This is a genomic window from Enterococcus sp. AZ080, assembly GCF_051714945.1.
In the GTDB taxonomy this organism is placed as follows: Bacteria; Bacillota; Bacilli; order Lactobacillales; family Enterococcaceae; genus Enterococcus_B; species Enterococcus_B pernyi.
Genome location: NZ_JBIOSV010000001.1, coordinates 800,172 through 1,030,857 on the forward strand (window position 1 = coordinate 800,172; position 230,686 = coordinate 1,030,857).

General features: G+C 38.2%; 211 protein-coding genes, 17 tRNA genes, 3 rRNA genes, 3 pseudogenes, 1 riboswitch and 1 other annotated feature (1 of these 236 running past the window's edge). Of the genes and pseudogenes, 202 read left to right on the forward strand and 32 right to left on the reverse strand.

Annotated elements, in window-relative coordinates; translation table 11 throughout:
- Positions 1 to 324 precede the first annotated feature (324 nt).
- Positions 325 to 2,514 carry an anaerobic ribonucleoside-triphosphate reductase gene (gene nrdD, locus IGK01_RS03720; RefSeq protein ID WP_019723769.1) on the reverse strand — a complete coding sequence of 730 codons (2,190 nt, stop codon included), beginning with the start codon at positions 2,512 to 2,514 and terminating at the stop codon, positions 325 to 327.
- A gap of 323 nt (positions 2,515 to 2,837) precedes the next feature.
- Between nrdD and IGK01_RS03725 the strand changes: the two genes are divergently transcribed.
- The 11 genes from IGK01_RS03725 (at position 2,838) to IGK01_RS03775 (ending at position 14,177) form a co-directional block, all read left to right on the forward strand.
- The gene (locus IGK01_RS03725) at positions 2,838 to 3,605 is read left to right on the forward strand and encodes an ABC transporter ATP-binding protein (RefSeq protein ID WP_019723768.1); all 768 of its coding nucleotides are present in this window, start codon (positions 2,838 to 2,840) and stop codon (positions 3,603 to 3,605) included.
- On the forward strand, positions 3,595 to 5,655 hold the full coding sequence (locus IGK01_RS03730; RefSeq protein ID WP_224434584.1) for an ABC transporter permease: 2,061 nt from the start codon (positions 3,595 to 3,597) through the stop codon (positions 5,653 to 5,655). The genes IGK01_RS03725 and IGK01_RS03730 overlap by 11 nt, the downstream gene beginning before the upstream one ends.
- Before the next feature lie 210 nt (positions 5,656 to 5,865).
- Positions 5,866 to 6,015: a teichoic acid D-Ala incorporation-associated protein DltX gene (locus IGK01_RS03735; RefSeq protein ID WP_010736035.1), complete on the forward strand. Its 150-nt coding sequence runs from the start codon at positions 5,866 to 5,868 to the stop codon at positions 6,013 to 6,015.
- A gap of 10 nt (positions 6,016 to 6,025) precedes the next feature.
- Positions 6,026 to 7,525 (forward strand): D-alanine--poly(phosphoribitol) ligase subunit DltA, encoded by a 1,500-nt coding sequence (gene dltA, locus IGK01_RS03740; RefSeq protein WP_194179771.1) that lies wholly within the window; start codon positions 6,026 to 6,028, stop codon positions 7,523 to 7,525.
- Complete coding sequence (gene dltB, locus IGK01_RS03745; protein WP_010736033.1) at positions 7,525 to 8,730, forward strand: D-alanyl-lipoteichoic acid biosynthesis protein DltB; 1,206 nt, start codon at positions 7,525 to 7,527, stop codon at positions 8,728 to 8,730. Before dltA ends, dltB begins: the two co-directional genes overlap by 1 nt.
- 27 nt (positions 8,731 to 8,757) lie before the next feature.
- Complete coding sequence (gene dltC / locus IGK01_RS03750; RefSeq protein ID WP_010736032.1) at positions 8,758 to 8,991, forward strand: D-alanine--poly(phosphoribitol) ligase subunit DltC; 234 nt, start codon at positions 8,758 to 8,760, stop codon at positions 8,989 to 8,991.
- Positions 8,992 to 8,993: 2 nt separating this feature from the next.
- The gene (gene dltD, locus IGK01_RS03755; RefSeq protein WP_023519278.1) at positions 8,994 to 10,259 is read left to right on the forward strand and encodes a D-alanyl-lipoteichoic acid biosynthesis protein DltD; all 1,266 of its coding nucleotides are present in this window, start codon (positions 8,994 to 8,996) and stop codon (positions 10,257 to 10,259) included.
- A gap of 221 nt (positions 10,260 to 10,480) precedes the next feature.
- Positions 10,481 to 11,563: a M42 family metallopeptidase gene (locus IGK01_RS03760; protein WP_010736030.1), complete on the forward strand. Its 1,083-nt coding sequence runs from the start codon at positions 10,481 to 10,483 to the stop codon at positions 11,561 to 11,563.
- Positions 11,563 to 12,357 carry a DUF975 family protein gene (locus tag IGK01_RS03765; protein WP_010736029.1) on the forward strand — a complete coding sequence of 265 codons (795 nt, stop codon included), beginning with the start codon at positions 11,563 to 11,565 and terminating at the stop codon, positions 12,355 to 12,357. Before IGK01_RS03760 ends, IGK01_RS03765 begins: the two co-directional genes overlap by 1 nt.
- 61 nt (positions 12,358 to 12,418) lie before the next feature.
- On the forward strand, positions 12,419 to 13,159 hold the full coding sequence (locus IGK01_RS03770) for an MBL fold metallo-hydrolase (RefSeq protein ID WP_224434585.1): 741 nt from the start codon (positions 12,419 to 12,421) through the stop codon (positions 13,157 to 13,159).
- Positions 13,160 to 13,172: 13 nt separating this feature from the next.
- Positions 13,173 to 14,177, forward strand: a complete 1,005-nt coding sequence (locus IGK01_RS03775; protein WP_224434586.1) for a lipoate--protein ligase — start codon at positions 13,173 to 13,175, stop codon at positions 14,175 to 14,177.
- 230 nt (positions 14,178 to 14,407) lie between these two features.
- Here IGK01_RS03775 and IGK01_RS03780 read toward each other — a convergent pair.
- Positions 14,408 to 16,247 (reverse strand): annotated as a pseudogene (locus IGK01_RS03780) (hypothetical protein).
- A gap of 200 nt (positions 16,248 to 16,447) precedes the next feature.
- Here IGK01_RS03780 and IGK01_RS03785 point away from each other — a divergent pair.
- The 3 genes from IGK01_RS03785 to IGK01_RS03795 all read left to right on the forward strand — a co-directional run bounded on the left by IGK01_RS03785 (position 16,448) and on the right by IGK01_RS03795 (position 18,148).
- Entirely contained in the window at positions 16,448 to 16,975 is a 528-nt protein-coding gene (locus IGK01_RS03785) for a signal peptidase I (RefSeq protein WP_023519280.1), read from the forward strand.
- 82 nt (positions 16,976 to 17,057) lie between these two features.
- A complete protein-coding gene (locus tag IGK01_RS03790; protein WP_010736023.1) occupies positions 17,058 to 17,741 on the forward strand; it encodes an O-methyltransferase in 684 nt (227 codons plus the stop codon).
- Positions 17,742 to 18,074: 333 nt separating this feature from the next.
- Positions 18,075 to 18,148 (forward strand) — tRNA-Arg (locus IGK01_RS03795).
- A 116-nt stretch (positions 18,149 to 18,264) separates the two neighbouring features.
- On the opposite strand, the gene IGK01_RS03800 is transcribed toward IGK01_RS03795, so the two are convergent.
- Positions 18,265 to 18,597, reverse strand: coding sequence for a CPBP family glutamic-type intramembrane protease (locus IGK01_RS03800; protein WP_080637939.1), 333 nt, complete (start codon positions 18,595 to 18,597; stop codon positions 18,265 to 18,267).
- Positions 18,598 to 18,621: 24 nt separating this feature from the next.
- Entirely contained in the window at positions 18,622 to 18,954 is a 333-nt protein-coding gene (locus IGK01_RS03805; protein ID WP_224434588.1) for a hypothetical protein, read from the reverse strand.
- Between the two features lie 374 nt (positions 18,955 to 19,328).
- Here IGK01_RS03805 and IGK01_RS03810 point away from each other — a divergent pair, with 374 nt between their 5' ends.
- Positions 19,329 to 19,679 carry a hypothetical protein gene (locus IGK01_RS03810; RefSeq protein WP_010736020.1) on the forward strand — a complete coding sequence of 117 codons (351 nt, stop codon included), beginning with the start codon at positions 19,329 to 19,331 and terminating at the stop codon, positions 19,677 to 19,679.
- Between the two features lie 84 nt (positions 19,680 to 19,763).
- Here IGK01_RS03810 and IGK01_RS03815 read toward each other — a convergent pair whose 3' ends face one another.
- Positions 19,764 to 20,300 (reverse strand): TetR/AcrR family transcriptional regulator, encoded by a 537-nt coding sequence (locus IGK01_RS03815; protein ID WP_010736019.1) that lies wholly within the window; start codon positions 20,298 to 20,300, stop codon positions 19,764 to 19,766.
- Positions 20,301 to 20,446: 146 nt separating this feature from the next.
- Here IGK01_RS03815 and IGK01_RS03820 point away from each other — a divergent pair, with 146 nt between their 5' ends.
- The 4 genes from IGK01_RS03820 to IGK01_RS03835 all read left to right on the forward strand — a co-directional run bounded on the left by IGK01_RS03820 (position 20,447) and on the right by IGK01_RS03835 (position 23,911).
- Positions 20,447 to 21,052, forward strand: coding sequence for a GNAT family N-acetyltransferase (locus tag IGK01_RS03820; RefSeq protein WP_438840504.1), 606 nt, complete (start codon positions 20,447 to 20,449; stop codon positions 21,050 to 21,052).
- Positions 21,053 to 21,335: 283 nt separating this feature from the next.
- The gene (locus tag IGK01_RS03825) at positions 21,336 to 21,695 is read left to right on the forward strand and encodes a DUF1304 domain-containing protein (protein WP_010736017.1); all 360 of its coding nucleotides are present in this window, start codon (positions 21,336 to 21,338) and stop codon (positions 21,693 to 21,695) included.
- Between the two features lie 124 nt (positions 21,696 to 21,819).
- Positions 21,820 to 23,454, forward strand: coding sequence for a SulP family inorganic anion transporter (locus IGK01_RS03830; RefSeq protein ID WP_224434590.1), 1,635 nt, complete (start codon positions 21,820 to 21,822; stop codon positions 23,452 to 23,454).
- Between the two features lie 82 nt (positions 23,455 to 23,536).
- Complete coding sequence (locus IGK01_RS03835) at positions 23,537 to 23,911, forward strand: MerR family transcriptional regulator (protein WP_010736015.1); 375 nt, start codon at positions 23,537 to 23,539, stop codon at positions 23,909 to 23,911.
- 70 nt (positions 23,912 to 23,981) lie between these two features.
- Here IGK01_RS03835 and IGK01_RS03840 read toward each other — a convergent pair whose 3' ends face one another.
- On the reverse strand, positions 23,982 to 24,626 hold the full coding sequence (locus IGK01_RS03840; RefSeq protein WP_010736014.1) for a uracil-DNA glycosylase: 645 nt from the start codon (positions 24,624 to 24,626) through the stop codon (positions 23,982 to 23,984).
- 127 nt (positions 24,627 to 24,753) lie between these two features.
- Positions 24,754 to 24,833, forward strand: a sequence feature (ribosomal protein L21 leader region).
- Between the two features lie 20 nt (positions 24,834 to 24,853).
- On the opposite strand from IGK01_RS03840, the gene rplU reads away from it, so the two are divergent.
- From rplU to IGK01_RS03965, 25 genes are all read left to right on the forward strand, one after another.
- Positions 24,854 to 25,162, forward strand: a complete 309-nt coding sequence (rplU, locus tag IGK01_RS03845; protein ID WP_019723824.1) for a 50S ribosomal protein L21 — start codon at positions 24,854 to 24,856, stop codon at positions 25,160 to 25,162.
- 28 nt (positions 25,163 to 25,190) lie between these two features.
- Complete coding sequence (locus IGK01_RS03850; RefSeq protein WP_010736012.1) at positions 25,191 to 25,535, forward strand: ribosomal-processing cysteine protease Prp; 345 nt, start codon at positions 25,191 to 25,193, stop codon at positions 25,533 to 25,535.
- A 12-nt stretch (positions 25,536 to 25,547) separates the two neighbouring features.
- A complete protein-coding gene (rpmA, locus tag IGK01_RS03855) occupies positions 25,548 to 25,841 on the forward strand; it encodes a 50S ribosomal protein L27 (RefSeq protein WP_010736011.1) in 294 nt (97 codons plus the stop codon).
- A 380-nt stretch (positions 25,842 to 26,221) separates the two neighbouring features.
- Positions 26,222 to 29,077, forward strand: coding sequence for a sigma-54-dependent transcriptional regulator (locus IGK01_RS03860; protein ID WP_010736010.1), 2,856 nt, complete (start codon positions 26,222 to 26,224; stop codon positions 29,075 to 29,077).
- A 163-nt stretch (positions 29,078 to 29,240) separates the two neighbouring features.
- A complete protein-coding gene (locus IGK01_RS03865) occupies positions 29,241 to 29,732 on the forward strand; it encodes a mannose/fructose/sorbose PTS transporter subunit IIB (protein WP_010736009.1) in 492 nt (163 codons plus the stop codon).
- A 100-nt stretch (positions 29,733 to 29,832) separates the two neighbouring features.
- Positions 29,833 to 30,804, forward strand: coding sequence for a mannose/fructose/sorbose PTS transporter subunit IIA (locus IGK01_RS03870; RefSeq protein WP_010736008.1), 972 nt, complete (start codon positions 29,833 to 29,835; stop codon positions 30,802 to 30,804).
- Between the two features lie 32 nt (positions 30,805 to 30,836).
- Positions 30,837 to 31,643 (forward strand): PTS mannose/fructose/sorbose transporter subunit IIC, encoded by an 807-nt coding sequence (locus IGK01_RS03875; protein ID WP_010736007.1) that lies wholly within the window; start codon positions 30,837 to 30,839, stop codon positions 31,641 to 31,643.
- Between the two features lie 16 nt (positions 31,644 to 31,659).
- Positions 31,660 to 32,574, forward strand: a complete 915-nt coding sequence (locus tag IGK01_RS03880; RefSeq protein WP_019724014.1) for a PTS system mannose/fructose/sorbose family transporter subunit IID — start codon at positions 31,660 to 31,662, stop codon at positions 32,572 to 32,574.
- 315 nt (positions 32,575 to 32,889) lie between these two features.
- Complete coding sequence (locus IGK01_RS03885) at positions 32,890 to 33,264, forward strand: DUF956 family protein (RefSeq protein ID WP_010736005.1); 375 nt, start codon at positions 32,890 to 32,892, stop codon at positions 33,262 to 33,264.
- 77 nt (positions 33,265 to 33,341) lie between these two features.
- Entirely contained in the window at positions 33,342 to 33,587 is a 246-nt protein-coding gene (locus tag IGK01_RS03890; RefSeq protein ID WP_010736004.1) for a GlsB/YeaQ/YmgE family stress response membrane protein, read from the forward strand.
- 152 nt (positions 33,588 to 33,739) lie between these two features.
- Positions 33,740 to 34,804 (forward strand): M24 family metallopeptidase, encoded by a 1,065-nt coding sequence (locus tag IGK01_RS03895; RefSeq protein ID WP_010736003.1) that lies wholly within the window; start codon positions 33,740 to 33,742, stop codon positions 34,802 to 34,804.
- Between the two features lie 213 nt (positions 34,805 to 35,017).
- The gene (locus IGK01_RS03900; RefSeq protein ID WP_010736002.1) at positions 35,018 to 35,443 is read left to right on the forward strand and encodes an Asp23/Gls24 family envelope stress response protein; all 426 of its coding nucleotides are present in this window, start codon (positions 35,018 to 35,020) and stop codon (positions 35,441 to 35,443) included.
- On the forward strand, positions 35,436 to 35,885 hold the full coding sequence (gene nusB, locus IGK01_RS03905) for a transcription antitermination factor NusB (RefSeq protein WP_010736001.1): 450 nt from the start codon (positions 35,436 to 35,438) through the stop codon (positions 35,883 to 35,885). Before IGK01_RS03900 ends, nusB begins: the two co-directional genes overlap by 8 nt.
- Before the next feature lie 94 nt (positions 35,886 to 35,979).
- Complete coding sequence (locus IGK01_RS03910) at positions 35,980 to 36,834, forward strand: bifunctional methylenetetrahydrofolate dehydrogenase/methenyltetrahydrofolate cyclohydrolase (protein WP_010736000.1); 855 nt, start codon at positions 35,980 to 35,982, stop codon at positions 36,832 to 36,834.
- Entirely contained in the window at positions 36,831 to 38,171 is a 1,341-nt protein-coding gene (gene xseA / locus IGK01_RS03915; protein ID WP_010735999.1) for an exodeoxyribonuclease VII large subunit, read from the forward strand. The genes IGK01_RS03910 and xseA overlap by 4 nt, the downstream gene beginning before the upstream one ends.
- 1 nt (position 38,172) lies before the next feature.
- Positions 38,173 to 38,400 carry an exodeoxyribonuclease VII small subunit gene (locus IGK01_RS03920; RefSeq protein ID WP_194179766.1) on the forward strand — a complete coding sequence of 76 codons (228 nt, stop codon included), beginning with the start codon at positions 38,173 to 38,175 and terminating at the stop codon, positions 38,398 to 38,400.
- A complete protein-coding gene (locus tag IGK01_RS03925) occupies positions 38,397 to 39,284 on the forward strand; it encodes a polyprenyl synthetase family protein (RefSeq protein WP_062805515.1) in 888 nt (295 codons plus the stop codon). Before IGK01_RS03920 ends, IGK01_RS03925 begins: the two co-directional genes overlap by 4 nt.
- A gap of 8 nt (positions 39,285 to 39,292) precedes the next feature.
- Positions 39,293 to 40,114, forward strand: coding sequence for a TlyA family RNA methyltransferase (locus IGK01_RS03930; RefSeq protein WP_010735996.1), 822 nt, complete (start codon positions 39,293 to 39,295; stop codon positions 40,112 to 40,114).
- A gap of 99 nt (positions 40,115 to 40,213) precedes the next feature.
- Positions 40,214 to 40,663, forward strand: a complete 450-nt coding sequence (locus IGK01_RS03935) for an arginine repressor (protein WP_010735995.1) — start codon at positions 40,214 to 40,216, stop codon at positions 40,661 to 40,663.
- Positions 40,664 to 40,680: 17 nt separating this feature from the next.
- Entirely contained in the window at positions 40,681 to 42,360 is a 1,680-nt protein-coding gene (recN, locus tag IGK01_RS03940) for a DNA repair protein RecN (RefSeq protein ID WP_224434594.1), read from the forward strand.
- A gap of 854 nt (positions 42,361 to 43,214) precedes the next feature.
- Positions 43,215 to 44,750: a hypothetical protein gene (locus IGK01_RS03945; RefSeq protein ID WP_224434595.1), complete on the forward strand. Its 1,536-nt coding sequence runs from the start codon at positions 43,215 to 43,217 to the stop codon at positions 44,748 to 44,750.
- Positions 44,751 to 44,804: 54 nt separating this feature from the next.
- Complete coding sequence (locus IGK01_RS03950; protein ID WP_010735992.1) at positions 44,805 to 45,419, forward strand: hypothetical protein; 615 nt, start codon at positions 44,805 to 44,807, stop codon at positions 45,417 to 45,419.
- 366 nt (positions 45,420 to 45,785) lie between these two features.
- Positions 45,786 to 46,313, forward strand: a complete 528-nt coding sequence (locus IGK01_RS03955; protein ID WP_224434596.1) for a hypothetical protein — start codon at positions 45,786 to 45,788, stop codon at positions 46,311 to 46,313.
- The gene (locus IGK01_RS03960) at positions 46,270 to 46,809 is read left to right on the forward strand and encodes a hypothetical protein (protein ID WP_438722477.1); all 540 of its coding nucleotides are present in this window, start codon (positions 46,270 to 46,272) and stop codon (positions 46,807 to 46,809) included. Before IGK01_RS03955 ends, IGK01_RS03960 begins: the two co-directional genes overlap by 44 nt.
- A 93-nt stretch (positions 46,810 to 46,902) precedes the next feature.
- A complete protein-coding gene (locus tag IGK01_RS03965) occupies positions 46,903 to 47,394 on the forward strand; it encodes a hypothetical protein (RefSeq protein ID WP_010735990.1) in 492 nt (163 codons plus the stop codon).
- 131 nt (positions 47,395 to 47,525) lie between these two features.
- On the opposite strand, the gene IGK01_RS03970 is transcribed toward IGK01_RS03965, so the two are convergent.
- Both IGK01_RS03970 and IGK01_RS03975 read right to left on the reverse strand, forming a co-directional pair.
- The gene (locus tag IGK01_RS03970; RefSeq protein WP_010735989.1) at positions 47,526 to 47,642 is read right to left on the reverse strand and encodes a DUF4044 domain-containing protein; all 117 of its coding nucleotides are present in this window, start codon (positions 47,640 to 47,642) and stop codon (positions 47,526 to 47,528) included.
- Between the two features lie 71 nt (positions 47,643 to 47,713).
- Positions 47,714 to 48,670, reverse strand: coding sequence for a magnesium transporter CorA family protein (locus IGK01_RS03975; protein ID WP_010735988.1), 957 nt, complete (start codon positions 48,668 to 48,670; stop codon positions 47,714 to 47,716).
- A gap of 209 nt (positions 48,671 to 48,879) precedes the next feature.
- Between IGK01_RS03975 and IGK01_RS03980 the strand changes: the two genes are divergently transcribed.
- The 17 genes from IGK01_RS03980 to ileS all read left to right on the forward strand — a co-directional run bounded on the left by IGK01_RS03980 (position 48,880) and on the right by ileS (position 67,020).
- Positions 48,880 to 49,248 (forward strand): DUF3397 domain-containing protein, encoded by a 369-nt coding sequence (locus tag IGK01_RS03980; protein WP_010735987.1) that lies wholly within the window; start codon positions 48,880 to 48,882, stop codon positions 49,246 to 49,248.
- 170 nt (positions 49,249 to 49,418) lie between these two features.
- Positions 49,419 to 49,850, forward strand: a complete 432-nt coding sequence (mraZ, locus tag IGK01_RS03985; protein ID WP_034691698.1) for a division/cell wall cluster transcriptional repressor MraZ — start codon at positions 49,419 to 49,421, stop codon at positions 49,848 to 49,850.
- Between the two features lie 21 nt (positions 49,851 to 49,871).
- On the forward strand, positions 49,872 to 50,831 hold the full coding sequence (rsmH, locus tag IGK01_RS03990; RefSeq protein WP_010735985.1) for a 16S rRNA (cytosine(1402)-N(4))-methyltransferase RsmH: 960 nt from the start codon (positions 49,872 to 49,874) through the stop codon (positions 50,829 to 50,831).
- Positions 50,832 to 50,835: 4 nt separating this feature from the next.
- On the forward strand, positions 50,836 to 51,234 hold the full coding sequence (ftsL, locus tag IGK01_RS03995; RefSeq protein ID WP_010735984.1) for a cell division protein FtsL: 399 nt from the start codon (positions 50,836 to 50,838) through the stop codon (positions 51,232 to 51,234).
- A complete protein-coding gene (locus IGK01_RS04000) occupies positions 51,235 to 53,427 on the forward strand; it encodes a penicillin-binding transpeptidase domain-containing protein (RefSeq protein ID WP_062805506.1) in 2,193 nt (730 codons plus the stop codon). It abuts the gene before it with no gap.
- A gap of 16 nt (positions 53,428 to 53,443) precedes the next feature.
- Positions 53,444 to 54,406, forward strand: coding sequence for a phospho-N-acetylmuramoyl-pentapeptide-transferase (gene mraY / locus IGK01_RS04005; protein ID WP_010735982.1), 963 nt, complete (start codon positions 53,444 to 53,446; stop codon positions 54,404 to 54,406).
- A gap of 12 nt (positions 54,407 to 54,418) precedes the next feature.
- Positions 54,419 to 55,789 (forward strand): UDP-N-acetylmuramoyl-L-alanine--D-glutamate ligase, encoded by a 1,371-nt coding sequence (gene murD, locus IGK01_RS04010; protein ID WP_023519352.1) that lies wholly within the window; start codon positions 54,419 to 54,421, stop codon positions 55,787 to 55,789.
- A gap of 18 nt (positions 55,790 to 55,807) precedes the next feature.
- Positions 55,808 to 56,896: an undecaprenyldiphospho-muramoylpentapeptide beta-N-acetylglucosaminyltransferase gene (gene murG, locus IGK01_RS04015; protein ID WP_062805503.1), complete on the forward strand. Its 1,089-nt coding sequence runs from the start codon at positions 55,808 to 55,810 to the stop codon at positions 56,894 to 56,896.
- Positions 56,897 to 56,910: 14 nt separating this feature from the next.
- Positions 56,911 to 58,086 carry a cell division protein FtsQ/DivIB gene (locus IGK01_RS04020; RefSeq protein ID WP_438840505.1) on the forward strand — a complete coding sequence of 392 codons (1,176 nt, stop codon included), beginning with the start codon at positions 56,911 to 56,913 and terminating at the stop codon, positions 58,084 to 58,086.
- Positions 58,087 to 58,240: 154 nt separating this feature from the next.
- Positions 58,241 to 59,569 carry a cell division protein FtsA gene (ftsA, locus tag IGK01_RS04025; protein WP_019723318.1) on the forward strand — a complete coding sequence of 443 codons (1,329 nt, stop codon included), beginning with the start codon at positions 58,241 to 58,243 and terminating at the stop codon, positions 59,567 to 59,569.
- A 21-nt stretch (positions 59,570 to 59,590) separates the two neighbouring features.
- Positions 59,591 to 60,838: a cell division protein FtsZ gene (gene ftsZ, locus IGK01_RS04030; protein WP_010735977.1), complete on the forward strand. Its 1,248-nt coding sequence runs from the start codon at positions 59,591 to 59,593 to the stop codon at positions 60,836 to 60,838.
- A gap of 15 nt (positions 60,839 to 60,853) precedes the next feature.
- The gene (locus IGK01_RS04035; RefSeq protein WP_010735976.1) at positions 60,854 to 61,540 is read left to right on the forward strand and encodes a YggS family pyridoxal phosphate-dependent enzyme; all 687 of its coding nucleotides are present in this window, start codon (positions 60,854 to 60,856) and stop codon (positions 61,538 to 61,540) included.
- Positions 61,540 to 62,139, forward strand: a complete 600-nt coding sequence (locus tag IGK01_RS04040) for a cell division protein SepF (protein WP_023519355.1) — start codon at positions 61,540 to 61,542, stop codon at positions 62,137 to 62,139. Before IGK01_RS04035 ends, IGK01_RS04040 begins: the two co-directional genes overlap by 1 nt.
- Before the next feature lie 30 nt (positions 62,140 to 62,169).
- Positions 62,170 to 62,439 carry a YggT family protein gene (locus tag IGK01_RS04045; protein ID WP_010735974.1) on the forward strand — a complete coding sequence of 90 codons (270 nt, stop codon included), beginning with the start codon at positions 62,170 to 62,172 and terminating at the stop codon, positions 62,437 to 62,439.
- A 33-nt stretch (positions 62,440 to 62,472) separates the two neighbouring features.
- Positions 62,473 to 63,255: an RNA-binding protein gene (locus IGK01_RS04050; RefSeq protein WP_034689841.1), complete on the forward strand. Its 783-nt coding sequence runs from the start codon at positions 62,473 to 62,475 to the stop codon at positions 63,253 to 63,255.
- Positions 63,256 to 63,275: 20 nt separating this feature from the next.
- Positions 63,276 to 63,983 (forward strand): DivIVA domain-containing protein, encoded by a 708-nt coding sequence (locus IGK01_RS04055; RefSeq protein WP_010735972.1) that lies wholly within the window; start codon positions 63,276 to 63,278, stop codon positions 63,981 to 63,983.
- Positions 63,984 to 64,227: 244 nt separating this feature from the next.
- Positions 64,228 to 67,020 (forward strand): isoleucine--tRNA ligase, encoded by a 2,793-nt coding sequence (gene ileS / locus IGK01_RS04060; RefSeq protein WP_096081432.1) that lies wholly within the window; start codon positions 64,228 to 64,230, stop codon positions 67,018 to 67,020.
- 91 nt (positions 67,021 to 67,111) lie between these two features.
- Here the strand turns inward: ileS and zwf are convergent, their stop codons facing one another.
- From zwf to IGK01_RS04075, 3 genes are all read right to left on the reverse strand, one after another.
- Positions 67,112 to 68,635, reverse strand: a complete 1,524-nt coding sequence (zwf, locus tag IGK01_RS04065; RefSeq protein WP_194179777.1) for a glucose-6-phosphate dehydrogenase — start codon at positions 68,633 to 68,635, stop codon at positions 67,112 to 67,114.
- 14 nt (positions 68,636 to 68,649) lie between these two features.
- Positions 68,650 to 69,297: a metal-dependent transcriptional regulator gene (locus tag IGK01_RS04070; protein WP_010735969.1), complete on the reverse strand. Its 648-nt coding sequence runs from the start codon at positions 69,295 to 69,297 to the stop codon at positions 68,650 to 68,652.
- Between the two features lie 379 nt (positions 69,298 to 69,676).
- Positions 69,677 to 70,021: a DUF4828 domain-containing protein gene (locus tag IGK01_RS04075; protein WP_010735968.1), complete on the reverse strand. Its 345-nt coding sequence runs from the start codon at positions 70,019 to 70,021 to the stop codon at positions 69,677 to 69,679.
- Between the two features lie 173 nt (positions 70,022 to 70,194).
- Between IGK01_RS04075 and sfsA the strand changes: the two genes are divergently transcribed.
- The 12 genes from sfsA to IGK01_RS04135 all read left to right on the forward strand — a co-directional run bounded on the left by sfsA (position 70,195) and on the right by IGK01_RS04135 (position 81,081).
- Positions 70,195 to 70,923 carry a DNA/RNA nuclease SfsA gene (sfsA, locus tag IGK01_RS04080; protein WP_224434603.1) on the forward strand — a complete coding sequence of 243 codons (729 nt, stop codon included), beginning with the start codon at positions 70,195 to 70,197 and terminating at the stop codon, positions 70,921 to 70,923.
- A gap of 15 nt (positions 70,924 to 70,938) precedes the next feature.
- Positions 70,939 to 71,952 (forward strand): Gfo/Idh/MocA family protein, encoded by a 1,014-nt coding sequence (locus tag IGK01_RS04085; protein WP_010735966.1) that lies wholly within the window; start codon positions 70,939 to 70,941, stop codon positions 71,950 to 71,952.
- Positions 71,952 to 73,229, forward strand: a complete 1,278-nt coding sequence (locus tag IGK01_RS04090; RefSeq protein WP_010735965.1) for a DEAD/DEAH box helicase — start codon at positions 71,952 to 71,954, stop codon at positions 73,227 to 73,229. The genes IGK01_RS04085 and IGK01_RS04090 overlap by 1 nt, the downstream gene beginning before the upstream one ends.
- 62 nt (positions 73,230 to 73,291) lie before the next feature.
- Entirely contained in the window at positions 73,292 to 75,994 is a 2,703-nt protein-coding gene (locus IGK01_RS04095) for a sigma 54-interacting transcriptional regulator (RefSeq protein WP_371740637.1), read from the forward strand.
- Between the two features lie 151 nt (positions 75,995 to 76,145).
- On the forward strand, positions 76,146 to 76,463 hold the full coding sequence (locus tag IGK01_RS04100) for a PTS sugar transporter subunit IIB (RefSeq protein WP_438840506.1): 318 nt from the start codon (positions 76,146 to 76,148) through the stop codon (positions 76,461 to 76,463).
- A 26-nt stretch (positions 76,464 to 76,489) separates the two neighbouring features.
- Positions 76,490 to 76,810: a PTS lactose/cellobiose transporter subunit IIA gene (locus IGK01_RS04105; RefSeq protein WP_010735962.1), complete on the forward strand. Its 321-nt coding sequence runs from the start codon at positions 76,490 to 76,492 to the stop codon at positions 76,808 to 76,810.
- Between the two features lie 109 nt (positions 76,811 to 76,919).
- On the forward strand, positions 76,920 to 78,380 hold the full coding sequence (locus tag IGK01_RS04110; protein WP_010735961.1) for a PTS sugar transporter subunit IIC: 1,461 nt from the start codon (positions 76,920 to 76,922) through the stop codon (positions 78,378 to 78,380).
- A gap of 108 nt (positions 78,381 to 78,488) precedes the next feature.
- Positions 78,489 to 78,710 (forward strand): hypothetical protein, encoded by a 222-nt coding sequence (locus IGK01_RS04115; protein WP_010735960.1) that lies wholly within the window; start codon positions 78,489 to 78,491, stop codon positions 78,708 to 78,710.
- 23 nt (positions 78,711 to 78,733) lie between these two features.
- On the forward strand, positions 78,734 to 78,916 hold the full coding sequence (locus IGK01_RS04120) for a DUF3188 domain-containing protein (RefSeq protein WP_010735959.1): 183 nt from the start codon (positions 78,734 to 78,736) through the stop codon (positions 78,914 to 78,916).
- Positions 78,916 to 79,329 carry a DUF3284 domain-containing protein gene (locus IGK01_RS04125; protein ID WP_010735958.1) on the forward strand — a complete coding sequence of 138 codons (414 nt, stop codon included), beginning with the start codon at positions 78,916 to 78,918 and terminating at the stop codon, positions 79,327 to 79,329. Before IGK01_RS04120 ends, IGK01_RS04125 begins: the two co-directional genes overlap by 1 nt.
- Positions 79,330 to 79,589: 260 nt before the next feature.
- A complete protein-coding gene (locus tag IGK01_RS04130; protein WP_023519360.1) occupies positions 79,590 to 80,768 on the forward strand; it encodes a GNAT family N-acetyltransferase in 1,179 nt (392 codons plus the stop codon).
- A 34-nt stretch (positions 80,769 to 80,802) separates the two neighbouring features.
- Entirely contained in the window at positions 80,803 to 81,081 is a 279-nt protein-coding gene (locus IGK01_RS04135; RefSeq protein ID WP_096081434.1) for a zinc ribbon domain-containing protein, read from the forward strand.
- 291 nt (positions 81,082 to 81,372) lie between these two features.
- Here IGK01_RS04135 and IGK01_RS04140 read toward each other — a convergent pair.
- Positions 81,373 to 81,446, reverse strand: a tRNA-Arg gene (locus IGK01_RS04140).
- A gap of 122 nt (positions 81,447 to 81,568) precedes the next feature.
- Here IGK01_RS04140 and IGK01_RS04145 point away from each other — a divergent pair.
- Entirely contained in the window at positions 81,569 to 81,733 is a 165-nt protein-coding gene (locus IGK01_RS04145) for a hypothetical protein (RefSeq protein ID WP_010735955.1), read from the forward strand.
- Between the two features lie 60 nt (positions 81,734 to 81,793).
- On the opposite strand, the gene IGK01_RS04150 is transcribed toward IGK01_RS04145, so the two are convergent.
- On the reverse strand, positions 81,794 to 83,026 hold the full coding sequence (locus tag IGK01_RS04150; protein ID WP_224434605.1) for an aminopeptidase: 1,233 nt from the start codon (positions 83,024 to 83,026) through the stop codon (positions 81,794 to 81,796).
- Positions 83,027 to 83,286: 260 nt separating this feature from the next.
- Between IGK01_RS04150 and IGK01_RS04155 the strand changes: the two genes are divergently transcribed.
- Positions 83,287 to 83,856 carry a TetR/AcrR family transcriptional regulator gene (locus tag IGK01_RS04155; RefSeq protein WP_438840507.1) on the forward strand — a complete coding sequence of 190 codons (570 nt, stop codon included), beginning with the start codon at positions 83,287 to 83,289 and terminating at the stop codon, positions 83,854 to 83,856.
- A 113-nt stretch (positions 83,857 to 83,969) separates the two neighbouring features.
- Here IGK01_RS04155 and IGK01_RS04160 read toward each other — a convergent pair whose 3' ends face one another.
- Positions 83,970 to 84,413 (reverse strand): flavodoxin, encoded by a 444-nt coding sequence (locus tag IGK01_RS04160; RefSeq protein ID WP_010735952.1) that lies wholly within the window; start codon positions 84,411 to 84,413, stop codon positions 83,970 to 83,972.
- Between the two features lie 162 nt (positions 84,414 to 84,575).
- On the opposite strand from IGK01_RS04160, the gene map reads away from it, so the two are divergent.
- The 27 genes from map to IGK01_RS04295 all read left to right on the forward strand — a co-directional run bounded on the left by map (position 84,576) and on the right by IGK01_RS04295 (position 115,750).
- Positions 84,576 to 85,340 carry a type I methionyl aminopeptidase gene (map, locus tag IGK01_RS04165; RefSeq protein ID WP_019722607.1) on the forward strand — a complete coding sequence of 255 codons (765 nt, stop codon included), beginning with the start codon at positions 84,576 to 84,578 and terminating at the stop codon, positions 85,338 to 85,340.
- 332 nt (positions 85,341 to 85,672) lie between these two features.
- The gene (locus IGK01_RS04170; protein WP_438840508.1) at positions 85,673 to 86,596 is read left to right on the forward strand and encodes a YihY/virulence factor BrkB family protein; all 924 of its coding nucleotides are present in this window, start codon (positions 85,673 to 85,675) and stop codon (positions 86,594 to 86,596) included.
- Positions 86,597 to 86,673: 77 nt separating this feature from the next.
- Positions 86,674 to 87,804 (forward strand): MraY family glycosyltransferase, encoded by a 1,131-nt coding sequence (locus IGK01_RS04175; protein WP_010735949.1) that lies wholly within the window; start codon positions 86,674 to 86,676, stop codon positions 87,802 to 87,804.
- Complete coding sequence (locus IGK01_RS04180; protein WP_438840509.1) at positions 87,804 to 88,604, forward strand: glycosyltransferase; 801 nt, start codon at positions 87,804 to 87,806, stop codon at positions 88,602 to 88,604. Before IGK01_RS04175 ends, IGK01_RS04180 begins: the two co-directional genes overlap by 1 nt.
- Positions 88,604 to 89,431: a glycosyltransferase gene (locus IGK01_RS04185; RefSeq protein WP_438840510.1), complete on the forward strand. Its 828-nt coding sequence runs from the start codon at positions 88,604 to 88,606 to the stop codon at positions 89,429 to 89,431. Before IGK01_RS04180 ends, IGK01_RS04185 begins: the two co-directional genes overlap by 1 nt.
- Positions 89,432 to 89,435: 4 nt before the next feature.
- Positions 89,436 to 90,146 carry a glycosyltransferase family 2 protein gene (locus tag IGK01_RS04190; protein ID WP_023519364.1) on the forward strand — a complete coding sequence of 237 codons (711 nt, stop codon included), beginning with the start codon at positions 89,436 to 89,438 and terminating at the stop codon, positions 90,144 to 90,146.
- 98 nt (positions 90,147 to 90,244) lie between these two features.
- A complete protein-coding gene (gene rfbA / locus IGK01_RS04195) occupies positions 90,245 to 91,111 on the forward strand; it encodes a glucose-1-phosphate thymidylyltransferase RfbA (RefSeq protein ID WP_010735945.1) in 867 nt (288 codons plus the stop codon).
- Positions 91,112 to 91,124: 13 nt separating this feature from the next.
- Complete coding sequence (gene rfbC, locus IGK01_RS04200; RefSeq protein WP_010735944.1) at positions 91,125 to 91,697, forward strand: dTDP-4-dehydrorhamnose 3,5-epimerase; 573 nt, start codon at positions 91,125 to 91,127, stop codon at positions 91,695 to 91,697.
- Positions 91,698 to 91,720: 23 nt separating this feature from the next.
- A complete protein-coding gene (rfbB, locus tag IGK01_RS04205; protein WP_010735943.1) occupies positions 91,721 to 92,749 on the forward strand; it encodes a dTDP-glucose 4,6-dehydratase in 1,029 nt (342 codons plus the stop codon).
- Positions 92,750 to 93,200: 451 nt separating this feature from the next.
- On the forward strand, positions 93,201 to 94,052 hold the full coding sequence (gene rfbD, locus IGK01_RS04210) for a dTDP-4-dehydrorhamnose reductase (protein WP_438840511.1): 852 nt from the start codon (positions 93,201 to 93,203) through the stop codon (positions 94,050 to 94,052).
- Between the two features lie 46 nt (positions 94,053 to 94,098).
- A complete protein-coding gene (locus IGK01_RS04215; RefSeq protein ID WP_023519367.1) occupies positions 94,099 to 96,114 on the forward strand; it encodes a DUF7657 domain-containing protein in 2,016 nt (671 codons plus the stop codon).
- 118 nt (positions 96,115 to 96,232) lie between these two features.
- Positions 96,233 to 97,462, forward strand: coding sequence for an EpaQ family protein (locus IGK01_RS04220; protein WP_438840512.1), 1,230 nt, complete (start codon positions 96,233 to 96,235; stop codon positions 97,460 to 97,462).
- A 338-nt stretch (positions 97,463 to 97,800) separates the two neighbouring features.
- Positions 97,801 to 98,607: an ABC transporter permease gene (locus IGK01_RS04225; protein WP_019722596.1), complete on the forward strand. Its 807-nt coding sequence runs from the start codon at positions 97,801 to 97,803 to the stop codon at positions 98,605 to 98,607.
- Positions 98,608 to 98,618: 11 nt separating this feature from the next.
- Entirely contained in the window at positions 98,619 to 99,839 is a 1,221-nt protein-coding gene (locus IGK01_RS04230) for an ABC transporter ATP-binding protein (RefSeq protein ID WP_010735938.1), read from the forward strand.
- Positions 99,829 to 101,415: a class I SAM-dependent methyltransferase gene (locus IGK01_RS04235; protein WP_438840513.1), complete on the forward strand. Its 1,587-nt coding sequence runs from the start codon at positions 99,829 to 99,831 to the stop codon at positions 101,413 to 101,415. The genes IGK01_RS04230 and IGK01_RS04235 overlap by 11 nt, the downstream gene beginning before the upstream one ends.
- A gap of 31 nt (positions 101,416 to 101,446) precedes the next feature.
- Positions 101,447 to 103,585: a glycosyltransferase family 2 protein gene (locus tag IGK01_RS04240; RefSeq protein WP_438840514.1), complete on the forward strand. Its 2,139-nt coding sequence runs from the start codon at positions 101,447 to 101,449 to the stop codon at positions 103,583 to 103,585.
- A gap of 214 nt (positions 103,586 to 103,799) precedes the next feature.
- On the forward strand, positions 103,800 to 105,191 hold the full coding sequence (locus IGK01_RS04245) for a sugar transferase (RefSeq protein WP_010735935.1): 1,392 nt from the start codon (positions 103,800 to 103,802) through the stop codon (positions 105,189 to 105,191).
- A 17-nt stretch (positions 105,192 to 105,208) separates the two neighbouring features.
- A complete protein-coding gene (locus IGK01_RS04250) occupies positions 105,209 to 106,249 on the forward strand; it encodes a glycosyltransferase family 2 protein (RefSeq protein WP_104775517.1) in 1,041 nt (346 codons plus the stop codon).
- Between the two features lie 44 nt (positions 106,250 to 106,293).
- The gene (locus IGK01_RS04255) at positions 106,294 to 107,010 is read left to right on the forward strand and encodes an IspD/TarI family cytidylyltransferase (RefSeq protein WP_010735933.1); all 717 of its coding nucleotides are present in this window, start codon (positions 106,294 to 106,296) and stop codon (positions 107,008 to 107,010) included.
- Between the two features lie 13 nt (positions 107,011 to 107,023).
- The gene (locus IGK01_RS04260; protein WP_010735932.1) at positions 107,024 to 108,085 is read left to right on the forward strand and encodes an NAD-dependent epimerase/dehydratase family protein; all 1,062 of its coding nucleotides are present in this window, start codon (positions 107,024 to 107,026) and stop codon (positions 108,083 to 108,085) included.
- A 62-nt stretch (positions 108,086 to 108,147) separates the two neighbouring features.
- Positions 108,148 to 109,230: a glycosyltransferase family 1 protein gene (locus tag IGK01_RS04265; RefSeq protein ID WP_034691703.1), complete on the forward strand. Its 1,083-nt coding sequence runs from the start codon at positions 108,148 to 108,150 to the stop codon at positions 109,228 to 109,230.
- Positions 109,231 to 109,242: 12 nt separating this feature from the next.
- Positions 109,243 to 110,058 carry a LicD family protein gene (locus IGK01_RS04270; protein ID WP_010735930.1) on the forward strand — a complete coding sequence of 272 codons (816 nt, stop codon included), beginning with the start codon at positions 109,243 to 109,245 and terminating at the stop codon, positions 110,056 to 110,058.
- Positions 110,059 to 110,069: 11 nt separating this feature from the next.
- Positions 110,070 to 111,053 carry a glycosyltransferase gene (locus tag IGK01_RS04275; RefSeq protein WP_010735929.1) on the forward strand — a complete coding sequence of 328 codons (984 nt, stop codon included), beginning with the start codon at positions 110,070 to 110,072 and terminating at the stop codon, positions 111,051 to 111,053.
- A gap of 17 nt (positions 111,054 to 111,070) precedes the next feature.
- Complete coding sequence (locus IGK01_RS04280) at positions 111,071 to 112,021, forward strand: hypothetical protein (RefSeq protein ID WP_010735928.1); 951 nt, start codon at positions 111,071 to 111,073, stop codon at positions 112,019 to 112,021.
- 11 nt (positions 112,022 to 112,032) lie between these two features.
- Positions 112,033 to 113,094: an EpsG family protein gene (locus IGK01_RS04285; RefSeq protein WP_010735927.1), complete on the forward strand. Its 1,062-nt coding sequence runs from the start codon at positions 112,033 to 112,035 to the stop codon at positions 113,092 to 113,094.
- A gap of 120 nt (positions 113,095 to 113,214) precedes the next feature.
- Positions 113,215 to 114,639: a lipopolysaccharide biosynthesis protein gene (locus IGK01_RS04290; protein WP_010735926.1), complete on the forward strand. Its 1,425-nt coding sequence runs from the start codon at positions 113,215 to 113,217 to the stop codon at positions 114,637 to 114,639.
- Positions 114,640 to 114,790: 151 nt separating this feature from the next.
- The gene (locus IGK01_RS04295) at positions 114,791 to 115,750 is read left to right on the forward strand and encodes an NAD-dependent epimerase/dehydratase family protein (RefSeq protein ID WP_010735925.1); all 960 of its coding nucleotides are present in this window, start codon (positions 114,791 to 114,793) and stop codon (positions 115,748 to 115,750) included.
- Positions 115,751 to 115,861: 111 nt separating this feature from the next.
- Here the strand turns inward: IGK01_RS04295 and IGK01_RS04300 are convergent, their stop codons facing one another.
- Entirely contained in the window at positions 115,862 to 117,016 is a 1,155-nt protein-coding gene (locus IGK01_RS04300; RefSeq protein WP_023519383.1) for a serine hydrolase domain-containing protein, read from the reverse strand.
- A gap of 216 nt (positions 117,017 to 117,232) precedes the next feature.
- Here IGK01_RS04300 and mltG point away from each other — a divergent pair, with 216 nt between their 5' ends.
- The 10 genes from mltG (at position 117,233) to IGK01_RS04350 (ending at position 129,130) form a co-directional block, all read left to right on the forward strand.
- Positions 117,233 to 118,408, forward strand: coding sequence for an endolytic transglycosylase MltG (gene mltG / locus IGK01_RS04305; protein ID WP_010735923.1), 1,176 nt, complete (start codon positions 117,233 to 117,235; stop codon positions 118,406 to 118,408).
- Positions 118,409 to 118,547: 139 nt separating this feature from the next.
- On the forward strand, positions 118,548 to 119,027 hold the full coding sequence (greA, locus tag IGK01_RS04310; protein WP_010735922.1) for a transcription elongation factor GreA: 480 nt from the start codon (positions 118,548 to 118,550) through the stop codon (positions 119,025 to 119,027).
- 180 nt (positions 119,028 to 119,207) lie between these two features.
- On the forward strand, positions 119,208 to 119,939 hold the full coding sequence (gene liaF / locus IGK01_RS04315; RefSeq protein WP_169058656.1) for a cell wall-active antibiotics response protein LiaF: 732 nt from the start codon (positions 119,208 to 119,210) through the stop codon (positions 119,937 to 119,939).
- A complete protein-coding gene (gene liaS, locus IGK01_RS04320; RefSeq protein WP_019723158.1) occupies positions 119,936 to 121,009 on the forward strand; it encodes a two-component system sensor histidine kinase LiaS in 1,074 nt (357 codons plus the stop codon). The genes liaF and liaS overlap by 4 nt, the downstream gene beginning before the upstream one ends.
- Positions 121,006 to 121,638 carry a response regulator transcription factor gene (locus tag IGK01_RS04325; protein WP_010735919.1) on the forward strand — a complete coding sequence of 211 codons (633 nt, stop codon included), beginning with the start codon at positions 121,006 to 121,008 and terminating at the stop codon, positions 121,636 to 121,638. Before liaS ends, IGK01_RS04325 begins: the two co-directional genes overlap by 4 nt.
- 289 nt (positions 121,639 to 121,927) lie before the next feature.
- A complete protein-coding gene (locus tag IGK01_RS04330) occupies positions 121,928 to 124,999 on the forward strand; it encodes an N-acetylmuramoyl-L-alanine amidase (protein WP_438840515.1) in 3,072 nt (1,023 codons plus the stop codon).
- Positions 125,000 to 125,083: 84 nt separating this feature from the next.
- Positions 125,084 to 125,259: riboswitch (M-box (ykoK) riboswitch) on the forward strand.
- A 145-nt stretch (positions 125,260 to 125,404) separates the two neighbouring features.
- A complete protein-coding gene (gene mgtE / locus IGK01_RS04335; RefSeq protein ID WP_153830341.1) occupies positions 125,405 to 126,796 on the forward strand; it encodes a magnesium transporter in 1,392 nt (463 codons plus the stop codon).
- 186 nt (positions 126,797 to 126,982) lie between these two features.
- Positions 126,983 to 127,648, forward strand: a complete 666-nt coding sequence (locus tag IGK01_RS04340; protein WP_010735916.1) for a potassium channel family protein — start codon at positions 126,983 to 126,985, stop codon at positions 127,646 to 127,648.
- Between the two features lie 15 nt (positions 127,649 to 127,663).
- A complete protein-coding gene (locus IGK01_RS04345; protein WP_010735915.1) occupies positions 127,664 to 127,966 on the forward strand; it encodes a HesB/YadR/YfhF family protein in 303 nt (100 codons plus the stop codon).
- A 216-nt stretch (positions 127,967 to 128,182) separates the two neighbouring features.
- Positions 128,183 to 129,130: a phosphoglycerate dehydrogenase gene (locus IGK01_RS04350; protein WP_224434609.1), complete on the forward strand. Its 948-nt coding sequence runs from the start codon at positions 128,183 to 128,185 to the stop codon at positions 129,128 to 129,130.
- Positions 129,131 to 129,185: 55 nt separating this feature from the next.
- Here the strand turns inward: IGK01_RS04350 and IGK01_RS04355 are convergent, their stop codons facing one another.
- Entirely contained in the window at positions 129,186 to 129,992 is an 807-nt protein-coding gene (locus IGK01_RS04355; RefSeq protein ID WP_010735913.1) for a DUF1189 domain-containing protein, read from the reverse strand.
- 188 nt (positions 129,993 to 130,180) lie between these two features.
- Here IGK01_RS04355 and IGK01_RS04360 point away from each other — a divergent pair, with 188 nt between their 5' ends.
- The 5 genes from IGK01_RS04360 (at position 130,181) to IGK01_RS04380 (ending at position 135,880) form a co-directional block, all read left to right on the forward strand.
- Entirely contained in the window at positions 130,181 to 130,654 is a 474-nt protein-coding gene (locus IGK01_RS04360) for a GtrA family protein (protein WP_010735912.1), read from the forward strand.
- Between the two features lie 81 nt (positions 130,655 to 130,735).
- Positions 130,736 to 131,338 carry a superoxide dismutase gene (locus tag IGK01_RS04365; protein WP_010735911.1) on the forward strand — a complete coding sequence of 201 codons (603 nt, stop codon included), beginning with the start codon at positions 130,736 to 130,738 and terminating at the stop codon, positions 131,336 to 131,338.
- Positions 131,339 to 131,466: 128 nt separating this feature from the next.
- On the forward strand, positions 131,467 to 131,667 hold the full coding sequence (locus IGK01_RS04370) for a cold-shock protein (protein WP_010735910.1): 201 nt from the start codon (positions 131,467 to 131,469) through the stop codon (positions 131,665 to 131,667).
- An 836-nt stretch (positions 131,668 to 132,503) separates the two neighbouring features.
- The gene (locus IGK01_RS04375) at positions 132,504 to 133,718 is read left to right on the forward strand and encodes an LCP family glycopolymer transferase (RefSeq protein ID WP_438840516.1); all 1,215 of its coding nucleotides are present in this window, start codon (positions 132,504 to 132,506) and stop codon (positions 133,716 to 133,718) included.
- A 398-nt stretch (positions 133,719 to 134,116) separates the two neighbouring features.
- Entirely contained in the window at positions 134,117 to 135,880 is a 1,764-nt protein-coding gene (locus tag IGK01_RS04380; RefSeq protein WP_438840517.1) for a carbohydrate-binding protein, read from the forward strand.
- A gap of 113 nt (positions 135,881 to 135,993) precedes the next feature.
- Here IGK01_RS04380 and IGK01_RS04385 read toward each other — a convergent pair whose 3' ends face one another.
- The gene (locus IGK01_RS04385) at positions 135,994 to 136,476 is read right to left on the reverse strand and encodes a TspO/MBR family protein (protein WP_010735901.1); all 483 of its coding nucleotides are present in this window, start codon (positions 136,474 to 136,476) and stop codon (positions 135,994 to 135,996) included.
- A 365-nt stretch (positions 136,477 to 136,841) separates the two neighbouring features.
- Here IGK01_RS04385 and IGK01_RS04390 point away from each other — a divergent pair, with 365 nt between their 5' ends.
- The 3 genes from IGK01_RS04390 (at position 136,842) to IGK01_RS04400 (ending at position 140,266) form a co-directional block, all read left to right on the forward strand.
- Complete coding sequence (locus IGK01_RS04390; RefSeq protein WP_438840518.1) at positions 136,842 to 138,392, forward strand: fibronectin type III domain-containing protein; 1,551 nt, start codon at positions 136,842 to 136,844, stop codon at positions 138,390 to 138,392.
- 364 nt (positions 138,393 to 138,756) lie between these two features.
- Positions 138,757 to 139,335 (forward strand): lytic polysaccharide monooxygenase, encoded by a 579-nt coding sequence (locus tag IGK01_RS04395; RefSeq protein WP_010735899.1) that lies wholly within the window; start codon positions 138,757 to 138,759, stop codon positions 139,333 to 139,335.
- 214 nt (positions 139,336 to 139,549) lie between these two features.
- Positions 139,550 to 140,266, forward strand: a complete 717-nt coding sequence (locus IGK01_RS04400) for a YcjF family protein (protein ID WP_010735897.1) — start codon at positions 139,550 to 139,552, stop codon at positions 140,264 to 140,266.
- A 115-nt stretch (positions 140,267 to 140,381) separates the two neighbouring features.
- Here the strand turns inward: IGK01_RS04400 and rlmD are convergent, their stop codons facing one another.
- On the reverse strand, positions 140,382 to 141,758 hold the full coding sequence (rlmD, locus tag IGK01_RS04405; protein WP_224434613.1) for a 23S rRNA (uracil(1939)-C(5))-methyltransferase RlmD: 1,377 nt from the start codon (positions 141,756 to 141,758) through the stop codon (positions 140,382 to 140,384).
- Positions 141,759 to 141,863: 105 nt separating this feature from the next.
- On the opposite strand from rlmD, the gene recX reads away from it, so the two are divergent.
- From recX to ntdP, 3 genes are all read left to right on the forward strand, one after another.
- Positions 141,864 to 142,664, forward strand: a complete 801-nt coding sequence (gene recX / locus IGK01_RS04410) for a recombination regulator RecX (RefSeq protein ID WP_349520054.1) — start codon at positions 141,864 to 141,866, stop codon at positions 142,662 to 142,664.
- Positions 142,657 to 143,841, forward strand: a complete 1,185-nt coding sequence (mutY, locus tag IGK01_RS04415) for an A/G-specific adenine glycosylase (RefSeq protein WP_010735894.1) — start codon at positions 142,657 to 142,659, stop codon at positions 143,839 to 143,841. The genes recX and mutY overlap by 8 nt, the downstream gene beginning before the upstream one ends.
- 92 nt (positions 143,842 to 143,933) lie before the next feature.
- Positions 143,934 to 144,467 carry a nucleoside tri-diphosphate phosphatase gene (gene ntdP / locus IGK01_RS04420; protein WP_010735893.1) on the forward strand — a complete coding sequence of 178 codons (534 nt, stop codon included), beginning with the start codon at positions 143,934 to 143,936 and terminating at the stop codon, positions 144,465 to 144,467.
- A gap of 60 nt (positions 144,468 to 144,527) precedes the next feature.
- On the opposite strand, the gene IGK01_RS04425 is transcribed toward ntdP, so the two are convergent.
- A complete protein-coding gene (locus tag IGK01_RS04425) occupies positions 144,528 to 144,962 on the reverse strand; it encodes a GNAT family N-acetyltransferase (protein ID WP_023519399.1) in 435 nt (144 codons plus the stop codon).
- 135 nt (positions 144,963 to 145,097) lie between these two features.
- Here IGK01_RS04425 and IGK01_RS04430 point away from each other — a divergent pair, with 135 nt between their 5' ends.
- The 4 genes from IGK01_RS04430 to IGK01_RS04445 all read left to right on the forward strand — a co-directional run bounded on the left by IGK01_RS04430 (position 145,098) and on the right by IGK01_RS04445 (position 150,003).
- Complete coding sequence (locus IGK01_RS04430) at positions 145,098 to 146,222, forward strand: AI-2E family transporter (RefSeq protein ID WP_023519400.1); 1,125 nt, start codon at positions 145,098 to 145,100, stop codon at positions 146,220 to 146,222.
- 126 nt (positions 146,223 to 146,348) lie between these two features.
- On the forward strand, positions 146,349 to 147,725 hold the full coding sequence (locus IGK01_RS04435) for a hemolysin family protein (protein ID WP_010735890.1): 1,377 nt from the start codon (positions 146,349 to 146,351) through the stop codon (positions 147,723 to 147,725).
- Positions 147,726 to 147,970: 245 nt separating this feature from the next.
- Positions 147,971 to 149,551: a peptide chain release factor 3 gene (locus IGK01_RS04440; protein WP_010735889.1), complete on the forward strand. Its 1,581-nt coding sequence runs from the start codon at positions 147,971 to 147,973 to the stop codon at positions 149,549 to 149,551.
- A gap of 230 nt (positions 149,552 to 149,781) precedes the next feature.
- Positions 149,782 to 150,003 carry a hypothetical protein gene (locus IGK01_RS04445; RefSeq protein WP_010735888.1) on the forward strand — a complete coding sequence of 74 codons (222 nt, stop codon included), beginning with the start codon at positions 149,782 to 149,784 and terminating at the stop codon, positions 150,001 to 150,003.
- Positions 150,004 to 150,021: 18 nt separating this feature from the next.
- Here the strand turns inward: IGK01_RS04445 and IGK01_RS04450 are convergent, their stop codons facing one another.
- Together IGK01_RS04450 and IGK01_RS04455 are read right to left on the reverse strand one after the other, a co-directional pair.
- Positions 150,022 to 150,342 (reverse strand): DUF1827 family protein, encoded by a 321-nt coding sequence (locus IGK01_RS04450; RefSeq protein ID WP_010735887.1) that lies wholly within the window; start codon positions 150,340 to 150,342, stop codon positions 150,022 to 150,024.
- 193 nt (positions 150,343 to 150,535) lie between these two features.
- Positions 150,536 to 152,773, reverse strand: a complete 2,238-nt coding sequence (locus IGK01_RS04455; protein WP_409173781.1) for an ATP-dependent Clp protease ATP-binding subunit — start codon at positions 152,771 to 152,773, stop codon at positions 150,536 to 150,538.
- Between the two features lie 541 nt (positions 152,774 to 153,314).
- Here IGK01_RS04455 and IGK01_RS04460 point away from each other — a divergent pair.
- The 6 genes from IGK01_RS04460 (at position 153,315) to IGK01_RS04485 (ending at position 159,051) form a co-directional block, all read left to right on the forward strand.
- The gene (locus IGK01_RS04460; protein WP_002287602.1) at positions 153,315 to 153,581 is read left to right on the forward strand and encodes a phosphocarrier protein HPr; all 267 of its coding nucleotides are present in this window, start codon (positions 153,315 to 153,317) and stop codon (positions 153,579 to 153,581) included.
- A complete protein-coding gene (ptsP, locus tag IGK01_RS04465) occupies positions 153,581 to 155,308 on the forward strand; it encodes a phosphoenolpyruvate--protein phosphotransferase (protein ID WP_010735885.1) in 1,728 nt (575 codons plus the stop codon). Before IGK01_RS04460 ends, ptsP begins: the two co-directional genes overlap by 1 nt.
- A 164-nt stretch (positions 155,309 to 155,472) precedes the next feature.
- Positions 155,473 to 156,513 (forward strand): glycosyltransferase family 4 protein, encoded by a 1,041-nt coding sequence (locus tag IGK01_RS04470; RefSeq protein ID WP_010735884.1) that lies wholly within the window; start codon positions 155,473 to 155,475, stop codon positions 156,511 to 156,513.
- Between the two features lie 23 nt (positions 156,514 to 156,536).
- Positions 156,537 to 157,760, forward strand: coding sequence for a glycosyltransferase family 4 protein (locus IGK01_RS04475; RefSeq protein WP_010735883.1), 1,224 nt, complete (start codon positions 156,537 to 156,539; stop codon positions 157,758 to 157,760).
- Positions 157,761 to 157,847: 87 nt separating this feature from the next.
- Complete coding sequence (locus IGK01_RS04480) at positions 157,848 to 158,735, forward strand: NAD(P)-dependent oxidoreductase (RefSeq protein WP_194179750.1); 888 nt, start codon at positions 157,848 to 157,850, stop codon at positions 158,733 to 158,735.
- Positions 158,736 to 158,820: 85 nt separating this feature from the next.
- Positions 158,821 to 159,051: a YkuJ family protein gene (locus IGK01_RS04485; RefSeq protein WP_010735881.1), complete on the forward strand. Its 231-nt coding sequence runs from the start codon at positions 158,821 to 158,823 to the stop codon at positions 159,049 to 159,051.
- Between the two features lie 30 nt (positions 159,052 to 159,081).
- Here the strand turns inward: IGK01_RS04485 and IGK01_RS04490 are convergent, their stop codons facing one another.
- A complete protein-coding gene (locus IGK01_RS04490; protein WP_010735880.1) occupies positions 159,082 to 160,038 on the reverse strand; it encodes a GIY-YIG nuclease family protein in 957 nt (318 codons plus the stop codon).
- A gap of 309 nt (positions 160,039 to 160,347) precedes the next feature.
- Here IGK01_RS04490 and fabT point away from each other — a divergent pair, with 309 nt between their 5' ends.
- From fabT to IGK01_RS04545, 11 genes are all read left to right on the forward strand, one after another.
- The gene (gene fabT, locus IGK01_RS04495) at positions 160,348 to 160,788 is read left to right on the forward strand and encodes a fatty acid biosynthesis transcriptional regulator FabT (RefSeq protein WP_010735879.1); all 441 of its coding nucleotides are present in this window, start codon (positions 160,348 to 160,350) and stop codon (positions 160,786 to 160,788) included.
- Positions 160,789 to 160,797: 9 nt separating this feature from the next.
- A complete protein-coding gene (locus IGK01_RS04500; RefSeq protein ID WP_010735878.1) occupies positions 160,798 to 161,760 on the forward strand; it encodes a beta-ketoacyl-ACP synthase III in 963 nt (320 codons plus the stop codon).
- A 54-nt stretch (positions 161,761 to 161,814) separates the two neighbouring features.
- Entirely contained in the window at positions 161,815 to 162,039 is a 225-nt protein-coding gene (locus IGK01_RS04505) for an acyl carrier protein (RefSeq protein ID WP_010735877.1), read from the forward strand.
- Positions 162,040 to 162,148: 109 nt separating this feature from the next.
- Positions 162,149 to 163,069 (forward strand): ACP S-malonyltransferase, encoded by a 921-nt coding sequence (gene fabD, locus IGK01_RS04510; RefSeq protein ID WP_062806246.1) that lies wholly within the window; start codon positions 162,149 to 162,151, stop codon positions 163,067 to 163,069.
- A 10-nt stretch (positions 163,070 to 163,079) separates the two neighbouring features.
- The gene (fabG, locus tag IGK01_RS04515) at positions 163,080 to 163,817 is read left to right on the forward strand and encodes a 3-oxoacyl-[acyl-carrier-protein] reductase (RefSeq protein ID WP_010735875.1); all 738 of its coding nucleotides are present in this window, start codon (positions 163,080 to 163,082) and stop codon (positions 163,815 to 163,817) included.
- 12 nt (positions 163,818 to 163,829) lie between these two features.
- On the forward strand, positions 163,830 to 165,065 hold the full coding sequence (gene fabF / locus IGK01_RS04520) for a beta-ketoacyl-ACP synthase II (RefSeq protein WP_010735874.1): 1,236 nt from the start codon (positions 163,830 to 163,832) through the stop codon (positions 165,063 to 165,065).
- Positions 165,066 to 165,067: 2 nt separating this feature from the next.
- The gene (gene accB, locus IGK01_RS04525; RefSeq protein ID WP_306795953.1) at positions 165,068 to 165,547 is read left to right on the forward strand and encodes an acetyl-CoA carboxylase biotin carboxyl carrier protein; all 480 of its coding nucleotides are present in this window, start codon (positions 165,068 to 165,070) and stop codon (positions 165,545 to 165,547) included.
- 19 nt (positions 165,548 to 165,566) lie between these two features.
- The gene (gene fabZ / locus IGK01_RS04530) at positions 165,567 to 165,986 is read left to right on the forward strand and encodes a 3-hydroxyacyl-ACP dehydratase FabZ (protein WP_010735872.1); all 420 of its coding nucleotides are present in this window, start codon (positions 165,567 to 165,569) and stop codon (positions 165,984 to 165,986) included.
- Between the two features lie 7 nt (positions 165,987 to 165,993).
- Entirely contained in the window at positions 165,994 to 167,373 is a 1,380-nt protein-coding gene (locus tag IGK01_RS04535) for an acetyl-CoA carboxylase biotin carboxylase subunit (RefSeq protein ID WP_023519411.1), read from the forward strand.
- A gap of 1 nt (position 167,374) precedes the next feature.
- Positions 167,375 to 168,244: an acetyl-CoA carboxylase, carboxyltransferase subunit beta gene (gene accD / locus IGK01_RS04540; RefSeq protein ID WP_023519412.1), complete on the forward strand. Its 870-nt coding sequence runs from the start codon at positions 167,375 to 167,377 to the stop codon at positions 168,242 to 168,244.
- Positions 168,237 to 169,022 (forward strand): acetyl-CoA carboxylase carboxyl transferase subunit alpha, encoded by a 786-nt coding sequence (locus IGK01_RS04545; RefSeq protein ID WP_438840519.1) that lies wholly within the window; start codon positions 168,237 to 168,239, stop codon positions 169,020 to 169,022. Before accD ends, IGK01_RS04545 begins: the two co-directional genes overlap by 8 nt.
- Before the next feature lie 773 nt (positions 169,023 to 169,795).
- On the opposite strand, the gene IGK01_RS04550 is transcribed toward IGK01_RS04545, so the two are convergent.
- The 3 genes and pseudogenes from IGK01_RS04550 to IGK01_RS04560 all read right to left on the reverse strand — a co-directional run bounded on the left by IGK01_RS04550 (position 169,796) and on the right by IGK01_RS04560 (position 170,536).
- Positions 169,796 to 170,128: a hypothetical protein gene (locus IGK01_RS04550; protein WP_409173782.1), complete on the reverse strand. Its 333-nt coding sequence runs from the start codon at positions 170,126 to 170,128 to the stop codon at positions 169,796 to 169,798.
- Positions 170,125 to 170,379: pseudogene (locus tag IGK01_RS04555) on the reverse strand (hypothetical protein); the annotation flags it as partial. The gene IGK01_RS04550 and the pseudogene IGK01_RS04555, both read right to left, overlap by 4 nt.
- Complete coding sequence (locus tag IGK01_RS04560) at positions 170,363 to 170,536, reverse strand: hypothetical protein (protein ID WP_438722562.1); 174 nt, start codon at positions 170,534 to 170,536, stop codon at positions 170,363 to 170,365. The pseudogene IGK01_RS04555 and the gene IGK01_RS04560, both read right to left, overlap by 17 nt.
- Before the next feature lie 129 nt (positions 170,537 to 170,665).
- Between IGK01_RS04560 and IGK01_RS04565 the strand changes: the two genes are divergently transcribed.
- The 16 genes and pseudogenes from IGK01_RS04565 (at position 170,666) to IGK01_RS04640 (ending at position 183,539) form a co-directional block, all read left to right on the forward strand.
- Positions 170,666 to 171,181: a hypothetical protein gene (locus IGK01_RS04565; RefSeq protein ID WP_041684180.1), complete on the forward strand. Its 516-nt coding sequence runs from the start codon at positions 170,666 to 170,668 to the stop codon at positions 171,179 to 171,181.
- Between the two features lie 465 nt (positions 171,182 to 171,646).
- A complete protein-coding gene (locus IGK01_RS04570) occupies positions 171,647 to 172,240 on the forward strand; it encodes a type IV toxin-antitoxin system AbiEi family antitoxin domain-containing protein (RefSeq protein WP_137072119.1) in 594 nt (197 codons plus the stop codon).
- A 12-nt stretch (positions 172,241 to 172,252) separates the two neighbouring features.
- Complete coding sequence (locus IGK01_RS04575) at positions 172,253 to 173,110, forward strand: nucleotidyl transferase AbiEii/AbiGii toxin family protein (RefSeq protein WP_153830347.1); 858 nt, start codon at positions 172,253 to 172,255, stop codon at positions 173,108 to 173,110.
- A 327-nt stretch (positions 173,111 to 173,437) separates the two neighbouring features.
- Positions 173,438 to 174,242, forward strand: a pseudogene (locus tag IGK01_RS04580) (transporter substrate-binding domain-containing protein).
- Between the two features lie 11 nt (positions 174,243 to 174,253).
- On the forward strand, positions 174,254 to 174,943 hold the full coding sequence (locus IGK01_RS04585; protein WP_438840520.1) for an amino acid ABC transporter permease: 690 nt from the start codon (positions 174,254 to 174,256) through the stop codon (positions 174,941 to 174,943).
- A 13-nt stretch (positions 174,944 to 174,956) separates the two neighbouring features.
- Positions 174,957 to 175,691 (forward strand): amino acid ABC transporter ATP-binding protein, encoded by a 735-nt coding sequence (locus IGK01_RS04590; protein ID WP_375152169.1) that lies wholly within the window; start codon positions 174,957 to 174,959, stop codon positions 175,689 to 175,691.
- 316 nt (positions 175,692 to 176,007) lie between these two features.
- Positions 176,008 to 176,535: a YqeG family HAD IIIA-type phosphatase gene (locus IGK01_RS04595; RefSeq protein WP_010735865.1), complete on the forward strand. Its 528-nt coding sequence runs from the start codon at positions 176,008 to 176,010 to the stop codon at positions 176,533 to 176,535.
- Complete coding sequence (yqeH, locus tag IGK01_RS04600; RefSeq protein WP_010735864.1) at positions 176,532 to 177,641, forward strand: ribosome biogenesis GTPase YqeH; 1,110 nt, start codon at positions 176,532 to 176,534, stop codon at positions 177,639 to 177,641. The genes IGK01_RS04595 and yqeH overlap by 4 nt, the downstream gene beginning before the upstream one ends.
- A gap of 15 nt (positions 177,642 to 177,656) precedes the next feature.
- Positions 177,657 to 177,968, forward strand: coding sequence for a ribosome assembly RNA-binding protein YhbY (gene yhbY / locus IGK01_RS04605; protein ID WP_019724120.1), 312 nt, complete (start codon positions 177,657 to 177,659; stop codon positions 177,966 to 177,968).
- Positions 177,969 to 177,980: 12 nt separating this feature from the next.
- Positions 177,981 to 178,628 carry a nicotinate-nucleotide adenylyltransferase gene (locus IGK01_RS04610; RefSeq protein ID WP_153830349.1) on the forward strand — a complete coding sequence of 216 codons (648 nt, stop codon included), beginning with the start codon at positions 177,981 to 177,983 and terminating at the stop codon, positions 178,626 to 178,628.
- Positions 178,618 to 179,202, forward strand: a complete 585-nt coding sequence (gene yqeK / locus IGK01_RS04615; protein ID WP_023519420.1) for a bis(5'-nucleosyl)-tetraphosphatase (symmetrical) YqeK — start codon at positions 178,618 to 178,620, stop codon at positions 179,200 to 179,202. The genes IGK01_RS04610 and yqeK overlap by 11 nt, the downstream gene beginning before the upstream one ends.
- 24 nt (positions 179,203 to 179,226) lie before the next feature.
- On the forward strand, positions 179,227 to 179,580 hold the full coding sequence (rsfS, locus tag IGK01_RS04620; protein ID WP_034688417.1) for a ribosome silencing factor: 354 nt from the start codon (positions 179,227 to 179,229) through the stop codon (positions 179,578 to 179,580).
- A 1-nt stretch (position 179,581) separates the two neighbouring features.
- Entirely contained in the window at positions 179,582 to 180,343 is a 762-nt protein-coding gene (locus tag IGK01_RS04625) for a class I SAM-dependent DNA methyltransferase (protein WP_010735859.1), read from the forward strand.
- Positions 180,344 to 180,420: 77 nt separating this feature from the next.
- Positions 180,421 to 181,602: a nucleotidyltransferase gene (locus IGK01_RS04630; protein WP_137072130.1), complete on the forward strand. Its 1,182-nt coding sequence runs from the start codon at positions 180,421 to 180,423 to the stop codon at positions 181,600 to 181,602.
- Positions 181,603 to 181,700: 98 nt separating this feature from the next.
- Positions 181,701 to 182,420: a YebC/PmpR family DNA-binding transcriptional regulator gene (locus tag IGK01_RS04635; RefSeq protein ID WP_029594248.1), complete on the forward strand. Its 720-nt coding sequence runs from the start codon at positions 181,701 to 181,703 to the stop codon at positions 182,418 to 182,420.
- 480 nt (positions 182,421 to 182,900) lie between these two features.
- A complete protein-coding gene (locus IGK01_RS04640) occupies positions 182,901 to 183,539 on the forward strand; it encodes a hypothetical protein (RefSeq protein WP_438840521.1) in 639 nt (212 codons plus the stop codon).
- 199 nt (positions 183,540 to 183,738) lie between these two features.
- Here IGK01_RS04640 and helD read toward each other — a convergent pair whose 3' ends face one another.
- Positions 183,739 to 186,021, reverse strand: coding sequence for an RNA polymerase recycling motor HelD (gene helD / locus IGK01_RS04645; RefSeq protein WP_438840522.1), 2,283 nt, complete (start codon positions 186,019 to 186,021; stop codon positions 183,739 to 183,741).
- Between the two features lie 196 nt (positions 186,022 to 186,217).
- Here helD and IGK01_RS04650 point away from each other — a divergent pair, with 196 nt between their 5' ends.
- The 7 genes from IGK01_RS04650 to IGK01_RS04680 all read left to right on the forward strand — a co-directional run bounded on the left by IGK01_RS04650 (position 186,218) and on the right by IGK01_RS04680 (position 195,524).
- On the forward strand, positions 186,218 to 188,029 hold the full coding sequence (locus tag IGK01_RS04650; RefSeq protein ID WP_077151433.1) for a heavy metal translocating P-type ATPase: 1,812 nt from the start codon (positions 186,218 to 186,220) through the stop codon (positions 188,027 to 188,029).
- 110 nt (positions 188,030 to 188,139) lie between these two features.
- Positions 188,140 to 188,319: a 2-hydroxymuconate tautomerase gene (locus IGK01_RS04655; protein WP_002287649.1), complete on the forward strand. Its 180-nt coding sequence runs from the start codon at positions 188,140 to 188,142 to the stop codon at positions 188,317 to 188,319.
- A gap of 324 nt (positions 188,320 to 188,643) precedes the next feature.
- Positions 188,644 to 190,578: a threonine--tRNA ligase gene (gene thrS / locus IGK01_RS04660; protein ID WP_019723795.1), complete on the forward strand. Its 1,935-nt coding sequence runs from the start codon at positions 188,644 to 188,646 to the stop codon at positions 190,576 to 190,578.
- A gap of 159 nt (positions 190,579 to 190,737) precedes the next feature.
- Complete coding sequence (locus tag IGK01_RS04665; RefSeq protein ID WP_010735851.1) at positions 190,738 to 191,541, forward strand: AraC family transcriptional regulator; 804 nt, start codon at positions 190,738 to 190,740, stop codon at positions 191,539 to 191,541.
- Positions 191,542 to 191,583: 42 nt separating this feature from the next.
- Positions 191,584 to 191,988, forward strand: coding sequence for a VOC family protein (locus IGK01_RS04670; RefSeq protein WP_010735850.1), 405 nt, complete (start codon positions 191,584 to 191,586; stop codon positions 191,986 to 191,988).
- Positions 191,989 to 192,267: 279 nt separating this feature from the next.
- Positions 192,268 to 193,113 carry a MurR/RpiR family transcriptional regulator gene (locus IGK01_RS04675; RefSeq protein ID WP_010735849.1) on the forward strand — a complete coding sequence of 282 codons (846 nt, stop codon included), beginning with the start codon at positions 192,268 to 192,270 and terminating at the stop codon, positions 193,111 to 193,113.
- Positions 193,114 to 193,367: 254 nt separating this feature from the next.
- On the forward strand, positions 193,368 to 195,524 hold the full coding sequence (locus IGK01_RS04680) for a peptidoglycan D,D-transpeptidase FtsI family protein (RefSeq protein WP_041684181.1): 2,157 nt from the start codon (positions 193,368 to 193,370) through the stop codon (positions 195,522 to 195,524).
- Between the two features lie 154 nt (positions 195,525 to 195,678).
- Here the strand turns inward: IGK01_RS04680 and IGK01_RS04685 are convergent, their stop codons facing one another.
- A complete protein-coding gene (locus tag IGK01_RS04685; protein ID WP_438840523.1) occupies positions 195,679 to 196,488 on the reverse strand; it encodes a Cof-type HAD-IIB family hydrolase in 810 nt (269 codons plus the stop codon).
- A gap of 292 nt (positions 196,489 to 196,780) precedes the next feature.
- Here IGK01_RS04685 and IGK01_RS04690 point away from each other — a divergent pair, with 292 nt between their 5' ends.
- Together IGK01_RS04690 and IGK01_RS04695 are read left to right on the forward strand one after the other, a co-directional pair.
- Positions 196,781 to 198,217, forward strand: a complete 1,437-nt coding sequence (locus tag IGK01_RS04690; RefSeq protein WP_010735845.1) for an NCS2 family permease — start codon at positions 196,781 to 196,783, stop codon at positions 198,215 to 198,217.
- Positions 198,218 to 198,371: 154 nt separating this feature from the next.
- Positions 198,372 to 199,568, forward strand: coding sequence for a multidrug efflux MFS transporter (locus IGK01_RS04695; protein WP_010735844.1), 1,197 nt, complete (start codon positions 198,372 to 198,374; stop codon positions 199,566 to 199,568).
- A 45-nt stretch (positions 199,569 to 199,613) separates the two neighbouring features.
- On the opposite strand, the gene IGK01_RS04700 is transcribed toward IGK01_RS04695, so the two are convergent.
- Entirely contained in the window at positions 199,614 to 199,808 is a 195-nt protein-coding gene (locus IGK01_RS04700; protein ID WP_010735843.1) for a YjzD family protein, read from the reverse strand.
- Positions 199,809 to 200,031: 223 nt separating this feature from the next.
- Between IGK01_RS04700 and dnaE the strand changes: the two genes are divergently transcribed.
- From dnaE to pyk, 3 genes are all read left to right on the forward strand, one after another.
- Positions 200,032 to 203,346, forward strand: a complete 3,315-nt coding sequence (dnaE, locus tag IGK01_RS04705) for a DNA polymerase III subunit alpha (protein ID WP_409173788.1) — start codon at positions 200,032 to 200,034, stop codon at positions 203,344 to 203,346.
- Between the two features lie 166 nt (positions 203,347 to 203,512).
- Positions 203,513 to 204,475 carry a 6-phosphofructokinase gene (pfkA, locus tag IGK01_RS04710; protein WP_034691339.1) on the forward strand — a complete coding sequence of 321 codons (963 nt, stop codon included), beginning with the start codon at positions 203,513 to 203,515 and terminating at the stop codon, positions 204,473 to 204,475.
- 128 nt (positions 204,476 to 204,603) lie between these two features.
- Entirely contained in the window at positions 204,604 to 206,388 is a 1,785-nt protein-coding gene (gene pyk / locus IGK01_RS04715) for a pyruvate kinase (RefSeq protein ID WP_010735840.1), read from the forward strand.
- Between the two features lie 80 nt (positions 206,389 to 206,468).
- Here the strand turns inward: pyk and IGK01_RS04720 are convergent, their stop codons facing one another.
- Entirely contained in the window at positions 206,469 to 207,359 is an 891-nt protein-coding gene (locus IGK01_RS04720; protein WP_019723060.1) for a LysR substrate-binding domain-containing protein, read from the reverse strand.
- A gap of 234 nt (positions 207,360 to 207,593) precedes the next feature.
- Between IGK01_RS04720 and IGK01_RS04725 the strand changes: the two genes are divergently transcribed.
- From IGK01_RS04725 to IGK01_RS04840, 24 genes are all read left to right on the forward strand, one after another.
- Positions 207,594 to 208,559 (forward strand): AEC family transporter, encoded by a 966-nt coding sequence (locus IGK01_RS04725; protein WP_019723059.1) that lies wholly within the window; start codon positions 207,594 to 207,596, stop codon positions 208,557 to 208,559.
- A 175-nt stretch (positions 208,560 to 208,734) separates the two neighbouring features.
- Positions 208,735 to 209,304 (forward strand): YceD family protein, encoded by a 570-nt coding sequence (locus IGK01_RS04730; protein ID WP_010735837.1) that lies wholly within the window; start codon positions 208,735 to 208,737, stop codon positions 209,302 to 209,304.
- A gap of 57 nt (positions 209,305 to 209,361) precedes the next feature.
- A complete protein-coding gene (rpmF, locus tag IGK01_RS04735) occupies positions 209,362 to 209,541 on the forward strand; it encodes a 50S ribosomal protein L32 (RefSeq protein ID WP_010735836.1) in 180 nt (59 codons plus the stop codon).
- Positions 209,542 to 209,746: 205 nt separating this feature from the next.
- A complete protein-coding gene (gene gndA / locus IGK01_RS04740; RefSeq protein WP_438840524.1) occupies positions 209,747 to 211,168 on the forward strand; it encodes an NADP-dependent phosphogluconate dehydrogenase in 1,422 nt (473 codons plus the stop codon).
- Between the two features lie 187 nt (positions 211,169 to 211,355).
- The gene (locus IGK01_RS04745) at positions 211,356 to 212,042 is read left to right on the forward strand and encodes a response regulator transcription factor (protein ID WP_010735834.1); all 687 of its coding nucleotides are present in this window, start codon (positions 211,356 to 211,358) and stop codon (positions 212,040 to 212,042) included.
- Entirely contained in the window at positions 212,039 to 213,541 is a 1,503-nt protein-coding gene (locus tag IGK01_RS04750) for a HAMP domain-containing sensor histidine kinase (protein ID WP_065096743.1), read from the forward strand. Before IGK01_RS04745 ends, IGK01_RS04750 begins: the two co-directional genes overlap by 4 nt.
- Positions 213,542 to 214,271: 730 nt before the next feature.
- A 16S ribosomal RNA gene (locus IGK01_RS04755) occupies positions 214,272 to 215,832 on the forward strand.
- Positions 215,833 to 216,062: 230 nt separating this feature from the next.
- Positions 216,063 to 218,977 (forward strand): 23S ribosomal RNA (locus IGK01_RS04760).
- Positions 218,978 to 219,067: 90 nt separating this feature from the next.
- A 5S ribosomal RNA gene (gene rrf, locus IGK01_RS04765) occupies positions 219,068 to 219,183 on the forward strand.
- Together the 16S, 23S and 5S rRNA genes with 15 tRNA genes alongside form the textbook arrangement of a ribosomal RNA operon.
- Positions 219,184 to 219,195: 12 nt before the next feature.
- Positions 219,196 to 219,269: transfer RNA gene (locus tag IGK01_RS04770), tRNA-Asn, on the forward strand.
- Positions 219,270 to 219,308: 39 nt separating this feature from the next.
- Positions 219,309 to 219,397 (forward strand) — tRNA-Ser (locus IGK01_RS04775).
- 16 nt (positions 219,398 to 219,413) lie between these two features.
- A tRNA-Glu gene (locus tag IGK01_RS04780) sits at positions 219,414 to 219,485 on the forward strand.
- Positions 219,486 to 219,501: 16 nt separating this feature from the next.
- Positions 219,502 to 219,574, forward strand: a tRNA-Val gene (locus IGK01_RS04785).
- 9 nt (positions 219,575 to 219,583) lie between these two features.
- Positions 219,584 to 219,656 (forward strand) — tRNA-Asp (locus IGK01_RS04790).
- Positions 219,657 to 219,698: 42 nt separating this feature from the next.
- A tRNA-Phe gene (locus IGK01_RS04795) sits at positions 219,699 to 219,774 on the forward strand.
- A 1-nt stretch (position 219,775) separates the two neighbouring features.
- Positions 219,776 to 219,856 (forward strand) — tRNA-Tyr (locus IGK01_RS04800).
- A 6-nt stretch (positions 219,857 to 219,862) separates the two neighbouring features.
- Positions 219,863 to 219,936 (forward strand) — tRNA-Trp (locus IGK01_RS04805).
- A gap of 2 nt (positions 219,937 to 219,938) precedes the next feature.
- Positions 219,939 to 220,011 (forward strand) — tRNA-His (locus IGK01_RS04810).
- Between the two features lie 10 nt (positions 220,012 to 220,021).
- Positions 220,022 to 220,093, forward strand: a tRNA-Gln gene (locus IGK01_RS04815).
- A 38-nt stretch (positions 220,094 to 220,131) separates the two neighbouring features.
- Positions 220,132 to 220,202 (forward strand) — tRNA-Cys (locus IGK01_RS04820).
- Positions 220,203 to 220,218: 16 nt separating this feature from the next.
- Positions 220,219 to 220,303: transfer RNA gene (locus IGK01_RS04825), tRNA-Leu, on the forward strand.
- A 64-nt stretch (positions 220,304 to 220,367) separates the two neighbouring features.
- Positions 220,368 to 220,440: transfer RNA gene (locus tag IGK01_RS04830), tRNA-His, on the forward strand.
- Positions 220,441 to 220,449: 9 nt separating this feature from the next.
- A tRNA-Gln gene (locus IGK01_RS04835) sits at positions 220,450 to 220,521 on the forward strand.
- Positions 220,522 to 220,538: 17 nt separating this feature from the next.
- Positions 220,539 to 220,622 (forward strand) — tRNA-Leu (locus IGK01_RS04840).
- A gap of 111 nt (positions 220,623 to 220,733) precedes the next feature.
- Here IGK01_RS04840 and IGK01_RS04845 read toward each other — a convergent pair.
- Both IGK01_RS04845 and IGK01_RS04850 read right to left on the reverse strand, forming a co-directional pair.
- Positions 220,734 to 221,360, reverse strand: coding sequence for a hypothetical protein (locus tag IGK01_RS04845; protein ID WP_438840525.1), 627 nt, complete (start codon positions 221,358 to 221,360; stop codon positions 220,734 to 220,736).
- 167 nt (positions 221,361 to 221,527) lie between these two features.
- Positions 221,528 to 222,244, reverse strand: a complete 717-nt coding sequence (locus IGK01_RS04850) for a helix-turn-helix domain-containing protein (RefSeq protein ID WP_224434627.1) — start codon at positions 222,242 to 222,244, stop codon at positions 221,528 to 221,530.
- A 596-nt stretch (positions 222,245 to 222,840) separates the two neighbouring features.
- Here IGK01_RS04850 and IGK01_RS04855 point away from each other — a divergent pair.
- Together IGK01_RS04855 and IGK01_RS04860 are read left to right on the forward strand one after the other, a co-directional pair.
- On the forward strand, positions 222,841 to 223,689 hold the full coding sequence (locus IGK01_RS04855; RefSeq protein WP_137072144.1) for a hypothetical protein: 849 nt from the start codon (positions 222,841 to 222,843) through the stop codon (positions 223,687 to 223,689).
- A 3-nt stretch (positions 223,690 to 223,692) separates the two neighbouring features.
- Entirely contained in the window at positions 223,693 to 225,366 is a 1,674-nt protein-coding gene (locus IGK01_RS04860) for a hypothetical protein (RefSeq protein WP_438840526.1), read from the forward strand.
- Positions 225,367 to 225,547: 181 nt separating this feature from the next.
- On the opposite strand, the gene IGK01_RS04865 is transcribed toward IGK01_RS04860, so the two are convergent.
- Positions 225,548 to 226,603, reverse strand: coding sequence for a LacI family DNA-binding transcriptional regulator (locus IGK01_RS04865; RefSeq protein ID WP_023519434.1), 1,056 nt, complete (start codon positions 226,601 to 226,603; stop codon positions 225,548 to 225,550).
- A gap of 331 nt (positions 226,604 to 226,934) precedes the next feature.
- On the opposite strand from IGK01_RS04865, the gene IGK01_RS04870 reads away from it, so the two are divergent.
- The 4 genes in view from IGK01_RS04870 to IGK01_RS04885 are tightly spaced (at most 35 nt apart) and all read left to right on the forward strand, a layout consistent with a single transcriptional unit that may run on beyond the window.
- Positions 226,935 to 227,240: a hypothetical protein gene (locus tag IGK01_RS04870; RefSeq protein ID WP_023519435.1), complete on the forward strand. Its 306-nt coding sequence runs from the start codon at positions 226,935 to 226,937 to the stop codon at positions 227,238 to 227,240.
- Positions 227,149 to 228,936, forward strand: coding sequence for a DUF2264 domain-containing protein (locus IGK01_RS04875; protein ID WP_224434629.1), 1,788 nt, complete (start codon positions 227,149 to 227,151; stop codon positions 228,934 to 228,936). The genes IGK01_RS04870 and IGK01_RS04875 overlap by 92 nt, the downstream gene beginning before the upstream one ends.
- Before the next feature lie 11 nt (positions 228,937 to 228,947).
- On the forward strand, positions 228,948 to 230,081 hold the full coding sequence (locus IGK01_RS04880) for a glycoside hydrolase family 88 protein (RefSeq protein WP_438840527.1): 1,134 nt from the start codon (positions 228,948 to 228,950) through the stop codon (positions 230,079 to 230,081).
- Between the two features lie 35 nt (positions 230,082 to 230,116).
- Positions 230,117 to 230,686, forward strand: partial view of an ABC transporter substrate-binding protein gene (locus IGK01_RS04885; RefSeq protein WP_010735826.1) — the beginning only. Its footprint extends 696 nt past the window's final position; the window shows 570 of its 1,266 coding nt (coding positions 1-570); it begins with the start codon at positions 230,117 to 230,119; its stop codon lies off the right edge, out of view.

Consider the following 230,686-nt stretch of genomic DNA (forward strand, 5'->3'; position numbering starts at 1 on the left):
CTTGACGGTCGTAGGAGACATAAGAAAATAGCCAGAGGAAGGGATGCTATCTCTCGTATGACTTGGAGTTGAACGACTTTCTCACAATCTCATTTACGGTGTTCGAAAAGCTGACCTTCAACACTAAGCTGAAAAATCAAAAAATATGAGAAGCTATTTTCTGATTTCCCATCTTACTGCTCAGGTCAGGACGCTTTTCTCACAACCTCATTTACGGTGTTCAAGAAGCAACACTTCGGTAATAAGTCAAAAAAATCTAAAATGAAAGAACCATTTTTGATTTTTCTGTCTTATTACTCAGTGCTAAACGCTTCTTTCACAACCTTACTTCATATGTTTCACGCGTGATGAGATTTCTTTGTGTCTGCCGTGGACCATTGGGCGGGCTTGTGGGTTTCCTAGATAGCCGCATGTTCGTTTGACTACGTCACATGATTTTGGATCGTGATTGCCGCATTCTGGGCATTCAAAGCCACGTTCAGTTGGTTGGAAATCTCCTTCAAAACCACATTGGTAGCAATGATCGATCGGTGTATTGGTTCCTAAATAGCCTACTTTGTCATAGGCAAAGTCCCAAACAGCTTCTAATGCTTTAGGGTTTTGTTGCAACACTGGGTATTCACAGTAATGGATAAAGCCACCAGAACAGTATTTTGGATAGTCTTTTTCAAATTCAAGCTTTTCAAATGGCGTTGGATTTTTACGCACATCATAGTGGAAACTGTTAGTGTAATATTCCTTATCTGTGATATTTTCAACGATACCGAATTTCTCTGTATCTAAACGGCAAAAACGATCCGTCAAGCTTTCACTTGGTGTGGAATATACGCTGAAGTGATAGCCATATTCATTTCCCCAAGCGTCTGCATTGGCTTTTAGTTTTTTCACGATATCTAGAGTGAAGTCTTTGGCTTCAGCATTATTTTCCCATTCACCGCCAAAGAAAGAAGCAGCGACTTCATAAAGTCCGATGTAGCCTAATGAAACAGTTGCTCGACGATTTTTAAATAATTCATCTACGGCATCTGTACGAGATAGTCGTTTACCGAATGCACCATACATGTAAAGGATCGGTGCATTTGCTGGAATCGCTTCTTTACAACGTTCGACACGATAAACTAAGGCATCTTTCATGATCGACAAGCGATCTGAAAGTAATTGCCAGAATTTTTCTTGGTCACCGTCTGCTTCTAAGGCGATCCGCGGCAAGTTCAACGTAACCACACCTAGATTCATTCTTCCGACATTCACTTCTTCACCGTTCTCGTCTTTCCAACCTTGTAAGAAGGAGCGACAGCCCATTGGTACTTTGAAGCTTCCTGTCAATTCAACGATCTTGTCATAATTTAGAATATCTGGGTACATTCTTTTTGTGGCACATTCTAAGGCTAATTGTTTGATGTCATAGTTTGGATCAGTTGGTTTAAGATTGATTCCGTCTTTTAGTGTAAATATCAATTTTGGGAAGATCGCTGTCCGTTTCTCACTGCCTAATCCATTGATTCGGATTTGTAAAATCGCTTTTTGGATTTCTCGTTCAAACCAATTTTTACCTAGACCGAAGCCGAGTGAAGTAAAAGGCGTTTGTCCGTTGGAAGTGAAAAGTGTATTGATCTCATATTCCAAACTTTGCATGGCATCAAAAATATCTTTTTTGGTTTTTGCTTTTGCATAGGCTTCTTGCCGTTCGGGTGTGTCGATCCATTCTTTGGCATCAATTAAATGTTTTTTGTAATTTAATTGTGCAAAAGGAGCAAGCAATTCATCTGTGCGATCGGCAGAACATCCGCCATATTGGCTAGATGCAACATTGGCAATGATCTGTGAAATCTGTGCCGTTGCTGTTTGGATCGATTTTGGTGATTCGACTTCTGCATTTCCAATTTTAAACCCGTTGTTCAACATACCTTTGAAGTCGATCAAACAGCAATTTGTCATTGGTGTATACGGATGGTAATCGAGATCATGATAATGGATATCGCCTTTTTGATGGGCGTTGGCAATATGCGGTGGAAGTAATTTCAATCCGATCGATTTCCCAACGATGCCAGCAGTCAAGTCACGCTGCGTATTGAATACATTACTATCTTTGTTCGCATTTTCATTGACAACACTTTGGTCTTTATTGATCAGTTTCTCGATCGAAAAGTTGATGTCAGTTGCTTTACTACGAGCAAAATCACGTTTTGTTCGATAATGGATATATTCTTCTGCTAAGGCATATTCGTTTTTTTCTAACAAGATATGTTCAACGATGTTTTGGATCTCATAGATTTTTACGTTATTTGCGAAGCGATCTTTGATTTCTTTGATCACAAGTTCTGCGATTGATTGGATCTTTTCGTACGTAATAGGAGATAAGGAACCGTGAATTTTCTTTTCTGCTTTGATCAGTGCGGCATTTATTTTCTGTTCATCAAATGGTACCTCGCGTCCATCGCGTTTGATGACAGTCATTTTTTTGGTTTCAGGCTGTTTTTCTAGCACAGCCATTTCTTGATCTGTTCGTTTCATTTTCTTCAGCTCCTACAAAAAATAGTTCTTGTCTATCATAAAACAAATTGAAGAAAGGAGCAACTAATTATCTGCTACATATAGTGTTTTATCGCTGTATAATTGAATGAGTATACTATATATGGTGTATATTATCTTGTGAAAAAAAGTGAAAACGTGCAGTATCAGCTTTTGAAAAATACGAATTATTTTTTTTTGAATAAAAAAATTGAATAAAAAAATTTCCAGGATAATTTTCGTGAGTGATCAGGTGACAAAATCAAAAGGGAAAAAAAGGAAAGGATGTGCTACTATTCAATTAAGGATAAAGGTGGAGGACTAGCATGAGTAAAATAATCGAAGTAAAACATTTAAGTAAAAGTTATGGAAGTAGTAAATCACCGGTCAAAGTATTAGACAATGTTTCTTTTTCAGTTGAAGAAGGAGAGTTTATTGGGATCATGGGGCCGAGTGGAGCGGGAAAGACTACTCTGATGAATATCTTATCAACGATCAATCTACCGACGATGGGTAGTGTGATGATCCAAGGAAATGAAATCACAAAAATGAAAAAACATGAATTGAGTGATTTCAGACGAAAAAAAATTGGCTTTATCTTTCAAACGTTCAATCTTATTGATACATTGAATGGTAAAGATAATATTTTACTTCCTTTGGCTGTTGAAAATATGGCGAAAGATGAAATGGACCGAAGAGTTTTACATGTTGCCCAGCTTTTGGGGATCGAAGAATTACTAAAACGTTATCCTGATGAAATGTCAGTTGGACAAAGACAACGCATTGCGGCAGCTAGAGCTTTAGTAGTAGAACCAGAGGTGATTTTCGCAGACGAACCAACCGGATCATTGGATTCAAAATCAGCAACAGAATTGTTGAATTATTTAAAAACAGTGAACGAAGTTGAAAAATCAACGATCTTATTAGTGACACATGATCCTTATACAGCTAGTTATTGCAACCGTATTTTATTTATCAAAGATGGAGTGATTTTTTCAGAAGTGATCCGCCGTGGGACGAGAAAAGAATTCTTTGAAAAAGTCATCGATATGCAGGCGACGATTGGAGGAGGCGGTAAAATCAATGCTTTATAAATTAGCCGCAAAAAGTTTTTTAAAACAATCAAGGGGCTACCTTGTCTATTTCTTCAGTTTGACCTTATCGACGATGATCTATTACTCATTTAGCGCGATGACCTATGACCAATCACTGATTCGAAGGGCAAGTCAAGATGTTTCGATAGATAATATTTTAAAGCTTGGTAGTTGGATCATTACTGTTGTCTTACTCTTTTTCGTACTCAGTGCTAATCGCTTTTTTCTCAATCGGAGACAAAAAGAGATTGGGATCTATCAATTATTCGGAATCAGCAAATTCCAGATTTCATCAATCTATGTGTTGGAAACGATGACCATTGGTTTTTTTGCTTGTTTGTTAGGGATTTTATTGGGAAGTATTTTCTCAAAATTGTTTCAAATGATTTTAGTACGAATGATGAAGATGGACATTACTAGTCGTTTTTTTATTTCTATCCCGTCCATTTTTGAAACCGTTGTGGTATTTTTTGTTATTCTTTCGGCAGTTTCTCTTTATTCACTATGGAAGATTTGGAGTTATCCCATGAATCGTAGTTTTGGGGAAAGAGAACAAGTGGAAAGTTCAATGTTGCGTATTCGCACAAGGCATCGTTTATTGGGCGTGATCGGAGTATTGATGATTTCTAGCAGCTATTTCGCTGCATTGAACTTCAGAGAAACAATTAGCCAGCTATTTGAAAAAAAAGTCAATCTAGGATTGATGATTGCTTTTCCCTTTTCAATATTGTTTGTCTGCATATTAGGGACCTACCTGTTCTTTCGTTATTCTTTTCGATTACTGCTCCATTTGTTGAGTGAATCGAGATTTAAGTACCGGGGAACCAATTTTTTGTTGATTGGGAATACACAAATCCATCTGTTAAAAGGCTGGCGAATGAATTCGTTGATCACATTAGTTATTGGCCTATCTTTGGCAATGATCGGCGGAATGATTGGAATCTCGACGCTCATTGCTCATCGTGAGGAAATTGATGCGCCTGTTTCTTATCAATTAGATACTCAAACGGCAGATAAACTGCGACCGATCTTAACAGAAGAGAATCAGAAAATCAGCGACGAATTAGTCTTTCATTACAAAGTAGTAGGGAGCTATTATAACCTGAGTATCGGTTCGGTATCTGGTGGCAATGAAATCAAGCCAGTCAATTTGATTTCAGAAAAAGAATACCGCGCCTTTCGCAAAATCAAACCTAGTCTGCCAAACATCAAACTTACAGAGAAAGACCATGCAATTATGTTAGATTCAGTAGAAACGATGTTTCGTAATTTTTCCAGTTATGGGAAAAAGATCTATCTGCCGGATAAACAAGAACTTTTGATCCAACAGGTTCTTCCTGGATTTTTAGGAGATGAGGGCATGACCTATTATGGACCGACATTGGTCGTTGCTCAAGAAGTCTTTGACCGTGTCACTGGATTAGAATATCAGATCATCAATTGGAATGTGACTGGCGGTAATCAAGAAAAAATGACCGAACGATTAAATAAAGAAGTAGCTACTAATTGGACACACACGATTTATTATAGTTATGAGATTACTGACCAAGGAATAGTTGGGACGATCCATACAGATGCTTCTAAAGAAGAGGAAAACGAATATTCAGAAAATAAATTGACAGGACAAACATCACGTTTGAATTATAATGCGCGCTATCCTAGGTTGCGTGCCATCGACCGCCAAATTGGGATCAATATCTTTGTTGCCCTTTTTGTTGGAATGATCGTGATCATCGCAACCGGTAGTATCTTGATGGTGCGACAATTATCCGAAGCTGAAATTGAACGAACCAATTATCAATTGCTAACAAAATTAGGGATTGCTCAACGCAAAACAAATCGGATGATCTATAAACAAAATGCGTTGATGTTTTTTCCACCAATGATTTTGGGCATCACTCATGCAGTATTTGCCATCAATGTGTTTTCTCAATATGTAGAAGGGGCAGACTATTGGTTGGCATACTTTGTCTGTGGCTTATTGATCGTCATTTACCTACTCTTTTACTTTATGACTAGTCGTTTATATTGTCGGATCATTGAGGAATAAGAAAAATAGAGCAAAAAGGGGATCTTATTCTAGCTGAACGAAGGACAGAATCGAGTTGTACGAATTTATTTTCGTACGGCTCTTTTTTTGTTCTCTTTAGTTAGTGACAAAACTGTTAGCTGTAAAGCGCATTCTGTTAGTAAAACAAATGTTTTTTTGTGGATAGAATGAGTAGAATTTGACTAAGGATCTAAATAGGAGGAAAAAGAGATGAAACAATGGTGGCAGCAACCACAGGTTCGATATTGGCGAACTTTTATGCTTCGAACCCTTGTTTATTCGACGATACTATTATTACTCATTTATTTGTATCATTACAAAAATATTCAAGGTGGAACATTTATATATAACGAATTCTAGGAGGGAAACGATGAAGAAAAAAGGAATCGTGGCTGCGATCGATTTTTGGGGAATAGCAAACCCAGATAGAATCGCATATCAGACAGCAGAGGAGCAACACACATATCAAGAACTGAAGCACTCCTCAGATGCATTAGGCTATTACTTAGAGAAGCGTTTGACTACGAAGGGGCCAATCGTCGTGTTCGGCAATCTAGAGTTTGAGATGGTGGTATCATTCTTGGGCGCAGTGAAAGCAGGACATGCGTATCTACCGATTGATGCCCAAACACCGAAGGAGCGGATCGAAGCGATTTTACGTGTCGCACAACCTAGTATGATCATTAGTTTAAGTGACTGGGAGATTGGGACAGATATACCAATCATCCAAAAAGATTGTTTACGCTCGATCATCGCCTCGATAGTTGGTTATCCATTTGAGCATGTAGTGAAAGGTGATGAAAATTTTTATCTTATTTTTACTTCGGGCACCACAGGAGAACCCAAAGGCGTGCAAATCAGTCATGATAACTTGGTGAGCTTTGTCGATTGGGTCTTGCGCGACTTTCCAATCAAAGAGGGACAAGCTTTTTTAGCACAAGCACCTTTTTCTTTTGATTTATCTGTGTTTACTTTGTATCCAGCATTAGTTTCTGGTGGGATCATCAAGCCTTTATTCAAGGAAAACGTCCAAGATTTTCAAAAATTATTTGCTATTTTACCACAATTAAAACTGGACATCTGGGTATCGACTCCTTCGTTTGTCGATATTTGCTTGATGGACGCATCTTTTGACGAGGGGCATTTACCAGAGCTGGCTACGTTCATTTTCTGTGGCGAGGAATTGACGAAGAAAACGGCGCAAGCGTTACTCGAACGGTTTCCTTCAGCCAAAATTTTCAACACGTATGGGCCGACAGAAGCGACAGTAGCCATCTCTAGTATATTGATCACAAGAGAAGTATTAGCTACGTATGAACGATTACCAATTGGCTATGTCAAGTCCGATACGACCGTATCTATTTTGAAAAATGGCGCAAGTGATCGTGGCGAGATTTTGATTACTGGTCCTAGCGTGTCAAAAGGCTATTTGAACAATCCTGAAAAAACGAAGGAAGTGTTCTTTCAAGTAACTGGGCATCAAAACTATCGAACAGGAGATGCAGGATATTTAGCAGAGGACGGATTGCTTTTTATTGAGGGAAGAATCGATCAACAGGTGAAATTACATGGCTACCGCATTGAATTAGGTGATATTGAACATGCGTTGCTTAAAGATGAACGAATCAATCAAGCAATCGTTGTTCCCAAATATCAAGGGTCGAAAGTCCAACAATTAGTGGCGTTTGTTGTACTGAACCAAGCGATTCCGGATACTAATTATCAGTTGATACGTTCGATCAAACAAAGGTTGACCGATTTTCTAATGGACTATATGATCCCACAAAAAGTGGCGTTTATTGACCAATTGCCACAAACGAACAATGGGAAAATTGATCGAAAAGCATTGACAGCTGAGGTGAATAGGTGATGAGTCTCCCACATATGATTCCTTATGCGGAGCCGTATTATTTTCTATTACTGAGTTTTGCGTTAGCGCCAATCATTTTTTCTCTACTATTTTTCCAGAAACGTTTAGGAACTTATCAAGTTCTTGTAACTTTCTTTTTCTTGTTCATCAGCTTTGGAGGAACGTATTGGCAACAAGGACTTGCTTTGATTGGCTATGTGGTCTGGCAAAGTATACTTGTTTGGTGTTATTTCACTTATCGAAAAAAAAGAAATCAGAGTGTATGGTTTTATCTAGCGGTAGTTCTAGCAATTTTACCTTTAGCAATTACGAAAGTCACACCATTTCTAACATCTGGTAAGGGATCACTGCTTAGTTTTCTGGGTATTTCCTATTTAACATTCAAATCGGTACAAATGATCATGGAAATGAGAGACGGTATGATCAAAACCTATCATCCTTACCGTTATATTCAGTTCTTGTTGTTTTTTCCAACCATTTCTTCAGGACCAATCGATCGTTATCGAAGATTTGAAAAAGATCAGCTCCAACCACCAACAAAGGAACAATATCTGGAAATGTTGGAAAAAGGGGTCCATCATTTGTTTATGGGTTTTTTATACAAATTCATCATCGGTCATTATCTCGGACAGGTACTGTTACCCATCGTATCAAAAGGTGCCTTGGCTCATGGCGGAATCTCATGGTGGCTATTGGGTTACATGTATGTCTATAGTTTGTATCTCTTTTTCGATTTTGCTGGCTATAGTTTGTTTGCAGTTGGTACGAGTTATTTGATGGGCTATGATACCCCGATCAATTTCAACAAACCATTTTTAGCTTGGAACATCAAAGAGTTCTGGAATCGTTGGCATATGTCTTTGTCCTTCTGGTTCAGAGATTACGTGTATATGCGGTTGATGTTCTTCTTGATGAAGAAAAAATGGTTCAAGAGTAAGATCGTGACTTCAAATATCGGATACTTTGCATTGTTTCTATTGATGGGTGTCTGGCACGGTTTGACATGGTACTACATTTTGTATGGTATCTATCATGCAACGCTGATTTGTGTGACAGATTCATGGATTCGCTATAAGAAAAAACGGAAGAAAAAACTTCCTTCCAATCGCTTGACCCACGCATTTTCTGTTTTCATGACGTTTCAAGCAGTATGTGCTAGCTTATTGATTTTTTCAGGATTTTTAGATCAACTATTTTTTAAATAAATGACGAGTTTAAAGGAGAGAATAGATATGGAAGAACAAGTTTTAACGATTTTAGCAGAGATTACAGGTACAGATGAAGTGAAAGAAAATAAAGAAATCGATTTGTTTGGTGAAGGTTTATTGGATTCACTAGGATCTGTTCAATTATTAGTTGAGCTGGATGGACAGCTTGATGTACAAGTTCCTGTATCAGAATTTGATCGGGAAGAATGGGCAACACCAAACAAAATCATTGATCAAGTCAACGAATTGAAGGGATAATGATGAAGAAAAAGCTGTTTGCGATTTTTGGTCCAGTGATACTTGCGTTTATACTGATTGCGATTTTTTTCACTTCATCCTATCGCGTGAATGTAGCTGACCCAGAAATCATTCATAGAGCAGCCAGTTCGATGTCAGACAACGTCTTACGAGGGGATGTAATCAAAAATACAGCTTTTGCTGAAAAAAAGTATGTGCCTTTTCTTGGTTCGAGTGAATTGAGTAGGATCAGTCCCTTTCATCCTTCTGTTTTAGCCCAGAAATATCAACGGAGCTACGAACCATTTTTATTAGGTGCCCCTGGGACTCAATCGCTGAGCCAGTTCATGATGATGCGCTCAGCTAGTAAGGATCTCAGAAATAAAAAAGTAGTGGTCATCGTGTCTCCTCAGTGGTTCGTAAAAGACGGGGTGAAGGAAGACTATTTCAGTACCCACTATTCAGAGTTACAGACATTGGATTGGCTGTTTTCAATAAAAAAAGTGACTGCTTCAGATCGCTATTTCGCGCGACGTTTATTAAGTTTTTCAATCGTTTCGAAAGATGAAGACATCACGCGGATTTTAAGTACAGTACAAAAAGGAATCAAACCCAATGATAAAGAATTAGCAGGCTTGGAAGATAAATGGAACATCTTGAAGCGTGAGGATGAATTATTTAGTGGGATTGGTTTGACGGATAAACAAAAACAGATCGATCAAGCGACTAAACCATTACCGACTAGCTATGAAAAAGAACAACTAAATAAGCTCGCTACGCAGATTGGTGCTAGTAAAACTAAGAATAATCCTTTTGCTCTAAAAGATGATTTCTACAATACCCGAATCAAACACCATTTAGCTGAGTTGAAAGACTCACAGAAAGACTGGGATTATCGTTTTTCAAAGGAATATTCTGATTTTCAATTATTATTGCAGCAACTAGCAAATGAACATACTGAAGCATTATTCATTCTTCCGCCAGTGAATGAAAAGTGGAGTGATTATACCGGTTTGTCTCAAGAAATGTTGCAAGGATTTGCTAAAAAAATCAGGTATCAATTAAAGAAACAAGGATTTCAACACATCGCAGATTTAACCAAAATGGCTAATGTTCCCTACTTTATGGAAGATACGATCCATCTTGGGTGGCAAGGCTGGTTGACTGCAGATCAGTATATCCAACCTTTCCTAGAAGAGAAGCAACCGATGTCTCATTATCAAATGGATGATGCTTTCTATAGTAAGGATTGGCAATTACAAACCCCAGATACACTACCAGAAAAATAAACGATACATTGGAACCAAAATAAAAGACGAATGAAGAAATTCGAGGAATGACCTGTAACGTCCCAATAGAGGGGATGTTATGGGTTGTTTTTTAGATGTTAGCAGATTCAAAAGAAGACTGGTGTTATAATATGACTGCATAAATCAAACAAATATGCTGCCCAAAAATCAGTGAACAATGATATAATTCTACTATTAAGTATGGAAAAGAGGGAAAGCGTTTGAATAAAAATGAAGAACAATTATTGATTGATTTAACAACTGCGCGTGGCGTACCAGGAAATGAAGAAGAGGTACGAAAAGTCTATAAAAAATATGCAGAGCAGTTCACAGATGATATTTTTTACGATGGTCTAGGTAGTATCATCGCAAAACATGATTCTGGCAAGGGCCCTAAAGTATTTATCTCCGGACATATGGATGAAGTTGGTTTTATGGTTACAAAGATCACAGATAAAGGATTTATTGAATTTCAAACACTTGGTGGTTGGTGGGGCCAAGTCATGTTGGCACAACAAGTAGAAATCAAGACCCAAGAGGGAAAAATCATCCATGGCGTGATTGGTTCAAAACCACCACATGTCTTGACTGCTGAAGTTCGTAACAAACCTTATGATATCAAAGATATGTTTATTGACATCGGGGCGACAAGCAAAGAAGAAGCGACGGAATGGGGCATTCGTCCTGGTGATATGGTCACTCCTTATATTGAATATCGTCGAATGAATGATGGAAAATTCTTGTTAGCAAAAGCATGGGACAATCGTATTGGGACAGCTGTTTCTTTACGTGTACTTGAAAATCTAGCAAAAGAAGGACATCCGAATGTCTTATTTGCTGGAAGTGATGTACAAGAAGAAGTTGGTTTAAGAGGTGCGCGCACAAGTACTCATTTGGTCGACCCTGACATTGCGATTGCTTTAGATACAGGTACTGCTGGAGATACACCAGGGATGACACCGAAAGAGGCAGATTCAGTTTTAGGTAAAGGACCACAAATCTTGATTTTCGATGCTTCGATGATCCCACATAAAAAATTATTGAATTTTGTGATCCAAGTGGCAGAAGAAATGGCTATTCCATTCCAATATACTGTCATCACCGGTGGGGGAACAGATGCGGGCCAAATGCATGTGTCACGTAATGGTGTGCCATCTATTGCAATCACGGTACCCGTTCGTTATCTGCATTCACATACATCGATCATCCATGAAGAAGATTACTTCAATACAGTGAAGTTAGTTACTGAAGTAGTCAAACGTTTGGATAGTGAAAAAGTAGCAGAAATCAGGAGTTATGAGTAATGAAGAATGTTTCTGAATATCGAAAAAAAGCCCGAGCATCTTTAGAAGGACAGTGGGGGATCAATGCTTGGATCATTTTCCTTTCAGTCTTTATTGGGTTGATCATCCAGCAGCTTTTTGTAGGTATCTTCCCAACAGATAGCACACAGGCAAACATACTCAATTTTTTGCTCCAACACGTATTGATTTTTGCGTTTACTTATGGGGTCTATTATATCTCATTAGTTGTGGTCAGAGGTGGGCGAGCAAAATCCAATCTGTTATTTGCTGTTTTTCAAAAAGAATATTTTGTACCGATTCTGCTTATCAATCTTTTAAATACCGTATTTAATTGGTTAATCAACGGGATTATACTTTTGCCTAGTTTTTTGATTGGCGGATTCAATACGTATATCAATCTACTTTTTAATGGAAATGCATCACCGCAAGGGATGATAAATGATTTTACGATTGATCTGAGTTTTGCAGTCTTTACAACTTTACTATTCTTCGTGTCGCTATTTGTGATGACGATCGTTGCAGGATTATTCCAATTTGCTGCTTGGACAAAGTTTGACTATCCGAAACTGACAGTTATCCAAAGTTTGAAATATGCCTGGTTTTTATTGAAAGATCGTATTGGGACCTATCTTCTTCTACAACTTTCATTTATTGGTTGGTATATTCTCGGATTTATTGCGCTGTTCTTTGGTTTACTTTGGGTAATTGCTTATGTCAATGTGTCGATTGCACAATTTTACGAACAAGCTCGTATTGAAAAAGGCAGCCCAATGGAATACTTTCACTTCGAATAAGCAGTTTTTCTTATGAAAATAAGAAATTGTGGTAGCATAAGTTTTTGAGGGGGAATCAGTCATGAAATTAACCGTTTTAGGTTGCTTAGGTGCATATCCTTATAAAAAACAAGGAACGACGAGTTATCTGTTGCAAGCTGATCAATTTAATTTGTTGATTGATGCAGGGAGCGCAACGCTTGTGAAATTGGAAGACCATCTTGATCCGCTTGCTTTAGATGCTGTGATCATCAGCCATTATCATCATGACCATATCGCAGATCTAGGTGTTTTGCAATATGAATGGCAATTGCATCCAAACAGAGATCAGGAAAAGCTATTACCAATCTATGGACATACGAAAGATGCCAGTCATTTTGAACAATTGACGATGCCAGGAGTGTCCCAAGGAGTGTCATATGATCCAACCCAAGAACTTGAAGTCGGACCATTTTCGATCACGTTCTTGGAAACGATTCATCCAGTGGTTTGTTATGCCATGCGTATTGTCGAAAGAGCCACCGGAAAAGTACTTGTTTTTACAGGAGATTCTGGCTATTTAGAGAGTTTTATTCCCTTCGCTAAAGAGGCGGATCTCTTTTTGTCAGACACGTATCTTTTTGCAGGAAATGAGCGACACAAAGCGCATTTCACTTCAAAAGAATCCGGAGAGATCGCAAAAGCGGCAAAAGTCAAAAAACTGGTTTTGACACACTTGCCACAATTCGGTGACCTAACACAATTAGAGAATGAAGCAAAAGAAGCGGCTGGAGAAGAAATCGAAGTTGCTTTAGCTGAAGTCGATAAAGTGTTTGATATATAGGAGGACGAGCAGAATGATTTTTGTACCAAATGAAAACCATGATCCAAGAGTAAATTTAGCAATCGAGACCTTTTTACTGCAAGAGATGCCATTAGAAGAACCAATCTTGCTTTTTTACATCAATGAACCGTCAATCATTATTGGTCGAAATCAAAACACGATCGAAGAAATCAATCGTGAATATGTTGAAGAACATGGCATCCATGTGGTACGTCGTTTAAGCGGTGGTGGAGCAGTATATCATGATTTTGGTAACTTGAATTTCAGTTTCATCATGCCAGATGATGGGGATTCGTTCCGTGACTTTGCGAAGGTGACTAAACCAATCATCCAAGCGTTACACGAATTAGGTATTTCAGGTGCCGAATTAAAAGGACGTAATGACCTGGTAATCGATGGCTTGAAGTTTTCAGGGAATGCTATGTATGCTACAAATGGTCGAATGTTTGCACATGGAACGATCATGTTCGATTCAGACATTGATGAGGTAGTCAATGCGCTGAAAGTGAAAAAAGAAAAAATCGAATCCAAAGGAATCAAATCGATTCGTTCACGAGTTACAAATATCAAACCATTCTTACCTGAGGAAAAACAAGGGATGACAACCGAAGAATTTCGTGAAGACATTCTTTTGAAAATTTTCGGCGTATCTTCAGTAGAAGACGTAAAGACCTATGAATTGACAGAAAAAGATTGGGAAAAAATCAATCAAATTTCTGAGCAGTATTATCGAAATTGGGATTGGAATTATGGAAAATCACCAGATTTCAACTTTTCACGCCAAAAACGCTTTTCGATTGGGTCGATCGAGGTACATCTGAATGTCTCAGAAGGGATAATCGAGGATGTAAAAATCTTCGGCGATTTCTTTGGTCTAGGAGATATCAAAGATGTTGAACAAGTGTTGACAGGTATAAAGTATGACAAAGCTACTTTACAAGAAGCAGTGGAAACGATCGATATCAAGAAGTATTTTGGTGCAATCGAAGTACAAGATTTATTGGAGTTATTGTACTAAATAAGGTTGTGACAGAAGCGTCTTGACCTAGGAAGTAAGATAGAAAATTGAAAAATAGTTTTTCGTATTTTACAATTTTTTAGTTTAATGTTGAATGTCCGCTTCTGGAACATCATTTATTCGGTTGTAGGGTGATAAGCTGACGAATAGCCAATATCCCAGACCCGACAATCTGAAATAGATTATAAGACCTTCAAAAACAGCCTGTTGACTGCTTTTGAAGGTCTTTTTTAATTAGAGGGTATATTGATTTTTAGGCGATCGACCCACTTATCTTTTTCTTGGACCAAGGTGCTGCTGTATTTGTCGAGCGTGGTCTGAATCATCATCAAGTCATACTGTTCTTGTCGTATCAATTCTTCTGTCACATGTTTGGAAAAAATATTTTTCTCATAGTGTGTACTGTGCTCACAGTGGATCTGGATGTGAGAATTGATTTCTTGGATCGATAAATAGATTTCTCGATGCAAAGGATTTTCAATGGCTTGTGTTTCGCGAAACGAATGCTCTAAAATATGGATGAGTAATTGTGTGAAATCTTCATCATGGATCGGTAAAGAAGCTGGGATGTGGGTGTGAAAATCAACCTTGATATTCTTTTTAGCAGCGACTTCTTGATATCTAGCCAAAATCAAATTTGTTAGTTGGTGACCTGTCGGAAAAAGAGACAAATCCAATCGTCTTGTTTCGTCTACGATCCGTTTTAAGTAAGTTTTCACTTCGGCTTGTTCATTTGTATCAATCAATTGACTCAATTCTTCCATTTGTACAACAAAGTCATTTTTTGCTTGATCGATTTGTTGGATCTGTGCTTGGATTTTTGCATAATGTGTTTCGATCAGATCTGTTTTAGTTTGTAAGAAAAGACGTTCTTTATGGTAACTATCGATTTTCATGATATTCTCCATGATATTGTATCCGACAATAACAATCAGGAGAATCGCAAATAAGAGCGTGGACCAGTTGATGATCGAATGCCCAATCCCTAAGGCAGTTTGAATATAAAACATACAATGAAAGATAGCGATCAAAACGATCCAAGGACTACATACAGTGAAAAAACGATTTTGTTTATATGCTCACCGATACTTGCTATAGAAGTAACTAGAGTGCTTACAACACTAACAACACTAACAACACTAGCGAAGGGCATCAATTCAGGTAATTCAAAATCTGAAAATAATGCATAAAGCAAGATGTTGGCAAAAACAAATGTTTGGAAATAGCAGAAATAACCATACCATTTCTGATAGTTTGTCATTTTGGACTGATAGTAAAAAATAATCAGTATAGAAGTCAAGATTGCAAATAAGTGTGAAAAAATCGAATGTACGATTGGTTCAAAAAGAACACCACTCAAGATATCTTCCGAAATCGATTCAAATCCAAGCACGAAAGAAAATAGGCTCAAAATCAATAATGAACGATCTAATTTATTATGCCTGTAGAGAATATAGCTAGTCCAGATCAACAATCCGATGGCGATAACGAAAGCCAAGATCATCGCGATGACTTGTGGGATCGATTGTGAAAAAATGAAGCTGATCATTGGACTGGTGGTCCCCAAATAAACTTTGGGTGTTAGACCAGCATAATTTTGATAAGGCGAGGAAACAACGATTTTCAACGTCTTGCCTACATAGGGTTCTGGTAGATCGATGATCGATAAAGACAATCCAGGATTGTTTCGTGCGCTTTCTTTGGAGCGACTGTAGAGTAGCGCGTCATCTAATGAGACACTTAACCATTGATGATTGCCTTTGATCAAGAGATTGGCATCCGCCAATTCTTTATGTAGAGTAGTTTCCATTATAAATGGTTCATTCTTGTCGATGGACGGCATGTAGTCGATATGGTTACTGTCGAACTGAAAATAAGGATCGTGCTCGGAATAATAGACCCATGAATCATCAATCTGAGACATTTGTTTATTGTCGATTGGCGTGAAGAGGTAATGAAAAAATAAGCGATACTTATTATAAATAACGATGCAAATATAATAAGTACGCTCCATTTGATTTTCATAGAGAATGGTATAATTTTATTACGTCCGTTATTAAAAATAACCATAGACAAATCTCCTTTAATAAATTATCTAATTCCAGAGTAAACTTTTTTCATTTAACAGTCAATTTTTAGCTATTTTTATCGTTTTTTTTGTTTGCTTGTTTATTTTTTTATAGAGAATCTTCAAACTGAGTATTAATATTGTCAAAAAAATTTCGTTATTATATTATAGATTTAATAAAATTTTCTTAAGGAGGTTCAATGTGCCTATCTATAAAAAAATAACTTTTTTCAGTTCGATTTCGTTAGTGGTTCTTCTAGCGATCATTTTGTGTGTCGTGCTGCTCCCTCGAGTATTTGGGCTGACACCGCATATCATTGATGACCAAGCGATGGCATCGTCTTATGCAGAAGGAAGTCTGATCTATGTACAGAAAAGAAAGACAGATACGATTTTAGTTGGAGATGTGATCACCTACTATGAAAATTCAGGTAAACATATCGTGACAAGAAGGGTCGTTGCTATTGAAGATCAACACCAGTATTTTTATACGAAAGCTGATGGAAAAACGCAAATCGAAGTTGAAGCAGTACGAGATCGTAATATTATTGGCACGCCTATATTCAAGATCCCGTACATAGGGTTATTGTTCTCACGGCATGCGTTCAATTGGATGAAATGGGTATTCCTAGGAATCGCTGTGTGCTTGTCCTCCATTACAGCTTGGCATACCTACCTTGAACTGAAACAACGTCGAGAGAAAGAAACTGATTTTTTTTCTGACATGTAATAATCATATTTTTATTTACCAGCTTCTCCCTCTTGTCGAAAGATAGGTTTCTTCGTATAATGTTTGGAAGAGGAGGGGAAGTATGCGTAATGAAATGATGCATCGTCCCGTTGTAAAAGAAGAGTTATTGGATTTTATGCGGACAAAACAAAAACAGTTAACTGGAGAATTGGGGAAAGTTGAAGAGGAAGCACATGCGGCGGAAGTGCCGATCATTCCTCATGAGACGGTCGTCTTTTTGCAGTTTTTATTAGGACAGATCAAACCAAAAGAAGTACTTGAAATTGGAGCTGCGATTGGTTTTTCCTCTAGTCTGATGGCACAAGTCATTGGAAAAGAAGGTCATGTGACGACGATCGATCGCTTTGACGTGATGATCAGAAAAGCGAAAGCAACGTATGAGCGTTTAGAGATGACGGATCGAGTGACATTATTAGAAGGCCAAGCGGCTGATATTTTGCCAACATTGACAGGTCCGTATGACTTTATATTTATGGATAGTGCAAAATCAAAATATATCGAATTCTTGCCTGAATGCCTTCGTGTATTGAAAAAAGGCGGCGTCTTGATGGTTGATGATATTTTTCAAGGAGGGACGATTCTTCTGTCAGATGAAGAGATCCCAAGAGGAAAACGAGCGATCCATCGTAAATTGAATGAATTTCTACGCGTGGTTATGGAACATCCGGATTTGACCTCTACGTTGTTACCTTTGGGTGATGGTGTGATTTTGATCACGAAAGAGGCAGAAACAATCGACTTATAATTGCCAGATTTTTTAGTAAAGATTCAAAAGAATGCTAGCTAAGCTAAGCGAGTAGCTAAGTCAATTTCATTGATAGCAAGGCAGAAGTTGAAAGTAGGGAATCTATCCAATCAAGTTCTGCCTTACTATGTTGGACGAAACAGACTTTCATGTTCCATGATAAAATGACAAGTCGATCGTAGCAAAAAATTATAATATGAAAATCGTGGCTGTATTTTTACAGTAAAAACTGTAAGAAAAAAGTACGATAAAAATTTTTGTTTCATAAAATAACTATTTTGTATTGACATAAGCTTTCAATTTATCTATAATTATTTTTGTTCCGCTAAAGCTGTCATAGTAGCTCAGCTGGATAGAGCATCCGCCTTCTAAGCGGACGGTCGGGGGTTCGAATCCCTCCTGTGACGTAAAAAACCGTTAGAAACTTTTGTTTCTAGCGGTTTTTTTGTCTCTTGTGCTAAATAAGATTGATTCATCGCTGAACGTTGAAGGTGCTAGCTTGATCGGATAAAAAATCGATGGTTCAAATTCCAAAAAGTAAAATGATAAAAAGTAAAATCAAATCATATAAGATATGTGCAAGCATAGGGATCAATAAGTTTTGTGTTTTTAACCAGGCATAGAGAGAAGGGGCATGAGCCAAACCAATAACAAAAATACATTGATAGAGATTCCCATCGTATACGGCATAATGGCTGAGACCAAAAACCAATAGAGAAATCGTACTAGCGCCCCAAATAGAAAATTTAGTACGCATAAATGTAGAAAGTAAAAGAAAGATCAAAACAAAAATCGCAGCAATATAAAGTTCTTCTCCAATCAGGCTCACGCTAAGCTGTGATAAATATAGGATTATTTCACCAACGTTTAACCCTTCGTACTAATTATCTCCACCAGCATTTGCGGCCGTGGTTTGATTCAGCAGCTTTCCAGTCAAGATAAAAATATCTGAAAGTAGTGAACCAAGAATAAGGATAAAAGCAATCCAACGCCAATCTTTCTTATTGATTTTTTTGAATAAAGTGTTTGTGTTGTTCCAACCAATCAGTATGATTAAAGCAAGCGCTCCCCCTATAGGTAAAAAGGTCCAATCTAACCTACCTGAGAAGATCGGATAAGATGTCATCATTCCCCAATCAGCAAAAATTAAAATAATGAGTGCTAAGAGTGACCGCCACAGATTGAGTTTGACAGTTTTAAACATTGCGAACATTAAATAACTCCTCCTATAAATAAAATCAACAAAGGGCGATTGTAACATTGAGATGGAATATCGAGAAATAATTTGCTGTCATTTTTAGCGTTTGATTAGAGACATCAATAATTAGATAAAAATAGAATGAATACGAGTACTCAGTAAATTAGCCTTTTTTGACAATAGAATAATTTGCTTATCAAAAGGAAAAAAAGGATCTTTTTAATCATTACCTATTTTTTTGAAGTTTTTTCATTTGGATCAATATAGGGAAAGTAGATATCTATGATAAAATAAAGTAACAACATCAACTGGACGATTAATAAGGACCGATGTTCCTTAGATCGAAAATCGAATGGGTTTATTTCAAGAGAGGATAAAGGGAAGCGCTTATGTTAATCACCAAAAAATGGATGGATCGTTTAACAGGTCCGTATCGATCATCAGGAATGTTTCGCTGTTTAGCGGAATCTCAGAGTTTGGACAGTATCAGTAGTAAAGTGATTTTATTGATCGATGAGACCAAAGTGACGATTTTATTTTTGAATTTTTTTAAAACGAAGGTTATTGATCATCTCACGTATGAGCGAACAGTGATCGAAGAGGAACAAGTAGCATTAGGTGGCGGATTATCCGTGGTCTGGCGTTTTTCCGCTGGCAGAAAGCACTGGCGGTTTCGTATTATGAAAAAAATCATCCCTTTAGGTGATGAACAAAGAGAATTTTTGATGCAACTTGAGTAATGATATCACTTACGAAAAAAAGAAGAACAAAAAAGAAGAACACTAGCAACGATATTGTCGTTGCATAGTCGTTCTTCTTTTTTATTAAAACCGTGTGATGATGTCATCTAAAATAGCAATCAATTCTTCTTTCTCCACGTTTAGATTTCCATTGATCCACTCAGTCAGGACACTAGTAGTGCCGGAAATAGAAAAAAGAATCTCTACTTTATTTTTGACATCTTTCATATCTAATTGTTCTTCGTCCATGACTCTTTTTATCAGGATCTGTGTAAGTTGGACAGAGAGTTCATCATCCATGAAATCATTAAAGAAAAAGTGAAAAACAGCTTTGTTCTCATCTACATGATTGACTAAAGTATGGACGAATCGGCGAAAGTCATATTGCTCTTTGTTGGGGTAAGTTTGATCGAAGATATCTGTCAGTGTACAAATCGATTCTTCAATGATTTTTGAACGCAAATCATAGATATCCTCATAGTGAGTATAAAACGTCCCTCTCCCGATATCTGCTTGTTGTGAAAGCTCCGCAATCGTGATTTTATTGATGGGTTTTTCTTTCGTTAAATCTAAAAAGGCTTGTTTGATTGCGTGCTTCGTTCTTTTGCTTCGACGATCCATTTGTATCTCCTTTTTTAGACAGTATCTTTCTAAGTGTTCATTATTGGACAGATGTTGAATCATTGCCTATAGGAAGTCACTTTTTAAGTAATTATAATAAAGTTACGTAAAGAAAGAAAGTTTTGTTTCAAAAGGAGTAGATGGATATGGAAAAATTAACGATTCGTTCAATTGATAGAAAAGACTTAAACAAAGCAAGTGAATTTGCAGCACAAGGGATGAATTTTTCGAGCTATACAGAAAATCCTATTGCACTTTATCTCTATAGTCAGTATGCACTTACAGGCGCATTGATGAAATCAACCGTCACATTAGGTGCGTATCTAGACGGTCAATTTGTCGGCTTTCTTTTTGCTCGCTTCGATGGGGAAACAAAAGTGCCTGTTGGATGGGGGAAACGCTTGTTTGTCAACGTAGCAGAAAAATTGATGGGATTGACCGGATATCGAGAGGCGATAGGAACTTATGACCAAGCCAATCAAACAATGTATCATGAATTTGCATCCACTCATCCAGAAGGCGAAGTCACTTATTTTGCTGTTGATCCCACATTGAAGGGTAAGCGGATTGGTTCACGCTTGTTAGAAGAAATAGAGAGACGTTATAAAAATAAGCGAATATTTCTCTATACAGACTCTAATTGCAACTACCAATTTTACTTAAAAAAAGGATTTACCATTTTTGGCCGCCAACCAGTCGATCTAGGTGGAGGAGAATCAATAACCTGTTACTTATTAAGCACGATCTTATGACTAAATAAAGACTACTGCTAGAGGTCGGGACAGAAATGTTTAGCCTTATTTCCGAAGAGGTTACTTCTGTTCCCGCCGTTTATTCAGTTTTATAATATGCAAAAGGAGTAATGTCCCCGTCACTTGTTTGTATTGTTACACTCTTGATTTTTGAGAGTAAGTTGCAGAAAAAAAACAGCAGTTCCTTTATAATCAAGGAGAGATCGTTTTCGGTTGGTACTCATAGCAATGATCCAGCTAAAAAAAGACGGTCGATCGCCGATTTTAGAAAGGAAGAAAACAGATGACATTATTATCTCAAATTTTAGTTACACTTGTTGCCTTGGAATTTCTTTATATCATGTATATTGAAACTTTTGCGACGGAATCTGCAACAACTAGTCGAGTCTTCAACATGCCAAAGGAAGAATTAGGACGTCAGTCCGTACAGACTTTATTTAAGAATCAGGGGATCTATAATGGGTTACTTGGTGTGGCATTGGTGTACGGCGCTTATTTTTCAAATGCACCAAAAGAAATCACGGGGCTATTATTGATCTATATTTTGCTGGTGGCGGCTTATGGTAGCTTTACTAGTGATCGCTTGATCATCGTCAAACAAGGTGGGTTAGCAGCGATCGCACTCATTACGTTATTCTTTTAGGATATAAAAGAATAACTGCTGAAAAAAATTATGAAAGTTTGTGAAAAAACTTACTTTAATCAACAAAATATGCTATCCTGTAACGTGCATTTTATCAATTTTTTATGAAAATGGGGTAGTAGTGTTGTTAAAGAATTATATTGGTTTATTGAAAAAAGAATTTTCTGGTTATAATCTTTCAGTATTTCAAAAAGATTTATTGGCAGGTATTACAGTCGCGGCGGTTGCTTTGCCACTCGCTTTAGCTTTCGGTGTTTCAAGTGGAGCAGACGCAGCTGCTGGTCTGATCACTGCTGTAATTGCTGGTCTAGTCATTGGTGGTTTATCTGGTGGGTTCTATCAGATTTCTGGTCCTACTGGCGCGATGGCAGCAATCTTGATGTCGATTGCCGCAAAACAAGGAATGCAAGGCGTCTTACTGGCTACTTTTTTGGCTGGAGTTCTTTTACTCGCTGCGGGTGTCTTACGATTAGGAACGCTGACTTCATTTATCCCTGCACCTGTCATCACAGGGTTTACCTCTGGTATTGCAATCATTATTGCTTTAGGTCAGATCGATAATTTATTCGGTGTTCATTCAGAAGGGGCCAATGTGATGGAAAAATTGGCTAGTTATCAAAACTTAGGCTTTGAAATTTCCTTGCCAACGATTTTAATGGGAAGTTTGGTCATTATTGGGATGTTGGTCTATCCTAAAAAATGGGGGCAAAAGATCCCAAGCTCATTGTTGGCAATCATCCTCACAACTGCGTTGATGATGATCGTTGATTGGCCAATTGCGACCGTAGGGGAAATTCCCCAAACGTTGATCAGTAGTAACCGTTTGGTACTTGGTGATTTTAGTTTGTCAGCGATCCAAACAGTGATTGTACCAGCAATCAGCATTGCACTGTTAGGTATGATCGAAAGTTTGTTGTGTGGTGCTTCGGCAGGCCGAATGGCGAATCGTCAGTTAGATAGTAATCAGGAGTTGGTCGCACAAGGAATTGGTAATCTACTGTTACCATTTTTTGGTGGGATTCCAGCTACAGCAGCCATTGCTCGAACGAGTGTCGCAATTAAATCCGGTGCTCAAACAAGAGTAGCTGGAATGATCCATGCAATCGTATTGTTTCTATCCATGCTTATTTTTGCACCAATCATGTCGAACATTCCGATGCCAGCATTAGCAGGTGTATTGATCGTCACAGCTTGGCATATGAATGAATGGGAAACGATCACAGAACTATTCGCTAAAAGATACTGGTCAGCGCTTCTTCTATTTTTCTTGACGATGGGGTGTACAGTGATTTTTGATCTAAGTATTGCAATCGTTATAGGAATTATTAGTGGGTGTGTATTTTTTATTGTTAAGAGTGCAGCCATCACGATCTCAGTGGAGGAAATCGACTGGCAGCGAATGAGCTTACCGGAAACGAAAAAGTTGGATAATTGGGCAGTTGTTTATATCAGTGGTCCTTTATTCTTCATGTCCGCCGAACGATTGAAAGCGACGTTAACAGAATTAGCAGATAAAGAAGGAATCATTTTTTCAATGCGCGGGGTGCCAAGTATTGATTTGACGGCGCAAAGTTTATTTGAAGAATTTCAAGAAAAAGCTGCTATGAAAGAACAAACGATTATTTACACCTCGTTACAACCAGAAGTGGAAAAGCAATTGCAACATCTTTGGGAAAAACAAAAGACAGAACAACATCTTACGGTGGCTCATGCGCTGACCTCTTTACACAAACAATATATGTTAGACAGTGAAATATAGTCAGTGGATTCGCTAAAAAAATTGTGGCTGCCGCCTGTTCTAAGGTAAAATAAGTTTATAGACGTTCGGGAGGTAGGAATGGATGAATATCAAACAAGTGAGTGAAGAAAAAGGAATCTCTGCGGATACGTTACGCTACTATGAACGAATCGGTTTGATCCCACCGGTGAACCGAACAAACGGAGGTATCCGAGATTATACGGAAGAAGATTTACGTTGGGTCGATTTCACCTTATGTATGCGTAGTGCAGGTTTATCGATTGAATCTTTGACTGAATATATTCGTTTATATAGCGCGGGTGATGAAACAATTCTTGCTCGTAGGGATCTTCTTATGGAAGAAAGTGAACAATTGGCAAAAAAAATTGCAGAGATGCAAGCTTGTCAGGAACGTCTCCAAAAGAAAATCGCGCGTTATAACCAAGATTTGGTCAAAGGAGATCCAATCTTAGCTTGATTTAGTCGCTAAAACCAAGAACCAACCAATCGATCATGATTTGAGAGACTGGTTGGTTCTTTTGTAGCCTTTACTTTTTTTCAACAAGTATTTTTCCAAGTTCTTGCCAATCTTCTAAAATCGTTTCTGTCAGTGTTCGATTATAAAAAATGGCCGCCGGGTGGAAGAGGGGAAGAACACGATACTGTTTAGTGGAAAATTGATAAGCATCATGCTGTGGATTCAACTCTAAGACTGGTCCGGTATACAGTTTCCCATGATTTTTTGAAATCGTATAGCCGTTACCTAATAAACGTTGTAGCCCAATATTGCCTAGCGTGGCAATCAAAGAGGGCTGTATATGTTGCAGTTCGTAATCTAAGATTGGTGCATGAGCAAAAACTTCCGTTTTACTGGGCGTTCGATTCGGATAAACGATCTCTGATTTTTTTGTCCGTCCATTAATGCGTTGGACGATTCGATAAGGACGGCTTCTGACAGCGCTAGTAATATACACTTCATCTCGAGATAAACCGACTGATTTTAGTGCGTTCATCAACTCTTTGCCAGCTTGGCCGCTAAATGGAATGTGATTTTCAATTTCTGTTTTACCAGGGGCTTCGCCAACTAACATCAATTTGGGTCGGATAGGACCTTGCCCAGCGACAAATCCTTCCACACGGTGTCCTTGAATACGCCGAGTTGCTTCGTCAATCAAATGTTTTGGGTAATCCATAGTATCAACTCCTATTCTTGTCCATTATAGAAAGAAATCGTTCAATTGACGAATGATTGGCAAAATAAAAAAGTTGTTGACTATTATAGTAGGATTTGTTATTCTAGTAATGTTGTAATTGTGGTCTCCACAGCTACAACCGCACAGAATGAGTTTGATTAAGTACAGGACACCCTGTCACTCTGGATGGCGAGTCTAAGTATGAAAATAAGGAGGTGCTTTAAAGCATGTACGCAATTATTAAAACAGGTGGTAAACAAGTAAAAGTTGAAGTTGGACAAACAATCTACATCGAAAAACTTGACGTTGAAGCAGGCGAAAAGGTTGTATTTGACGAAGTTATTCTAGTAGGTGGCGAAACTACGAAAGTAGGCGCTCCAACCGTTTCTGGTGCAACAGTTGAAGGTACAGTTGAAAAACACGGCAAACAAAAGAAAGTCGTTACTTTCAAATACAAACCTAAAAAACACTCACACCGTAAACAAGGTCACCGTCAACCATACACAAAAGTGGTTATCGACGCGATCAACGCTTAATCTGCGTTTGAGAAAGAAGGCCTAAACAATGATCAAAGGGACTTTTAAACGAAATGACGCTGGTCAAATCGTTTCATTTACTTTGACTGGGCACGCTGATGCCGGTCCTTACGGAAGTGATATCGTTTGTGCAGGTGTTTCTGCTTTAGCGATCAGCACTGTCAATGGGATTTCATCATTAGCTGGTTTTGAACCGATTGTTGACATGAATGAAGAAGAAGGCGGCTATTTGTACGTCGAAGTAATTTCACGATTGACACAAGAGCAAAACAATATTGCGGAAATCTTATTGGAGAATCTCCTATTAGGTTTACAATCGATCGAAGCTGAAAACCCAGAATATATCCAAACAAAAACAATTAATGATAAATAGGAGGTGCAGACCATGTTGTTAACAATGAATCTACAATTATTCGCCCACAAAAAAGGTGGCGGTTCTACATCTAACGGCCGTGACTCAGAATCAAAACGTCTAGGTGCAAAACGTGCTGACGGACAAACAGTTACAGGTGGATCAATTCTTTACCGCCAACGCGGAACAAAAATTTATCCAGGTGTGAACGTAGGTATTGGTGGAGATGACACTTTATTTGCTAAAGTTGACGGTGTTGTTCGTTTTGAACGTAAAGGCCGCGACAAAAAACAAGTGTCTGTTTATCCAGTAGCTCAAGAAGCTTAATGAACAGTTGGCTCTATTCCTTGCCTAGCGAGGGATAGAGTTTTTTCATTTTTTCTGAATCAATAATGATTTCCGGCTCAAACAGAGTCAGGCTTTTTTTGCGTTAGGAGAATGATTGGCTGTAAAAATAGTTGGTTTACTATTTTCGCTAGTTCTAACTGGAAAAAGATATCGCGCAAAGTAAAAAAGAGATAATCGTTATCTGTTATCTGAAAAAATAGTACACGTTTAGACTTGTCTAAATTGCTTAATAAATAAACAACGAATGTTCTTTTTTATTTTAAGCGTGTCTTGTTTTCTTTTTTGATATAAATAGTTGACGAATAGTGATTAAATCAATAGTATTAGGTTTTAAGGACAAGAGAAGAGGGGCGAAAATATTGGCAAAACGAATTGACCGAATTTATACGTATGTCAAAGAAAAGACCGCTCATTTATCTATAGATGAAAACGATCAAGGTGTAACGACCCAAGAGATCGCGGAAGTTTTAGGTATTCAACGTACCAATAGTAGTAAAGATCTCAACAAATTAGTACGTGAAGGAAAACTAAAGAAAATGGATGGTCGTCCAGTTCGGTATGTCTATCAAGAAAGACCGACCATTGAGAAACCATTATCCAAATATGTACCTAGTTATAAAGAAGAATTGACTCACGTGAAAAAAACGAGTCTTCAAGTAGATACGAAAGATATTTTTGCCAAAATCATTGGCGCCAATGGTAGTATGAAAAATTCAGTGGAACAAGCAAAAGCTGCCATTTTGTATCCTCCCAGAGGGTTGAACTGTTTGATCACTGGTCCGACTGGTTCTGGAAAGACTTATTTTGCTCATGCGATGTTTCATTTTGCTAAAACCAACCATGTGGTGGAAGAAGACACAGAGTTGATCGTCTTTAACTGTGCGGACTATGCTAACAACCCTGAATTACTGATGAGTCATCTTTTCGGGTATGTCAAAGGTGCGTTTACAGGTGCGGAAGAAGAAAAAATGGGAATCATAGATCAAGCGGATGGCGGGATGCTTTTTTTGGATGAAATTCATCGACTCCCACCCGAAGGACAAGAAATGATTTTTTACTTTATGGACCATGGTACCTATAGTCGATTGGGCGAAACAACGAAATCTCATGAAGCGAATGTTCGAATCGTCGGTGCAACGACTGAAGATCCAGGTTCGGCATTACTTGAGACATTTGTACGCCGTATCCCGATCAATATCAAGTTGCCTGCTTTTGACCGACGTCCAGCGAATGAAAAAATCGATTTAGTCAAAATCATGATCGCTCACGAAGCGAATCGTACGCAAAGAAAAATTTCTTTAACAGAAGATGTTGTGAAAGCGCTAATAGGCAGTGTTACTTATGGAAACATTGGACAGTTGAAGTCGAATATCCAATTGGTATGTGCGCGAGGATTTCTAAACCACATGAACAAACCTGAAATATCGATCACGATCGATGATTTAACTGAAGGGATTCGAAGTGGTTTGATCCAACTAGCAAGTAATCGAAAAGAAATGGCAGAGTTATCCAAGATACTTGATCCTAAAATCACCGTTTTTCCAAACGATGATGTGATGCAGTTACAGGCAGACTCCTATGAGTTGCCTTATAATCTTTATGACATTATTGGTGATAAAGCTGCTTTGCTCAAGTCAGATGGCTTGGACCAAGAAGCAATCAATCACTTTATCTCAACAGATATCAATATCCATTTAAAGTCATTCTATAAAGATCACGGTTTTTCATTTAATGCAGATAATAAGTTGGCGGAATTTGTTGACCCTAAAATTATTGAAGTAACGAATCAGATTTATCTCATGGTGAAGCAATCTTTACCATATGAGTTTCAACAAAATTTTATTTATGCGATGAGTCTGCATATCAGCTCTTTTCTAAAACGAATCCATTTAGGAGAAGAGCGGCATACAAATGATAATATCCGAGAAATGGCCATTGATTTTCCTGAGGAATACGCACTGGCGAAAGAAGTACGGAAACATATCGAAATGTATTTCCAAGTGGAGATCCCAGAAAGTGAAGATTACTATTTGACTGTATTACTTGTTTCATTACGAGCTAATCAAGCAAGTGGTCGGATCGGGGTCGTTGTGGCTGCACATGGCAATAGTACCGCAAGCAGTATGGTGCAAGTGGTTCAACAGTTGCTAGATGCGGATAACGTCCGGGCAGTGGATATGCCACTAGACATGGACCCTAAAACTGCTTTAAGTCGGATTGAGCGTAGTGTGCAAGAAGTAGATGAGGGGAGTGGAACGATTCTTCTGGTGGACATGGGTTCGCTTGCGTCCTTCAATGCTCAGATACAGCAAGATACGGGTATCCCTGTCCGAACAGTCGATATGGTCACGACTTCTTTAGTTTTAGAAACAGTACGTAAAGTGTCGGTGCTGGGAACAGATCTTGACTTGCTTTATGAATCCTTGAAGAATTTCCGAGGGTATGCTGAAGTCTCAAGTGGAAATGTTGCAGAAGCGGACGACAAACAACGAAAGGCCGTAGTGGCGATCTGTGCCTCAGGAGAGGGAACAGCACAACGAATCAAATCATTGATCGAGCGTGCAGTCAGTAAAAGACAAGAAGCTCAATTGGAAGTAATTGCTTTGTCCATCGTTGATTTGAAAACTAAGCTACCAAAGATCCAAAAAAATTATCAAATCATTGCGACGACTGGGATTACGGACCCACATATCGATGCACCATTCATTCCTTTGGAAAGATTTATTGATCAAAACATTGAGGTGATTTTAGATCAATTACTGTTAGAGTCAGAGTTAGATGAAACCGAAGATGTTTTATTAAATGAAGAAACAGCCAAAAGTACATGTGTGTCATTTATCGCAGATAATTTTACATTTATCAATGGAGAAAAGTTAATCGATCCTCTCTGGAAATTTGCAGATGGGTTAATGGATTCAGCAAGCATTGATGTAAAAGAATACGGATTTATGATCAACCTTGTTCTACATGCGGCGGGAATGATTGAGCGTGTCATCTTAAATGAACCGCTCTCTTTAGAAAATCAAGATAATCGTTCGATTAAAAACGATCCGCTCTATGTTAAAATTGTTGAGCCACTAAATGATTTAGAAGAAAAGATCAAAGTGAAGTTTCCGTTAGAAGAAGTGTATTATCTATTGAAAATGATCACTAACCATTTGGAGAAAAAAGAATACACTAATGAAGATATACACAAAAACGATACACTAAAATAGTGTATCGTTTTTGTGTATTGTATAAGAAACCGTTAAATAAAGTAGTGTATCTTTAAAAAGTTGGCACGGTTCTTGCTTTTAATAAAGTGTGCTTAACGGAAATGCTTCCGACAGAAGTGGGAAGATGTTTTGAGTAGTGATTTAATAAAAAGGAGATTTACGAATGGATATTCGATTAGCACGTATAGATGATCGTTTGATCCATGGGCAAGTTGCAACTGTCTGGTCTAAATTGACTGGCGTTGAACGTATCATCGTCATAAGTGACGTAGTAGCGAAAGACAAGTTAAGAAAGTTTCTTTTAAAAGAAGCTGCTCCACCAGGGATCATGGCAAATGTCATCACTGTTGAAAAGATGATCCAGATCTTTGAGAGTGGACTCTTAGCGCGAACGAAAGTGATGCTTTTATTTACTAATCCTAAAGACGTTGAGAAAATTGTCCGAAGTGGTATCCGAATTGATTCTCTAAATATCGGGGGAATGAGTTTTTCTGAAGGGAAGACCATGATCACAAATTTTGTGTCCGTCGATCAACGAGATATCGAAGCCTTTCATTTTTTGGATGGTCAAGGTGTGGAGTTGGAGATTCGGAAGGTACCCGCTGATCGGAAAATCTTTTTAATGGAATTGCTGGCCAAAGCCAAGAAAGCATAAAATTGTTGTTGCGTAACGGTCAAATGTATCTGTTGTAAAAGGCAAGCACTTATTTTTATTTTTGATTTTGTTACAACAAAAAGAAGTAGGAGGTATAAATATGGTAGGGATTATCCTAGCAAGTCATGGGCAATTTGCTGAAGGAATCTTACAGTCGGGTTCAATGATCTTTGGCGAACAAGAAAATGTCAAAGCTGTTGTTTTACAACCGAGTGAAGGTCCAGATGACTTGAGAGCCAAATTAGAAGAAGCAGTCGCTTCCTTCGATAACCAAGACGAAGTCTTATTCTTAGTTGATTTATGGGGCGGAACACCGTTCAATCAATCAAACACATTATTTGAAGAACACAAAGATAAGTGGGCAATCGTAAGTGGTTTGAACTTGCCTATGCTGATCGAAGCATATGCTTCACGTTTTTCAATGGAATCAGCACATGAAATTGCTGCTCATATCATTGAAACAGCAAAAGAAGGCGTGAAAGTCAAACCGGAAGAATTAGAACCAGTAGTAGAAACGAAAGCTGCGGCACAAGAAGCTGCACCTTCAGGAACACCTGGTAAGTTCACTTATGTTTTAGCACGTATTGATTCACGTTTGTTGCATGGACAAGTAGCAACTGCTTGGACAAAAACAACAAATCCAACACGGATCATCGTTGTATCTGATGCTGTAGCAAAAGATGAGTTACGTAAAAAATTGATCCAACAAGCTGCACCTCCTGGTGTAAAAGCACACGTTGTACCAGTTGAACAAATGATCAAACTTGCAAAAGATGATCAACACTTTGGCGGACAACGCGCATTGCTATTGTTTGAAAATCCTCAAGATGTCGTGCGTGCAGTTGAAGGTGGCGTACCATTAGAAACAGTGAACGTCGGATCAATGGCACATTCTCCAGGTAAAGTACAACCGAACAAAGTACTTGCTTTCAGTCAAGACGATATTGATTCATTCAATAAATTGAAAGAATCTGGCGTGAAATTCGATGTACGTAAAGTACCGAATGACTCTAAAGGAAACATGGATGAAATTTTGAAAAAAGCGCAAGAAGAACTAAAAAATCGTGCTTAATTAATTATCAGAAAAAATGGAGGATTACTATCATGGATTTAAATATTATTCAAGTGATCTTAGTCATCATCGTTGCATTTTTAGCTGGTATGGAAGGAATTCTTGATGAATTTCAATTCCATCAACCAGTTGTTGCATGTACGTTGATCGGCTTAGTAACTGGAAATCTAGTTCCTTGTCTTATCTTAGGTGGTACATTACAAATGATCGCTTTAGGTTGGGCAAATATCGGTGCCGCTGTCGCTCCCGATGCTGCATTAGCATCTGTTGCATCTGCAATTATTTTAGTTTTAGGTGGTCAAGGTTCAGCCGGCGTTTCTTCAGCAATCGCGATTGCTGTGCCACTTGCTGTTGCTGGTTTATTATTAACAATCATTTGTCGTACGATTGCGACAGCGTTTGTTCATTTGATGGATGCTGCTGCAAAAGATGGTAACTTTAGAAAAGTTGAATTATGGCATATTGTTGCAATTTGTATGCAAGGTGTTCGTATTGCGATCCCTGCTGGTTTGATCTTAGCTATTGGTGAAGGTCCAGTAAGAAGCTTGCTTGAATCTATGCCTGTTTGGTTGACAGACGGTTTAGCTATCGGTGGTGGAATGGTCGTTGCCGTAGGTTACGCAATGGTTATCAACATGATGGCTACAAAAGAAGTATGGCCATTCTTTGCAATCGGTTTTGTATTGGCAACTGTATCAGAAATCACTCTTATCGGTCTAGGCGCAATCGGTGTTGCTTTAGCTCTTATTTACTTGGCACTTTCTAAACAAGGTGGTTCAGGTAACGGCGGAAGCTCAAACACTGGTGACCCACTAGGCGATATCATCGATAACTATTAAAGGAGGCGTTCACGAAATGGCAGAAGAAAGAATTCAATTATCTAAAAAAGATCGTATTTCTGTTTGGTTGCGTTCGACTTTCCTTCAAGGATCATGGAACTACGAACGTATGCAAAATGGTGGTTGGGCATTCTCAATGATCCCAGCGATCAAAAAATTATATAAAACAAAAGAAGACCGTGCGGCTGCGTTGACTCGTCATTTAGAGTTCTTCAACACTCACCCATATGTTGCTTCACCAATTCTAGGGGTGACTCTTGCACTGGAAGAAGAACGTGCAAATGGCGCACCTGTTGATGATGTTGCGATTCAAGGGGTTAAGGTTGGTATGATGGGACCTTTAGCTGGTATCGGTGATCCAGTCTTCTGGTTTACAGTAAGACCAATCCTTGGAGCTCTAGCTGCTTCTCTAGCGATGGCTGGAAATATCTTAGGCCCAATCATTTATTTCGTAGCTTGGAATATCATCCGTATGGCATTTATGTGGTATACACAAGAATTCGGCTATAAAGCGGGTTCTAAAATCACAGAAGATTTATCTGGTGGTTTGTTGCAAGACATCACTAAAGGTGCTTCGATCTTAGGTATGTTCATCTTAGGTTCATTAGTTAACCGTTGGGTATCAATCGGCTTTGCGCCAGTAGTATCAAGCGTTAAACTTGACGAAGGTGCTTACATTGATTGGAGTAGTTTACCTGCAGGTGCAGAAGGTATCAAGAGTGCGTTGGAACAACAAGCAGCTGGACTTTCTCTATCTGACTACAAAGTAACAACATTACAAGACAACTTAGACAGCTTGATCCCTGGATTAGCTGCGTTGTTACTAACATTGTTTTGTATGTGGTTATTGAAGAAAAAAGTTTCACCAATCGTTATCATTCTTGGATTATTCGTAGTGGGTATTGTTTTCCACTTGATCGGATTAATGTAATCTAAGGCAATAAAAGACTAAATAAGCTGTGACAGAAATCAATCATTGATTTTTGTTGCAGCTTTTTTCATAGAATGCGACGAGACTTTACTTCAGCTTTCTTCTGATCGAATGGTGGACGATTGTGGAGAACCGTTTATTGGAGACAGTATCTATGCTCGAAAAGGTATACTATTTATGATAAGATGTCTTTGATATAGAAGTAAAAAACGTGAAATTAAAAGGATGGCTAAGCTGAACGAATAGCCAAATCATTGAAACGGTGCGACTTCTAAGTACTGTAACTTTAGATTGATTAGAAATGGAGTGCTTGAAATGGTACAATCCCTGAATACAAAAGTTGACTTAACGATGAATGCGACATCTTATCTAGGTGTGGCAGAATATGGGAAGATCATGATTGGTGATAAAGGTTTTGAATTTTACAATGATCGTGATGCGCGGAAATTCGTCCAGATCCCATGGGAAGAGGTAGATGTCGTGATTGCCTCTGTGATGTTCAAAGGAAAATGGATTCCACGTTTTGCGATTCGCACAAAGAAAAACGGAACTTATTCATTTTCTGCAAAGCATCCCAAGGAAGTTTTGCGAGCAGTCCGTAAGTATGTTGATCCAAGTCACATGGTTCGCTCTTTAAGTTTGATCGACGTAGTCAAGCGAGGCATGATCGGTATTTTCAAGCGTAAATGATTTGTAGTTAGCCCTCATCGTTTGCCTGCTATTTATTTCTTATGATAAAATTAAAGAGTAAAGAGGGAGGTTATACGATGAGTTGGTTATGGACATTGATTGTTGGTGCAATCATTGGAGCGATTGCTGGAGCAATCACAAGTAAAGGAAATTCAATGGGATGCATCACAAATATTATTGCTGGTTTGATTGGTTCAACGATCGGTCAAGCGATTTTTGGCAACTGGGGACCAAGCGCTGCTGGTATGGCACTTATTCCATCTATTTTAGGGGCAGTGATCTTAGTTGCAGTTGTCTCATTTTTCTTTGGTAAAAGATCTTAGAAATGAAAGTCTAAAGCGTTTTGACTTGAGGGAAAAGCTCAAGCCAAAACGCTTTGTTCGTTTCTATTGAAGGAATTTATCTTTCCTATGCCTTTAAAAAAGAAAGTTTGCTATAATGATAAAAAGAGTGCAAAGAAAGAAGGAATTTACACATGATGTTACGAGTAGAAAAGTTACGCAAAAAAATGCGAGAAGCGAATCTAGATTCATTTTTAGTGACAAGTCCTTACAATCTCCGCTATTTGACTAATTTTACAGGAACGACTGGGTTAGCGGTCATCACATTAGAGAAAGCCTTCTTTATTACGGACTTCCGTTATACAGAACAAGCAGCTGCGCAAGCGCAAGGTTTTGAGATCATCAAAAATGTCGCGCCGATTTTTGAGGAAGTCGCTGATTTGACTCGAAAAGAAGGATTGAAGAATCTAGCATTTGAAGAACGTACAGTTTCATTTTTAGAGTATTCAGTATTGGAAGAATTACTGGATGCAGAGTTGATCCCAGTTTCTGACATGATCGAAGAATTACGGGAAGTAAAAGATGAAGATGAATTAGTGATCATTGAAAAAGCTTGTAGCATCGCTGATATGGCTTATGATCATATCCTTAAAATGATCCAACCAGGGATGACAGAGATCGAGGTCGCGAATCAATTAGATTTCTATATGCGTTCACTAGGTGCATCAGGTGTGTCTTTTGAAACCATCGTGGCAAGTGGTGTTCGTTCAGCAATGCCACACGGAGTGGCTAGCCAAAAGATCATTGAACAAGGTGATATGATCACGATCGATTTTGGTTGCTATTATGAAGGATACGTTTCTGACATGACACGTACGTTTGCAGTCGGCGATCCTGGAGAACAATTGAAAGAAATCTATCAAATCGTTTTAGATGCCCAATTGGCAGTTCTAGAAGCAGCGAAACCTGGAGTGACAGGTATCCAACTGGATGCAGTAGCAAGAGACTACATCAGCAAATACGGCTATGGAGAAGCATTTGGCCACTCCACTGGACATGGTATCGGCTTAGAGATCCATGAAGGTCCTAATGTATCTGCGCGAGCAGAGAAACCATTTGTTGTGGGCAATGTCATTACGGATGAACCAGGAATCTACTTACCAGGAATCGGTGGCGTCCGGATCGAAGATGACTTATTGATCACTGCTGAAGGAAACCGGGTATTGACTCACTCACCAAAAGAATTGATCATTTTGTGATAATCAGCGTTTTTCAATAAATGTAAATGTCAAAACTCAGACTTTGTTATAGAAAATGGGCTCATTTAATGATACACTATAAGAGAAATCAAGCGATTGTAAACGGCGCGTTTTTTCACGCATGACTGATTTACAGGCGACAGTTTTCCTAGGTACATGACTTCGCTTTTTGAAGTGAAAGATGTATGTAGGCAAAAGGAGGAATAAATAAAAATGGCAGACGAAAAAAACTTAGTCTTACATGCTAATCAAGATTTAGGAGAAATCGTGATTGCACCAGAAGTGATCGAAGTCATTATCGGTATTGCAGCTTCTAAAGTCGAAGGGGTCTACGGAATGCGTGGGACTTTTGCTAGCAATGTCACAGAATTGCTAGGTCGCGCAGCGCATGGTAAAGGTGTATATTTAGTCAATGACGAAGAAGGTTTGAAAGTTGACTTATATTGTTATTTAGAATATGGCGTATCAGTACCAAAAGTAGCGATGGAAATGCAGGATCGTGTTCACCAAGAAGTACTTTTCATGACCGACATTGCATTAGCTGAAGTCAATATCCATGTCGTAGCAGTTGTACCAGAAAAATTGGAACAACCAGCAATCGATGAACTTTTTGAGGACGAAGAGGAAGAAAATGAATAAAGAGTTATCAAGACACGAGATCCGCGAGATGGCATTACAGGCATTGTTCCCATTAGATTTTAACACTGATCTGACAAAAGAAGATGCAATTTTCAATGCGATCGAGTTGGACCATCAAGAGATGATCAATGAAGAGCAATCAGAATTTGTTCCAGTATATCTAGACACACTAGTTGGTGGCGTCTGTGCAAAAAAAGCATCGTTAGACACGATCATCGAAAAGCATTTAAAAAATAATTGGCGGATCAACCGCATTTCCAAAATGGATCTGATTATTTTAAGAATCGCGATTTTCGAAATGATGTACGTGGATGACGTGCCTGCAACTGTTGCATTGAATGAAGCAATCGAGTTAGCTAAAACATTCAGTGACGACCGTTCACGTAAGTTTGTAAATGGTATGTTATCGAATGTGTTAAAAGAATTAGAAGCTGGGGCGTAAGTCCTAGCTTTTTTCTATGATAGTTAGTAAATCTGGTTATGTTACAAGTGGTTTATATGGTAGAATGAAAGCAAAAATATCTGGGAGTGATCGTATGTCAGAATTGATGAATGGAAAAGAATTAGCAGAAAAAATGCAAGCAGAACTTGCGTTAAAAGTAAAAGAGCTTAACGAACGACAGATCAATCCCGGATTAGTTGTTTTATTAGTTGGAGAAAATCCAGCAAGTCAAGTCTATGTTCGTAACAAAGAACGAGTTGCGAATCAATTAGGTATTTATTCAAAAGTAGAGCGTTATAGTCAAAAAATCTCCGAAGATGAGCTTCTAAATGAAATTGAAAAATATAACAATGATCCACGCTTCCATGGGATCCTTGTGCAGTTGCCTTTACCAAAACATATTGATGAAGAGAAAGTGTTATTAGCAATCGATCCTAAAAAAGATGTTGATGGTTTCCATCCATTTAATCTAGGACGTCTATTTGCAGGGAATCCTGATAAGATTCCTTGTACGCCTTATGGGATCATGAAGATGTTTGAAGCATATGATATTGATTTGACTGGCAAGCGTGCAGTAGTGATCGGTCGCAGTAATATTGTCGGTAAACCCATGGCGCAACTTTTGTTGATGGCTGATGCGACAGTCACCATTGCTCATTCAAAAACGAAAGACCTTCCAGCGTTAACTCGTGAAGCAGATATACTCGTAGTAGCGATCGGGCGTGGCCATTTTGTAACAAAAGACTTCGTCAAACCAGGTGCGGTAGTTGTCGATGTGGGGATGAATCGGGATGAGGATGGAAAACTGATCGGTGATGTCAAATTCGATGAAGTCGCTCCTCTTGCAAGCTATATCACGCCTGTCCCTAAGGGAGTAGGTCCAATGACGATCACGATGTTGATGGCACAAACGGTCCAATCAGCTGAAGCAGAGCGAGGAGAGTTATGACGCAAGAATATTTAACAGTTACCACCTTAACCAAATATTTGAAACGAAAATTTGAAGCAGATCCATATCTGGAAAGAGTTTATCTAACTGGCGAAATCTCGAATTTCCGTATGCGAGCGAATGCGCATCAATATTTCAGTTTAAAAGATGATCATGCAAAAATCTCTGCGATCATGTTCAAAGGTGCTTTCCAAAAGTTACGTTTTCAACCAAAAGAGGGCATGAAAGTGTTGGTGATCGGTCGGATCTCCCTTTACGAGGCCAGCGGTTCTTATCAAATTTACGTGGAACATATGGAACCTGATGGCGTCGGTGCGTTATATCAAGAGCTAGAAGAACGAAAAGAGAAATTGATGAAAGAAGGTCTATTTGCTGGACCTAAAAAGGCATTGCCGAGATTTCCAAAACGCATCGCCGTTTTAACAAGTCCTAGTGGTGCGGTCATTCGTGATATTATCACGACGGTCAAACGCCGTTACCCAATCGCGCAACTTGTTTTGTTCCCAACTGTTGTGCAAGGAAACCAAGCAGCAGATGATGTCGTCCGCAATATCCAACGCGTTGAAGCGTTAGGAAATTTCGATACAATGATCATCGGACGTGGTGGTGGGTCGATCGAGGATCTTTGGCCTTTCAATGAAGAACGGGTGGCTCGTGCGATTTATCAAGCAAAAACACCGAGCATCTCTTCTGTCGGTCATGAGACAGATACGACGATTGCTGACTTAGTGGCTGATGTTCGAGCAGCGACACCGACGGCAGCAGCTGAGCTGGCTGTTCCAGTATTATCGGAAGAGTTGATGCGGATCAAGGAAAGACAAGCCCGCTTAGAGCAAGGGTTTTTACGCCAAATCCAACGAAAACAAGAGCGGTTTGCCCGCTCAAGACAATCCTATGTCTTTCGCCAACCTGAACGACTTTATGAGGGACAAACGATCAAGCTAGATCAATTGCGGCAACGCTTGTATCAAGCAACGCAACAAATTTACCATGCGAAAGAAAAACAAACTATGACCTTAAGTCATCAGTTGCAACAAGTTGCACCAATTTATCGAGTGAAATCAGCCAAGCAAGAAACAAGCTACTTAGAAAAACGACTAGAAGAAAAAATGTACCAATATATGCAACAACAGCAACAAAAGTTTCAACAGACGGTTCAATCACTTGATTTACTTAGTCCTTTAAAAATCATGGGTAGAGGGTATAGCTACACCACGTTGCATGATCAGGTGGCAAAAAGTGTCGATGAGATCCAAGTCGGTGATGAGTTAGTCATTCATTATGCAGATGGACAGGTCAAAGGCAAAGTGGAACAGATCAAAAAGGAGACAGAATAAGATGGCAAATCCAACATTTGAAGAATCATTGCAAGAATTAGAAAAAATCGTCATGCAATTAGAGCAAGGAGACGTTCCATTAGAATCAGCGTTAGATGCGTTCAAAAGAGGAATGGAATTAAGTAAGCAATGTCAAGATACTCTTTCTAAAGCAGAAGAAACCCTTACAAAAATTATGACTGAGACGAATGAAGAGATCACTTTTGACGAGAAAGAGGGGACACAATGAAACTAACCGATTTTTCTGCGACTCACCTTCCTTTGGTAGAAGAAGAAATGGTTTCTTTCATTACGGAATATACTTCGGATGTACGCTTGAAAGAAAGTATGATCTATTCGATCCATGCAGGAGGAAAAAGAATCCGCCCACTTGCTTTATTAGCAACCGTGGCTTCTTTTGATGCCAAGATCGATGCTTCAGCTTATCAAGTAGCAGCAGCATTAGAGATGATCCATACGTATTCATTGATCCATGATGATCTTCCAGCAATGGATAACGATGACTTGCGTCGAGGAAAACCAACCAACCATAAAGTCTATGGGGAGGCAATCGCAATTTTAGCAGGGGATGGATTATTGACGGGTGCCTTCCAGTTGATCAGCATGACCCACTTAGCGAACTCACCAAAATTGTTATTATTGCAACAATTGGCTGTTAGTGCTGGGACACAAGGCATGGTTGCAGGCCAAGCGGCAGATATCCAAGGGGAAACGAAAGATTTGGCGCTAGAAGAACTAGCATTGATCCATGAACGAAAGACTGGACGTTTGATACGTTATGCTTTGCTAGCAGGTGGGATTTTAGCAGAACAACCAGAAGAAGTTTTGGTACAATTACAACAAATTGCCGCTCATCTTGGGTTAGCTTTTCAGATCCGTGATGATTTATTGGATGTGACTAGTACGACAGAAGCATTAGGGAAAACAGCTGGCAAGGATGAACGAGCGGATAAAAATACGTATCCACGCTTATTAGGGATCGAGCAGACAAGAGCTGCGTTGCAACGAGAAATCCATTCCGCCAATAGGATCATTGCCGAGTTAGAACAAGAAGTTTGTTCATTTGATGGAGAGATTCTTCGTCAGTTGGTCAAACGATTTGATGAGAAGTGAGGAAGAGGATGGAAAAAGAACGAGTAGATGTATTAGCCGTCAAACAAGGGCTATTTGAAACAAGGGAACAAGCAAAACGTTCCGTGATGGCAGGGTTGATCTATAATGAAAAAAATGAACGTTTTGATAAACCAGGAGAAAAAATCCCCGTTAGTAGTGAATTAAAAGTCAAAGGGAAAAAATTGCCGTATGTTTCTCGTGGTGGGTTGAAACTAGAAAAAGCATTAAAACAATTTGATCTAACAGTCAAAGATAAAGTATTGCTTGATATTGGGGCATCCACGGGAGGGTTTACCGATGCTGCCTTACAAAATGGAGCAAAAATGAGCTATGCCTTAGATGTAGGCTACAATCAGTTAGCATGGAAAATCAGACAAGATCCAAAAGTGGTCGTGATGGAACGTGTTAACTTTCGTTATGCAAAACCTGAAGACTTTGATCAAGGTGTACCAGAAGTCGCTGTCATTGATGTATCATTCATCTCTTTGAAGCTGATGCTACCGCCATTACATGCAATTTTGAAGCCAGAGGGTGAAGTAATTGCATTGATCAAACCACAATTTGAAGCAGGTAGAGAAGCGGTCGGTAAAAATGGCATTGTTCGAGAAGCAACAACCCATCAACAAGTCATCGAACAAATTTTGACGTTTGCCACAGAGCAAGGGTTTGATGTATTAGATCTAAGTTACTCTCCTATTACAGGTGGAGAAGGAAATATTGAATTTTTAGCGCACTTAAAAAAAGTATCAGATAAAGGAACAATCTATGCGAACGTTGATCCAGCTCACATCGTTGAAATGGCTCATGAACAATTCACGCATAAGCGGTAGTCTGGGAATTGACAAAAAAGACTATGAGTTCTTCTTTATTAAGCGCTTAAAATAAGCTATCATTGAAAGAAGAAGGATTGGTGAAGGAGCGGATTGAGCATGAGAAAAAAAGATCGACATCGTTTGATTACTCGATTACTAAATGAACAAGATATACGTAAACAAGAAGAATTTGTTGAAATATTAAAAAATAAAGGGATTTCTGTTACACAAGCAACGATCTCAAGAGATATCAAAGAGCTTAAATTGATCAAAGTTCCCGCAGTTGATGGTGGCTATCGCTATAGTCTGCCTGCTGAAACAAGTGAAGATGTGAGCACAAAGCTAGAAAAACTATTGAAGGACGCATTTGTAGCAGTTGACCAGATGGAAAAATTTGTTATTTTAAAGACTTTGCCGGGCAATGCTTCTGCAGCTGCAAATTTAATCGATAAACGTTACAAAAAAGAATTATTCTCGATTATCAACGATGATGACAATGTGTTGATGATCACACGATTGGAAGAAGATGCTGTTCAATTAAAGAAAGATTTTCTGCATTACCTTTAATCTAAGGAGTGATTGCAATGCTACAAGAAATCAGTATCACCAATTTTGCGATTATTCCTGAATTGCGTTTGTCGTTTCATGAAGGAATGACAGCATTAACAGGAGAAACCGGAGCCGGTAAGTCAATTATTATTGATGCTTTGGGCTTATTAGCAGGTGGTCGCGGATCAAGTGATTATATTCGTCAAGGTGCCGATAAATGTATTCTGGAAGGGTTGTTTGAATGGCCTAAACAAGAAGGTTTTGAAGCTTTGATGGAAGAGTTAGGGATTGAGTCCGATGGTTCAAATCTGATCGTCCGTCGAGATATGTCTTTAGCAGGTAAGAATGTTTGTCGAGTGAATGGACATATCGTGACATTAGCGAATTTGCGACGCGTAGGTAGTTATTTAGTGGATATCCAAGGTCAAAATGAACATCAGGAACTATTACAACCTGAATCACATCTTGTGTTACTTGATCGTTTTGGAGACTCGACATTCCAACAGAAAAAAAGAGCGTACCAAGAAGCCTATCAAGCGTATCGTGAACTTGAAAGAAAAGTACGTAAGATCCAACAAAACGAAAAAAACTATGTCCAACGTATCGATATGTTGAATTTCCAACAAGAAGAAATCGCAGCCGCCCAATTAGAAGTTGGTGAAGAAGAAAAACTTCGAGAAGAGCGCGATAAATTAAGTAATTATCAAAAAATCGTCGATGGTTTAGCTACTGCTTATGGGGCGCTCAGTGAAGGTGAACAAAGTAGCCTTGATGGGGTGGGAAGGGCTGTTTCCGAGATCCAAAGTATTGCCCACCTTGATTCAGAGTATGAAGCAATTTTTGATAATATCCAGAGTGCCTATTATTTATTGCAAGATGCAGTAGGGGACATGAGCAGGCAAATCGATCTGCTTGAACTGGATGAGAATCGTTTGGAAGAAGTGACGCAACGCATGGAAACGATTCGCCAATTGAAGCGTAAATATGGCGATTCAGTTGAAGCTATCTTAGCCTACTATGAAGAAATCACAGAAGAATTGGATTCATCTGATTTTACAGAAGGTCAACTTGATAAAATGAAGAATGAACTGACTCAAAAAGAAGAGTGGGCGTTTCAATGTGCAGAAGAACTCCATCAAGCAAGAAAAGCGATCGCCAGTGACTTAGAACAGTCGATTCTGCGTGAATTAAAGAGTCTTTATATGGAAAACACCGAATTTGAAGTTCGTTTTTCAACGCAAGCAAATGGACGCTTAGATGAGCAAGGTTTTGATATTGTCGAATTTTATATCACGACAAATCCTGGAGAACCATTGAAGCCACTAGTCAAGGTAGCATCAGGTGGGGAATTGTCACGAGTATTACTTGCTCTGAAAACCATTTTTTCTTCGGAACAAGGTGTGACTAGTATCATTTTTGACGAAGTTGATACTGGTGTTAGTGGCAGAGTGGCACAAGCCATTGCGGATAAAATATTGAAAATATCCAAATATTCCCAAGTACTTTGTATCACGCATCTTCCTCAAGTGGCGGCGGTAGCGGATTATCAATATTACATTGTAAAAGAAGTCGTCGGCGGAAGAACACAAACATCCGTCGCCGAATTAGCTGCAGCTGAAAGAGAAAATGAAATCGCACGAATGTTAGCGGGAAGTGAAATCACGCCTTTAACGATCGAACACGCCAAAGAGTTGTTACGTTTGGCGAAAAAATAAATAAAAAATAAAAATCACCCTTTGCCTACATTGGCTAGGGTGATTTTATTTTGCTTTTTAGGGAATAGAGGTAAAAAAACAGTTGAAATCTTTCCCGACAGAAAAAGTAATTAGTTATTTTTATATTGTATTTTATTATATTTTTTTTTTGATTTTGAGAATGAAATTTGTAAATCCAAAAGCTGTCGATAGTCAATCAATAGTTAATTCGCTTACAAAGTCCTATCATTTTTTAATCATAAAAATTTTTTTTAATGACAAAAAGATAAAGTCAGTAGTAATGTTTTCCCAGATTTTGATTATGTTTGAAAAAAAGCACTACACATAAATTAGTTTAAACGTATGATTATTGAAAATAATTCTTTTTTGAACGCTAAGAACAGATACTTGAGGTTAGTAGGAAAAGGATGTCATAAATAGTCTAAAGTATTTCTGTAAATAAACAAGAAATATTATCTCTGTAACTACTACGGATAAAAGATAGGTTTGTAAGAATGTAATAGATTAGTAAATGAATAACACGAATATTCTTAGATCAATAAAAGCTATCATTGATTCGCTTAAAGTATTGTATTAAAAGTATCGTCATATCGTCTATGTAAATGATTCGTTTCCGCTGGTGATTTATTTGTTATAGAAATAGTAAACTCAATGATTATTGTTCGTTGTTTTTGTCCAAATGGTGGTTACGTCGTATTTTTACTCATAGAGAATACCTACAAGAAAGGGAGGAAGGGACAATTCATCTAAAATTTTTTTGTAAATGGGTGATTTAGGAACATCCACTTTTAGAAGTTTCCTAAGAAAAAGGATTGGAACAAAACAAATACATAAAAACGCGAGGAGTGTAAGATATGCCAATAATTGATTTCAGAGAAACAGGTGGAAAGTTCATTAATCGAATGCATGACGCTAATAAGACAAATACTCAAGAAGATTTGAGTAAATTAGCTGTTCGGACAGGAAATGAATCCCTAAATGTGAGAGCAAACCCAATTATTTCTTATCTTTATTATTCGACAGGTATTCTTCAAAATATAACACTACAGCCGATAAATCAAAGGAATGATCGAATTGTAGGAAATGCAAGCACCTCATTTGGAGAAAGAAATCAAGAAAATCCTTCGTTTGATTTAAATACTAGAGCAAATGCAACTCAAAGCTATCGTAATGTATTACAGATCATTCCCCAAGTCAGTATAGATCAAAGAGTTACAGCGCCAAATGAGCTAGCTAATATGACAGGTACGCTTCCTAAACAATTTAATAGTGAGTATGTTTCTAAAAAGAAATTGAAATTTAAACGTAAAGAATCTAGTGAACATAAGGGCAATACATCTCGCAATACAAGTGATGTAATGCAACAATCCCTAAATGAAAGTAGACAGATCAATCCAAGACATCACCGAGCGCTCTCCAAAAAATCCTCCTATTTAATTAAGAAAGTCACAAGTGAGTTACATGATCAGAGAGTAAAAATTCTGAATAGTATTCAAAAAGATGAAATGTTTAAGTCTGAAGTAAGATCATCCAACCAAGAGCAAACCTCCCAAACAAAAGACAATGAGCTAACGAATAATGGGAATACTTCCTGGCAAGAAGAAAAGTTTCACTTGTCACAGGAAGGTGTAGATTCAATTAAGAAAGATACAAGTGAACTACATGATCAGGAAGTAAAAAGTCCGAATACTATTCAAAAAGATGAGACTTCTTTTGTTTATAAAATCCCTAAGTTTGAAGCAAGAACATCCAAGCGAAATCAGGAAACAGACTCTCGTAATCGAACAACCAATATGGAAAATCAGGGAATGACAAAGAAATTTGTACAAGGTTCTCAGCAAGCCTCTTCATCCCAAACAAAAGATAGTCCAAATTCAGATTTTAGATTGCGAGAAGAAAATGAGTCGACAAGCACTGGAATAGCGTCATGGCAAAAAGGAAAGTATCACTTGTCACAGGAAGGTGTAGATACAACTCAGAAATCGACGATTGAACTACAGGATAAGGTAATACAAAGTTTGAAGAGTATTCAAAATGATGACATATCTAAGTTTGAAGCAAGACCATCCAAGCGAAATCAGGGAACAGACTCACGTAATCGGACAATCTATATGGAAAAACAGAGAATGACAAAGGAATTTGTAGAAGGTTTACAGCAAGCCACTTCATCCCAAACAAAAGATAATCCGAATTCAGAGGTCAGTTTTACAACGCATGGAGAAAAAGAAATTGACACAGTTAAACTGCGCAATCTCAATGATAATCCTGTATTTGAAGCAAGAAATGTAAGAGGTGAAAACGAAGAAAGCTTAACACACGGTATAGGAGAAAGTCTAATCAAGTTCGGAGAGCAAGCATATCCTTATCGTTCTAAGGCTGAAATATATTAACAGGCGATTCCTACGCAACTGTCTCAAAATAAATCACAGGATCTGTATAACAGCTTGGCGAATCAAAAAACTATTGATTTAAAAGATACACGGACAGGTGAATATATTTTAAAAATGATAGAATCATCGGATGGACAGAATTTTCCCGCAGAATTGAAGGATTTTTTGAAAGATTTACAGCAAGCTCCTTCATCCCAGACAAAAGACATTCCAATTCCAGAGTTTAGATTGAGAGAAGAACATCATATAGCAAGCAATGGGATCGATTCCTGGCAAAAAGAAAAGTCTCATTTGTCACAGGAAAGTTTAGAACCAAATAAGAAAGAGTCAAGGGAACTATATGATCAGTTGGTACACGGCACGAGCAGCATAAAAAAAGATGAGACTTCTTTTGTTTATGGAATGCCTAAATTTGAAGCCAGATCATCCAAGGGGGATCAGAGAGCAGAATCACTCGATCGGCTAACGAATATAGAGAATCTAGGAATCTTTAAGAAGTTTTCAGATGGGCTAAGCATCGATAAATTTTCGTCAGCCAAAGCAAAAAACGACATTGATAAAAACCTACAAACGTTTATTGAAAAACAAAACGGAAATAAGCCAAGGTTATCTGTGCTTGTAGGGAATGCTAAAGTAAAAAGTCAAAATATAATTAATCAAGAAAAATAGCGTCCAAGAGCAAATCGAAAAGAACCAAGTTTGAGCATATAGTTAATTGAAGACAATAAAAAGATGACTAAAAAATTAGGATAGTAGTACTTTTCTACCACAAACGTTATCAAGGCTAATGGGAAAACAGAATGTTGACTACGGTAAATAATGAATGCCAATTAAATAAATAGAAGGAGTGAAAGGAATGCCAGGAGAAAATCATAACGAGAGAATAGGACGATTCAACAACAGTGTTATAGACAAGCAAGATCCGCATGGGTTAGAGCGTGAGTTAGGGCTCTGAGTAATCAAAGAAGATTTCATCTGAATAGAGGGAAATTTTCTGCTTTCACGGGAGCGGTATACGCAACCAGTGTGTTAAATATGTTAACACCAGTGGTTGCGCATGGCCCTAATCGATTGAATGTACCAAAAGAAAAAAACAACGAAATGAAAAGAACTTCCGAACAATCAATGGATTATCTACGTACCTCCAACATCACAGCTAGTCATACACAGAGCAATAACGTTTCCCCTCACAACATGACAATTGATTTAAAAAATACACTTAATCACTGGGACGTTGAACTTAACAATTTAATGGTTTCAAATAAAAAGGATATTAATAAAAATGTTCATCAGAGACCACGAAGAACACTAAATCAGCGAAGCCAATTTAGAAATCTTACAGCAGAAAATGTTGCAGAACAAATTAAAAATACTTTGAAAGGTTTTGTTGAGGAAATCCAGAAGCCCCCGACGTCGGTTGGAGCAGCAAACCTACCTTTAGAGGAAATCCAGAAGCCCCCGACAGCGGTTGGACAAGTAAATCTACCATTTGGGGAAGCCCAGAAGCCTCAAACAGCGATTGAACCAGTTAAAAAAACGTTTGAGGAAATGTTACACGCCTAGCACAGCACTTGAACGATTGGATCACCCTCCCAAGATAAACGAGGCATTTTGGGATAAAGTAACTAAAGTCTTTACTGATTTTTTCAGGCAATATGAAATACCTACTGATAGAGGTGGTGGGCAAGGAGCAAAGGATCAATCCATGTTGTCCTATGTTTCAAATTTGATGTCTTTTGCATTACCTGATCTCCAATTATTTACTATTAACCTAGGGAAAGCAAATAAAGACAATATATCACCCCAATCGTTTGATCAACCTACTTCCTCTGACCATAGTTTGGGACAAGAAAATTTTGCAACTCAAATTTTGGATGCAACAAAAACACTAATCAATGTGTTTACGAATCATGATTTATCCAAAAGCTTATCGAAGGATATAGCAAGTTACAAAAACCTCAGGGATGAGCAAAATTCAGGGCTTACGCAAGAAGCGAAGATTTCAAGCCAATCCAATCAACGCCAATTTGATTTCTCAGCCTGGAATGAGCAATTTTAAAAATACTGAGGTAATTCTTCATCCTCAGGCTACTGATACCCCGGTTCCAAGTAAGAAAGAATTGGAACAGGAGTACTTAAAAGAAGAAGACGGATGATAAAGGAATGGGATGAGCCAGATAGAGTGAAGAATCAAAGAGAAATGTCCGCAGATCGCGAAAATTCACATCTGGCAAACAGTGTGGAAAGAATGACGACTAATAAAGAAGTGGGGATCGATCCGAATAATTTCGATCCGAGATTAGAAAAAAACTTTAATAAATTTAAAGAAGCTATGAAAGGAACACAGAAAAATTCTCGGCAGAATTTGGCTTTAAATAATCGACATTCGAATCCATTACCCAATACTTTGATGAACCAACAATCTACTCAAACAGCAACAGGTAAAAAAGTGTCAACCTTAGAGAATAGTGGGGCTCAATATCAGAAAAAGCAAAAAGAAGGAAGTAATCAAGTAAGATTCGAACAAGTGGGTCATTCAACACGGTCGGGGGCTGGAGTTCGAATTGAAAACAAGAAAAGTTTTTCGATGCTAACAAGTGATGCGAGAGTAAAAGCCAACATAAAAATATATCGAATCAAGTAAGACAGCAACCAAGAACAAACAAAAAAGAGGTTAGTTTAAGTATGTAGTAACCAATGTGACAGGCTCTTGATGATAATAATTAATAACAGGAAATGGAGGTTACGCCAAATTTGGCGCAACCTCCATTATTTTTACATGACACTGATTACAGCAGTTAGAACGACTGAACCGATTGTCAAAATCAACATTGTCCAAATCACTAATTTTGTGACTTTCGCAAAAGTGCTTGTTTGTTTTTTTTCTCGCATCGTGATTACCTCGATTTATTATTGTTAAGTTGATTTTACATGCTTTTCATTGATTCTACAAGAGGGCATCTCTATAAAAACTTACCTTTTTTCAAATAATAAGTGGTCAGAAGTGAAATGATCACGGTCAATAGTATCAACCAAAGAAAAGCATCATCCCTTTCGGCAATTGGTAGTTTAATATTCATACCGTAAATACTTCCAATGATTGTTGGAATCGTTAAGATAATCGTTAAAGAAGTTAAAATTTTCATAATATTATTTAAGTTGTTTGAAATGATGGCAGAGAATGTTTGGTTCATCTGTTCGACAAGCTTTAAGCGGATACGAGCGGTGGTCTTTGCTTGTTCTGTTTCGATAATCACGTCTCTGAGGTGATTCATCATCGCGTGATTATTTTTTACCGATTGGTTCTCGGCTAGTTGTTGTAACGCTTCAAGATTCGAGGCAGTCGCTTCTTTGAAATAAACCAAGCTTTTTTGGATATCCATGATTTGATACAATTGCTTATTTTCAGTTGAGACTTTTAGTTGTGTCTCCAACAGATCACATTGGGCAAGTAAGGTAGAAAGATAAGTGTTATAGGACTGAGTGATCTGCCAAAGTAACTGCATAAAAATATTTAGAGTGGTCGAAAGATCGTTTCTTTGAAACGTTTGATGAAAGACTTTTTTCAAAAAAAGTGGTTCGTGATTCGTAATTGTGATAAGCTTCTTTTTGGGCGTGAGAATAATCGAAAACGGATAAGTATCTACTTGGAAATATCCGCTAGGACTTGTTTTTGGAAAAGGGTATTGTAATAATACCAATGCTGGTTTTGTCAGCTTTTCTTGATTAAATTCTTCTACCCTGGAGTTTTCTGCATCGTCTAAGACAGACGTGAGGTAATCTTTAGGTATTTGGAACTGTTTGATCAATTGATTGATTTCTTCTTCTGTGGGTCGCTCGACACAATACCAAATGGTTTCAGCCGTTTCTTCCATTGAATCAACCAATTTCTGGTCTTCAAGTGTAAAATACTTTATCATTGGGAACCTCCTCAATACTTCTTTCTTCTATTATAACCAATTCTTGAAAAGAACACATTGAAAGAGACTACCCACTGATCATCAATCTTGATTTGTCAAACAACGGCTGCAACAACATAATAAAACAGTATAAATTTAAACTAAATGAAATCGTTGTGTAAACTAAATTACGTATACTGAACGCAACGATAAAAAAGGAGATTTGTCGAATGGGTAGTTTTTCACCACTTGTATTGTTTTGGTACATCTTTCCGGCAATCGTGATTTTTGGTTGTCAATTTCTAGTAAAAATATTTGCATTGACTCGGCGTTTCAAAGTCAAAGCACCTGATTTAGCCGTTCCTTTTTTGTGGGGAGGCATCCATGCATTGTCTCGTAATACCGATACGTCTTCATTTTTGCCCTTTTTATTGATCACTATCCTTTTAATGGCAATCTGTATCGCGTTATTCCAAGCTTATTATTATGACGAACTTGTGTATTCACGTTATTTCAAAATGACTTGGCGTCTTACTTTTTTGGTAACCTTAGTCATGTATATCGTTTTGATCGTCCTAAACATTCTTTCGTTTCTCTAGTATGGCGCAATCAGGCTGTTAAAAGACTTTAAAAAATCTTTTATCAGCTTGATTGTTAAAATTTTTTTTACTAATCAAAAAGTTATTCTCAGATTTCCCATAAAAGGTGGTAGAAAGTGGGGGATTGTGGTAGACTGATTTTAGTTAGTGGAGGATTGGGGGTAGTTTCGATGTTAATGGGCGAATTTCGGCATAATATTGATGCAAAAGGTCGCTTGATCGTGCCTTCAAAACTGCGTGAAGAATTAGGCGAACAATTCGTGTTGACTCGTGGATTAGATGGTTGTCTTTTTGGCTATCCGATGAGCGAATGGAACGAATTAGAGTCGAAACTCAATGATATGCCTCTAGCAAAGAAAGACGCTAGAACCTTTGTCCGTTTTTTCTACTCAGCAGCTACAGAATGTGAGTTGGACAAGCAAGGACGTATCAATATCCCTAATACATTAAGAAACTACGCAACTATAACGAAAGAGTGTGTCATTGTTGGAGTGTCAAACCGGATCGAAATTTGGGATGAAGCCAAATGGCAAGAATTTTCAGAAGCTGCGGAAGAAAACTTTAATGAAATCGCTGAAAATATGATTGATTTCGGATTATAAGAAATAGGAAGAGGCTGACCAATGACTGAAACATTTCAACACTATACAGTCATGTTAAAAGAAACGGTAGATGGACTTGCAATCAAACCGAACGGAATTTATGTGGACTGTACACTCGGCGGGGCCGGACATAGCGAATACTTATTAAGCCAATTGAATACAGAGGGTCATCTTTATGCATTTGATCAAGATCAGATCGCAATCGATCACGCAAAAATCCGTTTGGCTGAGTATGTCGAAAAAGGTATGGTCACTTTTATCAAAGCAAATTTCCGTGAGCTTGAAGAGCGCTTGACTGAATACGTACCTAAGGTCGATGGGATACTTTACGACTTAGGCGTATCTTCGCCACAGTTAGACGAAGCAGAACGTGGATTCAGTTATCATCAAGATGCGCCTTTGGATATGCGAATGGATCAATCGGCACCTTTGTCAGCATATCATGTGATCAACGAATATCCTTATAACGAATTAGTAAAGATCTTCTTTCGTTATGGAGAAGAAAAATTTTCAAAACAAATTGCCAGAGAAATTGAACGGGTGAGAAAAGATCATCCGATTGAAACAACCGGGGAATTAGTAGAAATCATCAAACAGGTGATTCCTGCCCCAGCAAGACGAAAAGGCGGTCATCCTGCAAAACGCATTTTTCAAGCTGTGCGAATTGCAGTCAATGATGAGCTAGGTGCGGAGCAAGCCTCCTTAGAGCAAGCAATCCGCTTATTGAAGGTCGGTGGCCGGCTCAGTGTGATCACTTTCCACTCATTAGAAGATCGGATCGTCAAAAACATGTTCAAAGAATATAGTACGATCAAAGATTTACCACCAGGGTTGCCGGTCGTACCTGATGAGTTCCAACCTGAATTAAAAGTGATAACGAGAAAACCGATGTTACCATCTGAAGAAGAAGTGGCAGAAAACAATCGTTCTCGTAGTGCAAAATTGCGTATCGCTGAAAAAATACGAGAGAAAGAGGAGTAGAAGAATGGCAGAACTAAAGAAAGTCCAACAATATCCATATGATTTACAAGAAATTGAACTACCAGAGCAACCTCTGCCAGATTCACCCTCAGAGAAAGAAATCGTTCTTCCTCAATCTCCAGCAAAACGTTTGAAGCAAATCTCTATTTTCGAAAAGCTTGCCGTAGTGTGTATTGCTTTTTCTGTCATCGCACTTTGCGTATTAACAGTGATGTTACGAACTAATATTAGTGGTATGGAAAAGCAAATCGGGGCGCTACAGGTTGAATATAATGAAAAAAATCAAGAAAAAATCAGTTTGGAGCAAGAGAAAAGTGAACTTTCTCGTACCGAGCGTGTTAAAAAAATCGCAGAAGAAAAAGGGTTGTCAATCAATGACGACAATTTAAGGAAAGTGAAGTAAATGAGTCTTAAAAATAAATTCCGGCGGTTTATGGAAAAGAAAAATCTAAATCCGATGAACAATCGCAAAAAAGTAGGTATCATTTTATTTGCTACGAGTATTGGATTGTTCTTTTTATTTGCCGTTCGTTTTGCATACATCGTGATCGGTGGACATGTGGCTGGTACATCATTAGAAGAAAAAACGAACCAGCTTTATCAAGGTAGTGAAGAGGTCAAGGCAAAACGAGGCACGATCTTTGACCGTAATGGGGTGGCACTAGCAGAAGATGCCACGTCTTACTCGATCAAAGCAATTCTTTCCGAAACATACACGACTGGAAACAAAAAATTATATGCACAAGAAAAAGATTTCGATACACTTGCGGATATTATCAGCAAAAACCTTTCAATGGAAAAAAGTAAAGCCTTGAAGGTGCTACGCGATGGAGCCGAGCAAAATCTCTACCAAGTAGAATTTGGGAATTATGGACGTAATATCACCCAAGAGACGAAACAAAACATCGAAGCAGAGATGAAAGCGGCTGATGTTAATGGGCTTTATTTCGATAATCATCCTGCACGTATGTATCCTAGTGGGATATTTTCTTCCCATTTTATTGGCTATGCGGTACCGGATGAAGAAGAAAATGGTCTGGTTGGCCGACTTGGGATCGAATCTGCTTATAATGATATTTTGAGTGGACAAAACGGAAAGATCTATTATCAAAAAGATAATTTCCAAAATCCATTACCAGGTACTGTAGCAGAAGAAGAAAAGGCAACAGACGGTAAAGATGTGTATACGACTCTTGATAGTCGTCTGCAGAGTTACTTAGAAACATTGATGGATCAAGTCAATGAAGAATATCAACCTGAAGAATTGACTGCGATATTGATGGAAGCTAAAACTGGCGAGATCACTGCGATGAGCCAACGCCCGACGTTCAATCCTGAGACGATGGAAGGGTTGACTGGTGAAGATGCTGTGTGGCGTAACATCCTTGTACAAGATTCTTATGAACCAGGTTCAACAATGAAAATCTTCACGACAGCAGCAGCAATCGAAGAAGGTAAATTCGATGAAAATGAGTCTTTTTTATCTGGACAGATCAAAGTAGCTGATGCCACGATCAATGACCATGACTTTGGTAAAAAAGGAATGCTGACCATGCGTCAAGCTCTTTCATGGTCTAGTAACGTGGGTATGGTAATGCTGGAACAGCGTTTAGGTGGCAAGTGGTTTAACTATTTGCAAAAACTAGGATTTGGGCAAAGTACTCACTCTGGTTTAGATGATGAAGTTGCGGGTGCTTTACCAACTGCTAATATCGTTGACCAAGCGATGAGTGCGTATGGTCAAGCGATTGGTGTCACGAATTTCCAAATGATGAAAGCTTTCAGTGCGATCGCCAACAACGGCACTATGATCCAACCACGTTACATTAGTAAGATCGTTGATCCAAATACTGGAGAAGAAGTCTCTACTGAAACGGAAGTGTTAGGACAGCCATTTTCGAAAGAAACGACAGAAAAAGTTCGTGAGTATATGCGAGATGTCATAGAAGATGAAAATTACGGTAGTGCTTACGGAGTATATAATGTTCCGGGATACAATATTGCAGCTAAAACAGGAACAGCCCAGATTGCTTCTGATACAGGAGGATATCTAACAGGTGATACCGCGTATCTGTATTCGATCGTCGAAATGGTACCAGCTGAGGATCCCGAATATGTCCTTTATCTGACAATGAAACATCCTAAGACATATGACCGCACGGCTTTAGCAAAAATTGCGAACCCCTTACTGAAACGAGCAATGGATTTCAAAGAAGCTGAAACAGCTACGCCAGAAGAGAAAAAGACGGAAAATATCACTGTTTCTGACTATCGTAATTTAAATCCTGATATTGCCGCTGCTGATGCACAAAAGAGCGGTTTGCAACCAGTAGTCATTGGCGATGGAAATAAGGTAGAAGCGCAATCCACAGCAAATGGGGATGAGCTGATATCGGGAGAAAAATTGATTCTATATAGTGGTGGTACTGCATTGATGCCTGATGTGACAGGTTGGTCAAAGGCGGATATCATGAAATTAGGAAAAATACTTGGTGTCGAAGTGACATTCCACGGTGATGGTTACTGTACAGAACAAAGCCTCGCACCTTATGAAAAAATATCTGACGAAACATTAAGTTTCCATCTAAAAGAATAATAGGAGAGAAGAGAGCATGGATTTGACACAAACATTAATTCCCATTGCGAGTAGTTGTGCAATGACGATTGCAACAATGCCGTTATTTATTGGTTATTTTCAAATGAAAAAACAAGGCCAAGCCATTCGTGAGGAAGGACCTAAATGGCATAATGTAAAAGCCGGAACTCCAACGATGGGGGGATTGGTGTTTTTAGTCAGTGCGCTCTTGACTGGTATCTGGGTAGGCGCTTGGCAACAACAGTTAACGCCTACTCTTTTCATCCTACTTTTTGTACTTGCCCTATATGGAGCAATTGGTTTTTTGGATGATTTCATCAAAATCTTCAAGAAAAGAAATATGGGATTGAACTCAAAGCAAAAATTGATTGGCCAAATTGTTGGGGGAATCATCTTTTATCTCGTTTATCGTGGTGAAGGATACCCTGGAACACTGAATTTTTTTGGAATTGCTCTTCCATTAAGTTGGTTGTACGGATTATTCGCGATTTTCTGGTTAGTTGGCTTTTCCAATGCTGTTAACTTAACAGATGGTATTGATGGCTTAGTAGCTGGATTAGGAAGTATTTCTTTTCTGACCTACGCAGTTATCGCTTGGCACCAACAGCAGTATGATGTCTTAATTATCTGCTTGAGTGTTTTAGGTGGTTTACTAGGATTTTTCGTCTATAATCGCAAGCCTGCCAAAATATTCATGGGGGATGTCGGTTCCTTAGCATTAGGAGGATTGTTAGCAGCAATCTCGATCATGCTCAATCAGGAATGGACATTACTATTGATCGGTCTGATGTATGTCATCGAAACAGCTAGCGTGATGTTACAAGTATCTTCTTTCAAGTTGACTGGTAAAAGAATCTTTAAAATGTCACCGATCCATCATCATTTCGAGATGAGTGGTTGGTCTGAATGGAAGATAGATACTGTCTTTTGGATAACAAGTGTAATTACTTCATTGATCACATTGTGGATCGTATGGTAGGAGATGACGAGAATGAAAAAAATAACAACTTATGAAAATAAAAAAGTCCTTGTATTAGGATTAGCAAAAAGTGGATTTAGTGCGGCCAAGTTATTACATGAACTGGGCGCACTTGTCACCGTTAATGACGGAAAACCGTTTGATGAAAATCCTGAAGCCCAAGAATTGCTTTCTTTAGGGATCAAAGTAGTGACTGGTAGTCACCCAATTGAATTATTAGATGAAAAATTTTTAATGCTGGTCAAAAATCCAGGTATTCCTTATACACATCCATTAGTTGCAAAAGCTCAAGAAATGGGTATTCCGGTAATTACGGAAGTTGAACTGGCTTACGAAGTAGCGGAATGCCCAATTATCGGCATAACAGGCACCAACGGAAAAACGACGACAACAACAATGACTGGGTTATTGTTGAATGCGGGGAAATCAGCAGGTATCACTCGTTTAGCTGGTAACATTGGCTTTCCTGCAAGTAGTGTGGCACAAGAAGCTAATCCGGAAGACAAGATTGTTATGGAACTTTCAAGTTTTCAATTGATGGGAATTACTGATCTTCGTCCCCATATTGCAGTGATCACGAATATCTATGAAGCACACATCGACTATCATGGCTCTCGTCCAGCCTATGTCAAAGCTAAATGGCATTTGCAAAAAAACATGACGTCAGAGGATTATCTTGTACTGAATTGGAATCAGAAAGAATTACAGGAACTAAGTAAAAAAACAAAAGCGAAAGTGTTACCTTTTGCGACAGATCAAGTCTTAGCGACAGGTGCTTATTCTTTTGAGGGAGTTATTTATTACGACAAAGAAAAAGTCATGGAGATCTCAGAAATAGGTGTTCCAGGGGCGCACAATGTTGAAAATGCATTAGCAGCTATTACTGTTGCAAAACAATATAATGTCTCAAATGAAGAAATAAAAGAAACATTGAGTCATTTTCATGGCGTACCACATCGTACACAATATGTTGGTGAGGTGCAAGGACGTAAATTTTACAATGATTCGAAAGCCACAAATATCTTAGCAACCAAGATGGCATTAAGCGGATTTCAACCAGAAAAATTAATTTTAATCGCCGGTGGACTTGATCGGGGCAATAGCTTTGATGAACTCATTCCATCACTTGAAGGAGTGAAGGGATTGATCACTTTTGGTGAAACTAAAGAGAAATTGAAGGATGCTGGTGAAAAAGCGGGCATACCAACGGTCTGCACAGCAGAGTCTGTGGAAGCTGCGGTTCCTGTAGCTTTAGAAAATAGCGAACCAGGAGATGTGGTTTTATTATCACCAGCCAATGCAAGTTGGGATCAATATCCTAATTTTGAGATCCGTGGTGATCGCTTTATGGAAGCCGTTAGAAAATTAAAAATAGAAAAGTAGAAACGAGCGATAAAAACTATGAAAATTTTGGTAACAGGTGGAGGAACCGGTGGACATATCTATCCCGCGCTAGCCTTCGTCAATTATGTGAAAACACAAGAGCCGAACGCCGAGTTTATGTATGTAGGTGCAAAACGTGGTTTGGAAAACAAAATCGTTCCAACCACCGGGATTCCTTTTCATACCTTAGAGATCCAAGGATTTCAGCGAAAGTTTTCACTAGCTAATGTCAAAACGATCCAATTATTCTTAAAAAGTATCCATCAAGCGAAAAAAATACTAAAAGAATTTCAACCAGATATCGTGATCGGAACCGGTGGTTATGTTTCTGGGGCAGTTGTGTATGCTTCTGCTAAGTTAGGGATTCCGACAATCATCCATGAACAAAATAGTGTACCGGGGATGACAAATAAATTTTTGAGTCGTTATGTGGATCGAATCGCGCTTTCTTTTAAAGATGCAGCAACCTTTTTCCCAGAGGACAAATCAGTTTTGATCGGTAACCCGCGAGCACAAGAAGTTGCAGATACGATGAAAACAGATATTCTAAAAAAATTTGATCTCGATCCTAAGAAGAAAACAGTCTTGATTTTTGGAGGAAGCCAAGGGGCATTAAAAATCAATCAAGCTGTTACTTCTTATTTGGATACATTTGAAGCGACGGATTATCAGATCCTTTATGCATCAGGAGAACGTTATTATCAAAGTATTAAGGAAAAGTTAGGAGAAACAAAAGCAAATATCAGTATTCAACCTTACATCAATGAAATGGCAGCGGTGATGGCGGCAAGTGATCTATTGGTCGGACGAGCAGGGGCGACCTCCATTGCTGAGTTGACCGCACTCGGGTTACCTGCGATCCTTATCCCAAGTCCTTATGTGACAAACGATCATCAGACAAAAAACGCGATGAGTCTCGTTCGAGTTGGGGCGGCTAAGATGATTGCGGATGGAGAGTTGGATGGTGATTCATTGGGTGCCACGATAAATGAGATCATGACAGATGAAACACTACAACAAAATATGTCAACTGCCTCTAAAACATTAGGTATCCCGGATGCGTCTGAGCGTTTGTATCAACTAGCAAAATCGTTAATCATAGAATAAGGTGGTGGTCATAGATGAGTAAGAAAAAAGAAACAAAAAAAACGCCTGAGAAGTCAAACGATGAAAACTCGCTGACGCCTTGGCAAATGGCCAACCGAAAATACTTAGAAGAACATAAAGAACACACAGATCATCAGACAGGAACAAGTGAAAAAAGCGAGCATAAAGAAGAACAAAAAGAACCTACACCTCCTAAAAAAGAAGAACTACTTGTTGAAGAAGATGATTTATTAGACTATGAAGAAATCGAACATAAGAAAGACGGGGGACCGTATAATGGTTCGTTTATTGATCGCTTGCCTAATTTAAAAAATTATCGAAACAAAGTTTTATACAAAAGGCTGAGTTTAATCATTTCCATTCTTTTGATTCCTTTGTTATTTTTGATTTATTATGTTTCCCCGTTGAGCAAATTAGAGGGCGTTTCTGTTTCCGGAAATGAAGTTGTTTCGAAAGAAGAAATATTGAAGGATACGCAATTAGCATTGAAGCAGCATATTTGGGGACAGTATTGGCAGCGCCAAAGTTGCATCGATCATTTGAAAAAAGAGCAGCCTCGAATAAAATCTGCTACGATCGGTTTTAGTAGTGTCAATACATTTGATCTGTCTGTCACTGAATATAAAGAGATTGCTTTGATTTTAACGGACGGAAAATATAGCCCTGTGATCGAAGATGGAACAGTGTTGGATGAAATAGTTGAAAGTCCAACAAAAAATCTGCCGATCCTAGAAGGATTTACTGACTCAACAAAAATCAAAGATTTAGCAAAAGAATATAATAAATTATCTCCAGAGTTACAAAAAGCCATTTCGGAAATCAAATATACGCCTCGTAATACGAATCAAAATTTGATCCAGCTGAATATGAACGATGGGAACCAAGTGATCGTCAATATTACTAACTTAGCAACGCAAATGAATTTTTATGCGCAAGTAGCTAGCGAAATGGAAGAAAATGGTGTGATCGACATGGAAGTAGGGATTTTTTCTTACCCTTACTCAAATAATAGCGAAGAAGCGCAAGAAGATGGATCAGAAGAAAGTACAGAGGCAAGTGCGCAAAGTGCGGATCAAACTTCTACTTCAGAAACGGGCGTTGATGAGCCTCAAATAAGTGAGAATCAAGGCGAAATGAATCCAACAAATGAAAATACGACCCCATCTTCGTCAAGTTTAGATGAAAATTAAGAAAACCACTGTAAAATGTGATAATCTACTTTCTAAAAACTGGTAATTTATGGTAAAATTGGAAACAGTGAATATATCTATTAAGTATATTTTTAAAACGGACGTTATTGGTTCGCATGTATATGGAATAGTTAAGTAGGAGGGAATCCCATTCATGGCAAAAACAGGAATGTACGTAGGCCTTGATATTGGAACGACATCTGTCAAAGTTGTCGTGGCTGAATATATCGACAGCCAAATGAATATTATTGGAGTAGGGAACGCAAAATCAGAAGGGATTAACCGAGGCATCATCGTTGATATCGATAAAACAGTACAAGCGATACAGCGAGCAGTGCGTCAGGCAGAAGAAAAAGCCGGCATTCAAATCAAAAGTGTAAGCGTGGGTCTACCAGCAAACATGCTTGAAGTAGAAAACTGCCAAGGGATGATTGCAGTAAACGGAGATTCAAAAGAAATCACCGATGAAGATGTCCGCAATGTGGCTTCAGCTGCACTGGTTCGTTCAATACCTCCTGAACGTCAAATCGTGTCAATTTTACCACAGGACTTTACGGTAGATGGATTCGAAGGCATCAAAGATCCTCGTGGGATGATCGGTGTCAGATTAGAAATGTATGGTCTATTATTTACTGGACCAAAAACAATCATTCATAACATTCGTAAATGTGTTGAAAATGCGGGATTGATCGTCAATGAATTAGTGATCACACCTTTAGCGTTGACTGAATCAATTCTTTCGGATGGAGAAAAAGATTTTGGTACAATCGTTATCGATATGGGTGGCGGACAAACAACAACAGCTGTCATGCATGACAAACAGTTGAAATTCACGAGCCTAGATCAAGAAGGTGGCGAATTTGTCACAAAAGATATCTCCATTGTTTTAAATACTTCCTTCAACAATGCAGAAGCATTAAAAATAAATTACGGGGATGCATATCCAGAACGTACCTCAGAGCAAGAAGAATTTCCGGTAGATGTGATCGGCCAAACAGAACCTGTTCGAGTCGATGAACATTACCTATCAGAAGTAATCTCTGCTCGAATGGAACAAATCTTCAATAAAGCAAAAGAAGCGTTAGATCAAATCGAAGCGTTAGAGCTGCCTGGCGGTATCGTCTTAACTGGTGGGGCAGCAAGCCTTCCAGGTGTCGTTGATTTGGCACAGGAAATATTTGGCGTAAATGTGAAGCTTTATGTACCAAATCAAATGGGTCTAAGAAATCCAGTATTTACAAACGTGATCAGTATCGTTGATTACTCTGCGAATTTAAGTGAAGTATACCAATTAGCTAAAATCGCTGTTATGGGGGAATCAGCACCTGTTCATTATACAACCAATGAGCCGGAAGCTCACACATCTTATGAACAATACGATGTGGCAGAAGAAACAACGTATAACGAAGAACCAGAAGAAAAAAATTCTGGCGAAAACGTAACAAGTAAAATCAAAGGATTTTTTACCAATATATTTGATTAATCATCGTGGGAGGAAAAAAACATGGAATTCTCAATTGATAATAACATCAATGACGGCGCAGTCATCAAAGTAATCGGCGTCGGTGGCGGAGGCGGAAACGCTGTAAACCGTATGATTGAAGAAAACGTTAAAGGTGTTGAATTTATCACTGCCAACACAGACGTCCAAGCATTAAAAAATTCAAAAGCTGAAACAGTGATCCAATTAGGACCTAAATACACACGTGGTTTAGGTGCAGGTTCACAACCAGAAGTTGGCCAAAAAGCAGCTGAAGAGAGTGAACAATCTCTACGTGAAGCATTAGAAGGCGCAGACATGATCTTCATCACTGCTGGTATGGGTGGTGGAACTGGTACTGGTGCTGCACCGATCGTTGCTGGAATTGCTAGAGAATTGGGTGCATTGACAGTAGGTGTTGTCACTCGTCCATTTACATTTGAAGGACCAAAACGTGGCCGTTTTGCTGCGGAAGGTATCGCACGTTTGAAAGAAAACGTAGATACATTATTGATCATCTCAAACAACCGACTTCTTGAAGTCGTTGATAAAAAGACACCAATGCTTGAAGCATTCCGCGAGGCAGATAATGTCTTACGCCAAGGTGTGCAAGGTATCTCTGATCTAATCACTGCACCAGGTTACGTAAACTTGGATTTTGCTGATGTGAAAACAGTGATGGCAAACCAAGGTACTGCTTTGATGGGTATCGGAGTAGCAAGCGGTGAAGAACGCGTGATCGAAGCAACGAAGAAAGCAATCTCTTCTCCATTATTAGAAACATCGATCGATGGGGCAGAACAAGTCCTATTGAACATCACTGGTGGCTTGGATATGACGTTATTCGAAGCACAAGATGCTTCAGATATCGTAGCAAATGCAGCAACTGGCGATGTAAATATCATCTTAGGGACATCGATCAATGAAGAAATGGGCGATGAAATCCGTGTAACGGTCATTGCTACAGGTATTGATGAAACAAAAAAGGAACGGAAGTCTAGTCGTCCAGCTAGACAAACGTCAACTCAAACGCAATCTTCTGCTCAAAGCAATCGATTAGACATGGACCAAGCAAAACCAATTACTGCTGAGGATGAAAGCAGTTTTGGTGATTGGGACATCCGCCGCGAACAAAATGTTCGTCCAAAAGTGGATGAGTCTAATTACGAAACTATTGAGAAAAAAGAATTTGATACATTCAATCGTGAAGAAACAAAAACAAAAGGTGACGACGAATTGAATACACCGCCGTTTTTCCGTCGTAAAAAATAAAAGGAGGAAGAGCACATGATTGCTGACAACTTGCAGAATATCAAGCAAGACATTCAGGATTCGTGTGCTCTTGTTCATCGTGACCCGAAAGAAGTGACATTAGTAGCTGTTACAAAATCTGTAGAGTCACTCCAAGCTGAAGAATTAATCAATGCTGGAGTCACACATTGTGCAGAAAATCGTGTCGATAAATTGTTGCAAAAAAAACAAGATTTGCTTAAATATTCTGAAGTGAAGTGGCATTTAATTGGTAATTTACAACGCAGAAAGGTAAAATTGATTGTAAATGAAATTGATTACTTTCATGCGTTAGACAGTTTGAAATTAGCAGAAGAAATCCAAAAAAGATTAGAAAAACAGCTAGCTTGTTTTGTAGAAGTCAATGTGTCTGGTGAAGTATCGAAACACGGTATCTCACCAGCGGAGCTTCTACCTTTCTTAGAATCTTTAGCAGCCTATCCAAATATACAGGTAGTGGGACTTATGACTATGGCACCGAAGGACGCTTCTGCTGAACAAATTCATAAAGTATTTGAAACGCTGAGAGAATTGCGTGATCTTGCCCAATCAAAACAATACACACATGCACCATGTACCGAACTGAGCATGGGGATGAGCCAAGATTTTCAACTTGCAATTGAAGAAGGAGCTACATTTATCCGTGTAGGAACAGCGCTATTCAAAGACGAGGAGGAAGAATAATGTCACTTTTAAACAGGGGAGCAATTGCTAATTTTTTCGGATTAGCGGATGAAGAAGAGTACGAATACGAAGATTATCCTGAACAACAACAGGTTGCCAAGCAACCAACTAAATCAAACACACAGTATCAACAACATTCTCCAGCTGTTTCACAGCCGATTGAAAAAAAACAACGTCCAGCGACGACATCTCGTCCGGTTGGTCTTGAGAATGCGCCGATGAACGAAACAAAAAAAGTCATTGAATTACATCAAACTTCTACAAAAAATACGCAAAAAGACCAACGACAAACGAGACCATCTGTTCAACCTAACACACAGGTAGCAGGAAAAATCACAGTGATGGAACCTCGTGCCTACTCTGAAGCGATGACGATTGCTAAAAGGATCATTGCGGGAGAAGCAACATTAGTCAATTTTCGATTAGTAGAAGAAAAGCAGGCTCGACGTATCGTGGATTTCCTAACAGGGACAGTCTATGCGTTAGACGGCGATATCAAACGAGTAGGTGATGAGATTTTCCTTTGCACACCTGCTGGTCTGGAAATCGATAGTTCAACGGCTCAATCTTTCGCAGATGGCAGTATGTTTGATCTGTAAAGAGGAGGAGTAAACATTTATATTCTTTTTATGTTACTTAATTTAATTTCACGTGCTGCATACTTTTACAGCATGATTCTAGTAGTTTATGCGTTACTATCTTGGTTTCCTGGAGGGTACCAATCTAGTCTTGGACGTATATTAGCAAAGATTTGTGAACCATATATCAGCCTATTTGATCGTTTGCCGTTAAGATTTGGACCAATTGATTTTACGATCTTAGCATCGATTTTGATTTTGAATCTTGCCGTACAAGGATTGCAGCATATCGTTTTATGGATGATTACGTTCGCTATTTAGCCTAGAATAAAGAGGGAGATAGGAGGGGATCAAGTGGATGCGAATGTATATCAACATTTCCGAGTAGATGAACGTTCTTTTATCGACTCTGTCGGAGATTGGATTGAACAGGTCCAGAGTCAGTATGCACCATATCTGACAGAATTTCTTGATCCGAGACAGTGCTACATCTTAGAGACCCTGATACGTCAAAATAGTGACTTGCGTTTTCAGTTATATGGTGGGTATGAGCAAGCGGAACGGAAAAGATGCTTGATTTTCCCAGACTATTATGAGCCTGTTGATGAAGATTTTGAAATGTCATTATATGAAGTCCATTATCCCAGTAAATTTGCCAGTTTAAGCCATGGGAAGATCCTAGGTACATTAGTTGGTACAGGGATAAAACGTTCATATTTTGGTGATATTATTTCAGATGATGAACGATGGCAAGTTTTCATTGCAAATGAAGTCGACCACTTTGTCGTTAATCAAGTGACTAAGATCGGAAAAGTAGCTGTACGCTTAGAGGAAATCAAGTATACAGATATGGTCTTGCCAAAAGATAGCTGGATGCAAGAAAGAGGAACGGTCACTTCACTTAGACTGGACACTGTGATATCGGAAATCTATAATATATCCAGACAACGTTCGAAGCAACTGATCGAAGCAGGTAAAGTAAAAGTCAATTGGACAGAAAATACAAAACCGGACTTTCTACTTGAGTTATTGGACATTGTTTCGATCAGAGGGTATGGTAGAATACAGATCCAAGACCTTGAGGGGAAAACGAAAAAAGACAAGTGCAGGGTGTTGTTTGGTGTATTACGTAAATAAAACAAGAAGGTGGTTTACTCATGGCTTTAACTCCATTAGATATTCAAAATAAAACATTCCCAACAAAAATGCGGGGATACAATCAAGACGAAGTAGATGATTTCTTAGATTTAGTCGTTCGTGATTACGAAGAAGTAACACAAAGAAATCGTGAATTAGAAAAAGCAGTAAAGCATTCGGAAGAAAAACTTGAGTACTTCAATGAATTGAAAGATGCGTTGAATCAATCGATCATTGTGGCACAAGATACAGCTGACAAAGTAAAAACAAGTGCAAGCAAAGAATCAGAAGTGATTGTTACTTCTGCACAAAACAAAGCGGACGAAATGGTCGCAAATGCTGAAAAACGTGCGCACCAATTAACTACAGATGCTGAAGAAAAAGCACGTCGTATCTTGACAGATGCGACTGAAAAAGCAAGACAATTAGCGACAGAAACAGAGGACTTGAAGAAGAAAACTCGTGTATTCCATCAACGAATCAGCTTGATGTTGGAATCTCAACTTGAACAAGTAAAAAGTCCAGAATGGGATGAGATCCTACAACCATTTTCTAGTTATGTAACAGATAGCCATGAAGTAATCAAAGAAGTTTTGGCAAAACAGCTTGACAATGAAAATGAAAGTGATGTACACTCTGAAACAGGAGTATACGAGTCTCCAGTGACTGCTTTTGATACGCAAGCAATCGATCTTTCGATCATTCCTGGAGAATACGAAGAAGAGTAGAACAGAAAAGCATTTTGACATTCTTAAAGCGAGCCAATGACAGTGTGAGATTGGTAAGACCCTGCAAAGTGAAAGATCCTCTACTTGATTTATTTCTGAACACTAGTAAGAAATAGCGGTTGACCTCGTTATCGGTCTTTGAGAGTTACGATCGTAACTAAATTTGGGTGGTACCACGGCATGTTCGTCCCTAGGATGAGCATGCTTTTTTGCGTTCTGTAAACTATAGTTAAGGAGTGTTTGTATGAAAATGAAAGAAACCTTACAACTAGGAAAAACAAGTTTTCCTATGCGTGGGAATTTGCCAAACCGTGAAGGTGAATGGCAAAAAGAATGGGAAGAAAATCAAATCTATCAACAAAGACAAGCGTTGAATGAAGGCAAACCAAGCTTCATTCTTCATGATGGGCCTCCGTATGCAAACGGAAATATCCATTTAGGGCATTCTTTAAATAAAATTAGTAAAGATATCATCATCCGTTCAAAATCAATGTCTGGTTTTCGTGCGCCGTACGTTCCCGGTTGGGATACGCATGGCTTACCGATTGAGCAAGTGTTGACGAACAAAGGGATCAAAAGAAAAGAAATGACGATGGCTGAATATTTGGAAAAGTGTCGTGAATACGCCCTTTCACAAGTAGACAAACAGCGAGAAGACTTTAAACGTCTAGGTGTTGCTGGTGATTGGGAAAATCCTTATGTCACTTTAGATCCTTCCTATGAAGCTGCACAGATCCGTGTGTTTGGTAAAATGGCTGAAAAAGGATATATCTATAAAGGATTAAAACCAATTTACTGGTCACCATCTAGTGAATCCTCATTAGCTGAAGCTGAAATTGAATATAAAGATGTCAAATCTCCTTCAATCTACGTCGCCTTCACTGTGAAAGATGGCAAAGGTCTTTTGGAAGAAGATACTGCTTTCGTTATTTGGACAACTACACCATGGACATTGCCAGCTAACCAAGGGATTGCTGTAAATCCAACATTTACGTATGTCTTAGTAGAAGCTGATGGTCGCAAATTTGTCGTTGCCAAAGATTTGATGGAAACGGTACAACAAGCAATTGGCTGGGAAGCAGTCCAAGTCTTAAAAGAATTTGCAGGACAAGAGATGGAATACATGACAGCGACACATCCATTCTATGATCGTGAATCTTTAGTGATATTAGGAGATCATGTGACGCTGGATGCCGGTACTGGATTAGTTCACACTGCACCTGGACACGGGGAAGATGACTATATTGCAGGAAATCGTTACAAATTACCTGTTGTTTCTCCCGTTGATTCTAAAGGTGTATTTACTGATGAAGCTCCTGGATTCGAAGGAATCTTTTATGACAAAGCAAATCCAATGATCACGGATCTATTAAAAGAAAAAGGTGCCTTGTTGAAATTGGATTTCTTCACCCATAGTTACCCACATGACTGGCGTACTAAAAAACCTGTCATTTATCGTGCAACACCACAATGGTTTGCTTCAATCAATGATTTCCGCCAAAACATTCTTGATGAAGTGGAAAAAGTTGATTGGATCATTCCATGGGGAAAAACACGTCTTTACAATATGGTACGTGATCGCGGCGATTGGGTCATCTCACGCCAACGTGCTTGGGGCGTCCCACTACCAATCTTTTATGCTGAAAATGGTGAAGCAATCATTACACCTGAGACGATTGAACATGTCGCTGAATTATTTGCGGCCCATGGCTCAATCATTTGGTTTGAAAAAGAAGCGAAGGACTTACTACCTGAAGGCTTTACGCATCCAGGATCACCAAATGGCGAATTTACTAAAGAAACAGATATCATGGACGTATGGTTTGATTCAGGTTCTTCTCATGAAGCAGTTTTACGTCAACGCCCTGAGTTATCTTTCCCAGCAGATATGTACCTTGAAGGCTCCGATCAATACCGTGGTTGGTTCAACTCAAGTATCACAACAAGTGTCGCGATCAATGGTGTTGCGCCATACAAAGCAGTTCTATCACAAGGGTTCACGTTAGATGGAGAAGGTCGAAAAATGAGTAAATCATTAGGCAATACGATCGTTCCAGATAAAGTGATCAAACAATTTGGTGCGGATATTCTACGTCTATGGGTATCTAGTGTGGACTACGAAGCAGATGTTCGTGTGTCTATGGATATTTTAGGTCAAGTTGCTGAAGTTTATCGAAAAATCCGAAATACGATGCGTTTCCTATTAGCAAATACGGATGATTTTGACCCTAAGAAAGATGCAGTAGCGTATGAAGATCGTCGTTCAGTTGATAAATATATGACAGTTCGTTTAAATCAAGTCATCAAAGAAATCCGTGAAGAAGGATATGATAAGTATAACTTTATGCAAATCTATCGCACAGTGATGAATTTCTTAACAGTTGATCTTTCTTCTTTCTATCTTGATTTTGCAAAAGATGTTGTTTATATTGAAGCAGAAAATGATCATCAACGTCGTTGTATGCAAACTGTTTTTTATGAAACAGCTGTTTCATTAACAAAATTACTGACACCGATCATTCCTCACACAACAGAGGAAATCTGGTCCTTCTTAAAAGAAGAGGAAGCTTATGTTCAATTAAGTGAGTTACCAGGATATGTTGAATATCCTAACCAAGATGAGTTATTAGATACATGGGCGGCCTTCATGGATTTCCGTGATAAAGTCTTAAAAGCACTAGAAGAAGCAAGAAATAGTAAATTGATCGGAAAATCATTAGAAGCAAAATTAACGATCTATCCAAATCAACAGGTGAATCAATTATTGACAGCAGTTGCTGCTGACATTCCTCAATTATTGATCGTCTCACCAGACTACTTTACGGTTATGCCAGAAAACATTGAAGCGCCTGAAAATGCTTTAGTCTTTGATGATGTAGCGATTTTAGTCGAAAAAGCAGAAGGTGAAACATGTGATCGTTGCCGTCAAATCCGTAAAGATGTTGGAACTGATGAAAAATTACCACACTTATGCGGACGTTGCGCACAGCTTGTTGAAGAATTCTATCCAGAAGCAGTCGCAGAAGGTTTTGAATAGAAGTTAGTAAAAAACAACCAAACACATCTTGTGTTTGGTTGTTTTTATTACATCAAAGAGTATTTTTAAGCGAATAGCAAATGATTGGTCACTAATCCAATTTACCACGTTCACGGTACCAATGATCTGGTTGCCAGATCCATTCGAACCCGTCTTTTTCTAAAAGCTCGAATGCTGCTTCAGGACCCATAGAACCAGCTTTATAATTCGGGAAATCTGGTTGTACTTGATCCCAAACTTGGCGGATCACGTCAACGATATGCCAAGATTGTGCGACTTCTTCCCAATGAGAGAAGTTGGTGCTATCACCGTTCAACGCATCTAACATAAGCTTTTCATACGCTTCAGGACTATTTTCGACCATTTCAGCACTATTGCGATATTCCAGTTTGATTGGATCGGTGGCGAAGCCTTGACCAACTTTTTTTCCATTTAATGTAAATGAAAAACCTTCTGTTGGTTGAATATAGATAGTCAAAACATTTGGTGGTAACGTTGGATCACTACAAGGTTCGTCGATCGATGTTTTAAATACATTGACAGGTACTTGTTTAAAGACAATATTGATTCGTGTACCTTTTTCAGTAAGACGTTTCCCAGTACGTACATAAAACGGTACGCCAGACCAACGGAAATTATCGATCGTGAATTTTCCAGCAACAAATGTTTCAGTTGTTGATTCTGGATCAACGTTGTCTTCTTCACGATAGCCTTTGAATGTCTGATCATCTAGTTGACCTGCAGCATATTGCCCACGTACAAAATTTTCTAAGACTTCTTTTTTTTCATAAATACGAATCGCTTTTAACGCTTTGATTTTTTCTGATCGGATTTCTTTTTCGGAAAAGGCAACGGGGGGTTCCATCGCAAGTAATGCTAATACTTGAAGGATATGATTTTGGACCATATCTTTTAACGCACCACTGTGGTCATAGTAGCCGCCACGATCTTCAACACCTAAACTCTCACCAAAAGTGATTTGGATGTTGTCAATGTAACGATTGTTCCATTGAGACTCAAAAATATTATTGGCAAAGCGAATCGCAGAGATATTTTGGATCATTTCTTTACCTAAATAATGGTCAATACGGAAAATATCGTCTTCTGGAAAGACTTGTCGAATTTTTTCATTCAATTCAAAGGCTGAATGGAAATCAGAACCAAAAGGTTTTTCGATAATCAATCGATTGAAGCCAGTTTCAGTGATGATTTTCTGAGATTTCAAATGTGAAACGATCGTACCGAAAAATTGTGGAGCCATGGCTAAATAGTACATTCGATTACCATTCAAGTGGTATTTTTCATCTAAACGATCAGATAATTCTTTTAATGTTTGGTAATGAGAAGAATCATTGACATCATGAGATTGGTAATAAAAATGGCTAGCAAATCGTTCGGCTTCTTCGGCAGAAGGATTTAATGTTTCGATTGTTCCTTTAACCACTTCACGATAGTGTTCATCACTCCAAGGACGACGTGCTGTACCGATCACAGCAAAATGTTCGCTCAAGTTGCCCTTTTTGTATAAACGAAAAAGGGAAGGATACAATTTACGTTGTGCTAAATCTCCTGTACCGCCAAATATAGTAAATAATACGTTTTTTTCATTCATTATTTGGGTAATCTCCTTTACAGTTTATCAACAAAAATTGTGCTGGCGGCTTTAAAGCTGACAGGAATTTTTTTAGTTTTATTTTGGATGGTGATTGGTCCTTCATAGGCCGCTACATCAGTGATTTCATAAGTTTCATCAATATTGACATCGATTGTGACTAAATAGTCTAATAATTCCTTTTCATCAAGGACACGAGCAATCCGAATTTTGGTACCGACTGGGTAGGATTCCAGTGTTTGACGACGCTCTTCATGGACAACCTGTTCCTTTTTAGGGATAATGCCTCCATGTGGGCAATGTTTAGGATGATTTAAATAACTTTCTAAATGATCCGCAAGCTGTTCAGAAGTCACATGCTCAAGGACCTCAGCATCGTCATGAACCTCATTCCAGTTGTAATCTAAATGTTCGACTAAAAAAACTTCCCATAATCGATGTTTACGTATCAGGCTACTTGCTTTTATCAGTCCGCTATCAGTCAATTGTACACCTTGGTAAGGAGAGTGTTCGACTAGTTTTTCTTTAACGAGTTTAGAAATCATTTCGCTTACTGAAGCAGGTGACACTGCTAGGCTAGAAACGATTTGTTTATTATTGACTTTTGTTGTGTCACCGCCTAATTCCAGAATGATTTTTAAATAATCTTCTCGGTTTGGTGTCATATGCGATCATCCTTTCATGGTAAGAAACCATCACTTGTAAGTGTAACAAAAAAAACACAAATTGACTATTTTATGAGAAAAAAATAGGACGGAAATGTCGGTTTTTTTATTTTTCGTATTCCATCGTTTGTCCATCTTTCTAAGTAGTTATTTGAGATGTGTAGTGATCAAATAGCCGCTAATTGAAAAGTACTTTGCTCTTATCATAGCATAATTTGTTCGATCGTTGTGACCTAGAGGAAATTGCATGGATGAAACTTGTAAAACGAGACAAAGGGTTTAGAAAACAGCAATTTTCTAAACCCTTTGTCTCGTTTTTATAAAAAAGAAGTACGTTAATGAAGTGATTGGCAGTGTATCATCTACTAAGCTAGGATAATCATGATTTTTTTGATAATAAATAAGCGGAATCATTTGCTTCATCGTACAATAACATGTCGTTGTAAGAAAACGTTAGGTAAAAGCCATACTGATCTCTAACTATCAATTTTTCGGAGGTAACTTCGACTAATAGTGTTCCTAAAGAACGGTCATCAAGCCAAAAAGAATAATCAGAATGGATGGTCAGTTCATGGTGTGTTTGGCTGGTATCCGTAAATGACCAAGTTCCACAGTATTTATTCAAATGATCGACCTGTGCTTCTTTCTTTTTATGATCGAGTACTTTTTTTCCAGCAAGTGTTGCGATACCGGCAAGTAGGATATAGATGATTCTTTTTTTCATTTTTTTCCACTCCTTTGTCTTCATTTATGATAAAAGCATATTTTGCTTATTGTTCCTTTTCTTATAGTTTACTAAAGAAAGTGCATGATTTCTCTAAGACTTTCGACTGGTTTTTCAAGTGTTTTTAGTAAAAATATGGTAGGATACAGTAGTAGGGAGACAGGTGATGACTATTGGACTACCAAGATGTTGAAATTGCTTACTTCATTGAACGACCAAATCGCTTTATTGCTTTTTGTTTGAACAAAAAAGGAGAAGTAGTCAAAACTCATGTTAAGAATACAGGTAGAGGCAAAGAGTTGTTGCTTCCTGGTGCAGAGGTGGCGTTAGTACACATTCCTGGAACAAAACGTAAAACTGCCTATGATCTAATTGCTGTAAAAAAAGAGCAGCAGTGGTTCAATATCGATAGTCAGTTACCAAACCGATTAGCGATTGATGGAATTTTAGATGGGACGATCCACTTACCAAATTTAAATGGTGATATTGAGTTCTACAAACGTGAAGTGACCTTTGGAAAGTCTAAATTCGATATTTATTTAGAAACAAGTTGTGGTCAAAAAGCATTTGTAGAAGTCAAAGGGATGACCTTGGAAAACAAAGCAATAGGTGCTTTTCCCGATGCACCGACCATTCGTGGACTTAAACACGTCAATGAATTGATCCGCGCGCATCAAGAAGGCTATGAGACCTATATTCTTTTTATTGTACAATTTGAACACTTGCATCAAGCAACGATCCATGAACAGATGCAACCAGAATTAGCCACTGCTTTTCGTTTTGCTCAACAAGCAGGTGTTCAAGTAATCGTATATAATTGTCAAGTAACAGAAAAACAAGTGGTATTGAAACAAGCAATCCCATTTGACCTAAATACAGTTTTTGAAGATCCTAATTTATAGAAAGAAGGCGTAAAGATGATCCATTTAGGTATAATCGGCACAAATTGGATTACCCATCAATTTGTTCAAGCAGCATTAGCGACACGTAAGTATGAATTAACAGCTGTTTATTCAAGACATTTAGAAAAAGCGCAACAATTTGGCGCAGAATATGAAGGCGATATCGCATTCGCAACAGATTTAACTGTTTTTTTTGAGTTAGAACACATGGATACGGTCTATATTGCTTCGCCAAATAGTTTGCATTTTCAGCATGCGAAGCAAGCAATTTTGGCAGGGAAAAATGTGATTGTAGAAAAACCGGCATTTAGTACACCAAAAGAAATGGAAGAGATCATTCATTTGGCAAACCAAGAGAAAGTCTTTTTCTTTGAAGCCGCGCGAAATATCCATGAAGCTGGGTTTAAAAAAATTGCAGAATTTTTACCTTTGAAAGATGAGATCATTGGCGCAAATTTCAGCTATATGAAATATTCTTCTCGTTATGATCAAGTATTAGATGGGGAAGAACCGAATATTTTCTCTCCGCGTTTTTCAGGTGGAGCAATGATGGATCTCGGCGTTTACCTTGTCTACGCAGCTGTAGGTTGGTTTGGCAAGCCGCAAGAAGTCCATTATTTCCCTAGAAAAATAGCTACAGGTGTTGATGGATTAGGTTGGGGGATCTTGCGCTATGCTACTTTTGATGTAGCAATCCAACCGGGCAAAATTGGTGATTCATATCTACCTTCCGAGATTTATTTTGATAGTGGAACAGTGATCATGAATGGCGTCAATGCAATTGAGCAAGCAGAGTACCATGATCGTAACCACGAACAAATTGAAAAATTAGAGATCGTAGCTTCTGAAAATCCAATGAGTGAAGAGGCAGAAGATTTTGCGAATGTGATCATGAACCCTAAAGATCCACAATGGGGATTACAGTATGAAGAATGGGTCGAACTTGCACGAAACGTGAATCAAGTCGTTTATGATTTGCGAATCAGTGGTGGGATCGAATTCGATGCAGATAAAGAGGGAACTGAGTAATGACTGATTTTGTAAAACATTTTCCAACTAATTGGCAAAATAAATGGGAAGAAAAAGGGTTCACTGTCCCATCGTTTATCCAACAAGAAGTATTCACTGACTTAAAAGAAGGTAAAAGCTTGATTGCTGTTTCTCCAACCGGTTCAGGTAAGACCTTAGCTTATCTATGGCCTTTACTATTGAATGTGAAAAAAGGAGAGGCAAGTACCCTATTGATCCTTGCTTCTTCGCAAGAATTGGCGATCCAAGTTGCTGAGGTCACCCGTGAATGGGCAAAAGATTTAGCAATCTCTGTCCAATCTGTTGTGGGCGGTGCAAATGTCAAACGCCAAATCGAAGGACTAAAAAAGAAACCGGAAGTATTGGTAGGCACACCAGGTCGTGTATTGGAGTTGATGAAACAAAAAAAAATAAAGGCTCATCAAATCCAAACAATCGTATTTGACGAGGCAGATCAACTTTTTGATGAAGGAAATCGACCATTTATTGATCAAATCATTCATCAAGCGCCAACCGACTACCAATTAGCTTTCTTTTCAGCAACAGCCGATCGTTCCATCCAGCAAATCGAATCATTGACAAAACAATCGCTGAAAGTGGTCGACGTTACTAAAATGGATGATTCAAGGAAAGGACTTAGTCACTATTTTATCCGTGTTCCTGCTCGAAAAACAGAGGACTATCTAAGACGATTAGCCCATGTGGAAGGTTTCCAAGGTCTTGTTTTTTTCAACCAGTTGAGTGAGTTAGGCATGATGGAAGAAAAAATGAGTTATCGAGGAATCCGCGTGGCGAGTTTAGCATCTGACCAAAACAAGCTGTTACGAAAAGCGGCATTGAATCAATTCAAAGAAGGCAAAATCAGCATGTTGTTATCAACGGATGTAGCTGCTCGTGGGCTAGATATCGCGGAACTGCCTTATGTTGTCAATGTCGACGTTCCAATGACAGAAGAAACATATTTGCATCGTGCAGGTAGAACTGGTCGAATGGGGCAAGAAGGACAAGTCATCACCTTTGTGAATGAACATACACTAAGAGACTTAAAAAAAATGGCTCGACAAACAGAAACAGAACTCACTGAATTATTTATTTATGGGGGAGGCTTACAGACAGAAGCCCCTGAAAAAGCCCCAACAAAAATGCTCCCAAAAAAGAAAGAATTAGGAAAAAAAGAAGCAAGTGAAACAGTTACAAAAAAAGTTGCTTCTTCTCCTAAAACAAAACACAAAAACAAGCATAAAAAAGATAAAAATAAAGGAGCAAGGCGCAAATAAGCGCCTTTTTGTGTTATTATATTGAAAATGGAAACAGGTCGTTTGGTTAAAGGAGAGTTATCATGAACGAAAGACAGGAAGAAATCTTGGATTTACTTACGGAAAATCATAAAGGATTGACAGCAACGGATGTTGCGAAGCAATTAGAGATTGATCGTAGTAATGCAAGTCGTTATCTAAGTGATTTATATAAAGCGCATTACATCGTGAAAAGCACTGGCAGACCTGTAGTTTATTCTATGCCTCCCAAAAAAACAGCTTCAGATAAAGTTCATGTGGACGCTTCTACACAAGTCACTTTTGAAACCCTAGTAGGGGAGAATGAATCATTAAAAGTAAGTATCCAACAGGCTAAAGCAGCGATTTTATATCCGCCAAGAGGATTGCATACGATTATTTTTGGGGAGACAGGAACAGGGAAATCGATGTTTGCTGAATGTATGTACCATTTTGCAATCGATTCGGAAATGCTTTCTCCAGATGCCCCATTTATTTCATTTAATTGTGCAGATTATGCGCAAAACCCACAGTTGTTGTTTGGACATATCTTCGGAATAAAAAAAGGTGCTTATACAGGTGCAACACAAGATAGCCAAGGTTTGATGGCTAAAGCAGATGGGGGGATCTTATTTTTAGATGAGATCCATCGCTTACCTCCAGAAGGGCAAGAGATGCTCTTCACGTTTATCGACAAAGGCGTTTATCGCCCATTAGGGGAGAGCGCACAAGTCCATGAGGCGTCTGTTCAGATCATCGGAGCAACGACAGAATCATCTGAAAGTTTTTTGACGACATTTAACCGCAGGATACCGATGGCAATCACTTTGCCAAATCTGGCCTCTCGTTCATTAGATGAGCGGTATGAAATCATTTCCTTGTTTATCAAGCAAGAAGCGAATCGTTTGAATCAGCGGATCGATATTGAAAAAGAAGCGATTTTAGCTTTTATGTTATACGACGCAGAGGGAAATATCGGGCAAGTGAAACGTGACCTGAAATTAGTCTGTGCTAAGTCATTCCTTCATTATCGTATGCACCAAGAAGAAAAATTAGTCATTCGAAAAGAAGAGTTATCCCTGCAAGTCCAAAAAGGATTATTACGAATCAAAGAAGTCCCTGAACGATTAGATCGCTTCATGGATAGTAAGAGTCAATATTTGACATTTGAGCCAGGATTCGCTGATGTGGTTTGGTCTCGGGACCCAGAAAGAAACATGCAAGTGTACAATGATATTGAAGAAAAGGTGATGTCACTTTCTGAAACGGGTGGCGAAAATATTGATCTTGAGGCGTTGATCTCGAAAGATGTCGATGCCTATTTTCAAACGTATGTAAAAGAATTGACGAAAAGTACGATCCCTAAAGATTTACTTCCAGAAGACATCTGGCGTTTGACAAATGAGCTATACGATGTTGCTGAGAAACGACTAGACCGAATCTATAACCAAAAAGCACGCTTTGCCTTTGCCTTACATTTGCAAAGTACATTGGATCGTGTGAAAGATGGACATATGATCGTTCATCCAGACTTGAATAATATACGAAAGAAGTTCAAAAAAGAATTTCAAGTTGCAATCGATTTGTCTACGATCATTGAAGAAGATCAACAAGTAGAGATACCATTTGATGAAATTGGCTTTATCAGTATGTTTTTATCGATCAACCTCGGAGAAAGTGAACCAGTCAAAGAAAATAAAGTCGACGTGTTAGTCTTGATGCACGGGCGACAAACCGCTTCAAGTATGTTGGAGATGGCGCAAGCTTTACTCGGAACAACGATCGGTCAAGCGTTCAATATGCCATTAGAGATGGAAGTTCAATCCATGTACGAAGAAGTATTGAAATATGTAAAGAATCGTCAAAGCAATTTAACAAATGGGTTGATTTTACTGACTGATATGGGTTCACTGAATACATTCAGCGATTTGATCTATGAAGAGACGGGGATACGTACAAAAGCAATTACGATGACCAGTACCATGATCGTCATCGAAGCAATCCGGATGGCAAATGTTGGTAGAAGCTTAGAAGATATCTACCAAAGTATCCAAATGTCTTTTGAATCGATTGTCAAAGATCAATTTAAAATCGAAAAGCAGGAAATGAACGAACGGAAAAAAGCAGTGATCGTGACTTGTTTTACTGGAGAAGGGGTGGCAGCAAAACTGTATCAACGAATTGTGCCCGTTATCAATCAGGATAAAGTTGAAGTGATCCAAATGCAGTTTTTGGAACGTGAATCATTTAAACGCCACATTGATGCGTTATTGGAAGAATATGAGATCAAGGCGATTGCCGGAACTGTTGAGGTAGATTATCAAAATATCCCATTCTTCTCTGCCTATGACGTATTCGATGATGAAAAACTCAATACATTGAAACGCATCGCAGATGACGAAGTTCCGACAGCGAAAATTGTTGATTCATTAAAAGACTCATTGAATGCGATATCATCTGTTGAGCGTTTGATTCAAGCTTTGCAAAAAGCGGTCCAACAAATCCAAACAGACTTATCGATCATCGTTGAACCAGGTGTGGATACGGGTATCGTGATCCATGTTGCTTTTTTGATTGATGGTCTAATCAAACATGAAAAATTGCGTACATTTGATGATTTCCCCATTTTTGCAAAAATGTATCGCTTAGAAATGGATATTGTTCGAACGAATTTGATCGGGATCGAACGTAAATATGGTGTGAAAATCCCAGAACATGAAATTGCTTTTATCACACAAATGTTTATAGAAAATAAAATAAAAAAATGATTGAAATTACACAGTGTACACACTAACGATTAGTGTGTACACTGTGTTTGCTTGATTAGTGTTGTGAAAACGCTATTTTACCTATTTAGTGTTTGGCATGCTTCTTGCATTATAGTTATAGTGTAAAACCAAATTTAAAGGAGTGGAAAAAATGGATAAAAAAACAATCATGTTAGTATGTTCTGCAGGAATGAGTACAAGTTTATTAGTAACAAAAATGCAAAAAGCAGCAGAAGAAAAAGGAATGGAAGCAGATATCTTTGCGGTTTCAGCTTCAGATGCTGACAATAACCTTGAATCAAAAAATGTAGATGTTCTATTATTAGGTCCACAAGTTCGCTTTATGAAAGCACAATTTGAACAAAAATTAGCGCCAAAAGGAATTCCATTGGATGTTATCAATATGCAAGATTATGGCATGATGAACGGTGCAAAAGTACTTGAACAAGCTGAAAAATTAATGAAATAATCAATCGTGAAGCTGGAGGTAGAATAGTGGAAGATCAACAAAATCTAGAAGCCATCATGGGATTGATCATGTATGGTGGAAATGCAAAAAGCGATGCAATGGAAGCGATTTCCGCGGCGAAAAAAGGAGATTTTGATTTAGCGGAGCAAAAAATCCGCGATGCTGAAGCCTCTCTGGTAGAAGCGCATCATTCACAAACTCAAATGCTCACGCAAGAAGCACAAGGAAATCATATGCAAGTAACGCTGTTGACTGTGCATAGTCAAGATCACTTGATGACATCGATCGCATTTACAGACCTTGCAAAAGAAATCATTGATTTATATCGTAGAACTTACGTTGAATAACCATAACACTTCTTTTTTGAACGGAAGAAGAAAAAAATTTTTGAACGGATTTTTTTAATTTGGTATAAGGAGTTATTCTTTATATAAAAACTTATAGGAGGAAGTAATAATGAATGGATTAACAAGTTGGATGGAAAAATACATCCTTCCAGTTGCCGGAAGAATCGGCGCGCAAAAGCACTTAGTGGCATTGCGTGACGCTTTTATCGGTACGATGCCTGCAACAATGGCTGGATCAGTAGCTGTAATGATCAACGCAATTATTCGTGATTTACCACAGCAATTTATTAGTACGTATGCTGACAGCTTAGCAGCAGACAAAGGTTTTTTTGCTGTATTGAATGTGATCATCGGCATCAATGGGTTCGTTTGGAATGGTACCTTAGCGATCGCCGGACTGATCTTTGCCTTTTCATGGGGATATAATTTAGCCCGTGCATATGGCGTGAATGATTTAGCAGGAGGGATCGTTGGTTTAGCAACACTGATCCAAGGAATCGCTTTTGGCCCGTCATTATCAGCTGCATTGAATGTCAATGTTCCACAAAATGTGGCAGATGCGATTAATGGCTCGGAAATTGGGGCAACGATTGCTGATGGCACTCTATCAGTTGGTTTGTGGGGATGGTTGAAATTAGATCATTTAAACGGTAACGCCTACTTTACAGTAATGATCATGGGTGCAATCTCTGTTATCATTTTCTGTAAATTGATGCTTGCTAATATCACGATCAAAATGCCTGACTCAGTACCACCCGCAGTTTCTAAAGCATTTGCAGCAATCCTACCAGCAACGATTTCATTATATGTCATCGCTATCATTAATTATGTTGTTGGACGTGTGGCAGATGGTCAACTGATCATTGATTTAGTACAAAAATATATTGCAGAACCTTTCTTAGGCTTATCACAAGGTATTGGTGCTGTATTAATCGTTACGATCTTCGTTCAGATTTTCTGGTTCTTTGGTATCCATGGTCCGAACGTATTAGCACCAGTATTAGAAGGTATTTGGGGTCAAGCACAATTGATCAACATCGATATCTTCCAAAAAGGTTACAATGGCAAAACAGGAACACCTGCAGTATTAGATGCGATTGAAGATGGTAAAGCTTACATGTGGGTACGTGGCTCATTTGATGCGTTTGCATGGTTTGGTGGATCAGGTGGAACAATCGTTCTATTGATCGCTATCTTACTATTATCAAAACGTGCAGACTACTTGACTGTAGCAAAACTTTCGATTGGACCTGGTATCTTCAATATCAATGAACCAGTGATGTTTGGTTTACCAATCGTCTTGAATGCGATCATGTTTATCCCATTCTTGGTTGCGCCGGTTGTTGCAACAACAATTGGTTGGGTAGCTACTTATCTAGGATTAGTCGCACCGGTATCCCAACAAGTGACTTGGGTCGTCCCACCGTTCTTGCTATCGTTCCTTGCAACAGGGGCAGACTGGCGGGCGCCGATTGTCACATTAGTATGTATGGTTGTGACCTTCCTGATCTGGGCACCATTTGTGATGTCAGCAAATAAAATGGATCCAGCAGCAGGAGAACCTAAATAATCAGTTGAAGTAGGGGCTATGGGCGATGACGATCCGTCAAATCCCTAGCCCTCGCTTCATTCGAGTGAAACTAAAAGTAATCAATAAAAAAAGAAAAGAGGAGAACAAATGATTTCAATCGCTAGTGCTATGCAACAAGATGCAATCAAAGAATTATTAGAAGGATACAACGAAGAAGGCATGACCTTTACATTCAAAGAAAAACAAGGAATCAAATTATTCTTTGAAACAAGTGCAGAAGATAAAGAAGCAGCTGCCAAAACAGCAAAAGAATTGATCAAAGCGCAACCATGGGGCACGGTATTATATTTCCAAGCAGCAGCAGTCTAAGAAACAAGATAAGGGTGGTTCAAATGATAAAAAATGGATTGTTTTTGTGTAGTATTGGTTCACTGATCATACTATATAGTTTAAATCCGGGAACACAACAATATGACATTTATAGTATGGTCACTGGGTTGTTTTTTGCAGGACTAGGGATTTACTTCTTTTTAAAAGGTAAGAAAAAAGAAGAAGCAAAGGAGAAAAAGAACTAATGGAAATAATTAAAACACTAAACATTCCGGCATCGTTTTTCTATGATAAAGTGATGGATTCTGTTCTTTTTGATGTCCGCAAAGCCACTGGGAAATCAGTGACACGCAAACAATTAAAGAATCTTGAATACGTCAAACAATTCTCTCAAAATAATCGTGCACGCATTATCATTGAGGAAGTCATTGATAACCAATCTTATAAATTTCGTACCTCAACGACTAAAAATGATTTTGTCGTTCATTATCAAATCAAACCAATTGATGAAAAATCGTGTGAAGTCCACTATACAGAACAAATGGAATCACACGGTATGTTGCAGAAAATGAATGATATGATCTTAGGAACGATGTTGATGTATTTTAAAAAGAGACGTTTTAAAAAGATGCTAGGGATGATTGAAGAATCCTATTAAAAGAGGATGGTAAATCAAATCGTCCATCCAAGAGGATAACTAATGATCAAAATAAGAATAAGTTGTGGAAACAACGTTTGGATCAAAAAAATGAAGCGCTAAAAACCAAAATCGTTTGTTCTATTTTGGCTTTTTAGCGCTATTTTTTGTAAATCATTTTTTGAGAGATACTACTTTGTGAAAGTAATGAAGGTCCGCTTGCTATTATAAAGAAAATAATAGTACAATTGGTATAGATATTTAAAGGGAGAAGGGAAAGTATGACGAATGTTATAAAAGAATTAGGGAACCAAGCGCTAGAAGAAATGTACGCTTTAGCAACCTATGCTTTTAATTCACAAGATACAGACGAACGACGTGAACGATTTAAAATGATTGTTGAGAATTCATGGAACTACGGCTTTTTAGATCCAGAGGGCCATTTGACAAGTCAAGTAATGGCCACACCTTTTTCAGTGGATTTCTATGGAAAAAATTACTTGATGGCTGGGATTGGATACGTTGCTTCCTATCCTGAAGCGCGAGGACAGGGCGGTATCAATCGGATCATGGAAAAAATCCTTGAAGACTGTCGAGAAAGAAATGTCACGCTGTCTTATCTAGCACCATTTTCTTATCCTTTTTATCGTCGCTATGGCTACGAACAATTATTTGATCGAATCAGCTATGAGTTGGCGAGCCGTGATATGCCAGCTGTAAAGAAAACAACTGGTTATATGAAACGGACAAGTTTTGAAGAATCAGTGGATGCCATACGATCCATTTATACAAATATGCCGGAGAGTACGCGAGGCGGTTTGGTCCGAGAAGAATGGTGGTATTCCTACAAGTTTAAACAACGAAAAGAGAATCAATATGCACTGTATTACGACCGTGAGGGGAATGCTACAGGCTATGTCGTTTATAAATTAGCCGCCCCTACATTTATCATCGTCGAAATGGGTTATCTGAATCATGAAGCATTGAAAGGATTGATGCGTTTCATTGGTTCGCATAGTGGCGCATTTGATTCGTTTGAGTATACATGTGGTTTTTCTGGCTACAGTAAAAATTATTTATTGGATAATCCATTTGCTAAAACCACGATCACGCCTTATATGATGGGGAGAATCGTAGATGTTGAGAAATTTATGCAGACTTATCCATTCCGACATGCAATCAACTTTTCTATCCATGTGACAGAAGATCCGTATGCAAAATGGAACGAAGGATTTTTTGATATTTCTTATGTCAATGGAGTACTTGAAGTAAAGAAAGTCCAACAGACAGAATTACCTGTGGTCAGTGGAACGATTCAAAGCTTGACACAATTATTGTTAGGATATCAAACAGTTGAAGAGCTTGATTTCCATGAAAAAATCAAAGTAGAAGGCGCATTGGTGGCTGAACTTAGTCAATCACTGCCTAATCAACAACCAATTCTCAATGATTATTTCTGAGTAAAGACAATCAGATGATAGGAGGAACATAGAAATGGAAGCAATGACGAATTGTCAAAGTTGTGGAATGCCACTTGATTCAGTTGAGATTTTAGGGACAAACAAAAACAATAGCAAGAGTGAAGAATATTGCATTTACTGCTACAAAGATGGCGCATTTTTAACTGATTGTACAATGGATGAAATGATTGAAGAGAGTGTCCAGCACATGAATGAATCAGGCATGCTGAAAGAACAAGGCAAGACAAAGGAAGAAGCACGTGAATTCATGCATCAATTTTTCCCAGATTTAAAAAGGTGGAAACATCAATAAAGTTTATTCCAATAGCAAAAAATGGATGCTACCTCATTATCGAATAAAATGACTTCACATAATGTATTTGGTAATAAGTAAAAAATGGAATTTTATTTTTGTCGCTATTTTTTAAAAAGCAGAAATATAATAGGGGATTGTGACTTGAGGGATCTCATGATTATTAAAACTGAATAAACAGTGTCCATAAGAAATAAGCCCGTCTCCCAAAATACAAGAACAAATTTCTGGGGAGCGGGCTTATTTCTCGGAGCTGAACATCACTATCACAAACTCATGATAAGTTTAAGACGTTCCTGACTGGAATCGAACCAGCGACCTATCGCTTAGGAGGCGATCGCTCTATCCTACTGAGCTACAGGAACAAGCATCAATACTATTATTTTAGCGCTTTGAAGGCATACATGCAAGCTGATTTTTAGAGCAAAACGTTTCCAATAAAGGAATCCTGAGTGGTAGAATGAGGGTAATAAAGGGGGTTTTGATTATGTCTGATAAGCCAAAAGAAGAAGTAATTGCAGAACGTTTAGATGAAGCAAAAAGAGAACGTGAAGAAATTACGAAAGAGGCAATCCAAAAACACGAAGAAGAAAAACCTGTAGAAAAAGAAAGTCGCAAATTTACGTTTACTAAAAAAGAAGATTTATTATAAACATATCTATGGAAAAACAAAAAAAGTTCTGGGATTTCCAGATCTTTTTTTGTTTTATTATTACGCCCAGTCGCCATTTCTGAAGATCGGTACGCGTGAGCCATCTTCGCGGATACCATCAATATCCATTTTATCTGAACCAACCATGAAATCCACATGCGTCTGGCTTCGATTCAAGCCTGCAGCTGCCAATTCTTCATCGGTCATTTCTGTTCCACCTTGCACACTAAACGCATAGGCTGAACCAAGTGCTAAATGGTTTGAAGCATTTTCGTCGAATAATGTGTTATAGAAAATGATACCAGATTGTGAAATCGGTGAAGGATCAGGAACTAGAGCAACTTCGCCTAAACGACGTGCACCTTCATCGGTATCTAGTAGTTTTGCCAAGACTTCTTGTCCTTGTTCCGCTGAAAAATCAACGACTTTACCGTCTTTAAATGTAAATTTCATTCCAATAATGGTCGTTCCTGCATAACTTAAAGGTTTCGTACTTGAGATATACCCATCCACGCGATGACTATCAGGTGCGGTGAAGACTTCTTCTGTTGGCATGTTTGCCATGAATTTTTCATCACGAGCATTATAGCTTCCAGCGCCTTCCCACAAGTGATTTTTCGGCAAGCCAATTACGATATCTGTCCCTGGGGCAGTATAATGTAAAGCTGTAAATTGTTCTTTGTTCAATTCTTCTGCTTTTGTCGCTAGTTTTTCATCGTGATTTTTCCAAGCAATTACAGGATCAGATTCATAAATGCGAGTCGTTTTGAAAATCTCATCCCATAATGCGTCGACTTGTTCTTCCCCTGGTAGATCAGGGAATACTTTTGCTGCCCACTGTTTCCCAGCAGCTGCGACAACTGTCCAACTTACTTTATTTGATTGTGTCGCTTTTCTTAGATTCATCAATGCTTTTCCAACTGCTGATTGATAAGTGGCTACACGATCATTGTCAACTCCTGCGAATGCATCTGGATCAGAAGAAACAACGCTGATTCTGCTCGCACCTTTTTCAATCCAATCATCTGCTTGATCGATTTTATATTGTGGAACTGTAGAGATTCGATCATCTGCAGCGTGAGTCAAGAATTCTTTTTGAATGATATCATCTGTCCATTGAACGATCACCTCATCTGCACCTAATTGGTAAGCCTCTTTCGTGATCAATCGGGCTAATTCCGCTTGCTCTACATTGATTTGTAAGACTACTGTGTGCCCTTTCGATACATTGACCCCTGTTTCTGCAATTAAACGGGCGTATTTTTTTAAATTAACATTAAAATCAGCTAACATAATTAAATTCCTCCTCATCGTATTTTTTGTAATTCCTCATTGTATGATAACATTTTATTAGAAGTGAAACAAATAAACATCTGATAAAATAATCATTTGTTTTTAATTAGAAAACACAAAAAAGCGTTGATATCCGAGTATAATGACAGAAAAATTTGTAAAAAATAAAAAAACAAGTTTTGCTTATTGAAAAAAAATGGTACAATAGTATTAATCAATGGTGGAAGCGTTATAAAAAATTTCAAGGAGATTAGAAAATTATGGCAAGAAAAAAAACGATAACAAAGGAGCAGATTTTGGCAGCCGCCTATGAAGTTGCTGCCAATGAAGGATTTTCAAAATTCACTGCGAGAAACATTGCAAATAAAATGAACTGTTCTACTCAACCAATCTATCTAGAGTTTAAAAATATGGATGATTTGAAACACGCGCTATTTGAGCAAATCTACGATTATCTAAAATACGAAGTCTTTCCTGTAGAACATACCGGCAATACGATTGTCGATCTAGCGTTGAATTACATCCATTTCGCAAATCGTGAAAAGAAATTATATAGCTCACTTTACTTGGAAGAGTATGGCGGCGGAAGAGAGATGCAAAATTTCTCCTATAATTACTTTATGGACGTAGTGAAAGAAGATCCAAAATACATGGACTTGTCAGATGATAAACTAGTCTCGCTTCACAATGGGACTTGGATCATTGCAACAGGTATCGCAACTTTGATGTCATCGAATATCATCCATCCGACGGATACACAAATCGAGAAGATGATCCAAGACAGCATCAATGCCATTTTAAGCTTAAAAGATCCGATTGAAGTAGACTGATCTGCTTATTTGAAAAATTGATCGACCCCATTTGATAGTAATGCCTTGATTTACAAAACGTAATGCTTCTAAATAAAAAGAAGGATGTGGTAAACACATCCTTCTTTTTGTGATTAAGATAACATGGATACAAGAGATTTTGCGAACGCTTCAAGATTTTCAATATCTTCTTCCTCAGCGTTTAAATCAACTTTCACGCTTTCGGCACCTTTAACAGCACCAGTTTTTGCAAAGGCAGCATCAAAATCGTCCACTGACTTACAAAACTCATCATAGAAAGTATCTCCAGAGCCACACACACCGTAGATTTTTCCAGGTAATTCAAGTTCTTGTAAATCTTCATAAAAATCAACGATTTCGTCCGGTAGATCACCGTCATCGTATGTATAAGTAGCAACTACGCAAATATCTGCTTCTTGAAAGTCTTCTGCATCTACTTGTGTGCATTCATTGATTTCAACATCGATATCCATATTTTCCAGAGCCTCTGCAACAATATCGGCGATTTCTTCCGTGTTACCAGTCATACTTGCATAAACGATTTTTGCTAAAGCCATAAGGCGCCTCCTAAATTTTAATGAATAGCATTTCAACAACTACCAATTATACCAAAAGTTTGAGAAAAAGGAAGCAAGATTTATAAAGGTACTATGGGATTTGGCTAAATACTTCCTACTATGTTAAAATAAAAAGGATTTGTAAAAAGGAGACGAGAATAGATGATAACATTAAAATCAGCACGTGAGATCGAAGCAATGGCAGAGTCTGGTGCATTATTAGCAGATGTCCATAAAAATCTGCGAGACTTCATTAAACCAGGAGTAACTAGTTGGGATATCGAAGTATTTGTACGTAATTATATCGAAAGTCATGGCGGAGTCGCTGCCCAAATTGGATTTGAAGGATATGAATATGCGACGTGTATCAGTATCAATGATGAGATCTGTCATGGTTTTCCTCGGAAAAAACCACTTAAAAGTGGCGACTTAGTGAAAGTGGATATGTGTATTGACTTAAAAGGCGGAATCTCTGATTCTTGCTGGGCATATGTGGTGGGTGAATCCACACCTGAAATTGATCGATTGATGGAAGTGACAAAAAAAGCACTATATATCGGCATTGAGCAAGCGCAAGTTGGTAATCGTATTGGGGATATTGGTCATGCGATCCAAACGTACGTCGAAGGAGAAAATCTAGGAATCGTACGAGACTTTGTTGGACATGGAGTAGGACCAACGATCCATGAAGAACCAACTATTCCTCACTATGGTGAACCAGGTAAAGGATTACGTTTAAAAGAAGGTATGGTCATTACGATCGAGCCAATGGTCAATACAGGAACATGGAAAATGAAAATGGACCCAAATGGTTGGACAGCTTATACCAGAGATGGTGGATTATCTTGCCAATATGAACACACATTGGCTATCACCAAAGATGGTCCAAGAATCTTGACTTCTCAAGGTGAAGAAGGAACTTATTAAGTTCTTCTTTCAACGAACAGTTTGCAAACTGTTTAATTAAATGGAGAAAGTTGTGGATGACCTTCTTCTTCAAATAATGGATAAAAGTTGTAGGAAAGCTAGTAACTAAGATAGTAGGGTGGCAATTGGAAAAATATATCTATTATTTTCTGGTTTGCCACCCTTTTCCTCAGTGTTATTAGCTTTTTTTACAACCTAGATAAACGGTGTTCGAAAAGCTGACCTTCAACATTAAGCTAAAAAATCAAAAAATATGGGGAGCTATTTTCTGATTTTCTATCTTACTGCTCAGGTCAAAGCGCTTTTCTCACAACCTTGAACAGGAGATTACTATGAATATTTTGAATAAAATAAAACAACATAAGAATTTAATGCGTTTTATTGAGACGACGCAAAAGAGGATCGTTGATTCTGAAATGGGAACGACTTCAGTAGTTGTGGCTTATTATTTACTCTTATCTTTGTTTCCATTGATTATTGCGCTTGGAAATATTCTACCGTATCTTCAAATCGATCAAGAAACTGTCTTGACTTATATTCGCCAAGTGATTCCTGAAACGATCTATCAGTTTATTGGACCGGCGGTAAAAAATTTGTTGACACAAAGTTCTGGTAGTTTGTTGTCATTGTCAGCTATTGCAGCTTTATGGTCAGCTAGTCAGAGTATCAATGCATTACAGATTGCCATGAATAAAGCGTATGGAGTTGAAAATAGAGAAAATTTCATCATTGTCCGTTTCTTTTCCTTAATAGTTATCATCTTGTTCATGATTGCGATTAGTGGTGTCACTTTAGTGCTTGGATTAGGACAAATGATTTTAGAGGCGACTCAACCGATCTTTAAAATACCTGTAAACTTTATTGACCAATTCCAAACATTGAAATGGCCGATTACTTTGGTGGCTTTATTTGTGATCATGTTTATGATTTATTGGATTGTACCAAACGCGCAATTGAAATTTAAAGCAGTGATTCCTGGTGCTGTATTTGCAACGACTGGTTGGATGTTGTTGTCACAAGTTTTTGGAATTTATGCTCGTTATTTTGCAACGCGTGTGAGCGGTTATCAAATCATCGGAAGTTTTATCGTTTTGATGCTTTGGTTAAACTTTGCTGCGACGATCATTATTCTTGGTGGAATCATCAATGCTGTTGTGCAAGAGTACATAACAGGAAACGAAATAAAAGAACGAAGAAGCATCACATCAACATGGCTTGGTAAACTAAAAAATAAATTTTCTCAAAAAAAGAATTAGAAACACGAGTTCTTATTGTAAAATAGCGACAGTGTTTTATAATTATTAATGACTCTTTAAATAAAGTAGGTGCCCGTATGCTGGTTTCTTTTAGTATTGTAATAAAGATTTTTTTGACAATTTTATTGTCTTTGATATTGACCCCCATTTTTAAAATAATTTCAGTTCAAACTGGAATGGTCGATAAACCGAATGAACGACGAATAAACAAAGTGCCGATGCCTTCAGCTGGTGGCTTACCTATCTTTGTTTCTTTCGTGATATCTAGTTTGTTTTTATTCAAAGATATCATCCCTAAATTTTATATTCTACCTATATTATTGGCTGCGTCCGTCATCGTATTGACCGGATTACTTGATGACAAATATGAACTTTCACCTAAGCAAAAAAGTATTGGTATTTTATTAGCGGCTTTGATCATCTATTTTGTCGCTGATATCAGGATCGATTCTTTTACCTTACCGTTCTTAGGATATATCCAATTAGGTTGGCTTAGTTTTCCTGTCACCATTTTTTGGATTTTTGGGATCACTAATGCAGTCAATTTGATTGATGGTTTAGATGGCTTAGCAGCAGGGATATCTTTGATTGGCTTGATGACCATTGGTATTATTGGTTACTTTTTTTTACATGCCTCAACAGTTTATATACCTATAGTTATTTTTTGTTTAGTCGCAAGTATCATCGGCTTTTTTCCTTACAATTTTTATCCTGCCAAAATTTATTTAGGGGATACAGGTGCACTTTTCTTAGGCTTTATGATGGCGGTTTTATCATTGCAAGGATTAAAGAATGTTACTTTCGTTTCATCGATTTCTTTGTTGATCATCATGGGGGTACCTGTTACAGATACTTTTTTTGCAATCATTCGTAGAAAAGCGAATCGAGTATCATTTTCTACGGCAGATAAGAAGCATTTGCATCATCGATTGCTCGCTTTAGGCTTTACCCATAAAGGAGCTGTTTTGACGATCTACTCCATCGCTTTGATGTTTTCATTTACTGCAATGATCATGAATTATACGGGAAGTCTTGGAACGATTGCTTTGTTCTTAGTGATGCTATTTGCTGCTATTTTATTATTTGAATTGATCGGATTGATCAATGAAAAATACCAATTCATTCTAAAAACATTACGGTTTTTAGGGAATAAAGAATACCGTACACAAGTGATGCAGAAATACTTTAAGAAATGGAAAAGACCTTAATGGAGAACAATAAAAAAAAGCCGATTTTAATTAGCATTGTGACAGCAAATAGTAAAAAAATATTCCAGACATTAGATACGATCATTGCGACGATCGGTGAAGAACCGGCAATTGAATTTCAAATTTTTGATAATAACTCGACACCTGAATACCAAGAACGATTACGCGAATATTTAAAATATCCGTTCATGAATATTTATTTCAATAATGAAAACCGAGGCTTTGGATTTGGTCATAACCGTACCTTGCTCCAAAGCGCTGCAAAATATGCGGTGATTTTTAATCCAGATATTTTAGTAGATGAGCAGACGGTGATCGACCTGGTTGCGCTCTTAGAAACGCATCCTGAATGTGCGATGTTGGCACCTAAAATCTTGAATGAAGATGGGACGACTCAATACTTGATTAGACAGCGTTTAGCTCTATTCGACTATGTACTACGTTTCATTCCTTTCAAATTTGTCAAAAAAATGTTTGATCGGCGATTGAATCGCTTTGAATGTCGTGATTTGCCAGAGGATCGTGATTCTTATGTGCGCATGATTTCTGGTAGTTTTATGGTAGTAGATGTTGCGAAATTTAAATCAATCAATGGGTTTGATATTCGCTACTTTATGTATTTTGAAGATAATGATCTTTGTTTAAGTTTTGAAAAAGCAAACGAAAAGATCCTTTATACGCCACGTTATAGTGCCATCCATCTATATGGAAAAGGGGCGCATCGTAACTTCAAACTTTTTCGAATATTTTTAAATTCAATGATGAAATTCTTCCATAAGTGGGGGTGGACTTTCTTCTAATGACACCAGAAATAGCAGTAGTGATCGTATTGTATCACCAAAAAATCAACCAATCGCCTTCTTACGATTATTTAAAAGCAGCTATCCAAGCTGGGACAGTGGAGTTAGTTATTTTTGATAATAGTCCTGTTGCACATGCTGATGTGCTTTATTCAGAAAAGAACGTCCATTATCATCATGATCCAGCAAATCCAGGCCTAGCGGTTGCTTACAATTATGCAATTGACCACATTTCAGATACGGTACAGACACTTATAACATTAGATCAGGACACTCAGTTAGGTACTGATTATTTGGAAACTGTAGCCGAACTCACTTGGACAAAGGAGCGAGTAGCTGCGGTCCCCTTAGTATTTTCTGGTACAAAACAAATCTCTCCGGTGTGGGCAGACCACTATATCAATCGCCACTTCGAAGTGATCGAAGAGCCAGTAGTAACACGTCAACGGATTATGGCAATCAATTCTGGCGCGGCATTCTCGCTCACATTTTTAAGAGAGATCAATGGCTATAATACAGTGTTCCCACTCGATTTTTTAGATCATTGGCTTTTTTGGCAAATCAAACAATTAAACAAAGAAATTGTAGTTTTAGCCACTAGCATGACTCATGATCTCTCAATATTAGATTATAAAAAAGTTAACGTAACACGCTATCAGTCGATATTGGCTGCTGAGTCGATCTTTTACCAAGAATACGACCGTCAGCATTTAATGCAACATCGGAAGCAGTTAGTATTAAGAATGACAAAGCAATTTTTGACTGTCAAGAATCGTCAAATCTGGCGAATGACTTTACGTTCGTTTGTTGATAATTGGAAGGTGTGAAATGATGCGATCGGTTTGTATAGCAACCTTTAATGGTGGCGCGTATTTAAAAGAACAATTGGATAGTATCTTAAAGCAACTTTCTCCAGAAGATGAAGTGATTATTTCGGATGATGGTTCAGTCGATGATACTTGGTCGATCTTAACAGAATATGCACATAATGATCCACGTATCAAACTTTTTGAAGGTCCCAAACAAGGTTTGATCAAAAATTTTGGCTTTGCGATTGAACAAGCTCAGGGAGACCTGATATTTTTAGCAGATCAAGATGATGTATGGTTAGATGGGAAAGTAGAGAAAATCACACAATACTTTAGCCTTCATCCAAAACAACTAGTAGTTATTTCAGATTTAGTGATCGTAGATAGCCAGTTGAATGAGATCCATTCCTCATACTTTACCTTTAGGAGATCCAAAGAAGGCTGGTTGACGAATTTGATTCGTAGTAACTATATCGGTGCAGGGATGGCTTTTCGCTCTTCATTAAAAGAGACGATCTTACCGATACCTGACAATGTACCGATGCATGATATGTGGATCGGTTTGCTGGCGGGGAATCATGCGGGCTTTATTCGAGAACCGCTGACTCTTTATCGGCGACACGATTTTAATGCAAGTGAAATTGAAACGAAGAGTAGTTGGCGCCAGAAAATCACTTGGCGGATTCATTTGATCCAAGCACTCATTCAGCGGAAATGGAAAAAATATCCCTAAAAGATATTGTTAAATTCTCAAGAAATCCATGACAAATAGTAGGATTGATGAGATAATAACGAAAGTGAAAATTTAAAGAAAAAGGAGCGCTTATATTCATGAAAGGAATCATCCTTGCGGGAGGAAGCGGAACACGCTTGTATCCACTAACAAAGGCAACCTCGAAACAGTTGATGCCAGTCTACGATAAACCAATGATCTATTATCCAATGTCTATTTTGATGTTGGCAGGTATCAAGGAGATATTGATTATTTCAACACCTCAAGATACCCCACGCTTTAAAGAATTATTTGGAAATGGGCATGATCTAGGTATTCACCTTGAATATGCGGTTCAAGAGAGTCCCGATGGCCTAGCTCAAGCTTTTATCATTGGGGAAGAATTTATTGGCGATGATAGTGTTTGTCTTGTTTTAGGAGATAATATCTACTATGGTGGCGGACTATCAAAAATGTTGCAACGTGCTGCCTCTAGAGAAAGTGGAGCGACTGTTTTCGGGTATCATGTTAATGATCCGGAACGTTTTGGTGTGGTCGAATTTGATGAAAATATGCAAGCTCTCTCTATTGAAGAGAAACCAACAGAACCAAAATCAAATTATGCTGTCACAGGACTTTATTTCTACGACAACGATGTGATTTCAATTGCAAAAGAAATCAAACCATCTGAGCGTGGCGAACTAGAGATCACTGACGTCAACAAAGCATATTTAGAAAGAGGAAAACTTTCTGTAGAGATTATGGGACGTGGTTTTGCTTGGTTAGATACAGGCACGCATGAATCTTTACTTGAAGCCTCTACATTTATTGAAACGATTGAAAAGCGTCAAAACTTAAAAGTTGCTTGTTTAGAAGAGGTGGCTTATCGAATGGGCTATATCGACAAACAACAATTAGCTGTTTTGGCAGAACCACTGAAAAAAAATCAATATGGTCAATATTTATTAAGATTGGCTGCTGAATAAGGAGTTTTTAGTGATGAAAGTGACGGATACTAAATTAACAGATGTTAAAATTATCGAAATGGATGTTTTTGGGGACCATCGTGGTTTCTTTACAGAAAGCTATTCAAAAGCAAAATTTGCGGAACATGGATTAGATTTTGATTTTGTCCAAGACAATCACTCTCTATCTGCTGAAGCCGGAGTGATTCGTGGTTTGCATTTTCAAAAAGGGGCATCCGCTCAAACAAAATTGATCCGTGTCACTTCAGGAGCAGTCTTAGATGTGATCGTCGATATTCGTAAAGGTAGTCCAACCTATGGACAGTGGGAAAGTTATATCTTATCTGAACATAATCATCGTCAATTACTTGTACCCAAGGGATACGCACATGGGTTCGTGACATTGACACCAAATGTGAATTTCCTTTATAAATGCGATAATTATTATGATGCCGCAGCAGACGGTGGGATCGCATTTGACGATCCAGAGTTAGCGATTGATTGGCCAATCGATCTTTCAAAAGCGATCATGTCTGAAAAAGATCATAATCATCCTACACTGAAAGAATTTGAAGCAGAAAACCCATTTGTTTATGGTGAAATCTAACATTTGATGAGGAGAAATATTAAATGAAAAATATCATTGTTACTGGTGGAGCAGGCTTCATTGGATCAAATTTTGTACATTATGTTGTACAAAACCACCCAGAAGTACATGTGACAGTCTTAGATAAATTAACTTATGCAGGAAACAAAGAAAATCTAGCAGGATTGCCAACTGATCGTGTGGAGCTAGTTGTCGGAGATATTGCAGATGCAGAATTAGTCGATCGATTAGTGGAAAAAGCAGATGCAGTGGTTCATTATGCTGCTGAATCACATAATGATAATTCTCTTAAAGATCCGTTTCCGTTTGTACACACGAACATCATTGGTACGTATACATTGCTAGAAGCTTGCCGTAAGTACGATGTTCGTTATCATCATGTTTCTACGGATGAAGTCTATGGTGACCTACCATTACGTGAAGATTTACCAGGTCATGGAGAGGGTGAAGGTGAGAAGTTCACTGCGGAAACACCTTACAACCCGTCCAGCCCCTATTCTTCAACAAAAGCTGGTTCTGATTTATTAGTGAAAGCTTGGGTTCGTTCATTTGGACTAAAGGCGACAATCTCAAATTGTTCCAATAACTATGGACCTTATCAACACATTGAAAAATTCATTCCACGTCAAATCACCAATATTTTAAGTGGTATCCAACCTAAGTTATACGGAGAAGGAAAAAATGTTCGTGATTGGATCCATACGAATGACCACTCTTCTGCCGTATGGTTGATCCTAACCAAAGGGAATATTGGGGAAACCTATTTGATTGGCGCTGATGGCGAGGAAGACAACAAAACCGTATTGGAAATGATCTTAGAAATGATGGGTCAGCCTAAAGATGCCTATGAACATGTCAAAGATCGTGCTGGCCATGATTTGCGTTATGCGATCGACTCAACCAAGCTTCGACAAGAACTTGGTTGGCAACCAGAGTTCACTAATTTCCGTGATGGTTTAGCAGAAACTATCAAGTGGTACGAAGAGAACCAAGAATGGTGGCAAAAAGAGAAAGAAGCAGTTGAAGCAGCTTACGCTAAAAATGGACAATAAGAGGCGAGAAATCGAATTCCCTCGAACAAGCTGCGTAGATAAGAGTCAGAGACTTCCTCTTATCAGATGTTTTTCTTGCTTGAATAGATAGCTTGAGAGACTCAACCTCTTTTTAAATAGTCATTGAAGGGGCACTGCGTTTAACTGACGCTGCCCCTTTTTTCATGAAAAATTTTTTAAGAACGCTGGATGGATGCTCATCCTCTCGAAAAGCGAGAACCGATATGGTAGAATAAGCTTGGTTCTTAGAACGTGGTTGGCACATAAGTGTTCTGCCGTTGTTTGGGGATAAGGGGAAATAATGAGACCGTTATTTTTGTCCAATACTCCGAACAAACAGTTGAATGAATCGAACTTCAAAGATAAAGCGTTCATTAAAGACAACATGATAGCTAATGATATTTTTACAAAAAAAAGTTTAAAAATAAATAAATCAAGGAGCGATTGCGTTATGTTTTTATTAACAGGTGGAAATGGTCAACTTGGTACCGAGTTACGTCATTTATTAGATGAGAAAGGGTTAGATTATGTTTCGACTGACGCCCAAGAACTGGATATCACGGATGCAGAAAAAACAATGGCTTATATCACAGACTTAAAGCCTGAGGTCATCTTCCATTGTGCAGCCTATACTGCTGTCGATAAAGCAGAAGACGAAGGAAAAGAATTAGATGAAAAAATCAATGTAGACGGAACGAGAAATGTTGCATTGGCAGCGAAAGCAGTGAATGCAACATTGATTTATATCAGTACCGATTATATCTTTGATGGTAAAAAAGAAGATGAAGAATATCTAGAAGATGATGCAACGAATCCATTGAATGAATATGGTCGTACAAAACTACTAGGCGAACAAGCAGTGCAGGAAATTTTAGAAGATTATTATATTATTCGTACGTCATGGGTATTTGGTGTATATGGTCATAACTTTGTTTATACGATGCAACGTTTGGCACAAACCCACGATCGATTAACAGTGGTCAATGACCAATTTGGACGTCCGACATGGACACGCACACTGGCTGAATTTATGGTTTATGTAATCGAAGAAAAAGTACCATATGGTGTCTATCATCTATCAAACGAGAATAGTTGTTCATGGTATGAATTCGCAAAAGAAATCTTAAAAGATACAGCAGTAGAAGTAGCTCCTGTTACTTCAGCCGAATATCCACAAAAAGCAACACGTCCACAATATTCAGTGATGAGCCTGAAGAAAACGGAAGATCTTGGTTTTGTTATTCCAACGTGGCAAGAAGCACTTGAACAAATGTTACAAGCTTCTGAAAAATTAAACAAATAAGGTTTTTCCTTAGAAAAAAGAAACAACGAAGAAATTGGAGAATTTTATGGAAAAACAAACAAGAAGTGCAAGGCGAGATAAATCACGAGAACCGGAGACAGAACAGACGAATCTATTTTTAGATATCCTATTGAAATTACGTTATGTGATTGGCTTATTGGTGATCGTTATCGTTGTGACCTTCAACTTGAATGGTAGCTCGATCGGTAGCTGGGATAACTATGTATCCCAAAGAGATGACGGGAAAAAGACGGATGTTATTTTTGGTCAAAATCGAGAAGTTCGTTCAGATGAATGGCTAGTCCAAACGCCTTTTTATTTCTCTCAAGCAGAATCGGGTTATCCGGTCATCAACGAAGATTATTCGTTGAATGGTCAAAATATGATTATTGCCTACAATTCACCAGTAAAAGATATCACTGTTATCGGTAAACCATTTAACTGGGGATTCTTCTTTTTGGGAAGGGATCGAGGATTGTCCTTTTATTGGGCAATGAAACTGGTAGTCATGGTCCTGTTAGGATTTGAACTCCTGATGATCTTAACGAAAAGAAACAAGCCACTTTCGTTGATTGGGTCATTTGCATTGACCTTCTCACCAGCTGTTCAATGGTGGTTCATGCAACACGTTGGCGATTTGATTTTCTTTACAATTGGTTTAATGGTCGCCTTTTATCATTATTTTTATCAACATGAAAAAAAGTGGCTGCGTGCATTGATGATGTTATTAGTGGTCATATTCGGTCTCGGATTTATCTTAGTTATCTATCCGGCCCATCAAGTGATGCTCGCCTATCTATTAGTTTTTTATTTTGTCGGTTTACTGATCTATTACCGCAAAAAAATACAATGGGATTGGTTTGACGCTGTATTGATTACTGCTGCGTTGTTGTTTATTGGTATTGTCATGTGGCATTTTTGGTCAATTTCTAAAGATGCGTTACTCGCCTCTTTGAATACGTTGTATCCTGGGAATCGAGTAAGTACAGGTGGTAAATGGAAATTTAGTGAATTTTTCTATTTCTTAACGAACTGGAAAATCCCATTCGAGGATATCAGTTTCTCAAATAATTCAGAAGTAGCACTATTTTACCATTTCTTCCCAACTGTCTTTTTAGCAAGTCCATTTGTCTTGTTTGGAAAAAAAGACGACGATCAAAAAAATATTGGTCGGATCTTAATGCTCTTTTGTCTCTTCGCGATTTTTTGGATCACCATTGGCTTACCTAGAACGATGGCTCAATTGACCTTGTTATCATTTGTCCCACCATTTCGTGCGATCTTAACTTTCAGCTTTGCTGCCTTTCTATTATCGATTTGGTTTATCGCGTACATTTGGAAACACGATGTCATCCCAACGTGGTATAAATTCGTCTTATTGATTGCTAATGCAGGTATCTATTACTATGCGTTACAAGGTTCCAAGATGGAAGGCTATTTCTCTGGCTTTGAGTTAATCAGTGTGATTGTTTTGGGAACACTCCTTTTAGCATTTGCACTGTTTCGACAACGCGTCTTTTTCTACCTTTCATTTAGTGCATTGATCATTGCTTCTGGTTTCTTTGTGAATCCAGTTGTCCAAGGAACAGGTGCGATTTTTGAAAAAACGTTAGCCAAGGAAATCCAAAAAATCGATCAACAGGATCCAGGTCAAGTATGGTTAACCGAAGATGAGCTCTATAATTTCACACCGGCTTTAGGGGTAAAGGCATTCAATACGGTCCGCTTTTATCCAGACAAAGCTGCATGGCAATTGATTGATCCAGAAGGGGAATATGAGCGTTTCTACAATCGTTATGCCCATACTAGAGCTTTTATTGCCAAAGAAGATACAGCCTTCAAGCTAGATCGTCCAGACATGTTCTCAGTGACTTTGAATTTTGATGATGCTGAAAAGTTAGGCATCAAATATGTCGTAACCAAGCGTCCATTAGATGACTATAATCAGCGTAATGAAGCGCAGTTCACTAAATTATATGGACCAGACGACGATGGGCACATGATCTATGAAGTAGCGTATCCAAACTATGCTACTTGGCAAACACAGTCTACTGGTCAATAAAAAACTTTTAGTTTGAAGAAGATGTGTGCAAAAAAAGAGGATATTGGATCAGTTAGAAATCATCGTGATAACGCTGATCCAATGATCCGTTTTTAAAAAGTATTATTTGGAAGAGGAGGTGGAAACCATTCAAACATTTGTCGAAAAATTCATAAATAAAATGAGTACTGGGATCTTGTTAATGATGCTAATCGCTCTTTTTTCTGTCTGGACGATCGGTATAGGCACACCAGCTACTTTATTTTTATATGAACATAGCGCACAGTTCGTCACTTTTGGTGTATTTGTCTTAACAGGACTGAATATCTATAAAACAAGAGGATTTGACTTTTTTTATCTAGGAGCAGCAGTTGTAATCTTCGGTTTCTATACGTATTTCAGTGGAATACGAGAAGGTTCTTTGGCAGGTAATCTGTTGATCCCGATTTTGATTCTGATTGGATTGAGTGTAAAGTGGATCGAATTTGACAAAGTAGATCGGGGAATTTATTTGCTTGTCTTCTCATTTTTCCTTGCTGTGACGGTATATCGAGTATTTACAGAGATTCAAGTACCTGAAGGACAAAGTATATGGAACCAAGATAATAAATTATCCGATATTTGGATCAATACAAATACGATTGGCAGCTCGTTGATGATGCTTGGACTACTGATCAGTGGTTTCGCCAGTTCATTTGAACGTTGGTATATTCGGATCCTTGGAGTACCAGCGATCATTGCTGCATTTTTAGGAATCTGGGTATGTCAATCACGCTCGGCATTGATTGCGATCATCATTTTTGCTTTATTGGATATCTGGCCTAAAAGATTCTTTAAATTTATTCGTGCCCCTTTTATCGGCTATTTAGCTATTTTTAGCTTGGCGCTACCGATATCCTATTTAGCTGCCACTTCTGAAGAGATCAATCTCTTCACTGGAAGAGAGGGCATATGGCTGAAATTTTATCAAACGATTTCCGAGAGTACAGAGCAACTACTGGTTGGAATGAAGCCTTTTCTTTATTTTCGTGGGAATGAGGTTTTAGGTAATCACAATAGTTATAATTCTATTTTGAATTTATATGGATTGATAGGAATCGCAATTGTAGGGATTTTATTACTTGTTTTTGTTGGAAGACTAACACTGAAAGCTGATTATTCGAATGGACAGCTTACGTTCTTATGGGCATTCATGGCAGTAATGATCCAATCGTTTATGGAAGATACATTGACTTCTTTCCCTTGGGTACCTATCGGCTACTTGTTGTTAGCGATGGCAAGTCATCGTTACGATCAGCCACCAGGTAAGCAAATAAAAATACAAGAGGAAAATCAATTGTCAACTTCAAGACTTGCACGCTATCACTGAATTTGAAAATAAGGGGTGTGAGACAACAGCAACAATTATTTTGTCTGTCACCTTAGAATCGAATAAATGGTGGAAACAGGAGCAAGCACTTCGGAAATAAGGCTATACACTTCTGTCCCAATCTCAATCAAAAAAATAAAAACGTGGGTAAGCCTTTTTTGGCAGGCCCACGTTTTTTGCTTCATTGCAATTAAGTATCATCTTTTGTAAAATAGTAACGTTGACAAAAAGTTTGCTTAATAGAAAATTAAGAAACAACGAATATCGCAGTCCTTGGCTCAATATGTGGTAAAATGGCTGTTGACTGTAATTAATTGAAACTGCTTGGAGGAACACAAATGTTGAAAGATTTGTTTTTATTTATGAAGGATATCTATCAAAATCGAAAGCTATTACTTCAATTCTCGTTAAACGATTTTAAATCGCGTTTTGCGGGTTCATTTTTAGGGATTTTATGGGCGTTCATCAATCCCGTGTTTACGGTTCTCATTTACTGGTTAGTCTTTGGCTTCGGCTTGAAAGCGGCAATGACTGACGGGAAGTATCCGTTTATCGTCTATCTGATCACAGGGATGGTCCCATGGTTCTTTTTCTCAGATGCGTTTACCTCTACAACACTTGTTTTCCGAGAATACACCTATTTAGTGAAAAAAGTGGTATTCAATATCCGTATCTTACCAACAACTAAAATCCTTTCAAACTTGTACTCACATATGTTCTTTATTTTGATTGGTTTAGTCGTAACAATGGGACATGGTATTTTTCCAACGGTCATGTCTTTACAATTGATTTATTATCTATTTTGTATGGTTGCTTTTTTGACCGGATTGACGTGGTTGACCGCATCGATTCAACCTTTTATACCAGATATCATGCAATTTATCACAATTTTGCTACAGCTGATTATGTGGACATTGCCGATTCTTTGGAGTCCTAGTCAATTTAATCCAGCAATCATAAAGATTCTAAAATTAAACCCACTGTATTATGTTGTTCAAGGTTACCGTGAATCATTTTTAAGTCAAGCTTGGTTCTGGGAACATGGTACTTATACAATCTATTTTTGGGTAGTTACATTAATCATGTTCGTAATCGGTTCCTTAGTGTTCCGTAGATTGAAACCACATTTTTCAGATGTGCTGTAAGGAGTATAGTTATGACAGAATACGCAATTAAATTAAACAACATCACTAAATCATACAATATGTATGCGAAACCGACGGATCGTTTTAGAGAAGCTTTGAATCCTTTCAAGAAATCGTACCATGATGTGTTCTATGCATTGAAAAATATTGATGTAGAGATTAAAAAAGGTGAAATGATTGGTTTTGTCGGTGAAAATGGTTCTGGTAAATCAACGATGCTCAAAATCATTACAGGCGTTTTGACTCCAACAAGTGGAACCATGGAGATCGAAGGAAAGATTTCTGCCTTACTTGAATTGGGTTCAGGTTTTAATCCAGAATATTCTGGGTATGAAAATATTTATTTAAATGGAATGGTTCTTGGCTTTTCACGTGAAGAAGTCGATGCGATGGTGGATGACATCATTGATTTCGCAGATATCGGAGACCACGTTTATCAACCAGTTAAAACTTACTCAAGTGGGATGTTCGTACGCTTAGCTTTTGCGGTAGCGATCAATGTCAATCCAGATATTCTGATTGTTGATGAGGCACTCGCAGTAGGTGACTTGGAGTTCCAATTGAAATGTATGGAAAAATTTACGGAAATCAAAAATTCTGGGAAGACGATTTTATTTGTTTCCCATGATATCAGCTCGATCCGTCGTTTCTGCGACCGTTCTTACTGGCTAAAAAATGGTGAAGTTGTAGAATTTGGTGATACGATGGATGTGACAACCAATTACGAAAACTTCTTAAAGAAAAAATCAGTAAAAACAGTAGATCGTAACAAAAATCAAGTGGAGCGTTTTGCTGCCCCAGATATCGTCGATGTGTTAAGTGCTGAGTTACTAGATGAAAACAAGCAACCAATCGATATGTTAGAACAAGGGGAAGATCTTTATGTCAAGGTTACTTATGAAGTGAAAGATGATACCATCAAAAAACCTGTTTTAGGGATTGCCCTACGAACGGTCGATAATTTCTATGTCTGTGGCTTGAATACCTTACTGGACGATATCACGATTCCTTGGGAAAAAGGAAAAAACGTCTTTTATCTCAAGTATAAGAAGTTAGGCTTACTTGCTGGCGAATACTATTTCGATGTGGCGGTTTTTGAAGAAAATGCCACTGTTCCATTAGTTTATAAAACGAAGTATATGAACTTATTTGTGACGGGTTCTTATATTGGTGAAGGGATCGTGGTCTTGGATCACCAGTGGAAAGAAGGAGATCAAAACAATGAAGTATGATTTCGAAATGGATTTAGATGAACAAAGTAGCGTAGGTAAGATTGTCGGACAAATTAAACCAGGAAGTAAAGTCTTGGAATTTGGTCCAGGCAATGGACGCATGACGAAACATTTGATCGGTGCAAAAAACTGTGAAGTAAGCATCGTTGAACTGGACAAAGAACTATTTGATTACGTCAATGAAATTGCACAAGATGGTTTTTATGGCGATATTGAAAGTTTTGAATGGGCAAAATATTATGCTGGTCAAACGTTTGATTATATATTATTTGCAGATGTCTTGGAACATTTAGTGGATCCTTTGAAGACATTAAAAAAAGTCAGAGAGTTTCTAAATGAAGAAGGCGAGATTTTGATTACTTTTCCTAATCTCGTGCATAACTCTGTATTGATCCACCTCTTTAATAACGAATTGCCGTGGGCTTCGTTTGGGCTACTAGATGAAACACATAATTCATTTTATACCCACGAAGGCTTTCAAAAAGTATTTGCAAACGCTGATCTGCACATCAACATTGAAGATTATTTATATCTAGCAGTAGGGGATACTGAATTGAAGTCGGCATATACTGACTTACCAGAAGCAGTTCGTTATGATTTCAAAATGCGCCCATTTGGCGAAGTGTATCAATACTTCTTTTCATTGAAAAAACACCCAAATGTGGAAGCTAAAATCAATTCACCGCAAAATTCAAATTATGTCAAAATGATGGAAATCATCAAAAAGAGTACGCAAGAAGAAACATTACAGATCCCGTTCAATAATTATACGGGAGAAAACCAAGTATTGACTTTTCCACTGACAGAAGAACCGGTAAGTTTTATTTTTCAATTTGAAAAGCAACCAAGTTATCTTGAGTTCAGTGTTGAAGTAGACGGAGTAAAGCTTGATTTTATCGCATCGAATGCGGTCATCAAAACAGCGACAGACTGTTATATCTTTGATGGATCAGAAGCACCAAGACTAGAATTGACCGATATAAGTGGAGAAACGATCAAAATCTCTTGCCATTATCGATTCATTGGTGAATTACCAGCAACGATGACTGAAGTCCTTAGAGAAATCAAACCTATGGCTGCTGTTCAAAAAGAACTATCTGCTGAAAACGAGAGATTAACAAAAGAAAACCAGCAATTGCAAATAGAGAATAAAGAGCTGACGAAAGTCTTGAAGACTACGGCTGATCGATATTTTGACTTGTTGCAGCCTAACAATTGGGCAATAAAGCCAAAAGGACGATTAGGGAGACCAAAAGAAACGGCAAAAAAAGTCCAAGCCAAAGATCTTTCTCTTTGTATCGACGAAAAAAATTGGGATCCAGAAACAAAATTACTCAAAATCATTGGATGGGGAATTTCAAATGCGGAACGTAAACCTTTATCTTATAAGTTGTCTGTAGATCAATCACCATTCTTCGAGGTTCAGCAGATTGAGCGAGCCGAAGTGAATGAAGCCGAAAAACTTCCTCCCCACACAAAAGCTGGTTTTGAGATCCAGATAGCGTGTGAACAAGAAAAATCATTTTTGATTGAATTGATTGCAGAAAATGGGCAGTCTTGGCTAGTTGAAATATAAATAACTTATTAGGTAAAGGAGTACCAAACCAGTGCAAAAAAAAGAAATTGCTGTATTTATCGATAAAATCACTCGTGAGCGGGCGACCGGCGATTTATTGATCGTTGGTTGGGCAATCGATGAAGTAATGAAAGAAATACCGACGATCCAAGTTGAAAAAGAAAATATTATAGCAAAAAATACACCAGTCGTGCGTTTAGATATCAATCATCTTTATGATTTGGATGTAAAAACGCAAAGTGGTTTTAATCTTCGATTATCTGGAAAGATGAAGGGAAAAGCAATTTTAGATTTTCAAACGAAAGATCATCAAAATGGGATAGCCGTCAAATTGAATGGACGCTATCCTTATGATGATGGCATCGAGTCGAGTTTGGAAAAGAAAAAACGATTGTTAAAAAAAGGCTTGAACTATGCTCGAACGCATGGCCTAAAAAAGGCTGTACGTCGTGTGAAAATGGAATTGAAACCAGGTTCGATCGACTATGCACAATGGATCGCTAAGCATGAACAAATCGACGTTGCAGCACAAAAAACAAAAGCGCAAGCCTTTGCCTATCGTCCGTTGATTTCTGTCGTGATGCCAGTTTATAACGTAGAAATCAAATGGCTAGAAAAATGTATCGATTCTGTGATTGCTCAAACATATGACCATTGGGAATTATGTATCAGTGATGATGCCTCTACCGATCCTAAAATCCATAAATGTTTAGAACGTTATCAGCAAAAAGACTCACGGATCAAAGTTGTCTTTCGTGAGGAAAACGGACATATCAGTTTAGCCACGAACTCTGCACTTGAGATCGCTGAAGGGGAATTCATGGCATTACTTGATAATGACGACGAACTTCCTGTCAATGCATTGTTTGAAGTAGTCAATGTCTTGAATGATCGGCCAGAACTTGATTTGATTTATAGTGATGAAGATAAGATCGATGCTGATGGCAATCGCTTCGATCCTCATTTTAAAGCAGACTGGTCACCCAATACTTTGATGGGAAATAACTATATTTCTCATTTAGGCGTCTATCGATTAAGTATCGTCAAAGAACTAGGTGGGTTCCGAAAAGGCTATGAAGGTTCACAAGATTATGACCTAGTTCTTCGTTTTACAGAAAAGATCCCAGCAGATCATATTTATCATATCGATCGTGTCCTTTACCATTGGCGTACGATTCCAGGATCAACAGCTAGTAGTGGAGAAGCTAAAAGTTATATTTACGATTCTGGTGTGAAAGCTTTGACGGATGCATTAGCTCGCAGGAATATCAAAGGCCAAGTGCGTCCAGGAAGAATCTCAGGGTTTTATGAGATCAATTATGATGTCTTACAAGAGGATCTAGTCAGCGTCATCATCCCAACCAAAAATGGGTATGACGATTTGAAAATGTGTATTGATTCGATCATCGAAAAAACGACTTATCCTAACTACGAGATCATTGTAGCTGATAATGGTAGTACTGATCCGAAGATGCAAAATCTTTTCGACTCATATAAGGAACAACTAAAAGAACGCTTTATTGTTGAATTGATCGATATCCCATTCAACTATTCTCGTATCAATAACCTTGCGGCTGAAAAAGCTAGTGGAAAGTATTATTTATTCTTGAACAATGATACGGAAGTGATCGCTCCTAATTGGATGACAACGATGGTCTCATATGCTCAGTTTGATTCAATTGGCTGTGTGGGTGCAAAACTTTACTATCCAGATGATACGACGCAACATGCGGGTGTACTCGTTGGCATCGGTGGCGTCGCTGGTCACGCGTTGAATAATTATGACCGCACACATTGTGGCTATTTCGGACGATTAGTGATCGACGTCGATTATTTAGCAGTGACCGCCGCTTGTATGATGGTCAAAGCGGATGATTTCAAAGCGGTGGATGGCTTCGATGAGACATTACAAGTTGCCTTCAATGATGTAGACTTATGTCTTAAAATCTATGAACTGGGCAGAAACAATGTGTATGCTCATCAGGTTGAACTATATCACTTTGAGTCAAAATCTCGCGGGTACGAAGATACGCCAGAAAAGCAGAAACGCTTTGCGGGTGAAATCAAAAAAATGCAAGATAAATGGCCCAAATATATCGCACATGATCCTTTCTATAATGACAATTTGACCAAACAAGGAATTGGCGATTTTTCATTACGGCCAGATTAAAGAGTAGTTGATATACCTTAGGAAAGACTTGGAGAATATTCAAGTTTTACTTAAGGTATATTTTTGTATGCCCCATTTCTATAGCAGAATCAAGCACATAAATCTGTCGTGAAAAACTTTGAATTTAGGTTACAATTTGGTTATTCACTATGTTTTTAAAGTGTGCTATGGTAAGATGATAGAGGTATTATTTTGTGGTTAGGAGAGTGTATACATGAATAAAAATGGAGAATGGAATGTTGCTCGTCGGATATTCATTATCATGCTGGATGTCTTAGTTTACAATGCAGCGATATATATAAGTTTTTTATTGAAATTTCAAGGAGAAATTCCCACACGGAATTTTGAGACCTTTCAACATTCTGCAGTGTTTATATCTATCATCTTTATCGTCTTGAATATTTTATTAGGGGCATACGTCTTCTATAATCGGATGATCAGTGACATTATATTTGTGACTGTAATAGGGCAAGTATTGATGTCTTTAGGTGTAATGGTGGTGACTTTCGCTGGTAGATGGTTTGCCTTTCCACGGGCAGTTATTCTTTTATCTTTGGTAGTAGGAACAGTTTTACTGAGCTTATACCGCATCTTGGTCTACAAATTATATTTGAAAGTCAGTAGAGACAAGAAAGTAGTGATCGTTGGACTTGAAAAAGATGTTGCTCCAGCAATCCAAAATTTCCAATCTAAAAAAAATAATAAACATAAAGTTGAAGCGGTCGTTATCGATAACTATTATGAAAACATCAAGAAGATGATCGATACGATCGATATCGTCTACTTGTCATCACATATTGAAGAAAATGAAAAAATCAAGATTTATCAATTAGTTACTAAGAAGGAAAAAAAATTATTTTTGAATACGACTTTTGAGAATTTAACAATGATCAATCCAAACATTATGAACTTTGAAGATGAAAGTATCATTGAAGCTTCTGGTTTCAAGATACAACCAGAAGATGAATTGTTCAAACGCTTATTCGACATTATCATTTCCTTTATCTTACTGATCCTTGCATCACCTTTCATGTTGCTTACAGCAATACTAGTCAAAGTGACTTCACCAGGACCAGTGATCTATAAACAAGTCCGTATCACTAAAAATCAAAAAGAATTTTCAATCTATAAATTCCGGTCAATGACAGCGACAGCGGAAGCAAAATCAGGACCTGTCTTAGCGAAAAGTAATGATGCTCGAGTAACACCAGTCGGTAAATTTATTCGTGCTGTACGTTTTGATGAATTGCCACAGATTTTTAATGTGTTAAAAGGCGATATGTCGATCGTCGGTCCACGCCCAGAAAGACCTTTCTTTGTGGATCAATTCAATGCAGAAAATCCTTATTATTATTTGAGACATAATGTCCGTGCAGGCATCACCGGCTATGCTCAAGTATATGGGAAATATGTTTCTGACTATAACAGCAAGTTACGCTTTGATTTGTTGTATATCAAAAAATATTCGTTAATGATGGATCTAAAGATCTTATTGCAAACGATCAAGATCCTTTTTGATAAAATGTCTTCCCAAGGGTTAGAAGAGGATGAAAATGCCAGCTCATTAAAAGAAATAGATTTTCCCCAAGAAAAAATTTATAGTTGAGTTAGAGGAGCTGAAAAATGAAAAAACCGATTTTCAGTATTATCGTTCCTGTCTATAATGCCGAAGATACGATCGAGCGTTCGATTAATAGATTGCAATCGTTAGAATTTAATGATTATGAAGTGATATTAGTGAATGATGGCTCTACGGATAAAACAGAACAGTTGATCCATCAATTAGTCGACAAAAATCCTAAGTTTCAATGGGTGACAACTAAAAACCAAGGACCAGGATTTGCACGTAATGAGGGGCTCAATCGTGCGAGGGGGGAATACATCCTCTTTTTTGATGCAGATGACACTCCGAATCGAGCAGTATTAAAAGAATATGAACAACTTTTGAAAAAACAACCGAATGCTGATTTGATTGTGAGTTCCTTCATATTTCGAACTATTGATGATGAAAAAGTAATCTCTGAAAAGATAAATCAGGTCACCGAACATAGATATACGAAACGAGAAGAATTTTTGCAAGACATGTACACATTGATGAATCAGCAACTGATGTATGTTGTTTGGAATAAATGCTACCGTAAAGATTTGTTAGAAAAATATAGTGTTCGATTCAAAAATTATAGTAGTTGTGAAGATCGAATTTTTAATTTAGATTATTTTGAATACTGTGATGAGGTCCTAATGAATCCTAGTATTGTTTATACCTATGAATTCCAAGGTGGCAAAGGAATAACAAATAAATATAATAAAAATAAGTTTCAAACATTTGAAGACTTTTATTTACGAGCAAATGAAGTGACAAATAATAATAATAAAGCAGGAATGGCTTCCCTTTTGTTAAAAGGAACAACGTCAGTTCTTTTATCGATTGCTGAAACGTATCAGTTAACTAATATTGAAAAGAGACATGCAATAAAAGAAATTTTAAATAGTGATGTAATAAGAGAAGCGCGCTCGATTGCGTGTACTGATTCGATCATTAAAAAATTGACAAAGTTTTATTTCAACCTACCAAGTACAATCGCTTATCATACTATTATTTTTGCAAATAAGATTCAGCGAATTAGCCCGCGATTAATCGCTTTATTAAAAAGAAAATATTAAGTTCTTACAGTTAGTTAAGATCACGAAAAGGAGAAAAACATTTTATGAATATTGCTTTATTAACTGCTTCAGGTACTGGAACTAGAACAGGACAAGATATTCCAAAGCAATTCATCCATGTGAATAATATTCCAATCCTAGTTTATACACTGAAAGCTTTTGAAGAACATCCAGAGATTGATGAAATTTGTGTGGTTATTTTAAAAGGTTGGGAAGAAATGCTGACTGCTTATGCTAAGCAATTCAATATCACAAAACTAAAGTATATTGTTGAAGGTGGTAATTCTGGACAAGAATCAATTTATAATGGATTGAAAGAAATCTACAAAAAAAGAGCAAAAGATGATGTTGTATTGATCCATGATGGTAATCGACCTATGGTCAGTGAAAAAATCATCAGTGAGAGTATTGCAGTTTATAAAGAAAATGGAAATGCTGTAGCTGTTATTCCTTGTACAGAAGTTGTTTTCACATTAGAAGAAAAAGGAGAGACAAGTTCAGTAAATTCATTGAATCGAGATCTTTTAGTTCGTACACAAACACCGCACACGTATCAATTAGGTGAAATTATCGAAACCTACCAATTAGCAGAAGAAAAGGGAATTAATGATATGGCAGCTTCATGTCAGTTGATGCAAGTTTTAGGAAAAAAATCTTACTTTTCACCTGGATCAGAGAAAAATTTAAAAATCACTACTTTAGAAGATTTAGAAATTTTTAAAGCATTATTGAATTCAACAAATGATGACTGGATCAAGTAAGGAAGGTAAGAAAATGAATCTATTAGAAAACGAAACTTATCTTTCAAATCTAAAAATGTGTGTTCAAAAAACTACTGATATATTTCAAAAATTCAAAGATAAATCTGTCATGATCACAGGAGCAAGCGGATTGATTTGTTCTGCGGTGGTCGATTTATTGATTATCGCTAATCAAGAACTTGATTTGCAGATGACAGTATATACTCTTGGAAGAAATATCGAAAGATTAAAAACACGTTTTTCTACTTATTCGGCAAGTAAATGCATTGTACCAGTATTGTATGATGCGACGAAAGAGTTCACTTTTACTAATAAAGTAGATTATATTATTCATGGCGCGAGTCATGCGAGTCCTGAACTTTATTCAGAAAAACCTGTAGAGACAATGCAAGGCAATATTTTTGGGCTGAATTCATTATTGGAATTTTCAAAGAAAGAACAAGTTGATAGACTGTTATATGTATCATCAAGTGAAGTCTACGGAGAATTTAGTACAGATAGACCTTTACTTGAATCTGATTATGGTTATATTGACCTATTGAATCCACGATCTTCTTATTCTATGGGGAAACGTGCAGCTGAAACATTATGTGTTAGTTATTTAAAAGAATACTCAGTCAAGAGTGTAATTGTTCGTCCAGGACATATTTATGGTCCTTCAGCAAAACAAGAAGATAAACGTGTTTCCTCAGCATTTGTTTTAGATGCTTTGAAAGGTAAAAAAATTATTATGAAAAGCACAGGTAGCCAAATAAGATCCTATACTTATAGTCTGGATTGTGCTACTGCCATGCTATATGCACTTGTTAAAGGAAATCCTGGAGAAGCCTACAATATATCCAATCCATGTTCAATTATCAGTATTGCAGAGATGGCTAAAAAGATTGCGGAAATTGGGAATGTTGATTTGGAGTTTGATTTGCCTACTGCAGGTGAAGCAAAACAATTCAATCCTATGAATAACTCGAGTTTGAATAGCGAAAAGCTGAGTGCTTTAGGATGGAAAGCATTTTTTGATGCAAAAGATGGATTTAAGAATACTTTGGATATCTTATCAGAAAGTATCTCAAAATAATTCTATACTTTTAACCGTTATAGAGTATTAAATATAGAAAAATAGGTGATCAAGTGAACAAAGTGAAAAGAGTGTTACATTTTCAGGGGAGAATGGGCAAGGGTGGAGCCGAATCCTTCATGATGAATCTATATAGAAGAATCGACCGTCGTAAAGTACAGTTCGATTTTTTGATTTATGATGATTTTGCACATGTGACAGATTATCATGAAGAGATAAAAAAACTGGGTGGAAGAATATTTGTAGTGACTAATCCTAAAAAAAACATCATAAAGTATTGGTTTGAGGTTAGAAAACTTTTAGCAGAACAGCATTTCGATATCGTTCATAATGAAGTGTATTTTGGCGGAGGTATCAACCTGGTATTAGCTAGAAAACGAGGAATAACACAACGAATAGCACATAGTCATGCCACTAGTGACGGAAAATCGTCTAATTTTTTAATGAATTTACTAAGGAAATATTTACATCATTTACTTATTAAAGAAGCAACTGATTTTTTAGCTGTTAGTAAAGAAGCTGGAGATAGCTTATTTCAAGGTCATCCTTATGAGATTATTCATAATGGTATTGATTTATCATTGTATAAGACGGATGAAGATGTACGTGCGGAGAAAAGAGCGGAGCTGGGACTTTCCCCAAATGATTTTGTTATCGGGAATATTGGACGTCTCGAAAAGCAAAAAAATCAAACCTATCTCATTGATATCGTTAGCGAACTATTACAAAAGAAACCAGATGCAAAATTGTTGATTGTTGGAGCGGGTTCGTTGCAAAAAAGTTTAGAGAAACAAATAACTGAATTGAGCCTATCAAAAAATGTGTACTTGCTAGGTGAAAGAAACGACATTCCAGAGTTGTTTCAAGCTATGGATGTATTTTGTATGACATCTTTGTACGAAGGTCTTCCAATGGTCGGCTTAGAGGCTCAGGCAAGTAGAAAAAAACTCGTATTATCGAGTACGATTTCTCCAGACACGAAATTGACTCCAAACGTTACTTTTATTGGTCTTGATGAAGCTAAGGCAACTTGGTGTGAAGCAATTTTAAGTCAGCCTTTGAATAATGAAATAACACAAGAATTAATGGAATATGATGTTAGCCATACATTACAACAAATGTTAAAGGTATATAAGGTTTATTAGAGGGAGTAAACAATGTCTGATTATTTAAGTACAAAAGAAATCCATGAAGGTTTGCTAGATTTATTAAAATTTTTTGATCAGTTTTGTCAAGAACACGATATGACATATTTTTTAGCTGGAGGAACCTTACTAGGGGCCATTAGACATAAAGGTTTTATTCCATGGGATGATGATGCAGACATCATTATGCCAAGAAAAGATTACAATAAACTTATCAGCTTAGCACATAAATTGCCAGATTTTCTAGAATTAAAAGCTTTAGAAATCGATAATAAATGGGAATATGCTTTTACAAAAATAAACGATACACGAACGTATATCGATGATGATTATCGAGTTGCCCAGCATGGATTATTTTTAGATATTTTTCCGATTGATTCTGTACCAGAAAAAACTTTTAGCCAAAAATTTTTAGTAAAAAGAATGAAGTTATTAGATGTTTTTAGAGGTGCAGAGAGTAAGAAAAAGTTTAAACCAGAAGAAAAATTTATTTTTATCAAAAAAATGATTGCTAAGTATGCTAGACGTAAGGGTGCGAATCACTTTGCTAGGAAGATGGATCAACTCGCTAAAATTACGAATGAGCGACAGATTGATTCTAGTTTAAAAGGAGTAAGTGTATCAACAATTTATGGAGTGAGAGAATTTTTGCCATCTAGTACTTTTTCTGAAGCTATCTATGTAGAGTTTGAAGACGCGAAGTTATCGATCCCAAAAAATTACAAAGTTTATTTAGAGAGTCTATATGGAGATTACATGCAATTGCCACCTTTAGAAAAGCAAAAAGGAGATCACTATAAAATAAAAAGACATAAGAAAGAAAAGTAGGTAATATAAATATGAGAGATAAATCTTTTACAGTTTCAGTGATTATGCCGACTTATAATGGTGAAAAAAATATCATTGAACAATTAGAATCAATCAAAAATCAAGAACGTATGCCTGATGAAGTATTATTATGTGATGATGGTTCAACCGATCGCACGGTTGAGATCGTAACTAATTTTATAGAAGAAAACCAATTATCTGGATGGCAGTTGTTGATCAATGAGGTAAACATCGGTTGGAGAGAAAATTTCATCCGCTTGATTCACCAAGCAAAGGGGGATGTGATTTTTTTTAGTGACCAAGATGATATTTGGTACCCGCACAAAATTAAACATATGTCTGAAAAGATTATGTCGGACCCGGAAAATATAAAAGTACTAGTTTCTAATTATGATGAGCTACTTGAAGAAAATGGTGTCTCTTATCCATGTGAAAAGAGAAAGATACCGACAAAACAACCAAATGATTATATTTATTTTTCTAAAAAAAATGTATTTTTAAATCGACCAGGATGGGTTTATGCTTTTCAAAAAGACTTTATTCCGACTTTCGATGAGTTTCTCGAAACATCACTTTATCCAGTTCATGATATGGCGATGTGGTCTACAGGTGTTTTAACAGACAAGTTATATCTACTAGATGAAAAAACAGGATTATGGCGAAAACATGGAAGTAGTGCCATGCAAATTGAAAATGAAGAAACAGAAAAAACTGCAGAAACTAAGAAAAATATACGTTTAGGAAAACTGGAGTTATTAAAAATTCTAACAGAATCAAATTTGAATTTTGTTCAACGAGTTGATGTGCCAAATAAAGAGTATAAAATAAAAACATTGAAAGCTTTATTAAAGGAATTAGAAACAAGATTAAAGATTATCGAAGAAGATAAACCAATGGCTGTGTTGACATCTTGGAACTCTTATACAGTTTTGCATTCTTTTCTAGCTGATATCTTATACTTTACAAAAAGCAGAGTGAATAAAAAATACCGGTAATAAATGGAGGAAAATACATGTCCAATAATAGTCTGTCGCCTAAAGATATATATTCTTTTTTTAGAGATCATTTAAAAGTATATGTTGTTTCATTTATAGTAAGTTTACTTCTTGTAGGTGGGTTATTCTTCTATTCAAATTATTCTCAAAGTAAGATTGAAAATAATAATCAAATAAATCGTCCATTATTCTCATTTATTTTAGAAAATAGTCAAGGTAACATCATGACTGCTTCAGGGGCTGTAAAACAAGTATTTTTAACTAGTTTACAGGAAAAAAATCAATTTTCAGATGAGACACTTGAAAAATTAAGTGTAGGATACAATGATATCCAAAACACGATTGATGTTCAGTTTACAGATGATGTCCCAGAGCAAGAACAAAAACAAATATCTGAATTATTGCAAAAGGAAATGACTAATAACGAGTTACCATTTTTTGATAATAAAACGTTCTATTATATCAACAAAGATATCCAATATAATAAAACATTGCCAGCACAAGTGAGTGAAGGAATTAGTACAAAAAAAATCATTTTATTAGTATTAGTAATGATAGTTATTACATTGGGTCTAGGAACTCTTTTAGTAAGTTGGAAAGAGTACAGAACCAAAGTTATCACGCAAAAATTCACACTGGGAAATGATGTTCAAGCGATTGATATCAATTCCTTAGACTTATCAACAGTAGAAGAAAAACTAAATATTATCAATTCACTATTGAATGGCACATCTGAAAATAAATTTTTGGTTTTAGAAGAAAATAATACCATTGATAAAAATAAAATTTTCAAGCACGATGATACAAATATTTATTCAAATTTGAATCATATTATTGAGCCTGTGTCGTTTAAACCAGATGAAATTTTAATTGTTTGTTTTAAGAAAAATACGACAAAAAAATGGTATAGAGAACAATTAGAGATTGCAAAAGCTTTAACTAATATCATTAAAATAATCTATATATAAGGAGAACAGCATTGTACATTTATGTAGGAACATTCGCACTGCTAGCGGTATTGTCAGTTTTGGAATATTTTACTAGAAAAAAAATATTTTTTTATGCTGGTATCGTATTTTTAACGTGTTTAGCAGGTTTTAGATTTTCTACGGGATATGATTTTTCTTCCTATAACAATTTTTTTGATAGGTTAATTAATTGGGATAAAATATTCGATGGTAGTATTGATGCAGAACCTGGGTATCTTTTATTAAATTATATCGTACGTGAGCTAGGAATGAATTTTTCAACTTTTATCTTATTATTTTCTATAATAAGCATGTTATTGCTCGCTTATGCACTTAATAATTATTTTCCGGTTCCATCAATTGCACTACTCTATTACTACTCTAGATTTTTTCTAGTACGTGATATGGGGCAAATAAGATCTTCTATTGTGGCTATCATATTCTTATTGGCTTTACCAGCGTTCAAAAAAAGAAATTTAAGAAATATTATTCTACTTTCGTTAGTAGGTTCATTATTTCATATTGTTTCTATTTTTATTATTCCTGCGTATCTTTTCGTACAGATTGTTAAAGAGATCAACGTCCCTAAAGAAATATTTCTGATTTCATCTAGCGCATTTGTAGGAATCATTTTCTTTTTCCCAAATTTATTTAGGTTTATGATTCCAGATCGTTACTATGGTTACTTATCTGGGTACTATGCACAAGGTAGTTGGATTTTTAATCCGGTATTCATAATGCAATTAGTCATACTGATTGGCGCAACTATTTTCGTAAAAAACAACAATACAGTTTTTACAGAAAACTTTAATATAATATTGTCTTTATATTGCTTATCGACGATTCTGTTAGTGTGTTTCGGACCTTTAGCAACAATTGGTGGAAGAATCAGTACAATATTTTCAACAGTAGAAATTTTTATCGTACCCATTGTATTGGAGAAACTTTTTAAAAATAAATTTCTATTTTTAATAACTTTTATTTTGTTCAGCTTCTGTATATTTATTTTGATTTTTATTGTTTCTGGAGCATATAATTCATATGTCCCATACAATACGATATTCTTTAAATAATTAATAGTATTCAATAGATTAGCTTAAATACTACTAAGGTTAATTTGTAAGAAATATAGAGGCACAAGCACTATATATAAGATGGTTTTATTAAATAGTATGACAAAGTAGGTATTAATAATGAATGATAAAGCAAGAAACGTAATGAAAAACTTATACTATACTGTAGCTGCAAATTTTGCTACTTTAGGAATATCAGTGCTATTAAATCTATTTGTGCCAAAACTTTTAGGTGTTACTGAATATAGCTATTGGCAACTTTATGTTTTTTATTCGTCTTATGTAGGTTTTCTACATTTTGGTTGGATTGATGGCATCTACTTAAAAATTGGCGGAGAAGAATATGATCAGTTGAATAAACGAGATTTGGGTACACAGTTTTGGTATCTAATGATCTTTGAACTATTCTTATCTTTCTTTGTAGCTATATGGGCCTGGTTGTTTCTTCCTCATTCTGAGCAATCAGTCATACTTATCTTAACAGCAATAGTGTCAGTCGTGACGATTATAAAAACATTTGTTTTATATATTTTACAATCGACGAATCGAATCAAAGAGTATGCACAACTATCAAGAAATGATCGATATCTATATGTTTTATTTATTGCTATTTACTTTTCTTTAGGTGGTAGAAATTTTTTCTGGTTGATTTTATTAGATATCCTTTCTAAATTGTTGGTAACATTATGGGGAATGTCTTTGATTAAAGATATGTTAAATGTCAAATTAATCAATTTACGAGTTTTATTCCCAGAAATATTAGATAATATCAATATTGGTAGTAAATTAATGATTAGTAATATTGCGAGTATGCTGATTATTGGAACAATCCGTTTTTTTGTGCAACAAAAATGGACAATCGAAACATTTGGTAAGTTGTCATTCACACTAAGCCTTTCAAATATGTTTTTGACGTTCATCAATGCCATTGGCATTGTTATGTTTCCTTTATTAAGAAGGACGAATAAAGAGAGATTGCCTGAATTGTTTCGAATTCTTAGAGGATTGTTTGTCCCATTAACGTACGGATTACTAATATTTTATATTCCTGCAAAAATCATTTTAAGTTTATGGTTACCGGAATATGCAGAAAGTCTTAGGTTTATGGGGATTTTATTCCCAATTGTCATTTATGAAGGAAGAATGTCATTACTGATCAATACGTATCTAAAAACTTTGAGAAAAGAAAAAACGATTTTATTTGTAAATATCATTACGTTAGGAGTAACATTACTTGCGTCTTTATTTGTGATTTTCATTGTTGGAAATTTAGATTTGACTGTTTTACTCATTTTAATTAGTTTGGCCCTACGTTGTAATCTGGCTGAATTTTTCTTATACAAAGATTTGCGATTAACAATAGGTTGGAAGCATGTTATTGAAACATTATTAACTGTGCTATTTATTTTAAGTAACGTACTATTCAATGCATCCTTCGCAAGCATGGTTGTATACGTCGTTATTTATATTGTATATCTTGCTTTTATACATCGATCAATTATTGCTAGCTATAAAGATTTTCGTATTTTACTAAAAGAACGTTAATCTAAATTTCTGTATAAAATCATTCATAAAAACGTCTCGTAAAAAATATTTTATTTTCTACGAGACGTTTTCGATTACAATGCATAGTGTTCAATATCTTATCATGGTAAAATAGGTTTATATTTTTTAATAAATAATTGGAGTGAATAAAGTGGATAAAATATTAATTACCGGTGGAGCCGGGTTTATCGGTTCAACAATGGCAAATCATCTAGGAGATCATAACGATATTGTAGTTATTGATGATTTATCAATGGGGAATAGAGAGAATTTAGATCAAACAAAAAAAATCACTTTTATTGAAGGTGATGTCAGTGATAAGCAAAAAATGGAAAAGATTTTGCAATCTCACCAGTTTGACTATATCTTTCATTTAGCTGCTATAGCTAGTGTTGCTGATTCCGTTGAACGGCCGTTGGAAACTCATCGAGTGAATTTTGATAGTGTCTTGATGTTACTTGAGTTGATTCGTAAGTATCAGCCAAATTTAAAGCGTATTGTATTTAGCTCTTCTGCAGCTGTTTATGGAGATGAACCAACACTACCTAAAAAAGAAGAGTCAGTTATTCGACCGTTGACGCCTTATGCTATTGATAAATTTGCCGCTGAACAATATGTACTTGATTATTGCCATTTGTATGATGTGCCAGGAACTGCGGTACGTTTCTTCAACGTATACGGTCCAAATCAAAATCCAAATTCGCCATATAGTGGGGTGATCTCGATTTTAGTGGATCGCTATAAAAAGCAACTTGCAGGTGAAAAAGCGTCATTTACTTTATTCGGCGATGGGAGTCAATCAAGAGATTTTGTCTATGTCGAAGATGTTGTGCAAGCTTTATTACTTGTTTCAAAAGAAGAAAAAGCATTAGGGCAACAATTCAATGTTGGAACGGGAAACAGTACAACTTTACTTGAGTTGATCCAGACAATCAATCAGATTCTTGAAGTTGAATTACTGTTAGATTATCAAGAGGAGAGAGCAGGAGATATCCATGACTCTTTAGCTGATATCACTAAGCTTTCAACCCTTGGTTACCAACCTAAACATAGCATACTAGATGGCATGAGAAAATATTTAGCAACAGAAATAAATATGACAAAATCATAAAATTTCTATATCTAGGGAACAACTGAGAAAACCTTGTATCAAGCCAAATTACTTATACAAGGTTTTCTTCATTCTTATTCAATTATCACAGATGACAGGTAAGCAAATTGCTTATTCATCATTTCCCATCAATTTATAAATCTGATCTCTAAGATCGGTGGCTGTTGTTTTATATTTTTTATCGGCTTGGATATTACTTTCTAATACAACTGCATCAGAGGTATCTTTTTTCATTGCTAATACCGCATGGAAACGATTGATGTTTCCTTGAGCAAATATGGTATCTCTCCCACTGTAGACCCCGCCGTTATATGGACGTCCATTCAAATTCTTTCCCCAAAGAGAAAAAAGTAAATCTTGTGGAATCAATTTTCCTTTTAATACTTTTGTAAAAAATTCATTCAAGTCATAGACGGACATACTGATATTTCCAGTTCCTAATTCATTACGTATATCTGTTTCAGATTCAGTCAAAGCTTGATGATAATCATCGTCTGGACTCATTTGATAAGAGACTGCGTGTTCTGAAGTGTTTTTGACTTGGTCATAGAAGGTCGTCTGTTTTAATTGTAAAGGAGTGATGATTTGGTCATACACCAACTTTTCGTATGGCTGATGAGTTAATTTCATTAAAATACCTGTTAGTAACGTGAAATTCAATGGTTCATATTTGTAACTTTGATCATTGGTATATTCGAGATGGTCTAGGGCAAACTGGATCACCTCTTGGTCATTCATCGGTACGGTCGGAGAAGCTGTTTTTTTCAATCCTGATCGCATATATAATAAGTCTTTGATCGTGATTTTATTGCTACCGTTGATTTGGGGATAAAATTTATCCAGTTTTGTATCTAGAGAAAGTTTCCCTATATCAACTTGTTTTAGAATCAGTAGTGCAGTCATTGCTTTTTGGATCGAGCCAATTTGATAATACAAAGATGGAGTATTTGGTTGCTGTGCTTCTTCGTTAGCGTATCCGTAGCCCTTTTCAAGGATCACTCGATTGTTTTTACGAATATAGACAGATCCGACATAATCATTTTTTTGTAATAATTGGTCGATTTGATCGGCAAGGACCTGTTCATCTTTGGTCAAATCTAGGGAATCGTTTGCCACTTGAATCGAGGCGGATACTCTTGACTGGGCCATTTCATAGGTAGCCCAAGTGATAATCCCAATAGTGACGACTAAAATGAATAAGCAGATTTTTTGAGAAAAAGAAAAATGGGAAGCTTGTTTTCTTCTTAAATGTTTCCTTGTGTTCATGTACATCAATCCTTCCTGTCAAAGAGCTTAGTGATTTAAATAAGCAGATTATTGTTATTTAGTAAATAAGAATTATTTTATTTTCTATTTTAAGCCGAAGATAATCGATTTACTACTTACAATTTTGACATAAGAATTGTTAAAAATAATTCACCTCCGCCTGAATTTCATGTATAATGAATAAAGTTATGAAGTTGATAGTAAGGAGGAGTTGTTTTGTCAGAAAACAAACAACATCCAGATGAGAAGAGACGACGACAAAAGAATGCAACTGATTCGACAGATGTAGTCAGTAAGCGAAAAGACCTACGTAAAAAAGAAGATAAAATCGTAGGAAAAATTATTTTAGTGATTGCGCTTACGTTGCTAATTATTGGATGTGTATTTGGTTTTACGGTCTATCGCTATATTGATAGTGGCTTAAAACCTTTAGACCCAGAGAATGAACAATTGGTTTCAATCGAAATCCCTAGTGGTTCTTCAAATAAGCAAATCGGAGAGATTTTAGAACAAGACCATATCATCAAGAGCGGTATCGTATTTAATTATTATACAAAATTTAAAAATATGACTGGCTTTCAGGCTGGCTTCTACCAATTAGCCCCTAACATGACGTTAGATGAAATCGGTAAAGAGCTCCAAGAAGGTGGAACCTCAGAACCTACAGAAGTGGCAGATGGGAAGATCACGATACCAGAGGGATTTGATGCAGAGCAGATTGCAGAACGAGTAGCAAAAATCACTGGGAAAGATAAGCAGGAATTTTTAGATCTACTAAAAAACGAAGCCTTTTTCACGGAATTGACCCAAAAATATCCTGATTTATTAGAAAGTGCAGCTAAGGCAGAAAACACCAAGTATCGCTTAGAAGGTTACTTATTCCCAGCGACTTATGATTACTATAAAGATATGTCACTCAAAGATCTGATCATTCAGATGGTCGATAAAACGAATACCGTGTTACAACCATACTTCTCAACGATCAAGCAGCAAAATCATACGGTTCAAGAAATCATGACACTTGCTTCATTGATCGAAAAAGAAGGGGTATCTGAATCAGATCGTAAAAATATTGCCAGAGTTTTCTATAATCGGATTGACATAGGGATGCCATTACAATCAGATATTTCTATTTTATATGCGTTAGATGAACACAAAGAATTTGTCTCTTATGAAGATACGGCAGTCGATTCACCATATAATCTTTATACAAATAAGGGATATGGTCCAGGACCGTTCAATAGCCCGAGTGAAGCAGCTATCCAAGCTGTGGTTGAACCAGCAGAGAATGATTATTATTATTTTGTCGCAGATATCTCTACAGGTGAGGTTTATTTTGCAAAAACATATGAAGAGCATATGGAATTAGTACAAAAATACGTAAATAATTAAAATTGAGCGCTGGCTGTAACTTTATTTATTTTTAGAAAAACATTTACATTTTAGAAAAAGCATGGTAATCTTTTTTGGACTGTAGTCCGTAAAAGATTACCTTTTGCGGTATTCCATAGAAAAAGGAGAAGAGTTATACATGGTAGAAAAAGTATATCCTATGACGCTTGAAGGAAAAGCGAAGTTAGAGCAAGAATTAGAAGAATTAAAAACAGTTAAACGGGGAGAAATCATTGAACGAATCAAAATTGCCCGTGGCTTTGGTGATTTATCTGAGAACTCAGAATATGAGGCAGCTAAAGATGAACAAGCTTTCGTAGAAGGACGTATCACGACAATCGAGAATATGATCCGTTTTGCACAGATCATTGACAATGATGGCGTTGATTCGGATGAAGTATCTATTGGTAAAACAGTGACGTTCATTGAGTTACCAGATGGTGAAGAAGAAGAGTATACGATCGTGGGAAGTGCTGAGGCAGATCCTTTCTCAGGAAAAATCTCAAATGATTCACCGATTGCACAAGCCTTGATCGGCAAATATAAAAATGATGAAGTAACGATTTCAACACCTGGTGGCGATATGCAAGTAAAAATCGTCAAGGTCGCGCAAGCATAAGTTGACATTTAGACACAGATAATCAATTATTGGTTTGTCTATACAAAAAGGTCTGGGACCATGACACAAAGTCCCAGGCCTTTTGCTGTAGAAAGCGATAGTTACATCTAAAGTCCTATAGCATCTCGAAACAAAAATAGGTATGATAAAAAAGAGAATGAAAAGGAAAGGAGAATAGCGATGAATAGCTCTTGGCGCTTTTTTATAGTAGTAGAAGCCTTACTATTGATCTTTGCCGTTTGGCAAATCGTAAATAATGTTGAATTATTACTGTTAGTTTTGTTTGGTATTTTTAATATCTATCTTGCATTGCGAAAATCACCGAGATCGGGATTTCAGAATTTTCAATTTGTACTAGGCGGACTAGTTATTTTTTTCAGTTTGATCAATAGTCCTGCGCTATGGATAATGGCAATCTTTGCTGTCTTGTTCATTGGTCTTAAAGGTGTAGAGATTTCTGGGATCGATCTAACAAAAAATGCTTTTTGGCGAAAAAAACAAATCATTATGGTTCAAACAGAGCAAGTGAAGGCTCACAATAATGAACGAAAAAAACAACAATTATTCGGTAACCAGCGAATTGGTAATGATGTGTATGAATGGGATGATATCAATATCGCTCTACTTTCAGGAGATACGATCATCGATTTAGGGAACACCTTGTTACCTAAAGACGATAATATCGTTATCGTCAGAAAAGGAATTGGTCGGACACGCATCTTGGTTCCTTTAGGGATTGCAATCAGTCTCGAACATGCAACGTTAGTAGGAAATGTACAATTTGAAGAAGAACAATTTGCATTGAAGAACGAGTCGATTAAAATCTATAGTAACGATTACGATGAAAATCCACGTCGTTTAAAAATCATTACGAACACATTACTTGGGGATATCGAGGTGATTCGAGCATGATAGAGAAACTTTCTCGACCGATGCTAGCTATTTATGCTTCGATCGCCTCATTTATCGTCATTTTATTTTCTTTTTTTACTTATTTTTACGCAAGTAATCAAACTCATTTTTGGCGTACTTTATTAAGTGCCAGAATTTTATACGTGCCATTGATCTTTCACTTACTAGCAATTTCGTCAGGTGTCGGTTTAATTGTTTTTTTGATTGTCTCTCTTTTACAAAAAGCACGTTATGGGAAAATCGAAGAACAGTTACGGGCAATTTCTTCCGGTAACTATGAAGCAAAAGTTTTAAATGATTCCTTACCAAGTGCATCTGACGATATATATGTTAAAGAAATTGAAAAAGAAATCACTAAAATCAAAGAAAAAATGATCGAAGTGTCAAGTGAACTTCAAATATTGACGAGTCGACCTCAATATGTCGATGGACAAACAAAAGAAGAAATCTTAGAATTAGAAAGACATCGTTTAGCGCGTGAGCTACATGATTCAGTTTCCCAGCAATTATTTGCAGCGATGATGATGATGTCTGCTCTGACGGAACAAGCAGAAAAAAGTGATACGCCTGAAATGTTTCGTAAACAACTAAGGATGGTAGCAGATATCATCAATGCTTCACAATCTGAAATGCGTGCGTTGCTACTACATTTGCGACCAGTCAATCTTGAAGAAAAAAGTTTGAAACAAGGGATTGAGCAATTATTAAAAGAATTAAAAAACAAGATACAAATTGCATTGAAATGGGATATTGAAGATATCACTTTGTCTGATTCGATTGAAGATCATCTCTTTCGGATCGTTCAAGAACTACTTTCAAATACGTTACGCCATGCAAAAGCAAATGAATTAGAAGTGTATCTGCATAAAATCGATAATAATCTTTTATTACGAGTGATCGATGACGGTACTGGCTTCAATATGAATGAAACAAAAACTGGCAGCTACGGACTAAACAATATTAGAGAACGTGTAGCAGGTATTGGTGGGACAGTAAAAATCATTAGTTTCAAAGGACAAGGGACAAGTGTAGAAATTAAAGTTCCTTTAATAAAGGAGGCGGAAAAATGATAAAAGTATTACTAGTCGATGATCATGAAATGGTACGTTTAGGGGTTTCTTCCTATTTGTCGATCCAAGAAGATATCGAAGTAATCGGAGAAGCAGAAGATGGACGAAAAGGCTACGAAAAAGCCATGGAACTTCGTCCGGACGTGATTCTAATGGATTTAGTCATGGAAGAAATGGACGGGATCGAATCTACAAAAGCAATCCTCAAAGATTGGCCAGAAGCAAAAATCATTATTGTCACGAGTTTTATTGATGATGAGAAAGTATATCCGGCTATTGAAGCTGGCGCAACAGGCTACTTACTTAAAACATCGACAGCCCATGAAATCGCCGATGCGATCCGCGCGACTCAAAGAGGTGAACGTGTGCTTGAACCTGAAGTAACCTCGAAAATGATGGAAAAGATGAGTCGGCGTAATGAGCCAATCTTGCACGATGATTTAACGAATCGTGAAAATGAGATTCTTATGTTGATCTCTGAAGGAAAGAGCAATCAAGAAATCGCAGACGAATTGTTTATTACTTTGAAAACAGTCAAAACACATGTTTCTAATATTTTAGCAAAATTAGAAGTGGAAGATCGTACGCAAGCTGCCATATACGCATTCAAGCATGGATTAGTGAAGTAAGTAGACTTATGACTTATGATCTAAACAGTAAGCACATTTTTGCTAAGTATAAATTGGAACATAAATTATAAAGTATCCCTGTTTTCACATTGATAAGGGAAAACAGTACCCTGATCCAAAGCAAAATGTTATTACTTTTGTTTTGGATTTATTTGTGTTTGCTAATTACAAATTACATTGTTTGTTATTTTGAATTCTTTGTTATCATGTTCTTTTCATTTGGGTCTTTTTATAGTTTAATATATTATAGGACAATATAAGTTCGATTTAAAAAATAAAGGAGAATGTCATGAGAAAAAATTGGATAGGCATGTTATTAAGTTTCTTATTACTGTCAGGCTCGATCACGCCAAGTGTCTACGCAGTATCGATAAACGATAGAACAAATACGTCACAAGGAAGTACTTCGCAAACAAACGAAACTACAGCAACATCATCTAATGTCCCTTTGATAGAAAGTACTAATCCCACCACAGAGGAAACCACAGGAACAACAGAAAACTCTGCAGAAAATTCATCTAAAGATATTTCTGTTGATGAAGTTCATTTCCCAGATCAAAATTTCCGTCAAGTATTGATTGAAATGATGGAGAAGAATCATAGTAACGTATTATCCGATGAATTATTGGCTACAACTGAGTTGGATCTTAGTGGTAGAAATATCAAATCATTGGATGGTATCGAATATTTTAAACAGTTAAAAAAACTGGAAGTTCAAAATAATGAGTTAGAACAAGTAGATGTCTCGGCTCTTTCAGAGTTAACTTACCTTGATGTTTCTAAAAATAAACTGTCAACAATTGATTTGTCGATGAATGATCATTTGACTTATTTTAACGGGAAAGAACAATTGATTAATGCAGAAGCATCAAAAGATGATCGTGAATGGGTGATCAATCAAGACAATCTAAAACCGGAATTAAATAAGATCGATATTAACTCAACTAATTGGGAATACAATGGATCCGTTTTTACTACTGTTGAACCTTCGGCACTAAATTATAGTTACCAAGTAGAGTTTTCACAAAAAGCAATTTTAGAAGAAACATCTAATCGCTCACTAGATATCACTGTAGACGTGAAATTTTTAGAACAAAATAGCGTTGAATCAATTATTCCAAAAGAAGAAAAAATAGAAATGATCCAAGGCGAAACTAAACAACTTGAGTATTCGCTTGTTCCAGAAAATGCTGAGATTATTACTCCAAATTGGGTATCAGTAGACAATAATATTGTTGAAGTGGATGAAAAGGGTCTGGTGACAGCAAAAGCAATCGGTGAAACAGAAGTATTATTAAAAGATGGCGAGAGAACATTAGGAAAGTTCAACATACAAGTAGAAAAAAATAACAATGATTCAATAACCCAAGCGAATCGCCCAGAACAAACGGTGAGCAATCGTGCAGAAGTTTCTAAACCATCCGTCAGTTATCAAACACACGTGCAAACTTACGGTTGGCAAAGTACCGTAGCTGATGGTGCTACTGCAGGTACGATTGGTCAAGGTAAAAGAATTGAAGCCATTAAAATCCAATTACCAAATAATTCATTAAATGGCGATATTGAATATAGTAGTCATGTACGAACGATTGGCTGGCAAAATTATGTGAAAAATGGTGCTACATCAGGAACGACAGATCTTTCTTTACGAACAGAAGCAATTAGGATTCGCTTGACTGGAGAGATAAGTGAACAATATAGCGTCTATTATCGTGTGCACTCAGCTTATTTTGGTTGGTTAGGTTGGGCAAAAGATGGCGAAGATGCAGGTAGTTCAGGATTTGGGTACCAAATGGAAGCTATCCAGATCCAACTAGTCAAAAAAGGAGAAGTTGCCCCAACTCAGAGCACAGCTTTCTATGACAAAGATAAACTCCCTAATCCTAATGTCAATTACCAGACGCACAGTCAGTCAGTCGGGTGGCAACCCTATCAGTCAAATGGTTCAACTGCTGGAACGATGAATCGTGGATTAAGATTAGAGGCTGTAAAAATAAATGTTTCGGATACACCAATCCCTGGCTCCATTGAATATTCTAGTCATGTGCGTTCTATTGGTTGGCAAAATTATGTGCGAGATGATGCGATTTCCGGAACAACTGATCGTAAACTTCGAACAGAAGCAATTCGAATACGTTTAACTGGTCAGTTAGCAGAACACTATGATGTTTATTATCGCGTGCACTCAGCTTATTTTGGTTGGCTAGGTTGGACAAAAAATAATGGCAATGCAGGAAGTGCAGGATTTGGTTATCAGATGGAAGCTATGGAAGTAAGGCTGGTAGCCAAAGGGCAATCTGGACCAGCAGCTAGTACTGCCTTTTATGATAAGGATACAATAAAAAATCCTAATGTTAATTACCAAACGCATAGTCAATCGATTGGTTGGCAAGGTTATCAAATGAATGGTGCAACTGCGGGAACAGTGGGACGTGGCTTTAGATTAGAAGCATTACGAATGAATATCTCTAGTACACCTATTCCAGGAACAATAGAATATAGTACACACGTTCAATCGATTGGCTGGCAAAACTATGTGAATAATAATACTCTTTCGGGAACAGAGGGTAGAAAATTACGAGCTGAAGCGATAAGGGTGAGATTAACTGGTCAGTTAAGTCAACATTATGATGTCTATTATAGAGTTCACTCTGCGCAACTTGGATGGTTAGATTGGGCCAGAAACGGTCAAAATGCTGGGACGTCCAATGTAGCATTACAAATGGAAGCTATCCAAGTTGTACTAGTTAAAAAAGGAGCACCAGCGCCAGGACCTACGTCAAATCCGTACCAAATCTCAATCAATCATCTATTTGTAATGGGACATGGAGCAGGAGATCCAGGGGCTTCATATAACGGTATCAACGAGCGAGACTTTACAAGAAATGAACTTATGCCATATTTACAAAAATGGGCAGGGCGCTTAAAAACAAATCGTATAACCTTTTATGATACAAATGCGGATATGTTCCAAGACACTCGTAGAATGCAGGGTGCGTATACGATTAGTAGTAGTTTTTCTTCTGTAACAGAATTTCATTTAGATGCAGGAGCGATTGGTATTAGTACTGGTGGGCATGTGATTGCGCATCGTAACGGCAACTCATATACGACACAAAATTATGCCATTGCTAATGTGATACGCACACATGTAGGTTTATGGGGCTCTGTTCAAAATACCGGTGGTATCAACTTAAGAAGTGATTTATTGAATTTGAATGTACTACATTCTCGTGGTATCCCTTATCGACTAGCGGAACTAGGATTTATCACCAATACTCGTGATGTAGAAAATATTCGTAGAAACATGGATCAAATTGCTAAAGGGATTGTAGAAGGAGTGACAGGAGAAAGATTGTAAAGTAATCATTTCTGTTTTATCAATTTTTTATCAAATATTAATCCTCTTATTGACAAAAACCAATTTTACCTGTAGGGTTTAATTATAAAAACTTGTTAGGTGAGGCTCCTAAAAGAACACAGGCTACTGCCCTCAAACGTCGAGAGACGCCACAGGGTATAACAGGCAACGTCGGCTTAAGGCGTGCTTAACGTAGCTATCTGGATTATATTTCCAGAATTACGTCTTTTAGTGCTAAAGCTCAGACGAGAAGTTCGTTCAGGTAAACACTGGTACCATTTTGATGGGATCTTATGAGACGGCTTCTTTTGGAGGCCGTCTTTTTTATGTACTTCCTGTTTTTTCCAAACGAATCCATCCAACAAGTTTATATCGAAAAAACGATGTAACAAAGGAGAATACGAGATGAGAACATTAAATGATACAAATAACCTAGAAACACAATTGAAGATTCTTAATTATCTTGAGCAAAAAAAGCTTGAAGAATTGAAGAACTATTTAGCAACGATCGAGAAAGTGGAATTGATCCAACTATTTGTTACGTTACCTTTAGATAAGCAAGTACTGGTCTTTCGATTATTATCAAAAGACAAAGCCCTCGAAATCTTTGAAACATTTGAACCGTCTGTCCAACAAGATTTGCTTCGTTCGTTTACGGATGATGGTGTGATTGAATTTGTGAATGAGATGGCTCCAGATGATCGGGTAAGGTTGTTTTACGAACTACCAGCAAGTGTGACTAAAAAACTATTGGCAGAGCTTTCTGAAGAAGAGCGAGCAACAACGAATCGATTGATGGGCTATGAACATGAGACAGCTGGACGGATCATGACGACTGAATTTATTTCAATTAAAAAAGAAATGACTGTTGAAGAAGCACTGCATAAAATCAGAAGATTAGCGAAAGAAATGGAAACAATCTATATTTTGTATGTGACAGATATGGCGAAAAAAATTGAAGGAGTACTATCGTTAAAGGATCTAGTCATTGCAGAAAGTGATCAACAGATTGAAGAAATCATGATCAAGCACGTCGCTTATGTAACCACAGATACAGACCAAGAAGAAACTGCACGATTGTTACAAGAGTTAGATTTGATCGCTATTCCCGTCGTAGATAAAGAAACACGACTAGTAGGTATTGTGACAGTGGATGACGCCATCGATGTCTTAGAGCAAGAAACGACCGAGGATATGTTCAATGCTGCTGGTTTAGCAGACGTCGCCTCTGTAGAAGCTGATCGTAGTACAGTACTGATTAACGGGAATCTTTGGCAAATATGGAAAGTCCGGTTGCCTTTCTTAGCGATCACATTGGTTGCAGGGATGTTAGCTGGTCTAGTAATCGATGAGTTTGAACAAACGTTAGAATCTGTGGCTGCTGTTGCTATTTTTATTCCTTTGATCATGGATATGGGTGGAAATGTAGGGACGCAATCATCGACGGTTTTTGTTCGTGGATTATCTTTAGGGCACATTGATCTCAACACATTTATCAAGCACTTTTTGAAGGAAACAGGGATTGGTCTAAGTTTAGGGATTGTTGTAGGGATCGTATCTGGAATAGTCGCTTCTGTGTGGCAAGGCATACCATTGTTAGGTGTAGCTGTGGGGATCTCTCTGGTCTTTGCAATGACCTTAGCTGCCGCCCTTGGTTTTTTGATTCCTTTTATCTTATTGAAATTGAATATTGATCAAGCTGCTGGATCTGCACCGATTATTACATCGATCAAAGACATTGCTGGGTTGTTTATTTACTTTATTTCAGTTAACGTATTCTTAGGCTACCTATTGTAGGAATAATTAGTAATATAGCCATACCTTTTTAGTAGAAACATCAAGAAATATTCTATGATCTACCATAGTAGGCCTTCTCTTGATCCTCCATTAAAATGAGTCTTTTCCGTAAAGAAAAGCAGGGTTGCTTTTGTTTTTACAGTGGCTTTGCTATACTTGAAATGGAATGGATAAAGGAGGAGAAAAGTGAAACAGAATTTTGCAATCGTAGGACTTGGACGTTTTGGTGGCAGTATCTGTCGTACGTTAGTCGAAGCTGGTCAAGAAGTTTTAGCTATTGATAGCAGTGAAGACCGAGTGAATGAATATATGAATATCGCAACACATGCAGTGGTTGCGAATGCACAAGATGAAATGACTTTACGATCTTTAGGAATCAGAAATTTTGATCATGTGATCGTAGCAATTGGAGAAGATATCCAAGCAAGTATTTTAGTGACACTGATGGTTAAAGAAATGGGCGTTCCGAATATCTTAGCCAAAGCACAAAATGAGTATCATGCTCGTGTTCTTGAAAAGATCGGTGCAGATCGCGTTGTTCATCCTGAGAGAGATATGGGGATACGGATCGCACATAATCTTGTTTCTAAAAATATTTTGGATTATTTAGAGCTGTCAGACAAATTCTCGCTCGCTGAGATTCGGGTATCTAATCCCAAGTTCTTTAATAAAACATTAGCAGAACTAAATTTCAGACAGCGATTTGATTTGACTGTGGTAGCCATCCGACGCTTCGATCGTTCTGTCGTAGTGTCACCAGCCGCAGACGAATATGTACGTGAAAATGATAATTTACTTGTTATCGGAGAAACAGAAGATGTAGATATACTTGATGATAAAATGAATCAATAAAAAGGGGCTCATCACATGCAATTAACAATAACGGACAAAGCAAAAGAATGGTTTCAAGCAGAGGTAGATTTACCTGAAAATTATGGTATCCGTTTTTTTGGGAAAGTATATGGCAAAACAGAAGTACATGAGGGATTTTCAATCGGTATGTCTGTGGAGTTACCAGAACGTCCGATGAAACAAGAAACGATCGATGGTCTATTATTCTTTATTGATGAAGCCGATGATTGGTTCTTCAAAGGATATGATCTGGTTGTTGATTATGATCCACAATTAGAGGAACCAACGTATCATTTCCAAGAAACAGCAGATGTATAAGGTGAGAAATAGTCTTTTATCTTTAGGAAAAAAGCCTGACGAACGAAAAGTAAGTTTTACTTACTTTCGGATTGTTAGGCTTTTTTTTAGACAGTCAAACGCTGATCCACTTTTACTGTGTTCATTATAGGAAAAAGTCATTCAAAGAATGAAGTGCAACATACTTCATTCTTTTGAGGGATTAAGCTAGACTGATAAGTAGAGAGGATGGGTGTGATGACAAAAAAAATAATTTATTCAGTACGTTCATTTCGTGAAGAATTTATCGAAAAGATCAAAGAAATAGCACCAGAATATTCATTTCAAACGGAAGTAGCATCCGACGAACTTTCTGAAATAGCGATCAGTATCGGCTGGAATGGAGATTATCAAGAAGATATATTCGCTTCTGACAGCTTAAAATGGGTCCAATCGATTTCTGCTGGAGTAGATAATCTTCCATTAAACGAATTCGCTGACAAAGATATTTTACTTTCCAATGCGAGTGGTATCCATGTAGAATCGATCAGCGAGCATACCATGGGCATTATTTTAGGCTATTCTCGTGGATTGTTCCAAGCCCAACGAGCGCAGTTCCATAAAGAGTGGCTAGGATCAGATATCCATTATCAAGCATTGGCAGATCAAAAATTACTAATTATAGGAACTGGACATATTGGAAAAAAATTGGCACAACATGCAGCTGTATTTGGTTTAGAATGTATCGGCATCAATACATCTGGACATCCAGTGGAAGGATTCAAAGAGACTTATCCATTAGAGAAATTAAAAGAAATCTTACCGAAAGCAACGATTGTGGTGAATATCTTACCTTTGACAGATCAGACAAAAGGGTTGTTTGACGCAAAAGTATTTGAAGCTTTTGATAAAGAAGCGCTATTCATCAATGTAGGACGTGGGCCTTCTGTAAAAACATCTGATTTAATAGCTGCGTTAGACGATGGTCAACTGGCTTTTGCGGCTTTAGATGTGTTTGAAGAAGAACCATTAGCAAAAGATAGTCCATTATGGGAAAGAGAAGATGTGTTGATCACCTCTCATATTGCAGGTCAGACACCACATTTCCAAACGAAGTTTATGGATATTTTTCTAACAAACTTAAAATCCTACGTAGACAAAACAGAATTAGAAATAAATGAAATCGATTTGAATGAAGGCTATTAAATGAAGAAGAATCTCTAGAAGAGGTGTGTAATGACTACCTCTCCCAGAGATTCTTTTATTTTGGTAATTGGATTTTTGGCCAGCCTTTGACTGCTTGAGCAAAAATGAATATGCCCGCAAATGCAATAAACGCTGTTGTATCAAAAGTTGGTGCAAAAATCATCAGGATCGTTGCAATAACAGTGGGTAATGATATCGCATAGATCATTGTTTTTAGACAATCGAGAAAAGTTACTTTAGCTAAACGTAATCTTGCATATACATAAGCCGCAAAATTTGCCATAAGTAAAGTGATGATCAGATTTAAAAAGCTAGGATAAATGGAAATCAAAAATACTAATGCTTTGATCCAAAAAGGGATCGTTGCTTCACTTAATGTACTACGTAAGCTTTCGCCAGTTAGATTTTTTAAAGCATTATTCGTGTACTCAAATTCAAACTGATTATTGTTCAGCAATGCCGAAGTCGTGCCGGTATTCGGTAAAGCTAGAACCAATTTATCCTTTAGCAGACCGACACTTAGGAAATTCCCTATCAAATCTGAAGAGATATCTTCAGGGGTACGTTTTCCTTCGGGGTCAAAGGTAAAGATAATCGAATCCGTTTGATAAATAAAACCTTCATTTGTTGGCGAATCGATTTGTCCATCACGAATCTTAAAATCTGGAATTTCAGCTGCAATTTTTTGACCATCGGACTTGATAGTGTCCAGCACTTGAAAAATTTGGTAAGAAATAGGTAATGCCATTAGTACACTCAAACATAAAAGATAGACTAATGATTTTCCAAATGATACGTTTTTAGCATTTTTAAGCTCGGTGAATCGAGCAAATGAGCTAATGATTAGTTGTTTTGTTGTCATAATTACTCCTTCTGTAGAATTGTCATCACTAGCAATTCTAGCGGAGTATGCTATGAATTACAAGAGTTCTAAAACATTCTCTCACGATAGATAAGGTTATATTCTTATCGATCATTGTTTTCTAGAGATGAAAATTATTAGCAGATAGAGTATGATAGGAAAGAATGATAAATAAGGTAGGTAGAAAAATGAAGATTTATGTTCAATTTAAAAGCTATTTAGAAAGTAAAGGATATTGGGAAGTTTTCATCTATCTATTTTTTGGTGGATTAGCAACAGTTGTCAACTTCGTCAGTTATGCAATCGCGCAACAAATCTTCCAGTTATCGATGCCAGTATCGAATACGATTTCTTGGATTTGTTCTGTTTTATTTGCATTTGTCACCAATAAGGTATGGGTGTTTCAATCCAAATCTCCTAGTTATACGCATTTATTTATCGAATTTGGGAAATTTGTTTTTTACCGAATCGTTTCTTATGGACTAGACATGGGCGCCATGTTCTTGATGATCAAAGGGTTGGAAATGAATGATTATGTCGCTAAAATCATTACACAGATCTTAGTCGTATTGGCAAATTATGTCTTTAGCAAATTATTTATTTTCAACAAGACAGAAATTATCGAAGAACCAGCAGAAACCAGTAAAAAATTGGAAGACTAGGCATAACAATTGAAGAATTTCCCTCACTTTGTTACTCTTTTAGTGTAAAGAGACCCAACAAATTTGAGGAGGAATTTTTTTATGACTTACACATTACCAGATCTACCTTATGCATTTGATGCATTAGAACCATATATCGACGAAGAAACGATGCATTTGCATCATGACAAACATCACAATACTTATGTGACAAACTTAAATGCAGCAATCGAAAAATATCCTGAACTAGGCGAAAAAACAATAGAAGAATTGCTTTCAGACATGGATGCTATTCCATCTGACATTCAAACTGCTGTACGTAATAATGGTGGTGGACATGCGAACCATTCATTCTTCTGGAAAATCATGGCACCAAATGCTGGTGGCGAGCCAACAGGAGCAATCAAAGACGCAATTAACGAAACATTCGGCGATTTTGCAACATTCAAAGAAGAATTCAAAAAAGCAGCGGCAGGACGTTTCGGTTCTGGCTGGGCTTGGTTAGTACTTGAAGATGGTAAACTTGCAATCACTTCTACAGCCAACCAAGACTCACCATTGATGGAAGGCAAGAAACCTGTTCTAGGTTTAGATGTTTGGGAACATGCTTACTACTTGAAATACAAAAATGTACGTCCTGACTACATTGAAGCTTTCTGGAATGTTGTGAATTGGGATGAAGTGAACAAGCATTTCGCAGGCTAAAATAGCGTTCTTCCATTTGCCATGGAATTTAGAAAATTAACGGGGCAATGCTTGCGAGCGTTTTCTAAATTCGGTATAATGTTTTTGCAAGGGTTACTTGCAAGAACTTTTTTGGAGGCTATATATTTATGGAACACGGAACAGTAAAATGGTTCAACAATGAAAAAGGATTTGGGTTTATTACAGTAGACGGTGGAGACGATGTATTCGTACATTTCTCAGCAATCCAAGGCGATGGCTTCAAAAGCTTAGAAGAAGGCCAAGAAGTAGAATTCTCTATCGTTGAAGGTGCGCGTGGTCCTCAAGCTGCTGAAGTATCTAAATTATAAGATCATGTTGACGAAAAAAGAAGATACGGCTTTCCGTATCTTCTTTTTGTTTCTTTATTTTCTCTTTCTGGAAAAAATGGTTTTACAAGAAAAATTAGTTAATTTTGGTTATTGCCAAACATAATTTCTTTGATTTTTTGGACTAAGTGCTTATTATCTGAAGTAGAAAAATCATTGCGGATAGTAATATAAGGAATTTCATTTTCATAGCTGATTATTTTGGTGGGGGCCTCAGTTGTACGAATAATCAATTCAGGATTCAGCAATAATTCATTTGTGAAAAGGACATTCAAATACAAACCTAAATGGTTTTGTAAAACTTTTACATATAATAATTCGATACTTAAAGGATAATCACTTTCTAATTTTACTTTGATCTCTTTATCAAAAAATGTGGGTGGGGCAATGACTAAAAATGCTTCGATCTCTCGCGTATGGAGAGCTACTAGAATGTTTTAACAATATTTACTTGAACAATCACTTATAACAAATAAAAAAGACGGAGAGAACGGAGAAGTTGTTTCATTTCCGGATTTCTCCGCTTTTTTTGCTGGAAATGCTTAATAGGAAGGCATAAACAAAGTTAAAAAAACTAGTTTTTTTAATTTATTGAACAAAAAATCATAAAAATCCAATAAAACGTATAAAAAGAATCGCTTTCTTTCTTTTCTGTTTATGCGCCCTATGGTATGATAATTAAGAATTTTAAAAAAAATACATATGAATCACGAAGAAAAACACTATTTTTTAAAGTTTTATTAGGATTAAGTAGTTGGATTGCTGAATGATTGGGTGTATGAGAGAATAATCAAGAATATGTATGATAGAGGTGTAGTATGAAGCGGTGGCAAAAAGTGATATTGACTTTGTTGGGAATAGTCGTACTTCTCATCGGCGGAGTTTCAGCTTATGGAATCAAGTTTATGGGAGAGGCGAGCCAAACAGTCAATCGGATTTCAAAACAATCTGATCGTGTATCAGCAAAACGTGACGATCGAGTAAGTATTGATGATCAAGAACCCTTTTCAGTATTATTATTAGGATTAGATACAGGAGGCCTTGGACGAACAGAACAAGGGAGATCCGATACGATGATGGTCGTGACTGTCAATCCACAACAAAAGAAATCAACGATTATTAGCTTGGATCGAGATATCTATACGAATATCGTCGGTTATGGGACGGTCGATAAGTTGAACCATGCCTATGCATTTGGTGGCGTAGAGATGGCAATGGATTCGATCGAACAATTACTTGATATCCCTATTGACCACTATGTCACAATCAATTTGGATGGTATGAAGGACTTGATCGATGCAGTAGGTGGGATCGAGATCGACAATAAAATCGACTTTACTCTAGATGGCGTCCATGTTCCAGAAGGAAAACAAACAGTTGATGGTGAAAAAGGGTTGGCGTATGCAAGAATGCGGCATGAAGATCCTGAAGGTGATATCGGCCGACAAGCACGTCAACGAGAAGTTGTGACGAAAATCGTCAATAAAGTACTCAGTCTTGATGGCGTTAGCAATTATCGAAAACTTTTAGATGCGGCAGGTAACAATGTGACAACTGATTTGGATTGGGATGACATGCTAGATATCGCAACGAATTATACCTCCGCTTTCCAAACAATCAAGCAAGACCAGCTAAAAGGAAAAGATACGACGATCAATGATGTGTACTACCAAATACTAGGTCAAAATGACTTATTATCGATCCAAAATCAATTGAAAAAACAATTAGAGATCAAGCCAAGTGATACGTTGCCTAACTTAAAAAATGATAATGCCTATATGATGTTTTATGATGACTCAGAAAATGGTGAAGGAGATACCACTGCTAATACCACAACCGGTGAGACATCTGAATATTCACAAGATACGTACAATCAGTATGGCACCGATGGGTACGGTCAGCAGTCGGTCTATTCAGAAGACACCTCTCAATACTACGACCCAAATCAGTATAACCAGCAACAATATTATGACTCATATGGCGGTCAACAAAATGATCAAAGCACAGAGACTTGGACAGGCAATGGCTATTAACAAAGCTTTGTTCTTATGATTTAAACAATAAATAAAACGAGTAGATATCGAAATTTAAGGATACATCCTTAAATTTCGATATTTTTTTAGTTTTTTAAGTTATGTTATTTTTATTTTGTTTTAAGTGTTTTTCTTATAACGGAAAATAATTTAAAATGATAGATAGATTTTATTTGATTACAGAAATGTCTTGAAAATGTTTGTTTATCAGATTTTTTTACGTTAATTTATTCAAAACAGAGTAGTTTTATATATTTTTATTTTTATACTCAAAATTAAAAAACGCTAATTCTTATTTAAAAATGTTATATTTTTAGTTTTTATTTGTTATGATATCGTTGTGCAAGAGGGAAATACATAGCACGAGATAAAATTGTTGATGGGGGATATACATACTAATGAAAAGAAATGTTCGTCTAAAGAAATTATTGGCTGGCGCTGCATTATGCAGTCTGCTAGTCGTACCATTGTTTTTGAATGAACAACAAAGTGCAGCAACAGAACAAACAATCAAAACAACACCTGATTTTGGTGTAGGTCAAGGTATTGAATGGCCAGAACAAGTCGTTGCACCATTTGTTGATATGACAGCTTATACATCAGGTACAGAGTTGTCGAATAATGGCGCGTTGAATCTAGCGGCAATTGCAAAGGAAACTGGGAAAAAATTCTTTAATTTAGGATTCATGCAAGCGAAAGGAATCAAAGATGGTAAGATCGATTGGGCATGGGGCGGATTTGCCGGATTGAGTGAGAATGACAGTGATCAATGGCAATATGAAGGTATCAAAAAAACAATTCGTGAATTAAGAGTGGTTGGTGGAGATGCTGCTGTTTCATTTGGTGGACTGAACACAGGTGCTTTCTGGGAAGTCAGCCATGATGAAGATATGCTTTATGATGCTTATATGGAAGTGGTTCAAGGATATGGCTTTACTCGTGTAGATTTTGACGTGGAAGCAGGGGCGATGGGCTATACAGAAAACTTACTCAATGCGAAAGCAGTCAAACGACTACAAGATACTACAGGAGTACAAGTAACGTTGACATTACCTGTTATGCCGACTGGTTTGATTTCGACTGGACTATCCGTATTGCAAGCTTATTTAGAAGCAGGTGTCGATTTGACCAATGTCAATATTATGACGATGTGTTATGGTCCGAGCGTCATTGATTATGCACAAGGATCATTAGATGCGGTCGACAATACAATGGTCCAATTGAAGAATCATTATCGCCAATATGCTGGTATCACTTTGACTGATGAAGAAGCGTATACAAAATTAGGTACAACTCCTTCGATTGGTTTTGAGAACGAACAACATCCGTACTTCACGACAGAAATGTTCAATCAAGTTGTCGAACATGCAAGAGAACGTAAAATTGGTATGGTTTCTTATTGGTCGATGAACCGTGATGCAAAAACAGATGGTGGACAAGGACAAATAAAGAACCAATTTGAATTCTTAAAAGTGAGTGAAGCATTTGCTGAAGGTAATGAGGGCGGCGGAAGCGAAACTCCGGAAGATAAAGAAAAACCGTCTGTTCCGACAAATCTTTCTGTTGGGGACATTACAAAAAATAGTGCGCATATCAACTGGACGGCGGCGACTGACAATGACCGTGTGGCAAAATATAACGTGAGATTAGTAGGGAATGGACAAACGATCAATGTTACGACTACTTCTCTTTCATACGCGTTTGCAAACTTAAAAGCCGATACAGAATATATGGTAGAAATCAATGCAGAAGATCGTTCTGGAAATATTTCGGATACGGCAAAAGTTGCATTCACAACTTTAGCGGATGTAGTAGATTCAGAGGAGCCGGGAGAACCTGGTGAACCAGGGGAGGCACCTGCATGGGAGGCGACAAAGGTTTATTTAGGTGGAGAAGTTGTATCTTATAAAGGTGCTTTATATCGCGCTAAGCATTGGACGCAAAACAATGTACCGAGCGAGTCAGGCCAATATGGTCCTTGGGAATTGATTTCAGGAACGCCAGAAGGTGGCGATGAGATCGCCGCGTGGGAAGCGAATAAAGTTTATGTACAAGGAAATCGAGTGATGTATAATGGGATCGTTTATGAAGCGCAATATTGGACACAAAACAACAAGCCAAGCGAAGCTGGATTGTACGGTCCTTGGAAACAGGTTGGATAAAACATTCGAATAATAGAATCATATAAAAAAGCTACGTGAGCGATCACGTAGCTTTTTTAAATCATTGTTGTGTGATTCATTCTAGTACGTTGTTATTAGTTAAAACCTATCGATTAATTCAAAATAAAAATCGCGTAATTCAAGATAGATGCAAAAAATACCCATAAATAGTAAGGAATCGTCAACCACATTGCTGTGCGATTGTGCAGCCATAAATGATAGACCAAAGCTGTTAAGAAAATCATTAATAAAGTGATATCGATTGCTGAAATCAAAGTATTTCCAAGGTTGAAGAATAAAGCTGACCATAAAAGGTTGAAGATGAATTGAATAGTAAAGAGCCACAGTAGTTTAGAGCGGTGTTTTTGATTTTGTGTATTTAGAATAAAGTACAAAGAAATGCCTATTAAAATGTAGAGGACCGTCCACATAGGACCAAAAATCCAACTAGGTGGTGCAAAAGCTGGGAGTTGTAACGAGTAATAATATTTTCCTGGATTGCCGCTAAGAATGCCAGATAAAAATCCCAAAGCAACGATTCCGATAATGCAAACCCACAAACGATAATCTTTTAATCGATTGATAGTGTATACCATAACAAAAACTCCTTTCTTTAGACAGTTTAACATAATTATTTATAACAGCACCTATTTATGGCTTGTGATTTATTAAGTTATTTTAAAAAATGTTGATATAGCGTACATATTGACCGAAATAAATTAGTGACGAGGTGATTAAATCGGTGATAAAAGCTTTTTTAGGTTGATTTTTAAACGTTGTTGCAATACCGAACATTTTTGTTTTTACTTTTTTATTTAACTATAAAACGGGGATAAAACGATTAAATAACCTTAATTTCTTTTTTGTTTTCGTTATATTATTTTGAGTTATCTGATATTATAAAATTTGTAATCGATTACGAACAAGGAAATGAATTAGTTGAATGGGGAGAGTTTGGAAAATGAAGAAAAAAAGTGTAAAAAGATTATTAGCTGGAGCAGCATTGTGTAGCTTATTAGTTGCACCGTTGTTTTTAAATGAAGAGCAAGGAGCGGCAACAGTGCAAACAGTTCGCGCAACACCTGATTTTGGTGTAGGTCAAGGAATCGAGTGGCCAGAACAAGTCGTAGCGCCATTCGTAGATATCACGGCGTATACTTCAGATGAAGTACTGTCAAATAAAGGTGCCTTGAATATGGCAGCAATTGCTAGAGTAACAGGTCAGCGTTTCTTTAATCTAGGGTTTATGCAAGCTAAAGGGATCAAAAATGGGAAACTTGATTGGGCTTGGGGAAGCTTCAATGGATTGAGTGAAAGTGATAGTGACCAATGGCAATATGAAGGAATCAAGCAATCGATCCGTGAGTTAAGAGAAGTAGGCGGAGATGCAGCTGTGTCATTTGGCGGATTAAATTCTGGTGCCTTCTGGGAAGTAACGCAAGATGAAGATATGCTTTATGATGCTTACATGGAAGTTATCCAAGGTTATGGTTTTACACGTATTGACTTTGACGTAGAAGCTGCTGCTATGGGGTACCACGAAAATTTAGCAAATGCGAAAGCAGTAAAACGATTACAAGATGCAACTGGGGTTGACGTGACGTTGACATTACCAGTTATGCCTACAGGATTGATCTCAACAGGATTATCTGTCTTGCAAGCTTATTTAGAAGCGGGTGTTGACTTAACTAACGTGAATATCATGACGATGTGTTATGGATCAAGTGTTACAGACTATGCGCAAGGTTCGTTAGATGCGGTAGACAATACAATGGTCCAATTGAAAAATCACTACAAACAATACGCTGGTAAAACATTAACGGATGAGCAAGCTTATGCAAAATTAGGTACGACTCCTTCTGTAGGATTTGAAAATGAACAACATCCTTACTTTACAACAGATATGTTCAACTTAGTTGTACAACATGCCAAAGAACGCAAAATCGGTATGGTCTCATACTGGTCAATGAATCGTGATGCCAGAGTAGATGGCGGACAAGGGCAAGTGAAAAATCAATATGAATTCTTAACTGTGGGTCAAAGATTTACAGATGGTTCTGAGATGCCTGAAGATACACAAAATCCATCAACACCGACAAATGTAGGTTCAGATTTCATTACGACACAGCGTGCGCGTATCAATTGGACGGCATCAACGGATAATGACCGCATTGCTCGTTATAACCTTAAATTAACTGGTGCAGGCGAAACAGTATCAGCGACAACAATGGCTGTTTCTCATACCTTTGAAAACTTGAAGAGCAATACGACTTACACAGTTGAAGTGATTGCAGAAGACCGTTCTGGAAATGTTTCGGATGCAGCAACTTATACTTTTACTACGCTTGAAGAATCAGAATCTACTCTGCCCGCTTGGGACCCTGCAACAGTTTACTTAGGTGGAGAGCGTGTTACATATGAAGGGCTGATCTATGAAGCGAGACATTGGACACAAAACGATATTCCAAGTGAATCTGGTCCTTATGGTCCATGGAGACTTGTGACTAAATAATCCGGCGATTTCTTATTACTCCATAGATAAAATGATAAATCGTAAAAATTATTAATAACTTCTATTGTAAAATGATATTTAAGTTATTATTTATATAGATGTGTAAAAGAAGAGAGTCTTAAATAAGCTCTCTTCTTTTTGTTGGAAAAACAATATATATATTGAAACATTAAGAAAATATTAAGTGTACAATAGAAACATTTAGGTGATTAACTATCCTTATTGCTAGTTAAATCCTATTAAATCAATCTTTTTATTAGATGTTTTAAATTAGCTTATCTGCGATAAAGTTATAAAAGCATAATGTTTGTTTTTATTTTAGAAAACGTTTACAATAAACCTATCAAATATAGGAGGTTCAGTTATGAAAAAGTTTAGTATTATGATGTTCGTAGGAATTGTTATGTTAGGTTTGTTTGGTTTTGGTACATCTGGTTATGCACATGGTTATGTAACATCTCCAGGGAGTCGTGCCTATTTCGGTACAGCAGCTGCAGGTAATTTGAATCAAAACGTTGGGCGCGCACAATGGGAACCACAAAGTATTGAAGCGCCTAAAAATACATTTATTGATGGAAAAATCGCAAGTGCAGGTGTTAGTGGGTTTGAACCATTAGATGAACAGACAGCAAATCGTTGGCATAAAAGTGTAATTAATGCTGGTCCTTTGAATATCACTTGGAACTTAACTGCACAACATCGTACAAGTACTTGGGATTACTATATTACAAAACCAGGTTGGAACCAAAATCAACCTTTGAAATTCAGCGATTTTGAATTGATTACAAAAATCGATGATAAAGCAACAGTTCCGCCAAAAACAGTAAATCAAACAATTACTGTTCCTCAAGATAGAAAAGGCTACAACGTGATTTTAGCTGTTTGGAATATTTCAGATACAACAAATGCGTTCTATCAAGTAATTGATGTCAATGTTCAATAGAAAAACCTTGAAGAGAAACCTTTTTAACTGATCATATAAAGAACACCTATGAAGTGACTCTCATTTTCACTTCATGGGTGTTTATTTGTATGTTCGAACCATTTAAAATCAATAGGACGAGGTTCGATGATGATCCCATTTTTTGGCGAACTTCAGGTTGTATTGTATGATAGAAATAAGGATACCAAAAGGGAAGGGTTACGGAGGAAATCAAATGAAAAAATTTTTACGGAAAAAAAAGAAAAACAAAGAATCGATTGAAGATACTGTAATCGAAAACGAAGAAACAAAAGTAGAAGAAACATTGGAGCAAACACCTGAGGAACAAAAGGAATTTGCTTCCTTTTTCGCTGAAACAATGAAAAGACTTCCTCAAAAAACAACCGCAGCTATTTTACGAAATTTTGATTCGTCAAAAAGCAAAGCGGAACAAACATTAGCAAAGAGTAAAACACAATTCGATCGTTTATTTGAAGAATTCTTAAAAGGGGTAGATGAACCCTTACGTAGAAAATGCCATGCAACGATTCATGCGGCCTCTTTGACAGCGGCGATCATCGGTTGTTCACCGATCCCTTTTTCAGATGCTTTTTTACTTGTACCAGTTCAGCTAACGATGATGGGACGTCTCCACAAGTTATTTGGACAATCATGGTCTGAATCATTAGGTAAAAGTGTCTCAAAAGAGTTGATCGTTGTTAGTTTAGGTAGAAGTGCAGTAGGGAATATCATTAAGATCATTCCGGCAGTAGGTACAGTGGCTGGTGCAGCGATCAACGCAACAGTCGCTAGTACGATCACCGAATCATTAGGCTGGATCACAGTAAAAATGTTGAATGATGGCGAAGATATTTTTGATGATGTCATGTCTTTCAAAGGGCAAGTTCAAACACTTTTTACTTTATTGAAACGAAAAAAACAAATGAAATAAGGTTTAATCAGAAATAATCGGATAAAAAAATAAGCATTGACCTCGGAAATAGTTTTGACTATTAAGTAAAGGAAAATGCTTATTTTTTATAAGGATTCTGGCTGGCGCTATTGAATTATTTTTTTGTTAATTTCACGACGACTTCACAACGTGCTGTCTGAGGGAACATGTCGACAGACTGTAGATACTCGACGTGAAATACTTTCGCTAATTGGACGAGGTCCCTTGCTAAAGTCGAAACATTGCAAGAAATATAAACTAATTTTTGCGGTGGGTTTTTTAAAATTGCTTGGACCAACTGCTCATCCAAACCAGTACGTGGCGGATCAACAATGATCCCATCCGGACGAAAGCCTTTATTCAACCACTTTGGTAAGAGCTCTTCTGCCGTACCCACTTCATAACGAGTATTCTCATAGCCTAATCGTTGTGCGTTTTTCTGTGCATCTGAAATGGCTTGGGGGATGGTATCCATTCCGCGTACTTCTTTTGCTTTGTTTGCCACACTCAAACCAATTGTCCCAACACCACAATAAGCATCTACGATCGTTTCTTCTGGTTGGATGGCTAAAGCTTTGATTCCCTCACCGTATAAGACTTCTGTTTGTTGAGGATTCAACTGGAAAAAGGCACGAGGTGAAAGATCAAAAGTTACTTCATTGATCCGTTCCTCAATGGCTTCTTTTCCCCAAAGGTGTTTTGTTTCGTCACCCATCACGAGGGAGGTTTTTAAAGGTTGCACGTTTTGCATGATCGAAACGACTTCAGGGAGTTGCTGATTGATCTCACGAATCAGGGCATTTTTTTGTGGGAATTTTTGACTCCTGGTGATAAAGACAACTTGTAGCTCACCTGTCTGTATACCCACTCGAACCATGATCGTGCGGAAAATTCCGCTATCCGCACGTTCATCATAAATCGGTAAATCATATTTATTCAATAAATCGACGACTGTATTCATCACTTTTTGTGTCGCAGGCTCTTGCACTAAACAATCAGTAATTGCCACTAAGTCATGAGAATTGGCTTGATAGAGTCCAGCTTCGATTTTGTCTGTCTGTTTATTTTTTCTCAATTGAAATTGCGCTTTGTTCCGGTAACGCCATGGATCCTCCATTCCAATCGTTGGTAAAAGTGGATACTCACGATAACCGGCGGGTTTGAATTTTTCTAAAGCCTGCAAAAGCAAATCTTTTTTGAAATCGAGTTGTGCATGGTACGCTAAATGTTGCAATTGGCAACCACCACATTCATAGTAGACTGGACATGGAGCAGTCACACGGTCACTACTTGTTTTTTTGACTTTAACGAGTTGTCCTTCGGCATAGCGAGGGGTCGCTTTGGTGATCTTCACTAGGACTTCTTCTTTAGGAAGGGCATACGGAACAAAGACGATCATGCGTTTAAAGTAGCCGATTCCTTCTCCGTTGATCCCTAAACGTTTGATTTTTAATGTGATCGTTTGGCCGTTTTTAACAATTGCTTCTGGCATAGGTATCTCCCTTTTTATCATTATGTGGCTATATTCTAACATATTATAGCGAAAGTTGGGGATTTTCTATGTTATGATAGGAATATATGTTCGAGGAGGGATAGTTTGCTTTCTATTGCAAGAATCAGTAAAGGCAAGGGGCCTTTTTATCAGATCAATCTATCAGATGGCGAAACACTACAAGTATCAGAAGATATTTTAGTACGCTATCGTTTATTAAAAGGACAAGAATTGACAGAAGATAAATTAGCTGAAATCAAAAAAAGTACAGGTTATGATTTTGGTTTACAACAAGCATTAAATTATTTGAGTTACCAATTACGAACGGAAAAAGAAATTCGGATCTATTTAAAAGATAAAGAGATCGGACAAGAAGATCGTCATAAAATCGTTGAAAAACTAAAAGAATTAGGTCTTGTTGACGATTTGACGTTTGGTGAAAGTTACGTCCGAACGAATATGCGTTTGAGTGACAAGGGACCAAAAAAATTAGCACAACAAATGCAACAAAAAGGGCTATCACCAGAAGTGATCGAGCAGTCTTTAAGCCAGTACCCATTTGAAGAGCAAGTAGAAAATGCACGGCAAACAGCGGAAAAGACTTACGAAAAAAATCGTGCCAAAAGTCAAAAGGATCTATTACGGAATATCCAACAGAAATTGATGACAAAAGGATTTACCAATGATGTGATCCAAGAAGCGATGCAAACCTTACCTCAAGAAACTGATCCAGAAGTTGAATATGAGCTTTTAGTACAACAAGGAGAGAAGATCTGGCGTAAGAATAGTCGCTTTGAACCTCAAAAGAGAAAGATGAAAGTAAAGCAGAGTCTCTATCAAAAAGGCTTTGATTTTGAGATGATCCAGCGCTTTATTTTAGAAAAGGAAGAAGAAGCAAGTGAGTAGAGAATGGGAAAACTGGTCCTTAGAAAAAACAAAAGAATTTCAAGAACGTTTTATTGAATGGTATGAGCTTGAAAAGAGAAATCTCCCTTGGCGTTACAATCAAGACCCTTATCGTATTTGGATATCAGAAATCATGTTGCAACAAACCAGAGTCGATACAGTCATTGATTATTTTTATCGCTTTATGGAGTGGTTCCCAACCATCGAAGCGTTGGCGCAAGCACCCGAAGAAAAACTGTTGAAAGCTTGGGAAGGCTTAGGTTACTACTCACGGGCCAGAAATATTCAAGCTGCTGCAAAACAAATCATGGAAGATTTTGACGGAAAGATGCCACGAACACCGGAAGAAATCAGTACATTAAAAGGGATCGGTCCTTATACGACAGGGGCAATCGCAAGTATTGCTTTTGGGCTACCTGAACCAGCGATCGATGGAAATGTCATGCGTGTGGTTAGTCGGCTGTTCTGTATTGAAGAAGATATTGCGAAAGCATCGAGTCGCAAAGTGTTTGATCAAGCCATGCGGAAAATCATTGACGAAGAGCATCCGGGTGAGTTCAATCAAGCATTGATGGATCTTGGCTCAGCAATCTGCACGCCGACCTCGCCTAAATGTGAGGAATGCCCAATCCAAGCATTTTGTTTAGCAAAAGAAAAAGGGATCCAAACCGCCTATCCTGTCAAAACAAAAAAAGCAAAGCCGCGAGATGTTTATTATGTTTGTGCAGCGATTGAAAACGCAGAAGGTGCATTTTATTTTGAACAACGAGATCAACAAAAATTACTGGCTGATATGTGGACATTTCCGATGGTAGAAGTAACGAAAGAGGTATACGAAAAACTAGAAGCAGACTGGCAACCTAAGAACGAAATCAGTTTGTTCGATGAGGTTTTAGTCGCTGAAGAAGGTGCTTCAGTATTGCCTTTTGCTCATGCGGACAAAATCGTATGGCAAAAAAGGCATCTAGGGGAAGTGACGCATATCTTCAGTCATTTGAAATGGCATGTTTTATTGTTTTATGGTCGGTTGCCTAAGACTGAAAAAGACCTATCTGAGACTGGCAAACAGACGCAGTGGCTGATACCAGAAGCATTTGAACAAGTGGTTTTCCCAAAAGTACAAATGAAGCTAGTCGAGCAGTTGGATAAAAATCGAAACAATAGTAATCCTTTCTAGGCAAAGATGATTTTTATTGCTATAATAATTACGATGTCGGTGTAATGAACACCCCAACACAAAGCACAAAATGTTGCTAAGGAAGGATTGCGATGGGAGTTCCAAAAGAAGGAGAGTTTGTAACGATCCAAAGTTATAAACACGACGGCAAATTGCATCGAACGTGGCGCGATACCATGGTATTGAAAACAAGCGAACATTCAATGATCGGTGTCAATGATCATACTCTTGTAACAGAGTCTGATGGACGACGTTGGGTGACGCGAGAACCAGCGATTGTATACTTTCACAAAAAATACTGGTTCAATGTAATAGCAATGATCAGAGAAAAGGGGGTTTCCTATTATTGTAATCTGGCTTCACCTTTTTTATTAGATGATGAAGCATTAAAATATATTGATTATGACTTAGATATCAAGGTTTTTCCTGATGGCGAGAAGCGCTTGTTAGATGTCGATGAATATGAAATGCACAGTCAAATGATGAATTATCCAAGTGATATTGACTTCATTTTAAAAGAAAACGTGAAGATTTTGGTTGACTGGATCAATAATGGAGATGGCCCATTCTCAGAAGGCTATATTGATATTTGGTATGACCGTTACAAGCAATTGTCGCAAAAGTAAACGAAAACAGTAAGTAAGTGAAGGAATCTTCATCTTGCTTACTGTTTTTACTTGGATGCTTCACAAGTTTTTTTTCATGTTGAGATGTTGGATGCCCGCATCTTCGAAGACTTCACCGTAGGCTTGATAATCAAGCTTCTCGTAAAAAGGAATAGCAGTCAGTTGAGCGCCTAATTTTATCGTATCAAATCCTTGTTTTTTAGCAAAAGCCTCTGCTTCTCTTAGCAAGACTTGCCCCAAACCTTGTTGACGGTATTCAGCAAGGATTGCCATACGTTGGACTTTTATCTGGCCATTTTCGAGTGGCAGTAAACGAACAGTACCTTGCGCCTCCTGTGCATCTGTATAAAGGACGAAATGGATACAATGCGCTTCATCCTGATCGATTTCTCTCTCAAAGGGAACACCTTGCTCGACAACGAAGACTTGGTTTCTGATACGTACAGCATCGAGATAGATCGGACTCATCGTATCTTTTGTATGAACTACTTTCATCAAATAGCCACCTTTCTTTTCAGTAGTATACTGTAAAGTGATCGGAATGGAAAGTGCATAAAATAAAATCAAAAATAACAGATTTTTTCAAAAGAATGTTATATACTATCATAAAAAAGGAAAGAAGTGAATTATTTGTTCGATAAGTTAAAACAATCAAAGTTGATGTTCTGGTCATTTGAATTGCTGATTTTAGCAACATTGATCTTAGTCTCCTCGAAAATCAGCTTTGTCTTCCAACCAATCGGGACATTCTTCTCCACATTATTTGCACCAGTTTTGATTGCTGGTTTTTTATATTATATTTTGAATCCAATCGTTGGATTATTGATGAAAACAAAAATGAAACGGATCTGGGCAGTAGCAATTGTACTGTTATTGTTAGTTGCCGCTCTGGTCTGGATCTTGTTAAGTGTCATCCCAAGTTTAGTCCAACAAATATCTTCCTTGGCCTCTAACACGCCGAACTTTATTCGCCAAGTAGAGACTTGGTTAGCAGAAGTTGCACAATGGTCCGTATTCAAAGATGTCGATATCAATAAATATTTTGAACAACTGGATATTTCATATGGCACGATCATCCAACAATTTCTGAGTGGCTTATCTAATAGCTTAGGTTCGATCGTTGGAACGATTGCTTCAGCGACCATCGTTATTATTACCGCGCCGTTTATCTTGTTTTACATGTTGAAAGATGGCGAAAAACTTGTACCGAACATCAAACGTTTCTTTCCAGAAAAACGAAGAGAACAAATCGTCGAGTTGTTAGGACAGTTGAATAAAACGTTAGCTAATTATATTAGTGGCCAAGCAATCGAATGCTTATTCGTTGGTACATTCACCTTTCTAGGTTACTTTGCTCTAGGCGTAGACTATGCCTTCCTTTTCGGAGTAATTGCTGGATTGACCAACCTCATTCCTTATTTAGGCCCATATTTAGGTTTAGCTCCTGCCTTTTTAGTGACAGTATTCAATGATCCATTCAAAGCATTGCTATGTTGTGTAGTCGTTTTGATCGTTCAGCAACTAGATGGAAATATCATTTATCCGAATGTCATTGGTAAATCATTGAAGATCCATCCACTAACGATCATTATCGTTTTACTTGTTGCGGGAAACATTGCCGGTTTACTAGGGATTTTTCTAGGTGTACCTTTTTATGCGATCTGCAAAACAATCATTTCTTATGTCGTCAAGATCGTAAAAGAAGATAAACAAAACGAGAACAAGAAAAAAATCGCGACGACTCTTGAATCTTAATGATCGAATGGCTATTTTTATTGCAAAGAAAATCGCTTTATGATACCATTTTAACGTGGCTACCTTTAGCCACGTTTTTTTCTTTAAAAAAATAAAAATTTAAATGAATAAGGAGAGAATGCGATTATGAATGCTGACCCTGAGAGTCAGTCGCTGTTAGCGCAAATTTTATTATTGATCATTTTGACATTGATCAATGCTTTTTTAGCAGCTTCCGAAATTGCAGTTGTATCGATCAATAAAAATCGGATCGAACAAAAAGCGGAAGAAGGAGATGTTAAATCTAAAAAGCTTTTAAAAATATTGCAGAACCCAAATAACTTCCTATCAACTATCCAAGTAGGAATCACTTTGGTCAATATTTTATCTGGTGCATCTTTAGCTAATACTTTATCCGTAAGATTAGCCCCACTACTAGGTGGCGGTGCCGCAGCAAGAAGTATTGCAAATATTATCGTACTGGCTATTTTGACCTATGTTTCGATTGTTTTTGGAGAATTATACCCGAAAAGGATCGCTTTGAATAAATCAGAAGAGGTAGCGAATTTTACCTCAGGTATGATCCGAATGATCGGTGTCGTAGCGAAACCTTTCGTGTGGCTGTTATCTGCATCTACCAGCTTGCTGGCACGGATAACACCAATGACTTTTGACGATGAAGATTCAAAGATGACCCGCGACGAAATGCGGTATATGCTTGAAAACGAAGGGGTATTGAACAACGAAGAGTTGGAAATGCTTCAAGGTGTCTTTTCCTTAGACACAAAAGTTGCAAGGGAAGTAATGGTTCCTCGAACAGATGCTTTTATGATCGACATTAATGACTCCATTGAAGAAAATGTCAACGAAGTACTATCGGAGAATTACTCAAGGATTCCTGTTTATAATGAAGACAAAGATAAAGTTGTCGGAATCCTTCATACGAAAAATTTATTAAAAGCTGCCCATAAATTTGGGTTCGAAAACTTAGAGATAAAAAAAATCATGCAGGAACCACTTTTTGTTCCAGAAACGATTTTTATTGATGATCTATTGTATGAAATGAAAAAAACACAAAACCAAATGGCGATCCTATTAGATGAATATGGCGGAGTCGTAGGTTTAGTGACCTTGGAAGATCTACTTGAAGAAATCGTTGGAGAAATCGATGATGAATCAGATGAAGTAGAAAATCTCTACGAACAAGTCGGTGACTATGAATACATCATTCAAGGTCGAATGCTGATCGATGAATTCAATGAGGCGTTTGAAAGTAATCTCCACATGAGTGATGTGGATACGATGGCCGGCTACTTGATCACAGCTTTAGGCATGATTCCCGATGAAGGAGAAAAACTTTCATTTGATGTTGAAAACATTACCTTGATTTCTGAAGAAATGGAAGGTTCTAGAGTACTCAAAATTCGTGTGATCTTCCATGATCCAGAAGAAATAGAAGCTGAGCCTGAAGAAGAACGTCGCTATTTCAAAAAAGATTTTGAAGACGACGAACCACGAAGATAAAGCACCTTCGATGATCTTTTAACGAAACGAAGAGCGGATATATTACTTGCTTTCTGAAGTGATGTATCTGTTCTTTTTTTGGAGATATCAAATGAAAAGAAAAAGTAAAACTGTTTCGCTTACTTTTTCAAATTGAATATCCATGCTATACTATTTGAGTTGAAGAAAAGGATAGAGGAACTATCGAATAGTCGAAGGGGTTCTCTTTTATGAAGCAATAGACAAATGAAGAATGGAGTAAATTTATGAACAATCCAGAATTAAAACAGCAAGTGGACAATCGACGCACATTTGCGATCATTTCCCATCCGGATGCGGGAAAAACAACGATCACCGAACAACTGCTTTTATTCGGTGGTGCGATTCGCCAAGCAGGAACGGTCAAAGGAAAGAAAACAGGTAATTTTGCAAAATCTGACTGGATGGAAATCGAAAAACAACGTGGGATTTCTGTTACCAGTTCAGTGATGCAATTTGATTATCACGGAAAAAGAGTCAATATTCTAGACACCCCTGGGCATGAGGACTTTTCAGAAGATACGTATCGTACGTTGATGGCGGTCGATAGTGCGGTCATGGTCATCGATAGCGCAAAAGGGATTGAAGCGCAAACGAAAAAACTTTTCCAAGTAGTCAAAAGAAGAGGAATTCCTATTTTCACCTTCATCAATAAGTTGGACCGAGATGGTCGAGAACCGCTTGATCTATTAGAAGAATTAGAAGAGTTATTAGATATCGAATCTTGCCCAATGAATTGGCCGATCGGTATGGGGAAAGGATTGGAAGGATTATACGATATCCATCATAACCGAGTAGAATTTTATCGTCCTGAGAATTATCAAGATGAACGCTTGGCTCAATTAGATGAAGAGGGTCACTTACCGGAGGATCATCCACTAAGAAATAATTCATTGTACGAGCAAGTATTAGAAGAAGTAGAGCTGTTAAAAGAAGCCGGAGATTCCTTTAATGAAGAAAAAATTGCACGTGGGGAGCAGACGCCAGTATTTTTCGGTTCAGCTTTAACTAATTTTGGTGTTCAGACATTTTTAGAAACATTCGTTGATTTGGCGCCATCTCCTTATGGACATAAAACACGTGAAGAGCAAGTAGTCAGCCCGTATGAACAAGAGTTTTCTGGTTTTGTCTTTAAGATCCAAGCCAATATGAATCCAGCTCACCGAGATCGTATTGCATTTGTACGAATCTGTTCAGGTACATTTGAACGTGGAATGGACGTCTCATTAGAGCGGACGAACAAAAAATTGAAATTGAGTAATGTCACGCAGTTTATGGCAGATGCCAGAGAAAACGTTGAAAATGCTGTGGCAGGAGATATCATTGGTGTGTATGACACTGGAAATTATCAAATCGGTGACACATTATATGAAGGAAAACTAAAAGTAGCTTATGAAGAATTACCTTCATTTACGCCTGAGCTTTTCATGAAAGTAACGGCTAAAAATGTGATGAAACAAAAATCATTCCACAAAGGAATCAATCAATTGGTACAAGAAGGTGCCATTCAATTATATAAAACCTATGTGACCGAAGAGTACATCATCGGGGCAGTGGGACAATTACAATTTGAAGTTTTCCAATATCGGATGTTGAACGAATACAATGCAGAAGTGATCATGTCGCCAATGGGTAACAAGATCGCCCGTTGGATCGAGCCAGAAGATCTGGATGAGAAAATGAGTTCAAGTCGTAATATCTTAGCGAGAGATCGCTTTGATCAACCGCTATTCTTATTTGAGAATCAGTTTGCAGAGCGTTGGTTTGCTGACAAATATCCAAACGTAAAATTAAAAAGTTTGATGTAATCAGTGCTTCCCATTACCTGTACAGTTGTTTCCTTTAAAAATATTCATTTAGCATATAAATTAATACGAACACACAACGATTCATGTTTTCAGTGAATTGTCGTGTGTTTTTGTTGGATTTTAACGTTTTTTTGTTTATTTTGAAAAAATCAATTAAAAACAAATAAAAAAATAGATTAGAATATTTTTGCGTACATATATATAAAATAAGCAAAGAAAGTAGGGATCAAATGGAAACAGAAATCGAAAAAAAACAGCGTATTGAAAGAAAAAAAGCAAAAATGCGTCGAGTATGTCAAATGTTGGATATTGAGAACTGGGAAAAAAATGAACGGATCGTCAATGAAATCCGCTCGATCATCCAAGCGGATCGACCAGTAAAGGGGAGGGAAGTTGGAAATAGTAAAAAGAAAAAAAGGGAATGCCAAGTGCCTTCGACAAAACCCTTTTGATTCATGATTTATTTTTTTCTACATAGCAATTGGTGCATTTAAATTTCTTTTTGGAATAGAGATTTCTACTAAGCCCGGTAACTCGATCACTTGGATGTCATCAGGATGGTACTCAGCGTTATGGATTTTTTTTAAGAAGTAATGTTGGATTTCTTCAATTTCCTTTGGTTGGATATTGCGATTTTCATTCATCAGGACGATTTCGTTGTGCTCGGGAGCTTCTGTATAAATAACGGTTGTATTTCCTGCGGTATACACCTTGACCATATGTGCATCTGTATTTTCCAACTGATTTAAAACTAATCGTGAATGACTGTTTGTTACATTAACTAGTTTCATGGCGCTCACCTCTCTTATGTATTTAAGAAATAACTTACATTAATTATAATTTTTTTTTAGTAAAATGAACAGCATTTTGTCTTCTTAAAAATGAACGGACGAGAAAAAATCGTTACTTTTTTTCCAAATATAAAAACAAAAGCGGAGAGTGGCAAACTCTCCGCTCCATTTTTTCTACCATTTGAGTGTGAAATTATTCTGTCGGTTCATTGTTTGCTTCTTTGACTAAACGTTCAGGTTTAGAAGTAATGACGATTTTGTCGTCTTTATCTAATTTTGCTTTAAGATCTGAGATCGTTGGATGATCAAGATAGAATTCGGCAATGCCGTCTTCGATTTGTTCTTGGATCGTCCGACGTAATGGTCGGGCACCCATTGCTGGATCGTAACCAAGATCAACCAGCTTTTCTTTGACATTTGTAGGAACGTCCACATGTAATTGTTGAGCCGCCAATAGTTGGTTGACATCATCAAGCATAAGCGTCACGATCATCATCAAGTTTTCTTTTGATAAAGCACTGAACTCAATGATTCCATCAAAACGATTCAAGAATTCAGGTGTGAAGTAGTTGTTCAATTGATTCAAGACAGAACGAGTCACACCTTCACGAGCAGCACCAAAGCCAACATTGGCTTCTACTTTTCCAGTTCCTGCATTACTTGTCATGATGATGATTGTATCTTTGAAGCTGACCGTACGACCTTGGGCATCGGTTAAACGTCCATCATCTAAGATTTGTAGGAACATGTGCAAGACATCTGGATGTGCTTTTTCTACTTCATCAAGCAGAACCAAACTATACGGATTTCGACGTACTTTTTCAGTCAATTGACCAGCTTCTTCATAGCCGACATAGCCTGGAGGGGAACCAATCAATTTTGCGACACTGTGTTTTTCCATGTATTCTGACATATCGAAACGGATCATCGATTCTTCAGATCCAAATAATTCATAGGCTAGTTGCTTCGCTAATTCTGTTTTACCAACACCAGTAGGACCAACAAATAAGAAAGAACCAATTGGACGGTTTTTCTTGCTTAAACCAACTCGATTACGACGAATGGCTTTGGCTACCCGATCAACCGCATCGTTTTGCCCAATCACATGTTTTTTCAAGTCGTCCGCTAAGTTTTTCAATTGAGTTTGTTCTTTTTCTTTCAGTTCACCAACTGGGATGCCTGTACGTTGTTCAACGATTTTTTCCATATCCTTTTCAGAGATTACTGGGATTTCTTCTTCTGAAAGTTGGCGTTCTTGCATTTTTTTCAATTTATTGATTTGATCGCGATAATAAGCTGCTTTTTCGAAATCTTCTTCTTTAGAAGCCAACAACTTTTGTTCTTCCGCTTCTCCCAATTTCTTTTCGATCATTTTTGGATCAACGATTTGGATCGTTAAGTTTTTCTTAGATCCTGTTTCATCCAGTAAATCAATGGCTTTATCCGGTAAAAAACGATCTTGGATATAACGATTGGACAATCTAGCCGCAGCTTCGATCGCAGCATCTGTGTATTTGACATGATGGTAGTCTTCATAGCGCTTTTGCAATCCTTTTAAAATACTGATCGTTTCATCTACAGAAGGTTCATCGACACGAACAGGTTGCATGCGGCGCTCTAACGCAGCATCTTTTTCAATGATTCGGTATTCATTCAATGTCGTTGCTCCAACCATTTGTAATTCGCCACGAGCTAACGCAGGTTTTAATATGTTTCCGGCATCCATGTTACCATCACCAGCTGAACCAGCCCCAACGATTTCATGAACTTCATCTATAAATAAAATAACATTTTCTGCTTGTCTGATTTCTTCGATCAGTTTTTGCATCCGTTCTTCAAATTGTCCTCTGATTCCTGTGCCTTGGACAAGTGAAACAACATCTAAGCGAATCACTTCTTTATCTAGTAATTTTTGTGGTACATCGCCATCAACGATTTTTTGAGCGAGTCCTTCAACCACAGCCGTTTTACCGACACCTGGTTCTCCGATCAATACAGGGTTGTTCTTTGTGCGGCGATTCAAGATTTCGATCACGCGCTTGATTTCATCATCTCGACCGATGACTGGATCGATTTCACCTTGGCGTGCTTCTTCTGTAATATTGATACCGTATTCGCCTAAAAGACCATCTGAAGCGAGTCCTTGTGGTGGTTGTCCACCATTGAAGTTGTTGTTCCCACCAAATTGAGTAGGGGGTGTTTGTTCGTAATTTCCTTGTTGTTGCATTTGACGAGACATCGAACGAAACAGATCGTCCAGACTACCAAAGCCAAATGGATCATTTTGGGCCATACTTGTTAGACCTCCATTTTGCTGATTTTTAATTTTTTGGTAACAGCTCTGACAATAGTCAAGTTGTGTACGTTGGCCATTGACAGTCGCATACAAGTGAATCGTTGCTTCATTTTTTCCACAGTTTTGACAAAGCATAAAACATTCACGTCCTTTCAAACATTGGTCATTAAGTCTATTTTACATCGCGCCTATCTTTGGGTAAAAGAATAACACTCGATCAACAAAACTTGTAAAAGTCATACCTCGTTGACCATTACTGACCATTTAATTTTATTATACTAATTTTTTGAATTGACGCAAGCAATTGATTCTTTTGTTCAGACAATGTGACAAAACATTTGGGTAAGAACCTTAAGTTGTCGACAAATTTGTAGGGATAAAGCTGAAATTTCATGAATCGTTCAATTACTCGACAAACATGATTGGTCAATCGATTTATGAGATATAAAAAAACATGGAATTTATTAAAACAGGAATAATCATCACTATGCATGAAACAGTTCTACAGAATAGTTTATTGGATTTTCTCTCAATTTAAATGAAAACTGTTGTATCTAAGGAAAAAAAATGGTAATCTTTACAGATGAAAGGGTTCATCTGATTAGTTCTATCATGGATTGCTAAAAAAGAAAACCCTCACATAAAAACAACACTCACTTAAAGGAGACCGATTAATATGGAAAAGAAAGAATTTCACGTAGTAGCAGAAACTGGGATCCACGCACGTCCAGCTACACTATTAGTACAAACAGCAAGCAAATTTAACTCTGATGTAAACTTAGAGTATAAAGGTAAATCAGTAAACTTAAAATCTATCATGGGCGTTATGTCTTTAGGTGTAGGTCAAGGTTCTGACGTTACTATCACTGCTGAAGGTGCTGACGAAGCTGACGCTATGGCAGCTATCGTTGAAACAATGAAGAAAGAAGGCTTATCTGAATAATGGTTGAAATGCTAAAAGGGATCGCCGCTAGTGACGGAGTAGCCGTTGCAAAAGCTTACCTGCTAGTTCAACCGGATTTATCATTCAGTAAGACGACAGTTGAGGATACTTCAGCTGAAGAAGCTCGCTTAGATGATGCTTTAGCAAAATCAACTGAAGAATTACAACAAATTCGTGAAAAAGCAGCGCAAAGCTTAGGTGAAGCAGAAGCGCAAGTATTTGACGCACATTTAATGGTTCTTTCAGATCCTGAAATGATAGGTCAAATCAAACAAAACATCAAAGATAACAGTGTAAATGCTGAATCAGCTCTTAAAGAAGTAACGGATATGTATATCGGTATGTTCGAAGCAATGGAAGATAATGCTTACATGCAAGAACGTGCAGCAGATATTCGTGACGTTGCAAAACGTATTTTAGCACATCTATTAGGTGTGACTTTACCAAACCCTTCAATGATCAATGAAGAAGTTGTTGTCGTGGCGCATGATTTGACGCCAAGTGACACTGCTCAATTAGATCGTAACTTCGTAAAAGCTTTTGTAACAGATATCGGTGGACGTACATCGCATTCTGCAATCATGGCTCGTTCTCTTGAAATTCCAGCAATCGTTGGAACAAAAGAAATCACTGCGAAGGTCAAAGAAGGCGTAATGTTAGCTGTTAATGGGATTGAAGGCGATGTAGTCATTGAACCAACAGCAGAACAAAAAGCCGAATTTGAAATAATCGGCGCAGATTATGCTGCACAAAAAGCAGAATGGGAAAAACTGAAACATGCTGAGACAGTGACTGCCGATGGCAAACACTTTGAATTAGCAGCCAACATTGGTACACCTAAAGATTTAGTTGGTGTACACAACAATGGTGGTGAAGCAGTTGGACTTTATCGTACTGAATTCCTTTATATGGATTCACCAGATTTTCCTACTGAAGAAGACCAATACGTTGCTTACAAAGCAGTATTGGAAGGAATGGAAGGAAAACCTGTCGTTGTTCGTACAATGGATATCGGTGGAGATAAAGAATTACCATACTTGCAATTGCCGCATGAAATGAATCCTTTCTTAGGATACCGTGCATTACGTATTAGCTTGTCAGAACAAGGTGACGATATGTTCCGTACGCAAATGCGTGCGTTATTACGTGCCTCTGTACATGGAAACTTGCGTATCATGTTCCCAATGGTTGCTACACTAAAAGAATTCCGTGGTGCAAAAGCAATCTTTGAAGAAGAAAAACAAAAATTAGTAAATGAAGGCATTGAAGTCTCTGATTCGATCCAAGTAGGGATTATGATCGAGATTCCAGCTGCAGCCGTTATTGCGGACAAATTTGCTAAAGAAGTAGACTTCTTCTCAGTAGGAACAAACGACTTGATTCAATACACAATGGCAGCTGACCGTATGAACGAACGTGTTTCTTACTTGTACCAACCATACAACCCATCAATTCTACGTTTGATCAAAAACGTCATTGATGCAGCACATGCTGAAGGTAAATGGGCTGGTATGTGTGGAGAAATGGCCGGCGATCAAATGGCTGTTCCTTTACTAGTAGGTATGGGATTAGATGAGTTCTCAATGAGTGCAACATCGATCTTAAAAACACGTAGCTTGATGAAACGTTTAGATACAAGCAAAATGGCTGAACTAGCGGATCGTGCCCTAAACGAGTGCGACACAATGGAAGAAGTCGTAGAACTTGTGAATGAATATCTAGCTTGATTTTTGGAACAGGCACAGTATTTTGCTGTGCCTGTTTTTTTGTCTTCTTGCAATAATAAATAAAATTCTGTCCAAACTTACAAGTTTGTTGGGAAAAAATCGGACTTAAGGTTGAGTGACAGCTTTCACGCTGTGTTATAATATAAGAGTGAGGGGGAACGTAGATGAAGGTATTATTATATTTTGAAAGTGAGAAGATACTTTCTAAGTCCGGCATTGGTCGTGCACTTGATCATCAAAAGCGTGCGCTTAAAGATGTAGGGATCTCCTATACTTTAGATAGTAAGGAAGACTATGATATTTTGCACATCAATACATATGGTATCAATAGTCATAACATGGTCAACAAAGCGCGTAAAAACGGTAAAAAAATTATTTATCATGCGCATTCAACGGAGGAAGATTTTCGAAATTCCTTTATCGGTTCGAATCAATTAGCACCATTTGTAAAAAAATATTTAGTCGGATTGTATGAAAAGGCAGATTACTTGATTACACCAACCCCATATTCAAAAAAATTATTGCAAAGTTATGGCATTGATTTACCTATTCAATCGATTTCCAATGGGATCGATTTGGAAAAGTACCAACCAGACTCTGTCAAAGAACAAAAATTCAGGGAGTATTTCAATCTTTCACCTGATCAAAAAGTGATTATTTGTGTAGGACTGTTCTTTGCAAGAAAAGGAATCATTGATTTTGTTGAAATAGCCAAACAATTACCGGAATATACATTCATCTGGTTTGGTCATGTGCCGATGTATTCGATCCCAAGTAATATCCGAAAAATCGTGAAAGAAGATCATCCCGATAATGTCATTTTTCCAGGCTATATTCGAGGAGAGATCATCGAAGGAGCTTACTCAGGAGCGGATTTGTTCTTTTTCCCTTCTTATGAAGAAACGGAAGGTATTGTCGTACTGGAAGCTTTAGCAAGTAAACAAAATGTGTTAGTACGTGATATTCCAGTCTATGATGGTTGGCTTGAAGATCAAAAAAATTGTTATATGGGGCGAAACAATGAAGAGTTTTCACAACTCATTCAAAAAATCATTCAACATGAAGTACCTAGTTTAGTTGAATCTGGCTATCAAACGGCTGAAGAACGAAGTATCAAAAGAATTGGTGAAAAACTTCAATCCGTTTATCAACAAGTGCTAAAGGCATCCGATTCTTCAGATGAACAAATGCAAGAATCAAAATAAAGGTAGTTTGGAGGCGAAAAAAGATGAAAATCGGCTTTTTTACCGATACCTATTTTCCACAGGTAAGTGGTGTAGCTACATCGATCAAGACATTAAAAGAAGAACTCGAAAAAATGGGACATGACGTGTATATATTTACGACAACAGATCCCAATGCAGACAAGTTAGAAAAAGATGTAATTCGTATGCCAAGTGTTCCTTTTGTATCATTTAAAGAACGTCGAGTAGTGGTACGAGGAATGTGGTACGCCTATTTAGTGGCAAAAGAATTAGAGTTAGATCTTATCCATACGCACACTGAGTTTGGAGCGGGTGTTCTTGGCAAGATGGTCGCAAAAAAATTAAAGATCCCATCGATTCATACGTATCACACGATGTATGAAGATTATCTGCATTATATTGCAAAAGGGAAAGTGATTCGACAATCCCATGTCAAATACTTATCTCGTCTATTTGTGAACCATACGACAGGTGTGGTTTGCCCAAGTGAGCGTGTGATCGAAACACTGCGAAGCTATGGGGTGACAGCGCCATTACGAGTGATACCAACAGGGATCGATATCGAAAAATTCAAACGTCCAGAAATTACACAAGAACAAATCAACGAATTACGTACCTCATTAGGAGTTAAAGAAAACGGCTTGATGATTTTATCTTTAAGTCGAATCTCTTACGAAAAAAATATCCAAGCGTTGATCCAAGGGTTTCCAGAAGTCATCAAACACTATCCAGATGCACGACTAGTCATAGTCGGAAACGGACCTTATGTTGAGCAACTAAAAGAACTGATCACGTCGCTGGATTTAGCTGATGCGGTTCAATTTACTGGGGAAGTCGATAACAATGACGTCGCGTTCTATTATCGTGCGGCTGATTATTTTGTGTGTGCTTCGACATCAGAAACACAAGGATTGACGTATACAGAAGCAATGGCGGCTGGTACACCATGTGTAGTTGAAGGAAATGATTATTTGAATCGTTTATTTGATCATGCTTCCCTTGGCCGAACATTTGAACGAGATGAAGACTTTGCACCTGCACTTATTGATTATATTGAAAGCAAAGTTGAAAAAGATCCAGAAGTTTTTGAAAAGAAACTTTACGAGATCTCAGCTACTCATTTTGGTCAATCAATGATCGAATTTTATGAAGATATGCTTGTGTATTACAAAGAAGAGATGCGTAAAAAAGAAGAAGAAGCATCCATCGAACGGATTAAAATTAAATTAAATTCTTTCAAAAGATAAAAAAACAGTGAATAATCCTAAAAAAATCCTTGTTTCTAGCGTATACTAGCATAGAAACAAGGATTTTATCGTTTAGGAGGGCAAAAGATGAAAATTGGTTTTATCGGTACAGGAGTTATGGGAAGCGCGATTGTTCGTCATTTACAAAAAGCTGGCCACGAACTGACTGTTTATAATCGTACGAAAGCAAAAGCTGCGCCACTTATGGAAGAAGGGGCAGTATGGGCAGATAGTCCACAAGAAGTAGCTGAGATGAGCCAAGTTATCTTTACAATGGTTGGCTATCCTCAAGATGTGGAAGAAATCTATTATGGTGAGAAAGGCATTTTCCAAGCAGCTATAAATGGAAAAACAGTCATAGATTTAACGACAAGTACGCCAACACTTGCTGAAAAAATTGCAGCAAGCGCACAAGAGCTTGGAGCGGATGCCTTAGATGCCCCTGTATCAGGAGGCGATCTAGGTGCAAAAAATGGCACCTTAACGATCATGGTGGGTGGAAAAGAGAATGCCTACGAGCAAGTATTACCACTATTTCGTGAGTTTGGAACAACATTTACGTTACATGGTTCAGCTGGAAAAGGACAACATACAAAAATGGCAAACCAGATCATGATTGCCGGAACAATGACTGGTATGACAGAGATGCTTGTTTATGCACAGAAAGCTGACTTAGACTTAGAAAAAGTGATTGCCACGCTTTCAGGCGGTAGTGCGGCAAACTGGTCATTAAGTAATTATGCACCTCGTATTTTACAAGAGAACTATACACCAGGATTTTTTGTCAAACATTTTATCAAAGATTTGAAGATTGCTTTAGCCGAAGCAGAAAAAGTAGGGTTGGACTTACCAGCGACCAAAGAAGCCCGAAAGCTGTATGAGAAGTTAGCAGAAAAGGGTTTTGAGAACGATGGAACACAAGCATTGATCAAGCTTTGGTGGGAAGATGGCAGACAGCCGAAAAAAAAATCCTAAAAAACTAGTTTTTTTGGAGAAAATCAATGCAAGTCGACGATGCTTTTGATACAATATAACAGAACTAAGAAAAGGAGGACCTCCGATGGCACATTCACAATTAGTCGCAATCATTAAACGACTGGAGGCTATGGTCGAATCAGCAGACAATGAGCTGCAAGTTCGTCGTTTTGAAAAAGAGGGCGTAGAAAAATGCACCGTAACTTATGATAAAGCGACAGAAACATTTGAACTAACTGAAACAGACACACATCAACAATACGAATTCGACAATATCGATATCGTTGCGATGGAGATCTATGATTTGATTCAATAAGATTTCGAGCTAGCTAAAAGAGCCTGGGATTCAACCAATGCGTTGGATTCCAGACTCTTTTTTTGTTTCCTGTTCGTCTTTTGCCAGTTTACGTTGGTAGCTGATCAAGATTTGAACAGGATCGATTTCTTCTTGAGACAGTTGTCGCTTGAGTGACAACCTGTTGTCTTTTTCATAATAGAAATGAGGCGTTTGTCCAGGTTCTGTGATCGTTGTATCAGCCACTTGTCCGTAGGAAACCAAGAAATGCTTGATCTTGGTCTCATCGCTAGCTAACGGCATGCTCAATGTGATTCTCGGTGTTCGTAAAAATTTTTTTTGTTCTTGTATCCGACCAGTAAAGTACGTGATCAATTCGATATCTCGTTGCAGAATAGCCGCCTTCTCAAAATTAAGCTGGTTAACAAAATGTAATTGTCGTTTTTTTAAATAGCCTAACAATTTCTTGTTTCTTCCTTGCAATAGACCTTGGATCTCTTTCTTTTTTTGATCAAAGCTCAATGCCTTCATTTCAGGAAGTTGAACTTGTAACGCCAAATGACTGATTTCAGAAAGCCAAGGCATTTGATAGTTTTCTTCGATGATTCGAAGGATACTAGGCATTTTTTTATAAAGACGAAAAGGGCCATAAGTTCTTGCGGTAGGTATATTCGTGAGAAAAAGACCATCGGATTGAATATGTAAATAGTTATAGTTGTCAAAATAATTCATCCGACGATTGTAGATAGGACGATAGTGTTGGATCAATTGACACTCTAATAATAAGGCATCTAGTTCAGTATCAACGACAACGATCTCAAAATCTGCAATCGAACGAACTAAGCGCAAGACTTTTTTCGAGTGTTGTTTATTTTGATGAAAATACGTACTTACGCGATTTTTTAAATTTTTAGCTTTCCCCACATAAATAATTTTTCCATCGCTGTTTTTCATCAAGTAAACACCAGGTAATAAAGGCAGGTTTTTTACTTTCTCTTTTAAGTGCATAAGCGCTCCTCTAATTGAATTTGAACTAAAAAGATTATAACAGATTTAAAAAAATGAACAATAAAAGGGATTATATTTTATAAATAAATTATAGAGATACTTTGATAATCAAAATATTTTTTTATTCTTTTATTTTAATTTTTAGAGGTTGAAAGGTTGATATTAAAGCATTTTGTCATAAAATTAAAATTAAAAAAAATTAATAATGCAAAAAAATCTAGTTAAAAGGTTGCATTTTGAAAAAAGTTAAGATATAGTTTGAACATCAAAAGATTTGATAATCAAACTAATTTTAGTGGATGGTGGAACATGGAACCTGATTTTAATACAGTAAATGATTATCTCGTTAGTGTCTTCAATGATATTTTGACGATCGAAGAATCCGAATTAAAAAAGTCACAATTCAAAGATCTGTCGATTACAGAGATGCATACGATCGAGGCAATCGGTATGTACAAGAAAAAGACAACTTCAGAAGTAGCCAAAGAACTGTCGATTACTGTTGGGACCTTGACCACTGCTATCAACAAGTTAGTTAGGAAAGGCTACGTTGAGCGTATCCGTAGTGAAGACGACCGACGAGTGGTGAAGCTGGGGTTGACCAAAAAAGGTAAGTTACTTTACCGCGTGCATCAGCATTTCCATCGTGAAATGGTCAAAAACATTATGGATGGTATGGCTACCGACGAACAACAAGCTTTGCTGTCTGCATTGAAAAACTTGCATGATTTCTTGCGAGATTACAAGTGAGGAAGTTTAATGGAACAATTTGGAACGATCACAGCAACGGCAAGTGTCTTACCGGAAAAAATCATCACAAACGATGATCTCTCAAAAATGATGGACACTTCGGATGAATGGATTTCATCCCGTACAGGAATCAAAGAGAGACATTGTGTGACCGAGCAGGAGACTTCCGATTTGTGTTACCTCGTTGCCGAAAAATTACTAAAGAAAAAAACACTCGATCCAAAGGAACTCGATTTTATTATCGTTGCTACGATGTCGCCTGATTATACATCGCCTTCTGTCGCAACTTTAGTTCAAGGAAGGATCGGCGCAACCAAAGCAATCGCCTTTGATATCAGCGCCGCATGTTCAGGATTTGTTTATGCCTTGAGTGTTGCAGAGAAACTGATTCGCTGTGGCTCAATGAAAGGTTTAGTAATTGGTGGCGAAACATTATCTAAACTGATCGATTGGACGGATCGTTCAACCGCTGTCTTGTTTGGTGATGGTGCTGGTGGGATTTTGTTAGAAGCTGGCTCAGATCAAAAATTATTGAGAGAATCGCTAGCGGCAGATGGTTCGCGTGCGCAATCTCTTACTTCTGGCTATCTACCAAATCAATCGCCTTTATACACGAAAGATTCAGAAGGTTCTTACTATTTAAAAATGGTTGGACGGGATATTTTTGACTTTGCTGTAAGAGACGTCGCGATGAACATCAAGGAACTCATTCAAGACACACCTGTTGATTATCTGCTTTTGCATCAAGCGAACTTACGAATCATCGAAAAGATTGCTCGCAAGGTAAAAATTCCCCAGGAGCAATTCCTAACGAACATGGATAAATATGGCAATACTTCCGCAGCAAGCATCCCGATTCTTTTAGATGAAGCGATAGAAAGCGGAAAAATTACCTTAGGTCAAAAACAAAAAGTGGTATTTACAGGTTATGGTGGAGGATTGACATGGGGAAGTATCCTCATGGAACTATAAACTGATAAAAATAAAAAATATAAAATAAAGAAACAATATCGGAGGAATTATCATATGGTATTCGAAAAAATTCAAGAAATCATTGCGGAAGAATTAGGGAAAGACACAGAAGAAATCAAATTAACGACAAACATCCAAGAAGACCTTGAAGCAGATAGCTTGGATTTATTCCAAATCATCAACGAGATCGAAGATGAATTTGATGTGAAAATCGAAACAGAAGACGGCATCAAAACAGTTCAAGATTTAGTCACTTATGTTGAAAAACAAACTGCATAATCATCAAGATTAGGTTGGGGGCTGGGACATTTTCCGAAAAAGGAATGTCTTAGCCTTTTTTTAAATGAAACAAAAAGCTATCTATCCTGAATATAAATTGGAGACTATGATGAAAACAGCATTTTTATTTAGCGGACAAGGTGCACAATACCAAGGAATGGGTCAAGACCTCTACCATGAACCCATCGTGAAACAGACTTTTGATGAAGCTAGTCAGATCTTAGGCTATGATATGGCGGAGCTTTGTTTTTCAACAAATGAACGTTTGGATCAAACGATCTATACGCAACCAGCTATTTTAACTGTCAGCATTGCGTTCTATCGTTTGCTGAAAGAACATGGGATCACTCCTCAAGCCGTTTTAGGGCTTAGTTTAGGTGAGTATTCTGCTTTAGTAGCCAGTGGTGCGCTCTCCTTTAGTGAAGCAGTCGCATTGGTCGAAAAAAGAGGCACGTTTATGACAGACGCTGCACCTACCGGTAGTGGGAAAATGGTAGCTGTGATGAATGCACCGGTAGATGTTATCGAGAGCTGTTGTAAGCAGGCGGAAGAAATGGGGATCGTTTCCCCTGCAAATTACAATACACCCCAGCAAATCGTCATCGGAGGCGAAGAAAAAGCAGTGGATCAAGCGGTAGCACTATTACAAGAACAAGGGATCAAACGAATGATCCCACTCAATGTAAGTGGCCCTTTCCATACAGCAATCTTAGAACCTGCTGCTAGACAATTAGCGGAGGAACTAAGCAAGATCGTTTTTTCAGAACCTGAAATACCTGTGATCAGCAACACCACGACAGAGATCATGACGAAAGAAAGAATCCTAGGTTTACTTGAACAACAAGTCATGAAACCCGTTCGTTTTTACGAAAGTATCGAAAAACTTAAAGATTTAGGAATCGACCAAGTGGTCGAAGTCGGGCCCGGTAAAGTATTAAGTGGCTTTATGAAAAAAATCGACAAGTCGATCGCCGTTGCACGTGTGGAGAATCAACAAACATTTGAAGAAACAATCAATCGATTGTCATAGGAGGCAAGTTATGGACGTAACTGGAAAAAATGTATTTATTACAGGCAGTACACGAGGAATTGGTGAAGCAATCGCTTTAGCCTTTGCCAAAGCAGGCGCAAACATCTTCTTAAATGGTCGTGGAGAGATCCCAGCCGAAAAAATCAATGCGATCAAAGCGCATGGGGTTGAATGTGTAGGAATCTCAGGTGATATCTCCGATTATGATAAAGCAGGAGAGATGATCAAAGAAGCAGAACAGCAGCTGGGTTCTGTCGATATTTTGGTCAATAATGCGGGAGTTACGAATGATAAACTTGTCTTACGTATGGATGCAGATGATTTCAAAAAATGTTTGGATATCAATCTAACAGGAACTTTCAATATGACACAGCACGTGTTAAAGAAAATGATGAAAAAAAGAGAAGGCGCGATCATCAATCTTTCAAGTGTTTCAGGATTGATCGGTAACTTGGGTCAAGCCAATTATGCAGCAAGTAAAGCAGGAGTTGTCGGTTTTACTAAATCTGTGGCAAGAGAAGTTGCCACACGAGGAATCACATGTAATGTGATTGCTCCGGGGTTTGTCACTACAGATATGACAGATGTATTATCCGAAAAAGTAAGAGAACAAGCAGAAAAACAAATTCCAATGCAACGTTTCGGCCAAGTGGAAGATATTGCGGAAGCCGCATTGTTCTTAGCGAAAAGTTCGTATATCACAGGTCAAGTCATCAATGTTGACGGCGGATTGGTCATGCACGGATAGGGAGGAAAATTTATGAATCGAGTAGTAATTACAGGTTATGGAGTCACTTCACCGATCGGTAATGATGCAGATAGTTTTTTAGCTAGTTTAAAAGCTGGGACGAATGGCATTGCACCGATCACAAAATTTGATGCAACAGATACAGGAATCACTTTAGCAGGTGAAGTAAAAGACTTTCCTTTTGATAAATACTTTGTAAAAAAAGATAGCAAACGCATGGATATGTTTTCGATCTATGGCATTTATGCTGCGATGGAAGCATTGACGATGAGTGGGATCGAAAAAGAAACGATCAACCAAGATCGTTTTGGTGTTATCGTTGGCTCTGGGATTGGTGGTTTACCAACAATTGAAAGCCAAGTCATCCGCATGCACGACAAAGGGGCCAATCGCGTATCACCTATGTTTGTTCCAATGTCGATCGCCAATATGGCAGCTGGTAATATTGCGTTGCGTGTAGGGGCGAAAGGAATTTGTACGTCGATCGTGACCGCTTGTGCCAGTGGAACGAATGCGATTGGTGAAGCATTCCGCAACATCAAACATGGTTATTCCGATATCATCCTTGCAGGTGGAACAGAAGCAACAATCTGTGAAATGGGGATCGCCGGATTTGCGGCATTGACTGCTTTGTCAACATCGACAGATCCTGAACGTGGTTCGATGCCATTTGATGAAGACCGTAATGGTTTTGTCATGGGTGAAGGGGCAGGAGTATTAGTCCTTGAATCACTGGAGCATGCACAAGCTCGTGGCGCAAAAATTTATGGTGAAGTCGTGGGTTACGGCTCAAATTGTGATGCTTACCATATGACAGCTCCAACACCAGATGGTTCTGGTGCGTCAAAAGCAATGAAATTGGCGATGGAAGAAGCCGGGATCGATGCAAAAGAAGTGGGCTATATCAACGCACACGGAACAAGTACACCTGCAAATGATCAAGCAGAAGCTAAAGCGATCCAAATCGCATTAGGAGACTCTTTCAAAGAAACCTATGTCAGCAGTACGAAATCAATGACTGGTCACTTATTAGGTGCTGCAGGTGGGATTGAGGCACTTGCCACTTTGATGGCGTTAGAGCATCAGTTTATTCCACCAAACATCAATGTTGAAAAACAAGATCCTGAAATCGATCTGAACGTTGTGATCAACGAAAGTAAACCAGCTGAACTGTCTTATGCCATGAGTAATTCATTAGGATTTGGTGGACATAATGCTGTACTATGTATGAAACGCTGGGAGGAATAATGTTGAAGATCCATGAAATCAAAGAATTAGTCAGTCAATTTGATCAGTCAACTTTAACAGAATTTGACTTGAAAGACGGACAATTTGAATTATATATGAATAAAAATGAAATGAGTCGGGGAATGGGGCAAACAGTACCAACAACGAGTGCTTCTGAACCACAACCTCAACAAGTTGTACCGGCTTTACCAAAAGAAGAAAGCCATTCTGTTCAACCAGAAGCAGTTGCGCCGACAATTGATGGGACTGAAGTGAAATCACCAATCGTTGGAATCGTCTATCTACAACCATCTCCTGACAAACCAGCATTCAAAAAAGTAGGAGATAAAGTCGCTAAGGGTGAAGTGATCTGTATCATTGAAGCAATGAAATTGATGAACGAAGTAACTAGTGATGTCGATGGTGAGATCGTTGCGATCTTGATCGACAATGAAGAAGTCGTAGAATACGGACAACCACTCTTTATCATCCAACCAAATTAAGCCAAGGAGAACCAGACCTATGAATATACAAGAAATCAAAGAAATCATCCCTCATCGCTATCCGCTGTTGCTGATTGATCGAGTGGAAGAAATTGTCGAAGGCGAACGGATCGTTGCTAAAAAAAATGTGACGATCAATGAACCTTTTTTCCAAGGACATTTTCCAGAAGAACCTGTGATGCCGGGGGTATTGATCGTAGAAGCGATGGCCCAAGCAGGAGCAGTAGCTCTATTATCATTGGAACAGTTCAAAGGAAAAACTGCTTACTTTGGCGGATTAGATAAAGCGAAGTTTCGTAAAAAAGTGACTCCTGGAGATACGTTGATATTAGAAGTGGAAATCACTAAAATCAAGTCTTCTGCAGGAATAGGCAAAGGAATTGCAAAAGTGGACGGCAAAAAAGTTGCTGAAGCTGAATTAACCTTTATGATTGGATAGGTGAGTTATGTTTTCAAAAGTCTTGATAGCAAATCGCGGCGAAATAGCCGTACGGATCATTCGTGCCTGCCGTGAGCTTGGAATCCAAACCGTTGCGGTCTATTCTGAAGCGGATGCGGAGGCATTGCACACACAATTAGCAGACGAAGCCGTCTGCATCGGTCCTGCAAGAGCAACAGATTCCTATTTGAATGTACAAGCAGTTCTAAGTGCAGCCATCGTTACAAAAGCAGAAGCAATCCATCCTGGATTTGGATTCTTATCTGAGAACAGTCGATTTGCTTCGATGTGTGAAGAATGTAATATCGTCTTTATTGGACCTAAAAGCAAAACGATCGATGATATGGGGAATAAAATCAACGCACGTCAGTTGATGCAACAAGCAGATGTTCCTGTGATCCCAGGTAGTGATGGTGTGCTATCGACTGTTGAAGAAGCACTGGAAGTGGCAGAAAAAATTGGCTATCCAGTGATGCTTAAAGCCGCCGCTGGTGGTGGCGGTAAAGGAATCCGCAAAGTCTTGTCAAAAGAAGAATTACCACAACATTTTTCATCCGCCCAACAAGAGGCAGCAGCTGCTTTTGGTAACGATGATATGTATTTGGAAAAAATCATTTATCCCGCAAGACATATTGAAGTGCAAATATTAGGTGATCAATTTGGTCATGTTCTGCATCTAGGTGAACGTGATTGTTCCTTACAACGGAATAATCAAAAAGTCTTAGAAGAATCACCATCTGTTGTGATCTCTGAGGAAAAACGAAATCACTTAGGTGCAGCAGCTGTCAGAGCAGCAAAGGCAGTGAATTATGAAAATGCAGGAACGATCGAATTTTTAATGGATGAATCCGGTGATTTTTATTTTATGGAAATGAACACCCGCATCCAAGTTGAACATCCAGTAACAGAAATGGTCACAAATATCGATCTTGTCAAAAAACAAATCGAGGTTGCGGCCGGACGACCACTAGAGATCCAACAAGAAGATATCATTTTCCAAGGGCATGCGATCGAATGCCGGATCAATGCAGAAAATCCAGTATTTCATTTCGCTCCTTCACCAGGCAAAATCAAGAATTTGTTGCTACCAGCTGGTGGTATGGGATTAAGGGTCGATAGTTCGGTTTATTCAGGTTACACGATTCCCCCTTATTATGATTCAATGATTGCTAAGGTCATCGTACATGGCGATACACGTTTCGATGCGTTGATGAAAATGCAACGGGCATTGAGCGAGATCGTGACAGATGGCGTGATCACGAATGCTGAATTCCAAATGGATCTGATCAGTCACCCTGCAGTGATTGCTGGTGATTACAGTACCGCATTCTTACAAGAAGAGTTTTTACCAAACTGGATTCCCGAGACGGAGATAGGAGACGAATAAGATGGCTTTATTCAAAAAGAAAAAATACATTCGAATCAATCCTAATCGAGAAATCAAGCCAACGAATGCACCATCGGTCCCTGACAATATGTGGGCGAAATGCCCAAATTGTAAACATATCATCTACACAAAAGATATCGGGGAAGAAAAAGTATGTCCACACTGTAGTTATAACTTTAGAATCGGCGCATGGCAGCGATTAGCGTTGATCATTGATGAGAAAAGTTTAGAGGAATGGGATACGGATCTCGTCACAAAAGATCCTCTTGATTTCCCTGATTATCAAGAAAAGATCGGCAAGATGCAAGAAAAGACTGGCTTACATGAAGCAGTTCTAACTGGTCAAGCGACTATTAAAGGCATTCCTTTTGCTATTGGTGTCATGGACCCTAATTTTATCATGGGAAGTATGGGCACGATCGTAGGGGAAAAGATCACTCGTTTGTTTGAACGTGCGGCGAGTAAAAAATTACCCGTCGTATTATTCACTGCTTCAGGGGGCGCCCGGATGCAAGAAGGAATTTTCTCTCTCATGCAAATGGCCAAAATCTCCGCAGCGGTCAAACGTCATAGCAATAAACAGCTATTTTATTTGACTGTCTTAACAGATCCGACGACAGGTGGTGTTACCGCCAGCTTTGCGATGGAAGGGGATATCATCTTAGCTGAACCGCAAAGTTTGATCGGCTTTGCTGGCCGCCGAGTGATCGAACAAACGATCAAACAAGAACTACCAGAAGATTTTCAAAAAGCAGAATTTTTACTGGAACATGGCTTTGTGGATCAAATCGTTCCAAGAAAAGAACTCAATGACACGATCCATCAATTATTAGAATTGCATACGCAGAAAGGATGGATCAACCATGAATAAAACTGCTCATGATATCGTCCAACTGGCGCGGGCAAAAGATCGTTGGACAAGTCTTGATTTTTTTGAAACGATTTTTGAAGGGTTCCAAGAATTTCATGGTGATCGCTTATTTGGTGATGATGAAGCGATTGTCGGAGGCGTAGCAAAATTAGCCGGAAAACCAGTGACCGTCATTGGCATCCAAAAAGGCCGTGACTTGCAAGAAAATATTCGTCGGAATTTTGGCTCTCCTCATCCGGAAGGTTATCGTAAAGCACTGCGTTTAATGAAACAAGCAGAAAAATTCAACCGTCCGGTCATTACGTTGATCAACACTGCGGGTGCCTATTGTGGGATCGGTGCAGAAGAACGTGGTGAAGGGGAAGCGATTGCCCGTAATCTATTAGAAATGTCGGATTTGAAGATACCGATCATCAGTATTATTATTGGTGAAGGCGGTAGTGGTGGGGCACTAGCCTTAGCATTAGCCGATGAAGTCTGGATGTTAGAACAAACGATCTATGCTGTTTTATCACCAGAAGGCTTTGCTTCGATTCTTTGGAAAGACGGCAGCCGAGCAGCCGAAGCCGCTGAATTGATGAAAGTCGCTGCTGGTGAATTATTAGAGTTAGACGTCATTGATCGAGTGATCCCCGAAACATTCAATGGAGAACCTTTAGGCAAAGAAAAAGTTGCGCGTATGATGCAAAAAGCATTGATCGAAAAACTGACCGAACTTTGTCAGAAACCAACCGAAGAATTGATCGAACAACGCTACCAACGTTTTCGTAAATATTAAGAAGTTTTTTTGATTTAAACTGTAGAGAATTGCCTCTACAGTTTTTTCTGATTTATCCTATAAATGGATAAATATTGGTTTATGATTTATATATTTAATGTGTTTATTTGTATGATTTGCTAGTTAAAAGGGGAAATAAAATAGGAATTATATGATTTTTTTAGAAAATATTCTTGTTTCTTTTTGATTGTAAGGGTTAAAATGGAAAAAATTTTATGATATATATTTAACTTAATATAAAAAACTAATTTCATTGAATTTTCTTAGATTTTTAAACTTACACTGATATTTAGTTATTAGAGATTGTATCTTGATGTGTAATTATTTAGGTATTAGATTTTGATTGTTGATTATATAAAAGAAAAATGGAAAATGTTAATTGGAAGAATGATATTAAAGATAGAGATAATTTGAATTTCTGTAACTTAAAAAAATTTAGTGATTTTTCATAGAGTATATATTGAATGTTGTGTTATACACTAAAAATTGAAAAAAACTAGGTTAACGCGTAATTAAATGTACCGTTTTTATTCTTTTAATGAAGTATATCCCACTTATTTACTGTGTAATTATCGCAATACATAAAAATAAACATCTTCTAACCACAAATAACCTGATTTGGTTTATCAAATCGGGCTATTTGTGGTTAGATACTACTATTCAATATATATATGTACAAGCTTTTTGAGATGTCTAAGATAATAGCGAGAAAAAATGAAGTGAAGTTGTCCTTTATTGCAGTTTATTTATTGTTCATTTTTCTCACTAATTAATTAACCAATAGGACAACCACCATTAGAACGTACAGTTCCTTTATATATACCCACATACCACATTCTTCCAGTTGAAAAATCTTTTTCATAAGACCAAGACTGTAAAGTTAATTGTCCGCAATAAATTCCATCATTATAAATCATTGTGTTAGTTAACCCGACTAACGTAGTAGATCGTCTTGTGTGATAGATGATTTTACTACCTAAAGGTTCTATAGATATTGAGGTATATTCCGCTATTGCTAAGTTTGTGTTTGCATTGTGTCTTTCAGTAAATAAAAATAGACCAGAAATTACTATTGAAGCTATTAAAATTTGTTTGAAATATTTCATTTTAGATCCTCCTCATCAATTGGTGATAATAAGTCATTGTTCAAAATATTTAATTTTGATGGAACTGGAAATGGAACGGAGTTATGATAAAAGTAACCTTCATAATAACCAGTTGTACCATAATGACTTGGTAGTTCACGATATCTGCTTAACCATCCCCTATATGCACCGCTTTGAAAGAAAGCTACTGCGGGAGCGGGGCTACCTGTTTTAATCCATCCTGACGTCCAATATCTAGTCAATATTGCTTTTTGAGTCTAAGTTATCTGAATTTGAACCTATTGATTGGATGCTAGAAAATGGTTCTGTATGCTCGATTATTTCTTGGGTCTGGACGATTTGGCTAGGTAACAACATACTGAAAAAAGTAACGCCAACAAAACAACTGAAAATAACATTTTTTTTCATACTAAACCTCTTTTTTTTATTTGTTACAATTTTATTATAGTTAGTTTATTATTTCCGATCAAATCATAACTTAGTTATTATTTGATATTTTTTTGTGTGTGATATTCTTATTAAAAAGGAGTTGATATTGTGTTTTATAAGTCGTTAAGTAAGTTATTTTATGTTCTTTTTTTGGGAGGTGTAATTTCTTTGTCGCTATTCTTGACTGGCTGCTCTAAATCGAATGAGGACCGATTAAAAAACGTCGAAATTGTTCAAGTGACGAATGCTGGGACGCTACAAAATAGAGGAAGTTATACTCTTAAAGAGGGAAATTTAGAAATCATGAAAGAAATCCAACTGGCACAAAGCCTTGATCAAGATCCCGCAGATTTAAAACTCTCAAGCAGTGAAGAACAAGAAATCAAAAGTTTGCTGACACCAGATTTTACATCCGCAGAACAAGACCTAAAAACGAATGAACTTTTTCAAACATTTGTTAAAGAGATCGAACATGTAACAGTCGAAGTCAATCAGAAGAAGAAAACGACAACGTTAGTCGGAAAGGATTATCGAAAAGAATTTTCTTGGGTAGGTGAAAGTGGAAATCGTTTATCTGACTCACATAAGATTGAATATAGTTTTGTGTCAGGGAATGAGGAATAGTTGAGTAAAGGAATAGCCTTAAAAAACGATGCTTCTTGCAAAATGATTATTGAAGTAGAGGAATTTCAGAATAATTTGAACAGAAAGAAGGGGGCACCATCTTTTCCCTGTTCTTTTAATTGATTAAAAATATTTTTCTGTACCGAATCAGGATTTTTGATTTGAAATTTTAAAAGTTGTTGAAACCATAGGTATTTCTTTTTAGTGCTGGATATTGGTACTTAACTATTTAAGTAGGCCATCTGAATAGTTATAGTGTAAGGCGTTCTTGGTGTGTGCATAAACTTGCTAACGTATCTTATCGTCTTGGTATAGCTTTCAGGAAGTTATATTGTCCAGATATTCGCGAAACATCCATTACACAGTAATCGACCATTTCTTTCCCGCATGAAGAATGCCTTGTTACAATTACACTATTATGATAAGTTTAATGTAGTGTATTTGTAACGTAAGTGAGGGGATTAAATGCAAGATAAGCTGAAAGAGTTGTTGCGTATTCGCGATGGAAATTTATCTATGAAGGAAGCTAGAAAATTAGGAATTTCAGCAACTACTGTACAAAGATTGGTGAATCAAGGAATTTTGATGAAAGTTGATCGTGGTTATTATGTAGAGACTGGTCATGGAATCGATGATTTATTTTGTTTTCAGCAACGATTTTCCAGAGGAATATTTTCTCATGAAACGACATTAGATATATATCAACTTTCTACAAACATGCCGAACTTCATTCATTTGACTTTTCCACATGGTTATAATGTGAATCGTTCAATTACGAAAGAGCAACAGTTACAATTTCATTTTGTGAAGAAGGAAGTATACGAGTTAGGGAAAGTGGAGGGCACTTCCTTTCAAGGAAATCCTATTATTATATACGATAAGGAACGAACTCTTTGTGATATTTGGAATCCGAGATATGAAATTGAATATGAAATGAAATTAGAAGCTTTAAAAGAGTACATGAGAGATCCTAGGAGAGACCCAAGTAAATTAAGAGATTATATGACAAAACTACATGTAGAAAAAGAAATGAAATATCATATGCAGAGTTTGTATTGATGGAGAGAAAATATGACCCCTACACAATTTACAGCAAAAACAAGAAATCTTGCAAAAAGTATAGGATTAAATGCACAGTTAGTTCAAAGGCATTTTATGATGGATCGCTTAGTTGAACAAATCTCTGAATCGAAGTATAAAAATGACTTTATTTTGAAAGGTGGTTTTCTATTAGGTTCAAAATATGGAATTGATAGAAGAACAACAATTGATATTGATACGACATTTAGAAATAGTAAATTAACTAAAGAAAAATTGAAGAACATCTTTAAAGAATTAACTAGTAAACCTACGAAAGAGGGAATTGTTTTCTCTGTTCAAGAGATTAAAGAGACAAGGGAAATTGATTTTTATCCTGGGTTTCAAATTAAATTGATTGCTCATTTAGAAAAAATACGTGTCCCATTTAAATTGGATGTAACAACAGGAGATTCTATTTATCCTGAAGTAGATATACATCATCATCAATTGATGTTTGAAGATAAAAAAGTGGAGATTCCAGCTTATCCAACAGAACAGATTATTGCAGAAAAGCTGAGTGCTACATTTAACTTTGGGACAGACAATTCGAGATTGAAAGATTACTACGACCTATTTGCCATCAGAAAACTAGAAAATATTGATATGAAAGAGCTATATAAAAGTGTCCGAAATACATTTACAAAACGTGGAGACAACAAACCGTTATCTTTTTATTATGAAAGGGAAATCGAAAAGATAAAAGGGAGCGGTTATTTGGAAAAACTATGGGACAAATATCGCTCAGTTAATTCTTTTGCGAATTCTATTTCATTTGCAGATACAGTTAACGGAGTTGCTTATCTAATGCAAAATGTAATCAAAATTGAAAATCAAGAAAGAAAACAATAGTTTACAAGAATTGAACAAATCAAGATGACAAAAGATATTAATTGTGTGATTTAGCGTAAATCAGCGGAACCAATGAGCTTGGTACAGAGGTGTTTGGCTTTGAGAAACAAAGTAAAATAGACTGAAAATCAAATAAAAAAGCTGAGACTTGGTTCTCAGCTTTTTCATTTCTTCACTTGAAATATTAAAATAAATATTCTTAATTTGTGATTATTATTCATTTTAAAAGCATGAAAACGAATAAAATTAAATAAATATACAAAAAATAGTTTTTTTTTGAAATTTTCATGCTATAATGACAGAACAAAATGAATAAGGGGCGAGACAATGAAAAAGATTTCCGGAATTATTTTATTTTTAGTTACAACATTCGCATTAGGAGCTTGCGGGAATGGGGATGCAGCTGAATCAAACGATCAATTAGCAGCAATCAAGGAAAGTGGCGACGTCTGCTGATTATGCGCCGTTTGAATTTCATACGATCGTCGATGGGAAAGATCAAATCGTCGGATCGGATATTGATTTAGCTAAAGCCATCGCAGATGAGCTTGGTGTGAAATTGGAGCTCTCAGATATGAGTTTCAACACGGTGTTAGCCTCTTTAAAAGAAGGGAAAGTCGATGTAGCGATCTCAGCGATTTCAGCGACCGCAGAACGAAAAGAACAATTTGACTTCACCGACAACTATTACAATCCGCCACAAGTTCTCGTGATCAATAAAAAAGATGAAAACACGTTCACAAGCATTGATCGCTTGGCAGGTAAAAGCTTAGGGGCGCAAAAAGGCTCGATCCAAGAAGCAGTGATCAACGAACAAATCAAAGAAGCTAAAGTAGTCACGATCGATAAAGTGCCAAATATGGTGATCGAGATCAATCAAGGTTCACTGGATGGCATGGTCGTTGAACAAACGATTGCCGAAGCATATATTGCTCAGAACCCCAACTTGATGATTGCAGATATCCCTTTGGAACAATCGGATGATGAAGCTTTTGCTATTGCCTTACCAAAAGGGAGTACAGAATTACAAGAAGAGTTGAATAAAATCATCAAAAAATTAAGTGATGAGGGAAAAATCGATGAATTCATCAAAAAAAATCATGAACTAGCTGAACAAACAGCGACAGAATAGAGGGACGCAGTGTGAATTTTTCGTTTTTAGATAAGTACTTACCGTATTTTTTATCCGGCGCGGTCGTTACGATCGTCATTTCGATCTTGACAGTCATCTTTGGTACAATGATTGGCCTAGCCATGGCATTGATGAAGCGCTCAAAGATCAAGCCTTGGAATTGGTTAGCTAATAGTTATATCGAATTACTAAGAGGCACACCGATGTTATTGCAGATCATGATCGGATTCATCTTATTGCAACGTTTCTTTCCAGCGGTGGATTGGTCCGTGGGGATTTTAACCATCGACTTAGGGCGTTTGATACCAGGAATCATCGTATTATCACTGAACTCTGGGGCGTATGTTGCTGAGATCATTCGTGGAGGGATTGCGGCTGTTGATATGGGACAAACAGAAGCTTCGTATTCACTAGGCTTACGTCCTATACAGGCGATGCGTTATGTCATTTTCCCACAAGCGTTGAGAAATATCCTGCCACCATTAGGAAATGAGTTTGTCACGTTGATCAAAGATTCTTCTTTACTGACAGTGATCGGTATCAATGAATTGATGGGATCTGCTCAGATCGTTATCTCAAACTCCTATATCCCATTGGAACCTTATTTTATTGCCGCAGGGTTATACTTCGTTATGACCTTTGTAACATCGCGATTGTTGAGTAGTTGGGAGAAAAAACTCGGAAAAAGGTATCAACGTTAGGAGAGAATGTCGTATGGAAAAATCAATAGTAACGATCAAACAATTAAATAAATCATTTGGGGAAACAGAAGTATTGAAAGGAATTACTACGACTATTTCCGCCGGGGAGGTCGTAGTGATCATCGGCCCTTCAGGTTCAGGGAAAAGTACGTTTCTCCGTTGTTTGAATCTACTCGAATCTCCTACAGCCGGTACGGTGGAGTTTGAGGGAACGGATATCACACATAAGAAACACGATATTTTTAAAACAAGAGAAAAAATGGGGATGGTTTTTCAACAGTTCAATCTATTTCCCAATATGACAGTATTAGAAAATATCACCTTATCACCAATCAAAGTGAAAAAAATGCCTAAGAAAGCAGCCGAGGTGATCGCTTTGGAATTATTGGCAAAAGTTGGTTTGTCAGATAAAGCCACCGCCTATCCTTACTCTTTATCAGGTGGACAGCAGCAACGGATAGCGATTGCCCGAGCGTTGGCAATGCAACCAGACGTCATGTTGTTCGATGAGCCTACTTCGGCACTTGATCCAGAAATGGTGGGTGAAGTACTCTCGGTTATGTTGCAATTGGCACAAGAAGGGATGACGATGGTCATTGTCACTCATGAAATCGGCTTTGCGAAAGAAGTGGGTGATCGAATCATCTTTATGGATCAAGGACAGATCGTGGAAGAGGGGACACCTAGTGAGGTGCTGGAGCGGACGAGCCAGCCTCGGACTATCGATTTTTTGGCCAAAGTATTGTAGTAAAAAATAAGATATAAGAAATGGCGCTCTTTTCCAACATTACCTATGGATAGTGATTTCAGTTCTTTAGGTTTTTCTAAAATTATATGAATGATGTTCCAAAAGCAACTCTTTCAGTAATAAGCAACCAACTCAAGAATATAGAAGAATCTATTTTATGAGCTGATTGCTTATTTTTTGGAGCTGGTTCCTTCTGTTATTACCTCCATTAAAAGGTTTAATGTATAGAGGTAGTTTTTTTTTAGATTTTACAGTATAATATGGGGTTGAGGAGTACATATCGTGCTCCTTCATTTTTTGCAGATGAGGAGACAACATGTTTTCAAATTATAAACCTACATGGATGGTAGAAGCCGTCTATAAAATTACCCCTGCACAACTGAAAAAACTAGGGATCAAAGCCGTCTTGACGGACCTTGATAATACACTGATTGCTTGGAATAATCCAGATGGAACGGAAGAATTGTTCACTTGGATTTTAGAAATGAGAAATGCGGGCATACCAGTAGTCGTTGTTTCTAACAACAACTCAGAACGCGTAGCTCGTGCAGTTAAAAAATTTGAGCTACTTTATGTTGCAAGAGCTTTGAAGCCTTTGCCAGTGGGAATCAATAAAGCAAAAAAAATGTTGGATCTGGCAGATGAAGAAATCATCATGATTGGTGATCAGATCATGACCGATATTCGTGGCGCGAATAGTGCCGGTATCCGTAGTGTCTTAGTTAAACCAATCATTGAAACTGATAGTTGGAAGACGAAATTCAATCGGTTCTGGGAACGTAAGATCATGAGTTATTTAGTAAAGAAACATCCAGATATGGATTGGCGAGGTGGCATTGAATGAACGAAGAATTGCAATGTATCGGTTGTGGCGTGATGATCCAAACTGAACATCCTGATGAATTAGGCTATACACCAAAAGCAGCACTCGAAAAAGGGTTAGCAACAGGGGATGTTTATTGTCAACGTTGTTTCCGTTTGAGACATTATAATGAGATCCAAGATGTATCACTGACAGATGATGATTTCTTGCGATTACTAAATGAATTAGGTCAAAAAGACGCATTGATCGTCAATGTGGTGGATATTTTCGATTTCAACGGTTCACTGATTCCTGGATTACATCGTTTTGTCGGAAACAATCCAGTTCTTTTGGTTGGGAACAAAGTCGATATTTTACCTAAATCATTAAAAAAATCAAAAATGATCCAATGGATGAATGAGCGTGCCCATGAAGCAGGGCTAAGACCTGTCGAGGTGTTGTTGACAAGCGCAAAAAAAGCACCTGAAATGACAACACTTCTAGAGAAAATCGAAAAATATCGTGAGGGTCGAGATGTGTATATCGTTGGTGTGACGAATGTCGGGAAATCGACATTGATCAATCAGATCATCAAAAATACGGCAGGCGTCCAAGAAGTGATCACGACTTCGCAGTTCCCAGGAACAACGTTAGATAAAATCGAGATCCCATTGGATGATGGCCAATTTTTGATCGATACACCAGGAATTATCCATCGCCATCAAATGGCCCACTATTTAGGCAAAAAAGACTTACGTATCATCGCACCGACGAAGGAAATCAAGCCTAAGGTGTATCAGCTGAATGAAGGTCAAACGCTTTTCCTTGGAGGATTAGCTCGATTCGACTTTATCAGTGGCAAACGAGGTTCATTTATTGCTTATGTATCAAATGATGTCAATTTACATCGGACAAAATTAGAAAAAGCCGATACTTTTTATGAAAAACATGTAGGCGGCTTATTGCAACCACCACGTCCGAATGAAGTCAGTGAATTCCCTGAACTTGTTCGCTTTGAGTTTTCTGTAAAAGAAAAGACAGATATCGTCTTTGCAGGACTAGGCTGGATCACGGTAACGGAACCAGCAGTCATCGCAGGCTGGGCGCCAAAAGGGGTACATGTGTTAAGAAGAAAAGCACTGATTTAAGAAAGAAGGAAAAACATGAGTTTAAGAGGAAAGCAAAAACGATTTTTACGTAGTCAGGCACACCATCTTCAACCGATCTTCCAAATCGGTAAAGGTGGGATCAATGAAGCAATGATCGTCCAAATCGAAGAAGCACTTGAAAAAAGAGAATTGATCAAAGTATCATTGTTGCAAAATACAGATGAGATCGCAGAAGATGTGGCACAAGTATTAGAACAAGCTATCGCATGTGAAGTGGTTCAGATCATCGGACGCGTGCTTGTTTTATACAAAGCATCATCTAAAGAGAAATACCAACGGATATCTAAAGAAGTACATGCAATCTAAGGAGTGACGAAGATGAAATCGCAAGCGAAATCCTTTGTTCGACCTCAAGTATTTCCAAAAGAAATGCCCCATCTTTATGCGAAAAGAAAACAGGTGGGGATCTTGGGCGGAACTTTCAATCCTGTGCATCTAGCCCATCTAGTGATGGCAGAACAAGCAGGACAGAATTTAGGACTAGACCATGTCTGTTTAATGCCTTCCTATCAACCACCTCATGTGGATGAAAAGCCAACTATACCGGCAGAACATCGCTTAAACATGCTGGAACTTGCGATCGAAGACAATCCTTTTCTAACGATTGAAACGATTGAAATCGAACGAGGCGGCAAAAGCTATACGTATGACACGATGAAGGCTTTGACTCAAAATAATCCTGATACGGACTACTATTTTATCATCGGCGGTGATATGGTCGAATATTTACCAAAGTGGTACAAAATCGACGAGTTAATGACAATGGTCCACTTTGTCGGTATCCATCGACGTGGGTATCAAGTGGAAACCCCGTATCCTGTGATCTGGGTCGATGTCCCTGAGATTGATCTAAGTTCGACAAAGATTCGTCAAAAAATTCAACAAGGTTGTTCCGTCCGTTATTTGATCCCAGATAAAGTCTTGGATTATATTCAGAAAGAAGGATTGTATCAACATGAATTATAGTACAGATTATACGGCCTATACTCGAGAAATCTTGATGCAAAAAGTCCAAATGAGAATGAGTGAACAACGCTTCAAACATGTTTTGGGTGTAGAACAAACAGCTGTTGCACTTGCTGAAAGGTATGGTTGCTCGCCAGAAAAAGCGAGTATCGCCGCATTGACACATGATTATGCGAAAGAACGACCAGACGATGAGTTTATCTTATTCATCGAACGTGAGCAACTTGATCCAGAGTTATTAGCTTATGGAAATGCAATTTGGCACGGATTAGTCGGTGCATCATTTGTTGAACGAGAATTAGGCATCACTGATGAGGAGATCTTACAAGCAATCCGTCTCCATACGACAGGAGCTGCTGAGATGTCCTTACTCGATAAAGTCATCTATGTGGCTGACTATATCGAACCAGGACGTTCTTTTCCAGGTGTCAAAGAAGCCCGTGAGATTGCCATGATCGATTTAGATGAAGCAGTTGCATTCGAAACCAAACATACATTAGCACATTTGATTGCGCAAGAGAGCAAAATTTATCCAAAAACAATTGAAACATATAATCATTGGGTGGCAAAATAGCTGACCCATTAGGAGGAAATCATCATCGATAGTAAAGAACAATTAAAAATCGCTGTCCAAGCAGCAGATTCAAAACGTGCAGAAGATATTTTAGCTTTAGACGTCCGTAAAGTGTCGCTATTAGCTGACTACTTTATGATCTGTTCAGCAAACAGTGAACGTCAGATCAATGCCATCGTGGAAGAAATCATTGAAAAAGAAGAAGAAAGCAAATACGAAGTAAAACGCGTAGAAGGAAAAGAAGGCGGCAAATGGATTCTGATCGATCTAGGTGATTTGATCATCCATGTATTCCATGCCCCAGAACGTGGGTTTTATAATTTAGAGAAGTTATGGTCAGATGCGCCACTTGTCGATTTGACTGAATGGTTGGATTAACATGGCCTACGAAACATTTGCCTTTATTTACGATGAAGTCATGGATGACGGGCTTTATGAACAATGGCTCGCATTTTCTAAACGCCATTTGCCTGAAACAACTAAAAACATCCTTGAACTAGCTTGTGGTACAGGAGCATTAGCTGTGGCTTTTGCCAAAGACGGCTACAATGTAACTGGCTTGGATCTATCAGAAGAAATGCTGATGATCGCCAGTCAACGTGCCTATGAAGAAGAAGCATCGGTACAGTTTGTTGAAGGGAATATGTTAGATCTATCAGAGAGTGGGCAATACCAAGCCATCACTTGTTTCTCAGATTCTTTGTGCTATATGCAAAACGATCAAGAAGTACAACAAGTATTCGATGAAGTCTATCAGGCATTGGAAGAAAACGGCCGTTTCTTGTTTGATGTCCATTCCGTTTATCAAATCGATCAAGTATTTCCGGAGTATAGTTATCATTACCAAGGAGACGATTTTGCCTTTCTTTGGGATAGTTATACGGGGAAAGAAAAACATAGCATTGAACATTATTTGACATTCTTTGTCGAATCACAAGAAAAAGACGGTACGTTCACACGTGAAGATGAATTACATCAAGAACGTACGTATCCACTAGAAAACTACTTGCGGATGTTAGAGAATAGCGGATTTGCTAAAGTAGAAGTATTCGCTGATTTTACAGACGAAACACCTAACGAAGAATCCAGACGTTGGTTTTTTGTCGCCCAGAAAGAAGAAGGCGAAATCGACGAACTGTAGCAAACAATAAAAAGGAGAGACGGCTGGATCAAAAAGCTTAGTCTCTTCTTTTTTACTAGGCGAAAGGAGAAAAGCGAATGAAAGTATGTGGCATCATTGTTGAATATAATCCCTTTCACAATGGTCATCTTTATCATGTCCAGCAAGCACGGGAACGAACCGGTGCCGACGTAGTGATTGCGGTGATGAGTGGTAATTTTTTGCAGCGAGGTGAACCGGCGATTTTAGATAAGTGGCAACGTGCAGAAGTAGCCTTGAAAAACGGAGTGGATCTCGTGGTTGAATTACCAATCGAGTGGGCAGTACAATCTGCTGATTATTTTGCTAAAGGAGCAGTTCAACTGTTGCAAAAATTAAACTGTGACTATTTATGTTTTGGAACAGAAGATGAAGCGACCTTCGATTATCAAGCATTTGGTCAATTTGTTTTGCACCATCAGGATCAAATCACTAAAGCATTTCAAGAGTTGCCCGATCAGACAATGAGTTATCCGCAAAAGATGACACAGGTATTCAAGCACGTCTACCCAGAAATCTCACTTGATTTTTCCTCGCCTAATCATATTCTAGGGCTGAGCTATGCAAAAGAAAATGCTACCTATGAACATCCAATGGAACTAGTTCCGATCAACCGTAAAGGGGCTGGTTATCATGATGAAGAGTTACCAAAAGAAACAATAGCCAGTGCCACAGCGATTCGCAAAGCATTAACGGAAAATCGATCGATTTCTGCAACAGTTCCCTCAGAGACAGAGAGATTTTTAAAGACAGAAAGTTTGCAAACTTGGACATCCTATTGGCCCTTGCTAAAATACCGTCTTCTTTCTTCCACCGTTGACTCGTTGCAAAAAATCTACCAGATGACGGAAGGTTTAGAGATCAGGATGTTAGAAGCGGCCAAGACAGCTAATACATTTTACGAGTTTGTCGAACAAGTCAAAACAAAACGCTATACGTGGACGAGGATCCAACGCCTGTCGTGCTACGTGTTATTGAATATCCAAAAAGAAGAGATGAGAGAGCAACAGATGCAAGAATACATCCATGTGTTGGGCTTTACAGCAGCAGGTAGAGCATGTCTCAAAAATAAAAAAGCCTTAGCCCTTTTTGCGAAAATCGGCAAAAAAGAAGCGCAAGTGGCAAAACTACTCGTTCGCAGTGATCAAATCTATCGCTTAGGTGGCGAGGTAGCGGAACAAGTATTTGGGCGAAAACCAGTCTTTATCGAAACGATCGAAGAGAAAAAAAGCTTCACATAAACCTGATTCACAAGTATAATGAAACAGGACGTTTTGTGTGTTCCCGCACGAATCAAAAAGAATCTATCCTATATCAAATCAGAAAGCGAAGTGAAACTATGGGACGTAAATGGGCCAATATCGTAGCTAAAAAAACAGCTAAAGATGCAAACAACAGCCGAGTTTATGCGAAGTTCGGAATTGAAATCTATGCAGCAGCAAAATCAGGTGATCCTGACCCACACGCTAACCAAAAACTACGTTTCGTCATTGAGCGCGCTAAAACTTACAATGTACCAAAACATATCATCGACCGAGCAATTGAAAAAGCAAAAGGTTCAGGGGATGAAACATACTCTGAATTGCGCTATGAAGGATTTGGACCAAATGGCTCAATGGTGATCGTAGACACATTGACCAACAACGTAAACCGCACAGCTGCTGATGTGCGTGCAGCATTCGGTAAAAACGGCGGAAATATGGGTGTCTCTGGGGCAGTATCTTATATGTTCGACAATACCGCGATTTTTGGTTTTGCCGGTGAAGATGCAGATGAGATCTTAGAATACTTGATGGAAAAGGACATCGATGTACGTGATGTCATGGAAGAAGATGGCCAAATCATCGTTTACGGAGAAGTGCCAGATTTCCACAGTATTCAAGAAGCACTAAAAGAAAAAGGCATCACTGACTTTTCAATTGCGGAGATCCAAATGATCCCTCAAAATGAAGTGACATTGACTGGCGAAGACTTGGAACAATTCGAAAAAATGATCGATGTATTAGAAGATCTAGAAGATGTCCAACATGTCTTCCATAATGTTGCTTTAGAAGATTAATCGAATAAAGCGGATAAAAGAGGTCGGAACAGAAGTGTTTAACCTCAAGAAATAAGGCGCCAGCCACGAAAATTGTTTTTCAAATTTTTGTGGCTGGCGCCTTATTTGTGAAGAGATACTTCTGTTCCCGCCGTTTGTTCAGTTTTAAGTGTTACGAGAGGATGAATGTCCAGACACTTTTTTATTTTCCTAAAAAAACAAACAGCTGTTATCCTGCTTAAAAAGCTAATGTCATGTTTTGCTTTCGTACTTTTATTTATACGATTTTTTCGGAGAAGAGAAAATATTGGTGAAGCTAAAAAAGAAGTATAGTCATACGATATGAAAGAAAGAGAACAAATACAGAGTAGTTAAATTAAAAATCCTGTGTTATTTGTTACAGTTTTTTTGTGATTTATTATCATTTCTATTTCAACCTGTGTTATTATTAAAGTATCGTGAGTAAACGAATAGTAATTTGATGTAGGCGGGGAAAGAATAATGGAAGCAAAAATTAATCTAGAGCCTTTCGAACGTATTCTAAGCGGTTACCAAAAAGTAGAAGAGTTGGCAGTCAATATCGCCGATTGCTCAAAGCTTGCACAAAAATATGCACCTTATGGGGTAGAAGGCTATCGTTTAGGAAACTATATAGGCACAGGCTATTTGAATCGTTATCTAGAATGTATGGTTGATCGCGCGCCCATGCTGATCTATAAAAAAAAATATTTGATTCCATTGCTTTTTCGACGTTCTGACTCAGCATTTCAGTTGTTTGAAGAAGATTATCGGATGGAAGCTTTCTTTTTATTATTGGACTGGAGTCTGAAGCATCAACCAGAAAAGATATTGATCGAAACAAGTCAAAAAGTAGATACGAAAAAAGAAAAAGTCATTGATACAGCTTATTTGGCTTTTCGTGTATCAGAAATATTAGATAGTGGGGGTTACCCGATCAGTAATTTCCAAACAGTCGAACAATTTATGGATTGGAATCGTATTTATCGTCTGATCGATAACGGAGGGATTGGTCGCCATAGTAAAGTATTTGACCCAGAATATCCCGAAAATATCGAAGAATTGCGAATGATCGTTTCACTTGTTAGTTTGAAATACCCAAACACAGAATTGATGTTATGATCGATAGATGAATAAAAAGAGGCAGAGACAGAAGTGTTTAGCCTCGAGAAATAAGGCGTCATCCACGAAAATTGTTTTTTCAATTTTTGTGGATGACGCCTTATTTTTTGAAGAGGTTATTTCTGTTCTCGCCGTATATTCAGTTTAAAGTGGTGCGAGAGGACTGATTCCCCTGATGCTTTTTATTTTTAATAACGAATCAATCTAAAGCGAGAGACTCATGATTTTCAGTAGCCAATGCTTGTAGAAAAGAAGCGTCTTTCGCTGATGTAAATATGATCAATTCATGCATGGCACGCGTACACATTGTATATAAGATTTGTTTGTCATGACCAGAATTAAAATGTGCATCATCGACATTCCATAAAAAGACTCGGTCAAATTCTAATCCTTTTGCTAGATAAGCAGGAAGAAGAATAATCGAACGTTTCATAAAATCAGATTCATCAGCAATCAATTGGACTTGATCTTTCAGGGATACAGGCAATTGTTCATAGAGTGCTTCACATTCAGCGATCGTTTTACCAATGATCGCGGTACGCCAATATTTTGCTTGCTCTTTCGTGTCAATGATCGTTTGTTCCAACCAGTTGATTTGGCTTGTAGATGAATCACTTTGGACGATCAACGGTAGGCGACCTTCACGAGCCGTTGTTTCTACAAGATTGTCGTGAGCTAAGAAATGATTGGCAAAATCAGTGATTTGCTTCGTGGAGCGATAGCTCGTCGTCAATTGGAATTGGGTCACTTCTTTCTCTGGGAAAAGCGACTCTAACGAACCAGTGATCGTCTCGTTCCCAAAAACATTTTGGTTCAGATCCCCACAAAATGTTAGATTGGCAGTTGGATAGATTGATTGCAGCAATGCGACCTGCGAAGGAGCAAAATCTTGCATTTCATCAATGAAAATATACCTTGCCTTTTGTGTGACTGATACAGGATGGATTCGACGCATCAATAGGAAGTACAAGACGGCGTCTTCCTGTGGCAATTCTCTTTTCCGTAAGTTCATTTTGACTTCTTGAAGATGTTCGTTCCAAGAAGTTTCGCTGATTCCATGTGCGGTTAACATCGTTTTAGGAATCGTTTGTAAAAAGTGAAGAAACTGTTTCGGTAAGTTGACGAATTGATAATGTAAAATTCCTCGGTGAACTTTACGGAATCTTTTTTTCACGATTTGATTCGTAAGTTTTTTACGCAATGATTTTTCTTTTTGTTCGGTGTATTCTAAATTTGGATCGGTTGCATATAGTTCTTGAAGTTGTTCTTCAGCAAGCTCTTTGACCCACTTCTGACGGGTTTCATCCTTTTGCAGACCGCCTAATTTTTTCAATAACTTTGTCTGTAATAAAGATAGACGTTGATGCAATGGAAGTAGTTCATTGGTTTCTTGGTACCATTTTCGGATCGCTTCTTTGGATAGGATCGTTCGACCATTGATTTTCATCTCACGGAACAATGGCCCAAAATCAGTGATCGTCTGGATGTAAGTCTCCAGGTGATCAACGAAAGTCAATCCGGATTTCAACGTTTTTATCGGGTCATCAGCACCAGAAAGGAAACCGACTTCTTGTTGTTCTTCTTCAGTCAACTCAAATTCAGGAACCAATTGCTGTAAATAATTTTTGAAGGTTTGTGTCGGAACACCACTTTCACCAAGAGATGGTAAAACAGTGGAGATGTAATCAGAAAACAGATGGTTTGGTGAGAACAATAAGACGTTCTCAGCATCTAGCCATTTCCGATTGTGATAAAGGATGAATGCGATACGTTGAAGTAATGCTGAAGTCTTACCGCTTCCAGCAATTCCTTCGATCAGCATCACTTTACTGTTGGTGTCACGGATAATGGCATTTTGTGCTTTTTGGATCGTCGACACGATGTTTTTCATGTGAGCACTTGATGCGTCATCCAAGATTTCTAATAGAAAATCATCATTGATGACTTCAGATGTATCGACCATGGAGACGATTTTTCCTTCAACGATTTTGAACTGTCGTTTCAAGAGAAGTTCGACGTCGATTTTTTCGACATCTGTTTCATAAAAAGCAGGGCCGATTTCTCCTTCGTAATACAGGTTAGCGATCGGTGCACGCCAGTCGATCACGATGGTTTCTTCTTCTGTATCTCTCAATGAGGCGATGCCAAGATAGAGAGTTTCTTTTTCCGTCTCTTCTTTGAAATCGATACGAGCAAAGTAAGGACTTTCTTTCATTACTTCTAATGTTTGCAGACGTTTTTGCTGAGATTCTAATGTATGGTATTTTAAAAGCAATTCTTGTTCATGTTGGCGGTATTCGACCACTGACTCATAAAAAGACTCGTTGGAGCCGCTACGTATTTTGTGATTAGCTGTTTCTTTTGTGGAGTCATTCATTTTTTCAGTCAAGTCGCTTAATTTGCGATTCAATAGGCGTTGTTCAAGTTGGATCATTTGTGTGGTTTCTTCCACATGCTGTTGTTCTAATTGTCTTTCATTCATTGCATCGTTTACTCCTTCCGCCGTAAATAACGAATTAAAAGTATAGCACAGTTTGACTAAAAAAGGTACACAAGTGAGTTAACTAAAAATAAACGCAAAACTACATGAGAGTGATAGTTGTTTTCATTTAGGGGTTTTTAGTTTAAATGGCTTTAGAGAACAGGTATTCTAAATGTGGAGAAAGGAGCTGAACGAAATGACACATTTTAAAAAATTTGCAATGACACTACTGATTGGAGCGGTGGCCCTCATCAGTGAGTTTATGTTCGACCGTCCTCGCCTTGCGTTTATGATCATTGCTATCACCGGTGGCACACTCGCCTTCTTGATGTTTGTCGAAATGATCAAAACACTGCGTTCAGGGAAATATGGGGTCGATATTTTAGCGATTACAGCTATTGTTGCGACATTGCTCGTCAATGAATATTGGGCGAGTTTGATGATTTTGATCATGTTGACAGGTGGCGAAAGTTTGGAAGACTATGCGCAAAAAAAAGCAGGTCAGGAATTGCAATCCCTATTAGATAATACGCCAAGAACTGCCCATAAATTGCAAGGAGATCAACAACTTGATGTTGCGGTAGACACACTTGAGATCGGCGATCATCTGGTGATCAAACCAGGGGAAATCGTTCCAGCTGATGGACGAGTGATCATGGGGGAATCTACTTTTGACGAAGCGTCATTGACTGGAGAAGCAAAACCGATGAGCAAGAAAGTCGGTGATGAATTGATGTCCGGTTCGGTCAATGGGGACTCATCTGTCAAAATGGTGGTTGAGAAACGGGCAGAAGATAGCCAGTATCAATTAATTATCAAACTAGTAGAGGAATCGAAAGAAAAACCCGCACGTTTTGTCCGTCTAGCAGATCGTTATGCTGTTCCCTTTACTTTGATCGCTTACTTGATCGGCGGAATCGCTTGGTGGGCTAGTGGTGATCCTGTACGCTTTGTGCAAGTCTTAGTTGTAGCATCGCCATGTCCATTGATTTTGGCTGCACCTGTTGCTCTAGTAGCGGGAATGAGTCGTTCAAGTAAAAGTGGGATCGTTGTCAAAACTGGTACCGCTGTGGAAAAATTAGCAGAGACTAAAACGATTGCCTTTGATAAGACAGGAACAATCACCAAAGGGATGCTTGAAGTAACTGGTGTCGCTCCCGTTCAAGGGTTTTCAGAAGCGGAATTATTACGTGTGGCGGCGAGTGCGGAACAAGGCTCAGCCCATATCTTGGCCCGTTCCTTAGTTCAAGCAGTTCCCCAATTGTTGCCAGTCACTGATTTGAAAGAAATCTCAGGGCAAGGGATTACCGCTACGGTTGATGGCAGGCAGGTTAAAGTAGGGAATGCACGCTTTATTGATGTTCCAGAAGCTAAAACAGATACAACTGCGATCTATGTGGCGATTGATGAAAAATACGCCGGCACGATCTACTTCTCAGACACAATCCGTCCAGAAGCAAGTAAAACAATCGCTCGCTTGAAAGCTCAAGGCATCACCGACTTACTGATGGTGACTGGGGACGGTCGTACGGTTGCAGAAGCAATTGCCGAGGAAGTTGGCTTGACCGAAGTTCATGCTCGTTGTTTACCACAAGATAAATTAACGATTTTAACTAGTATCCCCAAAGAAAAGCGGCCTGTCACGATGGTAGGAGATGGTGTCAATGATGCTCCTGCCTTGACTGTCGCAGATGTAGGCATCGCCATGGGCGCACATGGCTCAACTGCTGCAAGTGAAAGCGCAGATGTCGTCATTTTGAAAGATGATTTAGAACGAGTAGCAGAAGCAGTGATGATTTCTAGAGAAACGATGAAAGTAGCGAAACAATCTGTTTTGATTGGGATTTTTGTCTGTGTCTTTTTGATGCTCGTTGCCAGTACAGGAGTCATTCCAGCATTGTTTGGCGCGATGCTTCAAGAAGTGGTTGATACAGTTTCCATTTTAAGTGCGTTACGTGCAAAAAAATCAGCGAAACAACAACCACATGCCATGATCACACAAAATTAAAGGCAAAATGATAAAAGAGACTTTTCAGCAAAATCTTTTTGCGGTATGATGCAAAGAGAGAAGCAATAGTTGATCAATACAAAAGTGAACGATGAAAGGAAGTTGAAAACATGCCATTCGTACATGTTGAATTAGTCGAAGGACGTAGCCCAGAACAATTAGAAAACATGATGAAAGATATCACCGAGGCGGTCCATAAAAATACGCAAGCACCAAAAGAACACATTCATGTAATTATCAACGAAATGAAAAAAGGCACGTATGGTGTCAATGGTGAATGGAAAAAATAAGTGAATTCGAGACTTGATTTTTTGAAATAATAGTGGTTAAATAAACACATAGATGATTGATGAGAAAGACAACTGAATTTGAGAGTCTTCGATAAGAGAGGAAAAGCTAGGCTGAAACTTTTCCAGGAGAAAACCAAAGGATGACCACTTTCGAAACCTTTGTTGAAACAGAGGCGGTCGTACCGTTATCACGCTTGAGGAATACGCATGTCGTATTCAAAATTAGGTGGAACCACGAATTTTTCGTCCTAGTATCTGTACAGATACTAGGACTTTTTTTATTGGTGGCGAAGCTAAAAACGGAAATTTAAAGGAGGAACCCCTATGATAAAAATGACATTTCCTGATGGTGCAGTCAAAGAGTTTGCGCCAGGAATCACCACTGCAGAAATTGCAGAAAGTATTTCTAAAAGTTTAGCCAAAAAAGCCTTAGCTGGAAAAGTGAATGGCGAACTGATCGACTTGAACCGCGGGATCGAAGAGGATGGCTCAATCGAGATTGTGACACCTGATCATGAAGACGCACTTGCTTTGATTCGTCATTCAAGTGCTCATTTGATGGCACAAGCCATGCGCCGTTTATATCCAAATATCCACTTTGGTGTAGGACCAGCAATCGATTCAGGATTTTACTACGATACTGATAACGGTGAGAGCCAAGTCAGTGCCGAAGACCTACCAGCGATCGAAGCGGAAATGATGGCGATCGTCAAAGAAAATTTGCCGATCGAACGTCGTGTGTTATCAAAACAAGAAGCATTAGAAATCTTTGCAAGTGACCCTTACAAAGTGGAACTGATCAGCGAATTACCAGAAGACGAAGTCATCACTGCCTACCAACAAGGAGAATTCATCGATTTATGCCGTGGGCCACATGTCCCATCAACTGGTCGTATCCAAGTCTTCAAATTATTATCTGTGGCAGGAGCTTACTGGCGTGGAAATTCAAATAACCAAATGATGCAACGTGTTTATGGAACAGCATTTTTTGATAAAAAAGCGTTAAAAGCGTTTATCCAAATGCGTGAAGAAGCAAAAGAAAGAGACCATCGCAAACTAGGAAAAGAGCTAGAATTATTCATGGTAGCTCCTGAAGTTGGCTCTGGTTTACCTTTCTGGTTACCAAAAGGTGCAACAATCCGTCGTACGATCGAACGATACATCGTAGACAAAGAAATCAGCTTAGGCTATCAACATGTGTATACACCGATCATGGGGGACGTAGAGTTATACAAAACTTCAGGTCACTGGGATCATTACCAAGAAGATATGTTCCCACCAATGGATATGGGAGATGGCGAGATGCTCGTGCTACGCCCAATGAACTGCCCACATCATATGATGGTCTACAAAAATACAATCCATTCTTACCGTGAGTTACCGATCCGTATCGCAGAACTTGGTATGATGCACCGTTATGAAAAATCAGGTGCGTTGTCTGGATTACAACGTGTACGTGAAATGACATTGAATGACGGACACACATTCGTTCGTCCTGATCAGATCAAAGATGAATTCAAACGTACGTTGGAGTTGATGGTCGCAGTTTACGCTGATTTCAATATTACAGACTATCGCTTCCGTTTAAGTTACCGTGATCCAAACAACACAGACAAATATTTTGACGATGATGCCATGTGGGAAAAAGCACAGATCATGTTAAAAGCTGCGATGGATGAAATGGAACTTGACTATTTCGAAGCGGAAGGAGAAGCAGCCTTCTATGGACCAAAATTAGATGTCCAAGTTAAAACAGCATTGGGAACAGAAGAAACATTATCAACGATCCAATTAGACTTCTTATTACCAGAACGCTTTGATTTAACTTATGTAGGAGAAGATGGCGAAAATAATCATCGCCCAGTCGTTATCCACCGAGGCATCGTTTCAACAATGGAACGCTTTGTGGCATACTTGACAGAAGTATACAAAGGCGCATTCCCAACTTGGTTGGCACCGATCCAAGCAACGATCATCCCAGTTTCAGTTGATGCTCATTCAGATTACGCTTATGAAATCAAAGAACGTCTACAAATGAAAGGCTTGCGTGTAGAAGTCGACGATCGCAATGAAAAAATGGGTTATAAGATCCGTGCCTCACAAACGCAAAAAATCCCATACCAAATCGTAGTTGGGGATAAAGAAGTGGCAGATGCAACAGTCAATATCCGCCGATATGGTAGTAAAGAAACTGCTGTAGAGGACTTGAATATCTTTGTCGATGCAATGGCAGAAGAGGTTCATAATTACAGCCGTTAAGACGAGTTAGCAAGAGAACCAACGCCTAATTTAATAAAAACAGGAAGGACAACAAAGAATTGTTCCTTCCTGTTTTTTTATGGGGCACTCATTACACACGTCAAAACGCTAGATCGTGCTAAAATAATTGTATTAGATAAATAAGGGGGAACGTAGAGAATGTATCAACCGATCCAACCTCATCATCTGTTTCATCAAGCATATGAAGAAAAAATACATTATAAAGAAACGGTTCTCCCAGTCTTAGCAGATGTCTTGGTGTGTATGTGGGAGTCTATTTCATTTGACTTTAGCGGTACGGTCACCGACGTGATCATCGCCGACGGTTGCATTGATTTGATTGTCAATGTTTTGGAGCAATCTGTTTTCTATACTGGTTCAAGTAAAACGGACTTCAACTTTCTCTCAAGGTTTCCCGAACACTATATTGGTTTTCGCTTAAAGCCAGGTGCTTTTTCTGCTTTAACTGGTCGAGAGGCAACAGCAGCGATGGATCAAGTGTTGTTCATTGAAGAAGTAGATGTTGGGTTTGATACAACCCATCTTTTTGCGCTCACGATTGAAGAAATGAAAGAATCGCTGATCAGCTATTTATCCGGATTAGCCAAATGTATCTCTTCGACGGAATACATTCAGTTATTTGAAAAACTATATATAAAAAAATTAGCTTCCCCACAAGCATTATACGAATATATGAGACTTAGTCCAAGGCATGTCCAACGGCTATTCAAAAAGCATTACGGTCTCACCCCACAATTGGCTCTATCGACCATAAAATTTCATCATAGTTTGACCATTTTATTAAAACAACCTGCCGATCGAAGGGAGCTTGTTGGAAATTATTATGACCAGTCCCATTTTATCAATGAGTTCAAAAAAAATATTGGCCTCACACCCATTGAGTTTGTTAAGTTGAGTGAGCAGCGAAAAATGTCGCTTCTATCCAATACGTTACTAACCTAAGTTGCTACAATAAAACTAACTTAAAAAAGGAGTGGTCGATAGATGAACTTTAATCAGGCAAAAATCGGATTGTTGATTCAAAAAGATTATGGGGAATGTTATGATTTTTACACAAAAAAATTAGGATTGGTTCCTACATGGGGAAATCGAAAAGGTCCGTATACGTCATTTGCTATGGCAAAAGGAGAACCTAACTGTTTTGATATGACGTCAGCAAAAGAAATGTCTTTGGTCAAAGGGTATATACAGTCTGCTAAAAATGGAATATCTGATACAGTGGTGATCATATTACCTACGAAGGATATCCAAAAGGACTATGCGAAGTTAACCGCAAATGGTGTCACTTTTTTAGGTGAACCTCAGAAAATAGAGGCTTGGGGAGGATTTACCAGTGCCTACTTTAGAGACCCAGAAGGCAATTTGTTTGAACTGAATGATGGGTATTAGTTTCTTTTTGGATGTTGCTTCTTTCTTTTTTTTGTTTTTAATAGCTGATTCTGTGAAACTCCATAAATGATAAGTCAAAAGAAACCAAGATAAGGGTGTGACATGTTGCCACTTATACCTTGGCTTCTTTTTTTAGCGATTGATTTTTAGGAATAACAGTAATCGGTTGAGCAGGCAGAGAACAAAGGATATTCTCTATTTTCTTGTTTAGTATGAGAATTGTTTGCCTTTGAGTATGATATAATGACATAGACATTTAGAAAAAGGGATGTGTATGAGATGAGCGTAGTGAGTCGCATTGAAAGTATGATGAATGACTATTCTTCTGCCGAAAGAAAATTAGCAGATTATATCGTAACACATGTAGAAAAAATACCAACGATGACAGCCAATGAGTTAGCAGAAGCGGCGGGCCTGAGCGCTCCCACAGTTGTTCGTTTCTCCAAAAAACTTGGCTTTCAAAGTTTAACGGATTTTAAAATCACTATTTCCACCGAATTACAAGCAGGTATCGTGGAAGGATTCAGCGATATTGAACCAAATGAATCATTTTATTCAATCAAACATAAATTAGGGAATAATGCGCAAGTAGCGATCAAAGAAACCGTGGATATTTTAGAAGAGGAGATGATCCAACGTGTCGTTGAGCGTCTGGAAGAAGCACAAACAGTTTATCTATATGGTGTGGGCGCATCTTCTTTAGTCGTTGAGGATATCCTCCAAAAATGGTCTCGTGTAGGAAAACCAATCATTTTTGAAAAAGACATCCACGTCTTATTGCCACAATTAGTGAGTAATGAAACAAAAAAAGTGCTATGGCTTGTCTCTAACTCAGGAAACAGCAAAGAAGTGGTGATGATCGGACAGTTAGCCAAAGAAATGGGAATCGATATTATCGCATTGACTCAATTTGGAAATAACCGATTAAGTAAATTGGCCGATGTCGTTGTCCAGACATCAAGACCAAAAGAAATCACGAACCGAAGTGCAGCAACTAACTCATTATTGGCTCAATTTGCAACGATTGATATCATTTTTTATCTTTATATGGCAAAGAATGAAAAATTAACCGAGAAAGTCACTCAAACCAAAGAAGTGATCAAAAATTATGTCAAACAAAAATGAAATAACAGATGATAGTTTTCCACAATGTCATATTTGTTTCCATTGTTTCACAGTAAAAGAAAACTTTATTTTCAAAAATAACCATATTTTTTAAAGTTTTTTAGAATCCATTTGTGTGACACATTACTTGTTTGTGAAACAAACTAGTCTTTTTTGGGTCGAGAATTAAAGAATTTCTTGCGGATCAGGATTTTACTTTTTAATTTTGTTTTTTTTAGGTACAATGGAGCCTATAAGTAGGCGAAAAAGAAGGAATGATGAAAAGTTTTATGAAAAAAAATACAAATAATTCTTGGTTAGATCGAATAAAAAAAGGAACACAAGAACCAAAAAATAAAACGTTTCGACGGTCACATGTTCCCTTTCGTTTAAATTTCCTTTTTTTCATTATATTTACGTTGTTCGTGTCATTGATTGCTCGATTAGGTTATTTGCAGATCGTAAACAGTGAGGAACTAGAAGCAAAAGTCAAATCATCTTCGTCTCTAACGGTACAAGTAAGTTCACCCCGAGGCATGATCTACGATGCCACCGGGAAAGCTTTGGTGACAAACCAAGCCAACCAAGCAATCACATTCACGAGAGGCAGAAATATGACAGCGGAGGATTTGCTGAAAACAGCAAATACCTTGACACAGTTGATCGATATGCCAGTGGATGAAAATTTGACTACACGTGATAAGAAGGATTTTTGGTTAGCAGATCCCGATCATTTGAAAGCTGCGACTGAACGCCTATCGGCAAAAGAAAAAAGCTTGAGTACGAGTGAGCAATACCAAGCAACTGTAGATAAAGTGACAGATGAGGAAATCAATTTCAATGAGGAACAATTGAAAGCAGCAACGATTTTTAAACGAATGAATAATGCGTATGAACTGAATACAGTTTTCATCAAAAATTCTGGTGTTACAGATCAAGAATTGGCGATCGTGGCAGAACATGCATCAGACCTGCCAGGTGTTTCAACAGGAACTGACTGGGTACGCCAGTATAATGCGGCGGATTCCATAAAGAGTATTCTAGGAAGCGTAACATCAGAAAAACAAGGCTTACCTGCCGATCAAGTGGAAGAATTCTTGGCAAAAGGCTACTCACGTAATGACCGAGTAGGCCAAAGCTATTTAGAAAAACAATATGAAGATGTCTTGCAAGGCACAAAGACACAATATGAAATCACTTTAGATAACAATGGAAATGTCATCCAACAAAAAGAATTGTATGCAGGAGAAAAAGGATCGAATTTGATGTTATCGATCAATGCAGAGTTCCAAGCGAAGGTCGAAGAGATTCTTAGAAACAATTATCAAAAATTAGTCGATAATGGAAAAGCCCAATACTCACCAGGTGCGTATGTAGTCGCGATGAATCCTCAAACAGGTGAAGTATTAGCGATGACGGGTTTCAGCCATGAGCAAGGCTCAAAAGAGTTGACTGAAAATGCCCTTGGTACGATCACGAATGCCTTTGTTCCAGGATCTGTTGTAAAGGCAGGTACGTTAGCCGCCGGTTGGCAAAGTGGCGTGATCAGCGGTAATCAAGTATTAGTAGATGAACCGATTCGATTACAAGGCTCTTCAGAAAAAAGCTCCGTCTTCAATCGTACTGGATCTGTACCTTTGGATGTGGTCCAAGCGTTAGAGCTTTCATCAAATACCTATATGATCAAAGTAGCGTTGAAGATGCTAGGGTTAGAGTACGTACCAAATATGGGCTTACCTAGTCTAAGTGAAGAGGCACAAGCGTATGAACAATTGCGTGACGGCTTTAAACAATTTGGACTTGGAACAGTCACAGGGATCGATTTACCAAATGAGTCTGCGGGGATCTCACACTCTGTTGAATACATGAAGAAATTCAATGCAGACAACGGACAAGACTGGTTCACACCAGGAAACTTTACTGACTTGGCATTTGGCCAGTTCGATACGTATACCCCGATCCAGTTAGCGCAATATGCAGCAACAGTAGCAAACGGTGGAAAAAGAATCCAACCACGCATTGTCAAAGGCATTTACGGGAACGACGAGAATGGTAACTTAGGTGAAGTGAAAAAAGAGATGGAACCAGTTGTCGAAAATACAGTAGACGTGTCTCCTGAAGAGATGGCCCTTTTACGTGAAGGATTCCATCAAGTAGTCCATGGAACAAATAACTACACGACTGCTCGATCATTAGCAGATGCAAAAATGGATCTTTCTGCTAAAACAGGGACAGCCGAAACAGTCGCTGAAGGTCATCCCGATATCGTAACAGTCAATAGTAATATTGTGGCTTACGGACCAACAGAAAATCCTGAGATTGCGGTAAGTGTTGTCTTACCAAACCTGCTAGATGAAAAAGACCATATGAATTCGGTCATAGCCAAAGAAATCATGAATGCTTATTACGATATGTTCATGGCAAACAGATAACAGAGGTCAGAGCCGAAGTATTTAGCCTCAAGAAATAAGGCGCCATCCACGAAGATTTTGTGGATGGCGCCTTATTTTTGAAGAGCTTACTTCTGCTCCCTCTGTTTATTTGGTTTTAAGTGGTGCGAGAGGACGAATGCCCCAGACGGATTTTTTATAATGAAAGTAATTTTTCAAGGTAATTCGCCAAACCGTCTTCTTCATTTGTTTGTTCAGTGACATCGTTGGCTACGCCTTTTAGTTGCTCAGTCCCATTAGCCATTGCCACACCCCAGCCCGCATATTCAAGAAGTTCTAAGTCATTGTGTTCATCACCAAAAGCAATCACATCTTTTTGTTCGATCGATAGATAATTCGCTACTTGATGGATTCCTTTCGCTTTTTCGATCCCTTTTGAAACAATCTCTAGTATCGCCATTGGTCCACCCCAAGTCCTTACATCGACATGCTTCCCAAATTGACGTGTTAGTTCGGCAGAAACTTGTTCAGCATATTGTTTTTCTGTACGTACCAATAAGGACGTAGGGTTAGTTGTTAGATTTCGTGGAGACAGTAGGTTTTCTGGTTTAGGATTTGGTGAAGCAAAGAATTTTGCGTCAAAAAAATCAAAAGAATCGATAAAGAAAGTGTCGCGATTCTCCGCAGCAATAAAATCTAGATTCAATTGATTTTTTTGCGCTAAGATCTCAAAAACAATCTCTTTATTGATCAATGTTTCTTGTTCTCCAGCCCATTGTTGGTTTGGGATATGCACAAGCGCACCGTTAAAGTTGACCATCGGTGTTGTCAATTCTAACTGTTGATAATATTGATAACTCATTCGATAAGGACGTCCGGTTGCAATACTGACATGATGGCCAGCATCAATGGCTTTTCTCAATGTCTCTTGGGTTTTAGAAGTAATGATCGACTCAGGATTCAACGTTGTTCCATCCAAGTCGATCGCAATCAATTTTTTGTTCAATGCTGTCATTCCTTTCAAACAACGATTTGTTTCAGTCTAGCATATTTCAATGAATAAACAAGGTACAGATCTTTCTGAAAAATAAATGCTTTAAAGCAAAAATAGAAAAGAATCAAACCAAATTGAGCTAAACACGAACATTAAAATATAAAAATGACATTTCATAAAGTTTCGTGTTGAAAAACGAATGAAATGTCTATATAATCTATAAATGTTCGACGGAAAAATATATTTGGATTTATTTTTACATATTATATAGTCCGTTAGAAAAAATCAGGGAGTGGAAATTTTTATGGAAAAGTTTTTCCAACTAAAGAAAAATAATACAAATGTACCAACAGAAATAATGGCTGGTGTAACAACGTTTTTTGCCATGAGTTATATATTATTTGTTAATCCGACGATCTTGTCAGCTGCTGGCATGCCATTTCAGGCAGTCTTTTTAGCGACGATCATTGCTTCGATCATCGGTACTTTAGTTATGGGATTATTTGCTAATGTGCCTTATGCACAAGCCCCAGGAATGGGTTTGAATGCTTTCTTCACATTTACAGTTGTTTTTGGGTTAGGTTATTCTTGGCAAGAAGCATTAGCCATGGTCTTTATTTGTGGGTTGATTAATGTATTTATTACAGTAACAAATATTCGGAAAATGATCATCCATGCTATTCCTGAGAGTTTACAACATGCAATCGGCGGTGGTATTGGGATTTTTGTTGCATACGTTGGGATCAAAAATGCTGGATTTTTGTCTTTCTCTGCAGATCAATCAGCGATAACTAGTTCTGTGTTTGATAATGGTCAAGTGACGAATGTGACGATCAACGGTGGCATCGTTCCAGAACTTGCAAACTTTAATAATGCGCCGATCCTACTAGCTGTCATTGGATTAGTTTTGACATCGATCTTAGTTGTTAAAAATGTTCGTGGTGCAATCTTGATCGGTATCGTAGTAACAACGATCATCGGGATCTTGATGGGTGTTGTTGATCTAGGAACGATCGATTGGGAACAAAATTCTTTAGGCAATTCAATCAATGAACTAGGCACGACGTTTGGTGCAGCATTTGGTGCGGAAGGGATGCAATCTTTATTCAGCGATAGCTCTAAGATCCCACAAGTCCTGATGACGATCATTGCCTTTAGTTTATCCGATACATTTGATACGATCGGTACGTTCATCGGTACTGGACGGCGTACAGGTATTTTCTCTAAAGAAGATGAGGAAGCTTTGGAAGATGGACGAGGATTCAAAACTAAAATGGATAAAGCGTTGTTCGCTGACGCAATCGCAACATCGATCGGTGCGATTTTCGGAACATCGAATACAACGACTTATGTCGAATCAGCAGCTGGTATTGGCGCTGGTGGTCGTACAGGTTTGACTTCAGTTGTCGTAGCCGCATTATTTGCTTTAAGTAGCTTATTTTCTCCACTGATCGCTATTGTACCGGCACAAGCAACTGCACCAGCATTGATCTTAGTTGGTGTGATGATGATGGCTTCGTTTGCTGATATCAATTGGTTAGATATGGAAGAAGCATTACCTGCCTTTTTTGCTTCGATCTTCATGGGATTAGCTTACAGCATCTCTTACGGAATCGCTGCTGGTTTTATCTTCTACACGATCATGAAAGTGATCAAAGGTAAAACAAACGAGATTTCAATTGCTTTATGGGTTGTTGATATTTTATTCATTCTCAACTTCGTCATTTTAGCAATCATTTAAAAGACATTTTTAATAGGAGTGAAGAGTAGGCTAACTCTTTGCTCCTATTTTATTTGGTCTATGTCCTCTTTGACAAAAATGAATGATACTGGCACATACGTTGCACACACGTACAAAAATAGGTATGATAATAGAGACGAAAGAAGGGTGATAGATGAAGGTTCAATGGAGAAAAAATTTATTCGTAGCTTGGATAGGCTGCTTTTTTACTGGTTCAAGTATCAGTTTAGTCATGCCGTTCATTCCAGTTTACGTCGAACAACTAGGTACACCTAAGGATCAAATTGAATTATTTTCAGGATTAGCGATTTCAGTAACAGCCTTTGCTGCGGCGATCGTTGCGCCTATTTGGGGAAATCTAGCTGATCGAAAAGGACGGAAAATGATGATGATCCGGGCAGCAGCAGGTATGACGATCACTATGGGATCACTAGCTTTTGTCCCAAATGCTTATTGGCTTTTAGTCATGCGTTTCTTTAATGGGATTTTATCTGGATACATACCTAATGCGACAGCGATGATTGCTTCACAAGCGCCTAAAGAGAAAAGTGGTTGGGCGTTAGGCACGCTTTCTACTGGGGCAGTGGCAGGGACGCTGATTGGTCCGTCAATGGGAGGCGCTTTGGCGCAATGGTTCGGAATGGAAAATGTTTTTTTGATTACTGGAGGGTTATTACTGATCACCACGATCTTAACGATTTTCATGGTAAAAGAAGATTTCCAACCGGTAGAGAAAAAAGATATGATCAGTACCAAAGAAGTTTTTGCTAAAATGGATCACTTTTCTGTGTTAGTCGGTTTATTTGTTACTACTCTGATCTTACAGTTAGGGATCACCACGATCAGTCCAATCTTGACATTGTACATTCGGGAATTGAGTGGTGACACATCAAATATCTTATTTGTTAGTGGATTGATTGTTTCAGTATCAGGTGTTTCAGCAGTATTTTCTTCTCCAAGACTGGGGAAATTAGGGGATAAGATCGGAAATCAGAAGGTGCTGTTAGCAGGTTTGGTACTTTCGTTTTGTTGTTACTTACCAATGGCATTTGTGACTACGCCCTTACAATTAGGGATCTTACGTTTTATATTAGGTTTTTCGACAGGTGCGTTGATGCCATCGATCAATACATTGATCAGCAAGATCACACCAGAAGAAGGTGTCAGTCGAGTATACAGCTATAACCAAATGTTTACGAACTTTGGTCAAGTACTAGGACCGATGTTAGGTTCGACAGTCGCTCATGCGTACAATTATAGTACAGTGTTTATTGTGACTAGTCTCTTTGTTCTGACGAATATTCTTTTATCACTATTTAATTTTAGAAAAGTACTTCATCAAAAACTATGATCAAGAAAAAAACAGATTGGAGTATTTCTCCAATCTGTTCGGCTTTTATGAATGTGAAGCGGACGAAGTTTCTTTTTTAGGTGTTGCAACAGCGCTGATCAAAATGACGATCAATCCTGCAACCAATGAAATAATAGTCGTCATGGTAAAATCATATGGGCTACTAGACAATGCACCACCGATATAGCCAACCACTTGACCTAAAATGACTGCCCAAAATAATGTGACGATATATCGCATATCAAACACCTCTTTTCTAAGTTCAGTTTACCAGATTTTTTTTGAATGTAAAGGGAGAAACAGGCATTCAACGTCAGTGGATAGTATAAAAAGTATAGATCGTTCATCGGATGGGAAAAGCATGATGAAAGACGAATACACGTAACCAGTCATACAAGATAACGAGCTGATGTTACGAATATTCCCCTAAAAAGAAAGTGAATGGAAAAGGTGGTATGTAAAAATGTTTCTTCCACAACTTTATACGATCACCTCGTATTCTTTGTTGCAAAGTACGATTCGCATAAACGAATACGTTCGAGAAGCAAAGAAACTAGGCTATCAGACATTAGCGATCACAGATAAGGATGTGCTATCTGGGGCAGCGGAATTTTACCGCATCTGTATGAGTGAAAAAATACAACCAATTATTGGACTGAACTTGACCTACCAGTTTCAAGAACGTCATTATGAGTTACTACTCTACGCAAAAGATAGGATCGGCTACCAACAATTGATCAAGCTCTCAAGCAAGAAAATGATCCGAGAAAAAATCGAGCTTCACGAGATCGATGAACTCGATCATTTGCTTGTCGTTTTACCAACCAAAAAATCGATTGCTGATGACTACGGTGTGTCAGCATTATTTGATAGCCATTGGCAAAGTTTGCAAGAAAAAATAGCATCTTCTCATCTTTATGTAGGTGTCACAGAAGAAACGCCTCTAGAAGCTCCAGAATGGCTAGCTTATTTACGAGCAAATCAATTTCAACTTTGTGCAGTACATCCGATTGCTAGTTTGCACCAAGAGGAACTTTTTTCTTTGGAAACAATGAAACATCTGCGTGAAGGAACGCAACTCTCTTTTGATGAAGTGCGACAAACGACTCGTGATTCAGCCACAGGTTTTTTACTTCCCGAAGCAGAATTACGACAAAGATTCATAAACGCAGGATTGGAAGAAGCGTTGAACAATGCGCAGCAATTAGCTAAAATAGTAACTTTTGAATTTCAGTTCCATCAGAAATTACTACCACATTATCCGGTACCAGAAAATCGAAGTGCAGGAGAGTATTTACAGGAACTTTGTCAGAAGCAATTAGGTAAGCGTGTAGAAAAGATCACTGCAGCTTATCAAGAGCGCTTAGATTATGAACTGTCAGTGATCCACCAGATGGGATTTGATGATTATTTCTTGATCGTTTGGGATGTCATGGCTTTTGCTCATAAAAACAACATCGTTACTGGTGCTGGTCGTGGTTCAGCTGCGGGGTCATTAGTCGCCTATGTGTTGGAGATCACAGATGTAGATCCATTGGAGTACGACTTGCTATTTGAACGTTTTTTGAATCCAGAACGATACACGATGCCAGATATCGATCTAGACATTCCTGATAATCGCAGAGAAGAAGTGCTGATTTATGTTCGTGAGAAATATGGTCAATACCATATGGCACAAATCGCCACGTTTGGGACCATGGCAGCTAAAATGGTACTAAGAGACGTGGCACGTGTCTTTGGCCTTTCACAAAGCGAAGCAAATCGTTGGTCTAAAGCGATTCCTAATCAATTGAAAATGACGTTGAATGAGGCTTATCGAACTTCTAACAAGCTGGTTGAATTAGTACAAGCGAGTGAAAAAAATCAATTGTTGTTCCATACTGCAAAAATACTTGAAGGTTTGCCAAGACACGTTTCTACTCATGCAGCTGGTGTCGTTTTAAGTGATAAGAATCTACTAGAGTTAGTTCCTTTACAAAAAGGATCAGATGAAGCATATTTGACTCAGTATACAATGAATGATGTCGAAGCTATTGGGTTGTTAAAAATGGATTTTCTTGGATTAAGAAATCTGTCTATTATCGATTACACAGTGAAAGCAATCAAACGTGTCGAAAACAAAGATATCGAACTAAAAGAAATACCATTAGATGATCCTAAAACTTTACAGCTTTTCCAACGTGGCGAAACAACAGGGGTCTTTCAATTCGAATCTGCCGGGATTCGGAATGTCTTGCGAAGATTAGGACCAGAAAACATTGAAGATATTGCCGCTGTCAACGCCTTGTATCGTCCTGGACCAATGCAAAATATCGATACATTTATCGCTCGTAAGAAAGGGAAGGAAAGAATCCATTATCCCGACGATTCACTACAACCGATGTTGAAAAATACGTATGGCGTCATTGTGTATCAGGAACAAATTATGCAGATTGCTTCAACCATGGCTGGATTTTCTCTTGGACAAGCGGATATTTTGAGGCGAGCAATCAGTAAAAAGAAAAAAGACGTGATTGATCAAGAAAGAGATCATTTTGTTCAAGGTGCCAACCAACAAGGGTACAGTAAGGAAAAGGCCAATGAAGTGTACGAATATATCGAACGCTTTGCTAACTATGGGTTCAATCGTTCCCACGCGTTTGCTTACTCCTTTGTTGGCTTTCAAATGGCCTATCTCAAAGTTCATCACCCTGGTGCATTTTTTATGAGTTTGATGAATTCCGTCCGTCACAACACGGCAAAGTTAAAAGAGTATATTGCTGAGGCAAAAAAGTATAAAATAAAGCTGACCCCTCCATCCATCAATCAAAGTTTTTATGGTTTTGAGCTGACGGATAAAGGAACCATTCGTTTTGGATTGACAGCAATCAAAGGTGTTCGTCGAGATTTTGTTGAGGAGATCATTCGTGAACGAAAAGAAAATGGGCCATTCCGTTCGGTTGATCAGTTTCTGATTCGTATCAATAAACGTTGGCTCAAATTGGAGTTGCTACAAACGTTAGTTGCATCAGGTGTTTTTGATGAATTAGTAGGAAACCGCAGACAGTTGATGTTGGATCTGGAAGGTAAGATCCAAAACATCTTATATAGTGGTGGTAGTTTAGACCTTTTAGATATCATGGCTTTAAAAGAGGAAGAAGTCGCAGATTATAGCCTCGAAGAGAAGCTTCAATTAGAAGAAGAGCATTTAGGTGTCTATTTATCTGGTCATCCGACAGAAGGGTATGAGCGACTTAAATTAGCAAAAAAAGTCCATTTAGTCACAGAAATCGTCCCTAAACAAGCTACAAATGTTTTAGTGATGGTCAAAGAGGTAAGAGAGATCCGTACGAAAAAAGGAGCGTTGATGGCTTTTGTCAGCGGAACAGATAGTAGTGGAGAAATAGCTATTACCGTTTTTCCAGAGCTGTACCGACAAGCGCGTCCATTATTCAAAGAAAATCAAGTGATTTTCGTGCAAGGACGTTCAGAAATCAGTAAATACAATCAAGAATTGCAGCTGATTGCAGAAGTAGTCGCTGATCCTGAAGAATTGCAACAGCAGTATCCAGAACAAACGTGTTATTTGAGAATCAGAGAAGAGGCAGATCAACCAGATACGATGAAACAACTGCAAGAATTATTCAAAAAATTCCCAGGATATATTCCTGTTGTGATGTATCATGAAAAAGACCAACGAAAAGTTGTGTTATCTGAAGCCTTTTGGCTCGATGGTTCAGACAGTCTCAAGAAGCAATTAGCTTACCTTTTAAAAGAAGAAAATGTTGTTTTCAAATAACTTACGGTAAAAGATACTATTTGCTTTCATTTTTTTTCATTTTTTTATCAGGAAATCAAGACAAGTGAGCAAAATAATGTTAGAATGTTAGTCGTGGTTAATACAAAGAAGGTTATAAACCTAAGTCTTGCTTAGGATAAAGTAATTTAATGAGGTGAAGATGAATATGAAACGCATCGGAATTTTGACTAGTGGTGGAGATGCTCCTGGGATGAATGCAGCAGTTCGTGCAGTCGTTCGTAAAGGTATATATGAAGGATTGGAAGTTTACGGGATCAATTATGGTTTTGCTGGACTAGTTGCCGGAGATATCCGTCGATTAGATGTTGCAGATGTCGGTGATAAGATCCAACGCGGAGGTACATTCTTATACTCTGCACGTTATCCTGAATTTGCAACAGAAGAAGGACAATTAAAAGGAATCGAACAATTGAAAAAATTCGGTATCGAAGGTCTTGTTGTGATCGGTGGCGATGGTTCTTACCATGGCGCGATGGCTTTGACTAAACGTGGTTTCCCAGCAGTGGGTGTACCAGGTACGATCGATAACGATATTCCAGGAACTGATTTTACGATCGGTTTTGATACAGCAATCAACACAGTATTAGAATCAATCGACCGTATCCGTGATACAGCAACTTCGCACGTTCGTACATTCGTGATCGAAGTGATGGGACGTAATGCTGGAGATATCGCTTTATGGTCAGGTGTTGCTGGTGGAGCGGATGAGATCATCATTCCTGAGCATGATTTTGATATGGCAGTTGTTGCCAAAAAAATCCAAGATGGCCGCGATCGTGGCAAAAAACATTGCTTGATCATTTTGGCAGAAGGCGTAATGGGCGGAAACGAATTTGCAGAAAAATTGTCAGAATATGGCGATTATCATACACGTGTATCGATCTTAGGACACGTTGTACGTGGTGGTTCACCAACTGCACGCGACCGTGTATTAGCAAGTAAATTTGGTGCACATGCTGTTGAACTATTGCAACAAGGTAAAGGTGGTTTGTGTATCGGTATTCGCGACAACGATATCGTTGAGGCTGATATCATCGACACACTAGAAAATAACAAACACCAACCAGATTTATCATTATATGACTTGAACAACTCACTTTCTTTCTAATAAAGAAAAGTAGTCAGATAAATCAATAGATATATATGGGAGTGGGAAGCAGGTCTTCCCAATATCTAACAGATATTTAAGCTTTGAATGGCTTTAAATAAACAATTTGAATGGGAGAGTTTTGTAAAATGAAAAAAACGAAAATCGTTAGTACATTAGGACCAGCCAGTAATTCAGTAGAAACTATTTCTAAATTGATTGAATCTGGAGCAAATGTCTTCCGCTTCAACTTTTCACATGGTGACCATGAAGAACAATTATCACGTATGGTAATGGTTCGCGAAGCAGTGAAGAAAACTGGTAAAGATGTTGGCATCCTTTTAGATACAAAAGGTGCAGAAATCCGTACAACAGTTCAAGGCACAACTGAAGAAGATTTTGGCCGTGCAGGCTACATCAAATTTGAAGTTGGCGACAAAACACGCATCTCAATGGACCCTGAACATGTAGGTTCAAAAGAAAAAATCGCAGTAACTTATCCAGGTCTTTTTGAAGACGTTCATGTAGGTGGACATATCTTATTCGATGATGGTTTGATCGACATGGAAATCATTGAAAAAGATGAAGCAACGCGTGAATTAGTAGTAGAAGTGAAAAATGCAGGTATGCTGGGATCACGTAAAGGTGTTAACGCACCAGGCGTTTCAATCAGCTTACCAGGTATTACACCAAAAGATGCAGACGATATCCGCTTCGGACTAGATAACGACATCGACTTCATCGCTGCAAGTTTTGTTCGTAAAGCACAAGACGTATTAGATATTCGTGAAATTTTAGAAGAAAAAGACATGACACATGTTCAAATCTTCCCTAAAATCGAATCTCAAGAAGGTATCGACAACATTGATGAAATCATCAAAGTTTCTGATGGTATCATGATTGCTCGTGGAGACATGGGTGTTGAGATCCCTGCTGAATTAGTACCAATGGTTCAAAAACGTATCATCAAAAAATGTAACGCTGCGGGTATCCCAGTAATCACTGCAACACAAATGTTAGAATCAATGCAAGAAAACCCACGTCCAACACGTGCGGAAGCATCTGACGTTGCCAATGCAGTATTTGACGGAACAGACGCAACAATGTTATCAGGTGAATCAGCAAATGGTGACTATCCTGTTGAAGCTGTTGCAACAATGGCTCGTATCGACCAACAAGCTGAATTAGCATTAGCAGAATTAGGTTCATTCCAATTAAATGAATTTGACAAAACTGATGTAACAGAAACAATCGGTCTATCAGTGGCACGTGCTGCGAAAAACTTAGGCGTAAAAACAATCGTTGCTGCAACTGAATCTGGTTATACAGCAAAAATGATCTCTAAATACCGTCCAGATGCTGATATCTTAGCTGTCACATTTGACGAACGCACAAAACGTGGTTTGATGCTTAACTGGGGTGTATATCCAACAGTTGCAGAAAAACCAACAACAACAGACGAAATGTTTGAATTAGCTGCGAAAAAAGCAGTCGAATTAGGTTTCGCTTCAGAAGGTGACTTGATCTTGATCACTGCTGGTGTACCAGTTGGTGAACGTGGAACAACAAACGTAATGAAGATTCAAATGATTGGTTCAAAATTGCTTGAAGCACAAGGAATCGGTCAACAATCTGTTGTAGCGAACGCTGTAGTTGCTTCATCAGCAGCAGAAGCAATCAAAAAAGCAAAAGATGGTATGGTATTAGTTGTTCCTTCAACTGACAAAGAATTCATGCCTGCAATCGAAAAAGCAGCAGCAGTAGTTGTTGAAGAAGGCGGTTTGACTTCACATGCAGCAGTTGTGGGAATTGCACAAGATATTCCTGTAATCGTTGGTGCGAAAGATGCAACTTCAACGATCAAAGATGGTGAATTGATCACTGTTGACGCTCGTCGTGGTATCGTTTATCGCGGAGAAACAACAGCTATCTAATTGAAATCAAAATCAAAAAGAGTGTTGAGAGAAATCTCAGCACTCTTTTTTTGTTTTTTATTGTGTGTGAGTTGAGCAAGTCATTTTTGGGTTTTCATAAATTCATGGATGACTTCGATCACGTTTTCATGTAAAACCGTTGGTAACTGCTGTGCACGAGTGGCTAATGAAATCAAAAAACGTGGTTGAGCAGTATCTGCTAAAGGAATAGCTACGAGATTATCTTCAGGATGAATCGCGATCTCGGTGAGAAAGCCAATCCCGATATTTTCTCGGATCATGCTTTTCAAAATAGTTAAGTCATTACTCTGATAAACGATCTTAGGTACAATATGCGTTTGCTTAGAAAGCTTTGTAAACGCAGCAGGATGGACGTAGTGTTCATTTAATAAAACAAATTGATCGTTGACTAGCTCCTTAAAAGAAACGCTTGTACGATCTGCTAGAGGGTGTGAAGGGGACACAACGATCATGAAGCATTTATCCAACAATGGCTCGACTTCTAGCTTTTGATCAACGATCGGTTGCGTTGATCCAAGAATCGCAAGATCAATCCGCCCTTGATGAATCATGCCATATAGATCACGAGAACCTCCGTCGATGATATCGATTTGACCCATTAATTGATGCTTGATAAAATAGCTCGATAATTTTGGGAAATATTCATTGCCAATGATAGGTGGCATACCAAAGCGCAATTTTTTCTTTTGTAGCTGAGCAATCTCTGCCTTAGCAAGTGTAATTTCTTGTAAGACGGATTGTGCATGGATCAATAATTGCTTACCAGCAGGAGTGATAATCAATTCATGATGGGAACGATCTCTTGTAATCAGTGTGGCACCAATTTCTTTTTCTAGGCGTTGTAAGGCATAAGTAATCGTCGGTTGACTGACCTCAAAAAACTTAGCCACCTTAGTAAAGTTTTTTTGTTTGACGATTTGAACATAGTATTCAAGATCTCTTGTATTCATGAATCGATTCGCTCCCTTGACATATAAATAATGTTTATTGTAATCGATAATTTTGACTATAACAAACCTAAAAGACTACACTTAAAAAAGAAATAAGTAATCTGCTAGGCTAGTGGCACGCGAATCGTCTTTTAGATTAAAACAAAAAATAGAAGAAGCAACATGTTTGAGCAGTGCTGGCTCATATCTACAAAGAGATTGCTTCACTAAATGGTTACTGAGGAGATGGAAGAAATGGTATTTTTTCAATCAATTGAAAGTGTGATCAGTATAATCTTGATGATTGGATTAGGCTATGTACTAAAAAGCTTGGGGTGGTTTGATGAACAGTTTGGGGGAAGTATCTCTTCCTTGATCACTAAAGTAGCTTTACCCGCCTCGATTTTTGTTTCAGTTATGAAGAATTTAACTAAAAGCAGTTTGATTGAACTATCTGGAAGTTTGATATATCCGATCGCTGCAGTGATCATTTCCTACTTGATTGCTTATGTACTAACAAAATTACTCAAGATACAACCAGGTAGACGGGGGATTTTTATGAATGCAGTAGTGAATGCCAATACGATATTTATTGGCTTGCCACTCAATATTGCCCTTTTTGGCGAAGCCTCTTTACCTTACTTTTTAATTTATTATGTGACAAATACCGTATCGACCTGGGCATTTGGTGTGTTTTTGATCGCTAATGATGACCCGACAAAAGATCGAACAGAAAAGAAAACGAAGCTGAATTGGAAAAAGCTTTTGCCAGCGCCTTTATTAGGTTTTATCCTTGCGCTTTTCTTCTTGGTGTTAGAGATCCCTGTACCTGATTTTGTCAATTCAACACTAAATTATGTAGGCGGGATCGTGACGCCATTATCATTGATCTATATCGGAATTGTTTTATACGATGCAGGGTTGAAAAGTATTCGATTTGATCGGGATACGATCGTGGCTTTGATCGGTCGATTTATCTTAGCACCAGCTATATTGATTGGACTGATGGTAATAGGTAAATATGCCTTTGGTGCAGAACTAGCCCCTCTACTGAAACAAACGTTGATCGTACAGTCAGCTACACCTATGCTAGCTGTCTTACCAATCCTTGCAAATGAAGCACACGGTGATGTGAAGTATGCAACGAATCTTGTCACGACGAGTACCTTACTATTTGTGTTCGTTGTACCTATTTTAATGCAATTGATCCAATACATTTGATATCTGATCAAACGGTGATAGCTAGCGACAAAGTAAACGCAGAGCGAATAAATCTCACGTAGATGAGAAAAACGCTCTGTGTTTTTTTATGAAGTGTAAGGTGTCAAGAAAATTTCATTGACAACCGACTTTTTGCCCTGTATAATAGCTTTTGTTGCTTAGGAGTGATGAAACTATGAAATGGTCTTTATTGGAATTGAGAAAATACCAAGAGACACCGTTAACTTTTCATGAGACCCTTGACGTAAAAAAGGCTCTTATGAAGCGAGACGATTCAATTTTAGATGTTGCGCCTGTGGAAGTCGAAGGTCTAGTCTCAGTAGATAACAAAGGCTATCTCGTTCATTACACTGCGCAGACGACACTGACTGTTCCGTCCACTCGTTCATTGACACCAGTTGAATTACCAATCAAACTGTCTGTAGATGAATTGTTTATGACGATGGAGCAATACCAACGTAGAGATGTACAGTTACCTTCAGAAGAGATCCTCTTAATCGAAGGAACGCATCTAGATGTGACAGAGTCGATCGAAGACAACATTTTATTGGCGATTCCGATGCGTGTACTCACAGAAGAAGAAGAGCATTCCACTGAATTACCGAAAGGGAACGATTGGGAAGTGCTATCCGAAGAAGAGTACGAAAAACGCAAAACGGAAGAAGCTGAGACAAAAGTAGATCCTCGTCTTGCAAAACTATCAGAATTTTTTGATTCAGCATCAGAAGAAGATGATAACGCGTAAGATTGGAATATATTGTATCAAATATTGATACGAGACTTTACAAGGAGGTGTAGCAAAATGGCAGTACCAGCTAGAAGAACATCGAAAGCTAAAAAAGCAAAACGTCGTACTCATTACAAATTGACAATCAAAGGATTGAACGAATGTCCAAACTGTGGTGAAATGAAAAAAAGCCATCACGTATGTGCAAGTTGTGGTTACTACGATGGTAAGGACGTAATGTCTAAAGAAGCTTAATACATTTTATTTAGAAAATGTAAAACCTCAAGGCTAACCATGGAGCCTTGAGGTTTATTTTTTTGATTCTGAAATAACAATTGTATTCGGAATGATAAGAAGTAAGAAACATCACCGATTCGTACTTATTTGGTTTGCAAGTAAGCTATGTTAAGCTATAATTAGAGAGATTAGGGAGAACATCCCATATGTAGGAGGAGTTTATATGTCAAAACAACAAATCGGCGTTGTCGGAATGGCCGTCATGGGTAAAAATCTAGCCCTTAACATTGAAAGCCGCGGCTACTCTGTTGCACTATTCAACCGTACAGGAGCAAAAACAACAGATGTGGTAGAAGAACATCCAGACAAAAACTTCAAAGCAACATACACGATCGAAGAATTTGTTGATTCAATCGAAAAACCACGTCGTATTCTTTTGATGGTCAAAGCAGGACCAGCAACAGATGCAACGATCCAAGAATTATTACCACATTTAGACAAAGGTGATATTTTGATCGATGGCGGGAATACCTTCTTCCAAGATACGATTCGTCGAAATGAAGAATTAGCCAACTCTGGTATCAATTTTATCGGGACTGGTGTTTCAGGTGGAGAAGAAGGTGCGTTGAAAGGACCTTCGATCATGCCTGGTGGACAAAAAGAAGCGTATGAATTAGTTGCACCGATCCTTGAACAAATTTCTGCAAAAGCAGAAGACGGCACCCCTTGTGTAACTTACATTGGTCCAAATGGTGCAGGTCATTATGTCAAAATGGTCCACAATGGGATCGAGTATGGTGATATGCAACTGATTGCTGAATCTTATGACTTGATGAAAAATATTTTAGGTTTATCTGTCGATGAGATGGCTGATATCTTCAAAGAATGGAACGAAGGTGAATTAGATAGCTACTTGATCGAAATCACTGCGGACATTTTGACACGTAAAGACGATGAAGGTACAGGTCAACCGATCGTAGACGTGATCCTTGATGCTGCAGGGAATAAAGGAACAGGGAAATGGACAAGTCAAAGTGCTTTAGACCTTGGTGTGCCACTTCCATTGATCACAGAGTCTGTCTTTGCCCGTTATATCTCTGCATACAAAGATGAACGTGTACAAGCAAGCAAAATCTTGACACATACGAATGATTTTGAATTCAACTGCGATAAAAAAGAATTTATCGAAAAAATTCGTGAAGCGTTATACTTCAGCAAAATCATGAGCTATGCACAAGGGTTTGCACAGCTACGTGTCGCATCGAAAGACTATGGCTGGGATTTACCATTCGGTGAAATTGCAAAAATCTGGCGTGCCGGCTGTATCATCCGTGCTCGTTTCTTACAAAAAATCACTGATGCCTACGAAAACAATCCTGACATTGAAAATCTATTATTGGATGACTACTTTGTTGAGATCACTAAGAAATACCAACAAGCCGTGCGAGAAGTTGTTGCATTAGCTGTTCAAGCAGGCGTACCGGTACCAACATTCTCTTCAGCGATTGCTTACTTTGATTCATACAGAGCCGAACGTTTGCCTGCAAATATCATCCAAGCACAACGTGATTATTTTGGCGCACACACGTATGAACGTGTTGACAAAGAAGGAATCTTCCATTACTCATGGTATAACGAAGATTAATCAGCTTCTTTATTCTTCAACATGCTAAACAAATAAGTAATAAATGAAAGAGCTGAGGTCATTTTATAGAGGGCGACTTCAGTTCTTTTTTAAAATAGTATTCCATGATAAAATGATTATAGATTTTAAATTAACTATTGGTATAATAATGGAGTTTAGAAGCCTAGGAGAGAAAGGACAAAATTGAATGAGTAATATTCTAATCATTGAAGATGAGAAAAACTTAGCCCGATTTGTCGAGTTAGAATTAAAACATGAAGGGTATAATGCTGAAGTACATTACAACGGACGAACAGGTCTGGATGCTGCTTTGAATAATGAGTGGGATGCAATTTTATTAGACTTGATGTTACCTGAATTGAACGGACTTGAAGTTTGTCGTCGCGTACGCCAAGCGAAAAATACACCAATTATCATGATGACTGCGAGAGATTCTGTCATTGATAGAGTTTCTGGTTTAGATCATGGTGCAGATGATTACATCGTCAAACCATTTGCAATCGAAGAATTGTTAGCGCGTCTACGTGCTTTATTACGCCGCATCGACATCGAAGGAGACAAAAATGTGGCAAAACAAACAACGATCACTTATCGCGACTTAACGATCGAAAAAGAAAATAGAGTCGTACGTCGTGGCAATGAAGTCATTGAATTAACGAAGCGTGAATATGAACTATTACTTACTTTGATGGAAAATGTCAACGTGGTACTTGCACGGGATGTTTTATTAAACAAAGTTTGGGGCTACGAAACCGAAGTGGAAACAAACGTAGTGGATGTGTATATTCGTTATCTCCGTAATAAAATCGACGTTCCTGGTGAGGAAAGCTATATTCAAACAGTACGTGGGACTGGTTACGTGATGCGCTCGTGAGCAATTACAATCAAACCGAAAAAAGAGAACTTAAAGGTCCATCCTTGACGATCAAGTGGGCCTTTGCAAGTTCTTTCTTCATATTTGTCGTCTTTACGATTTTTGCAGTGATCACCTATAAATCATCGATCAATCTGATCGTAGCTAAGGAAAGAGCAAATGTCGAACATACCATTTCTGAAGCGGCTTCTCGTTTATCAAATTCAGATGAGGAGTTGACATTGATCAATGCCTATCGAAACTTAACGAACGCTGACCAAACCGGTGGTACTGGAGATGATACTGCTGTCATTGAAGGGAACTTGATGAAAATCGACTCCTTTATTTCCGAACTTGGTCAAGCATCGATGGATCTGTATGTTTACGATCTGGATGAAAAATTGATTTTTAAAACACACGAAAAAAGTCGTTCATTGATCCAAACGACCAGGAAGATCCCAACGATCGTTACTTTAGACGGGAAAACTGGCTTTTTATCGATCCAACCTATTTATTCTAAACAAACAAGAGAAAAAATCGGCTATACTCAAACGTTTTATGAACTTTCATCTTTCTATGATATAAGAAATAATCTTTTGTTGACTTTGATCGTGCTAGAGATTGTCTCCTTGATACTAAGTAGTATCTTAGGTTTCTTCCTATCTTCCTACTTCTTAAAACCGTTAAAAGTATTACGAGATACGATGGATACGATCCGTAAAGATCCACAATCAGATATCCATATGCCAGAGATTGATACAGATGATGAGTTAGCAGACCTTGCTGAGATCTTCAATGAAATGCTAGATCGTATGCGTCTGTATATCGAACAACAAGAACAATTTGTGGAAGATGTATCACATGAATTAAGAACACCTGTAGCAATTATTGAAGGGCATCTCAGCTTATTGAATCGCTGGGGGAAAGATGATCCCGAAATTTTAGAAGAATCCCTAACTGCAAGTATGCAAGAAATCAGTCGGATGAAAAGCTTAGTACAAGAAATGCTAGATCTATCACGTGCAGAGCAAGTGGATGTTTATTATGCCAACGAAACGACGAATGCAAAAGAAGTGACTTACCAAGTATTCAATAATTTTAAATTACTTTATCCTGATTATGTTATTACACTGGATGATGACTTACCTAAAGAAGTAACACTACAAATTTTTAGAAATCATTTTGAACAATTGATTATCATCATTTTAGATAATGCGGTAAAGTATTCAACGACAAGAAAAGAAGTCCATATCTCCATTTCATCCACGCTTAGCGAATTTGAGATCGCGATCCAAGATTTTGGTGAGGGAATACCTGAAGAGGACTTGAAGAAAATATTTAATCGTTTTTATCGTGTAGATAAAGCAAGAGCACGAACAAAAGGTGGAAATGGCTTAGGATTGTCGATTGCCAAACAACTTGTAGAAAGCTATAAAGGAAGAATATTAGCAGAGAGTGTAGTGGGGCAAGGGACGATTTTTAGAATTTTTGTACCAATTGTACGAACAGAAGACAAGTAAAGTGATGACTTTGCTTGTTTTTTTTATGGGTTTATCGACAAACTTCCCTAGGCTATTGATTTCTAAGAAGTTCTTACGTAGCTTTCCCCTTAAAAAGAGACGAACTTTAATTGAGAAATACTAGAATAATACAATTAAATAACATCAAAAAACTGTTGATTTTTAAACATCTTCTACGAATATTCGGCTTTGAAAATAATCGTTGAAAAAAGCATTTTTTCTATTGCAATTTTTTTAAGTCCTTGATATATTATTATTTGTTCTGACAAAGCAGTAAGAAACGTCATGATAAATTGTTGAATTTAAATGTTGACGAGGTTTTGATGCTGTGTTATAATAACGGAGTCGTTAAAAATGAGGTGATAAAAACCTTAATATACCAACAAAAAATTTGTTGACAAATAACAACTGACATGATATATTAATGAAGTCGCCAAGAAACAACGACAAACAACTTTCTAAGTTAAGAAAGAAAAACTTATTGACAATTTCTTAAAGAAATGTTAAGATATAAAAGTTGTTAAATAAGAAAGAATAGACCTTTGAAAACTGAACAAAGTAAGACAAACCAAATGTGTAGGGCGTCTTGATTCAATTCAAGACAACAAACATTTTTAACAAGCAAGCAATATGCTAGCAAACAATTGAGCTTAACAAATGAACTATATGATGTTCGAAAGTAAATTTCGAACTACAGTTCCACATCAGCTTTCGCTGTGAGGAACTAGCATATTATGAGAGTTTGATCCTGGCTCAGGACGAACGCTGGCGGCGTGCCTAATACATGCAAGTCGAACGCTTCTTTTCCCACCGGAGCTTGCTCCACCGGGAAAAGAGGAGTGGCGAACGGGTGAGTAACACGTGGGTAACCTGCCCATCAGAAGGGGATAACACTTGGAAACAGGTGCTAATACCGTATAACAATCGAAATCGCATGGTTTCGTTTTGAAAGGCGCTTTACGGTGCCGCTGATGGATGGACCCGCGGTGCATTAGCTAGTTGGTGAGGTAACGGCTCACCAAGGCCACGATGCATAGCCGACCTGAGAGGGTGATCGGCCACATTGGGACTGAGACACGGCCCAAACTCCTACGGGAGGCAGCAGTAGGGAATCTTCGGCAATGGACGAAAGTCTGACCGAGCAACGCCGCGTGAGTGAAGAAGGTTTTCGGATCGTAAAACTCTGTTGTTAGAGAAGAACAAGGGTGAGAGTAACTGTTCACCCCTTGACGGTATCTAACCAGAAAGCCACGGCTAACTACGTGCCAGCAGCCGCGGTAATACGTAGGTGGCAAGCGTTGTCCGGATTTATTGGGCGTAAAGCGAGCGCAGGCGGTTTCTTAAGTCTGATGTGAAAGCCCCCGGCTCAACCGGGGAGGGTCATTGGAAACTGGGAGACTTGAGTGCAGAAGAGGAGAGTGGAATTCCATGTGTAGCGGTGAAATGCGTAGATATATGGAGGAACACCAGTGGCGAAGGCGGCTCTCTGGTCTGTAACTGACGCTGAGGCTCGAAAGCGTGGGGAGCAAACAGGATTAGATACCCTGGTAGTCCACGCCGTAAACGATGAGTGCTAAGTGTTGGAGGGTTTCCGCCCTTCAGTGCTGCAGCTAACGCATTAAGCACTCCGCCTGGGGAGTACGACCGCAAGGTTGAAACTCAAAGGAATTGACGGGGGCCCGCACAAGCGGTGGAGCATGTGGTTTAATTCGAAGCAACGCGAAGAACCTTACCAGGTCTTGACATCCTTTGACCACTCTAGAGATAGAGCTTCCCCTTCGGGGGCAAAGTGACAGGTGGTGCATGGTTGTCGTCAGCTCGTGTCGTGAGATGTTGGGTTAAGTCCCGCAACGAGCGCAACCCTTATTGTTAGTTGCCATCATTTAGTTGGGCACTCTAGCAAGACTGCCGGTGACAAACCGGAGGAAGGTGGGGATGACGTCAAATCATCATGCCCCTTATGACCTGGGCTACACACGTGCTACAATGGGAAGTACAACGAGTCGCGAAGTCGCGAGGCTAAGCTAATCTCTTAAAGCTTCTCTCAGTTCGGATTGTAGGCTGCAACTCGCCTACATGAAGCCGGAATCGCTAGTAATCGCGGATCAGCACGCCGCGGTGAATACGTTCCCGGGCCTTGTACACACCGCCCGTCACACCACGAGAGTTTGTAACACCCGAAGTCGGTGAGGTAACCTTTTTGGAGCCAGCCGCCTAAGGTGGGATAGATGATTGGGGTGAAGTCGTAACAAGGTAGCCGTATCGGAAGGTGCGGCTGGATCACCTCCTTTCTAAGGAATATTACGGAGACTACACACGTTTGTCGATACTTTGTTCAGTTTTGAGAGGTCTACTCTCAAAATTTTGTTCATTGAAAACTGGATATTGAAGTAAAAATGTAAGTAATACAAACCGAGAACACCGCGTTGAATGAGTTTTTTAATAAGTTCAATTGCTTATTTTTCTTGATTGGACTTCTATCGCTAGAAGAAAGATCAAAACCCAACCGCAAGGTTGATAAGGTTAAGTGAATAAGGGCGCACGGTGGATGCCTTGGCACTAGGAGCCGATGAAGGACGGGACTAACACCGATATGCTTTGGGGAGCTGTACGTAAGCTATGATCCAGAGATTTCCGAATGGGGGAACCCAGCATCTTTTATAGGATGTTACGTATACGTGAATACATAGCGTATACGAGGTAGACGCAGAGAACTGAAACATCTAAGTACCTGCAGGAAGAGAAAGAAAATTCGATTCCCTGAGTAGCGGCGAGCGAAACGGGAAAAGCCCAAACCAATGAGCTTGCTCATTGGGGTTGTAGGACTCCAATATGGTAGTTCTTTCAGATAGTCGAATGACTTGGAAAAGTCAGTCAGAGAGGGTGAAAGCCCCGTAGATGAAATTTGGAAGGCACCTAGGAGGATCCTGAGTACGGCGGAACACGAGGAATTCCGTCGGAATCCGGGAGGACCATCTCCCAAGGCTAAATACTCCCTAGTGACCGATAGTGAACCAGTACCGTGAGGGAAAGGTGAAAAGCACCCCGGAAGGGGAGTGAAATAGAACCTGAAACCGTGTGCCTACAACAAGTCAAAGCCCGTTAATGGGTGATGGCGTGCCTTTTGTAGAATGAACCGGCGAGTTACGATTGCATGCGAGGTTAAGTTGAAGAGACGGAGCCGCAGCGAAAGCGAGTCTGAATAGGGCGTTTGAGTATGTAGTCGTAGACCCGAAACCATGTGATCTACCCATGTCCAGGTTGAAGGTGCGGTAAAACGCACTGGAGGACCGAACCCACGTACGTTGAAAAGTGCGGGGATGAGGTGTGGGTAGCGGAGAAATTCCAAACGAACTTGGAGATAGCTGGTTCTCTCCGAAATAGCTTTAGGGCTAGCCTCGGAATTGAGAATGATGGAGGTAGAGCACTGTTTGGACTAGGGGCCCATCTCGGGTTACCGAATTCAGATAAACTCCGAATGCCATTCATTCATATCCGGGAGTCAGACTGTGAGTGATAAGATCCATAGTCGAAAGGGAAACAGCCCAGACCACCAGCTAAGGTCCCAAAATATATGTTAAGTGGAAAAGGATGTGGGGTTGCACAGACAACTAGGATGTTGGCTTAGAAGCAGCCACCATTTAAAGAGTGCGTAATAGCTCACTAGTCGAGTGACCCTGCGCCGAAAATGTACCGGGGCTAAACATATTACCGAAGCTGTGGAGTACACCTTTAGGTGTATTGGTAGGAGAGCGTTCTAAGGGCGTTGAAGGTAGATCGTGAGGACTGCTGGAGCGCTTAGAAGTGAGAATGCCGGTATGAGTAGCGAAAGACAGGTGAGAATCCTGTCCACCGAATGACTAAGGTTTCCTGGGGAAGGCTCGTCCGCCCAGGGTTAGTCGGGACCTAAGCCGAGGCCGACAGGCGTAGGCGATGGACAACAGGTTGATATTCCTGTACTCGTTGTTTTTGTTTGAGCAATGGAGGGACGCAGGAGGCTAAGGAATGCAGACGATCGGAAATGTCTGTCCAAGCAGTAAGTCTTGATAGGAGTCAAATGCTTCTAACTTTAAGGACAAGCTGTGATGGGGAGGGAAATAATAGTACCGAAGTTCCTGACGTCACACTGCCGAGAAAAGCTTCTAGTGAGAAAACAACGACCCGTACCGCAAACCGACACAGGTAGTCGAGGAGAGAATCCTAAGGTGAGCGAGAGAACTCTCGTTAAGGAACTCGGCAAAATGACCCCGTAACTTCGGGAGAAGGGGTGCTGATCGTCAGATCAGCCGCAGTGAATAGGCCCAAGCGACTGTTTATCAAAAACACAGGTCTCTGCAAAATCGTAAGATGAAGTATAGGGGCTGACGCCTGCCCGGTGCTGGAAGGTTAAGAGGAGTGCTTAGCGTAAGCGAAGGTACGAATTGAAGCCCCAGTAAACGGCGGCCGTAACTATAACGGTCCTAAGGTAGCGAAATTCCTTGTCGGGTAAGTTCCGACCCGCACGAAAGGCGTAACGATTTGGGCACTGTCTCAACGAGAGACTCGGTGAAATTTTAGTACCTGTGAAGATGCAGGTTACCCGCGACAGGACGGAAAGACCCCATGGAGCTTTACTGTAGTTTGATATTGAGTGTCTGTACCGCATGTACAGGATAGGTAGGAGCCGTAGAAATCGGAACGCTAGTTTCGATGGAGGCGCTGGTGGGATACTACCCCTGCGTTATGGCCACTCTAACCCGCACCACTAATCGTGGTGGGAGACAGTGTCAGATGGGCAGTTTGACTGGGGCGGTCGCCTCCTAAAGAGTAACGGAGGCGCCCAAAGGTTCCCTCAGAATGGTTGGAAATCATTCGAAGAGTGTAAAGGCAGAAGGGAGCTTGACTGCGAGACCTACAAGTCGAGCAGGGACGAAAGTCGGGCTTAGTGATCCGGTGGTTCCGCATGGAAGGGCCATCGCTCAACGGATAAAAGCTACCCTGGGGATAACAGGCTTATCTCCCCCAAGAGTCCACATCGACGGGGAGGTTTGGCACCTCGATGTCGGCTCGTCGCATCCTGGGGCTGTAGTCGGTCCCAAGGGTTGGGCTGTTCGCCCATTAAAGCGGCACGCGAGCTGGGTTCAGAACGTCGTGAGACAGTTCGGTCCCTATCCGTCGCGGGCGTTGGAAATTTGAGAGGAGCTGTCCTTAGTACGAGAGGACCGGGATGGACTTACCGCTGGTGTACCAGTTGTTCTGCCAAGGGCATTGCTGGGTAGCTATGTAGGGAAGGGATAAACGCTGAAAGCATCTAAGTGTGAAGCCCACCTCAAGATGAGATTTCCCATTTCTTTAAGAAAGTAAGATCCCTGAGAGATGATCAGGTAGATAGGTCAGGAGTGGAAGTACAGTGATGTATGGAGCGGACTGATACTAATCGATCGAGGACTTAACCAAAATAAAATGAAAAACTCGGAGAGTTTCTTACTGATACTTCAAATCCAGTTTTGAGTGAACAAGATTTACTCAAACATAGATAACACCAAGTGTGGTGGCGATGGCGAGAAGGATACACCTGTAACCATGCCGAACACAGAAGTTAAGCTTCTTAGCGCCGATTGTAGTGAGGGGTTGCCCCTTGTGAGAGTAGGACGCCGCCACGCTGGTATTATTATTCCGGCATAGCTCAGTTGGTAGTAGCGCATGACTGTTAATCATGATGTCGTAGGTTCGAGTCCTACTGCCGGAGTTCTCATTTATGAGAAGAGTAATGAGCTTCTTTCACTCTGGAGAGTTGTCCGAGAGGCCGAAGGAGCATGATTGGAAATCATGTAGATGGTGCAAACTGTCTCAAGGGTTCGAATCCCTTACTCTCCGTAATTGATGTTTTACTGGCCCGTTGGTCAAGCGGTTAAGACACCGCCCTTTCACGGCGGTAACACGGGTTCGAATCCCGTACGGGTCATTTAATTGGATACATTGGAGGTTTAGCTCAGCTGGGAGAGCATCTGCCTTACAAGCAGAGGGTCAGCGGTTCGATCCCGTTAACCTCCATAATGATTTGGTTCCGTGGTGTAGGGGTTAACATGCCTGCCTGTCACGCAGGAGATCGCGGGTTCGATTCCCGTCGGGACCGTCATTTCTATTCAATTAAAAAAATAAATAATTTATTCTTTATGGCGCGGTAGCTCAGTTGGTAGAGCAACGGATTGAAGCTCCGTGTGTCGGCAGTTCGATTCTGTCCCGCGCCACCATGGAGGAGTAGCGAAGTGGCTAAACGCGACGGACTGTAAATCCGTTCCTTAGGGTTCAGTGGTTCGAATCCACTCTCCTCCATTTTATAGGGGCATAGTTTAAAGGTAGAACAGCGGTCTCCAAAACCGTTAGTGTGGGTTCAATTCCTGCTGCCCCTGCCATGGCGGATGTGGCGAAGTGGTTAACGCATCGGATTGTGGCTCCGACATTCGTGGGTTCGATTCCCATCATTCGCCTTTTTTTCATTGGGGTATAGCCAAGCGGTAAGGCAAGGGACTTTGACTCCCTCATGCGTTGGTTCGAATCCAGCTACCCCAGTCCTATAAATATTAATTTATAGCTTAAAATAGTATAATGGCGGTATAGCCAAGTGGTAAGGCAGAGGTCTGCAAAACCTTCATCACCGGTTCAAATCCGGTTACCGCCTTAGTACTAATTACATTGCCGGCGTGGCGGAATTGGCAGACGCGCTGGACTCAAAATCCAGTGCCCGTTGAGGGCGTGCCGGTTCGACCCCGGCCGCCGGTATTAACTAAGATGACCACATCTTAGTTTTTTATTCGGAAATTAAATAACAAATTATTTTATTATGGCGGATGTGGCGAAGTGGTTAACGCATCGGATTGTGGCTCCGACACTCGTGGGTTCGATTCCCATCATTCGCCCTTTATTATTGGGGTATAGCCAAGCGGTAAGGCAAGGGACTTTGACTCCCTCATGCGTTGGTTCGAATCCAGCTACCCCAGTTTTTATCTATTTATTTGCCGGCGTGGCGGAATTGGCAGACGCGCTGGACTCAAAATCCAGTGATCTCACGATCGTGCCGGTTCGACCCCGGCCGCCGGTATTTTGGCACTAATGTAGTCTATACGTTGGTGCTTTTTTCTTTGTTTGACGTTATCGGCATTGAGACATATATACGAACGGATAATATACGCCAGGAAAAATATCTAAGTGATTAAAAATAGCCTGTATAGTTTGTTGTGGAAGTGGCTGAATTTAAATGAGTGATTCTATCCATTAGAAGCGCCCAATCCTCTTGTGTAGGAATATTAGGCAAACGGTGAATCGGACACGGGAAATCTTCGTTTACATGTAGATCATAGTTGCAGATGATCAGGTTGGCTTGATGATCATTGATTTCTTTTTTTGTCACTGGTTGTTCAATCACAAATTTGACTGAGATTTGTCGCAAGAAGAGTAATTCTGCTTCTTGAATAATATAATCGTCCATCGAGGGACAACTTTGTAGTGCTACGATGACCCTCAGAGGTTGTTGTGAGTTGATCCTTAAAATCGTTGCATGGAACGTGGTCAGGCTAGCAGCTAAATGATCAAGATGTGTGAACTCAAACATCGGATGGACTTTTAATCGCTCTAAATGCTGAAGCCAAAGGTGAAAAAGCTCTGGGTATTTTTTTTTCATTAAATCAATCAAAGCAACAGAGGTCATTTCATATGAAGGGCTCATCTTTGAGAGTAATCTCGTATTGATCAAGAAGGCTTCGATTTTATCTAAAGCACCATTATCCAGCATCTGTTTTGGAAAAACCTGTAATAAAAAACGTTGGACTGCATCGACCACCACTGCACCTTCTTGACAACGAAAGGCGTAGGTTCGTTCTTCATCTAATCCTTGCCAATTTGAATAAGAGACACAATGTAAAAAAACAAGATACAGCCATAGCGATTCTGATTCAGGAATCGTTAGCTTGAAGTGTGAAGAATAGTAGGAGGCAATCAGATGTTCAATCAGCTGATTGCCTCGATTTTTTTGACTAAAGCAACGGTGCTATTGTTAAAGTGACAAAAATTTTTAGACTGCCCTCTAACTTTAGCAATCGATAACCAAAGCGAAAAACGAAAATGGCTAAAATGTAGAAAAGTTATCCCACTTTTTCGACCATGAGCGATAATTGAATGCGCATGGTGATTGCTATCAGAATCGATGATCTGACTATCACCAAAGCTTGAATAAAAAGAAAAGAGTAAAAAACGAATATCTTCTTCTTTGCCAATAAAAGTGAGCGGACCGGTTGCTTTCGATATGCGATACTCTTTCAGTACTTCATTCATATGACGAATGATATTGAAAATTGAACTACGAGAGATCATCAAGTAGTCCGATAATTGTTCTGTACTATACGTTTTGTTATGAAGCAATAGATCCATCATACGATAAATGGTTGTATCTTTAGCTAGTATAGTAATGACTGAATCGACAGAGATTTCTTGAGGGTCTATTTGTAAGAATCCTTGTTCATTGTAAGTAATCTGAAAATCAATCGTAGGTAAGGAATGATTGATAATATCGATATCTTTTCGTAAAGTTGGTTTTGAAATTCCTAATTTTTGTGATAGATCACTAAGGGTTAAATTCTTACTTTGGTGCGTACGTATAAACTGTAGTAAGTTATACTGTCGTTTGAATTGATTATCTAATTGTAATGTCATAGGTAAATTATTCATGAGAGAAACCTTTCTTTAAGACAAATGTAGAATTTGATAATAAGTACACTTTAGAAGATGAAAATATAGTTATTACTAATAGTGTATTAGTTATTTAAAATTTAATCAATTTTTTTATCATTATTTTCACATTTTTATTTAACTATTTCCGATGAGCGATGATTTACCCGACTTTTTTTGGCATTATCTTTGATAAAACTTATTTTTAAGCGGTGAATTTCATTTGTGAATTAGATGAAATATTATTTTAAATAGATAAAACGTTATGCTGAATCTCATTTTTCTTAAATTTAATAATGAATATAATTGATTTTGTGTAATTTTAGTTAGAGATACAAGGTTATTTATTTACTTAATCTAATTTTATTTTAAATAAAAACTTATTTTATGGATATAAATATGTAGTGAGATATTCAGTTGGTAACAATGATTTTTAGCAGTAGTAACAAGTTTGAATCTGAATTTATTAGAAATGGAAATAGTATTTCTAACTAAATAACGAAAATTAAATTACTAAATATTTAGTAAAATAAATCGTTTTCTTTTCTTGCCAGTCACGTTATAATAGATAAAAATGATCACTAGGGGGTAGTGAAATGACGAAGTTAACATTAGCGATTTATGATAAAGAAAGAGTTCCAAGAAAAAGTTTTCAAGGAGAAGAAGAAATAGAAAAAGATTTGGTTGTGACAGCAGAAAATTTTGTGCATTTGTCTATGAGAAAATTTGAGTACCAAGAAGGAGATCAAATTGCTGTCGAAATGGATGAGTCTGGGAGGTACCTATGGGTCAAACTAGATGAAACTTTAGAAAGTTCACTGATCTATCTACCAGGAAATAAATGGACCTATGAAGTATCATTTCATTCCAATCGTATCAAAGCCAGACCGGAGACTCGTTTTTCTGGGGGACGACATTATCTAAGTGTTCGTTGTGCTTCTGAAGAGGAAGTGAAGATGTATCGTAATTTAGCGTTGAATCCGCATGATCAAAAAGAAGAAACTGGTGCGTATCCACATGCGAGTGCAAATGTGGAAACGAGAAATGATGCCACTTTCTTTGCATGTAATGCGATTGATGGCGTATACGCGAATCATTCTCATGGTTCATACCCATTTCAATCTTGGGGCATCAATCAGCAAGCTGATGCAGCTTTGACGATTGGTTTTGGTCGAGAGGTCCAATTGGATAAAGTTGGTTTTACATGGCGAGCAGACTTTCCACATGATAGTTACTGGACGAATGTGACGATTCAGTTTGACGATGGAACTAGTGAAACGTTTGCGACCGAAAAAACAGCTCAACCACAATATTTTTCATTTAGTGCAAGAAAGACCAAAACTATTCGCTTTTGTGATCTTATTCAAGCGAATGACCCATCGCCGTTTCCTGCATTGACGCAAATTGAATTGTGGGGCATGAATGATCAGCCGATGAAAGGATAAGCAATGAAAAAATACTTTTTGAAGCAACTGTCAGAAGCCAAAAAAGAGTATCTTACGAATAAAGTAGTTCCTGAGTTGCCAGTCTCGGGGTATAGAGAGTTTTTGATGACTGGAGAGCGATTGGTTTTTGAGAAGGCGTACTTTGCAAGACGTAAACATGCTACTGTCTTGGCGTTGTCCTTATTGCAAAAAAAAGAAGCCGAAGTAGTTGAAGGGTTAGAACAAGTTTTGTGGGGGATCTGCAATGAGTATAGTTGGAGTTTACCAGCTCATTTACCAATTGAAGCGAATCACTTTCGTGTGGATTCCCCGACATGGATCGATTTATTTGCAGCTGAGACAGGACAAATGTTAGCAGAGATAGTCAAGTTGTTTGAGAAAGAATTATCTGAACTATTGATGTTTCGAATCCGGTCGGAAATCGATCGACGACTCTTCGTTCCTTTTGTAACAAACACATGGCCGTTTGAATCATTTGAGAACAATTGGAGTGCGGTTGTAGGTGGTTCGATTGGTATGGCTGCCTTGGATATACAAGAAAAAGGCGGTAAATCACAAGCGGAGATATTGAGGAAAGTAGATCGTTGTATGGCCTCTTATTTACGAAGTTTTGGGATGGATGGCGCATGTGAGGAAGGCGTCAGCTATTGGGCATATGGATTTGGTTATTATATTTATTTTGCAGAAAAATACCAACAAGTTTATGATGATGACCGCTATCTGTTGGGTGATAAAGTGAAAAAGATCGCGGCTTTCCCTAATGATGTGATGCTCGCTGAAACAGAGGCTATACCGTTTTCCGACTACCACCCAGCGGACTTACCAAGTGGATTATTGAGTTTCTGTCAGGAAAGGTTCCATGTCGCAATTCCTGAAGTTGTGAGAATCAATGACTTAGATTTTGATCATTGTTATCGTTTTGCCCCTTTATTACGTAATTTACTCTGGTCAAAAAGACATATTGTGAATGATCAAAAAGAAGTCCTTCATTATTTTGAGGATGTAGCATGGGGCGTTCTTCAATCTTCGAAAGAAAATTTGGTGTTTGCAGCAAAGGGAGGACGAAATGATGAAAGCCATAATCATATAGATATTGGTCATTTCGTATTTGGTACGAGAGAAGACTTATTTCTTACCGATCTTGGAGCGGGAGAATATACAAAAGATTACTTTGATGAAAAAACACGTTATCTTTTCTTAGTGAACAGCGCACTTGGGCATAGTATTCCTATCGTTGCGAACAGTTACCAATTACCTGGAGCTGTTGCGGCAGAACATACGAGTTTTCAATCAACGAGAACTGGTGGAGTCTTCAAGACAGAATTGGCTTCCACGTATCCTTCGCAGATAGGACTACGCCAGATGGATCGGACAATAGAAGTGGATCGTTCGAAACGACAACTTGTTTTGAGTGATGCATTTACATTCGAAAAAGAAAATCAGTTAGTTATTGAAAATTTTATAACGACGAATCCAGTGGAAGTTATAGGGAAAACGGTATGTATCACAGGAGAAAAAGAAAAGTGTGAGATGTATTTTTCAAAACCTGTGCAGTTGATCAAAGAAAGTTATTACGATCACTATGGCCAAAAAAATGAAGCTACGCTGATCCAAGCGACTTATCAGTTGCTGAAAGAAGAAACAATCCAGATCGAGATTGCGATCAAAAGTAAATGAGGGCACGTGATTATCAGCGGTAAGCGTGGGACTTGTTTAATGGAATGAGGTAGTGACACACACATCCTCGCAACTGAATAAATGGTGTTTCAGAAGCAATTCCTTCGTAAATAAGCTAGAAAACCCCAAAGTTTTAAAAATTCGGGTTTTCTAGCTTATTTATCGGAAGTTCATCTATCAATCATGAGTTCTTTTTATTTGGTGGGGTAGTTGAGCCACGGACGATTAATTCTGTATCTAATAGGATTCGTTTCGCAATACCAGGGGAGTGGATACGTTCGTGTAAAAGATTGATGCCTGTTTCGCCCATTTCCTCTGTATAAGCTCTGACCGTTGAAAGGGGTGGCGTGATGTAGCGAGAAATTGATAAATCATTGATACCCATCACGCTGATCTGTTTAGGTACTTGGATCTGATGAGCATTCAATGTATGGATGATACCGATAGCAAAAGCATCATTTGCGGCTAAAATGGCAGTCGGTAGATCGTCTTGCCATTGTACTAAGGCTTTTTCTGTCAGTGATTCACTCGTTTTGACGTCAAGAGAACTATTTTCTTTTACGAAAAAATATTTTTCGTCGAATAGCTGATGATGTTTCATCATATCGATATACGTATTAGTCGTTGGTGTTTTGTAGGTTCGATACCCGTAGAGATTGGCACTTTCTTCTGCACCGATATAGGCAATCTTTTTATGTCCTAAATCTAAGAGATGAGTAAGTGCGACTTCAGTGGCTTGACCAAAATCAGTATTGACACAGTCATAATCGTGAAAAGGAAAATTTGATCCGACGACGCATAGATTTGGCGCAGTAGTATTTAATTCATCAATTTTTTCTTGCGTGAATTTACCGATTGCTAAGATGCCATCGACTGCTTGGATTTGATGTTGTTCGTTTTGGGAAAAGTTAATGACGTGATAGCCAAGTTCTACTGCACGTTTTTCGGCAGCTAAACGAATGGACATGTAATAAATATCTTCTAGTTCTTCGTCACTCGTGCGCCAAGTAATCAAACCAAGGACACCTTTTTTTTTCAACAGTCCATTTGCTGAGTGGGAATTGCCATTTTTTTTTGCCTTCTTTTTATATTTAGTGTAGTTCAGCTTTTCTGCAATTTCGAAAACTTTACGTTTGGTTTCTTCTGTTGCTGAGAGTGTATCATCATAATTTAAAACGCGTGAAACAGTAGAAATCGATACGCCTGCTTCCTTTGCGATGTCGGTGATCGTCGCCATAAGCTACCTCCGGATAATAGACTTTATTAATTATAGTATAGGTGATTTCAGTAAAAAGGCAAGTAAAAATGTTTATTTTTTTACCAAAAAAATGTTGACTTTTTACTAATTTTAGGTAAAATTTAGTAAAAGAAAACGATTTCATTAGGAGGGGAGCCAAATCAAACGATTTCTCTTCGGATTACAATTCATTTTTATCGTTAGTTTTTGTACAGGATGTCAAACAAATAGCCGACAACAAGAGAAGGCTTTTGAAAATCAAATCAAAGAAGAAATCCAGCAAAAGGCGCATGTTTTTACTGAAAAAGAATATCAGCCAGCGAAGGTTCCATTGCATCAGTGGGTAAAAATCGAAGGAAAAATTATACGATCAGATGGTAAAGAACAAATAGAAAAAGGCGATCGCTTTATTCTGAGAAGTGGTTCCAGTGATTACCAAGTATTCAATGAACAAGCAGCATCAATCAATGTGGGCGATGAAGTGATCGTTTACGGAGAATATTATGGGTTTATCAAAGGATTTTTAATTGAAAGGGAGAATATACATGCAACAATTTCGTACAAAAAAACAATGGCAAGAAAATTTTCGCCAGTTAATGGCACCGTTACGTCCTTATTACAAAAATCAACCGGGTAAATTAAAACTAGGAACACATGGCACCGTCTATTCAGAGGCAACAAGAGAAGTTGAAGCATTTTTACGACCACTCTGGGGATTTGGTCCTTATCTGGTCGACGAAGATGATGCTGAATTAGCATCTGATTATCTGAAAGGAATCATTGCAGGGACTGATCCACAGAGTGATGAGTATTGGGGGACAGTAACAGACTATGACCAGTTGATTGTCGAGATGGCTTCAATAAGTACGACGTTGCTTTTGAATCCTGAAAAAATCTGGGGACGTTTAACTTCGATGGAACAGACGAACTTGGCAGAATGGTTATTCACAGTCAATTCGCATAAAATACCTAAAAATAATTGGTATTTTTTCCGTATCTTGGTGAATATCGCATTGAAAAAATGTGGCAAATCCTATTCACAGCAACAAATCGATCAAGATTTTGAAGTGATCGAGCATTTTTACAATGACAATGGTTGGTATTTTGACGGGGCAGATACGCAATATGATTACTACGTCTCATTTGCGATCCATTATTACAGCTTAGTATATGCCCGTTTTATGGCAGAGCAAGATCCAGTCCGCACAAAACGGATCAAAGAGCGGGCCGTTCTTTTTGCTCAAACATTTAAATATTGGTTTGATGCTAATGGCGAAGCATTACCTTTTGGTCGTAGCTTGACATACCGCTTTGCCCAAGCGAGCTTTTTCAGTGCCTTGGTGTTCGCGGATGTGGAAGCACTCCCTTGGGGTGAGATCAAAGGGTTGCTTAGTCGTCATTTAGAAAACTGGATGGATAAAGAGATTTTCTCGACAGATGGGCTTCTAACTGTTGGATATCATTATCAAAATCTAGTGTTTGGAGAAGGGTATAACGGACCGGGTTCTCCTTATTGGGCAATGAAGAGTTTTCTCTTATTGGCTGTACCTGATGATCATCCGTATTGGCAAGCAGAAATATGTCCACTACAAATTGAAGAAAAGACGCTAGCATTGCCGGAAAGTAAAAATTTTTACCAATACAATCAGTCATTGACGCATCTTCAAGCTTTCCCAGCTGGGCAGTTTGTCAATCAGCAAAGCTTCCCACATGCCAAATATAGTAAATTCGTCTATTCGACACGCTTCGGTTTCAGTGTCCCAAAATCTGATTATTGGTATTACGAAGGTGCTTACGACAGTACGTTAGCTTTGGCAAAAGATGGTCATTATTTCCGTCCGAAAGGGTTAGACCTAGATTTTTCTGTTCTACCTGATCGTATCATCCATGAGTGGTCTCCGTGGGAAGACGTCAAAATTCATTCCACGATCGTTCCACTGGAAAACTGTCATGTCAGAGTTCATGAAATTGAAACAACAGATTCTATACATGCCTATGACGGAGGTTTTAGTGTCCCTCTCGAACAGACTTTGCCAAAAGCAGACACGTTAAGTATCGAAGCAAAAACAAGTATCGGAATCTCAAAGATCGAGGGCATCATCGGGTATGAAAAAGCGGATGTTGTGCGAACGGAACCAAATACGAATCTCTTTTACCCACGTACGATGATACCTTTTGTCTCAGCTGAGATCTCCTCAGGCAAACACTTGCTTGTATCCCTTGTTTCAGGGACTTTACCTGGTGAAACAGTGATCCAGCCAGTTATTGAGCAAAAAGGACAAAAATTACTGATCCAACAAAAGAATCAAACGATCGAACTAACGATTAGATAATGGAGGTAGGAATGACACAATTTGATTGGTTGACACATGAAATTGATTTTGTAACTAATAAAGTCAAAAAAAATCTGACACTTTTTCAAGATACCGTACCACCTGCTGCGAGCGTAGACCTTGTCTACGTTCCAGAGGAAAACACGGATTGGACAGCTAGTTTTTGGATAGGGATGCTCTTCCTAGTAAAAGAACTGATGAATGACCAAGCGGCTGATGCAACGATCGAAAAACAATTGGCATCTTTTCGTCAACGCCTTGAAAATGACATTGCGCTTGAAACGCACGATATCGGTTTTTTGTACACACTCTCAGCAGTAGCTGATTATCAAGTGAACCGACGGGAATCTTCAAAAGAATTAGCAATTCAAGCAGCGGATCGGCTGATGAAGCGTTATGACGTTAATACACAGATCATTCAAGCTTGGGGAGATTTAAAGGATGAGCACCAACGTGGGCGTATGATCATCGATTGTCTGATGAACTTACCGCTTCTGTATTTTGCATCTAATATGACGGGAGAGAGCAGTTATAAAGAAGCTGCCTATGCCCATGCCAAACAAACACAACGTTACATCGTTCGTGATAATTTTACGACATATCATACGTATTATTTTGATCCGAAAACTGGCAAAGCAATCGGTGGTAAGACACAACAAGGATTTTCAGATGATTCTTGTTGGGCGCGTGGGCAAGCATGGGGAATCTATGGCTTTACACTGAGTTATAATCATACAGGTGATTACACGTTTTTAGAAACAGCCAAAAAACTGGCTAACTATTTCATCGACTGCTTACCAGAAGACACTATCTGTTATTGGGATTTAGTATTTCATGATGGCAGTGGTGAAGAAAGAGACACTTCCGCTGCGGCAATCGCGGTGTGTGGTTTATTGGAACTGGCGAAGCAACTGCCATTAAGCGATCCGAAAAAAGAATATTATCAGACTGTTGCTATCACAATTATGAAAACGTTATCAACTAATTATACAAGTGTGGATTCGCCACAATCGAACGGCTTGTTACTTGAAGGAGTCTATGACAAAAAATCAAATAAAGGAGTGAAGGAGTGCATGATCTGGGGGGATTACTACTATGTAGAAGCCATGATAAGACTGAAAAAAGTTTGGTACAGTTACTGGTAAAAAACTAAGATGAAAGAAATGGAGGGAATTGGAATATGAAGTTTTGGAAAAAAAGTTTAGTTACTGGATTACTTGTTAGTGGAGGGCTATGGTTGGGGGCCTGCGGAAATGAAAACCAAGCACAAGATCAAACGGACGGAACGGTGTTGACAGTCAGTACATGGAATTATGATACTACGCCAGAATTTGACAAACTTTTTCGGGCATTTGAAAAGGAAAATCCTGGGGTAACAGTGAAACCAGTAGATATTGCTTCAGATGATTATGATACGAAATTGACCACGATGTTAGCTAGCGGAGATTCGACAGACGTGTTGACGATGAAAAATCTCTTGTCTTATTCAAACTATGCATTAAGAGATCAATTAGTCGATCTATCTTCACACATCAAAGATTTAGACACAGACCCTGCAATGGAAAGCTACGAGATGTATGATATTGATGGAAAAACCTATGCGCAACCGTATCGTACAGACTTTTGGGTGCTTTATTATAATAAAAATTTATTTGATGAGGCAGGATTGCCTTATCCAGATAATTTGACTTGGGAAGAATACGAAGAATTAGCGAAAGAACTTTCAAAACCAGAAGAGCAAGTATACGGT

Excerpts from the sequence above, each read along its gene's own strand:
- IGK01_RS04860 (WP_438840526.1), top strand. The coding sequence starts at position 223,693 with ATGAAAAAATACTTTTTGAAGCAACTGTCAGAAGCCAAAAAAGAGTAT.
- IGK01_RS03980 (WP_010735987.1), top strand. The coding sequence starts at position 48,880 with ATGGGTAGTTTTTCACCACTTGTATTGTTTTGGTACATCTTTCCGGCA.
- IGK01_RS04450 (WP_010735887.1), bottom strand. The coding sequence starts at position 150,342 with ATGAAACTAGTTAATGTAACAAACAGTCATTCACGATTAGTTTTAAAT.
- map (WP_019722607.1), top strand. The coding sequence starts at position 84,576 with ATGATAACATTAAAATCAGCACGTGAGATCGAAGCAATGGCAGAGTCT.
- rplU (WP_019723824.1), top strand. The coding sequence starts at position 24,854 with ATGTACGCAATTATTAAAACAGGTGGTAAACAAGTAAAAGTTGAAGTT.
- IGK01_RS04435 (WP_010735890.1), top strand. The coding sequence starts at position 146,349 with ATGAATGCTGACCCTGAGAGTCAGTCGCTGTTAGCGCAAATTTTATTA.
- mraZ (WP_034691698.1), top strand. The coding sequence starts at position 49,419 with ATGTTAATGGGCGAATTTCGGCATAATATTGATGCAAAAGGTCGCTTG.
- IGK01_RS04170 (WP_438840508.1), top strand. The coding sequence starts at position 85,673 with ATGAATATTTTGAATAAAATAAAACAACATAAGAATTTAATGCGTTTT.
- ileS (WP_096081432.1), top strand. The coding sequence starts at position 64,228 with ATGAAAATGAAAGAAACCTTACAACTAGGAAAAACAAGTTTTCCTATG.
- IGK01_RS04595 (WP_010735865.1), top strand. The coding sequence starts at position 176,008 with ATGTTTTCAAATTATAAACCTACATGGATGGTAGAAGCCGTCTATAAA.
- rpmA (WP_010736011.1), top strand. The coding sequence starts at position 25,548 with ATGTTGTTAACAATGAATCTACAATTATTCGCCCACAAAAAAGGTGGC.
- IGK01_RS04345 (WP_010735915.1), top strand. The coding sequence starts at position 127,664 with ATGCAATTAACAATAACGGACAAAGCAAAAGAATGGTTTCAAGCAGAG.
- IGK01_RS04695 (WP_010735844.1), top strand. The coding sequence starts at position 198,372 with ATGAAGGTTCAATGGAGAAAAAATTTATTCGTAGCTTGGATAGGCTGC.
- IGK01_RS03885 (WP_010736005.1), top strand. The coding sequence starts at position 32,890 with ATGGTACAATCCCTGAATACAAAAGTTGACTTAACGATGAATGCGACA.
- IGK01_RS04725 (WP_019723059.1), top strand. The coding sequence starts at position 207,594 with ATGGTATTTTTTCAATCAATTGAAAGTGTGATCAGTATAATCTTGATG.
- rfbB (WP_010735943.1), top strand. The coding sequence starts at position 91,721 with ATGAAAAATATCATTGTTACTGGTGGAGCAGGCTTCATTGGATCAAAT.
- IGK01_RS04260 (WP_010735932.1), top strand. The coding sequence starts at position 107,024 with ATGAATCTATTAGAAAACGAAACTTATCTTTCAAATCTAAAAATGTGT.
- IGK01_RS04850 (WP_224434627.1), bottom strand. The coding sequence starts at position 222,244 with ATGAATAATTTACCTATGACATTACAATTAGATAATCAATTCAAACGA.
- IGK01_RS03875 (WP_010736007.1), top strand. The coding sequence starts at position 30,837 with ATGGATTTAAATATTATTCAAGTGATCTTAGTCATCATCGTTGCATTT.
- IGK01_RS04185 (WP_438840510.1), top strand. The coding sequence starts at position 88,604 with ATGACACCAGAAATAGCAGTAGTGATCGTATTGTATCACCAAAAAATC.
- fabF (WP_010735874.1), top strand. The coding sequence starts at position 163,830 with ATGAATCGAGTAGTAATTACAGGTTATGGAGTCACTTCACCGATCGGT.
- IGK01_RS04145 (WP_010735955.1), top strand. The coding sequence starts at position 81,569 with ATGTCTGATAAGCCAAAAGAAGAAGTAATTGCAGAACGTTTAGATGAA.
- IGK01_RS04375 (WP_438840516.1), top strand. The coding sequence starts at position 132,504 with ATGAAGCGGTGGCAAAAAGTGATATTGACTTTGTTGGGAATAGTCGTA.
- fabD (WP_062806246.1), top strand. The coding sequence starts at position 162,149 with ATGAAAACAGCATTTTTATTTAGCGGACAAGGTGCACAATACCAAGGA.
- fabZ (WP_010735872.1), top strand. The coding sequence starts at position 165,567 with ATGAATATACAAGAAATCAAAGAAATCATCCCTCATCGCTATCCGCTG.
- IGK01_RS04150 (WP_224434605.1), bottom strand. The coding sequence starts at position 83,026 with ATGTTAGCTGATTTTAATGTTAATTTAAAAAAATACGCCCGTTTAATT.
- mraY (WP_010735982.1), top strand. The coding sequence starts at position 53,444 with ATGGATTTGACACAAACATTAATTCCCATTGCGAGTAGTTGTGCAATG.
- IGK01_RS04440 (WP_010735889.1), top strand. The coding sequence starts at position 147,971 with ATGAACAATCCAGAATTAAAACAGCAAGTGGACAATCGACGCACATTT.
- IGK01_RS04270 (WP_010735930.1), top strand. The coding sequence starts at position 109,243 with ATGTCTGATTATTTAAGTACAAAAGAAATCCATGAAGGTTTGCTAGAT.
- IGK01_RS04625 (WP_010735859.1), top strand. The coding sequence starts at position 179,582 with ATGGCCTACGAAACATTTGCCTTTATTTACGATGAAGTCATGGATGAC.
- IGK01_RS03900 (WP_010736002.1), top strand. The coding sequence starts at position 35,018 with ATGGCAGACGAAAAAAACTTAGTCTTACATGCTAATCAAGATTTAGGA.
- IGK01_RS03725 (WP_019723768.1), top strand. The coding sequence starts at position 2,838 with ATGAGTAAAATAATCGAAGTAAAACATTTAAGTAAAAGTTATGGAAGT.
- IGK01_RS04000 (WP_062805506.1), top strand. The coding sequence starts at position 51,235 with ATGAGTCTTAAAAATAAATTCCGGCGGTTTATGGAAAAGAAAAATCTA.
- nrdD (WP_019723769.1), bottom strand. The coding sequence starts at position 2,514 with ATGAAACGAACAGATCAAGAAATGGCTGTGCTAGAAAAACAGCCTGAA.
- IGK01_RS03920 (WP_194179766.1), top strand. The coding sequence starts at position 38,173 with ATGGCAAATCCAACATTTGAAGAATCATTGCAAGAATTAGAAAAAATC.
- IGK01_RS04275 (WP_010735929.1), top strand. The coding sequence starts at position 110,070 with ATGAGAGATAAATCTTTTACAGTTTCAGTGATTATGCCGACTTATAAT.
- IGK01_RS04355 (WP_010735913.1), bottom strand. The coding sequence starts at position 129,992 with ATGACAACAAAACAACTAATCATTAGCTCATTTGCTCGATTCACCGAG.
- IGK01_RS04120 (WP_010735959.1), top strand. The coding sequence starts at position 78,734 with ATGATAAAAAATGGATTGTTTTTGTGTAGTATTGGTTCACTGATCATA.
- IGK01_RS04475 (WP_010735883.1), top strand. The coding sequence starts at position 156,537 with ATGAAAATCGGCTTTTTTACCGATACCTATTTTCCACAGGTAAGTGGT.
- IGK01_RS03810 (WP_010736020.1), top strand. The coding sequence starts at position 19,329 with ATGTTAATCACCAAAAAATGGATGGATCGTTTAACAGGTCCGTATCGA.
- IGK01_RS03790 (WP_010736023.1), top strand. The coding sequence starts at position 17,058 with ATGCGTAATGAAATGATGCATCGTCCCGTTGTAAAAGAAGAGTTATTG.
- IGK01_RS04230 (WP_010735938.1), top strand. The coding sequence starts at position 98,619 with ATGACAGAATACGCAATTAAATTAAACAACATCACTAAATCATACAAT.
- IGK01_RS04670 (WP_010735850.1), top strand. The coding sequence starts at position 191,584 with ATGAACTTTAATCAGGCAAAAATCGGATTGTTGATTCAAAAAGATTAT.
- IGK01_RS04460 (WP_002287602.1), top strand. The coding sequence starts at position 153,315 with ATGGAAAAGAAAGAATTTCACGTAGTAGCAGAAACTGGGATCCACGCA.
- murD (WP_023519352.1), top strand. The coding sequence starts at position 54,419 with ATGAAAAAAATAACAACTTATGAAAATAAAAAAGTCCTTGTATTAGGA.
- IGK01_RS04070 (WP_010735969.1), bottom strand. The coding sequence starts at position 69,297 with ATGACACCAAACCGAGAAGATTATTTAAAAATCATTCTGGAATTAGGC.
- IGK01_RS04110 (WP_010735961.1), top strand. The coding sequence starts at position 76,920 with ATGAATGGATTAACAAGTTGGATGGAAAAATACATCCTTCCAGTTGCC.
- yqeK (WP_023519420.1), top strand. The coding sequence starts at position 178,618 with ATGAATTATAGTACAGATTATACGGCCTATACTCGAGAAATCTTGATG.
- IGK01_RS03865 (WP_010736009.1), top strand. The coding sequence starts at position 29,241 with ATGGATATTCGATTAGCACGTATAGATGATCGTTTGATCCATGGGCAA.
- mgtE (WP_153830341.1), top strand. The coding sequence starts at position 125,405 with ATGAGAACATTAAATGATACAAATAACCTAGAAACACAATTGAAGATT.
- fabT (WP_010735879.1), top strand. The coding sequence starts at position 160,348 with ATGGAACCTGATTTTAATACAGTAAATGATTATCTCGTTAGTGTCTTC.
- IGK01_RS04045 (WP_010735974.1), top strand. The coding sequence starts at position 62,170 with ATGTTACTTAATTTAATTTCACGTGCTGCATACTTTTACAGCATGATT.
- IGK01_RS04635 (WP_029594248.1), top strand. The coding sequence starts at position 181,701 with ATGGGACGTAAATGGGCCAATATCGTAGCTAAAAAAACAGCTAAAGAT.
- IGK01_RS04655 (WP_002287649.1), top strand. The coding sequence starts at position 188,140 with ATGCCATTCGTACATGTTGAATTAGTCGAAGGACGTAGCCCAGAACAA.
- IGK01_RS04090 (WP_010735965.1), top strand. The coding sequence starts at position 71,952 with ATGACTGATTTTGTAAAACATTTTCCAACTAATTGGCAAAATAAATGG.
- IGK01_RS04675 (WP_010735849.1), top strand. The coding sequence starts at position 192,268 with ATGAGCGTAGTGAGTCGCATTGAAAGTATGATGAATGACTATTCTTCT.
- rfbD (WP_438840511.1), top strand. The coding sequence starts at position 93,201 with ATGTTTTTATTAACAGGTGGAAATGGTCAACTTGGTACCGAGTTACGT.
- IGK01_RS04390 (WP_438840518.1), top strand. The coding sequence starts at position 136,842 with ATGAAGAAAAAAAGTGTAAAAAGATTATTAGCTGGAGCAGCATTGTGT.
- IGK01_RS03935 (WP_010735995.1), top strand. The coding sequence starts at position 40,214 with ATGAGAAAAAAAGATCGACATCGTTTGATTACTCGATTACTAAATGAA.
- dltA (WP_194179771.1), top strand. The coding sequence starts at position 6,026 with ATGAAGAAAAAAGGAATCGTGGCTGCGATCGATTTTTGGGGAATAGCA.
- ptsP (WP_010735885.1), top strand. The coding sequence starts at position 153,581 with ATGGTTGAAATGCTAAAAGGGATCGCCGCTAGTGACGGAGTAGCCGTT.
- IGK01_RS03895 (WP_010736003.1), top strand. The coding sequence starts at position 33,740 with ATGATGTTACGAGTAGAAAAGTTACGCAAAAAAATGCGAGAAGCGAAT.
- IGK01_RS03730 (WP_224434584.1), top strand. The coding sequence starts at position 3,595 with ATGCTTTATAAATTAGCCGCAAAAAGTTTTTTAAAACAATCAAGGGGC.
- IGK01_RS04855 (WP_137072144.1), top strand. The coding sequence starts at position 222,841 with ATGACGAAGTTAACATTAGCGATTTATGATAAAGAAAGAGTTCCAAGA.
- IGK01_RS03820 (WP_438840504.1), top strand. The coding sequence starts at position 20,447 with ATGGAAAAATTAACGATTCGTTCAATTGATAGAAAAGACTTAAACAAA.
- IGK01_RS04425 (WP_023519399.1), bottom strand. The coding sequence starts at position 144,962 with ATGAAAGTAGTTCATACAAAAGATACGATGAGTCCGATCTATCTCGAT.
- accD (WP_023519412.1), top strand. The coding sequence starts at position 167,375 with ATGGCTTTATTCAAAAAGAAAAAATACATTCGAATCAATCCTAATCGA.
- IGK01_RS03835 (WP_010736015.1), top strand. The coding sequence starts at position 23,537 with ATGAATATCAAACAAGTGAGTGAAGAAAAAGGAATCTCTGCGGATACG.
- rfbA (WP_010735945.1), top strand. The coding sequence starts at position 90,245 with ATGAAAGGAATCATCCTTGCGGGAGGAAGCGGAACACGCTTGTATCCA.
- IGK01_RS04125 (WP_010735958.1), top strand. The coding sequence starts at position 78,916 with ATGGAAATAATTAAAACACTAAACATTCCGGCATCGTTTTTCTATGAT.
- IGK01_RS04135 (WP_096081434.1), top strand. The coding sequence starts at position 80,803 with ATGGAAGCAATGACGAATTGTCAAAGTTGTGGAATGCCACTTGATTCA.
- IGK01_RS04180 (WP_438840509.1), top strand. The coding sequence starts at position 87,804 with ATGGAGAACAATAAAAAAAAGCCGATTTTAATTAGCATTGTGACAGCA.
- IGK01_RS04875 (WP_224434629.1), top strand. The coding sequence starts at position 227,149 with ATGCAACAATTTCGTACAAAAAAACAATGGCAAGAAAATTTTCGCCAG.
- IGK01_RS04365 (WP_010735911.1), top strand. The coding sequence starts at position 130,736 with ATGACTTACACATTACCAGATCTACCTTATGCATTTGATGCATTAGAA.
- IGK01_RS03770 (WP_224434585.1), top strand. The coding sequence starts at position 12,419 with ATGAAATTAACCGTTTTAGGTTGCTTAGGTGCATATCCTTATAAAAAA.
- xseA (WP_010735999.1), top strand. The coding sequence starts at position 36,831 with ATGACGCAAGAATATTTAACAGTTACCACCTTAACCAAATATTTGAAA.
- IGK01_RS04500 (WP_010735878.1), top strand. The coding sequence starts at position 160,798 with ATGGAACAATTTGGAACGATCACAGCAACGGCAAGTGTCTTACCGGAA.
- pfkA (WP_034691339.1), top strand. The coding sequence starts at position 203,513 with ATGAAACGCATCGGAATTTTGACTAGTGGTGGAGATGCTCCTGGGATG.
- IGK01_RS04325 (WP_010735919.1), top strand. The coding sequence starts at position 121,006 with ATGATAAAAGTATTACTAGTCGATGATCATGAAATGGTACGTTTAGGG.
- IGK01_RS04040 (WP_023519355.1), top strand. The coding sequence starts at position 61,540 with ATGTCACTTTTAAACAGGGGAGCAATTGCTAATTTTTTCGGATTAGCG.
- IGK01_RS04360 (WP_010735912.1), top strand. The coding sequence starts at position 130,181 with ATGAAGATTTATGTTCAATTTAAAAGCTATTTAGAAAGTAAAGGATAT.
- IGK01_RS04630 (WP_137072130.1), top strand. The coding sequence starts at position 180,421 with ATGAAAGTATGTGGCATCATTGTTGAATATAATCCCTTTCACAATGGT.
- rlmD (WP_224434613.1), bottom strand. The coding sequence starts at position 141,758 with ATGCCAGAAGCAATTGTTAAAAACGGCCAAACGATCACATTAAAAATC.
- IGK01_RS04075 (WP_010735968.1), bottom strand. The coding sequence starts at position 70,021 with ATGAAAAAAAGAATCATCTATATCCTACTTGCCGGTATCGCAACACTT.
- IGK01_RS04700 (WP_010735843.1), bottom strand. The coding sequence starts at position 199,808 with ATGCGATATATCGTCACATTATTTTGGGCAGTCATTTTAGGTCAAGTG.
- IGK01_RS04095 (WP_371740637.1), top strand. The coding sequence starts at position 73,292 with ATGAACGAAAGACAGGAAGAAATCTTGGATTTACTTACGGAAAATCAT.
- IGK01_RS03945 (WP_224434595.1), top strand. The coding sequence starts at position 43,215 with ATGCCAATAATTGATTTCAGAGAAACAGGTGGAAAGTTCATTAATCGA.
- IGK01_RS03925 (WP_062805515.1), top strand. The coding sequence starts at position 38,397 with ATGAAACTAACCGATTTTTCTGCGACTCACCTTCCTTTGGTAGAAGAA.
- IGK01_RS03815 (WP_010736019.1), bottom strand. The coding sequence starts at position 20,300 with ATGGATCGTCGAAGCAAAAGAACGAAGCACGCAATCAAACAAGCCTTT.
- rpmF (WP_010735836.1), top strand. The coding sequence starts at position 209,362 with ATGGCAGTACCAGCTAGAAGAACATCGAAAGCTAAAAAAGCAAAACGT.
- IGK01_RS04245 (WP_010735935.1), top strand. The coding sequence starts at position 103,800 with ATGAATAAAAATGGAGAATGGAATGTTGCTCGTCGGATATTCATTATC.
- IGK01_RS03975 (WP_010735988.1), bottom strand. The coding sequence starts at position 48,670 with ATGATAAAGTATTTTACACTTGAAGACCAGAAATTGGTTGATTCAATG.
- IGK01_RS04690 (WP_010735845.1), top strand. The coding sequence starts at position 196,781 with ATGGAAAAGTTTTTCCAACTAAAGAAAAATAATACAAATGTACCAACA.
- IGK01_RS04190 (WP_023519364.1), top strand. The coding sequence starts at position 89,436 with ATGCGATCGGTTTGTATAGCAACCTTTAATGGTGGCGCGTATTTAAAA.
- IGK01_RS04470 (WP_010735884.1), top strand. The coding sequence starts at position 155,473 with ATGAAGGTATTATTATATTTTGAAAGTGAGAAGATACTTTCTAAGTCC.
- IGK01_RS03735 (WP_010736035.1), top strand. The coding sequence starts at position 5,866 with ATGAAACAATGGTGGCAGCAACCACAGGTTCGATATTGGCGAACTTTT.
- IGK01_RS04330 (WP_438840515.1), top strand. The coding sequence starts at position 121,928 with ATGAGAAAAAATTGGATAGGCATGTTATTAAGTTTCTTATTACTGTCA.
- IGK01_RS04290 (WP_010735926.1), top strand. The coding sequence starts at position 113,215 with ATGAATGATAAAGCAAGAAACGTAATGAAAAACTTATACTATACTGTA.
- IGK01_RS04255 (WP_010735933.1), top strand. The coding sequence starts at position 106,294 with ATGAATATTGCTTTATTAACTGCTTCAGGTACTGGAACTAGAACAGGA.
- IGK01_RS03910 (WP_010736000.1), top strand. The coding sequence starts at position 35,980 with ATGTCAGAATTGATGAATGGAAAAGAATTAGCAGAAAAAATGCAAGCA.
- IGK01_RS03765 (WP_010736029.1), top strand. The coding sequence starts at position 11,563 with ATGAAGAATGTTTCTGAATATCGAAAAAAAGCCCGAGCATCTTTAGAA.
- IGK01_RS04350 (WP_224434609.1), top strand. The coding sequence starts at position 128,183 with ATGACAAAAAAAATAATTTATTCAGTACGTTCATTTCGTGAAGAATTT.
- pyk (WP_010735840.1), top strand. The coding sequence starts at position 204,604 with ATGAAAAAAACGAAAATCGTTAGTACATTAGGACCAGCCAGTAATTCA.
- IGK01_RS03970 (WP_010735989.1), bottom strand. The coding sequence starts at position 47,642 with ATGCGAGAAAAAAAACAAACAAGCACTTTTGCGAAAGTCACAAAATTA.
- IGK01_RS04225 (WP_019722596.1), top strand. The coding sequence starts at position 97,801 with ATGTTGAAAGATTTGTTTTTATTTATGAAGGATATCTATCAAAATCGA.
- IGK01_RS04640 (WP_438840521.1), top strand. The coding sequence starts at position 182,901 with ATGGAAGCAAAAATTAATCTAGAGCCTTTCGAACGTATTCTAAGCGGT.
- IGK01_RS04610 (WP_153830349.1), top strand. The coding sequence starts at position 177,981 with ATGAAATCGCAAGCGAAATCCTTTGTTCGACCTCAAGTATTTCCAAAA.
- IGK01_RS04535 (WP_023519411.1), top strand. The coding sequence starts at position 165,994 with ATGTTTTCAAAAGTCTTGATAGCAAATCGCGGCGAAATAGCCGTACGG.
- ftsA (WP_019723318.1), top strand. The coding sequence starts at position 58,241 with ATGGCAAAAACAGGAATGTACGTAGGCCTTGATATTGGAACGACATCT.
- IGK01_RS03930 (WP_010735996.1), top strand. The coding sequence starts at position 39,293 with ATGGAAAAAGAACGAGTAGATGTATTAGCCGTCAAACAAGGGCTATTT.
- IGK01_RS03840 (WP_010736014.1), bottom strand. The coding sequence starts at position 24,626 with ATGGATTACCCAAAACATTTGATTGACGAAGCAACTCGGCGTATTCAA.
- greA (WP_010735922.1), top strand. The coding sequence starts at position 118,548 with ATGGTAGAAAAAGTATATCCTATGACGCTTGAAGGAAAAGCGAAGTTA.
- ntdP (WP_010735893.1), top strand. The coding sequence starts at position 143,934 with ATGGGAGTTCCAAAAGAAGGAGAGTTTGTAACGATCCAAAGTTATAAA.
- IGK01_RS04395 (WP_010735899.1), top strand. The coding sequence starts at position 138,757 with ATGAAAAAGTTTAGTATTATGATGTTCGTAGGAATTGTTATGTTAGGT.
- IGK01_RS04680 (WP_041684181.1), top strand. The coding sequence starts at position 193,368 with ATGATGAAAAGTTTTATGAAAAAAAATACAAATAATTCTTGGTTAGAT.
- rfbC (WP_010735944.1), top strand. The coding sequence starts at position 91,125 with ATGAAAGTGACGGATACTAAATTAACAGATGTTAAAATTATCGAAATG.
- IGK01_RS04865 (WP_023519434.1), bottom strand. The coding sequence starts at position 226,603 with ATGGCGACGATCACCGACATCGCAAAGGAAGCAGGCGTATCGATTTCT.
- IGK01_RS03870 (WP_010736008.1), top strand. The coding sequence starts at position 29,833 with ATGGTAGGGATTATCCTAGCAAGTCATGGGCAATTTGCTGAAGGAATC.
- IGK01_RS03965 (WP_010735990.1), top strand. The coding sequence starts at position 46,903 with ATGATAAAGGAATGGGATGAGCCAGATAGAGTGAAGAATCAAAGAGAA.
- IGK01_RS04175 (WP_010735949.1), top strand. The coding sequence starts at position 86,674 with ATGCTGGTTTCTTTTAGTATTGTAATAAAGATTTTTTTGACAATTTTA.
- IGK01_RS04385 (WP_010735901.1), bottom strand. The coding sequence starts at position 136,476 with ATGGTATACACTATCAATCGATTAAAAGATTATCGTTTGTGGGTTTGC.
- IGK01_RS04880 (WP_438840527.1), top strand. The coding sequence starts at position 228,948 with ATGACACAATTTGATTGGTTGACACATGAAATTGATTTTGTAACTAAT.
- nusB (WP_010736001.1), top strand. The coding sequence starts at position 35,436 with ATGAATAAAGAGTTATCAAGACACGAGATCCGCGAGATGGCATTACAG.
- fabG (WP_010735875.1), top strand. The coding sequence starts at position 163,080 with ATGGACGTAACTGGAAAAAATGTATTTATTACAGGCAGTACACGAGGA.
- IGK01_RS04650 (WP_077151433.1), top strand. The coding sequence starts at position 186,218 with ATGACACATTTTAAAAAATTTGCAATGACACTACTGATTGGAGCGGTG.
- IGK01_RS04130 (WP_023519360.1), top strand. The coding sequence starts at position 79,590 with ATGACGAATGTTATAAAAGAATTAGGGAACCAAGCGCTAGAAGAAATG.
- dltB (WP_010736033.1), top strand. The coding sequence starts at position 7,525 with ATGAGTCTCCCACATATGATTCCTTATGCGGAGCCGTATTATTTTCTA.
- IGK01_RS03880 (WP_019724014.1), top strand. The coding sequence starts at position 31,660 with ATGGCAGAAGAAAGAATTCAATTATCTAAAAAAGATCGTATTTCTGTT.
- IGK01_RS04745 (WP_010735834.1), top strand. The coding sequence starts at position 211,356 with ATGAGTAATATTCTAATCATTGAAGATGAGAAAAACTTAGCCCGATTT.
- rsmH (WP_010735985.1), top strand. The coding sequence starts at position 49,872 with ATGACTGAAACATTTCAACACTATACAGTCATGTTAAAAGAAACGGTA.
- IGK01_RS04370 (WP_010735910.1), top strand. The coding sequence starts at position 131,467 with ATGGAACACGGAACAGTAAAATGGTTCAACAATGAAAAAGGATTTGGG.
- IGK01_RS04455 (WP_409173781.1), bottom strand. The coding sequence starts at position 152,773 with ATGCTTTGTCAAAACTGTGGAAAAAATGAAGCAACGATTCACTTGTAT.
- IGK01_RS04235 (WP_438840513.1), top strand. The coding sequence starts at position 99,829 with ATGAAGTATGATTTCGAAATGGATTTAGATGAACAAAGTAGCGTAGGT.
- IGK01_RS04215 (WP_023519367.1), top strand. The coding sequence starts at position 94,099 with ATGGAAAAACAAACAAGAAGTGCAAGGCGAGATAAATCACGAGAACCG.
- IGK01_RS04490 (WP_010735880.1), bottom strand. The coding sequence starts at position 160,038 with ATGCACTTAAAAGAGAAAGTAAAAAACCTGCCTTTATTACCTGGTGTT.
- IGK01_RS04380 (WP_438840517.1), top strand. The coding sequence starts at position 134,117 with ATGAAAAGAAATGTTCGTCTAAAGAAATTATTGGCTGGCGCTGCATTA.
- yqeH (WP_010735864.1), top strand. The coding sequence starts at position 176,532 with ATGAACGAAGAATTGCAATGTATCGGTTGTGGCGTGATGATCCAAACT.
- IGK01_RS04505 (WP_010735877.1), top strand. The coding sequence starts at position 161,815 with ATGGTATTCGAAAAAATTCAAGAAATCATTGCGGAAGAATTAGGGAAA.
- IGK01_RS04055 (WP_010735972.1), top strand. The coding sequence starts at position 63,276 with ATGGCTTTAACTCCATTAGATATTCAAAATAAAACATTCCCAACAAAA.
- yhbY (WP_019724120.1), top strand. The coding sequence starts at position 177,657 with ATGAGTTTAAGAGGAAAGCAAAAACGATTTTTACGTAGTCAGGCACAC.
- IGK01_RS04300 (WP_023519383.1), bottom strand. The coding sequence starts at position 117,016 with ATGAACACAAGGAAACATTTAAGAAGAAAACAAGCTTCCCATTTTTCT.
- IGK01_RS04590 (WP_375152169.1), top strand. The coding sequence starts at position 174,957 with ATGGAAAAATCAATAGTAACGATCAAACAATTAAATAAATCATTTGGG.
- IGK01_RS04085 (WP_010735966.1), top strand. The coding sequence starts at position 70,939 with ATGATCCATTTAGGTATAATCGGCACAAATTGGATTACCCATCAATTT.
- IGK01_RS04545 (WP_438840519.1), top strand. The coding sequence starts at position 168,237 with ATGAATAAAACTGCTCATGATATCGTCCAACTGGCGCGGGCAAAAGAT.
- IGK01_RS04280 (WP_010735928.1), top strand. The coding sequence starts at position 111,071 with ATGTCCAATAATAGTCTGTCGCCTAAAGATATATATTCTTTTTTTAGA.
- IGK01_RS04020 (WP_438840505.1), top strand. The coding sequence starts at position 56,911 with ATGAGTAAGAAAAAAGAAACAAAAAAAACGCCTGAGAAGTCAAACGAT.
- helD (WP_438840522.1), bottom strand. The coding sequence starts at position 186,021 with ATGAATGAAAGACAATTAGAACAACAGCATGTGGAAGAAACCACACAA.
- liaF (WP_169058656.1), top strand. The coding sequence starts at position 119,208 with ATGAATAGCTCTTGGCGCTTTTTTATAGTAGTAGAAGCCTTACTATTG.
- dnaE (WP_409173788.1), top strand. The coding sequence starts at position 200,032 with ATGTTTCTTCCACAACTTTATACGATCACCTCGTATTCTTTGTTGCAA.
- IGK01_RS04115 (WP_010735960.1), top strand. The coding sequence starts at position 78,489 with ATGATTTCAATCGCTAGTGCTATGCAACAAGATGCAATCAAAGAATTA.
- recN (WP_224434594.1), top strand. The coding sequence starts at position 40,681 with ATGCTACAAGAAATCAGTATCACCAATTTTGCGATTATTCCTGAATTG.
- gndA (WP_438840524.1), top strand. The coding sequence starts at position 209,747 with ATGTCAAAACAACAAATCGGCGTTGTCGGAATGGCCGTCATGGGTAAA.
- IGK01_RS03775 (WP_224434586.1), top strand. The coding sequence starts at position 13,173 with ATGATTTTTGTACCAAATGAAAACCATGATCCAAGAGTAAATTTAGCA.
- IGK01_RS04575 (WP_153830347.1), top strand. The coding sequence starts at position 172,253 with ATGACCCCTACACAATTTACAGCAAAAACAAGAAATCTTGCAAAAAGT.
- IGK01_RS04550 (WP_409173782.1), bottom strand. The coding sequence starts at position 170,128 with ATGAAATATTTCAAACAAATTTTAATAGCTTCAATAGTAATTTCTGGT.
- murG (WP_062805503.1), top strand. The coding sequence starts at position 55,808 with ATGAAAATTTTGGTAACAGGTGGAGGAACCGGTGGACATATCTATCCC.
- IGK01_RS04100 (WP_438840506.1), top strand. The coding sequence starts at position 76,146 with ATGGATAAAAAAACAATCATGTTAGTATGTTCTGCAGGAATGAGTACA.
- ftsL (WP_010735984.1), top strand. The coding sequence starts at position 50,836 with ATGGCAGAACTAAAGAAAGTCCAACAATATCCATATGATTTACAAGAA.
- dltD (WP_023519278.1), top strand. The coding sequence starts at position 8,994 with ATGAAGAAAAAGCTGTTTGCGATTTTTGGTCCAGTGATACTTGCGTTT.
- ftsZ (WP_010735977.1), top strand. The coding sequence starts at position 59,591 with ATGGAATTCTCAATTGATAATAACATCAATGACGGCGCAGTCATCAAA.
- IGK01_RS04720 (WP_019723060.1), bottom strand. The coding sequence starts at position 207,359 with ATGAATACAAGAGATCTTGAATACTATGTTCAAATCGTCAAACAAAAA.
- IGK01_RS04035 (WP_010735976.1), top strand. The coding sequence starts at position 60,854 with ATGATTGCTGACAACTTGCAGAATATCAAGCAAGACATTCAGGATTCG.
- IGK01_RS04250 (WP_104775517.1), top strand. The coding sequence starts at position 105,209 with ATGAAAAAACCGATTTTCAGTATTATCGTTCCTGTCTATAATGCCGAA.
- thrS (WP_019723795.1), top strand. The coding sequence starts at position 188,644 with ATGATAAAAATGACATTTCCTGATGGTGCAGTCAAAGAGTTTGCGCCA.
- IGK01_RS03955 (WP_224434596.1), top strand. The coding sequence starts at position 45,786 with ATGTTAACACCAGTGGTTGCGCATGGCCCTAATCGATTGAATGTACCA.
- IGK01_RS03825 (WP_010736017.1), top strand. The coding sequence starts at position 21,336 with ATGACATTATTATCTCAAATTTTAGTTACACTTGTTGCCTTGGAATTT.
- IGK01_RS04485 (WP_010735881.1), top strand. The coding sequence starts at position 158,821 with ATGGCACATTCACAATTAGTCGCAATCATTAAACGACTGGAGGCTATG.
- IGK01_RS04560 (WP_438722562.1), bottom strand. The coding sequence starts at position 170,536 with ATGAAAAAAAATGTTATTTTCAGTTGTTTTGTTGGCGTTACTTTTTTC.
- dltC (WP_010736032.1), top strand. The coding sequence starts at position 8,758 with ATGGAAGAACAAGTTTTAACGATTTTAGCAGAGATTACAGGTACAGAT.
- IGK01_RS04730 (WP_010735837.1), top strand. The coding sequence starts at position 208,735 with ATGAAATGGTCTTTATTGGAATTGAGAAAATACCAAGAGACACCGTTA.
- IGK01_RS04400 (WP_010735897.1), top strand. The coding sequence starts at position 139,550 with ATGAAAAAATTTTTACGGAAAAAAAAGAAAAACAAAGAATCGATTGAA.
- IGK01_RS04665 (WP_010735851.1), top strand. The coding sequence starts at position 190,738 with ATGTATCAACCGATCCAACCTCATCATCTGTTTCATCAAGCATATGAA.
- IGK01_RS04160 (WP_010735952.1), bottom strand. The coding sequence starts at position 84,413 with ATGGCTTTAGCAAAAATCGTTTATGCAAGTATGACTGGTAACACGGAA.
- IGK01_RS04445 (WP_010735888.1), top strand. The coding sequence starts at position 149,782 with ATGGAAACAGAAATCGAAAAAAAACAGCGTATTGAAAGAAAAAAAGCA.
- IGK01_RS04155 (WP_438840507.1), top strand. The coding sequence starts at position 83,287 with ATGGCAAGAAAAAAAACGATAACAAAGGAGCAGATTTTGGCAGCCGCC.
- IGK01_RS04480 (WP_194179750.1), top strand. The coding sequence starts at position 157,848 with ATGAAAATTGGTTTTATCGGTACAGGAGTTATGGGAAGCGCGATTGTT.
- IGK01_RS04570 (WP_137072119.1), top strand. The coding sequence starts at position 171,647 with ATGCAAGATAAGCTGAAAGAGTTGTTGCGTATTCGCGATGGAAATTTA.
- IGK01_RS03890 (WP_010736004.1), top strand. The coding sequence starts at position 33,342 with ATGAGTTGGTTATGGACATTGATTGTTGGTGCAATCATTGGAGCGATT.
- liaS (WP_019723158.1), top strand. The coding sequence starts at position 119,936 with ATGATAGAGAAACTTTCTCGACCGATGCTAGCTATTTATGCTTCGATC.
- IGK01_RS03805 (WP_224434588.1), bottom strand. The coding sequence starts at position 18,954 with ATGTTCGCAATGTTTAAAACTGTCAAACTCAATCTGTGGCGGTCACTC.
- IGK01_RS03850 (WP_010736012.1), top strand. The coding sequence starts at position 25,191 with ATGATCAAAGGGACTTTTAAACGAAATGACGCTGGTCAAATCGTTTCA.